Source organism: Bradyrhizobium diversitatis (assembly GCF_016031635.1).
GTDB lineage: Bacteria > Pseudomonadota > Alphaproteobacteria > Rhizobiales > Xanthobacteraceae > Bradyrhizobium > Bradyrhizobium diversitatis.
The window spans coordinates 1-213,493 of record NZ_JACEGD010000016.1 but is presented as its reverse complement, the minus strand read 5'-3'; the positions used below and the strand labels follow the sequence as shown (position 1 = coordinate 213,493).

Genomic DNA, 213,493 nt, shown 5'->3' with positions numbered 1-213,493 from the left:
CGAATCTTCATCTCTGGCCAGAAGCGCGGCGTCTTCGGTGTCATCAAGCGCGAGCTGCGCCGCCGTTCCGCCATCGAACCCATCATCGGACACCTGAAGACCGATGGCCACCTCGGCCGCTGCTACCTCAAAGGCCGCGCCGGCGATGCGGCCAACGTCATCCTCTCAGCCGTCGGCCACAACTTCCGCCGCATCCTCGCCTGGATCAGAGAACTCTTGTGCCTGTTCCTGATCCAGCTCTGGCGCACGCGCGCCTGTCCGGCCCCGCTCAATTCGGCTTCTTAACGGACGACTAACACCCTTCCTCCACACGATCTTGATCCAGTGCCCCATCCAACACGGCGAAGACAGCGAAACCGGCTTCCGCGACCAAGTCCGATTCATCCAAAAGCCCTTGGCACGTCGGCCGCACGGTTCGACTAACGTCCGCTTTGGGGTCACAAACTGCCGATCAAATTCCAGATGGCAGCCCTCCGCTTTGCGTCGGTAATGCGACGCTGATGAGTACCCGCCCTACTCCACCTGCAGCACGTCGACGGCAACACTGAGCTTCTGCTTGGGCGAGCCGACGATGATGCCGTCGACCGGCGAGACGTCGGAAAAGTCGCGTCCCACGCCGAGCACGATATGGTCGTTGCCGATCAGGACATCGTTGGTCGGATCGAGATCGATCCAGCCAAGCTCCGCCCCGCACCAGAGCGAGACCCAGGCATGGGTGGCGTCGGCGCCTTGCAGCCGCGGCTGGCCCGGCGGCGGCATGGTGCGTAGATAACCGCTGACATAGGCCGCCGGCAGGCCGAGCCCGCGCAGCCCTGCAATCATCACATGGGCAAAGTCCTGGCAGACGCCGTGACGCTTGTCGAAGACCTCGTCGAGCGGCGTCGAGATCACCGTGGCCTTGGGGTCGTAGCGGAACTGGTTGCGGATGCGATGCATCAGATCGACCGCGCCTTCGAGGATGCCCGCGCCGGGCGCAAAGCTTATCCCGGCATAGGCGCTGACCGGGCGCAGCACCGGCACCAGGGGGCTGGCAAAGACATAGCCGACGGGCGAAGCCGGCCCGAGGCTCGTCGCCTCGAAGGCAAGGTCGCGAATGCTCTCCCAGGACGGGCTCGACGCATCACGTGGCGGCGGCCGGCGCGACACCGACACGCGCGAGCGCGAGTCGATGCGCAGATTGCGGTGCGCGGCTTCGATCACCACGCTCTCGGTGAGCGTGCCGAAGAAATCGCGCCGCACATTGCGCTCGGCCGGGCGCGGATGAATCTCGACATTGTGCGAAATCAGCTCCTGGCCGCCGCCGCTTCTGGGCTGCAGCCGCAGCGTGCAGCGGGCGAAGCTGACGGGATTCTCGTATTCGTAGGTGGTGACGTGACGGATGTCGTAGATCACGCCAGCCCCGTCAGCTTTTCCGGCCGGCTGGCATTGGGACCGTGCGGGAAGTAGTGCTGCCCGATCGCCTCGCCGAGGCTGAGCAGATCCTGCTCCAGCGCGAACAGGGTCTTGACCTCGAGCTTCTCGGCCTCCGCGGTCGCGAGCATCGCCTGCATCGCCACCGCGAGCCGCTGCGGCTTCTCGATCAGGCCGTGTTCCTTCAAGCTCGGCAGCGCGGCAATGTGCTCGTTCAGCGTCGTCACCTGGAACGCCACCGACCGCGGATTGTAGCCGTCGAGCACCGCGAGGTCGCGCACCGGCGCCAGGATCGGCGCCAGCAGGTAACGCGAGCGGTAGGTGATCTGGCAATCGACCAGCGTCAGCAGGATGTCGAGATCCTCGTCGCCGGCCTCGTCATAGGCGAACTGGCGCGTGAAGCGCGTGGTGTTGATGGCGCGCTCGATGCGGCGGCCGATGTCGAGGAAGCGCCAGCCGGCGGCGCGGTTCATGTTCTCCTGCGCGAGGCCCGCGAAGCTCGCAAGCTCCTGCAAGGTCAGCTCCGCGGCGCTCAGCACGCTGTCGTCGTCCTCGACCTCGATGGCGAGGCGCTCGGCCATCTCGGTGATCACCTGCCAGGCATCGGGCGACAGCCGCTCGCGCAACGAGGTCGCGGTGCGCTGTGCCGCGCGCACCAGCGACAGTGCCGAGCCGAAACGCTCCGCGCTCTGCAACGCTTCGGCCGTGATACGCCCGGGCGCCGCCCGCGACGTCTGCGAGATCGCGCCCCAGGCCACCAGCAGGCGCTGGATGCGTTCGGCCGATTGCAGCGAGGCCGCAGTCCCCTTGTTGGGCCCGCTCGGCGAGCCCAAGGCGCGCACCAGCCGCAGCGTCGCCTCGGCGCGCTCGAGGTAGCGGCCGAGCCAGAACAGATTGTCGGCGGCACGGCTCGGCAACACGCCGGCGATGCGGCGGATGCGCACCTTGTCGGTCGCAGGCAACAGCGTCGCGGTCGGGACCTGCTTGTCGGAGACGACCCAGACGTCGGCGGCGCGCGCACCGTCGCCCATCGAGACCGCGCGCGCATCGGCCTGCTCGGCGATCCGGCAGAACCCGCCGGGCATGATGGCCCAACCGTCGGGCGTGGCGGCCGCGAACACGCGCAGCACGAAGGGACGCGGCGTGAGCTGGCCCTGCTCCCACACCGGCATGGTCGAGAGCCGCACCACTTCCTGGCCGACATAGTCCATGCCGCGCGCAGTAATGGCGTCGACCAGGCGCCGGCGGTCGGCGGCGTCCAGCTCGCTCGCGAGCACCGGACCGCTCGAGTCGAAGCCGGGTACGCCGCGCCGGTAGGCGCCTTCGATCGCGACCTCGTCGAGCCGCGCCAGCACCTCGTCGCGCGCCGCGCGCTGGCCGCACCACCAGGTCGCGATGTGCGGCATCTTCAGGTCTTCGCCGAGCAGGCGGCGGCTCAGCGCCGGCAGGAAGCCGAGCAGCGCCCGCGCCTCCAGGACGCCCGAGCCCGGCATGTTGGCGACGACGACGCCGTCCTTGCGCAGCACGTCGATCAGGCCGGGGACCCCGAGCCGCGAGGAGGCATCGAGCTCGAGCGGATCGAGCGAGTTGGAATCGACCCGCCGCAACAGCACGTCGAGCCGCTTCAGGCCGGCCACGGTGCGGATGTGGACGCGGTTGTCGCTGACCGCGAGGTCGTCGCCCTCGACCAGCAGGAAGCCGAGATAGCGCGCCAGCGTCGCATGCTCGAAATAGGTCTCGCTGAAGCTGCCGGGGGTGAGCACGCCGATCCTGGGCTCGTCGCGGTCGGCGCGCGCACGAAGGCTGTCGCGGAACGCCTCGAAGAACGGCGCCACGCGCGGCACGTTCATCGACTTGTAGAGGTCGGAGAAGGCACGCGACAGCACCAGCCGGTTCTCCAGCGCGTAGCCCGCGCCCGATGGCGCCTGGGTGCGGTCGCCGAGCACCCACCAGCGGCCGTCGGGGCCGCGGCCGACATCGGCGGCATAGAGCGAGAGATAGCGCCCGCCGGGGGGCGGCACGCCGCAGACGGGACGGAGATATTCGGGGCTGCCGGCGATCGCGGCCGCCGGCAGCGCGCCTTCGGCCACGAGCCGGCCCTCGCCATAGATGTCGCGCAGCACGCGTTCCAGCAGCTCGGCGCGCTGGGTGATGCCGGCGCAAAGCTGCCGCCAGTCGGCCTCGTCGATCAGAAGCGGCAGATGGCTGATCGACCACGGGCGGTCGGCGCTGTCGCCGGGCGCGCGGTAGGTGACGCCGGCCTCGCGGAGATGGCGGTCGGCCATGCCGAAGCGCCGCTCGATCTCGTCGGGCGCCAGCGCGCCGAAGGCGTCGAAGAAGCGGCTCCAGACCGCGCGCGGGGCGCCGTCTGGCCCTAAGAACTCGTCGGGGATGCCGGGCAGCCGGCTATAGTCGCGGACCCATTGCGCGAGGCGGCGCTGGCCTTCACGCTGGCCCTGCGCCTTCTCCGCCTTGTCATCCTGTTCGGCTGCGCCCTCGCCCATGCGCGTCTCCCTGCCCCCGCATCATACTCATTGCAGGAGCGGGGTCCGCAAGTCGAGGGTCAACGGAAACTCATTTGTGCGTTCCTCGGGCGGCGGTTGCATCGGACCCGGGGTGTGGCCGTGATCCTGGAAGCGCGCCAGCCGGCGCGCCTCGGCCTCGTAGGTGTTGACCGGCTTGGTGTCGTAGCTGCGCCCGCCGGGATGGGCGACGTGATAGACGCAGCCGCCGAGCGAGCGGCCATTCCAGGTATCGATCAGATCAAACGTCAGGGGCGCGTGAACGGGGATGGTCGGGTGCAGGCCGGAGGCCGGCTGCCAGGCCTTGAAGCGGACGCCGGCCACGGCTTCAGTCGACCGGCCCGTGGGGGTCATCGGCAGGCGGCGGCCGTTGCAGGTGACGATGTGGCGGCCCTCGACGAAGCCCTCCGCCTTGACCTGAAGCCGCTCGACCGATGAGTCGACATAGCGCACGGTGCCGCCGGCCGAGCCCTCCTCACCCAACACGTGCCAGGGCTCCAGCGCCTGGCGCAGCTCCAGCGTCACGCCGCCATGATGGACGCGGCCGAAGGCGGGGAAGCGGAATTCGAGCTGGGCCAGATACCATTCCGGCTCGAACGGGTAGCCGAACTGCTTCAGCTCGGTGAGCACGTCCAGAAAATCGTCCCAGATGAAGTGCGGCAGCATGAAGCGGTCGTGCAGCGCGGTGCCCCAGCGCACGAACTTGCCGGCCTGCGGCTCGCGCCAGAATCTTGCGATCAGCGCCCGGATCAGGAGCTGCTGCGCCAGCGACATGCGCGGATCGGGCGGCATTTCGAGCGCGCGGAATTCGACGAGGCCGAGCCGCCCGGTCGGCCCCTCCGGCGAATAGAGCTTGTCGATGCAGATCTCGGCACGGTGGGTGTTGCCGGTGATGTCGACCAGCAGATGCCGGAACAGGCGGTCGACCAGCCACAGCGGCGCCTGGGTGCCCGGCGGCGGCACGTGCGAGAGCGCGATATCGAGCTCATAGATGCTGTCGTGCCGGGCCTCGTCGATGCGCGGCGCCTGGCTGGTCGGGCCGATGAAGAGGCCGGAGAAGAAATAGGACAGCGACGGATGCCGCTGCCAGTACAGCACGAGGCTCTTCAGGAGATCGGGGCGGCGAAGGAACGGGGAGTCCTGCGGGCTCGAACCGCCGACCACGACGTGATTGCCGCCGCCGGTGCCGGTGTGACGGCCATCGACCAGGAAGCGGTTGGCGCCGAGCCGCACCTTCGCCGCGTCCTCGTACAGTCCGGAGGTGATCTCCACCGCGTCGCGCCAGCTCTTCGCCGGCTGGACGTTGATCTCGATGACGCCAGGGTCGGGCGTCACCTTGATGACCTCGATGCGCGGATCGAACGGCGGCGGATAGCCCTCGACATGGACCTGCAGCTGCATCTCCTCCGCGGTAGCTTCGAGCGCAGCGACCAGTTCGAGATAGTCCTCGATGCGCTCGACCGGCGGCATGAAGGCGCAAAGCACGCCGTCGCGGAGTTCGACCGACATCGCGGTGCGCACCGGGACGGAGGTGTTGAGCTGCTCGGGCGCCGCCCGCGGCGGGGATTCCGGACGCGCGGCGAGCGTGAACACCGGGAGCTTGTCCCTGACCTCCATCGGGTCCTGCTCGACGATGTAGGGATATTGGTCGGGCGGGACGTAACCGAGCGAGCCGATCGGCAGGCGCAAACCGAGAGGCGAATCGCCTGGCATCAGGAACAGATGATTGCGCCGGAGTTGCCATTGCTCGCTGCGCCAGCGCGGCGGCGCATTCCAGCGCTGCACCGGCAGCACGAAGCCGCGCGGTGTGTTGAGGCCCTCGTTGAACACGCGCGCCATCCGCGCGCGGGCTTCCGGATCCGACAGTTTGGAATCGGAGGGATCGACGTTGACGGGAAGCTCGGCCTCCTTCTGGAGCCAGTACGCGGTGTCCTCGTAAGCCGGCATGATGTAGCCGGCATCGAGGCCGAGCCGGGCCGCCGTGCCTTCCATGAAGGCCTCGGCGTCCTTCACCTCGGCGCGGCGCGGATTTTCGATCTTGGCAATGAGGTCGGCATTCTTCCAGATCGGCACGCCGTCCTTGCGCCAGTAAAGGCCGAAGGCCCAACGCGGCAGACTCTCGCCCGGATACCATTTGCCCTGGCCGTAATGCAAAAGGCCGCCCGGCGCGAAGCGCGTGCGCAAGCGGCGGATCAGATCGTCACCGAGCGCGCGCTTGGTCGGGCCGACGGCGTCTGTGTTCCATTCCGCCGCCTCGAGATCGTCGACCGAGACGAAAGTCGGCTCGCCGCCCATCGTGAGCCGAACATCCTGCGCGGCGAGATCGCCGTCGACCTGCTCGCCGAGATCGTTGAGCCGCGCCCAGGCCTCATCGGAGAAGGGCTTCGTGATGCGCGGCGCCTCGCGGATGCGCCGCACGCTCATATCGAACGCGAATTCGACCTCGGCAAAGCCCGCACCGCCCGAGATCGGCGCCGCGGAGCGATAATGCGGCGTGGCGGCGACCGGAATGTGCCCCTCACCCGCGAGCATGCCGGAGGTCGCATCGAATCCGATCCAGCCCGCGCCCGGCAGATAGACCTCGGCCCAGGCGTGCAGATCGGTAAAGTCGTTCTCGACTTCGGGCGGTCCCTCGATCGGATCGATGTCGGGACGGATCTGGATGAGATAGCCGGACACGAAACGCGCGGCGAGGCCGAGATGGCGGAACGTCTGGATCAGGAGCCAGGCGGAATCGCGGCATGACCCCGCGCAGGAAGCAAGCGTCTCCTCCGGCGTCTGCACCCCCGGCTCCATCCGGATGATGTAGCGGATCTTCTTCTGGAGCTCGCGATTGAGATCGACCAGGAAGTTGACGGTGTTCGGGGCTTCAGTCGGGATCGAGTCGAGATATTGCGCGAACAGGCGATCGGGCTTGATGGTCTCGAGATAGGGCGCCAGCTCCGTCTTGAGATCTTTCGGGTATTCGAACGGAAAACTGTCGGCATAGGGCTCGACGAAGAAGTCGAACGGGTTGACCACGGTCATCTGCGCCGTGAAGTCGACCTCGAATTTCAGCTCGGTGGTCTTCTCCGGGAAGACGTAGCGCGCGAGCCAGTTGCCTTGCGGATCCTGCTGCCAGTTCACGAAATGATTGGATGGCGTGACCTTGAGCGAATAGCTCAGGATCGGCGTGCGCGTATGCGGCGCCGGCCGCAGGCGGATGGTCTGCGGGCCAAGGTCGATCGGGCGGTCGTATTTGTAGTGCGTGACGTGGTGTAGTGCGACGTAGATCGACACGGGATGCGATGCTCCAGCAGCTTTTTTGAGCAGAACACCTGAGGGGGGTGCGATCAAGCACTAACAACGGGCACGGGGTGCCTAGGAAGTATCCCCGTCGTTCCGGTTTTGCCGGGCGACGACGGAGATTGTGGCTACGCCGCGCTCTTCCTACACACGTCGTCCCGGACAAGCAGAGCTCCGGCCAACGCGCAGCGTTGCCCGGAGCGGAGCGCTGATCCGGGACCCATAACCACAGGAAGTCGTTTGACGAAGGCTGGTAATTATCAGCTCGCACCCAACCACTGCCTGTGGTTATGGATCCCGGATCGGCGCGCGCCTTGGGGCGCGCTTGTCCGGGACGACGGCGGTGGGTCGCGCAGCCCTACGCGGCCGACGTCAGCCGCTGCAGGAACTGCGTCACCTCGCGCCGGAGCGTCTCGACCTCGCCGTGGACGCGTTCGGAGGCGCTGTTGACGCGGCTTGCCACACGGCCGGTGTCGGCGGCGGCTTCGCTGATGCCGGTGACGTTGGAGGACACCTGCGTGGTGCTGGCCGAGGCCTCCTGGACATTGCGGGCGATCTCGCGGGTGGCGAGACCCTGCTGCTCGATGGAGGTTGCGATCGCGGCGGTGATCCCGTCGATCTCGGCGATGGTCTGCGCGATCGCCTCGACCGCCGCGACCGAGTTGGTCGTCGACTGCTGCATCTCGCCGACCTTGGCGCTGATCTCCTCGGTCGCCTTCGCGGTCTGGTTGGCGAGGCTCTTGACCTCGGAGGCCACCACCGCGAAGCCGCGGCCGGCCTCCCCTGCCCGCGCCGCCTCGATGGTGGCGTTGAGCGCCAGGAGGTTGGTCTGCTCGGCGATCTCGCTGATCAGCCTGACGACGTCGCCGATCCGCAGCGCCGCATCGGCGAGCGAGCGGATCTCGCTGCCGGCGCGATTGGCCTCGTTCACCGCCCGTCCCGTGCTCGCGGTCGAGCCGGCCACCTGGCGGCCGATCTCGGCGATCGATGACGCCAGTTCTTCTGCCGCGCTCGCCACCGTCGCGACGTTGCTGGAGGCTTGATCGGACGCGCTGCGCACGCCGGAGGTCTGACGGTTCGTCGTCTCGGCCGCCGCGGCCATCTGGCCGGCGTCGGATTCGAGATCGGTCGCGGCGCTCATCAGGCCGCCTGCGACCTCATCGAGGTGGGTGCCGAACTGCTTGGCGAGCTCCGCGATCTCGACGACGCGGCGGCCGAGGCCGTCGGTGCCGGCGTTGATGACGACCGCCGAGCGACGGAACGAGCCGGGCAGACCCCGCGCGAGAATCTTGCGGAAATACTTGCCGCGGCTGGCATAGTCCATCGACGCCGAGGCCTCGCGGACGAAGGCGTCGGTGATGTCGAGCATGTCGTTGACGGATTTCTGGATCGCGCCGATCCGCCCGGCCTGCCGCTCACTCATGATGCGCGCTTCGAGATCGCCATGCGCCGCCTTGCGGCACACATCGGCCACCTCATCGACAGCCACCGCCGTGCGATGCTGGCACCAGACGGCGTAGCCGAGTAACGCGACCGTCGCGCCGAGCAAGGCAGCACTGCTGATTCCGGTTGCACCGAGAAGCGAGAGAACGAACGCAACGACGGCAAGAACACACGCGAGCGCGGTCGCTCCCTGCGCCTTAGAGAGAGAGCACAAATTCATCGTAACCGACACCCTGTTGCTTGAGCAGCCCGACCATCGCCTCGAAGCTCGCATGCATGCCGTCCTTGGCGTTGGCATGCCGCGCCTCTTCCGCGCACAGCGTCTTGTAGATCGGCTTGATGCGCTCGATCTGCGCAGGGTCGGGCTTGCGGCGGTTGGAGTGATAGCCGACGATATTGCCGCGCTCGTCGAATGTCGGCGTGACGTGGGCGAACACCCAGTAATGACTGCCGTCCTTCGCCAGGTTGACGACGTAGGCGAAGATCTCCTGCTTTGACTGGAGCGTGTCCCACAGCAGCTTGAAGACGGCGCGCGGCATGTCGGGATGGCGGATAAGGCTGTGGGGGGCGCCCATCAGCTCCTTCCACGAGTACTTCGCCATCCGGATGAAGACGTCGTTGGCGTAGGTGATGCGGCCTTTGAGGTCGGTCTTCGATACGATCAGCTCCTCCTCACCGAGGAGATTTTCCACCCCAGTGGGACGTATCGCTTGCATGTCTGATCCTCGAACAAAGCCGGCCGGCCCCACCACGATGTGGAGCCGCATCACCTCCTGTCTACGGCAACAGTGTTAACCAGATGTAAGTTCGGGAACCGGCAGGCGATATCGGCGCCTCCGTACCAATACTTAGCGAGGGATCGTTGCACCGGTTGCAACTACACGCGTCGCTGTCATCAATTATCTCAATTGCGACTGCGTTGCGATTACACCGCGGTCCCGGTGCGACTACATCGTCGCGCCGAGCACCCAGGGCGCGAACTCGGCGCCGCCGAAATCGAAACTCTCGCTCTTGGTGGGCTTTCCCGAAGCCGTCTTCAGGATCAGATCGAAGATGCGCTGGCCGCACTGCGCGACGCTCTCCTCGCCTTCGAGGATCGTGCCGCAATTGACATCCATGTCCTCTTCCATGCGCTTGTACATCGGCGTGTTGGTGGCGAGCTTGATCGAGGGTGCCGGCTTGCAGCCGAACACGCTGCCGCGGCCCGTGGTGAAGCAGACCAGATTGGCGCCGCCGGCGACCTGCCCAGTCGCGGCCACGGGGTCGTAGCCGGGCGTGTCCATGAACACGAACCCCTTCTTGGTGACGGGCTCGGCATAGCGCAGAACCTCGACGAGGTTGGTGGTGCCGGCCTTGGCCATCGCGCCGAGCGACTTTTCCAGGATGGTAGTGAGACCGCCGGCCTTGTTGCCGGGACTGGGATTGGCGTTCATCTCGGCGCCTTCGCGCGTCGTGTACTCGTCCCACCAGCGCATGAGATCGACCAGCTTCTCGCCGACCTCGCGGCTGACGGCGCGGCGCGTGAGCAGGTGCTCGGCGCCGTAGGTCTCCGGCGTCTCCGACAGGATCACGGTGCCGCCATGGCGCACGACGAGGTCGCTGGCCGCGCCGAGCGCGGGATTGGCGGATACGCCGGAATAGCCGTCCGAGCCGCCGCATTGCAGGGCCACGGTGAGCTCGCTGGCCGGCACCGTTTCCCGCCTGACCTTGTCGGCGTCAGCCAGCGCCTCGCGCACGAAGGCGATGCCCGCCTCCACCGTCTTGCGGGTGCCGCCGACCTCCTGGATGTCCATCGCGCGGAGGCGACCGGCGAGCTTCTGCTCTTCCATCAGGCCGCCGATCTGGTTCACCTCGCAGCCGAGGCCGAGCACGATGACATGGGAGAAATTGACGTGCCGCGCATAGCCGCCAAGGGTACGGCGGAGCAACGCCAGCGGCTCGTTCTGCGTCATGCCGCAGCCGGTCTTGTGAGTCAGTGCGACCACGCCGTCGACGTTGGGGAAATCGGCCAGCGGATTGTCGCCGGTGAAGGGATTCTTCTTGAAGACGTCGGCGACGAGGCTCGCCACATGCGCGCTGCAGTTCACCGAGGTGAGGATGCCGATATAGTTGCGCGTGGCGACGCGGCCGTCCGGACGACGGATGCCTTCGAAGGTCGCCGGCAGGTCGAAATTCGGCGTCGGCTTGACGTCGGCGCAATAGGCATAGTCCTTGGCGAAATCGCCCATGCCGCAGTTCTGGGTGTGAACGTGCTGGCCCGGCGCGATCGGCACCGTGGCAAAGCCGATGATCTGGCCGTAGCGCTTGATCGGCTCTCCTACCGCGATCGGCTTGATCGCGACCTTGTGGCCGGAGGGAACGCGATCGACCGTGGTCACGCCGTCAGCCACGCTTGTTCCTGGCGGCAGGCTCGCGCGGGCGATGACCACGCCATCATCGGGATGCAGGCGGATGACGGGGCTGATGGTCATGGGAGTCTCCTTCGGAGGCGAGTAGCGAATGGTGGGTAGCGAATGGAAAAAGGGAGTAGCCCTATTCGCTACTCCCCATTCGCCATTCGCGAGAGACCTCAGGCCTTGCCGCCTGAATCCTTGCGCGTGGCGTTCACCTGCATCTTGGCGTAGGTCGTCATCAAGCCGACCTCGTTGGAGAGCGTCACTAGCTTGAAGCCCATGTTGATGGCGCGCGCCGCGCCCTCCGCGCCGCTGCAGTGGATGCCCGGGTTCAGACCGCGCTTGCCGCACTCCTTGATGATCTTCTCATAGATCGCGAGAATCTCGGGCTCGCTGCGGTCGAGCTTGGGCTCGAGGCCGTAGGAGAAGCCGAGATCGGACGGGCCGATATAGACGCCGTCGATGCCCTCGACGTCGAGGATCGCTTCCATGTTCTCGACTGCGGTCCTGGTCTCCATCATCGGCAGCAGCACGATCTCGTCGTTGGCCGTCTTCTGGTAGGAGCCGGCGGTGCCGTACATGCCGGCGCGGATTGGGCCGTTGGAGCGGACGCCCTTCGGCGGATATTTGGAGTAAGAGACGAGGTTCCGGGCTTCCTGCGGCGTGTTGACCATCGGGCAGATCACGCCATAGGCGCCGCCATCGAGCACCTTGCCGATGATGCCGGGCTCGTTCCAGGGCACGCGGACCATCGGCGTGATCGGATGCTTGTCCATGGCCTGGAAGCACTGCACCATCGACAGATAATCCTGGACGCCATGCTGCATGTCGACGGTGACGCTGTCGAAGCCGCATTGCGCGATCATCTCGGCCGAGAAGCCGGAGGGAATCGCGAGCCACGCGTTGACGACCGCCTTACCCGACTTCCAGATCTCTTTGACTTTATTCGCCACGTTGCCTTCCTTCTTTGTTGAACTCACTCACTGTCGTCGCAAGCCACCGGGCCCGCGCGGAGCGCGGCCCGATGACGGGCTCCGCGAAGCAGTCCAGAATTTCTCCGCCATGACACTCTGGATTGCTCCGTCACTGGCGCGCCTCGCAATGACGAAACACGTCTAAGCCGTCGCCCTCTGGATGCTGACTTCGCTGACGCCGACCTCGCGGGCGGTGTTCACTATTGCCGCCCAGGTGTCATCCGGCAAGGGGATGCCGTTCCGGGTCCGCTCAGCGCGGGTCTTTCGCTCCGGATCGCCCGGAATCAGCACCTGATCGACCCCGGCCATCGGCTTGGTGGCGCGGATGAAATCGACATAGCGCGTGACTTCGGCGTCGAAAAGGCTGGAGGTGTCGACGACTTTCGGATCGACATAGAACGCCAGCATGCCGTTGGCAAAGCGCCGCCCGCCCGAGGTAGCGCCGGTTCCGGTGAGCGCGCCGCCCAGGAGCTCGCACATGAAGGCGAGGCCCGATCCCTTGTGCTCGCCGAAGGCACGGATTGCGCCCGTTCCCTTGGTGTGATCGCGCGGCCCGTCCGGCGTATAGGGTCCGTAGAGCACGGCCGGATCCTCGCTCAAGGTGCCGTCGGAATCGACCAGTGCGCCCTTCGGCAGCTTCTTGCCGCCGCGGCTCGCGACCAGCACCTTGCCCTCGGCGACGACCGAAGTTGCAAAATCCAGCACGATCGAGTCCCGGCCCTCACGCGGGATGCCGACGCAATACGGCGCAGTCGACAGCCGCTTCTCGACGCCGCCGAACGGGGCGACCAGCAGCGAGCCTGCGGCATTGACGAAATGCACGGAGACGAGACCTTCGGCCGCGGCCATCTCGGCCCAGTCGCCGACACGGCCGATATGGCCGGCGTTGCGCAGCGCGACCGCGGCAAGCCCGGCCTTCCTGCACTTCTCGATGCCGATCTGGACCGCCTGCGGCGTCACGGTCTGGCCGTAGCCGAACTTGCCGTCGATCACCGCGAGCGAGGGCGTGTCGAGCACGACCTCCGCGTTCTGATTTGGGACGACCGATCCGGTCTTCTGCCAGCGGATATAGACGGGAATGCGGATCACGCCGTGGCTGTCATGGCCGGTCAGGTTCGCCGTGGTCAGATAGGTGGCGATACGCCTGGCCTCCTCCGGCGAAGACTGCGCATGCGCGAAGACTTCGGTGACGAAGTCGATCAGCTTCTGGACCTGAATGGTGACCATGACGGCCTGTCTGCCTCTCCCCGGCGCCGACTTTGCAGCGATCGGCTTCGGCGGCACTTGAGCGAAAAAACGCGACCATGTCTATGGCCGCTGCCGCATGGGAGCGCATATCTGCTCTCACTCCTCGGGACTTGCTTCCTCGCTGGCGCCGAGCCCCGCGAGACTCCGTTCGAGCTCGCCGAGCATCTCCTGCAATTCGGCAAGCTTGCGTGCGCCAAAGCGGCGCGTGATCTCCGCGTAGATCGCTTCCGACGTCGGCGCAACCGAGGCCATCAGCTTCACGCCGTCCTTCGAGATCGAGACCACGCTGCGGCGTTGATCCGCCTTGGCGGTCTTGCGCTCGATCAGATTGCGCGCTTCGAGATCGCGCAGGATGCGCGACAGACTCGGCCCCAGCAGGAACGCCGTGCGCGCGAGTTCCGTGACCTCGACCGCCTCGATGGAAGCGAGCGCCCGCAGGATGCGCCATTGCTGCTCGGTCAAGCCGTGCTCGCGCAGTGAGGGACGAAACTGCCGCATCACCGCCTCGCGGGCCCGCAGCAGCGACATCGGCAGCGAGCGCGAGAAGTCGCGCATCGGCACCTGTCTCGCGGCAGGTCCCGCGGCAGGCGCGCCTCCGTTGGCGGGATCGGCGGATTTCTTCGTCATGACATCCCTTCAATCCGCAGAATGTTTGCAGTGCAGCAAGCCCGAATTGTGCTTGACGCATTCATTTAACATGTTAAGTATCTCCGGCCACCACGATTTGTCAGACTAGAGATGGCGCTTTCCGACGACGATATCCGAGCTTGCGCGAGGCGTCTGCACCAGGCGGAGAAGACCCGCACGCAGATCCGGCAGCTGTCGCGGGATTTTCCCGAGATCACCATCGCCGATGCCTACGCGATTCAGAAGGCCTGGGTCGAGGTCAAGATCGCCGAAGGGCGCATCGTCAAGGGCCACAAGATCGGCCTCACCTCGAAGGCGATGCAGAGCGCGCTCAATATCGACGAGCCCGATTCCGGCGTGCTGCTCGACGACATGTTCTTCGCCGATGGCGGGATCGTTCCGACCGAGCGCTTCATCGCGACGCGCGTCGAGGCCGAGCTGGCCTTCGTCATGAGCAAACGGCTCTCTGGGCCCGATTGCACGATGTTCGATGTCCTCAACGCCACCGATTTCGTCGTGCCGGCGCTGGAGATCCTGGACACGCGGATCGAACGCGTCGATCCGACCACGAAAGCGACGCGGAAGATTTTCGACACCATCGCCGACAATGCGGCGAATGCCGGCATCGTGCTCGGAGGACGGCCGATCCGTCCGCTTGACGCGGATCTGCGCTGGATCGGTGCGCTGTGCTTCAAGAACGGCCAGCTGGAAGAGACGGGCCTTGCCGCCGGCGTGCTCAATCATCCCGCCACGGCCGTGGCCTGGCTCGCCAACAAGATCGCGCCGCTCGGCCTTGCGCTGGAGCCCGGCCAGGTCGTGCTCGCGGGATCCTTTATCCGTCCGATCGAGACCCGCAAGGGCGACACAATTCAGGCCGATTATGGCGCCTACGGCTCGGTGAGTTGCTACTTCGCTTAAGGCGAACAACAAGACAGGGAGTGAAACGGCGATGCCGCACTTCACGATCGAATATTCGGCCAATCTCGACGGCCGTCTCGACATCGGCACGGTGTGTGAGGTCGTGCGCAAGGCAGCCAGCGAGACCGGCATCTTCCCGCTCGGCGGCATCCGCGTTCGCGCCGTCAGGTGCGAGCATTATGCGATCGCGGACGCCCGCCAGGATTACGGCTTTCTCGACATGGTGCTGCGCATCGGCGAGGGCCGCGATCTCGAAACGCGCCAGAAGGCCGGCGAGCAAATCTTCCAGGCGCTCTCAAGACATCTCGATCCCGTCTTTGCCGCCGGCAGGTTCGCCCTGTCGTTCGACATGCAGATCAACGACAAGGAAACCAGCTGGAAGCGCAACAACATCCACGACGCCCTGAAAGCGGAGGCCGCCCATGGATAAGCCCACGCCGAAAGCCGATGTGTTCCAGGCCAATCGCGACCGCGTCGCACCGCTCTTGAAGACGTTGCGGGCCAACGGCATCGGCCACATGATCGACGGCAAGGTCGTCGCCTCGATCTCGGGCGCAACGTTCGAGACGAAATCGCCGGTCGATGGCGCCGTGCTCGCGAGCGTTGCCCGCGGCAATGCGGAGGACATCGACGCTGCGGCAACCGCGGCTGCGCTTGCGTTCAAGTCCTGGCGCGACATGGGACCGGCGATGCGGCGCAAACTGCTGCATCGGGTGGCCGATGCAATCGAGGACAATGCCGAAGACATCGCGGTGCTCGAATGCATCGACACCGGCCAGGCCTATCGTTTCATGGCCAAGGCCGCGATCCGCGCCGCCGAGAATTTCCGCTTCTTCGCCGACAAATGCGCGGAGGCGCGCGACGGCCTCAACACGCCGAGCGACGAGCACTGGAACGTCTCGACGCGCGTGCCGATCGGCCCCGTCGGCGTGATCACGCCGTGGAACACGCCGTTCATGCTCTCGACCTGGAAGATCGCCCCTGCCCTCGCTGCGGGCTGCACCGTCGTGCACAAGCCGGCCGAATGGTCGCCGGTGACGGCTTCCATCCTGGCGAAGCTCGTGAAGGAAGCCGGCGTGCCCGACGGCGTGCTCAACACCGTGCACGGCTTCGGTGAAGAGGCCGGCAAGGCGTTGACCGAGCATCCCGCCATCAAGGCGATCGGCTTCGTCGGCGAAAGCGCGACGGGCTCGGCCATCATGATGCAGGGTGCGCCGACCCTGAAGCGCGTGCATTTCGAGCTCGGCGGCAAGAACCCCGTCATCGTGTTCGACGACGCCGATCTCGACCGCGCGCTCGATGCCGTCGTGTTCATGATCTACTCGCTCAACGGCGAGCGCTGCACGTCGTCGAGCCGCCTGCTGATCCAGCAGAGCATCGCGGAAAAGTTCGTCGAGAAGCTGACGGCGCGCGTGAAGGCTCTGAAGGTCGGCCATCCCCTTGATCCCGCCACCGAGATCGGGCCGCTGATCCACGAGCGGCACCTCGCCAAGGTCTGCTCCTATTTCGACGTCGCGCGCGAGGACGGCGCGACGATCGCTGTCGGCGGCAAGGCCTATGACGGCCCCGGCGGCGGACATTACGTCGAGCCGACGCTGGTGACCGGCGCGCACGGCAAGATGCGCGTGGCGCAGGAGGAGGTGTTCGGGCCGTTCCTCACCGTGCTGCCGTTCAAGGGCGAGACGGACGCGATCGAGATCGCCAACGACATCCGCTATGGCCTCACCGGCTATGTCTGGACCAACGACATGGGCCGGGCGCTGCGCGTGGCCGATGCGCTGGAGGCCGGCATGATCTGGCTGAACTCGGAGAACGTCCGCCATCTGCCGACGCCGTTCGGCGGCATGAAGGCCTCGGGCATCGGCCGCGACGGCGGCGATTACTCGTTCGACTTCTACATGGAAACCAAGCACGTCTCGCTGGCGCGGGGCACGCACAAGATTCAGAGATTGGGAACGTAGAACCGCCGTCGTTCCGGGACGATGCGAAGCATCGGACCCGGAACCTCGAGATTCTCAAGTGCGCAATTGCGCACCATAGTTCGGTCCTGCGGACCGCCCCGGATGACGGGGCCTAACGAGGGGAAACGCCAATGCCCGTACCGCAACACGTCTTCGAGCCGCCGTTCAACATCATCCGCTCCAGCCACGTCGTGCTCGACGTCACCGACCTGAAGCTGAGCCGGGAGTTCTACGAGACCATCGTCGGCCTACATGCCGAGGATGCCGACGACGATGTCGTTTACCTGCGCGCGGCCGAGGAGCACCAGCATCACTCGCTGGTGCTGCGCAAGGCGGCAGCGCCGGCCTGCGCGCGGCTCGGCTTCAAGGTCGGCAACGACGGGGATCTCGACAAGGCCGCCGCGTTTCTCTCGGAGAACGGCCTGGCCTACGCCTTCGTCGATCAGCCGTTCCAGGCCCGCACATTGCAGTTCACCGATCCCTTCGGCTTCCAGATCGAGCTCTACGCCTCGATGGACCGGCGGCCTCATATGCTGCGCCGCTACGACCTCTACAGGGGGTGCCATCCGCAGCGGCTCGATCATTTCAACGTCTTCGCTGCCGAAGTGCAGGACACGATGGAATTCTACGCCCGGCTCGGCTTCCGCCTCACTGAATATGCCGAGGAGGACGGCCCGAACGGGCGCATCGCCGCGGCCTGGATGCATCGCAAGGGCAACGTCCATGATTTCGCCATTACCAACGGCAAGGGTCCGCGCCTGCACCATTTCGCCTATTGGACGCCGACGGCGATGAACATCATCCATCTCTGCGATGTCATGGCTTCGCAAGGTTTCGTGAAGAACATCGAGCGCGGACCGGGACGCCACGGCATCTCGAACGCGTTCTTCCTCTATGTGCGCGATCCCGACGGACACCGCCTCGAGCTCTACACCAGCGACTACTTCACGGGGGATCACGACCACGAGCCGCTGCGCTGGTCGCTGCGCGATCCGCGCCGCCAGACGCTGTGGGGCGCACCCGCGCCGCGCTCCTGGTTCGAGCAGGGCTCGCCGTTTTCGGGCCAGGCCGTGCGCGAGCCGAAATTCGTGGCCGACGTGCTGGTGGCGGACTGATGCCGGTGACAGGCTCAGCCTCTCTCCCCGTCGTCCCTGCGAAAGCAGGGACCCATAACCACAGGGAGGAGTTTGGCGAAGTTTGGTCGTTCGGGATTGCCATCGCGCGCTATCGATAGATCACGCGGTATGGGTCCCGGCGTTCGCCGGGACGACAAGAGAGATAGATTGCCTATGAAACTCCCTCGCCTCGCCACCTATTCCTTCAAAGGTGACACCCGCTACGGCGCCGTCGTGGACGGCGGCCTCGTCGATCTCTCCGCGCGTTACGGCAAGGACTATCCGACGCTGCGCGAGGTGATCGCGGCAGGCAAGCTCTTGAACCTCGCCGAAGAGGCTGCCGGGCGCGCACCCGATCACGCGCTCAGCGAGATCACGTGGCTGCCGCCGGTGCCCGCGCCGGAGAAAATCATCTGCATCGGCGTCAACTATCCCGACCGCAACGCCGAGTACAGAGACGGCCAGGACGCGCCGAAATATCCCAGCATGTTCATGCGCTCGCCGCGCTCCTTCGTCGGGCACGACACGCCGCTGGTGCGCCCACGCGCGTCCGCGCAGCTCGACTATGAGGGCGAGATCGTGCTGGTGATCGGCAAGCAAGGCCGGCACATTCCCGAAAGTGCCGCGCTCGATCACATCGCCGCGCTGACGCTCTGTAACGAGGGCTCGGTGCGCGACTGGCTGCGCCACGCCAAGTTCAACGTCACCCAGGGCAAGAACTTCGACTCCAGCGGCAGCTTGGGTCCGTGGCTCGTGCCCTACACATCGGAATCGCAGATTGCGGACATCAGGCTCACCACGCATGTCAACGGCGAACTCAGGCAGGACGATCGCACCAGCCGGTTGATGTTTCCGTTCCGCTATCTCGTGAACTATATCTCGACCTTCGCAACCCTCGTGCCCGGCGATATCATCGTCACGGGCACGCCGACCGGCGCGGGCGCACGGTTCGATCCGCCGCGGTACCTGAAGCCCGGCGACGTCGTCGAGGTCGAGGCCGAGGGTATCGGCCGCTTGCGCAACGGCGTCGTCGACGAAGCCTGAACAATCATCGAAGTGGAATAACCAGATGACCACCCTCACCGGCGGCGAAGCGATCGTAAGCGGCCTGGTCGCCCACGGCGTCGACACAGTATTCGGCCTGCCCGGCGCGCAGGTCTACGGTCTGTTCGACGCCTTCCACCAGGCCCAGCTCAAGGTGATCGGCGCACGGCACGAGCAGGCCTGCGGCTACATGGCGTTCGGCTACGCGCGTTCCAGCGGCAGGCCCGGCGTGTTCAGCGTCGTGCCCGGCCCCGGCGTGCTCAATGCCAGCGCGGCACTGCTCACGGCGTTCGGCTGCAACGAGCCGGTGCTGTGCGTCACCGGCCAGGTGCCGACGCAATTCCTCGGCAAGGGCCGCGGTCATCTGCACGAGATGCCGGATCAGCTCGCGACCTTGCGCACCTATGTGAAATGGGCCGACCGGATCGAATATCCCGGCAACGCACCGACGGTCGTGGCGCGCGCGTTCCAGGAGATGATGTCGGGGCGGCGCGGCCCCGCCTCCGTCGAGATGCCTTGGGACGTCTTCACCCAGCGCGCGGAGACGGCGGCGGCTCAAGTGCTGGAGCCGCTGCCCGCACCGCCGCCCGATCCCGACCTGGTCAGGCAGGCGGCCGCGCGCATCAAGACCAGCAAGGCGCCGATGATCTTCGTCGGCAGCGGCGCGATCGAGGCGGGCGAGGAGATCCTCGAGCTCGCCGAGATGATCGATGCGCCCGTGGTCGCCTTCCGCAGCGGCCGCGGCATCGTCTCCAACGCGCACGAACTCGGCCTGACCATGGCCGCGGCCTACAAGCTTTGGCCGACAACCGATCTGATGATTGCAATCGGCACCCGCGCGGAGCTGCCGGCCTCGGGCTTTCGCTGGCCTTATCAACCGAGTGGACTGAAATCCATTCGGATCGATATCGACCCGGCCGAGATGCGCCGGATCACCTCCGATGCGGCCATCGTCGCCGACGCCAAGGCCGGTACGGCCGATCTCGTCGCGGCCGTGAAGAAAGCCGGCTATGCGCGCACCCGTGGCCGGCGGGAGGCGATCCGCGAGGCGACCGCGACCGCGCAAGCCGAGATCCAGCGCATCCAGCCGCAGATGGCCTATCTCGACATCCTGCGCGAGGTGCTGCCGGCGAACGCGATCGTCACGGATGAATTGTCGCAGGTCGGCTTCGCTTCCTGGTACGGCTTCCCGGTCTATCAGCCACGCACCTTCATCACCTCAGGCTACCAGGGCACGCTCGGCTCGGGCTTTCCGACCGCACTTGGTGCGAAGGTCGCCAATCCCGACAAGCCGGTGGTCGCCATCACAGGCGACGGCGGCTTCATGTTCGGCGTGCAGGAGCTTTCGACCGCCGTGCAGTTCAACATCGGCGTGGTGACGCTGGTGTTCAACAACAACGCCTATGGCAACGTCCGCCGCGACCAGCGCGAACGTTTCGACGGCCGCGTGGTGGCATCGGACCTCGTCAACCCGGATTTCGTCAAGCTCGCGGAGTCCTTTGGCATCGCGGCCGCGCGCGTCACCGCGCCGGATCCGTTCAGGGCCGTGCTGGAGAAGGCACTGGCTCATGGCGGGCCATATCTGATCTCGGTCGAGGTAACCAGGGATTCGGAAGTGAGCCCCTGGGCCTTCATCCACCCGCCGAAGCCTTGAGCTGAGCACCGCCCTGGAGCCGCGCGGCCGCAATCACCAGCAGGCCCGCGCCTGCGACCGACCAGCAGGCGACCGGCGCCCAGTGCAGCAGCGGCGTGTATTCCGGCATCTTCTGCAGGCCGCCCACGACCGCCGCCATGCGCGCAAAGGTGCCGAGCGCGAGCGCCGAGAACACGAGGCCCGTGACCTTTCCCTCCGCGCCGGTCGAGCCGATCGCAAGCGCGGCCAAGACTGCGCTCATCAGCATGCAGCCCCACGCGGCTCCGGCGAGGAACTGGGCGACGATCAGCGTATTGAGGCTGCCGGCAAATTCGGCCGTCGCAATCGCCACCGCACCGAACAGGCCGGCGGCACCCAGCACGATCAGGCCGCCCCGGTGCTTGACGACCAGGCTCGCCGGAAACATCGCAATGTTGAAACCGATCCAGAACACCGGCATCAGCCATTGCAGATCATCCGGCTTGGCGAATCGCAGATAGAACGGCGCGCTGTTCATGGAAAAGTGCAGCTGATAGCCGAGCGCCAGCGCCACCATCGCGACGATGAAGGCGATCGGGACGAGGCCCAGCGGCTTGGCCGCCTCGGCCGGCACCGGCCGCACGGTGTCGCGCGCCACGTCGTACTCGATCCGTGAGAGCCCCAGCGCCGTCAGCAGCAGCACCGCGCTCGATATCACGAACGGCAGCCGCGCATCGTGCTCGCGCAGCACTACGCCGAGATAGGGCGAGACGGCGCCGGCGACGCCATAGCCCAGCATGGCCAGCGCCGCGAGGAACGGCACCTGCGGCATAGCGCGGTACTTGCCGAGCAAGGTCAGCGGCGGCGCGCGCAGGGCCGATGACGTGATCGACCAGACCACGATCAGCGCGATCAACCATACCTGCGCGCCCGCGCCGATGCCGGCCACGAAAGGCAGCGCAACGAAGGCGGCGCAGGAGATCGCCGCCAGCACGCCGACGAACAGGCCGAGCCGCCCGACGACGGGCGCGAGCTTGTCGGCCGCGATCCCCATCGCGGTATCGGCGATGGTGAAGATCGCCTGGTCCAACATCAGGATGAGGATCACGGCCGCCGGCGCAAGGCCGACATCCGCTGCGAGCTTCGGCAGGTAGACGACATAGGTCGTCCAGCCCAGCGTGAACACGAGTTGCAGAACTGCCAGATAGAGCCCCGTGCGCGATGCGCTCGTGCTCGCGCCAGTCGAGACCTGTGCAGTAGTCATGTCGCCGCCCCCTCGCAGCAGCTTAGACGACGGCGATGCCTCTTGGGAATGCCTCAGAGCACCTTGCGAAAGGTCAGGTTGATGCGCCGCCGTCCGAGCAGCGAATGCTCGCCATCGGCGAGCGGCGCCACGCCGTGATAGGCGAGCCTGCTCGGCCCGCCCCAGACCACGACATCGCCATGGACGAGCCGGAAGCGGCGCGGCTTGTCGCTGCGCGCCAGGCCGCCGAACAGGAAGGTCGCGGGCAGGCCGAGCGAGACCGAGACGATCGGCGCCGAATAGTCCAGTTCGTCCTTGTCCTGGTGCAGCGAGAGCCGCGTGCCCGGCTCGTAGCGGTTGACGAGACAGGCATCGGGCGCGAAGCCGGCGAAACCGTCCTGCTCCGCAGCGCGGCGGGCGAGATCTCGGAACACAGGCGGCATCGCCGGCCAAGGCGCGCCGGTGCGCGGGTCGACGGGATCGTAGCGATAGCCGGTGTGATCGGTGATCCAGCCGCGCTCGCCGCAATTGGTCATCGCCACCGACATCAGATGCCCGCCGGGCGTGGTCATCCGCCGGAACGGAGATTGTGCCACGATGGCGCGCACCGCGTCGATCAGCTCGCTCTCGATCGGCTTGACGAAGCCGCGCAGCAGCACGGCGCCGTCCGCGATCTCCTCACGCGACGGCTGCGCCTCGGCAACACTGTCGAACAGATCACCCGTCAATCGCAGCGCTCATTTGGCATCATGAAAGATCACGCCCAGGGTGTGGCGTTGGCCGGACCTGATGCGGCTGACGCCATGGCGTAGATTAACGCGGTAGATGCCGCGTGTCCCCTGCACCGGGCGGTGATGCACAGCGAAGGCGACTGCATCGCCTTGCGCCAGCGGCACGACCTCGGCGCGGGACTGCATGCGCGGGCGCTGCTCGGTCAGCACGAACTCGCCGCCGGTGAAATCGCGGCCCGGCTCGGAGAGCAGGATCGCGACCTGGAGCGGGAACACGTGCTCGCCATAGAGGTCCTGGTGCAGGCAATTGTAGTCGCCGTCCCCGTATTGCAGCAGCAGCGGTGTCGGCCGCGCCTGTCCGGCCCCATGGCATCGCTTCAGAAAGGCCGCATGGCTTTCGGGATAGCGGATGTCGATCCCCATCGCCTCGTTCCAGCGATTGGCGACGCCTTGCAGATGCGCATAGAGCGCCGGGCGCAGCTGCGCGATCAGGCCGGGCAACGGATAGGAGAAGTACTTGTACTCGCCGCGGCCGAAGCCGTGACGGCCCATGACGATGCGGCTGCGGAAGTGCGCGTCATCGGGATAGAGCGCGGCGATGTCGCGGCATTGATCGGGCGTGAGCAGGCCCTTCAGGACGGCGCAGCCCTGGGAGTCGAGCTCGGCGGTGATTTGCGGCCAGTCGAGAGCTTCGATGTGGGTGGCGAGATCCACGGGCGAGTTGGCGGGCGACTTGCGTGCTGTTGCTGTCATGGCCATGACTCTCGCAAAACCCATCCGTCCGCCGCCACCCGATTTCCGACTCTCTCCCCGTCATTGCGATGACGGGGAGAGAGTCGCGTCGCAACGCAGGGGACCTAACCCCGCACCGGCAGCGTCACCACGTCGTAGCCGTGCTTGATCGTGCGCTTCAGCACGGGGTCCTCCAGCTCGAAGTCGAAGCGGTCGGCGGGGCGGATGCCGCCCTTGGCGGCGAAGGTGCCGCCGAACATGGCGCAGCCGTCGGGGAACTTGCCGCCGTCAAAGCCGCGCGCGATGAGCTCGGTGACCGGCAGCATCGCGTCGAGCGTGCCTTCCTGGTACAGCACGCGCTCGCCCTTGATGGTGGCGTAGGAGCGCAGGATCATCCTGTCCCAATGGGCGATGATGTCCTCGAGCTCCCACAAAGTGGAGGCGATGGGCTTGTCGCACATCTGCTTGGACACCGTGACGTTGTAGGCCTCGACCTTGCGGTCGGTGTGGTCGGAGCCGCAGCCGACGAAGATGCGGCCCTGCCAGCCGATCAGCACGAACTCGACCTCGCCACTGGAATCGCCGCCGGTGCATTCGATGCGGTCATCCTGGGTCAGTCGCCGCGCCGAGGCGCGGTAGTAGATCGGGGTCGACGCCGGCGGAGCGATGCCCATCTCCTGCAGCTCGGCGATGTGCTTGTCGCGGGCGACGGGATCGCGGCCGGTCCAGCCGGCGATGACCATCTGGTCGATCGCCAGTGTCAGCGGCGTGGTGGTGTCCTGGGCATCGACGGTGAAAGTCAGGTCAAACACGAATGACGGCCTCCATGCCGGCAGCAAGCTCGAAAATGCGACGGTCCGATCCGCCCGCCCCCGCCAGCATCAGGCCAACGGGAACGTCGCCGTCACGATGTGCAGGGATCGAGATGGCGCAGCCATCGATCATGTTGATCAGGGTGCAGTTGCGTAGCGCGCGCAGGTTTTCGGTGGTGAAGGCCTTGTCGTCGGCGAGATCGGCGATCTTCGGCGGCGTGTTGGCGGTGGTCGGCAACACCAGCGCGTCATAGGGTGCAATGCGCGCATTGACGCGGGCGATCAGCGAGCGGCGCTCGTTGAGGAGATCGATGTAGTCGGCCGCGCTCTGTGACTCGCCGCGCATGATGCGCACGGCGACCCTGGGATCATAGACGTCGCCCTTGGACGTGATGAGATAACGATGCCAGGCATAGCTTTCAGAGGCCGCAAAACCGCCCTTGGCATTCATCGGGCCGACATCGTGGAACTCCGCCATCTCGATACGCTCGATGATAGCGCCGTGATCCGCAAGCGTCTTCAACGCGCGCTCGAAGGTCTTGGCCACTTCTGCGTCGAGGTCGTCGAGCGCGATCGTGGTGGGCACCGCGAGCCGCATGCCCTGGATCGGCCGCGGCTTCAATGCGACGATCGGCTCGTTCGCGAGCACGGCGTCGAGTATGGCACAGCAGCTGACCGATCGTGCCAGCGGGCCGATGCTGTCGAGCGAGAACGAGAGCGGCACGGAGCCGTCGAGCGGCACGCGGCGCTGCGTCGGCTTGTAGCCGACGATGCCGTTGAAGGCGGCCGGAATCCGGCAGGAGCCGCCGGTGTCGGTGCCGAGCGCACCATGCGCCATGCCATCCAGCACCGAAACGGCCGCACCCGAGGAGGAGCCGCCGGGCACATGGCCCTCGCTCCGATTCCAGACGCCCTTCGGGGTGCCGTAATGCGGATTGATGCCGATGCCGGAATAGGCGAACTCGGTCATGTTGGTTCGGCCGATCACGACGAACCCCGCCCTGCGCAGCCGCGCCACCGTTGCGGCATCCTGCTCGGCCGGCGGCGAATCGTCCAGCGCGCGCGAGCCGGCGCGCGTCACCTGGCCCTTGATGTCGAAGAGATCCTTGATCGAGATCGGGATGCCGGCAAAGCGCGACGGCGCCGCGTTGACCTTGCGCAAGCCGTCCATTGCATCGGCCGCCGCCAGCGCGGCGTCCTTGTCGACATGGATGAAGGCGCGCTGGCCTTCGCCGGCGGGATCGGCGATCCTGGCGATGCACGCCTCGACCAGCTTGCGGGCGGTCGTGCGGCCGCTTTCGAGGTCTTCGGCGAGTTTCGCCAGTGTCGGAAAATCGGGCATGTCTGTCTCACGGAATATTGGCGCGCGCAATCTATAGCGCTGGCTCAGTTCGACACAAGCATTGTGCGCATGATGGCATGCATGCGTATTGCTGGACCGTTGACGCACCATAGTCGATTGTCGCATCAAGATCAGGCGGGCGCGAAGCCTGTCTTTTGGGAGGAGCCCCTGACATGGCCGAACCGCAGCGCGCGCGACCGAAACCGACGCCGGAGACCCAGCATTTCTGGGACGGCACGAAAGCGGGCGAACTGCGGCTGCAGCGCTGCGACGCCTGCGCGCATGTCTACTTCCCGCCGCGCCCGTTCTGCCCCTCCTGCGCCTCGCGCAAGGTCAGCATCTTCAAGGCGAGCGGCAGGGGCTTTCTCTACAGCTACGTGATCAACCACCGCCCCGCCGCGCCGGGCTTCACGCCGCCTTACGCCATCGCCGTGGTCGAGCTCGACGAAGGCCCGCGGATGATGAGCAACATCATCGACTGCCCGCAGACGCCGGAGGCGCTCGAGCTCGACATGAAGCTCGAGGTCGCGTTCCAGGAGCTCGACGACAAGATCACCCTCCCCGTCTTCCGTCCGGCGAAGGGATAAGCCATGCGCAAGAACCAGGTTGCCGTCGTCGGCGCCGCCGAGACCACTGAGCTCGGAATCATCCCCAACGCCTCGCAGCTCCAGCTCCATGCGGACGCCGCGCTCAACGCCATTGCGGATGCCGGGCTGAAGCTGTCCGACATCGACGGCTTTGCCACCGCGGTCGAGACGCCGCAGCAGGTCTGCCACTATCTCGGCATCAAGCCGACCTGGGTGGACGGCACCTCGGTCGGCGGCTGCTCGTTCATGCTCCACGTCCGCCATGCCGCCGCGGCGATCGAGGCAGGCCTGTGCCAGACCGTGCTGATCACCCATGCCGAGAGCGGCAAGTCGATGATCGGCAAGCTGCCGCGCTCGACCCCGCCGGACAGCCTCAACGGCCAGTTCGAGGCGCCCTATGGCGTCTACGGTCCGCCCAGCATGTTTCCGATCCCCGTGCTGCGCTTCATGAAGACCTGGGGCATCACCCACGAGCAGCTGGCTTCGGTGGCGGTGGTGCAGCGGGAATGGGCGGCGAAGAACCCGCGCGCGATGATGAAGGACCCGATCACGGTCGCCGACGTGCTGAACTCGCGCATGATCGCCTATCCGTTCCGCCTGCTCCAGTGCTGCCTCGTCACCGACGGCGGCGGCGCGCTGATCCTGACCTCGGCGGACCGCGCCAGGGACTTTCCGCGCAAGCCCGTCTACATCATGGGCACCGGCGAGAGCGTGGAGACGCCGATGGTCAGCCAGATGGAGACCTTCAATTCCTCGCGCGCGTTCAAGACTGCAGGGCCGCTGGCGTTCAAGGAGGCCGGCATCGCCCACAAGGACGTCGATCATCTCATGATCTACGATGCGTTCGCGCATCTGCCGCTGTTCGGCCTCGGCGATCTCGGCTTCATGCCTTATGAGGCGACCGGCCAGTTCATCGCGGACGGCAACACGCGGCCGGGCGGCAAGCTGCCGCTCAACACCAATGGTGGCGGATTGAGCTACATGCATTCGGGCATGTACGGCATGTACGCGCTCCAGGAGAGCGTCCGCCAGATGCGCGGCATCGCGCCGGCACAGGTGCCGAACGCGAAGATTTCGGTGTGCCACGGCGTCGGCGGCATGTTCGCCGCAAGCGGCACGATCGTGTTTACGAACGAGAGGTAGCTAACCGTCATTCCGGGGCGCGCCTCTTGGCGCGAACCCGGAATCTCGAGATTCCGGGTCTGGTGCGTCGCACCATCCCGGAATGACGGACCAACAGGAGAACCCACATGTCGAAATCACTGCAAGACAAGGTCATCATCGTCACCGGCGCAGGCCGCGGCATCGGGCGCGAGATCGCGCTGCTGTGCGCGGCAGAGGGCGCCAAGATCGTCGTCAACGATCCCGGCAGTGCCGCGGACGGCGCCGGCGCGAACGCTGCTCCGGCCGAGGAGGTGGTCGAGGAGATCAAGAAGCGCGGCGGCACGGCGGTTGCCAATTTCGAGTCGGTGGCGGAAGCGATCCCCGCCAGCAAGATCGTGAAGACCGCGACCGACCATTTCGGCCGGCTCGACGGCGTCGTCAACAATGCCGGCATCCTGCGCGACATGATCTTCCACAAGATGAGCGTGGAAGCGTTCGAGGCCGTCATCAAGGTGCACCTGATGGGCTCATTCTACGTCAGCCACGCCGCGGCCCGCGTCTTCCGCGAGCAGGAGTCGGGCTCCTTCGTGCACTTCACCTCGACCTCGGGCCTGATCGGCAATTTCGGCCAGGCCAATTACGCCGCCGCAAAGCTCGGCATCGTCGGCCTGTCGAAGTCGATCGCGCTCGACATGGGCCGCTTCAACGTGCGCTCCAACTGCGTCTCGCCGTTCGCCTGGACCCGCATGATCGGGACCATCCCGACCGAGACCGAGGCCGAGAAAGCGCGCGTCGAGAAGATCAAGCAGATGGGACCGGAGAAGATCGCCCCGCTCTGCGGCTATCTGCTCGGCGATTCCGCCAAGGACGTCACCGGCCAAATCTTCGGCGTGCGCATGAACGAGATCTTCCTGTTCAGCCAGAACCGGCCGATCCGCTCGGTGCAGCGGAGCGAAGGCTGGACGCCGCAATCGATCGCGGAACATGGCATGCCGGCGCTCAAGGGTTCGTTCTACAAGCTCGACCGCTCCGCCGACATCTTCACCTGGGATCCGGTCTAGCTGCATTTCCGGCATCCCTGCCCTGCGATCTCTGGTTGTCTCCGCCTGAGATCGCCCCGCTTTACGCCCGAATGGGGGCGAATGGTGTCCTCCCAACAAACTTTGGGAGGAAACCATGACAAGAATACTGACCAACACCGACTACACCACTGCGACCGGCGGCCTTGGACGCCGCACTCTCCTCAAAGGCACCGCGGCTCTCGCGGCGTCCACCATCCTTGCCTCACAGGCCAATGCCCGCGACTTCGGCGCCAATGCCGAACCGCAGCGCTATCCCGACCCCGACATCGTCGTGATCGATCCCAAACGCTTCAAGGCCAAGGTCGGCAACACCGCGATCAAGCGGCTCTACACCGGCTGCCTCTGGGCGGAAGGGCCGGCGTGGAATGCGCAGGGGCAATATCTGGTCTGGAGCGACATCCCCGCCAACCGCCAGCTTCGCTATCTCGACGATGACGGCCATATCTCCGAGCAGTTCCACAAGCCGTCGAACGAATCCAACGGCAACTCGTTCGACACCGAGGGCCGCCAGCTCAGCGCCGAACGCACCCGCCTCGTGCGCTACGAGCACGACGGCTCGGTCACGACCCTGGCCGAGCAGGCGGGTGGCAAGCCGCTCAACGGCCCCAACGACATGGTGGTCCATCCCAACGACAAGGCGATCTGGTTCACCGATCCCGGCTATGGCGCGATCAGCATCTACGAAGGCAAGCTCGCCAAGACGGGCTCGCTCCAGCCCCACCAGAAGGAAGCGGTCTATCGTCTCGACCCCCAGACCGGTCAAGTCGCGAAGGTCGCCGACGAACCGTTCAAGCCGAACGGCATCGCCTTCAGCCACGACTACAGGAAGCTCTATGTCTGCGACACCGGCATCACACATTACCCGCAAGCGGAGAACGTGGTGTGGTCCTATGACGTCGACGGCCCAAAGCTGTCGAACCCGAAGAAGCTGATCGACATGAAGCTCGACGGCAAGTCAGGCTTTCCGGACGGCCTTCGCGTCGACACCGAGGGCAATATCTGGGTCGGCGCCGGCTGGGTCGGCCCGGGCTATGACGGCGTGCAGGTGTTCGCACCGAACGACGGCGCGCGGATCGGGCAGATCCTGCTGCCTGAGACCTGCGCCAATGTCTGCTTCGGCGGCAAGAAGCGCAACCGCCTGTTCATGACCGCGAGCCAGTCGCTCTATGCGGTCTATGTGGAAACGCAGGGCGCGCATTTCTGTTGAGGGGCACACCGTCATTCCGGGGCGATGCGCAGCATCGAACCCGGAATCTCGAGGTTCCGGGTTCGCCCTTCGGGCGCCCCGGAACGACGGGTGAGGTTACCCCGTATTCCTCAACCCCGCCGAAATGCCGTTGATGGTCAGCTGAATTCCGCGCAGCACCTGCTCGTCCGGGTTCTGCGCGCGGTGCTCTTTCAAGAGTTCGACCTGCACGTGGTTGAGCGGGTCGAGATAAGGGAAGCGGTGGCGTACGGAGCGCTCCAGGAGCGGATTGCCCTGGAGCAGCCGGTCCTGGCCCATGATGTCGAGCAGCGTCTCGATGCAGGAATGCCATTCGCGGCGGATACGGCCGAAGATCTTCTCGCGCAAGGCTTCGTCGGGCACGAGCTCGGCGTAGCGCGAGGCGATCGCGATCGAGCTTTTCGCCAGCACCATGTCCATGTTCGACAGCAGCATGCGGAAGAACGGCCATTCCTGGTAGAGCTCCTTCAGGAACGGCATGCCCTTGTCGGGATGCTCGGCGATCCATTGCTCGACCGCGCTGCCGAAGCCGTACCAGCCCGGCAGCATCAGGCGGCATTGCGCCCAGGAGAACACCCAGGGGATGGCGCGAAGGTCTTCGATCGCGCGGGTCTTCTTGCGCGAGGCCGGACGGCTGCCGATGTTCAGCGTCGCGATCTCGTTGATGACGGTGGAAGCCCAGAAATAATCGACGAAGCCGTCGGTCTCGTAGACCAGGCCGCGATAGGCCTTGAAGGCGAGATTGGAAAGCTCGTCCATCGCGGTCAGATATTCGCGGCGCGGTGCGCTCTGGCGCGGATGCAGGAGACTCGCCTCCAGCGTCGCGGCGGCGAGGATCTCCAGATTGTTGCGGCCGACCTCGGCGTTGGAATATTTCGACGAGATGATCTCGCCCTGCTCGGTGATGCGGATCTGGCCGTTCACGGCGCCGCCGGGCTGCGCGATGATGGCGTCATAGCTCGGCCCGCCGCCGCGGCCGACCGAGCCGCCACGGCCGTGGAACAGGCGCAGCCGCACGTGGTGGCGCTCGAACACCTCGACGAGGCCGATCTCGGCCTTGTAGAGCTCCCAGCCCGAGGTGACGAAGCCGCCGTCCTTGTTCGAGTCGGAATAGCCGAGCATGACCTCCTGCACGCTGCCACGGCTGTCGACCAGCCGGCGGTAGTCGTGCAGCGACAGCATGCGATCCATGATGCCGGATGAGGCCTGCAGATCCTCGATGGTCTCGAACAGCGGGACGATGTTGATGGCGCTGCGGCCGGAAGGATGGACGAGGCCGACCTCCTTGAGCAGCACGGCCACTTCCAGCATGTCCGACATGCCCTTGCACATCGAGATGATGCATTGGGGGATGGCGTCCGAGCCGAACTTCGCATGCGCTTCCGCGGCGGCATGGAAGACGTTGAGCTCCCCCATGGTCTCGTCGCTGTATTTGACGAAGGGCGAGACCAGCGCGCGCGTCGAGCGCAATTCGTTGGTGAGCAGCGAGATGCGGGCATCCTCGCCGAGCGCGAGATAGGACATGCCGGGATTGGCGGCGTCCATCAGCTCGGCGATGGTGCGTTCGTGCACGGCCGAGTTCTGGCGGATGTCGAGCCGGGCGAGATGGAAGCCGAAGCAGTCCACTGCGCGGCGCAGCAGCCGCAGCCGGCCGCGGGCGATGACGCGGGCGTTGTTGGAGATCAGCGAGCGGTGCAGCACGTCGAGATCGGCCTGCAGCTCCTTGACGCTGGCGTAAGGCGCCGCTTTGCCGACCGGCCGGCGTGTGATCTCGACCTCCAGCATTTCGGCCGTTGCGGCGAGCCGGGCATAGATGCCGGACACCGCGAGACGATAAGGCTCGCCGCTTCGGTGCGGCGAGGTGTCCGGCGAGCGCTCCGCCAGGTTGCGCAGCTCCTCCGAGACGTCGGCAAGATGAGCCGCGATCGACAGCTCGGCGCCGAGCACGTGCAGCTCGTTCAGATAGAACTGCATCACCCGGCTCGACTGCAGCCGCAGCGTGCCGCGCATGACGTCGGCGGTGACGAAGGGGTTGCCGTCACGATCGCCGCCGATCCAGCTGCCCATGCGCAGGAACGAGGCGAGCTCGCCGGCAGCCTGTGCGCCGTCCTCCTCCAGCCGGTCCTCGAGCGCGTTTACAAGCCGCGGCACCTCGCGCAGGAAGGTGTAGTCGTAGAAGGACAGGCCGTTGGCGACCTCGTCGAGCACGGTCAGCTTGGTCCGGCGCAACAGATTGGTCTGCCACAGCGTCAGCACCTCGCGGCGAAGCTGCTCGTCGCTGGCGGCCGCTTCCTCCGCGGTCAACGCGACCCGCTCGCGGCGGTCGAGCAGGCCGGCGACCTCCATCTCGCGGTCCATGGTGCTCTTGCGGCGGACTTCGGTCGGATGCGCGGTCAGCACCGGGCTGACCAGCGCGGTCTTGAAGAAGTTGCGGAGCTGATCGGGACCAATGCCCGCCGCCTTGGCATGGGCCAGCGTGTCCGCCAGCACGCCGGAGCCGCCGCTTTTGGCAGCACGCGCGCGCATCTGGCGGATGTTGTTCTGGTCCTCGGCGATGTTGGCAAGGTGCGAGAAATAGCTGAAGGCACGGACGATCCGCACCGTCTCGGAGGTCGACATGCTGTCGAGGATCTGCTCGAGCTCGCGGCGGGCGAGCCGGTCCTCGTCGCGGTGGAACCGGATCGAGGTCTGCCGGATGCGCTCGACCAGGTCGAACAATTCGGCGCCCTCCTGGTCGCGCACGGTGTCGCCGAGGATGCGCCCGAGCAGGCGGATGTCGTCCCGCATGCGCGCGTCGGCCTCGAGCGCCTGGACGTCATCAGGGCGGTTGGCGCGGGGTTCAGTGCTGTCGGATGGTACGGTCTGGAGGGACATGGCTCGCTCCTTGGTTCGAGCTCGCTTGGATGCCCGGCAAGCGCGAGTGTGCGATATTTTTCCGCCGCAGTGCAAGATGAACTTGGTGGCGGCGCGGCAGGGCTGGGGTGATGATCACGTGTCCCGGACAAGCAGCAACGCCGCAAGCGTTGCTCCGCCGAGCCGGGACTCTAGACCGACCTCATTCTGGCACACTGATGCCGTCGGGGGCCGTCCACCCCAACAGAAGCCACAGAGCGCATTGCCGCAACATGGGCCCCGGCTCTGCAGCGCATCACGCCGCGAAGACGCGGCGCGCTGCGCTGCGTCCGGGGCACGAGAGATTGCTGCAATCTCACCAATGGACATCGTCTCGCGGTCTTGCGGCCGGCCACGCTCTACCCATCCTACAGGCTAGTGAGCGGCGGCGTTTTCGGCACGTGCAGGAGCATCACCGACGTTAACCCTGTCGCGCAAATGATTCGTTGTGAGGCGGCAGCCGCCGACAAGTTGCCTTATTGCAGCGGAGAATTTTCAGCGGCACTAACCTTGGTTAGAGGCACATTATGCTGAGAATGGCGTTGTTGGGCCTCCTTATCCTGTTGAGCGTAGGAATGCTCTCGGCAATGGAGCTGAGAACTCCACCGCGTCGCGCGATCGTCCAGCCGCTTGCCGAGCAAAACGCAGCCATCCCGGCTGCACATGACGTATTGGCGAAGGCCGATCGCCTTGACGTCGTCGCTGTGAGCAGCGAGATGCCGACACAGGCTGCTTTGGTCGAACCGCCCGTTGCTCCGCCGGAAGACATCCATCTCGGTTCGCGCGAGCCGGAAGCGATCACCCGTCATCGGCACCATTCGAAGAAGATCGCGACCGCCGAACGTCCCAAGCCAAAACCGAAGGCAGCCGTTATCAAGCGAACTGCCAATGTCCAGCGTTCAAAGGCCGCCGACAATACCGAGCCCTGTCGGCTCAAGGCGTTTGGTGGCTTGCGCAAGGCATTGAATCTGACCAGCTGCGAAATCTGAGGACGGTTCTGGCCCCTTGACCTGCATGTGGCGTGCTTTGCCCGACCGGGCAACGCGAGGAATCGCGTGCGACCATGGCCTATTTCGTCACCATCCGCCGGGTCGGCGCCACCGTGCCGGCAGGAGCCATCGGCGAAATCGAGAACGTCAACCACGCATTCCATCCTGCCGGCCGGTTCTCCGCCGCGAATTCGCCATATGCCTTCAGGTTGAGATAACCTTGCATGTCTTCAACCGGAAACAGGTATCCGACCTGCGGACCTACGCCAACGACCCGTGACCGGAAACCACCGAGGATCGGGTGTTGTCCAAAGTCGTCGGTGATCTGCTGATAGCCGTACCCCACCAGTCCGACAAAAAGCTGTTTGGAGAGAAACTGGGAGGCGCCCCAGTCGAAGTGAAAGTCGATGCCATTCTGATATTGTGTGTCGTGGTTCTTGAAATTGTAGGTAAGTCCCGCGACAGCCGAAAACTCGTGGCCGGTCTGCGGATTGAAGTAGGTGTAGCCGCCGCCGCCGTCGATAGCAGCATGGCCGATACCGAGATTGGCAAGTCGGATTGGCGAATAGGCGCCGACCGGAATGTCCCCGGTCACATAGGTCATGAAATTGTGGACCCCGGCGTTCCACTTCAATGTCGCCTGCGGATAGAGGTCGCCGACCGATGTGATGGAGTCGGCGATGGTGCCGTTGCGCGTTATCACCAGCGGTCCGAGTACCGCGGTCAGCGTCCCGCTCAGGTCGGCGCTCGACCGCCCGAACAGGCCGGTTACGCCAATGGCCAATTGTCCTCCGAGCACCGGAGTTGCGAAGGTGTAGGTGGGGTTGAGCAGAACGAGGTCGCCCTGCGCATTGAGATGCAGATTGAGGCTGCTGTTCACCGTCGCGGGAAACCTGCCGATCTGGATTTCCTTCGCCGCGGCTGTGGCTCCGGATGCGGATACGGTCGTGTGATAATACACCGCCGCTATCGACCAGCCCGGCACCGCCGGGGCCGCCGCGAGGCTGCCGAACCGGCCGGGAAGCCAGTACGAAACCCCACCCTCATCGGCATATGCCGCTTCGGGCACGCAGCCGAGCAGCACCATGGCCGCGCCGAGACTCGAGCGGATGAACCGAACCCGAGATTCTTGCCTGGATGGCGTCATTCTCTACCCCCGACACCAATTGTGTCTGAACCCAAAATGGCCGTCGCTGAACTGCAACGGGTGGTCACGGTCCGCGCCAAAAGTATGCGGCATCCGATCTGACCGGACCATTTGCCGAACCGATCTGCATTCGGACGTCTGTCAAACCCGCTTGATGCCAGGCGGCTGCCAGCTCCCTTCGCCGGCCGGCAGGATCGAAGGTGCTTCGCTCTTCGGCCAGTACAGGCGCATGACAAGATAGATCGTGTCATTGGGCGCAGGCAGCCAGTTTGCTTCCTTGTCCGCGCCGGGGCTGTCCTTCTGGATGTAGAGGGTGAGCGAGCCATCCTCATTCTTCTTCATGCCGGGCAACATCGGCGAGTTGATGAGGTAGCGGCTGATCGGGTTCTCGACCAGGAGTTGGCTCTTGCCGTCATACATCGTCACCGACCAGAAGGAGTTCACCGGTGGCAGTTGTCCCGCCCGGAAGGTCAGTGTGTAATTGTGCTTGCTGCCGTCGAGCGTCCGGCCGTCGCTGTCAACACGCGTGAACGGATAGGTCGCTTCCGCCGGGTCATTGCCGTAAATGCCGGCCTGAGCGGCGACGGCTCGCTTCAACCAGTCGCCATTGTAGTGGGCGCTATCGCCTGGAAGACCGCTAACGCGCCAGCCGTTGATCGCTTTGCCGGCAGATGCGACGGCCTCGTCCACCTTCCGCTGCCCCTCCTTCATGCCGAGGCCAAGCTCCAGCTTGTGCTCCAGTGGCAGGTCCTTGAAGTTGAGGGTCTTGCCCGGCCCGACCCCGATGCGTGCCAGCTTGGAGCGTATCTCCTTCTCATTATCCTGTGCCGGCGCGAATTGTAGCGCGAAGTCGAGATAATCGAAGAAGTTGGTCTTCACGAGTTCCTTGTCGATCTTGGGGAAGTCGATGGCTGGCGCGGCCGGCGGCGGCGTCTGTTTCAGATAAGCCGAGAGCATCTGCACCTTGTAGCCAGCTTGCACCTTCTTGACGTTGTCGAGATCATCCGGGCCGAAAAGCTGGGTGCGATAGCCCGCGAGGGATAACTGTGTGCTCGAACGAAACACTCGCTTGATGCCCGCCGGGGTGTCGCCCTTCCAGTCGGGCCCGACCACCATGTAGTCGCCGGCCTCGCTCCCTGTGGCTCGGGTGCCGATATACCCGTAATTGTAAGTATTGCCGTCGCAGAGCATGACCGAGTAGTAGCGCTTCGGATCGATTGCCGGCACCGAGAGCACCACCGGCTCCGCCCGCAAATCCAGCCACACGAAGGAATAGGGCGTGTCGCTATTGGGCGTGACGATCGCCGTATCCTTGTAGGTGTAGACATTCGGCTCGTTCTTGATCTGATTGAACGGTGCCTTGAACTGCCCCGAATTGCGGTCGACCGCGTATTCGTACATGATTGCATAGTTCATCACGATTGGCAGGCCGTAGATGAAACCTGCCTCGGCGATGTCCTTGGCCTCTAACAGCCTGGGCCAATCGGCTTTGTTCTGCGCAATTGCCGGGGTGGACCTCGCCGTTGTGACGGCGAGCGCGGTCATTGCAGCGGAGCGAAGCAGATCGCGTTTCGTCAACATGGGATGCTCTCCTTTGTCACCATTGTTCTTTTATTCGGCGGACGCCAGCGCCAAAGCGCTGGCGTCGATGGCGGAGCGGATGAGGTCATAGCCGCAGGCCGGACCAGCCGAGGTATTTGAGAGTTTGTGCCGTCGTATGCCTTCGGCTCAGGTGACCTGCTTGACCGGCGGAATCTTCCAAGATCCATTGATGATCGAGGGGTTCTTCTCGTTCGGCCAATACAGCCGCATCATCAGGACAAAATCGCCTGACGGTGCGGGAAGCCAGTTGGATTCCTTGTCCTTCCCCGGCGAGTCCTTCTGAATGTAGAGATCGGTGGAGCCGTCAGGATTCGATTTCAAATTCTGTCGCGCGCTGATCGAGTAGCGGTCGAGTGGATTGTTCACGAAGAAATAGTTCGAATCGTACATCGTCAGCGACCAGAACCCGAGCGCCGGCGGCAGCTGCCCCTTGGCAAATCGCAGCACGTATTTGTTGGCACCGTTGTATTTGCGGCCCTCAGCGTCTTTCAGCGATGTTGGATATACGGCGTCCTGCGGCCGGTTGGCGCCGAGCCCGATGGCGGTAACCAGCGCCCGCATCAGATAGTCGGTACCGTAGATGCCGGTCTTGGTGGTGAAGCCCCAGCCGTTCTCGTCCTTCATGTCCTTGTTGATCTTGAACTGAAGCATGATGCGATCGAATCCGATCTCCGGAACGCGCTTGACGAAGTCGGCCTTGAGCTTGCTTGCGTCGAAATCCTGCCCTGGCACGATTCCGATCCTCGCGAACTTGGCGAGTTGCGGCGCGTCGGCGGCCGCCGGCGGATTGTCCTTCATGAGCTTGCAGAGCAACGTGAAATAGGCCGTCGCATCCATGCGATTGACCTGATCACGAACAGCAGTCTTCATGTCGATGGAAGCATCGACCTTGCCTCCAGGCGGCGTGTAGGGCTTGCCATAGGAGCTCAGCGGGACCAGCCTGCATTCGTCCTGCAGCTTGTGCACCTCGGCGTAGTCTTCGGACGTGCCGGTGCAATAGATGCGGCCGAGCAGCCACACGATGCTGGTGGGCGACTTGTATTCCTTGACGCCGGACGGCAGCGTGCCCTTCCATCCCGGGCCCGTGATGGCGTAGGTCTGCGCGCCGGTACCGGTCGTCCGCTTGCCCGGCACCTGGAACACCGTCGTCCAGCCGTCCAGCATCGGGAAGAGTGCGTAACGGCCCTTCATGTCCGGGATGCTGAGCACCCACGGTTCCTTGCCGACGTCGAAGAACGCACTGGTGTAAAGCGTGTCTGCATTTGGTGCCGTCACGTCGCGGAAGGACGCATCAGGATACTTGCGCAGCTTGATGATCTGGCCCATCGGCGCGCGCGTGCCGACCGGCGTTGCAACGTTGGTGATGACACGGCGCGTCATCTCCATCGTCACGAGCGGATAGCCGAAGATATAGGCGTCGGTGGCAAGTGCGAACTCCTCGAGTCCCTCGCCGATGCCGAGAAGTTCGCCGAGCTCGGCGTGGCCCATTGTGCTTATCGAGGAACTAGCGAGCAGGCTCATGCCGCCGATCGTTACGTTGCGACGGGTGATATCCATGATACGAACTCCGTTGAAATGAAGAACTGGAAATCTTTCGATGCGTTGGTCGCTCAATTCACCGAGCTAAGGGGAAACCCGCTTCCCTCGTCTCAATAGCAGGGCGGATACGGGTAATAGCCGCATGCCGGCCGCGCGTAGGGGTGATAGTACGCAGCCGCGCCATATGCGGCGCCCGCATACATCGCGCCGCGGAACGCGCTACGCCGGGCAACGCCGGCGAACGACATCGGCGTGAATGGCCGCCCGATGATGTCGATGAAGAGGGCAGCGCCACCGTCGGCGCCGGCAAGATCGCCTTCCAGAGTCTGGACATGGAAGGTGAGCTTGTCGCCCTCGAGCTTCGGGTTCTTGAGGACCACGACGGCGTCCTTGACCGAACCATCCTTGCCCAGCACGGAAACGGTCGCGTTCGGAGGATTTTTGGTGAAACTGTCGTCACCCGATCCCCACTCCGCGATCACGTCGGCGGTCGCCTGGTGGCCTGCGGACCGTACTGGACGGTCGGCAAATATGATGGAGCTGGGCGATACGCCGGTCAAAGTGAGTGTGTCGCCTTGCAACGTGGCGCCGCGGGAGTTGAGCACGAACAGCGACGGCACGATCTCGGGTTTGGCTGAGGCTGCTGGCGTGCCGATGGTCTTCATGGACGACGGTGCCGCCGCGTTCTGGGCGAGCGACGCACTGGCGCTGCAAAACGTCATGGCCAGGGCGAGAATTGCGATAATCCGATCTAGTCCAGCGATCCGCATGTGACGTTCACTCCTGTTTGCCGCTCGTCTTTTTCGTTGGCTGTTGCCTGCCAAAACCCAATTGGTTAACGGCAGGTATTCCAAATGCCTGCATGACGCGCTTCCCGGTTCACTGACAATCGAGGCACGCTCGCACAGCGTGCAGAATGATCTCTCGATGTCGCCGCGTCTTGCCATTTCGCGCCAATCATTCCGAGGTCGAGTTAGTCATTTCGAGGTCCTGAGAAGCGCTTACCTGCCGGCTTTCGGGCAAAAGGACCGCATTTCGCGCCATTCGTCCGGTTTGACTGCTGTCGCCGATAGACGTTGGGTTGGATCTTCATCAAGCGCGCGAAGTTGCGGCTGAAGCTGCTGGCACCTGCGAAACCCAAACGCGCAGCGATGTCGGCGATGTTCTCGTCCGATTCCGCGAGCAGATGGCAGGCGGTGTCGAGCCGAACCTCCGCGACGAGCTCAGCGTAGGTGGTGCCCATCTCGGCAAGGCGGCGCTGCAGCGAGCGGGCACTGATGCCGAGCCGGTGCGCCGTTTGGGGGAGCACCGCACGGTCCTGGCGCAGCGACGCGGCGATGGCCGCTCGGACAGCGTATCGGGACGGCGTGGAGACTCGCTTCATGATGCGGCGCAAAACCTCCGCTCTTCCGACATATTCGCCAATGTTTACGCAGAAGGCGCCGCTACGTATGGCCATCGCGCGCCAAAGCGCGACTTCGCCAACCGTTGCGAAGGGTAGCACCGGCATGATGCCGCAGCGCAGCGTGGCAAGGTTGATCTTGAACTCAGTCTAAAGTAGCATCACGAGCAAGGCGCACGGTTGCATCACCTTGGGAGGCCGGGACAGCGGAAAGCCGTGACGTCCCGGGGCACGACCATGAAGGCCATTGTCGTGGCGCGCTGCGCCTTGCTTGCCCCTTTCGTTGAGGTTTTGAACGATGTCGGGGCCCCGGCTGAACGGATGCTGAGCAGGTTCGGCCTGCCAGCACATCCCGAACAGAAGCCCAATGACTACTTCCCACTCATTCCCGCACTTCAGTTCGCAACGATTGCACAATCATCGCAGGGGATTACGGATCTTGGATTTCGGGCCGTCCAACGAATGCACTTTGGTCATATGAGTGACCAACTTCAAGCTGCGGTTCGCCACGCGCCGACCCTGTTTTCCGTCTTGGAGCAATGGTGTCAGCTTATCCAGATCGAAGACAACTTCGTCCGCTATTGGCTCGAGCGTCATGATGACCTCTTGAGGGTTTGCAACAGCATCTCCGGAACTGCTGGAACTCTGCATCTCGAGCATACGCAATGGCTGCAGAACGTGATGATGGTGTACGCCATCCGCCAGTTTGCAGGGCCGAACTGGGCGCCGGCGACCATCGCCTTTGAAGCTCGATACACGCCTGGTCCCGAGACCCAATCTCGGTGGCCCCACACGCGCTTCCTGTCGGGTCAGAAGGTTTCATGGATTGATGTGCCCATTTCAATGCTGAGCTTGCCCAATCCGGTGAAGCCCGCGGCATCAGGCCCAACGGAGCGCGAGTTTCAGCGCATCGGCACCGATGCCATAACATCGCTCAAGATGATGCTTCCATCGTACCTGGATAAGGGCCCCCCCGGCATCGCCGAGGTGGCGGAGATCGCCGGGACCAGCGTGAGAAGCCTTCAGCGCGGCCTCGCAAGCGCAGGACTGACTTACTCTCGCTTGCTCGATCAGGTCAGGTTCGAGAAAGGTGCCGACTTGCTGCGCAAGACGGACGCCAGGATAATCGATGTTGCCTTCGCCACGGGTTACACCGACCCGGCTCACTTTGCCCGTGCGTTCCGCCGCATGGCGGGCATAACGCCGCGCGAGTTTCGAGAGAATTCGCCGCGAGCCTAATGATGCGAGAGTCCCACAGGAGCGTCGATCGCCGCGAAGCTCCAAAGTCTGCTCGGCCGGAGCGCACCGGCCCCAGCGACCGACATTGACGCGTCCGCGCCTCAAGCCGGCACGATCACCTTGCCGATCGGCCAGAGCGCGATGCCCGCGAGCTTCAGGTGTGCCCAGGCGAAGGGGATGCCGATGATGGTGATCGCGAGGACCAGCGCGGTCAGGACATGGCCGAGCGCCAGCCACCAGCCGGCGAGCACGAACCAGATGATGTTGCCGATTACCCCGAGCGGGCCGGTGCCGATATCGCTCATGCCGGTGACCTCGTCGCGGCGCACCGCCCGCGAGCCGAACGGCAGCAGCGTGTAGACGGCGATGTTGAACGCCGCCCGCGCCCAGGGCAGGCCGATGATGGTGATGGCCATGATGACCGCGGCGATCACCCAGCCGAACGCCATCCAGGCGCCGCCGAAGAGGATCCAGAGCAGGTTGAGCAGGATGGAAACGGGAGCCATGGGATGATCCGGAAGTCAGTGACGCCGCTCATATAGGCACGAAATCTGTCTCTGCTAAGACAGCGTAGCCCTGATGACGCGAATATCGCATTTTGCGCGAGCTGAGCGCACGCCTCGTCCTTCGAGACGACGGCTTCGCGGTCCCCTCTCCATTTTCGGCGCTGGGGCTCAGGATGAGGCTAAGCAGCATTGGCGCCCGCTGGAAGTGGCGCCGCACACCAGGTCCTCATCCTGAGGGCCCGCCGACGGCGGGCGTCTCGCGGGATGGCCGCAGGCGAAATCGCTCTCACACGCGATTGCTCTGGGGACGGACAACCGGCTACCGCCCCTCGAATTTCGGCGCGCGCTTCTCCATGAAGGCCTTCATGCCCTCGGCCATGTCCTCCGTTTTGAACAGCGGCAGGAGCTGCAGATAGACGTGGTGGACGTGGTCCTGGAAGTTCTCGGTGAGGCCCATCCGCATCATGCGTTTGGAGGCCTGCACCGCCAGCGGCGCATTGGCGGCGATTTCGCGCGCGATGGCCATGGCGCGGCCCATCAGCTCGGCGTCCGGCACGACCTCGTTGGCGAGCCCCCATTCCAGGCACTCGCGCGCACTCAGCGTACGGCCCGTGAAGATCAGCTCTGACGCCTTGGCCCAGCCGAGCATGCGCGGCAACAGCCAGGTGCCGCCGGACTCCGGCACCACGCCGCGCTTGACGAAGGCTGCGGCGAGCTTTGCCGACTCGGCCATGATGCGGATGTCGCAGCCCAGCGCGGTGTCCATGCCGTAACCAGCCGCGCCGCCGTTGACCGCGCAGATGGTGGGCTTGTCCATCGCATGCAGGACCGTGGGCGGGGTGTTGCGGAGGTTGATCGTGGTCGGGGAGGACGCCGCGCTGAGGCCGTTACCGTCGCGCTCCTTGCGCAGGTCGAGGCCGGCGCAGAACGCCCTGCCCTTGCCGGTGAGGATCACGACGCGGACGTTCCTGTCCTCATTGGCCTCGGTCAACAGGCGAGCGAGATCGTTCAGCATCGGCCCGGAGATCGTGTTCATGCGCTCCGGCGCGTTCAGCATGATGGTCGCGATATGGTCGGCGACCGTGTAGAGGACTTCGCTTGTGATGTCCCCATCTGTCGTGTCGCTCATGAAAGCCCCTCGGTCTCGTAGCCCGGATGAGCGCAGCGACATCCGGGACAGTGGTTGCTGGTCGTCCCGGATATCGCTGCGCTCACCCGGGCTACGCACCGTCAGATCTTCCGACCCGCCTGCTCCCAATAAGGATCGCGCAGGCGGCGCTTGAAGATTTTTCCGGAATCTTCGCGCGGCAGGCCGGTGCGGATCTCGATGTGCTTGGGCACCTTGTAGTCGGCCAGATGCGCCTTCAGCGCGGCGCGGACTCCGGCTTCATCGAGCGTGACACCGGCCTGCGGCTCGACCACCGCCATCAGCGCCTCACCGAATTCAGCGTCGGGGATGCCGAACACGGCGCAATCATGCACGCCCGGCACGGCATGCAGCACCGACTCGATCTCGGCCGGGTAGATGTTGACGCCGCCCGAGATCACCATGTCGCGCTTGCGGTCGCAGATGAAGACGTAGCCGTCCTCGTCGATGTAACCGACGTCGCCAGAGGTGATGAAGCCGTCGCGGTCGATCTCGGCGCGCTTCTCCGGCTTGTTGTGATAGGTGAAATCGGCCATCTCGGCCATGCGGGAATAGATCTCGCCGATCTCGCCGACGCCCAGCGCGCGGCCGTCCTCGCCGATGAAGCGCAGCTCGGCGCCCGGCGAAATCCTGCCGACGGTGCCGGGCTTCTTCAGCGCATCCTCGGAGGTCGCGAAGGTCACGGCGCTGGATTCGGTCGAGCCATAGAACTCGCAGATCACCGGTCCCCACCATTCGATCATGGCGCGCTTGACGTCTGCCGGGCATGGCGCCGCGGCATGAATGACGTGGCGCAGCGAGGAGACGTCGTACTGCTTGCGCGCCTTCTCCGGCAGCTTCATCAGGCGGATGAACATGGTCGGCACCATGAAGATGGTGTCGATCTTGTAGTGCTCGATCGCCTGCAGAAATTCCTCTGCCTCGAAGCGCGGCATCAGCACCAGCACCCCGCCGAGCTTGCCGGCACGGATGCCGAACGAGTTCGGCGCGGAATGATAGAGCGGCCCCGGCAGCAGCGCGCGGGCGCCGGGCTTGAGCCCGTAGATCATCGCGCGCATGCGCTCGCCGGCGGCCTGCTGCTCCGGCGTCGGCGCGTTGCGGCGGACGCCCTTGGGATGGCCGGTCGTGCCTGACGTATAGATCATGTTCATCGGCTGCGGCACGACCGGGCCGTCATAGGGCGGGTGTTGCACGAGCCAGGCTTCGAAGTCGATCGCGAAGTCAGACGTCGTCAGATGAGCCGGATCGATCTTGTAATTGGACAGAATCTCCGGCGGCGTCGGCACGCTGAGCACGGTGACTCCCTCAGGGATCGCATCGCGCAAGCCGTGCAGCATGTCGGCATGGCCGATCAGCACCGACGCGCGGGAGTCCTCTAGGATATAGTTGATCTCCTCCGGCTTGAAGTGCCAGTTGATCGGCACGCCATAGGCACCGAGGCGCATCGTGGCATAGGCGGCTTCGAGGAAGGCGATGTCGTTACGCATCAGCATGCAGACGCAATCGCCTGGCTTGACGCCGAGCTTGGCGAGGCCGGAGGCGATGCGGTCGCTACGGTCTGCGACCTCGGCATGGGCACGACGGCGCTCGCCGGAGACGATGCCGAGGAAGTGGGACGTTTCGCTCATTGTTGTTTTCCGATCTTTCGTCGGGTTCGAGAATGCGGCCAAACCTACCGTCGTCATTCCGGGATGCGCCAAAGGCGCAGGCCCGGAATCCATACTCCCGATCGTGGTTATGGATTCCGGGCTCGATGCTTCGTATCGCCCCGGAATGACGGCGAACTGCTAATCCGCGAATCTCGGCGCGCGCTTTTCCAGATTGGCGCGCACCGCTTCGGTTTGGTTGGCGCTGCCGATCAGCTTCTGCTGCTCGACGGACTCGGCAAGCAGCGCCGGGCCGGGATCGACCGCGAGATTGTTGAGCAGGCGCTTTGCCGCGCGGATCGCATCGGGGCTCTTCCCTGCGATCTCGCGCGCGGCATCCAGCGCCGCAGCACGCGGGTCGTCGCAGATGCGCGTGGCGAGGCCGTAGGCCATCGCCTCCTGGGCGGAAAAGATGCGGCCGGTGTAGGTGAGATCGCGCAGGATGTCGTCGCGCACGAGCGAGGCCAGGATCGGCGTGCCCGCCATGTCGGGCACCAGGCCCCATTTGATCTCCATGATCGACATCCGCGCATCCGCCGAGAGAAAGCGCATGTCGGCACCGAGCGAGAGCTGGAAACCGCCGCCGAACGCAACGCCGTGCACGGCCGCGATCACGGGTACCGGAAGCTGGCGCCAGCCCCACACCGCAGCTTGCGGAAAGTTCGCTTGGCCGTGCGTGCGCTTGGTGAGATCGCGATTTTCGCCACCCGGAATTCCGTTGCCGCCCTTCTCCTTCATGGCGGCAAAACGCCCCATGTCGAGGCCGGCGCAGAAGGCGCGGCCTTCGCCCGAGAGCACGACGGCGCGCAGGCCTTTCTCCCTGGACAGCCGCTCGGTTGCGGCGACAAGGGCCTCGAACATCGCCTGGTCGAGCGCATTCATCTTGTCCGCGCGCACCAGCCGCACGTCGGCGACGCCTTCCGAGATCGAGATCGAGACGCGCTCTTCCATGGACGAATTCTCCCCTGTTCTTGTTCAGTGCCGCTTTACAGGACGCCGGCGGCCGGATTTAGTCAATCGACCAATTAACTGACAATCCCTACGGGGGAAACACCCATGTTCAAGGAAAATCTTCTGGCCGGCCGGCGCATTCTCGTCACCGGCGGCGGCACCGGTCTCGGCAAGTCGATGGCTGCACGCTTCCTCCAGCTCGGCGCCGAGGTGCACATCTGCGGCCGACGCAAGATCGTCTGCGACGAGACCGCAACCGAGCTGATGGATCTCCACGGCGGCCGCGTCACAAGCCACGGCGTCGACATCCGCAATGCGCTCGCGGTCGAGGAGATGGTGGAAAACATCTTCCGCGAGGCTCCGCTGACCGACCTCATCAACAACGCCGCCGGCAATTTCATCTCGCGCACCGAGGAACTGTCCCCGCGCGGCTTCGATGCCGTCGCCAACATCGTCATGCACGGCACGTTCTACGTGACGCATGCGGTCGGCAAGCGCTGGATCGCCTTGAAGCAGCCCGGCAATGTCGTCTCGATCACCACGACCTGGGTGCGCAACGGCTCGCCTTACGTGGTGCCGTCGGCAATGAGCAAGTCGGCGATCCACGCCATGACGATGTCGCTGGCGACCGAATGGGGCCGCTACGGCATCCGCCTCAACACCATCGCCCCGGGCGAGATCCCGACCGAAGGCATGAGCAAGCGCATCAAGCCCGGTGACGAGGCCGGCGCGCGCACCAAGGCGATGAACCCGATGGGCCGCGTCGGCACCATGGAGGAGCTGCAGAACGTCGCGGTGTTCCTGATCTCCGGCGGCTGCGACTGGATCAACGGCGAGACCATCGCCATGGACGGCGCGCAGGCCCTCGCCATGGGCGGCAATTTCTATCAGCTGCGCGACTGGAGCGACGACGACTGGAAGACCGCGCGCGAGAGCATCATGGCGCAGAACGAGAAGGACCGGGCGAAGCGGGGGTGATGGTGTTTCACGAAAGCGGCGGCATGTAAGGGGCTGACACTTTTCCCCCACCCGCACCTGTCGTCCCTGCGGAAGCAGGGACTCATAACCACAGGGAGCAGTGTGGTGCGAGACAAGTAACTCCGAGTCTTCGCAAAATCTCTCCCTGTGGTTATGAGTCCCGGATCTGCGCGCGCTTAGGGCGCGCTTGTCCGGGACGACAGCGGAGGTCTCCCGCGCAGCGGGGCTCTCTCGTATTGTCTTTACCCGCAATTGACTCCACACTCCCGAGCATAAAAGCAAGACGTCACGGGAGAAACATGTCCACACAGCCATTGGCGAACCTCGCCGACATCGTGCGCGAGCGCGCGAAGAGCCGCGGCGATGCCATCGCTTACGAGTTCGAAGGCCGCCTCACCAGCCTTGCGGAGTTCGATATCAGGACCAACAAGGTCGCCAACGCGCTTCTTGCAATGGGCGTCAGACGCGGCGACCGTATCGCCTATCTCGGCAAGAACAGCGACCTCTATTTCGAGCTGCTGATGGGCGCGATGAAAGCCGGCATCGTGATGGCGCCGGTGAACTGGCGGCTCGCGGGGCCCGAAGTCGCCTTCATCGTCGAAGACTGCAAAGCGCCGGTGCTGTTCGTCGGGCCGGAGTTCATCACACAGGTCCGCCAGATCAGGGACCGGCTGCCCGGCGTGCGCACCGTCATCACCACCGAAGGCGGCGCACCGGAATGGCAGGATTTTGCGGCCTGGCGCGATGCGCAGAGTGGCGACGACCCGAAGGTGCCGATCGGCACCAGGGACATCGCGATCCAGCTCTACACCTCGGGCACGACAGGCAAGCCGAAGGGCGCGATGCTGAGCCATGCGAACTTCCTCAACCTGGTGCAGACCGGCAATGCCGAGGACAAGCCCGAGTGGAACCGGTGGTCGACCGACGACGTGTCGCTGGTCGCGATGCCGGTCTTCCACATCGGCGGCTCCGGCTGGGGCGTGATGGGTCTCTATCACGGTGCCCGCGGCGTGATCGCGCGCGAATTCGATCCGACCAAGGTGCTGGATTTCTTCGAGCAATCGGGCATCACGAAGCTGTTCATGGTGCCGGCGGCGATGCAGTTCGTGGTGCGGCAGCCGCGCGCCAGGACGGTGGACTTCTCGCGGCTGAAATACATGCTGTATGGCGCCTCGCCGATTCCGGCGGCGCTGCTGAAGGAGTGCATCGACGTCTTCAAATGCGGCTTCGTGCAGATGTACGGCATGACCGAGACGACAGGAACGATCGTGGCACTGCCGCCGGAGGATCACGTCGAGGGGCTCGAGCGGATGCGCTCGGCGGGCAAGGCGCTGCCGGGCGTCGAGATCGCGATCCTGGACGCGGACGGCAAGCCGCTGCCGCCGCGCCAGGTCGGCGAGATCGCGACGCGCTCGGGCTCGAACATGGCGGGCTACTGGAACCTGCCTGAAGCGACCGCCGCGACGCTGCGCAGCGACGGCTGGCTGCGCACCGGCGATGCCGGCTACATGGACGAGGACGGCTATCTCTACATCCACGACCGCATCAAGGACATGATCATCTCCGGCGGCGAGAACATCTACCCGGCCGAGGTCGAGAGCGCGCTGTGCGATCATCCTGACGTTGCCGAGGCCGCCGTGATCGGTGTGCCCGACGACAAATGGGGCGAGGCGGTGAAGGCGGTGGTGGTGATGAAACCGGGCAAGCAGGCGAGCGCCACCGACATCATCAACTTCACCCGCGAGCGCATCGCCGGCTACAAGACCCCGAAGAGCGTGGAGTTCCTGCCGGCACTGCCGCGCAATCCCTCAGGCAAGATCCTGCGGCGGCAATTGCGCGAGCCCTATTGGGCGGAGAAGGATCGAAGGGTGAATTGAACCGCGGTCTATCCATTTCGTCATCCCGGGGCGCGCGCAGCGCGAGCCCGGGACCCACATCCACAGGGTAGAGTTTGGCGACGACACGGAATTGCTTTCCCGCGCCACACTTCTCCCTGGGGTTATGGGTCCCCGCCTTCGCGGGGACGACTCGGGAGAGATAACGCGCGGTAACGACTCAATGCTTCCCCGGCCCCATATAGCCGAACAGGAACCCCGCCACTTTCCGCATCTGGATCTCCTCGCTGCCTTCGGTGATGCGATATCTCCGGTGGTGGCGGTAGATGTGCTCGAACGGCTTGTGGCGTGAATAGCCCATGCCGCCGTGGACCTGCATGGCACGATCGGCGGATTCGCAAGCGAGGCGATTTGCCCAGTAGTTGCACATCGAGACGCGGTCGGAGAGCGTACGCTCGATCTGCTCCTCGGTGAGCTGGTCCATCTCCCAGGCGGTCTTGCGGATCAGAAGGCGCAGCATCTCAGCTTGCGTCGCGAGCTCGACCAGCGGGAACTGGATCGCCTGGTTCTCGGCGAGCGCCCTGCCGAACGGTTTTCGCTCACGCGCGTATTTGACGCTCTCATTGATGCAATAGACCGCAGCGCCCAGCGAGCTCGCCGCCTGGCGGATCCGATTCTGGTGCACGAAGCACTGCGCCAGCGACAGGCCGCGACCGACTTCGCCGAACAGCGCATCTTCCGGCACGAAGACGTCGGTGAAGCTGACGCGGGGATGATCGGTCGGCATGTTGAAGGTCCACATATATTCTTCGACCTTCACGCCATGGCTCTTCGCGGGCACCAGGAAGCAGGTGATGCCGCGGGCATCGCCGTCATTGCCGCTTGTCCGCGCGAACAGCGCGCAGTGCGTGGCGACGTGCATGCCGGTGGTCCACATCTTCTCGCCGTTGATGATCCAGCCCTTGACGTTGTCGCGGGTCGCGGGCACCGCGCGCGTCTCCATGTGGGTCGCGTCCGAGCCGTGATGCGGCTCGGTCAGGCCAAAGGTGATGCGGTACTTGCCCTTGATCGAGCCGTCGATCATCGCCTTCTGGTCGTCGCGGCCGTAGCGGTCGAGCATGGTGACGACGGGGAAATTGCCGACGATGGAATGCTCGTTCTGGAGATCGTTGTGCAGGCCGAGGCCCTTGGCCGCGAAGTGCTCGCGGATCACGGCCATCCAGAGATTGGAGCCGTCCTTGCCGCCATATTGCTTCGGTACCGGAAAACGCAGATGGCCGGCAGCGTCGGCGAGATCCTTGGCCTTGCGCAACAGCGCTTCCCATTCGTGGCGCGGCAGGCCGCCATTCTCGAAATCGGTACGTGCCCATTCACGGCGGTGGTCGAAGAAGCGGATGTTGTCGTCGGCCTCCTCCAGCGGCTTGATCTCGCGTTCGATGAAACGTTCGAGTTCTCCGAGATAGGCGACGAGATCGGCAGGCAATGAGAAATCCAAAGCTTCTCTCCCGGATTGATTTTGTCGTTTTGCGTTAAGGCGCTAGGCGCACTCATGTTTCGCATGATTAAGGTGAGAAGAGCGCGTGCAAGTCAAGCAAGCCGAGGCGTGTGGCGCGCGCAAGGCGCACCAGCGCAATTCGATGGTACTCCGCCGCCAGCGCGCGGTAGTATGTCGTCAAATATTCCTTCACGAGAAAATGCGGGAGCGCGCGATGGAGCTGAAATTCTCAAAGGTGGAACGCAAGGGGCCGATCACGATCGTCACGCTGTCGCGGCCCGAAGTCTACAACGCGCTGCACACAGATGCGCATTTCGAGCTTCAGAAGGTGTTCGACGATTTCTCAGGGGATCCCGAGCAGTGGATCGCGATCGTCACGGGCGCCGGCGACAAGGCGTTCTGCGCCGGCAACGACCTGAAGTGGCAGGCGGCCGGCGGCAAGCGCGGCTGGGACAAGGGCGGCTTTGCCGGCCTCACCTCCCGCTTCGACTGCGACAAGCCGATCATCGCCGCCGTGAACGGCGTCGCGATGGGCGGCGGCTTCGAGATCGCGCTGGCCTGCGACCTGATCATCGCCTCGGAGAACGCCACCTTCGCCCTGCCCGAGCCACGCGTTGGCCTGGCCGCACTCGCCGGCGGCCTGCACCGGCTGCCACGCCAGATCGGGCTGAAACGCGCGATGGGCATGATCTTGACCGCACGCCATGTCAGCGCCAAGGAGGGCCATGAGCTCGGCTTCGTCAACGAGGTGGTGCCGCAGGGCGAGGCGCTGAACGCCGCCCTGCGCTGGGCCGAGACGATCGCCAAGAACTCGCCGATGTCGATCCGCGCCTCGAAGCAGGCGATCCAGAAGGGGCTTGGCGTGTCGCTGGAGCAGGCGATCGAGGAGCAGCGCGAGTATCCGGCAGTCAAGGCGATGGTGGCCTCGCAGGACTATATCGAGGGCCCGAAGGCGTTCTCGGAGAAGCGGCCGCCGAAATGGGTGGGGAGGTGACCGCGTTTCTCTCCGCTCGTCATTCCGGGGCGCGCCGACAGGCGCGAGCCCGGAATCCATTAGGCGGCAGAACGCGCAGATGAATGGATTCCGGGTTCGTCGCTGTGCGACGCCCCGGAATGACGGCGGATGGAGCGTCGTTTACCCGCCCCGCTCCAGCTCCCGCTTGTAGGACGCATAGTTCGGCTGATCGACGGCGAGCTTGTCCATCGTGGTCGCCCACAGGTGCTCGGCGAGGCCCGGGGTTGCGAGATCGATTTCTCCCTTGGCGATCCGCTCGGCGAGTGCGCGGTTCAGCTCCATGACCGAGCCGTCCTCGCCGAGCAGCGCGCGCAAGCGCTCGACCTCGTTGGCATCACTCCCCTCCTCCCGCGTCAGCTGTCGCGTGACGAGATCGAGGATGTTGATGGCGACGCGCAGCTTGAAGGCCTGGTGGCCCGAGATCAGCGGCGCGATGTCGTTGCGAAGGAAATCGGCGACCGCTTTCGTCAGCTCGATCGGTGTCGGTTCGTCCTGCATGCGTCAGCTCCCGCGCGGCACCAAGAGCCGCAACAGATCGATCTCGGTCTCGGAGGCCCGGCGGCCGATCATGGCCCGCTCCATCGAATGGTCGGGCCCCTCGCGGAATCGCTGCATCATGCCGCCGCACATGATGCCCCAGCGCAGCGTGCCCATCACTTCCCAGAATTTCACGCGCGCCGGATCGACTTTTCGGCCCGCCGCCTCGTAGCCGGCGAACAGCTCCTGGCGTGTTCCAAAACCGCCGACCGGCTTGTCGATCTCCCCGAAGCGCCAGGAGTTGACGCAGACCCAGCCGAGATCCTCCATGGGGTCGCCGAGATGGGCGAGCTCCCAGTCGAGCACGGCACGGACGCCGTCGGCGCCGATGATGAGATTGCCGTTGCGGAAATCGCCATGCACCAGCGTGGTCTCGGCCGCGGGACCGGGATCGTGGTCACGCAGCCAGCGCAGCGCCAGCTCGAACACGGGCTTGGGCCAGTTCAGGCTGCGATAGTCGCGCTCGAATTCGGCGATCTCCTGGGTCGCGCCCCGGCTGCGCAGTTCGGGCAGCCTGTTCCGCGGCAGCCTGTGAAGGGCCGCAAGAATGCCGCCGATCTGCCGCGCCAGAAGCGGCCGCGCCGTGGCGTATTCGTCGTCGCGCAGGATCTTGCGCGCGATGGTCTCGCCCTCGACCCGCTGCATGATGAAGCCGGTGCCGAGATCGTCTTCCGGCACCAGCACATGCATCACGCGCGGTGACGGCACACCGCCCTCGTAGGCGAGCTGCATCAGCTGCGCTTCCGCGGCAAGACCCGCCGCACGCGTCGGTGCTGCGCCATAGCCCTTCGGTGAGCGACGGAGGATCGCGCCGATCGGTCCATCAGGATGCACGATATCGAAGCGCCAGGTTTCCTGGCTGGCGCCGCCCGACAGCTTGGCCGCTCCAGTGACGCCGCTCGCCCCGCTGCACCAGCGCGCGACGCTGCGGGAGAGTTCGGCCTCGATCATTTGCCCTTGAACTGCGCGGGACGCTTCTCGAGAAACGCGCCGACGCCCTCGCGAAAATCCTGGGTGTCGCCAGCACGGAGCTGGCACTGGAACTCGAGATTGAGCTGATCCTCGAAGGAATTTTCCGGGCTGTCCCAATAGAGCTTGCGGATCAGGGAGAGGGCGACGGTCGGGCCGCTAGCGAGATCGCGCGCGAGCTTCATCGCCTCTTCCATCAGTACGCCGTCGTCGTAGACGCGATTGACGAGGCCCCATTCCAGCGCCTTCTCGGCCGGCAGCCGCTCCCCCATCAGCGACAATTCGATCGAGCGCGCCCGCCCGACGAGGCGCGGCAGGAGCCAGGTCGAGCCGCAATCCGGCACGAGGCCGATGCGGCGGAAGGCTTGCAGGAAATAGGACGAGCGCGCGCACAGGATCATGTCGCCGAGCAGCGCGAAGCTCATGCCGGCGCCGGCGGCGGGACCATTGACCGCGGTGACGATCGGGCAGTGCAGATTGCGGATGCGGCGCAGGAAAGGGTGGAAGCCGGTTTCCAGCGTCAGGCCGGCCTTGGTCTTCTTCGACTGGTTGTTGCGGCCCTGGAGATTCGCACCGGTGCAGAACGCGCGGCCCGCGCCGGTCAGCACCACGCAGCGCACCTCGTCCTTCTTCTCCTCGATCGCATCGAGCGCCTCGGAAAGGCCGCCCAGCATGTCCACTGAGACCGCGTTCATCACCTCCTGATGGTCGAGCTTGAGGATCGCGACCGCGCCATCGAAATCGAGCGTGACGTGTTTGAACTGCATGGTTTCCTCGTCGGTTGCGGCCTGCGTCAGTTTCGCAGACCGGAATTACTTTTGCCGGGGCGCATATTTGATTTTTGTCGCGACCTTGTCCATGGTGATCGCAGCATGGCAAGCAATCTTGTGCGCAGCGGCTGATGCTGCGGCATGCCAGGATGACTTGCTGAGAACTTGCCAATAGCAGGGAACGCCATGAACCTCTTCGACCTTACCGGCCGCGTCGCCGTGATCACCGGCGGCAATGGCGGCATCGGGCTCGGCATCGCGCAGGCGCTCGCGGCCCAGGGCTGCAACGTCTCGATCTGGGGCCGCAATGCCGACAAGAACAAGGCTGCGGCCGCCAGCATGGCCGGCCTTGCCGGCAAGGTCGAGACCCGCGTCTGCGACGTCACCGATCCCGCGTCGGTGAATTCCGCGATGAAGGCGACACTCGATGCGTTTGGCCGGGTCGACGGCTGCTTCGCCAATGCCGGCATCGGCGGCGGCGGCCGGCGCTCCTTCATCGAGCGCACCGAGGAGGAATGGCGCGCGATGTTCGCGACGAATCTGGACGGCGTGTTCCACGCCTTCCAGGCCGCCGCGAAGCACATGACGGATCGCGCCAATGCCGGCGATCCCTTCGGCCGCCTCGTCGCGACTTCGAGTCTCGCCTCGATCTTCGGCACGGCACGCAACGAGCATTATGCCGCGACGAAGGCCGCCATCAACGCGCTGGTGCGCGCACTCGGCGTCGAGCTGGCGCGCCACGGAGTCACCGCCAATGCGATCCTGCCAGGATGGATCAAGAGCGACATGACGGCGGGGCTCATGGCCAACGACAAGTTCGTCGCCAACGTCATGCCGCGCATTCCGATGCGGCGCTTCGGCGAAGCATCCGATTTCGGCGGCATCGCGGTGTATCTGATGAGCAAGGCGTCGTCGTATCACACCGCTGATACCTTCGTGATCGACGGCGGCTATACGGCGTTTTGAGATTTCGCAGGGTGGGCAAAGGCGCTCTTGCGCCGTGCCCACCATGAGCATTTTTCGGATGTCGTGGTGGGCACGCTGCGCTTTGCCCACCCTACGGCACCTCGTCTTGTGAGCGCAGAAGGGAATGGGCAAATGTTCTCGCACGTCATGATCGGCACCAACGACTTGGACAAGGCAAAGGCGTTCTACGACCAACTGCTCGGCACGCTCGAAGTGCGGCCGGCCAGGGTCGACGGCCATCGCATCTTCTACATCACCAAGACCGGCGTGTTCTCGGTGTCGAAGCCGATCAACGGCGAACCGGCGACCTGCGCGAATGGCGGCACGATCGGCTTTGCCTGCAATTCCCCGGAGCAGGTCGACGCGTGGCACGCGGCTGGTATCGCAGCCGGCGCAAAATCCATCGAGGATCCGCCCGGCATTCGCCAGGGCCCGGGCGGCAATCTCTATCTGGCTTACTTGCGCGATCTCGACGGCAACAAGATCTGCGCGATGCATCGGATGGCGAGCTAGCCACATCCACCGCTGTCATTCGCCGCGAAGGCGGGGAATCCACTACGCCGCGGCTTCTCGATTCAATCATCGCTGTCTCGGAGTACTGGATCGCCCGCCTGCGCGGGCGATGACTGCGGAGAGTGTGGCGCGGGCGTGCCCAGCGCGCCCCTCCATTCAAACAACATTTCAAACGCCCTCACGAAATTCCATCGCATGGCATGGTGCGCGTGAAAAATGCGCGCTCGCGCTTTGGCTGCGCTGCGACTATTCTCCGGCCCAATGCGATCTCAGTGACCCCGGGAGGAACAATGACAAAACACGCCTACATTCCCCGTACCACCAACTACACCCTCAATCCCGGCGACGAGCTCAACGACCTCAGGATGTCGGAGCAGGTCCGGCCGCTCTATGACCACGTCAAGAAGTTCATCCGCGACACCGTCGAGCCGATGTCGATCGAGTTCGCCAAGGCGGGAGAAGGCAAGCAGGACCGCTGGAGCTTCACGCCGAAGCAGCTCGAGGTGCTGGAGAAGGCCAAGAACAAGGCGAAGCAGGAAGGTCTCTGGAACTTCTTCCTGCCCGATGACGAGACCGGCCAGGGCCTGAAGAATCTCGACTACGCCTATATCGCGGCCGAGCTCGGCAAGAGCCCGCTGGCCTCCGAGACCATGAACTGCTCGGCGCCCGACACCGGCAACATGGAGGTGCTGGAGCGCGTCGGCACCAAGGAGCAGAAGGAGAAGTGGCTCAAGCCGCTGCTCAACGGCGAGATCCGCTCGGCCTATGTCATGACCGAACCGAACGTCGCCTCCTCCGACGCCAAGAACATCTCGACCACCGCGAAACTCGTCGGCGACGAATGGGTGATCAACGGCGAAAAGTACTACATCTCGGGTCTCGGCGATCCCCGCTGCAAGATACTCATCGTCATGGTGAAGACCAACCCGGATGCTGCGCCGAGCAAGCAGCAATCGCAGATCCTGGTGCCGCGCGACACGCCCGGCGTCGAGGTGCTCGGGCCTATGCACGTGTTCGGCCAGGACCACGCCCCGCGCGGCCACATGCACATGCGCTTCAACAACGTCCGCGTGCCGAAGGAGAACATCCTGCTCGGCGAAGGCCGCGGCTTCGAGATCTCGCAGCTCCGCCTTGGCCCTGGCCGCATCCATCACTGCATGCGTACCATCGGCAAGGCCGAGAAGGCGCTCGACCTCATGGTACAGCGTGGCCTTACCCGCGAGGCCTTCGGCAAGAAGATCGCCCATCTCGGCGGCAACATGCAGATCATCGCGCAGGCGCGCTGCGAGATCGAGGCGATGCGGCTGATGGTGCTGAAGGCCGCCAAGGCGATGGACGTGCTCGGCAACAAGGAAGCACGCGTCTGGGTCTCCATGGTCAAGGCCATGGTGCCGGAGCGCGCCTGCAAGATCATCGACCAGGCCATCCAGATGCACGGCGCAACCGGCATTTCGCACTGGACCCCGCTCGCGGAGATGTACCAGGACGTGCGGCATCTGCGCTTCGCCGACGGTCCGGACGAGGTGCACTGGATGGTGGTGGGACGCCACGAGCTGAGCATGGCGTGATCGTCTTCTTCCCCTTCTCCCCGCTTGCGGGGAGAAGGTCCAGAGAGGCGAGAACCGCCCTACGTTGCCGCCTCGAGCTTGTCCTGCGTCCTGGTCTCGAAATCGGACGCGTCGTGGCGTTCGTGGAGCTGGCTGGCGGGATCGCCGGAGATGCGGTTAACCATGCGGCCGCGCTTCACGGCCGGACGCTTGGCGATCTGGTCGGTCCAGCGCTGCACATTCTTGTAGTCCTGCACCGAGAGGAATTCGCCGGCGCCATAGACCAGCCCCTTGGCGAGCGCGCCATACCAGGGCCACACCGCCATGTCGGCGATGGTGTATTCCTTGCCCGCGAGATATTCGTTGTCGGCGAGGCGGCGGTCGAGCACGTCGAGCTGGCGTTTGACTTCCATCGCGAAACGATCGATGGCGTATTCGATCTTGAACGGCGCGTACGCATAGAAGTGTCCGAAGCCGCCGCCGAGATACGGCGCGCTGCCCATCTGCCAGAACAGCCAGGACGTCGCCTCGGTGCGTGTCTTGATGTCCTTCGGCAGGAAGGCGCCGAACTTCTCGGCCAAGTAGAACAGGATCGAGCCGGACTCGAACACGCGGATCGGCTCCGGACCGGAGCGATCCATCAGCGCCGGGATTTTCGAGTTCGGATTGATATCGACGAAGCCGCTGCCGAACTGATCGCCGTTGCCGATCTTGATCAGCCAGGCGTCGTATTCAGCGCCCTTGTGGCCGAGCGCCAAGAGTTCCTCCAGCATCACGGTGACCTTGACCCCGTTCGGCGTCGCCAGCGAATAGAGCTGCAAGGGGTGCTTGCCGACCGGCAGCTCCTTCTCGTGCGTGGGCCCGGCGATCGGGCGGTTGATGCTGGCGAATTGCCCGCCGTTCTCCTTGTTCCAGGTCCAGACTTTGGGCGGCACGTAGGCGGGGGCGTCGGTCATGCGGGGCTCCGGGAAAAAGGATGCGTCTGCATTAATTAGCCCGTGATCGGCCGATGGCAAGCCCTCCTAGACGCATTGCCGGGCGGGGCATCTCACCGTTTCGTCATGGCAAGCTCCCTCCCCGTCATTCTGGGGCGCCCGCAGGGCGAGCCCGGAATCCATTGGGCCGCAAGGATGCTCGGAGACGTGGATTCCGGGTTCTCGCTGACGCGAGCCCCGGAATGTCAGCCTCTAGACGGCAGGCCGCAACGCCTGCACACAAGATGCCTCGCAGAATTCGGCATGTCATCGTGAGCGACGATCGGCTAGCGTCAGTTCGCTTGGCGAGCGAAAGCAACGCGAAAGCCGTCGGGAGGGATCATGAAATCGCCGATTTGCGACATGCTGGGGGTTGAGTTCCCGCTGCTCGCCTTCAGCCATTGCCGCGACGTCGTTGCCGCCGTCAGCCGCGCCGGCGGCTTTGGCGTGCTGGGCGCGACCGTGCATACGCCTGAGACGCTCGAGCGTGAGCTGACGTGGATCGATGCGCATGTGGACGGCAAGCCCTACGGCATCGACGTGCTGATCCCCGAGAACATCTCGACCGCGGGCGAGAAGGACGTCACCTGGAAGAGCCTGGAAGCGCGGGTGCCGCAAGAGCATCGCAACTATACGCGCGATCTCCTGAAGAAGTACGACATCGAACTCACCACCACGGAGGTCGCGGATGACCAGCCGCAGCCGTTCGACGCCAAGACCGCGCTTGAGCTGCTCGAGGTCTCTTTTCGTCATCCGATCCGCTTGATCGCCAACGCGCTGGGCGTGCCGCCGACGGCGATGATCGAGATGGGCAGGAAACACGGCGTCCCCGTTGCGGCACTGGTCGGCGCCAAGGAGCACGCGCTGCGTCAGGTCGCAGCCGGCGTCGACATCCTCGTGGTGCAGGGCACCGAGGCCGGCGGCCATTGCGGCGAGGTCTCGACCATGGTGCTGGTGCCGGAGGTGATCAAGGCAATCAAGAAGATCCGCGACGTGCCGGTGCTGGCGGCCGGCGGCATCATGACGGGACGGCAGATGGCGGCCTGCATGGCGATGGGCGCGGCCGGCGCCTGGACCGGTTCGGTGTGGCTTGCGACTGTCGAGGCCGAGACCACGGAGATCTTTCGCGAGAAGATGATCGCGGCCTCCTCGCGCGACGCTGTGCGCTCGAAGGGCCGCACCGGCAAGCCGGCCCGGCAACTCCGCTCGGTCTGGACCGATGCCTGGGATCGCTCGCCGGAAAGCCCCGGCGCGCTGCCAATGCCGCTGCAAAGCATCATCAGCCGCGACGCCTTCAACTCCATCGACCGCGCGGCGGCGAGTGGGAATGCGAGGGCGCGCGATCTCGTCAGCTATTTCGTCGGCCAGGGCGTCGGCCTGATCGACAGCGTCAAGTCGGCAGGCGCCGTGGTGCAGGAATTCAAGGAAGATTTTGTCGAGGCCGTCGAGCACATGAATGCGCTGGTGGCGGAGTAACAATCCCACCCGTCATTGCGAGCGCAGCGAAGCAATCCAGACTGCCTCCGCGGAAAGATTCTGGATTGCTTCGCTGCGCTCGCAATGACGAAACAACTGACATCGTGAATTGAAGCATGACAGACAAGAACAAGAATCCCGAATACCGCATTCCCGTCATCGTCGGCGTCGGCGAGATCGTCGACCGCCCGAAAGCGATCACCGAGGGTCTCGAGCCGCTCGACCTGCTCGAACAGGCGCTGCGGCGCGCCGAGGCCGATGCGGGCGCAAAACTGCTCGGCGAGGTGCAGTCGCTCGACGTCGTCAACTTCCTGAGCTGGCGCTATCGCGATCCGGAGCAGCTTCTGGCGCAACGGCTCGGGATCGCGCCCACGCATTGCTATTACGGCCCGGTCGGCGGCGAGAGCCCGATCCGCTACATCCACGAGGCGGCAAAGCGCATCGCGCGCGGCGAGTGCAGCGTCGCGGCAGTCTGCGGGGCGGAGGCGCAGTCGAGCGCGACCAAGGCAGAGCGCGCCGGCGCGAAGCTGCCATGGACCCCGTTCGCGCATGACGTCGAGGAGCCCAAACGCGGCGCGGCGTTCCAGAAGCCGCTGGCGGTCAAGCTCGGCGTGTTCCGTCCCGTCACGGTCTATCCGTTCTACGAGGCGGCCTCCTCTGCCCATTGGGGCCAGACGCCGCGAGAGGCGATGGCGGAGTCCGGCACGCTGTGGTCGCGCTATTCGGAGGATGCCGCGCAAAATCCCAATGCCTGGCTGAAGCGGCGCTATGCGCCCGAGGAGATCACGACGCCGACCGCCGACAACCGCCTGATCGCGTGGCCCTACAACAAGCTCATGGTCGCCAACCCCAGCGTAAATATGGGCGGCGCGCTGCTGCTCACCAGCCTTGCCAAGGCGCGCGCCGCGGGGATTCCCGAGGACAGGCTGGTCTACCCGCTCGGCGGCGCCTCGGCCGAAGAGCCGCGTGATTATCTTCTGCGCGACCAGTTCTACGAGAGCCATCCGCAGAACGCGGTGCTGAACGCCGTGATGGACCTCGCCGGCGGCGACGGCAGAAAGTTCGACGCGATCGAGCTCTATAGCTGCTTCCCCTGCGTGCCCAAGATGGCGCGGCGGACACTTGGCCTGGGCGCGGACGTGCAGCCGACCGTGACCGGCGGGCTCACCTTCTTCGGGGCGCCGCTCAACACCTACATGACGCATGCAGCCTGTGCGATGGTGCGGCGCCTGCGCGGCGGCGCCGAGCTCGGCCTGCTCTACGGCCAGGGCGGCTTCGTCACCAAGCATCATGCCTTGGTGGTGTCGAAGACCCCGCCGCGCGAGGCGCTGGTACAGGAGACGAGCGTGCAAACGGAGGCTGACCGCAACAGGCGCGCGGTGCCGGAGTTCGTCACCGAGGCCGGAGGCAAAGGCAAGGTCGAGAGCTTTACGGTGCTCTATGGCCGCAGCGGCGATGTCGAGCACGGCGTGGTGATGCTGCGCACGGATGACGACCGCCGCACGCTGGCGCGGATTCCGGCGACCGACGGCGCGACGCTCGCGCATCTGCTCGACATGGATCGCACGCCGGTCGGCTCAATCGGCGAGATCGCGATGGCGGCGGATGGCGTGCCGGAGTGGCGGGTGGCGTGATCTCGCTCTCGTGTCCCGGACGCGGTGCGGCATATAATGCCGCTCCGCAGAGCCGGGACTCAAAAAGGCAGCACGGCACAGAAGAAGAGATGGGCCCCGGCTCAGCAGCGCATCATTGCATGCCGCGCTGCGTCCGGGGCACGAGACCGTCTCAGCTCTTCGGTGCCTGCTTCTCGGACGCCGTTGCCGGCTTGCCCTTGGCGCCGACGACGCGGACCGCATCGCCATCCGAGAGACCATCCGGCGGGGCGGTGATGACGCGATCGTCCGGCGCGATGCCCGACGCGAGCTCGATTTCGCGGCCGAGATCGCGCGCGATCGTCACAGGCTTGAACAGCACCTTGTCGTCCGCACCGACCGTCGCCACACGCAGGCCGCTGCCGTTGAAGATGAGGGCGCTGGCGGGGATGCTGAGCGGCGCGGAATCGCGCTGGAGGCTCAGCTTCACGCTGGCATAGCCGCCGGGCATCAGCTCGCCTTTGGAATTGTCGAGCCCGAGCTGCATGCGCGTGGTGCCGGAGGCGACGTCGACGGCCTGCGATGAAGCCTCCACCGTCGCCTGAAAAGTCCGGTTGGGATATTCCGGCAGCGTGATGATCGCCTTGGCCCCGATCTTGATCGCCGGCACGTAGTTCTGCGGCACGTTGACGTAGACGCGCAGCTTGGTGATGTCCGAGATCACGAACATCGCCGGGCCCGAGCCGCCGCCGGCATTGATCAGCGCGCCGACGTCGGTGTCGCGCGCGGTGACGACGCCGTCGAACGGCGCGGTGATCTTCTTGTAGCCGGCGAGCGCTTCCAGCCGCTCGACATTGGCCTGCCCCGAATTGACGGCGGCCTTCTTGTTGGAAAGGTCGGCAGTACGCTCGTCGATCTCCTGCGCGGAGACGAAGTTGGAGGCGACCAGCGTCTTGCGCCGGTTCAGCGTTGCCTCCGACAGCCTGGCGCTGGCCTGCTGGCTGGCGAGGTCGGCGCGGGCTTGCAGCAGCTGCTGATCGAGGTCGGGCGCCTCGATCTCGGCAATCACCTGGCCGGCCTTGACGCGCGCGCCGATGTCGGCGCTCCACCTCGTCAGGTAGCCCGACACGCGCGCGAAGATCGGGGCGCGGTAGTAGGCTTCCAACCGGCCCGGCAGCTCGATGGTGGCATTGAGGTCCTTGGCGTTGGGCAGCGTCACCGCCACGCTGGGAATGGCCTGGTCGTCGGTCCATTCTTTCAGCTTGGAGCCCTGCTCCTCGCGGGCTCTGATGCCGGTGCCCACGACGAGGCCTGCCGCAATCAGCGCCACCACGCCGAAGATGCCCAGTTTCCGGTGCGAGACCGGGGAGCGGGGTTCAGTGGGCGACATGCGGAGTCTCCAATGAGGCGGCGGCTTCGGCGCCCTGTTTCTTGTGAACCATGCTGAACACCACGGGAACAAACATCAGCGTGGCGAAGGTTGCAAAGATCAGGCCGCCGATCACGGCCCGGCCGAGCGGTGCATTCTGCTCGCCGCCCTCACCCAACCCGAGCGCCATCGGCGCCATGCCGATAATCATGGCGAGCGCGGTCATCAGCACCGGGCGGAACCGGACGAAGCCGGCTTCGAGCGCGGCGGCGATGGGATCGCCGAGTTCCTCGTAGCGCTCGCGGGCGAAGGAGATCACGAGCACGCTGTTGGCGGTGGCAACGCCCATGCACATGATTGCGCCGGTGAGCGCCGGCACCGACAGCGTGGTCTCGGTCATGAACAGCATCCAGACGATGCCGGCGAGCGCGGCCGGCAACGCGGTGATGATCACGAACGGGTCGGACCAGGACTGGAAGTTCACGACGATCAGGAAGTAGATCAGCACGACGGCCCCGAGCAGGCCGAACAGCAGGCCGGTGAAGGCGCTGTTCATGGTCTGCACTTGGCCGAGCAGCACCACGGACGAGCCCTTCGGTACCTCCCTGGCGGTGTCGGCGATCAGCTGGCGGATGTCGGCGGCAACCGCGCCGAGATCGCGGCCCGAGGTCGTGGCAAATATCTGCACCATGGACTGGATGTCGTATTGCGAGACCACGGCGCTCGAGGTCGAGCGTTTGATGTCGGCGATGCCGCCGAGGATCGGCGACTGCGCATTGCTGGCCGCGGTGATCGGCAGGGTCTGCAGCGCACTGAGCGAGTCGATCTGGTATTGCGGCGTCTGCATCACGATCGAATAGGACACGCCGTTGTCGGGATTGAGATAGTAAGTCGGCGCCACCTGCGAGGAGCCGGCGAGATTGACCACGAGGCTGTTGGTGACGTCGCGCTCGGTCAGGCCGACATATTGCGCGCGGGTGCGGTCGACATCGATGTTGAAGGTCGGGTTGTTCGGCGACTGCTGGATGCGCGCATCGGCAACGCCGGGAATCTTGCGGACCTTCGCCAGCAGGCTGTTGGCATAGGCGAAATTCGCGCTGACATTGGCGCCGCGGATTTGCAGGTCGATCGGCGCCGGCGCGCCGAAATTCAGGATCTGGCTGACGATGTCGGCCGGCAGGAACGCAAAGCTCACGCCTGGAAACAGCCGCGGCAACTGCTCGCGCAGCACGCGGACATGCTCTTCGGTCGGCTTGTGGCCTTCCTTCAGCTTGATCTGGATGTCGCCGTCCTGCGGGCCGATCACACCGGTGTTGTTGTAGGTCATGTTGATGCCGGAGATCGGCATGCCGATATTGTCGGTCATGGTCTCGATTTCGCCCGGGATCAGCTTGCGCACCGCCTTCTGCACGTCGGCGAGCTGGTTCGCGGTCTCCTCGACGCGGGTGCCGACCTGGGTGCGGACGTGCATCAGGATGTTGCCGGCATCGACGGCCGGAAAGAAATTGCGGCCGAGGAACGGCACCAGCGCGAACGACGCGCCGACGACGCAGATAAAGCCGATGACGAACACCGCCCGGTGCGCCAGCGCCAGGCCAAGGAGGCCGCGATAACCACCACGGATGCGCTCGAACCGCGCCTCGAAACCGCGCTGGAACCAGACCAGCGGATTGCGCGACTTCGGTGGCCCGCCCTCGTGATGGACATGCGCCTTGAGCAGATAGTTCGCCATGGTCGGCACCAGCGTGCGCGACAGGATGAACGACCAGATCATCGCGAACATCACGGCTTCCGCCATCGGCACGAACAGGAAGCGCGCGACGCCGGTCAGGAAGAACATCGGCACGAACACGATGCAGATGCACAGCAGCGAAACGAAGGCCGGCGTCACGATCTGGTTGGCGCCGTCGAGGATGGACTGCTCGACCGGCTTGCCCTGCTCCAGATGGTAGTTGATGTTCTCGATCGTCACCGTGGCATCGTCGACGAGGATACCGACCGCGAGTGCGAGGCCGCCGAGCGTCATGATGTTCAGCGTCTCGCCGATCGCCGACAGCATGATGATGGCGCCCAGAACCGACAGCGGGATCGAGACCGCGATGATGATAGTCGAGCGCCAGCTGCCGAGGAACAGCAGGATCATTACGCTGGTGAGGAGCGCCGCGATCACGCCCTCGAACGCGACACCCTGGATCGCGCCGCGGACGAACACCGACTGATCACCGATGAAGCCGATCTTCAGTGCGTCGGGCAGCTGATCCTTGACGTCGATCACCTTCTGCTTGATGCCGGCGATGATATCGAGCGTCGATGTCGCGCCCGCCTTCAGCACCATCATCAGCACGGAGCGGTTGCCGTCGACATGAACGATGTTGGTCTGCGGCGGATTGCCGTCCCGCACGGTGGCGACGTCGCGCACATAGACCATGGCGCCGTTGACGGTCTTGATCGGCAGATTGCCGAGCTCGTCGATCCGGAGCGGCGAGTTGTTGAGCTGGATGTTGTACTCGAACTGGCCGATCTTCTGGGTGCCGACCGGTGTGATCAGGTTCTGGGCGGCCAGCGCATTGGCGACGTCCTGGCCGGAGAGGCCGCGGGCCTGGAGCGCTGTAGGATTGAGGTCGATCTGGACCTGGCGCTGCTTGCCGCCGAACGGATAGGGAATCGCCGCGCCCGGCACCGTGACCAAGGGCGTACGAAGCTGGTTGATGCCGATATCGGCGAGATTCTGCTCGGTGAGCCCGTCGCCCGACAGCGCCACCTGAATGATCGGCACGGTGGACGCCGAGTAGTTCAGGATCAAGGGTGGCGTCGCGCCCGGCGGCATCTGCTTGAGCAGCGTCTGCGAGATCGCGGTGACCTGGGCGTTGGCGGTGCGGATGTCGACGTTGGGCTGGAAGAAGATCTTGATGATGCCAAAGCCGTTGTAGGAATTGGCGACGATATGCTCGATGTCGTTGACCGTGGTCGTCAGCGCGCGCTGGAACGGCGTGGTGATGCGGCCGGACATCTGGTCCGGCGGCAGGCCTGTGTACTGCCAGACCACGCCGATGACGGGGATACGGATATCCGGGAAGATGTCGGTCGGGGTTCGCAGCGCCGCGAGCGGTCCGATGATCAGCAGCAGCAGCGCCAGTACCACGAATGTATAGGGCCGGCTCAGGGCAATACGGACCAGAGCAATCATGCGCCAGGCAATTCCAGGTCAAGCGAGGATATGGAATCCGCCCCCACGGCGATCCCCTTCCTCCTTTACCTGAGCACCGCCGGAAACGCTAACCCCCGGCGGCTATCCCGCATTCACTTCCCTGCTACCGCACTGCGAAACCGACATCGCAGCCATGCGGCCGCGCGCCTCAGGCGGCGCGGACCGAGTTCAGGAACTTGCCGACCTCGAGCTTGAGGCGGTTGGAGTCGCGCGACAGCATCTGCGCCGCAGTCAACACCTGCGACGACGCCGAGCCGGTTTCGGAGGCGCCGCGCTGGACGTCGCCGACATTGGACGACACCTGCTGCGTTCCCCTGGCCGCCTCCTGAACATTGCGGGCGATCTCCTGGGTTGCTGCGCCCTGCTGCTCCACGGCCGCGGCGATCGCCGAGGCGATCTCCGACAGACGCGCGATGGTGCCGCTGATCTCGCCGATGGCGCTGACGGAATCCTGCGTCGCCGCCTGGATGCCGCCGATCTGCTGGCCGATCTCGCCGGTGGCTTTGGCCGTCTGCTCGGCCAGCGCCTTGACCTCGGAGGCTACCACCGCGAAGCCGCGACCGGCCTCGCCCGCCCGCGCCGCCTCGATCGTGGCATTGAGCGCCAGCAGGTTGGTCTGGCCGGCAATCGCGTTGATCAGTTCGACGACGTCGCCGATCCGCGATGCGGCCCGCGACAATTCGCTGACACGTTCGGTGGTCGCGTGGGCCTGACTGACCGCCTCGCTCGCAATCCGGGAAGAATCCTGCACCTGCCGGCCGATCTCGCGCACCGAGGAGGACATCTCTTCGGCGGCCGAGGCCACCGAATGGACATTGGTCGACGCGGCTTCCGAGCCGGTTGCGACCGCCGTCGCCAATTCCTGCGCCCGGCCCGCGGTCGAGGATAGCGTCGAGGCCGAGGCCTCGAGCTCGGTCGCCGCCGACGACACGGTCTCGACGATCTCGCCGATCGCTGCCTCGAAGCCGTTGGCGAGCTTGGTCATGTCGGCCTTGCGTTGCGCCTCGGCGCGGCGCTGCACCGCCTGCACCTCGTCGCGACTGAAGCGGATGATGGTTTGCACGGTCTGAAGGTTGCGCAGCGCCTCGCCGATCTCGTCGTCGCGCTCGATCACGATGCGGTTGTCGAACTTGTCCTGCACGAGGTTGATCAAGGTGTCATTGAGCTGCCGCATCGGCCCCTGGATCGCTCGCATGGTTGCAAGGCCGGCGAAGCCGACGGTGGCGGCGCCGACGACAGCCAGCAGCGACAGGATCAGACCGGCCGAACCGCCGGTGGAGAGGGCCCCGCCGATGCCGAGTGCAAGCATGAACAGCGCCTGGAGCACCATCGTCGTGACCAGGCGGGCCTTCAGCGTCCCGGTGAAGATGCTGAAGCGGTCGAGCAGCGAGCGGCGACGGATGATACCGGCATCGATGCGATAGCCGTGCGGCTTCTTCTCGCGGATCGCAGCGTAGACCTCCTCGGCGAGCTTGCGCTGGTCGGCCGGCAGCCTGGTGCGGATCGAGGTATAGCCTTTGACCTGACCATTCTCGCGGATCGGTGAGGCCGTCGCCAGCACCCAGTAGAAGTCGCCGTTCTTGCGGCGGTTCTTCACTGCGCCGAGCCAGGGCTTGCCGGCCTTCAGCGTGTCCCAGAGATTGTCGAACGCCTCCGGCGGCATGTCGGGGTGGCGGACGATGTTGTGCGGCTGGCCCATGAGTTCCGCCGACGTGAAGCCGGCAGCGGCAATGAAATCCTCATTGAAGTAGGTGAGCTTGCCCTTGAGATCGGTTCGCGAAACGATCAGCGTCTCGTCACTGACGGGATATTCGACGGCCGTGACCGGAAAATTCTTGCGCATCGGATTCCCCAAAAAGACCGGTTCAGTGTGAAATCATTCCAATGGGAACCTCGCCCCTTGCTGGGCTGCCCTCGCCCAACATTCGTGAATCCGGTTTAACCATCCATGAAACGGCGCGCCCGTAAGATTACTGGGAAAGCCTCGGACGCCTCCTTCAAACGACATCATGCTACCGAAAAAAATGAGCGGCGCTTTCGGCGCCGCTCATGGGTTTGATGGATGGGTTTGATGGATGGACCGCGGTTTACGCCGCGCGGACGTTGGTCAGGAACTTGCTGACCTCGGTCTTGAGCCGGTTCGAATCGTTCGACAACATCTGCGCTGCAGACAGCACCTGCGAGGAGGCCGTGCCGGTCTCGGTGGCGCCGCGCTGCACATCGGTGATGTTCGACGACACCTGCTGCGTGCCCTGCGCCGCCTGCTGCACGTTGCGGGCGATCTCCTGGGTCGCGGCCCCCTGCTCTTCCACCGCGGCAGCAATCGCGGAGGAGATCTCCGACAGACGCTCGATGGTCGAGGAGATCTCCTTGATGGCGCCGACCGAATCGTTGGTCGCGGCCTGGATGCCGGAAATCTGCTGGCCGATCTCTCCGGTCGCCTTCGCGGTCTGCTCGGCGAGCGCCTTCACCTCGGAAGCGACCACGGCGAAACCACGGCCGGCTTCGCCCGCGCGCGCCGCTTCGATGGTGGCGTTGAGGGCCAGGAGGTTGGTCTGGCCGGCGATGGTGTTGATCAGCTCGACGACGTCGCCGATGCGCGCGGCGGCCTTGGAGAGCTCGCTGACGCGCTCGGTGGTGGCGCGCGCCTGGCCGACGGCATCGCCCGCCATCCGCGCCGATTCCTGCACCTGGCGGCTGATCTCGCCGACCGACGAAGCCATCTCTTCGGTCGCCGAAGCGACCGATTGCACGTTGGTCGAGGCTTCCTCCGAAGCGCCGGCTACCGTGGTTGCCAGCCGCTGCGAGCGGTCCGCGGTCGTAGTCAGCGTCGAGGCGGAGGCTTCGAGTTGAGTCGAGGCCGACGACACGGTCTGAACGATCTCGCCGATCATCGTTTCGAATTCGCGGGTGATATTGTCGACACGGCGGCCGCGCTCGATCTTGGCTTCGGCGTCCGCCGCGGCGGCTTCGTCGGCGGCCTTCTTGGCGATCAGCGCCTCCTTGAAGATCTGGAGCACGTCGGCCATGGCGCCGATCTCGGTCTTCTCGCCGCGGTGGGGGACCTCTGCGGAAAGGTTGCCCTTGCCCAGCGCCTGCATCGGTTCGATGATCGAGTTGATGCCGCTGGAGACGTCTCGGACGAGATAGAAGCTGAGCCCAAGGCCGATCACGACAGCGGCGCCGAGAATGACCGAGACCAGCATGAAGGCATAGGCGTAACTGTCGGCAGCATCCTGAGCGGCCCGATCGCCGCCCTTGGTGTTGAGCTCGATGTCCTTGTTCAGGACCTCGTCGGCCTGGAGCCCGATCTTGTTGACGGTCTTGGAGTTGAGCTCCTGCGCCTCGCGCGGGAGCTTGCCGGCCTCCTTGCGCGACAACGCCATGACCTCCTCGGTGCCCTTCTTGTAGTCATCCCAGAGCTTGGACCATTGGCTGTAAAGCGCCCGCTCTTCCGGGGAGGTGATCATCGGCTCGTACTTGGCGCGCACCTTGGCGAGCGCTTCGGTCACGGTGGCTGCGGTCTTCTCCGTCGCGAGCTTGTCGTCCAGCGACTCGGCAAGCATGTGCTGGCGAACCACGTTGCGGTAGGTGATGACGCTGGCACGCAAATCCCCGATTGTCCGCACGCTAGGCATCCAATTCGTGGTGATGTCCACGGTGCTGGCGTTGATCGATCGCATCTTCATGACGGCAAGCAGGCCCATGCCGGCCATCGCAACCAGCAGGAATGCCACGACACTGATGATCTTGGTGCGGATGGAGAGTTTGGCGAACATAATCGGGTCTCGCTGTATTGGCGCCGGCGCGCGTCGGAATTCTACGAATCAACCAAAGGGAGCAGCGCCGACATCCAACACCAGAGCACTTGTGCAGATGTTAACGACGGCTCCATGCGAGCACGGAGCCCGAAAGAAATGAACAGGCAGCTAAAAATGCTCTGCGCTCAGCGCATGAGCCTAAGTGCGTCGGAGAAAAACTCTGCTCCGCCGAAATTTCCGGACTTAAGAGCGAGCAGCATGTCGCTTTCGGCACCCACCGCGCGCAGCACCGGAACGCCTGCGGCAATTTCTACTCCCACGAGAAATCCGGGAATCTTCAACCGATCGACAACGGCCCCGGACGTCTCGCCGCCGGCAACTATCAGTCGCCGGACGCCCGATTTTACAAGGCTCTCTGCAATATCGGCCGTCGCCTGCTCGATGGCATGGCCTGCGGCGTCGCGACCGTGGCGTGCCTGCAACGCGGCGACCTGATCCGGTGTCGAGCTCGATGCGATCAGCACTGGACCCTCGGCCAGTCGCGGTGCTGCCCAGCCCAGCGCGCGCTGCACTTCATCTGCCCCCGCAATGATACGATCCGGATCGAGATGAAGCACCGGCATGATGCGTTCGGCATTGGCGATCTGCTGAAGCGTCGCCTGCGAGCAACTCCCGGCAAGGCAGGCCGCCAGCCCGCCGACCGGAGCGCCTGCATCACTGGTTGCCGCTGCCTTGACCCTTCCAGTCGATACCAGAGCCCGTGCGAGCCCAAGGCCGATGCCCGAGGCGCCGACCGACAGCCGATGTTCGGCGGCGACGAGACCTATGGTCTCGAGATCGCGGTCGAAGACGGCGTCGATGATCGCGGCGCCGATGCCCTTGCCCGCGAGCTCGGCCAATCGCGCCCGCACGGCCTCCGCGCCGCGTGCGACGGTGGCGAGGTCGACGAGACCGGTCTGCGTCCCGCTTTGACGCGCGAGCACACGCACCAGGTTGGAATCGTGCATCGGGTTGAGCGGGTGATCTTTCAGCGGGCTCTCGTTGAGCGGCACGGCACCGACGAACAGGTTGCCCTGGTAGACGGTGCGGCCGGTCTCGGGGAACGCCGGTGTCACCAGCACGACGGCTTCGCCGCAATCGGCCCGCAACGCGTCCATCACCGGGCCGATATTGCCGGCGTCGGTGGAATCGAAGGTCGAGCAGATCTTGAACAGCACGTGGCGCGCGCCACGGCCACGCAGCCACGTCTCCGCCGCGCGCGAGCGCGACACCGCGAGGCCGGCCTCGATCGAGCGGCTCTTCAGCGACACCACGACGGCATCGACTTCGGGCAGCGCGAGATCGTCGGCGGGCACGCCGATGGTCTGCACGGTGCGCAGGCCCGCGCGCGTCAGCGTGTTGGCGAGATCGGAGGCGCCGGTGTAGTCGTCGGCGATGCAGCCCAACGCAAGTGTCACGACTTCACTCCAGCGTAAGGCTTGAACCAGGTGAGCCCATCGGTGGTCTTGCCGCGCGGATTGTACTCGCAGCCGACGAAGCCGGCATAACCGAGCCGGTCGAGCTCTGCGAACAGGAACGGATAGTTCAGCTCCTCGCCGTCGGGCTCGTTGCGTGAGGGGATGCTGGCGATCTGGATGTGGCCGACGATCGGCATCATCTCGCGCAAGCGCATGGTGACGTCGCCGTGGATGATCTGGCAGTGATAGATATCGAACTGGAGCTTCAGGTTCGGAAGCCGCAATTCCTGGATCAGGTCGCGCGCGAAGCCGAAATCGTTGAGGAAGTAGCCGGGCACATTGCGCGCATTGATCGGCTCGATCACGACGTCAATACCGTGCGGAGCGAAGAATTCCGCGGCCCAGGCCACCGACTTGTAGAACGCCTCGATTGCCACGCGTTCGCCGCGATTGGCGATGCCGGCCATCAGGTGCAGGCGCTTGACGCCGGTCGCCCTGGCATAAGGCAGCGCCGTCTCCAGGCTCGCCTTGAGATCGTTGAACCGCGAGGGCAGCGCCGCAAAGCCCTTCTCGCCGGCGTTCCAGTCGCCCGGCGGCAGGTTGAACAGCGCCTGGGTCAGACCATTGCGCTGGAGCCGCTCGCCGATCGCTTCCGCCGGATGCTCGTAGGGAAAGAGAAACTCGACGGCGGTGAAGCCGGCCTGCGCTGCGGCGTCGAAGCGGTCGAGGAACGGCACCTCGGTGAACATCATCGAGAGATTAGCGGCGAAACGGGGCATTGGAGTTCCTCTTGCTTATTTGTCGCCGGGCAGCTTGACGCCGGTGACCTGCGCATACATGCGCGCCACTGAGGCATCATCGTCGCGGCCCATGCCGGCGGCCGACGTCATCAGGAACATCTGGAGCGCGGCGGCGGAAACCGGCACAGGGAAGCGGGCGGTGCGTGCCATGTCCTGAATGATGCCGAGGTCCTTGACGAAGATCTCGACCGCGCTGCGCGGCGTGTAATCGCCGTCGAGCACGTGCGGCATGCGATTCTCGAACATCCAGGAATTGCCGGCGGACGCCGTGATCACCTCGTAGACCTTGCGGATGTCGAGGCCCTGCTTGGCCGCGAACGCCATGGCTTCGCTGGCGGCGGCGATGTGCACGCCGGCGAGCAATTGGTTGATCATCTTGAACGCAGCGCCCTGCCCGGCGGCATCGCCGAGCTCGTAGAGCTTTGCGGCCATGGCATCGAGCGCGGGCCGCGCCTTCGCAAAAGCGGCGGGACTGCCGGAGGCGAGGATCGTCAGCTCGCCTTGCGCTGCGCGCTGCGCCCCGCCGGAGATCGGCGCATCCAGATAATGCCGGCCGCTCTCCTCGAGCTGCTTGGCAAGGCGCCGCGCCACGTCCGGGTCCATGGTGGCGGAGGATACGAAGACGCTGTCGTTCGGCATGGTCTCGGCGGCCCCATCCTTGCCGAACAGGATCGCCTCCGTCTGCGCGGCATTGACGACAACGCTGACGACGATATCGGCCTCCCTGGCCGCTTCGGCCGGAGTCCTTGCCCCCGCGCCGCCATCGTTCACGAAGCGCGCCACCGCGTCAGCCGAGACATCGCAGCCGGTCACGGTGTGGCCGGCGCGCTTCAGCGAGCTCGCCATGCCGTATCCCATCGAGCCGAGGCCGACGACGGCGATGCGCTGATTTGGTGACGTAGAGGACATGCAACTGACCCTTGCGAACGTTTCCCGGATGGTCCGCCTTTGCGGCGGCTCAGCGAAACCGATATCACGGCTTGGCCGCGCTGCCAAAGCGTGAGACAAGCAGGCATGACGGCCATGAGCAACGAAACATTGCTGCGTGAGGATATCTGCCGCTTCGGACGCTCCCTGCTCGAGCGCGGGCTGACGCCGGGCTCCTCCGGCAATATCAGCGTCAAGTTGGACGATGGCGGCTGGCTGGTGACGCCGACCAACGCCTCGCTCGGCTTTCTTGATCCCGCAAAGCTGTCGCGGCTGGACGATCAGGGCCGGCTGCTGTCGGGCGACGCGCCGACCAAGGAAGTTCCGCTGCACAATGCGCTCTACGAGACGCGTGGGAGTGCGCGGGCGATCGTGCACCTGCACTCGACCCATTCGGTCGCGCTGTCGATGCTGCCCGAGATCGACCCGCGCGCCGCGCTGCCGCCGATGACGGCCTACTACCTGATGAAATGCGGCGCCACCGCGCTCGTGCCCTATTACCGCCCGGGCGATCCCGCGGTTGCGGATGCGATCAAGGGACTGGCGGGAAAATATTCATCCGTGCTGCTCGCCAATCACGGCCCGGTGGTTGCGGGCGACACGCTGGAGGCCGCCGTGTTCGCGACCGAGGAGCTGGAGGAGACGGCGAAGCTGTACCTGTTGCTGCGCGGGATGAACCCGCGGTACTTGTCGCCGGAGCAGGTGAACGATCTGGTGAAGGTGTTTGGGGTGACGCTGCCGGAGCACCACGATCACAAGTAGGCACGATGCAAAGCAACCATGCTCACTTCAAGTCAGAGAGGAAGTTTTCCTTGATGAGCTACGCGGCCAGCCATGGGCCACTGCTGCTCAGGAGTGGCAAGACGGACAATTACCCTACTCGGCTCGACGTGCTGATCCTCGACGTGCGTGCGATGGAGATTCGATCTTGGTTCGAGGGGATCGAAATTAGGCAAGTTGACCATGGCTACCTGCAGGGTTTCCCGAGCAATCCCATCGATCTGCTCGAGCAAGGCCTCAACGTCTACGCGCTTTCGGGACGAGGATGGAAAGGCTTCATTCTGGGAGGCAGACTCCTTGTCCACGAAGACGAGGCAGACTTGATGGCTCCGAGCGCATTGTTGCCTAATTTGATCTCTGACTCGGCTTAGAGCCCCAGATACGCCTTCCGCACGTCCGGATTGCCCTTGATTTCGCTTGCGGCGCCCTGCATCAGCACGCGGCCGGTTTGCAGGATGTAGGCGCGGTCGGCGATCTCCAGGCACTCGGCCATACGCTGCTCGACGATCAGCACGGTCATGCCGGCGTCGCGGATGCGCTTCACCGCCTGGAAGATCTCGTCCACGAGCTTCGGCATGATGCCCTGCGACGGCTCGTCCAGCATCAGAAGCCGCGGACGTGTCATCAGCGCGCGGCCGATCGCGAGCATTTGCTGCTCGCCGCCGGAGAGCGTCTCGGCGCGCTGCTCCAAACGTTCCTGAAGACGCGGGAACAGCTTGAAGACGAGATCGAGCGGCTCTTCGCGGTTGGCTTCGCCACGGTAGAGGTAGCTGCCGAGGCGAAGATTGTCGCGCACCGACAGCCGTGGAAACAGGCGGCGGTTTTCCGGCACATAGGCGATGCCGGCGGCGGTGATGTGGTGCTGCGCCATGCCGTCGATGCGCTTGCCGTCGAACGTCACCGTGCCCGAGCGCGGACGCTCGGCACCGGCGATGGATTTCAGCAGCGTCGACTTGCCCGCGCCGTTGGCCCCGGCGACGCAGACGATCTCGCCCTTCTGGACCTCGATCGAGACCGCGGAGATCGCGACCAGGCCCTGATAGGCCGTCGTGACTTCACGCACCGACAGCATGACGATCTCCCAGATATGCGCTGATCACCTTGGGATCGCGGACGACGTCGGCGGGCTTGCCCTCGACCAGCACCTTGCCGAGGTCGAGCACGATGGCACGGTCGACCAAGGGCATCACGATCTCCATGACATGCTCGACCATCAAGACGGTGATGCCGGCATCGCGCACCTTGCGCACCAAGGCAACGCCGGTCTGCGCCTCGGTCGGCGTGAGCCCGGTGAGGACTTCGTCGAGCAGCAGCAGCTTCGGTTCGGTCGCGAGCGCACGGGCAACTTCGAGACGGCGCTTCTCGGCCGGCACGAGGTCGCTGGCGAGCACGTCGGCGCGCGCGGCAAGACCGGTGAACTCCAGCACCTCGTGCGCCTTGCGGCGCGCCTCGCGCATCACGGTGTTGCGTACGAGCGCACCGACGATGACGTTGTCGATGACCGTCATGGTCTCGAAGCTCTTGACGACCTGGAAGGTCCGGCCGATCCCGCGCTGACAGCGCTCGGCCGCCGGCATGCGGGTGACATCCTCGCCGTCGAATAGAATCGAGCCTTGGGTCGGCGGCAGCACGCCCGCGATGAGATTGAACAGGGTCGACTTGCCGGCGCCGTTCGGGCCGATCAGGCCGACGATCTCGCCGCGGCCGACCGAGATCGACACGTCGCTGTTGGCGATGAGGCCGCCAAAGCGCTGCCAGACGCCGCGGGTTTCAAGGAGCGCCGTCATCGCGTTGCTCCCTTTGCTTTCGAACGGGAGAACAGACTCACCAGACCTTGCGGCAGGGCCAGCGAGATCAGCACGATCAGCGTGCCGTAGACGATGAGATCGACGCCGCGCCCGGAGCCGCCGATATAGGAGCGGGTCAGCTCCGTCATCGGGATCAGGATGGCGGCCCCCAACACCGGGCCCCAGAGGGTGCCGATGCCGCCGAGCACGGCCGGCAACGCCATCAGCAGCGAGAACTGGAAGCCCATGACACTTTCAGGATCGATATAGGCGAGAAACTGCGCGTAGAAGGCACCGCCGATGGCGACGAGGAAGGCCGAGACGGCGGCCGCGCCCATCTTGGAATTGAACACGACGACGCCGAGGCTTTCGGCCGCTTCGGGATTGTCCTTCACCGCGCGCCACCAGAAGCCCCATTTGGAATCTTCCAGCCACCAGGTGACGAACCAGGCGAGGCAGCACAGGCCCAGCGCGAAATAGAAATACGGCAGCTTGGTGCGCAGGAACTGGAATTTCAGCCAGCTGTCGCCGCGGATCGGAATGGTGATGCCCATCGCGGCTCCCGCCCATTCCCAGTTCTGGAACAGCAGCAGACCGATCTCGGCGATGACGATGGTCGCGATCACGAAGTAATGGCCGCGCAGGCGGAAGAAGGGATAGCCGAGCCCCATCGCGATCAACGCAGCAATCACGCCGCCGCCGAGCATGCCGAACCAGGGCAGCACGCCGAACTTGGTGAACAGCAGCTCGGTGGTGTAGGCGCCGATGCCGAAATAGAGCGCGTGTCCGAGCGAGATCTGTCCGCAATAGCCGGACAGGATGTTCCAGCTCTGCGACAGCGCTGCGTACATCAGCGTCAGGATCAGGATGTTCTGGACGTAGACGTCCTTGACGAACAGCGGCGCCAGTGCGGCGATCCCGGCCAGTCCTGCGGCGATGATGAGGTCGCGGCGGCGCCGCGTTGCAAAGTTCTTGTCCATCACATCGACCCGAACAGGCCGCGTGGCCGGATGAAGACGACGAGCAGATAGACGGCGTAGATGCCGACCGATTTCAGCGACGGCGGCAGCACCAAGGCCGTGACCGCCTCGACGAGACCGACGATGATGCCGCCGGCGAAGGCCCCGAACACGCTGCCGAAGCCGCCCAGCGCCACCGTGACATAGGCGATCAGCGCGAAGGACGCGCCGACATCGGGATAGATGTAGAAGAACACCGCCATGATCGCGCCGGCGAGACCGACCAGCGCAGCGCCGAGGCCCCAGCCGAACGCGAACACGCGGTTCTTGTCGATGCCGACGAGAGCCACCGCACCGGGATCTTCGCGGGTGGCTTCGATCGCGCGGCCGAAATCGGTGCGGTGGATGAAGAAGTAGAGACCGGCGAAGGCCGCAATCGACACCAGCGCACCGACCAGCTGCGGCTCCGGCAGGAAGATGCCGCCGATCGAGATGGTCTTGCCGCCGAGCCAGGACTGCGGAATGCTGCGATAGTCCGGCGTGAAGAAGTATTGCGCGAGGCCGCGCATGACGATGGCAAGGCCGAAGGTGGTGAAGATCTGCACCATGCCGGCATTGGCCTTGGCCCGCATGGCGAAGCGTACAATGAGCAGGTAGATCACTGCTCCGAAAACGAACAGCGCCGCGGCGACCAAGGGCGCCGACAGCAAGGGGTCGATGGCGAAGAACGCGAACAGAAAGAAGGACAGGTACATCGCGAGCATCAGGAACTCGCCATGGGCGAAGTTCGTGACGTCCATCAGGCCGAAGATCAGCGCGAGGCCGACCGCGATCAGTCCGTAGAGCAGGCCCATGAGGAGGCCGCTCGCGAGACTTTGGATTATGGCTTGGGCTGTCAAAAGTCTGTCCCCCGAAATAGATCCTCATCCTGAGGAGCGCGCACCAGCGCGCGTCTCGAAGGATGGCCCAGCCCTCGTCCTTCGAGACGCGGGCTACGCCCGCTCCTCAGGATGAGGGCGGGAGCTACATCTGAGCTCCCGCTTCCCACTCTTACTTCATCGGCCAGATCGCCTCGGCGATCGCGGCCTGCGGCGGGAAGATGGTGACGAACTTGCCGCCGACATATTGCAGCAGCACCGGGTCGGCGTCGTTGTTCTGGCCCATCTCGTCGAACTTGACGCGCTTCCAGGGCATGATGGTCTGATCGCCCGGGATGTCGGTCGCGGCAAGCGCGTCGCGGATCTTCTCGCCGTCGGTCGACTTGGCGCGGTTGATGGCGTCGGCGAGAATGATCAGGCCCATGAACTGGCGCGAGGTGAGATCGTTGAAATCCTTGCCCGACTTCGCCTTGAACATGTCGTTGATCTTGCCGACCATCGGACGCTTCTGCGCGAGGTCGAGCGAGAAGGTGCCGCGCGAGATCACGCCTTCGAGCTTGTCGCCGACGGCATCATAGAGCGCCTTCTCGGAGAAGCCGGCGTCCTGCGCCACGATCGCATTCGGCTTGTAGCCAAGCTCGGCCATGGTCTTGACCAGGAGAATGCCGTCGGTGGTGTAGCTCGACGGCATCAGCACGTCGGCATTGGCGGTCTTGAGCTGCTGCACCTCGGCCGAGAGCGAGGGCGAGTTGGCGCGATACTTGATGTCGGTGACGATCTTGTAGCCGCGCTCGCCGGCGATCTTGGTCTGGGCATTGCCGGAGTCGGTGCCGAAGATGGTGTCCTCGTGGAACAGCGACAGCGTCTCGATCTTGGTGCCCTTCTTCTTCATGGCATCGAAGAAGTCGAACATCGCGGCCGAGTACATCTCGTCATGCGGCGCGGCGCGGAAGTAATATTTCAGGCCGCGGCGATGCAAGCTGGGCGAGGAATTGTCGGCGGACACGAACGGGACCTGATAGCGTTCGCAGATCTGGCTGACGGTGACGGCGACGGCGCTCTGGTAGGTGCCGATGATGGCACAGACCTTCTCCTGCGTGATCAGGCGCTCGGCCTCGGCGCGGCCCTTCTGCGGATCGGCCTGGTGATCGGCGAACACGAGACGGATCTTCGCGCCGCCGAGGCCCGGCAGGCCTTCGCCTTTCGCCAGCGGCAGGTCGAAATCGGCGTTTTTATTGATGACTTCGAGCGCAGTCTCATAGGCTTTCTGCGCGTCGACGCCCTGCTGCGCGCTGCCGCCGGAGAACGGATAGATCACGCCGATCACGACTTCCGAGGTCTGTGCACGCGCTGCCAGCGGCACGAGAGCGGCAGTGGCGGTGGCTCCCAACAACACGTCGCGGCGAGTGATCGTCATGGCAAAGTCCCCTGTTACTGAATTTCGGCTGATCGAATGAAGCGATTGATGGATGCGGTAAAGCCTTGAAGAAGCAGCAGGCGCTGCCTACTAAATCACGGCCATGTTTCTGTTCTTCAGATCCGTCACCAGCATGAGGCCGGGCGAATGCGTGATCGCGAACGGGAGTTTCGCGGCGTTGATCACCGATTGCGGCGTCACCCCGCAGGCCCAGAACACCGGAATCTCGTCGGCGGCGACCGGCACCGGATCGCCGTAGTCGGGCTTGGCAATGTCCTTGATGCCGATCAGATGCGGATGGCCGAGATGCACGGGTGCGCCGTGCACGGCGGGATAGCGCGAGGTGATCTGCACCGCGCGGATCGCATCGGCCGGCTTGAACGGGCGCATCGACACGACCATCGGACCGGCGAACGGCCCGGCCTCGCCGCAGGCGATGTTGGTGCGGTACATCGGCACGCGCACGTTCTTTTCGATGTGGCGGATCGGCATGCCCTCCTCGAGCAGCGCCTCCTCGAACGAGAACGAGCAGCCGAGCACGAAGGTGACGAGGTCGTCGCGCCAATAGCTCTTCACGTCGGTCGGCTCGTCCACGACCTCGCCGTCGCGCCAGACGCGGTAGCGCGGCACGTCGGTGCGGATGTCGAGATCGGCGCCGAGGGACGGGATGTGCGGGCTGCCGACGTCGGACATGCCGATGATCGGGCACGGCTTGGGATTGAGCTGGCAGAAGCGGTGAAAGGCGCCGGCATAGTCCGCCGGCAGGATCGCCAGATTGCCCTGGACAAAACCCGAAGCGACGCCGGCGGTGGAGGCGACCAGCCCCTCGCGATAGGCGAGCCGGGCCTTGCGGCTCGGAAGGGCGTCGGGCGTCTCAGTTTGCTGCGCTGCCACCAAAACAGTCATGTGATCGACCTGCCTATAAACTCGACAAAGACAAGCCAACACCAAGCGTGCTATAAAGTCTAATCGTCGTTTCTAATCAATGTCGATAAATCCAATTTATCGACGGGAACATCCTTCCAATGCTGGACTTCAGGTCGATCGAGACGTTCCTCTGGGTTGTGAAGCTCGGCAGCTTCCGTGGCGCCGCACAGCGGCTCAACACCACCCAGCCGGCGATCTCGCAGCGCATTGCACAGCTCGAGCGCGAGATGGGCGTGAAGCTCCTGAATCGCGATCATCGCATCGCCTCGCCGACACCGAGCGGCCGGCAGATGATGGTCTACGCCGAGAAGCTGATCGGTCTGCGTGCCGCGATGATGGCGGAGATCGGCGACCGGTCGGCGATGCGCGGCGTGATGCGCCTCGGTGTCGCCGAGACCATCGTGCACACCTGGCTGCCTCGTCTCGTGAAAAGCGTGAACCAGGTCTATCCGAACCTGTCGCTGGAGATCGAGGTCGACATCACGCCGAACCTCACCGCGCGCCTGCTCGCGCAGGAAATCGAGCTCGCCTTCGTCGTCGGGCCGCTGTCGGCTTCCGGCGTGCACAATCGTGTGCTCGCCGATTATCCGATCGGATTCCTCGCAAGCCCCTCGCTCGGGCTCGGCAAGGGGCCGGTGACGCCGGCGGAGCTCGCGCGGTTTCCGATCATCACCTTCCCGCGCAAGACCAAGCCCTACGAGGTCGTGCGCGAGGTGTTCGACCGGCCGGAGCTGCCGCCGATCCGCCTGCATGCCTCTGCCTCGCTGGCGACCGTCATCCACATGGCGGTCGAGGGACTCGGCATCGCCGTGATCCCCGACGCCATCGTCGAGAACGAGCTCGCCGACGGACGGCTGCAACTGCTCGACACCGATCTCGCCATCGCGCCGCTGACCTTCACGGCGAGCTGGCTCGCCTCGCCCGACGTCGTCGCCGTGGAGCGCGTCGCCGAGCTGGCAAGGCAGATTGCGCAGAGCAGCCTCGCGGTTGACGCGCCCGCGCAGGCGCGTCATTGAAACAGCGCCGGACAACCTTCAACGTCATTCCGGGATGGTGCGCAGCACCAGACCCGGAATCTCGAGATTCCGGGTTCGGCTCTTCGAGCCGCCCCGGAATGACAACTGAGAGACTGACCGCATGAGCCGAGCCGCCACCAATCTGCAAATCGATTCCGCCCGCCTCTGGGGCTCCATCCACGAGACCGCACAGTTCGGCGCGACCGCCAAGGGCGGCGTGCGGCGGCTGACACTGAGCGCGGAAGACAAGCAGGTGCGCGACTGGTTCCGCAAGGCCTGCGAGGATGCCGGACTGGACGTCCACGTCGACGCGCTCGGATCACAGTTCGGCCTGCGCAAGGGCCGCGACATGTCGAAGCTGCCCGTCGGCATCGGCTCGCATCTCGATACCCAGCCGACCGGCGGCAAATATGACGGCATCCTGGGGACGCTCGGCGCGCTGGAGGTGATCCGGACGCTGAACGACGCCGGCATCGAGACCGAGGCTCCGATCTGCGTCGTCAACTGGACCAACGAGGAAGGATCGCGCTTCGCACCTGCGATGATGGCCTCCGCCGCCTATGTCGGCGACTTCACCACCGACGACATTCTGTCGCGCAAAGACGCCGAAGGCATCACCGTCGGTCAGGCGCTCGACGGCATCGGCTATCGCGGCGACAAACCGGTCGGCTTCCAGAAGCTCGGATGCTTCGTCGAACTGCACATCGAGCAGGGTCCCATTCTGGAAGCGGAAGCCAAGACCATCGGCGTGGTCGATTCCGGCCAGGGCGTGCTCTGGTATGACGGCAAGATTTCTGGGTTCGAGAGCCATGCGGGCTCCACGCCGATGCCGCTGCGGCGCGATGCGCTGGCGACCTTGTCCGAAATCGTGCTGGCGATGGAGTCGATTGCGAAGAAGCACGGACCGAACGCCGTCGGCACCATCGGCGAGGCCGTGATCGCCAATCCCTCGCGTAACGTCATTCCCGGCGAGATCGCCTTCACCATGGACTGCCGCAGTGCCGATGGCGCCATCGTGGATGCGCTCGATCGCGATCTGCGTGCGGCGATCGCCGAGATCGCCGCGCGCCGCAAGGTCGAGGTCAAGATCGATCTCGTCTGGCGCAAGCCGCCGACGCATTTCGATCCGAAGCTGATCGCGGCGGTCGAGAACGCCGCGAAGACGCTGGGCTACTCCTCTCGCCGCATCACCTCCGGCGCCGGCCATGATGCCTGCAACCTCAACACCGTCATGCCGGCGGCGATGGTGTTCGTACCCTGCAAGGATGGCATCAGTCACAACGAGCTGGAGGACGCCACGCAGACCGACTGCGCTGCGGGCACCAACGTGCTCATGCACACCGTGCTGGCGATTGCCGGCGTCGCGTCCTGATCGGAGAGAGCCATGCGCGGAGTTTTCGTCGACGCCAATGAAGCCCTCGCCGTGATCATGGAGCGGCTGGAGAAACCCGGGGATCCCAAGGTGCTGATCCACAGGGACCCCGACATCAAGCCCGAGCAATACCCGGAAATCCTCGACGGCGCCGAGATCGCGATTGTGGACCACACCGCGCTTCCCACCGAAGTGGCGAGGAAATGCACGGGGCTGAAGCACGTCGTGTTCCTCGGCACCGGCGCGCGCAGCTACATGAACCCGGAGGAGCTCGCCGAGCTCGGCATTTCCGTGCATCTGATCAAGGGATATGGCGACACGGCGGTGGCCGAATGCGCGATCGCGCTGATGTGGGCCTCCGCCCGCGTCATCGCGATGATGGACCGCGAGATGCGGGCCGGCAACTGGCTGCGCGAGGACGGCATGCAGCTCACCGGCAAGACGCTCGGCCTGATCGGGTTCGGCGGCATCGCCGCGGAAGTTGCGCGCATTGCCACGGGAGGCGGCATGAAGGTGATCGCCTGGAATCGCTCGCCGAAGAGCTATCCCGGTGTCGAATTCACCGATCTCGATACGGTGCTGGCGAAGAGCGACGTCGTGTCGCTGCATCTGCTGCTCAACGACGAAACCCGCGGCATGATCACGCGCGACAAGATCTTCGCGATGAAACGTGGTGTCATCCTCGTCAATACTGCCCGCGCTGCGATCGTCGACGAAGCCGCCATGATCGACGCGCTGAAGTCCGGCCACATCCGCCATGCCGGCCTCGACGTCTTCAACACGGAGCCGCTCTCCGGCGATCATCCGCTGACGAAACTGCCGAACGTGACGCTGTCGGCGCATTCCGCCTTCCGCACGCCGGAGGCGAGTGAGAACCTGATTGAAGCGGCCTGGGTCCACTGCCGCCGGATCGTGAAGGGATAAGAGCACAACAAATGGCTGACTATCGCACCATCCAGGCCGAAGCGCTCACCAGCGCCGTCCGCGCCATCGTCAAGGCCGGCGGCTCCTCGGACCGCGAGGCCGAGCTCGTGTCCACCAATCTCGTCGAGGCCAATCTCAAGGGACATGACTCCCACGGCGTCGGCATGATCCCACGCTATGTCCAGAGCGTCACCAATGGCGGCCTCGCCGTGAACCAGCACGTCAAGATCGTGCTCGACACCGGTCCGCTTCTCACCCTCGACGGCCTCACGGGCTATGGCCAGGTGATCGGCCATGAAGCGATGGAGCTGGCGGCCGAGCGCGCCAAGCGCAACGGCGTGTGCCTCGTCGGCCTTTCCAACGCGCATCACATCGGCCGCATCGGTCACTGGGCCGAGCAGTGCATCGACCATGGGCTGGTCTCGATCCATTTCGTCAACGTGATCTCGCGGCCGATCGTGGCGCCCTGGGGCGGCAGCGATGCTCGCCACGGCACCAACCCGTTCTGCGTCGGCATCCCGCGCAGGGGCAAGGAGCCGATCGTGCTCGACTTCGCCACCAGCAGGATCGCACAAGGCAAGACCCGCGTGGCCCACAACAAGGGCGTCGAACTCGAGCCCGGTACCATCATCGACAATGAAGGCAAACCCACCGTCAGTCCGCGCTACACCGTGATCCCGCCGTACGGCGCCATCCTGCCGTTCGGCGAGCATAAGGGCTCGGGGCTCGCGCTGGTGTGCGAAATCCTCGGCGGCGCGCTCTCAGGCGGGCAGGTGGTCAAGGGCCCGTCCGACGGCAAGCACAACGTCCTCAACGGCATGCTCTCGATCGTCATCGACCCGGGCAAGCTCGGCACCGGCGAGAACCTCGCGCGCGAAGTCGAGAGCTTCGTGGCCTGGCACACGGCCTCGCCGCCCGGCCCCGGCGTTGACAAGGTCAAGATCGCGGGCGAGCCAGAGCGCGAGACCAAGAAGAAGCGCCTCGCCGAAGGCATTCCGGTCGACCCGACCACCTGGCAGGAGATTCTCGAGGCCGGGAAGAAGTTCGGGCTGGACCAGGCGGCGATCGAGAAGATCGTGGGCTGAACGGCTCGACGCGCAATACTTCCTTCCTTCTCCCCTTGTGGGAGAAGGTGGCGCGAAGCGCCGGATGAGGGGTTTTCACCGCGAGCAATCGTGCAGTGATGGAGGTCTGTCTCCGCGGAGGCAGACCCCTCACCCGTCTCGCCGCTCCGCGGCGAGCCGCCCTCTCCCACAAGGGGAGAGGGAAAGTCGCCCGTCAATCCACCATATCCGCAACCGCCTTGCCACAGGCGGTCGTATCGGCATTGCCGCCGAGATCCTTCGTCCGCAACGTGCGTTCGGCCAGCGTGCGTTCGATTGCGTCGACGATCGATTTTCCTGCTTCCTTCTCGCCGAGATGCTCGAACATCATGGCGCCCGACCAGATCATGCCGATCGGGTTGGCGATGCCCTGGCCTGCGATATCGGGCGCCGAGCCGTGCACCGGCTCGAACACCGAGGGGAAATCGCCCTCGGGGTTGATGTTGCCGGACGGAGCAATGCCGATCGTGCCGGTGCAGGCCGGCCCGAGATCGGAGAGGATGTCGCCGAACAGGTTCGAGCCGACCACGACGTCGAACCAGTCCGGATGCAGCACGAAGTTCGCCGTCAGGATGTCGATGTGGTACTTGTCCCACTTCACGCCCGGAAACTTCTTGGCCATCGCCTCCACGCGCTCATCCCAATAGGGCATGGTGATCGAGATGCCGTTGGACTTGGTCGCCGAGGTCAGGTGCTTCTTCGGCCGCGACTGCGCGAGTTCGAAGGCGAATTTCAGGATACGGTCGACGCCGGTGCGGGTCATCACCGTCTGCTGCGTCACGAACTCGCGGTCGGTATCGGGGAACATGCGGCCGCCGACGGAGGAATATTCTCCTTCCGTGTTCTCGCGCACCACCCAGAAGTCGATATCGCCGGGCTTGCGGCCCGCCAGCGGCGACGGCACGCCGGGCATCAGGCGCACCGGACGAAGGTTCACGTACTGGTCGAACTCGCGGCGGAACTTGATCAGCGAGCCCCACAGCGAGACGTGATCCGGGATCTTGGCCGGCCAGCCGACCGCGCCGAAATAGATCGCATCGTGCTTGCCGATCTTCTCCTTCCAGTCATCAGGCATCATCTGGCCGTGCTTCTCGTAATAGTCGTAAGACGAGAAGTCGAAATGGTCGAAATGCACGGAGACGTCGTGCTTCTTCGCCGCAGCCTCCAGAACGCGCAGGCCCTCCGGCATGACTTCCTTGCCGATGCCGTCGCCGGGAATGACCGCGATCCGGTATTGTTTCTTGCTCATCGAGAACGTCCTTGGTTGGTCCGGCAGCCGCCGCGTTTTGACCGCACTGCAATGGACCAAAGTCGCTGATGGTGCAACGCTGCACTGCAATGTTGACCATGGCGCGGCCGAGCGCCTACTGATTTGATCCTGTTCCTATCCCGCGAGTACTCCCATGGATCTGCATCTGCGTGGCAAGCGCGTCCTGATCACCGGCGCGTCCAAGGGCATTGGCGCAGCCGCCGCCGAGGCGTTTGCCGAGGAAGGCGCGCATCTCCTGCTCGCCGCCCGCAGTGGCGAGGCGCTGAAGGCGCTGGCCGACCGGCTGCGCTCCGCACACCAGATCGACGCCGCAACGAGCATCGTCGATCTGCGCAAGGAGGAGGACGTGGCGCGGCTGGCGAAAGAAGCCGCCGACATCGACGTGCTCGTCAACAATGCCGGCGATATCCCCGGCGGCTCGATCGACAAGATCGACGAGGCGATCTGGCGGCACGCCTGGGAATTGAAAGTGTTCGGCTACATCAACCTGACGCGGCATATCTATGCGCAGATGAAGGCCAGGGGCGGCGGCGTCATCGTCAATGACATCGGCGCGGCCGGCGAAAAATTCGACGCCAACTACATCTGCGGCAGCGCCGGCAACGCCGCGCTGATGGCGTTCACACGCGCGCTCGGCGGCAAGAGCCTCGCCGACAACATCCGCGTCGTCGGCATCAATCCCGGTCCCGTCGGCACCGATCGCCACGTCACCCTGCTCAAGACGCGGGCCAAGCACCAGTTCGGCGACGAGAGCCGCTACAAGGAATTCCAGAAGAGCCTGCCGCTCGGCCGGCCAGCGCATGCACGCGAGATCGGCGACCTCATGGCGTTCCTGGCGTCGGATCGCTCTGGCTACACGTCGGGCGTGATCTACACGGTCGACGGCGGCATCAGCGCCGGGTGGGGTTAATTGCTCACGTCGTTCCGGGACGATGCAAAGCATCGAACCCGGAACATCGAGATTCCGGGTTCGCCCTTCGGCCGCCCTCGGAATGACAATCAAGAGGTAGGAGTAAACTAATTGTCTCAAGACCTGATCCGCGAAACCGCATGCGCCGTCGTCGACAAGCTGCGCTCCGGCGACGTCTCGCCACTCGAGCTCCTGGATGTGCTGGAGAAGCGCATCGGTGAGGTCGACGGCAAGGTGAACGCGCTGCCGATACTGTGCTTCGATCGCGCACGGGATAGCGCCAAGGCGCTGATGCAGAAGCCGGCCGGGGCGCGCGGGCTGCTCGCAGGGCTGCCGGTGCCGATCAAGGATCTCACCGACGTCGCGGGCGTGTTGAACACGCAGGGCTCGCCGATTTTCAAGGACAACATCCCCGCGCAGTCCGACCTCATGGTCGAGAACCTCGAGGCGAACGGCGCGGTGGTCTACGCCAAATCCAACACGCCGGAATTCGGCGCCGGCGCCAACACCTTCAACGAGGTGTTCGGTGCGACCCTCAATCCCTGGGATACGACGAAATCGGCCGCGGGCTCCTCCGGCGGGGCGGCCGTGGCGCTCGCAACCGGCATGGCCTGGCTCGCGCAGGGCTCCGACATGGGCGGGTCCTTGCGCAACCCGGCGGCTTTCTGCGGCGTCGTCGGCATGCGGCCGAGCATCGGCCGCGTCGCGCATACCCCGAAGTCAGGTATCGATCGCAATCTCGGCGTGGTCGGCCCGATGGCGCGCAACGTCGAGGATCTCGCGCTGCTGCTGGACGCCATGAGCGGCGACTATGCGGACGATCCGCTGTCGCTGCCCGCGCCGACGACCTCGTTCCTTTCGGCGGCACAGGCAGGCAAGAAGCCGAAGCGCGTCGCCTATTCACCCGACCTCGGCATCACGCCGGTCGATCCAGAAGTGAAGGCGATCACGCGCAAAGCCGCGGAGCGCTTCGCGGAGACCGGCGCGATCGTGGAGGAGGCGCATCCGGACTGGCGCGAGGCGCATGAATGCTTTCACGTGCTGCGCGCGTTCGATTTCGCGATCACCAAGGCCAACCTGCTGCGCACCAAGCGCGACATGCTCAAGCCCGAGGTGATCTGGAACATCGAGGAAGGCCTCAAGCTCACGGTCGATCAGCTCGCGCGCGCCGAGGCGCAGCGCGTCGGCATGACTGCGCGGGCGGTCGAGTTCTTCAAGTCCTACGATCTCCTGCTGGTGCCGACGACGATCGTGCCGCCCTTCCCGATCGAACACCGCTATGTCGCCGAATGCGCCGGCAAGAGATTCGACAATTACGTCGAGTGGCTCGGCATCGTCTACGCCATCACGCTCGCCTGCTGTCCCGCGCTCTCGCTGCCGTGCGGCTTCACGGCGTCGGGCCTGCCGGTCGGCGTGCAAGTCGTCGGCGCACCGCGGGCCGACGCACAGGTGATCGCCGGCGCGAAGGTGCTGGAGGATATTCTGGACCTGCGCGGCACGACCCCGATCGATCCGAAAGTGAAGAACTGACATATACCTGATGACGACGCCGCCTCGCATCGCCCTCATCCACGCCCTCAAGCACTCCATCGCGCCGATCGAGGCGGCGTTCGCGACGGCGTGGCCTGAGGCGCGGCTGATGAACCTGCTCGACGACAGCCTGTCTGCGGATCTGGCGCGCGACGGCGCGCTCACCGAGGCCATGACCGAGCGCTTCCTCGCGCTGGGCGATTACGCAGCGGCGACGGCGGCGGATGGAATTTTGTTCACTTGTTCCGCGTTCGGCCCCTGCATCGAGGCGGTCGCGCGCGCACATGCTTCGATGCCGGTGCTGAAGCCGAACGAGGCCATGATCGAACGTGCCGTAACCATGGGTGAGCGCATCGGCCTGCTCTCGAGCTTTCCGCCGACGCTGGCCTCGATGCCGCCCGAGTTCCCTACCTCCGTCCAGATCGTGCCGAAACTGGCCGAGGGCGCGCTGGCCGCGCTCGATCGCGGCGACCGCGCCACGCACGACCGGCTGATCGCGGAAGCATCTCGCGATTTGCGCGACTGCGACGTCATCGCGCTCGCGCAATTCAGCATCGCCGCGACTGCGCCGCTGGTTGCAGAGGCCACCGGCCGCCCGGTCGTGACGACGCCGGACAGTGCCGTCGACAAGCTGATGAGGCTGCTGAAGGCCAAGGCTTAGGCGCCGGCCTTTGTCCGGCGCCGCGCATCCTTGATCGCGACCGCGAGCGCAGCCTTCGTCTCATTGACGAAATCCTCGACCAATTCCTCACGCGTGGCATGCGCCGCCTCGCCGGTGAACAGGCCCTGCTCGGCCAGCATCACCACCCCATGCAGCGCGGCCCAGATCTTGAGCGCCTGCCGCTCGCGCAAGTAGCCGACTGCCGGGGCCTCCAGCGCCTCGATCACGAGCGCAAAGGTCTCCCGCGTCGCCTCGTGCAGCTCGCTGCCCTTGGCCGCGCAGGACACGGTGCGCGAGGCGAACATCAAGCGGTAGATACCGTTACGGCGCAGACCGAAATCGAGCGTCGCTTGCGCGAGTCGCGAGAGCTTCGATTGCTTCGACGGCTCCGCCATCGCCTCGCGCAGAACCGCTGTGAGTTGCCGGAACGCCTCCGCCGTGACCGCCGCGAGCAGCGCCTCGCGGTCGGCGAAATGCCGGTATGGCGCTGGCTGCGAGACACCGAGCTGCCTGGCAAGCGCCTTGATGCTGATCGCCTCGGCGCCGCCCCGTTCCGCTTCGCGCAATGCGGCCTTGATCAAGGCGTCGCGGAGATCGCCATGGTGATAGGTCTTCTCGGATTTGCGAGCGAATTGTGAACGCATGTTGAGTAGAAGCCTATGAGTTTGCGCTTGACAGGGGAAGCCCGCCGCGAATGTAATAGGATATAACTTAGAACAATCCCAGATGAGGAACGCGCCGCTTCGGGCCCCGCGCGCACACGACCGAGGAAGCCGCAATGTCAGAGCGACTAAGGGTTCACGTCGATCCGGAGAAATGCCAGGGCCACGCCCGCTGCAAGGCCCTCGCGCCGGAGCTTTTCGAGCTCGACGAATATGGCAATGCGCACGAAGCCGGCGACGGCACCGTCCCGCCGGGGCTCGAGGACAAGGCCTGGCTTGCGAAAGCCAACTGCCCGGAAATCGCAATCGATGTGACCGAGGAGTAGCGCGGCCACCTGCGCTTTCAGCGAACACGAGCCGAGGGATTCCCTGCCATGACCGACGTCAACCAGCCCACCGCCCATCCACCCGTGACCGACTGGATCCATGATTTCGACCACACCGATCCGCAATGGACGGAGGACCCGTTCCCGATCTGGGACGAGCTGCGCGCCGCGAGTCCCGTGGTGCACACGGAACGCTTCCTCGGCTGCTACCTGCCGACGACCTATGAAGCCGTGCGCGAGATCGCCAACGACACCCAGCACTTCTCCTCACGCCGCATCATCGTCCGCGATGTGCGCCCCGAAGTCGCGAGGAACGCGGCGCCGCCGATCACCTCGGACCCGCCCGAGCACAAGCCGGCCAAGCAATTGCTGCTGCCGCCTTTCACGCCGGACGCGATGAAGAAGCTCGAACCGCGGGTTCGTGCCATCTGCAACGAACTGATCGACGAGTTTATCGCCGACGGCAAGGTCGACGCCGCCGCACGTTACAGCAAATACATCCCGGTTCGGGCGATCGCGCACATGCTCGGCATTCCCGAGAGCGACAGCGACCTTTTCATCAACTGGATTCACATGATCCTCGAGCTCGGCATCAAGGACGAGAGCAAGCTGCTCCAGGCCGTGCAGGAGATGACCGCCTATTTCAGCGGCCACATCGAAACGCGCAAGAACAAGCCCAGCGACGACCTGATCTCCTATCTGATGAACGCCAGGGACAAGCAAGGCAATCCGCTCGAAGACTCCCATGTGCTGGGCTCGCTGCGCCTGCTTCTGATCGCTGGCATCGACACCACATGGAGCGCAATCGGCTCCTCGCTCTGGCATCTTGCGAAGACGCCGGCCGACCGCGCGCGGCTGATCGCCGAGCCCGGGCTGATCCCGACCGCGGTCGAGGAGCTGCTGCGCGCCTATTCGCCGGTGACGATGGCGCGCGAGGTGGTCAAGGAAACCACGGTCTCGGGTTGTCCGGTGAAGCCCGGCAACATGGTGCTGTTGTCCTTCCCGGCCGCCAATCGCGACCCCAAGATGTTTCCGAACGCTGACAAAGTCGTGATCGACCGCCGCGAGAACCGCCACGCTGCCTTCGGCCTCGGCATTCATCGGTGCGTCGGTTCCAACCTTGCGCGAATGGAGATGCAGGTTGCGCTGGAGGAATGGCTGAAGCGGATTCCGGACTTCCGCCTCGATCCGGCAGGCACCGTGACCTGGTCACAGGGCACGGTGAGAGGCCCCCGACAGTTGCCATTTTTGCTGGGAAAGGCGATGTAGGCCTTCCCCAGACAAAAGGAAGCGGAAGGCCGGACGTGACAGAGCAAGCAATCCAACCGGCCTCCGAGACTTTTGACGTCGCCGACGCCGAGCGGCGGATCAAGGCGATCTTCATCGGCTCCATCGGCAACCTCGTCGAGTGGTACGATTTCTACGCCTATACGGCATTCGCGCTCTATTTCGCTCCCGCCTTCTTTCCCGGCAACGACCCTGTCGTGCAGCAATTGAATGTCGCCGTCGTGTTCGCGGCGACCTTCCTGATGCGGCCCCTGGGCGGCTGGTTCTTCGGCTATCTCGCCGACCATTTCGGCCGGCGCATCTCGCTGACCCTGTCCGTCGTCTTCATGTGCTTCGGCTCGCTGATCATCGCGCTGACGCCGACCTATGCCACGATCGGCTTCGCCGCGCCGGTGATCCTCGCGCTCGCCCGCGTTATCGAGGGCCTGAGCCTCGGCGGCGAATACGGCGCCAGCGCCACGTATCTCAGCGAAGTCGCCGATCCCAAGCATCGCGGTTTCTATTCTAGCTTCCAGTACGTCACGCTGATCGGAGGCCAGCTCACCGCGATCATCGTGCTGCTGCTCCTGCAAAAGGTCTTCCTCACACCGGAAGAGCTGAAGGCCTGGGGCTGGCGCATCCCCTTCGCGATCGGCGCGCTGCTGGCGATCTTCGCCGCAGTGATGCGGCGCGGCCTGCACGAGACCGAGGCCTTCGAAGAGGCCAGGAAGGTGGTGAAGACGACCGGCTCGATCACCAATCTGCTGCGCTATCCGCGCGAGCTCTTGCTGGTCGTCGGCCTCACCGCCGGCGGCACCGCGGCGTTCTACACTTTCACCACCTACATGCAGACCTTCGTCAAGCTTTCGGTCGGGCTGACCGAGGACCAGACCACCTTCGTGATCTTCGGCACGCTGATTTTCGCAACCATCCTCCAGCCGATCTACGGCGCGATCTCCGACAAGATCGGCCGCAAGCCGCTGCTGATCTTCTTCGGCGTCGCCGGCACGCTCGCGACCGTTCCGCTGCTGATGGCGCTGAAGGAGACGAAATCGCCCTTCATGGCGTTCATCCTGATCTGCGCCGCCTGGCTGTTCGTTGCTGGCTACACCTCGATCAACGCCGTGGTGAAGGCTGAATTATTCCCGACCAACGTCCGCGCCCTCGGCGTCGGCCTGCCCTATGCCATCACGGTCTCGATCTTCGGAGGCACGGCGCCGGCGATCGCGCTCTATTTCAAAAGCATCGGGCACGAGGAATGGTTCTATTTCTATCTCAGTGGCATCATCTGCCTGTCGCTGATCATCTATTCAACCATGCGCGATACCAAGCACGCCTCCGCAATGCATCGGCACGAGTAGGCCATGACCGACGAGACGCCATCCGACAGCAAGCTGACGCGCACCAAGGAGAAGTGGGCGCGCGAGGGCCGGTTCCTCACCGGCAAGATCACGCGTCCGGAAGATCAGCGCCTGCCGCCCGGTCAGCACCTCACCAAGGACTGGCCGGTGCTCGATCTGGGCGTCGTACCGCCGGTCTCGCGCGAGCGCTGGCGGCTCGACGTCTACGGCGCGATCGAAACCCCCGTGTTCTGGACCTTCGACGAGTTCATCGCACAGAAGCAGGCGCGGTTCACCTCCGATATCCACTGCGTGACGACTTGGTCGCGCTACGACAATGAATGGGAGGGACTCGCGACGCGCGAGCTGCTCGCGGCCTGTCAGCCGCGCGAGGATGCGCGCTTCGTCGTGTTGCATTCCTACGACGGCTACACCACCAACCTCCCACTGGAAGACTTCGCCGCCGAGGACGCGCTGCTCGCCCATAGCTGGTCGGGCCAGCCCCTGAGCGAGGAGCATGGCGGCCCGGTGCGGCTGGTGGTGCCGCATCTGTATTTCTGGAAGAGCGCCAAATGGCTCCAGGCCATCGAATTCCTGACCGAGGACGCGCCGGGCTTCTGGGAAGTCCGCGGCTATCATAACCGCGGCGATCCCTGGGCCGAACAACGCTATTCGGGCGATTAAGTTCTAGCAAGGACGGGGGAAGCCCATGCCGACCGAACGCTTTCAATTCACCGGAGAAGGCGGCCATCAGCTCTCGGCCGCGCTGGAGCTGCCTGACGGCGAGGCCGCGGCGTTCGCGCTGTTCGCGCATTGCTTCACCTGCGGCAAGGACGCGCTGGCGGCCAAGCGCATCGCGGTCGCGCTCGCCGCCAAAGGCATTGCGGTGCTGCGGTTCGACTTCACCGGGCTCGGCTCCAGCGAGGGCGATTTCGCCAATTCGACGTTCTCCTCCAATGTCGCCGATCTCGTGCGCGCGGCCGATCATCTGCGCAGCATCCGCAAGGCGCCGTCGATCCTGATCGGCCACAGCCTCGGGGGTGCCGCGATCCTCGCGGCAGCAGGACAGATCCCCGAAGCCAGGGCGGTCGTGGCCATCGCGGCGCCGTCCGATCCCGCCCACGTCACCGGTCTGTTCAAGGAGCATATCGACAAGATCCGCGCCGAGGGCGAGGTCGAAGTCTCGCTTGCGGGACGTCCGTTCCGGATCAGGCGTGAATTCCTCGACGACATCGCCGAGCACGAGCTGATGAAGGACGTCACCGGCCTGCACAAGGCGCTGCTGGTGATGCATTCGCCTGTCGACGACACCGTCGGCATCGACAATGCGACGAAGATCTTCGTTGCGGCGAAGCATCCCAAGAGCTTCGTCTCGCTCGATCATGCCGATCATCTGCTGACGAAGCCCACCGACGCGCTTTACGCGGCCGACGTGATCGCGGCCTGGGCGAGCCGCTACATTGACGCAGCAAAGCCCGCAAAAGCGATGGATCTACCCGAGGATCCGCGAAAGGTCGTGGTGCAGGAGACCCGCAAGAGCAAGTTCAACCAGATCATCACCGTCGGGCCGCATCATCTGGTGGCCGACGAGCCGGTCGCGGCCGGCGGCGCCGATGCGGGGCCCGGCCCGTATGACTTCCTGCTCGCCGGCCTCGGCGCCTGTACCTCCATGACCATGCGCCTCTATGCCGACCGCAAGTCACTGCCGCTCGAGCGCGTGACCGTCACGCTGAAGCATTCCAAGATCTACGCAAAGGACTGCGAAGAATGCGAGACCCGCGACGGCATGCTCGACCAGATCGAGCGCGACATCACGATGGACGGCGCCCTCGATGCCGAGCAACGCAAGAAGCTGATGGAGATCGCCGACAAGTGCCCGGTGCACCGGACACTGACGTCGGAGATCCGCATCGTGACGAAGGCGGTGGACTAGGCGCCTGCACTAGAAGCACGATGCCATCGTCCGCACGGCCGCGCTGATCTCGCTCTCGCGCCACGCCGCGAAGCCGAGCAGCAGGCCGCGATCGCGGGGCCGGCCAACCGCCAGGCTCGAAAGGGCGCGCGTCTCGACCCCCGCCGCAACCAGCCGCTTCACCGCCGCCTGATCAGTGCGCCCGCGCTTGAGTCGGGCGACGAGCTGGATGCCTCCAGGAGGCACTTCGACCGAGAGCATCCCGCCGAGCTGTCGCTCCAGTTCCTCGACGAGGTGATCGCGGCGCGCGTGATAGAGCCGGCGCATCCGGCGCAGATGTGCGAGGAAATGCCCATCGGCGATGAACTCGGAGAGTGCTTCCTGGATGTGACTCGAAGCGATCAGCCCGATATGCCGCTGCGCGATCTCCAGGGTGCTGGCCAGTGCCGGCGGCGCCACGAGATAGCCGAGCCGGATATCCGGCGTCATCGCCTTCGAGAAAGTGCCGACATAGAACACGCGGCCATGGGCATCGAGTCCCTGCAAGGCCGGCACCGGCCTGCTGTCATAGTGGAATTCGCCGTCGTAATCGTCCTCCACGATCCAGGTCTTGCCGGGCCTGCTCAGGCTGAGAAACTCGGCGCGGCGGGCCAGCGACATCAGCCGCCCCGTCGGATGCTGATGCGAGGGCGTCATGAAGATCAGTTTTGGCGCCGCAAGGCCCGGCATCCGTTGCATACCCTGCTCGTCCAGTCCGATACCGCTCACGCGTGCGCCGGACGCCCGGAAGGCGGCCGCAGCACCGGGATAACCGGGATCCTCGACCCAGACCTCATCGCCGGGCGTGATGATGGTCGCGGCAATCAAGGTCAACGCAGCCTGCGCGCTCGGCAGGATCATGATCTGGCCTGCGGCGGCCCGGACACCCCGGCTGGTCGCCAGATAATCCGCGAGCACCTTGCGCAGGCGCGTCCGGTTGACCGGGCCGAGCTCGCGCCTGGCTGCACGCACGGCATTGCGGCGCAAGCAACGCGCCCAGACCTCGTCCGGAAACTCTCTGAAATCGCCATGCCCCGGGCGCAACGGCCTCAGTGATGCCTGATAGGACATCGGCCAGTCGGTTTGCTTGAGATTCAAGGCCCAGGGCGACAGTCGCGGCTTACCGGAGCGTTCGCGCACCACAGCAGCACCCGCTCCTAGACGATCTCCGCCACCATCGACCGTGACCACCGGACGGCGGCCGTGCGATGCCGCAACATATCCCTCGGCGGCAAGCTGTTCGTACGCATAAGTGACGGTGTTGCGGGAGACACCGAGATCGCTCGCGAGCCGACGGCTCGACGGCAGCGTACGGCCCCTCCCGAGACGGCCGCTCGCGATCAGGTCTCTAAGCTGGCCCGTCAGCTGCGTCACCAGCCCGGCGTCGTCCGTCCGTTTCAAGTCGATCAGAGCGGAGATCACCTCTTCCGAAACTGGCATCTCATTATTCTCCGATCTGGCGCTTTTTCCGGTGCCAGCGGCGATGCTATCCGGCTAACCGGACTGCTTCAAGGACTCCGAGATGAACTCACTTTCCCCCCGCGCGGCCGTCGGCCTGTTCCTCATCGTCGTGCTGGCCTGGGGTGTGAACTGGTCGGTGACGAAGCAACTCGTGGAATTTGTCTCGCCGCTGTGGACCGCCGCGATCCGGAGTTGGATCGCTCTGGTCGGCCTCGTCGTGATCCTCGGACTGAGCAAGAATCTGGTGATCCCGGAACGGCGCGATATACCCGTCATCCTCAGCGTCGCGCTGCTGCACATGACGCTGTTCTCGATCCTCGTCGCGGCGGGCCTGCGCTTCCTGCCCGCGAGCAAGGGCGTCGTGCTCGGCTACACCACGCCGCTCTGGGTCGCACTCGCCGCGCCCATCCTCGGACAGGGCACGTTGACCGCGCCGATGCTTGCCGGCGCCCTGCTCGGGCTGTTCGGGCTTGCCGTCATCCTGAATCCGTTCTCGATCGACTGGACCAATGCAGGCGTCTTGCTCGGCGCCGGCATGGTCATCCTGGCCGCGATCTCCTGGGCCGCGAACATCATCTATATCCGCGCGCATCGCTGGATCGCGTCCCCGCTCCAGCTCCTGCTCTGGCAGGTGCTCGTGGCCACGGTCGTGCTGTCGACACTGGCGATGATCATCGACGGGCTGCCGCAAGTCGACTGGTCATGGCGGCTCGTGTCGCTGTTCCTGTATTCGGGCCTGATCGGGACGGTGCTGGCCTATTGGGCGATGTCGATGGTCAACAAGAGCATCTCGGCGCTGACGACGTCGCTCGGGACCACCGCGACGCCGCTCGTCGGCATCGCCAGTGCCGCGATCCTGCTGGGCGAGCCGATCGACGCGAGCCTTGCCATCGCGGCCGGACTGATCGTCAGCGGCATCGGCCTTGCGACGCTCGGCGACCGACTGCTGCGCGGTCAGGCCACTGCGAGGGGTTGAACCCGCAGCGCACCGCGCAGACCCGCCGTCGTGCCGAGCAGGATGCCGGCGAGCGCCACGAACGACCCGAGCGCAAGCGTCGAGATGCCGGTGAGCCCCTGCCCGATCGAGCAACCGAACGCCATCACGCCGCCGATGCCCATCAGCGCCGCGCCGCTGCCTGAGCGCAGCATGTGACGCGGTGAGGAATAGCCTTCGAGCTTGAACCGGCCCGTAGCGAGCGCCGTCACCAGACTGCCGGCGAAGACGCCGGCCACCGTCGCGATGCCGAAATTCAGCGTCAGACCGGTCGAGAGCATGGCGTATTGCAGCGCATCCGCGATCGGCGCAATGAAGGTGAGCGAGGTCACCGGGACGGGGTTGAAGTCGTCTGCGCCGAGACAGCCGGTGACGTACCAGCCGCCGGCGACGAGCAGGCCGACGACGACACCTGCCGCGATCTGACCCGGCGAACGACGAAACGCTGGGTGCGCGAAGGCGAACAGCATCAGCGCGACGACCGTCGCGGCGGCGGCAAGCGCGCGCGAAAGCGATTCCGTGAGACCGAGCATCATCAGCACGGACGGCAGCGAATTTGCGCCGACAGTCGTTTGCGAGGCCTGGACCAGGGCGATACGCGCCGGCGCGATCAGGCCCTTCAGCGTCATCTGCGCGGCAATGGCGAGCACGATCACGACGACGAAGGAACGGAGATTGCCGCGGCCGAGCAGGACCAGCGCCCGCGAGCCGCAGCCGTTCGACAGCACCATGCCGTAGCCGAACAGCAGGCCGCCGAGGAAGAGCACAGGTACCGAGAACGACTGCTGCAGGTAGATCGACTTGCCGAGGTCGACCATGCCGTTGCCGGCAAGGAGCTGGCTGGCGGCGATCGCCACCGCGATAGCCAACGCATAGCTCCGCACCAGCCGCCCGTCTCCCTTCGCCAGAAAGCCGCGCATGCTGCTCATCAGGCAGAAGCCGCTGAGCAGGCCGACAGCACCGTAGACGAGCCCGATGACGAGACCGGCGAGGATGACGATCTGGGTAACTTCCATCGGCTGTTCTCAGATCTCTCGACACTCTGCGTCATTGCGAGCGCTGCGAAGCAATCCAACCTGTCTCCGCGGATGCTTTTCTGGATTGCTTCGCTGCGCTCGCAATAACGGTGGGTTACGGCTTCAGGATGACCCGGTCGCGCGAGGAGCCGGCGACGGCGACATAGGCCTCCTTGGCGCGCTCGAGCGGATAGACGGCACTCGCCTTGATCGGAAACGGCTTCAGATGTCCGCTCGCAAGGCCCGGACCAAGGTCGCGCAGTACCGCGCCTGTGGCGGCCGACGGCAGGCCCAGCGTGTCGATGCCGACATAGGTGTGCTGGCCGCGGTAGAATTCGAGGATGTTGAACTGCACGATGCGGTCGATCGCGGCGATCAGGATCTGGCGGCCGCGAAGCGCAAGTGATTTGTGCGCGGCCTGGAAGTAGGGATCGCCGACCGTGTTGAAGACGATGTCGGCGCCCTTCCCGCCGGTCAATTCGCGCACGCGTGTAGCAACGTCAATGGCAGAGGCGTCGATCACCTCGACCGGCGCGCTGCTATGCCCCTCGTAGGCTTCCGCCTTGCGCACCACGCCGATGACGCGCGCGCCCTGCCAGGTCGCGATCTGCACTGCGGCCTGGCCGACCTTGCCATTGACGCCCATCACCAGCACGGTCTCGCCGCTCCTCGGAACGCCGGCGCGGCGAAAGCCTTCCATCGCGGTAACGAAGGGCACGCCGATGCCGGCGGTCTCCTCCCAGGACACGGTTTTGGGCTTCTCCACGACAGCATCGGCCTCGACGACGAGATGGCTCGCATGGGTGCCGTCGCGGCGGATGCCGAGATCGCCGGACGAGCCGAACACCTCGCGGCCGACTGTCTCGGCCGGCCCGTCGATCACCACGCCGGCGTAGTCGCGGCCAGGGGTTCGGGGGAACACGGCATAGGGCATCAGCCCGGTCGCGGCCTTGACGTCGGATGGATTGACGGCTGCGGCTTTCACCTCGATCAGAACATCGTTCGGACCGCGCGTGAGTGTCAGGCGCTCCTCGACTGGCGCAAGCGCGGCGGCGCTTTCAGCCTTTGAGGCAAGGCGCACACAGCGTGCTTCGACGGTTTTGGCTTCGGCTGTCGACATGGAAAGACCCGCGATTTCTCGCGGGCCTTGTCGCCCCTGGGCGCGGTCAAGTCAATCCTTGGGCCGCTTGTCGTAGAGCCTCTTGGCCTTGCCGAGCGAACGTTCCAGCGTGGCGGGCGCGACCACCTGCACCCTGGAGCTGATCCCGATCGTGTTCTTGATGTGGGTCGAGATCCGGTCCGCATGGTCGAGCAGACCCCGGCCATCCCAGCTCTCGGGCCGCGCCTCCGCGATGATGGTCAGTTCGTCCATGCGGCCTTCGCGAGTCAGTTCCAGGATGAAGTGCCCGCCGCACCAGTCGGTCGCGAGCAACACCTCCTCGATCTGGGTCGGAAACAGGTTGACGCCGCGCAGGATGATCATGTCGTCGGAGCGGCCGGTCACCTTCTCCATCCGCCGCATGCCGGGCCGCGCCGTGCCCGGCAGCAGTCGCGTCAAATCGCGGGTGCGATAGCGGACCACCGGAAAGGCTTCCTTGGTGAGCGAGGTGAACACCAGCTCGCCCTTCTCCCCGTCCGGAAGCACCGCGCCGGTCTCGGGGTCAATCACCTCGGGGTAGAAATGGTCCTCCCAGATGTGCAGCCCGTCCTTGGTCTCGATGCATTCCTGCGCGACGCCGGGGCCGATCACCTCGGAAAGACCGTAGATATCGGTCGCGTCCATGTCGAAGGCGTCCTCGATCTCGCCGCGCATCGCATTGGTCCAGGGCTCGGCGCCGAAGATGCCGATCTTGAGCGAGCACTGGCGCGGGTCGAGCTTCTGGCGCTTGAACTCGTCGAGGATCGCCAGCATGTAACTCGGCGTCACCGTGATGATGTCAGGCCGGAAGTCGTTGATGAGCTGCACCTGCCGCTCGGTCATGCCGCCGGAGATCGGCACCACCGTGCAGCCGAGCTTTTCTGCGCCGTAGTGCACTCCTAGCCCGCCAGTGAAGAGCCCATAGCCGTAGGCGTTGTGGATGATCATCCCAGTGCGCCCGCCGGCGGCGCGGATCGAGCGCGCCATCACCTCCGACCAGGTGTCGATATCGCGCTGGGTATAGCCGACGACGATGGGCTTGCCCGTGGTGCCGGAAGAGGCATGCACGCGCACCAGCTTCTCGCGCGGCACGGCGAACATGTCGAAGGGATAGTTGTCGCGCAGGTCCGTCTTCGCCGTGAACGGAAATTTCGCGAGATCGGACAGCTCACGAAAGTCGGACGGATGCACGCCGGCGTTGTCGAAGGCCTTGCGATAATGCGCGACATTGTCGTAGGCGTGCTTCAGCGACCAGGCCAGCCGCTGCTTCTGCAGCGCCATGATCTCGTCGCGCGAGGCGCGCTCATGTGCGTCCATCTCGGCGCTATAGGTACCGGCACCTTCCTTGAGCCTCGTCAGAGCCATCCTCGTTTCCCCACATTGGTTTGTTCTTTCCTTTGGTCTTATTGATCTGGCGCCGGCAGCCACGTGCCGGGAATGACGCGAGAATGTCCGCGGAATTCCGCGATGACAGTGTCGCGCGCAGTCACGCGCACGTCGTAGATGCCGGAACGGCCGCCGCGAGTGATCTCCCGCGCCTTGGCGATGAGACGATCGCCAAGCTTGCCCGGCTTGATGAAGGTGATCTGGCCCTGCGCCGCCACCACGCGCTCATTGTGCGAATTGCAGGCGAACGCGAAGGCGGAGTCGGCGAGCGTGAAGATGAACCCGCCATGAGCGATGCGCTGGCCGTTGACCATGTCCGGACGCACCGTCATGGCGAGCGTTGCGAAGCCCGGGCCGATCTCGACGATCTCCATGCCGAGACCCTTGGACGCATCGTCCTCCGCCCACATCGCGTCAGCGCAGGCGCGGGCAATATCCTCAGGCGACAGGGCGGCTTTGACGTTCACGCGCTTCTCCGGGCCAGATGCTCGCACATGATGTTCTGCTGGTTGGCTCAAGCTGTCAAATAATGCGACGCATTTGCATTCATGGGGTCTGATCTGCCCGATCAGACATGGTCATAATCGACGACGACACGCTCGGACGATGGTTTTGCCTGGCAGGTCAGGACGAAGCCGGCCTTCAGCTCCCACGGCTCCAGCGAATAGTTGATGTCCATCGGCGCCTCGCCCTCGACCAGCTTGGCGCGGCAGGTCGAGCACATCCCGCCCTTGCAGGCGAAGGGCAAATCGATCCCGGCACGCAGCGCGGCATCGAGGATCGCCTCATCCTCTGCGACGGGCACGTCGCGCCGCTTGCCGTCGATGATCAGCGACGCAATCGCCTTCGGCGGCGCATCCGGCGCAGCGGCTTTCTTCGGCCGCGGCTTGCCGCCGAATTCAGAGACGAAGCGCTCGACGTGGATACGCTCTTCGGCAATGCCGAGATCGCGGCAGGTCGCCTCGATCTCCTCGCTCATGCCAAGCGGGCCGCAGATGAAGACGTGATCGACGCTCCCCGCCGGCACCAGCGAGCGCAGCAGCACCCTCACCTTGTCGCCGTCGAGACGGCCATGCAGGATCGGGATGTCCTGCTCCTCGCCGGAGATGACGTGGAAGAGCGAGAGGCGATCGATGAAGCGATCCTTCAGCTCCTCGAGCGCTTCGAGGAACATGATGTTGTCGGTGGTACGGTTGCCGTAGAACAGGAAGAAGCGGCTGTCCGGCTCGCGGGCAAGCACACCCTTCACGATCGACAGGATCGGCGTGATGCCGGAGCCGGCGGCAAAGCCGACATGGATGCGCGCGCGATCGGCCGGCGGGACCACGCCGAAGCGGCCGGTCGGCGTCATCACGTCGAGCTCATCGCCGCATTTCAGCTCGTCCGCCGCCCAGCTCGAGAACGCCCCGCCGTCGACCTTCTTCACGGCGATGCGGATCTCGCCGTCGTCGGGGCCGGAGCAGATCGAATAGGAGCGGCGCACCTCTTCGCCATCCAGCATCGTGCGGAGCGTGAGATACTGGCCGGGCGTGAAGGCGTAATCGCGAGCGAACTCGCCGGGAATGGCGAAGGTCATCGAGACCGCGTCGGACGCCTCGCGGCGGAGGTCATTGACGGCCAGGCGATGGAAGCGCGGTGCGGCTGCGGACATTACGGACACCCTTGTTCGGTCTCTCTGTCGTCATTGCGAGCGAAGCGAAGCAATCCAGAGTCCTTCCACGGAAGCAGTCTGGATTGCTTCGTCGCAAGAGCTCCTCGCAATGACGACGGGGTTGGCATCGTGCGCCTCAATGACACTTGAAGTAATCGAAGGGTTCGCGGCAGGCCTTGCAGCGCCAGAGCGCCTTGCAGGAGGTCGAGCCGAATTCGGACAGCAATTCGGTCTTGTCGGAGCCGCATTGCGGGCACGCCACGGCCTGCCCGCCGAACAGCGCGCGGCGCGAGCTCGACGCTTGCGGCGGCGCGATGCCGTAGGCACGCAGCTTCTGGCGCCCGTCCTCGCTCATCCAGTCGGTGGTCCACGCCGGCGACAGCACGGTTCGCACCTTCGGATGACGGAAACCGGCGCGCTCCAGCGCCAGCTCGATTTCCAGCGCGATCATGTTCATCGCCGGACAACCCGAGTAAGTCGGGGTGATTTTGACTTCGACCAGGTCGCCGTCGAGGACGATCTCACGGAGCACGCCGAGATCGGCGATGGTCAGCACCGGGATTTCTGGATCGACCACGCTTGCCGCAGCATCCCAGGCCCGCCGGCGCAGCTCGCTGTCGCGCTCCAGCACGCTCACCATGTCAACCCCGGAAAGGTGCGCTGCATCGATTGCAGCTCGGAGAGGAGATGGCCGAGATGTTCGCTGTGCCGACCCGTACGGCCGCCCTGCTGCATCCAGTTGTTCTGCGGCAAGACGAGCGTGGCTTCGCTGACGACATCGGAGATCGTCTGCAGCCAGCGACCGCGCAAGGTCTCGGGATCGACGGCGATGCCGGCCTGGATCAGGGCGCGCTCGCCGTCGTCGACCGAGAACATCTCGCCGGTGAAAGCCCAGAGATGATCGATCGCGGCTTGCGCCCGCCGGTGACTTTCGTCTGTGCCGTCCCCGAGCCTGATGATCCATTCCGAGGCGTGGCGCAGGTGATATGCGCTCTCCTTCTCGGACTTAGCGGCAATGGCGGCAAGCGTCGTATAGCGCGAGCTCATCATGGCACGCCAGCAAAGGTCGGCGAAGGCGGAATAGAAGAACTGCCTCACCAGCGTCTGGGCAAAGTCGCCATTCGGCTGCTCAACCAAGAGCAGATTGCGGTACTGCCGCACGTCGCGCAAGTAAGCGAGCTTGTCCTCGTCGTTATCCCTACGTTCGGCCTTCGCAGCAAAGGCGTAGAGCTCCCGTGCCTGGCCGATCAGGTCGAGCGCGATGTTGGAGAGCGCCATGTCCTCTTCCAGCATTGGCGCGTGCCCGCACCATTCCGACAGCCTGTGACCGAGGATCAGCGCATCGTCGGCGCGGCGCAGTGCGTAGAGCACCAGCGGCGTTTCGGAGACCTGGATGTTGGCGACGGCCATCACATGTGCCCCACTTCTTCCGGCACCTCGTAGAACGTCGGATGCCGGTAGATCTTCGACTCCGCCGGCTCGAACATCATGCCCTTCTCGGCGGGATCGCTCGCGGTGATCGCGCTCGACGGCACGACCCAGATCGACAGGCCCTCGCCGCGACGGGTATAGATGTCGCGGGCGGCTTGCAGGGCCATGGTCGCGTCGCTGGCATGCAGCGATCCCACATGCTTGTGCGCGAGCCCGTTGCGGCTGCGAATGAAGACCTCCCACAGCGGGGTGTTCGGCGTGGCCATCTTGATCTCCCTATTCTGCAGCCTGCGCGGTCTGACGCCGAGCGCGCTTGGCGGCATAGGCGGCTGCCGCCTCGCGCACCCAGGCGCCCTCCTCGTGTGCCTTGCGGCGCGCGGCCATGCGGTCGCGGTTGCAGGGGCCATTGCCGGCGAGCACCTGCTTGAATTCGGTCCAGTCGATCTCGCTGTAGCGCCAGTGCCCGTCCGCATCCTGCGTCATGCCGGGATCGGGAATGGTGAGGCCGAGATATTGCGCCTGCGGCACGGTGGCATCGACGAATTTCTGGCGCAGCTCGTCATTGGAGAAGCGCTTGATCTTCCACCTCGTCGAGGTGTCGCTGTGCTGGCTCGCGACATCCGGCGGGCCGAACATCATCAGCACCGGCCACCACCACCGGTTCAGCGCATCCTGCGCCATCGCTTTCTGCTCGTCGGAGCCGCGGCACAGCGTCAGCATGATCTCGTAGCCCTGGCGCTGATGGAAGGATTCCTCCTTGCAGACGCGGATCATCGCGCGCGCATAGGGGCCATAGGAGCAGCGGCACAGCGGGATCTGGTTCATGATCGCGGCGCCGTCGACTAGCCAGCCGATCGTACCGATGTCGGCCCAGGTCAGCGTCGGATAATTGAAGATCGAGGAGTACTTTGCCTTGCCCGCGAGCATCGCGTCGACCAGCTCCTCGCGCGAGGCGCCGAGCGTCTCGGCTGCCGCGTAGAGATAGAGCCCGTGGCCGCACTCGTCCTGCACCTTGGCGAGCAGCGCGGCCTTGCGGCGCAACGTCGGCGCACGGGTGATCCAGTTGCCTTCGGGCAGCATGCCGACGATCTCGGAATGCGCGTGCTGGGAGATCTGGCGTGTGAGCGTCTTGCGGTAGGCCGCCGGCATCCAGTCGTTCGGCTCGATGCGTTCCTCTGCATCGATGCGGGCCTGGAACTCCGCAGCCTTCGCCGCGTCCTCGAGACCGCGATCCTCGGTCTCGGCCGTGTTCAGCGCCTGGGTATACATGCGCATCCTCCCGATTTATAGGGAGATAATATATAACAAAAATTACATCATGCAAGATATTTCTGTAACATAAAGATCAAGCATCGAACCTCCGTTCCAGGAGCTTCCGGGCCGCCGGCAACGGCCCCTTCTCGTTGCTTCCATGGCCGTCGAGCCATTGTTCCGATGCAACGAGGAGCGCACGATAGATCTCGGCGCAGAGCGCGCGGGCCGCCCTTCCCGGCCAATCCGCGGGCAACAGGCCTTCGGGCAGCAGCGGGTCGCGCAGCACGACACGGCGATAGTAGTGGATCAACAGGATCCGCGCGGTGAAGGCATCGGCCTCGGACAATTCAGTACCGCGCGCGATCGCGGCGCGCAGCGGCTCGAACGTCTTCATGAATTTCAGATAGGCATCCGCGGTGCGATCGAGCGGCCAGCTCGCGCTGAGCAGACGCCGCCCGCTGTCATCCTCCGCCGAGACTTCGAGGCGGATGGCGCCCGCAGCCTCGTCCGGCACCGGCACGCCCGACGGCGCGACCCACACACCCGGCAGCGGACTGCCGAAGCCGGCATTGCGCAGCGCCTCGCGCGAGGCGTCGCGGTCCTCGCCATTGCCGATCAGCAGCAGCTCGAAACGCCCGGTCCAGTCGGACGGCGGCGGATCGTAGATGTGGCGCGTGGCAGATTCAAACGTCTGCCTGCCCTTGTCGGCCAGGCGATAGAAACTGTTCCGACCGACCTTCTCGCGCGTCAGCCAGCCGTCGGCAGCAAGCCGCGACATCGCGGTACGAACAACGCCGCTGTCGATATCCAAGCCTTCGAAGAATTCCAGCAGCGTCCCCAGCCACACCGAGCCGCCGCGCGGCACGATGGCATCGCCGAACACGGTGATGACGATGGAGCCGGTGCGCGACGGCTCGCGCTTGAGCTGGTCGATGATGCGGGAGAGCGGATGCGCCATGCACGAGCCATAGCGCGTTTGATGCGGGCGCGACAATGGACGGGGACGACGCACTTTCTCTCCCTCTCCCCGTTCTTACGGGGAGAGGGTTGGGGTGAGGGGCCGCCTCGGCAAACACGGTAACAGACGGACTCGCGGAGAGTCCCCCTCACCCGGAATTTGCTATTCGCAAATTCCGGCCTCTCCCCGCAAGCGGGGCGAGGTGAAGAGGAGCGCTATCGATGCGAATCGGGGTAGGCGAGGCTGCGCCAGCCGCTGCGGTCGAACGGACGCCACTGGCCTTCCTTCTGCGCGAGGCGATCGGCCACGGCATAGACGACGGCCGGATGATGGCCCATGCCGCAATGGCTGCTCTCGACCTCGATGCTCTCGGTCTGCGCGCCCGCCTTCTCCATGCAGCCCTGCCAGGCGCAGACACCGTCGGTGCGGCTGAAGATGGCGGTGGTCGGCACCGGCGGCGGAGCGGCAAGCTCGCCCCCGAAACGCGGATCGACCTCGTCGGACTTCCGCCCGCTCGCCCATTCGTAGACGCGCCAGGCGTTGGTCGAGCGCGGATCGCCGGCGAAGGGACTGCCGAGCGTGATCACCTGGCGCACGCGCTCCGGCATCATCTTGGCGAGTTGGCGGGCATAGAGACCGCCGAGGCTCCAGCCGACCAGGCTGATCCTGCGGCCGTGCTTGTCGTTGAGCTCCTGGACCAGATCGACCATGGCATCCTGCACGCCCTCGCGCAGGCCGTAATTGCGACCCTGACGCCAACCGCTCACCGCATAGCCCTTGCTCGTCAAAAACGCGCGCAGCGCACGCGTCGACGCATCGGAAGCCACAAGGCCCGGCAGCACCAGCACCGGATGCCCATCTCCGCGCGGCGCAAGGCTCAACAGCGGCAGCGCGCCGAGGAATGCGCCGAACTCGTGGATCGCGCGCCCTTCCAGAAACATCAGGGTACGGGACGGCGGACGCAGCGTCTGGGCAGTTGCGGTCATCGATGTTTCCCTCTGGGAAGACTTCTGGAAAGGACGCCGGCTGCGATGCCGGCAATCGGCATGAATTCCAATGCACCGGCTTCTCGAACGTTCCGCAGCGCAACATGAATCAGCTAGGTGGCCGGTTCCAGACATTCAAGCGGGAGAGATGCGCGGCGGCAATAGGCCCGCGCGGTAATGCCGACGGCCGTGACGCGAAAGTCACAGCAATCGAAGCAGGAATTCTGCGGAGTAGAGTGCGAGACCGGCGAGACCGCCGATCAGCGAGCCATTGAAGCGGATGTATTGCAGGTCGCGCCCGATGTTGATTTCGATCAGCGTAATCAGCTGCGTCATATTCCACGCCTTGACCTGATCGGAGATGAAGGTGGAGACGCCGCTCTTCTGGTCGGCCACGAAGCTGCGCAGCATCGCCACCAGGCCCTTGTTGATCTCGCCGCGCAGTTCGGCATCGCCTGCGAGCGCCTCGCCGGCCGCGACGAACATGCCGGCGAGATGATGCTGCAGCACCTGCGTCTCGCCGCTCGCGCTGCGCTCGATGAAGGAGCGCGTGTTGGCCCAGACGGTGCGGGCGAGTTCGGCAAGCTCGGGACGCGCGAGCAGATCGCGCTTCAAGCCGTCGATGCGATCGATATAGGCTTGATCGGTGCCGAGCCGATCGACGAAGCTCAGCACCATGCGATCGAACTCGCCGCGGAACGGATGCTTGGGATCGCTGCGCACCTCATTGAAGAAAGCGGTGGCTGAGGCCACGATCTTGTTCACCAGAAACTTGTCGGCGCGATAGAGCTTGAGCAGGGTCGGCAATTCCGCGCGCACTTTCTCGCGGATCATCGCCATCGTTTCCTTCTGGTTCAGCGTGTCGTGCATCACGCGCAGGAGATCGCCGAACAGGATCTGGTGCCGCCCCTCCGCCACGAAGCCGCGCAGCGTGCCGGCCGCGAGCGGCGCCAGATCGATCGCCTGGAGCTGCGATGACATGCGGCGGATGACGAAGCTCATCAGGCCGGAGCTTTCGGTGGCGGAAACGGCCTCCGGCAGCAGGCGCAACGCGAACCGCGCCAGATCATCGCTGCGCTTGCGGTCCCGCAGCCAGTCCGCAACGAAGAAGCCGAAATCGATCTCCTTCAGCTTGGCCTCGACGGGGCCGGCCTCCAGGAAATGCACCTGGATGAATTCGCCGAGCTTGTCGGCGATGCGAGCCTGATTGCTCTGGATGATCGCCGTGTGCGGGATCGGCAGGCCGAGCGGCCGCTTGAACAGCGCGACCACCGCATACCAATCGGCGAGACCACCGATGGTCGCCGCTTCCGCGAAGGCTGCAACGAAGCCGAACACGGGATGCACGGGCAGAAGCCATTTCGCGACCACGAACAGCGCGAGTGTCGAGGCCAGCACCAACGTCGCCAGCGCTTTCACACGGCGTAACTCGGCCGCGCGTTCGGCATCGCCGGGGGCGTCGAAGGAGAAGGTGTCGGGTGGAGTCATGACGGTTTGAGAGTACGTCATTCCGGTGCGATGCGAAGCATCGAACCCGGAATCTCGCTCCACAACCTCTGGATTCCGGGTTCGCCCTTCGGGCGCCCCGGAATGACGGTGGATGTGCTTACGGCAGCTCAAACAAAAGGCCCGCCGAAGCGGGCCTCAAATTCAGTTTCTACTCATGGGTCAAATCAGGCGGTCTTGTTGTAGACCTTGGCGAAATTGTCCTGAGCGGACTTCGCACCGTTGGCGGCGAGGTTGCCGAGATAGTCGGCGGTCGCCTTGGCACGCGAGACGAACACTTCGCCGCGGGAGCGGAGCAGGCTCGACTGGATCTCGACGGCTTCGCTGATCGACTTTGCCGATGCCAGCTTGTCGATGCCCGAGAAGAACGCCTCGGCGTCCTCGTAGATCGCCTGCTGGATATTGCGGCTGATCTTGCCGGCCTCGGCGACGGATTCGGCCACTGCGTTCTCGACAGCGGCGGTTACCCGCTCGGAGCCGGCGAAGGCCTCCGCGGCACGGTCCTTGGCAGTGTTGGCAGTCTTCTTGACGAATTCGCGGGCGGCCTCGGGAACTTCCAGATTCTGGATGTTCTTGAAAGCGTCCTTGAAGCCCTCGAAAGCGGTGTTGGTTTCAGTGGTCATGGGGTCCTCTCCATCCTCATTGATCTGAGCTATGGGCTCACCCCGTCCTCATTGGCCCGGGGCAACCATTTCTATGGCATAGTTAATTGTGCGACGCAACATTCATATTGCGACGCACCATCACAAAAATGTGATAGGCCTCGACAAGAGGCATCATGATGCCTCTTTAGCCAACAGGTCCGATGATCGGCCCGATTTGAGCCGAATGCTGAGCGGGCGCTCCTAGTGCTGGACAGCGCCCGGCACCCCATAAGCCTCCATCTGGGCCTGGACCTGCGCGATGTTGTGACCGAGCACGACGATGTCGTGGGTCTTGCCGTCGACATCCCGGACATGGTCGCGCAGCAGCGCCTCGGCCTTGAACCCGAGGCTTTCGAACAGGGCGATCGCCGCCTGCTGATCGACGGTCATCTGGACCGAGAGCTTCTCCAGGCCGGCGCCGAGCGCGAGTGCAAAGGTCTCCTGCGAGAGCGCCTTGCCCACTCCCTTGCCGCGGACATCGGGCGAGACCACCATCCGGATCTCGCCGACATGCGGCGACCAGGAATGCGGATCGCGCACCAGCGTGCCGCACCCGACCACCCTGCCCTCTCTCACCGCGAGCAGGCTCTGGATCGCGCCGCGCTGGATCTCCTTGACCCATGCAGACAGGACCTTCGGCTCGCTGATGTTGCGGGGGAGGAACAGCAGATCGTGGGTCAGCAGGCCCTTGCCGAAGGCCAGCACGGCGGCCTCGTCCGCAGGCGACATCAAGCGGATCTCGATGTCGCCGGCCTCGGTCTCGACCTGACGCGGGTAGGAACGCTGCTCACTCATGTCGATCTCTTTCCCAGCCAGGAATCCAGTTTCGGCCATAGTCGCTTCACCGCGTTGGCGCCCGCGACGAGAGAGACGTGACCACCCTTCAGGATCACCTCCTCCTTATCCGCCGAGCCGACCTTGGCGATCAGATGCTTGGCGGCCTCATACGGCACGATGTGGTCGTGCTCGGCGACCGCATGCAGGATCGGCACCGTGATATCGTCCAGCCGCGCCGCCCGGCCGCCAACCGACATGGTGCCGTTGAACAGCTTGTTGTCCCACATCAGGTCCTTGGTGATGGCTCGGAAATACTCGCCCGCCAGCGGCAGCGTGTCGGTCGCCCAGCGGTCGAACATGCGGTAGGACTTGACGAACTCGTCGTTCCAGATGTTCTCCCAAAGCTGGATCTGGCTCGCCGTGCGCGAGGCCGGGCGCAGCATCTCGAACGAGGACAGGATCATCTCTGGCGGCACGTTTCCCACGCTGTCGACGAGACGATCGACGTCGAAATAGCGGCGATCGGAGAAATTCGAAAACAACTTCATCTCGCGGAAGTCGATCGGCGTGGTGAAGCAGATCAAATTATTCATCGGCCCATCCTTGTGGATCGAGCCATAGAGCAGCGACAGCACGCCGCCGAAGCAATAGCCGATGACGGAGACGTCCTGCTCGCCGGAATCGGCTTGCACGCGGCGGATGCAGTCTGGGATGAAATCAAGGACGTAGTCCTCCATGCGCAGGTTCTTCTCCTCCGGCCGCGGGGCGCTCCAGTCCAGCATGTAGACGTCGTAGCCGCGCCTCAGCAGGAACTCGATGAAGCTCTGGCCGGGCACGAGGTCGAGGATATAGCCGCGGTTGGTCGTCGCCATCACGATCAGCACCGGCACGCGGTAGATCTCGTCCGACATCGGCCGGTAGTGATAGAGGCTCATGGTTCCGCGCGAATGCAGCACGTCCTTCGGTGTCGAGCCGAGCGAAGGGCCCGAGGTCGAGAAATACTCGACGCCCTTGATGCTGCGCTGGATCGCGCGCTGCACCTCGGACTGGATGCGCTCCGGGATGGACGCGAAATCGAGTCCCGTCGGCGCGTTCATTTTTGGTCTCCGCCTTCGGACGGCGGACGTTTCGTCCGCGGCGGCCGCGGAGCAGCGCCGCCCTGCTGCGCACCCGAACCGGCCGACATCTGGCTCAGCATCGACTTGATCTCGCCGAGTTGGCCTTCAATCGACTGAAGCCGTTCCGCGATACCGGTCATCTGCTCGCGGCTCGGCAGGTTCATGGAGAGCAGGTATTTCTCCATGAGATCGCCAAATTGCTTCTGAGCACCTGCAGCAACGCCGCCGGCGCGGTTCACGGCTTGCGAGAACTCGGGCGTCTCCATTGCCTTGGTCGCGAAGGAGTTGAAACCCTTCTCCATCTCGCCGACCATCTTCTGCCACAAGGCGACCGGATCGGTGATCTTGTCGGTCATCAGCATCCTCCCATGTGGAGGGCTTTTCACCCTTCTTTTCTCGCCATACCACACCGTTGCGAGATGCCGGTCAACCGGCAAGCAGCGGGCGCCGTGTCGCGCTCGCGGCTTCTTCGCGGAACGAAACCGTGCGATACAGCGGCGACCAGCAGGAGGGACCGCGCCCGTGACCGCCCATCAGCCGCCCCACACCGTCCGCGCCAACGGCATCGACATCTGCTACGAGACCTTCGGCAGCGACAATGCCGAGCCGCTGCTGCTGATCATGGGGCTCGGGGCGCAGATGCTCCATTGGGACGATGCGTTCTGCGAGCAGCTCGCCGCGCGCGGCTTCCGCGTGATCCGCTTCGACAACAGGGACATCGGCAAGTCGAGCCATCTCACGGGCGGCAAGCGCCTGACCCCGCTCGAGCTGCTGAAGCTGCGTTTCCTCAGGATTCCTGTGGCCGCAACCTACAAGCTGATCGACATGGCCAAGGACACGGTCGGCTTGATGGATGCACTCGGCATCAAGTCGGGGCATCTGGTCGGCGCCTCCATGGGCGGCATGATCGCACAGGAGGTGGCGCTATCGTTTCCGCACCGCGTGCATTCGCTGACATCGATCATGTCCACCACGGGCAATCCACGCATACCGCCGCCAACCCGCGAGGCCGCCGCGATGCTGATGGCGCCGCCGCCACGCAGCAAGGAGGAGTTCATCGTCCGCTTCGGCCAGACCTGGAAGATTTTGCGCGCCGGGCATTTCCCGGAAGAGGAAGCGCTCGATCCTGGCCGCGCCGAGCGCGTCTTCGCGCGCGGGCTCAATCCGGCCGGCGTCGGCCGCCAGCTCCGCGCCGTGCTTGCCTCCGGCAGCCGCAAGGAACGCCTGCATAGCGTGAAGACGCCGACGCTGGTAATCCACGGCACGGTCGATCCGCTGGTCCATCCCGAAGGTGGCAAGGACACAGCGGCGTCAATCCCGAATGCGAAGCTGCTGATGATCGAAGGTATGGGTCATGCCCTGCCGATGCGGTTCTGGCCCGAGATCATCGACGCGATCGACAAGCACGCGCACGGGGCAGCGGCGCAGGCGGCTTAGGTCTTCCGCGCGATCCAGATCACGTGGCGCGCGCCGCCGCCTCTGCCGGTGGCGCGGACGTTGATTTCGTTGACGTGGAAGCCGGCGCTGCCGAGCCGCTTGGTGAAGGCCGGGTTGGGGCCCGACGACCACACCGCGAGCACGCCGCCCGGACGCAGCGCCGTCTTCGCCGCCTTCAACCCGCTCGCATCATAGAGGGCATCGTTGCCTTTCCGGGTCAGCCCTTCCGGCCCGTTATCAACGTCGAGGAGAATGGCATCGAACGCCGAGCGCTGCGCGCGGATAATCTCGCCGACGTCAGTTTCCCGGATGCTCACCCTGGCATCATCGAGACTGTCGCCAAAGACCTCCGCCATCGGACCTTTCGCCCAGGCCACCACCGCGGGCACGAGCTCGGCGACAATGATCTTCGCCTTGCTTCCGAGCACAGCGAGCGCCGCACGCAGTGTAAACCCCATGCCGAGGCCACCAATGAGGATGACGGGTTTCGCGACCTGCTCGATCTGCTTTGCCGCGAGCGTCGCAAGCGCGGCCTCCGAGCCCGACAGGCGATTGTTCATCAGCTCGTTGGTGCCGAGCTTGATGGAAAACTCCTTGCCCCGCCGCATCAGGCGGAGCTCCTCGTTGGAGCCGGGGATCTTGGCGGTGTCGATCTTTTCCCAGGGAATCATGCCAGACGTTTAGCACGATCGGGCGGGCCGTCACCCACCCGCCCAGACATCCAGCACATACCGGTTCTTCGCGCCCATCTCCTCGATCCAGCGCGCAGCCGCGGCAGCGTCGCTGCCGGTCTTCTCGCGCTGGATCGCAACCAGCGCGGCCTTCACATCGGGCTCCATCCTGCCGCCGTCGCCGCAGACATAGATGATGGCGCCCTGCTCGATCAATGGCCAGGCCTTGTCCTTCTGGGCGGCGAGCACATGCTGCACATAGGTCTTCGGTCCATCCGCGCGCGAGAATGCCGTGAAGAGCTCGGTGATGCTGTCGGCCGCCAGTGCCTTCAGCTCATCGGCATACAGAAAATCCTGATCCGGGTGACGGCAGCCAAAGAACAGCATGGCCGGGCCGAGCGCGGCGCCTCTGACCTTGCGCGCGGCGCGCTCCTGGAGGAAGCCGCGGAACGGCGCAAGCCCCGTGCCCGGTCCGATCATGATGATCGGCACGGAGGGATCATCGGGAAGCCGGAAACCGGCCTTGGTCTCACGCACGGTGGCGTAAATCACGTCGCCCACACGCCGGTTGGCGAGATAGTTCGAGCAGATGCCCTTGTAAGTGCCCCGGCCCGAGGCGGCCGGCCCCTCGACCACGCCAACGGTGATGCTGCAACGCGCCGGATCGACCGATGGCGATGACGAGATCGAGTAATAGCGCGGGGCCAGCAGCGAGAGCATCTCCAGATAGACGTGGAACGGCAATTCGCAGGCGGGATATTCGAGCAGCAGATCGAACACCGATTTGCGCCTGGCCAATATCTCGCCGTGATAGCGCTCCAGCGTTTCAAGCTCCTCGCCGACGAAGCCCAGCAGCTTCGGCTTGGTCACAGGGCACCGGGTGTGCTCCGCCATGATCTGGATCTGCTTGCGCGTCGCGACCTGCTGAAGTTCGACGAACTCGCTGAGCAGGCGGCCGACCGACACGGCCTCGCCGACCGGCAATTGCGCACGACGGCCCTCGGCGACCTGCAATCTGATCTGGTCGGCGGGCAGGAATCCGAAGCGGCGGGCCACCGAATCCACCAGCGTCGGGTCGTTGCGCGGAACCACGCTCAAATGATCGCCGACGCGGTAGGTGATGTTGGCGGGCAGCTGCACCTCGATGTGACGCGTCGAACGCTCCGACGGATTGGGGCCGCTCTTGTTCTGAAGCTCGTCGTTGGTCAGCACCTTCATCGCCACCGCGCCGCCCTGGGCGACGATGGTGTTGACGGCGGTCACCGCCACCGGCTCGATCGCGTAGAGCGGATCGTCCTCGGCGGTGCGGGTGAAATTCCAGTCGATACCGAACTCCTTGGTCGCGACCTGGGCTGCCGCCGGGAACCATTTTTGGAACTGGCCGTCGAGATCGCTGCGCGCATCACCCTCGCCGCGCGGATAGACCGCGCGCGCGCCATGCTTCGACAATTGCTCATCGATGAAGCGCGGCACCGATTGATAGGTCGCGGCCCAGTCGCTGTTGCCGCAGCCGAACACCGCATAGCGTACGCCGGCAAAGACGTCCTTCGGCAGATCCTCACCGAGCCATTTGACGAACTGCGTGGCGTTGTCGGGCGGCGCCCCGTTATAGGAGGCGCAGATGATCAGCACACCGCCCTCCTGCGGCAGCTTGCCGACATAGTCGTCGAGCGGTCCGAGATGCACGGCAAAGCCGTTGATCTCGGCGAGGTCCGCCATGCGCGTCGCCAGCTCTTCGGCCGTGCCGAGATTGGAGCCGTAGAGCACCAGCATCGGCGTGTTATGGCCCGGGCGCGCGGTCGGCTGACGCGGCGCCTTCGGCGCCAAAGCCGCCGCAGCGACCGGCCCACCATAGGCGCCGCGCTCGCGATCGGCGCGCGGACGCACCTTGATCTTGAAGCCTTCCGGCTTGATCGTCAGCGTTTCCTTCAGGTGCATCTGATAGCGCTGATGGTCGATCAGCTTGAAGCGCTGGAGGATCATGCCAAGCGCGAGCGCAGCCTCGTGCATGGCGAAGCCACGGCCGATGCAGGCGCGCTGGCCGTTGCCGAACGGCTTCCACGCATTGATCGGCCGTTTCGCTTCCGCCTCGCGGCTGAAATTCTCGGGATCGAACACGTCCGGGTTCGGCCCCCAGACAGAGGGATCGCGATGCAGCGCGGTCACCAGGATGGTGGTGAAAGTGCCCTTTCTGAGCTTGTACTTGCCGCCACCGATGCTCTCGTCCTTGAGCGGCGAGATGCCGTAGGCCGGCGCGGGCGGCCACAGCCGCAGCGCCTCCTTCAGGATCTGCGTGATGTAGGTGAGCTGCGTCACCTGCTGATAAGTCGGCTTCGCATTGACATCGGGGCCGAAGACGCGATCGACCTCGTCATAGGCCTTCTTGAGAATGTCGGGGTGCTTGAGCAGCGCATAGAGCGTGTAGGACAACAGGCCGCTGGTGGTCTCGTGGCCCGCGATCAGGAACGTGTTGATCTGGTAGCGGATATTGACGTCGTCGAGCTGCTCGCCGGTCGCGCGGTCGACGCCGGTCATCATCGCCGCGAGCATGTCCTTCTTGTCGTCGATCCCCTCCGCGATCTTGCGACGCTCGGCGATGATCTCGTCGACCATCTTGTTCATGAAGGCGACGTCTTGGGCCAGCGTCCTGCGGCGCTTCTGCATCCAGAGCTGCTCGAATGGCAGGCCGCGCGTCATCATGATGGTTTCGAGAGAGCGCACCAGCGATTCGACGAAGGGATGGTAGTCGCGCCGGTAGAACGAGTTGAAGCGGTATTCGAAGCCGCACAGGCCGATCGTATCCAGCGTCAGCGCGGTCATGTCGTGGACGACGTCGATCTCGTCATCGGCGTTGAGCCGCCCCCATTTCTGGACGAGCTGCTCGGCGATATCGACCATGCTCCCGTGGTAGGACTGCATGGCGCGGTTGCCGAACGGCTGGAGCAGGATGTTGTGCGCCTTGCTCCAGTTCGGCTCTCTGGTGTCGGCCGTGAACAGGCCGTCGCCGCCGACCGCACGCACGCGCCGCAGCGCGCCGCGCACCGTCTTGTCGAACCGCTTCTCGTCGGAGAGCTCGTCGACGAGATCGTGGCCGGAGACGACGACGATCGGCGAGCCCATCATGTCGAGCCAGAAGATCGGACCCAGCTCCTTCGCAAGCCGCGTCAGGTGCTGCACGGGAGCGGACGAATCCAGCGACAGCATGTTGCCGACCACGGGCTGGGTCGGCGGATGCGGAATCGGGTCCAGACGATTCTTGGATGACATTTGAAGCGCTTCCCCCCTCTTGCCGTCATTCCGGGGCGATGCGCAGCATCGAGCCCGGAATCTCGAGATTCCGGGTCCGGTCCTTCGGCCCGTCCCGGAATGACGTCTGACTTACGTGGACGACCGGATCCTCACCCAAACCGCCTTCTACGCCATTCGATCAGCTTGGCGCTGACCTCTTCCGGCTTCTCCTGCTGTGTCCAATGGCCGCTGTCCTTCACCAGATATTTCTCGAGATCGCCGATCAGCTTCTCCATGCCGTCGGCCGCCGAAGGCGGCAGCACCGCATCGTTCTCGGCCATGATCATCAGCGACGGCACATGGATGTAGTGGTCGAGCCCCTTCGCACGTTCCCAATTGCGGCTGAAGTTGCGGTACCAGTTGATGCCGCCGGTGAAACCGGTCTTGGTGAAGGTATCGACAAAGACCTTCTTCTCGTCGGCGGACAGGATCGGTTTGCGCGGATCATGTCTGGCGTCGTAATTCGCGATCATCTGCGGGAAGGCCAGGTTGATGCGGGGCGAAGCGCCGATGCCGGCAATCGGCTGTTCCTCGGGCGCACCCGGCGGGCGCGCGGCCGGCTTGCGCATGAAGGCGTCAAAGGTCTGCTCGACGCGGCTGCCAAAGATCCTGTCCGGCTCACGCGCGGGGTCCTGGAACTGGACGATGTACATCTGATCGCCGAAGCGCTGCCGGAACAGCGCGATGGGGTCGATCGGCGCGCGGTCCCAGTGCGGGGTGTTGACTCCAACGACACCGGCGACACGCGTGGGATGCCGCAGCGGCATCTGCCAGACGACGAAGCCGCCCCAGTCGTGACCGACGAAGATCGCCTTGCCGATGTTGAGATGATCGAGCAGACCGACGAGATCGCCGGTCAAATGCTCCATGTCATATTCCTCGACCGCCTCGGGTCGGTCGGTCGCGCCGTAGCCGCGCTGGTCGGGCGCGATCACCCGGATGCCGGCCTCGCTCAGCGCCTTGATCTGGTGACGCCAGGAAAAGGCGAGCTCCGGCCAACCGTGGCACAGCACGACCGGCGGCTTGTCGTCGACCGGGCCCGCCTCGTAATAGCCCATGCGGATTCCGTTCGTCTGTGCGAACTTGAGCGGCGGCATTTCAATCATCATGGCTTCCTATTCCGCCGCGCCCTTGATGTCGGCGGCCGGCGGCGCATAGGCGGCCTCCAGCGCGGCAAACTCCTCCGGCAGCATATCGCACATCACCTGCACATGCGGAATGATGTTGGCACCGACGATGAAACCGAAGTCGAGCTGGTCGCGATAGCTCTGCACGGTGATGTTGAGGGCCTGCCCGTGCGTCGAGATCGAGACCGGGAAGATATGCAATAGCTCGGCACCGGCGGCATAGAGCGTCTGCCGCGGCCCGGGCACGTTGGACACTGTGATGTTGGCCGCGGGCGGCAGCACGTCGGAAAGATTTGAGCGGCTATAGAGCAGCGCCAGGATCTGCACCATGATCGGCGCGCCCAGCATCGAGATGTTGGAGACCTGCGGCATCAGGGCGCGCAAGGGGTGCGACATCTCCTTGGACTTGGTCGATTGCGCGATGATCGCCTCCAGCCGCGCCTTGGGATCCTCGAGGTTGGTCGCGATCGCGCATATCATGCCGAACACCTGGTTGTTGGCCTCGGTGTTGCCTTCCTCGCGCAGCGAGATCGGCACGGCGGCGGTCAGGGATTTCGCCGGCAGCGTGCCATATTGCAGGAGGTAGCGCCGGACCACGCCGGAGGCCAGCGCCAGCACCACGTCGTTGAGCTTGCCGCCGGCCCGCTTGGCCAGGGCCTTGGCCCGCGACAGCGGGATCGACACGCCGGCAAAGCTTCGCTCCGACGAGATCGTCTTGTTCAGCATGGTCGGCGGCGACACCATGCTGGCGAGGCTCTCGCGCGACTTGGGATCGGCGACCTTGCCGAGCACGTCGGAGACGCTCTTCAGCACGGTCGGCATATTGCCGGCGAAGCGCACCGCGCTTTCGATCTGGTACATCGCGTTGTCGAACAGGATCGAGCCGATGTCGCTCTTGCCAGTGCGGGGCAATTGCAGGTTCTTCGCGGCCTGCGAAGCGTCGAGCGGCTGAGAGAAGAGCTGCTGATAGGAATCGAGCAGGTTCGCGGCGATGTCGCGCGGCTCCTGTCCGGGCTTGCTTCCAGCCGTGGGCGGATCGACCTTCCGCGGGATCGGGGAGATGTCGTAGATCATGTTGGTCAGCGCCGCGCCGGCGCCGCCGTCGATCGCGGCATGATGCATCTTGGAATAGAGCCCGACCTCATTGTCCTTCATGCCCTCGAACACGTAGAACTCCCAGAGCGGGCGGGCGCGGTTCAGGGGCTTGGCGTGCATCCAGCCGACGATGCGTTCGAGCGTGGCGCGGTCGCGCGGTTGCGGCAGGCTGGCGCGAAAGATGTGACGGTCGATGTCGAACTGGTCGTCCTCGACCCAGGAGGGATGATCGATGTCGAGCGGCGCCTTCTCCAGCCGCGCCTTGAGGATCGGCGCGATGTGCAGGCGCGAGAGGATCATCGCCTTGAAGTCTTCGAAGAAGTCGCCCTTGTAGTCGTCGGGCAGGCGGAAGATCGCCATGCTGCCGACATGCATCGGCATCTCCGGCGTTTCCAGATAGAGAAACGACGCGTCCAGCGACGACAGCTTCTTCCCGTCGGCCATGGTTCCCTCCCGCAGGATCTGACGGGCACCTTGGACGGCGCTTCTCGTCAGGCCGATACTGCCTGTTCCGGCGGGGCATATGCAATGGCAAACGGCCCGGCCCGGTCAAATGGACGGAATTCCCCCTCCGGTTGCGCCAGGCGGTCCGCCACGGCCCACAGCGCCGCGGGGTTGACCCCAAGCCCGATATGGCTCGCCAGGTGCACCTCGATGTTCTCGGCACGCGCGGAAGGACGAAGCAGGCAGGTCCGCCAGTTCACGACGCCGTCGGCGCGCGAATAGATCGACGTCGTCGGCACCGGCAGATCTCCGGCGATCGCCTCGCGCGCTTCGGCAAAATCCTCGACCCGCTCGCCTGACATCGCCTCGTAAAGCCGCGTGGCGTTGGTCGCCCGCACGTCGTTGGCGAAAGGGCTGCCGAGCGTGATGACGTAACGGACCTTGTCGGGTGCCCAAAGCGCGAGGTCGCGGGCATAGACGCCACCGAGGCTCCACCCGACCAGGCTGACCTTCCGTCCGCTCGCGGCATGGATTTCGGCCAGGCGAGTACGCAGCGAATCTCGCATCCGCCCGAGCCCACCGAGATTGCGGCCCATCCGCCAGGCATGTGCCTCATAACCGAGCTCGCTGAGATAGCGCCGCATCGGCACCATCGACAGGTCGCTGGCGAGAAAGCCCGGCAGCGCCAGCACCGGATGGCCGTCGCCCCTCGGCGCGCGCATCAGGAGCGGCGACAGCAGCAGGCTCGCATTCAATTCGAACAGTCCACGGGCTTCGGCCAGCAGCAGGCCGAGACCTGGCGGACGAAGCCGCCCCGATTCCAGCGCCCCGTCCGGTCCGGTCGACACTATTTTTTCTTGTCGCCGCTGCGGGTGCCGCCGAGGCCGGCCATCGCGACGAACATGTCCTGAAATCGCTCGGCGATCTTGGGATCGAAGGTGAACCAGCTCTGGATCAGGGATTCCGGCGAGACCTTCTCGATGTTGCTGAGAACCTGCTGCTGCAACTTGTCCATCACCGCAGCCTGCATCGGCGCCACGTCCGGCAGACCGAAGAACTGGCGGGCCTCGAGGGGGGTGCAGTCGATTTCGATGTTAACCTTCATGTCCCCTCCAGATGAGATTCGAGCGGCCTGTCGGAGTATCGCCGCGAGTTGTGGTGCAACGCAAGCGACCTGATGCCGGCGCGACATGCTCCGTCCGGCAATCAGCCGGCATGGTCAACCAAAGTCGGAAGGCACGGCCCTCCATGCCTGGCGACACGGTCAGCATTGCTGCACAGCGGCGCAACTTGGCGCGTTCCTTGCTGGAATGGCGCTTGCACGGGTCGATAACTCTGGGCAACATGGATCAGTCAGCCCCGCCGAACAATCAAAAATCACCGGCGTGGCAGTGCGGAGAGGGTCAAGAATGTCAATCGGTCAAAGTCTGTTTGCGGCGGCGCTCGCCGGTGCGCTTGCGTTGGCGGTCTCGCCGGCGTCAAGCCAGACGCTACGTTATGCCAATCAGGGTGACCTGAAGTCGCTCGATCCCTACACCCTGAACGAGAGCACCACCCACGCCCATCTTGGCCACGTCTATCAGGGCCTCACCGCGCGCGACAAGAACCTCAAGATCATTCCGGCACTGGCGGAAAGCTGGGAAACGCCGGAGCCGACCCGCTGGCGCTTCCATTTGCGCAAGGGCGTGAAATTCCACAACGGCGATCCCTTCACCGCCGACGACGTGCTGTTCTCGGCCGACCGCGTCCGCAAGAAGGGGTCCAACATGCAGACCCGCCTTGCGCCCGACGTCAAGGTGGTCAAGGTCGACGACTACACCGTCGATTTCATCCTGCCCTCGCCCAATCCCATCCTGCATAACTCGTGGGATGTCTGGTACATCATGGACAAGAAATGGGCCGAGCAGAACAACGTCGTCGATCCGACGCCGGTGGCGGCGACCACGCCGAGCTACGCCTCGCTGCACGAGAACGGCACCGGTCCCTTCATCATCGAGAGCCATCAGCCCGGTGTGAAGACGGTGTTCAAGGCCAACCCCAACTATTGGGGCAAGGTCGAAGGCAATTTGAAGGAGATCATCTTCACCCCGATCGCCTCCGACGCCACCCGCGTCGCCGCGCTGCTCTCGGGCGAAGTCGACGTCATCGAGCCGGTGCCGATCCAGGACATCTCCCGCGTCGATTCCAGCCCGAATGCCCAGGTGCTGAAGGGACCGGAGCTGCGCACCATCTTCATCGGCTTCGACCAGACTCGCGATGAGCTGCTCTACTCCAACATCAAGGGCAAGAACCCCTTCAAGGACGCCCGCGTCCGCGAAGCCTTCTACAAGGCCATCGACATCGAGCTGATCAAGACGCGCGTGATGCGCGGCCTGTCGACGCCGTCGGCACTGATGATCGCGCCGGAATTGTTCGCGCTCTCCAAGGATTTCACGCGGCCGAAATTCGATCCTGACGGCGCCAAGAAGCTTCTGACCGAGGCCGGTTACCCCGACGGTTTCGAGGTCACCATGGACTGCCCGAACGATCGTTACGTCAACGACGCCGCGATCTGCCAGGCCGTCGTCGGCATGCTCGCGCGCATCGGCGTCAAGATCAATCTGCTGGCGCAGCCGAAGGCGCAGTACTTCGCCAAGGTGCTCAAGCAGGGCGGCTACCAGACCTCGTTCTACCTGCTGGGCTGGACGCCGAGCACCATGGATTCCCATAACGTGCTCTACGACATCATGGGCTGCCGCGATGATGCGAAATCCTCGCGCGGCGAGGCCAATCTCGGCGGCTACTGCAACAAGGAGTTCGACGCCATCACCGACAAGGTGCTGGTCGAGACCGACACCGCCAAGCGCAACCAGCTGATCAAGCAGGCCTATGAAATCGGCATGAAGGACTGGGCCTACATTCCGCTGCACCAGCAGGCGCTGGCATGGGGCGTATCGAAAAAGGTCAACCTGCCGCAGCGCGCCGACAATCTGGTCATGTTCCACTGGGCGACCAAGAAGGAATAGCGTCAGTTGAACACAGGGTCCCGGTCGCGTGAGGCGTCCGGGACCATTCCTTTTCCGGCCGACAAAGAGGTCAGCCGCACGCACACCCAAGGACAGTGGAAGGCATGCTCGCTTTCACTCTTCGCCGCGCCGTTCAGGCCCTCGGCGTCATGTTCGCCGTCGGCATCATCGCGTTCTCGATGTTCCGCTTCGCCGGCGACCCCGTCAACCAGATCGTCTCGATCGATACTTCGGCGGCCGAGCGCGCGATCGTGCGCAAATCGCTCGGCCTCGACGATCCCGTGCCGGTACAGTTCGCGCGCTATTTCGCCGATGCCGCGCAATTCAAGTTCGGCGTCTCCTACCAGTTCCGCCAGCCGGTCTCGGCGCTGTTGATGGAGCGTATGCCCGCCACACTGGAGCTTGCGATCTGCGCGACCGTCTTCGCGATGGTGTTCGGCATCCTGATGGGCGTCTATTCGGCGCTCAAACGCGACACGGTGCTGGCCAAACTGTTCCAGGCCGTTTCGCTTGTCGGCATCTCGCTGCCGACTTTCCTGATCGGCATTCTCCTGATCTATCTGTTCGCGGTGACATTGGGCTGGTTGCCCTCGTTCGGCCGCGGCGAGGTGGTCAAGCTCGGCTGGTGGACGACGGGCCTGCTCACGCTGTCAGGACTGAAGGCATTGATCATGCCCTCGATCACACTCGGCCTGTTCCAGATGACCCTGATCATGCGACTGGTGCGCGCGGAGATGCTGGAAGTGCTGCGGACCGACTATATCCGCTTCGCCCGAGCGAGGGGATTGACCACCCGTGCCATCCATTTCGGCCACGCGCTGAAGAACACGTTGATTCCGGTGATCACGGTGGCCGGTCTTCAGTTTGGCTCGGTTATTGCATTTTCCATCATCACCGAAACCGTGTTCCAGTGGCCGGGCATGGGACTTCTGTTCGTCCAGGCCGTGCAAAATGTCGATATCCCGATCATGGCCGCCTACCTGCTGATGGTCTCGCTGATCTTCGTCACCATCAATCTGGTGGTCGACATTCTCTATACCGTGGTCGATCCGCGCCTGCGCTCGACCGTCGGTCGCGCCTCATAAGGCAGCCTGCATGTCCGACGCCGTCGTCTCCAGTTCCGACAAGCAGAACGCGCAGCCGGCGCATGCGGCCCGCGGCTGGCTCAGCCGCACGCTCGACAGCGACATCTTCTATTCGTTCCGCCGTTCCAAGCTCACCATGGTGGCGGCGGCCATCACGGTCTTATTCTTCCTGCTCGCGATCTTTGCATCCGTGCTCGCGGTGCAGAACCCGTTCGATCCGGCGCAGCTGCAATTGATGAATTCGCGGATCTCGCCGCTGTGGACCGCCGACGGCCAGAGCCCGTTCCTGCTCGGCACCGACGAGCAGGGCCGCGACGTGTTCTCTGCCATTCTCTACGGTATGCGCATCTCGCTGGCCGTCGGCGTCGCCGGCGTGATCTTCGCCGGCGCGCTCGGCATTGCGCTCGGCCTGATCGCCGGTTATTTCGGCGGCGCAGTCGACGGCGTGATCATGCGGATCGCCGACGTGCAACTCACCTTCCCCGCCATCCTGATCGCGCTGCTGGTCAACGGCATCGCGAAATCGATCCTCGGCAACCGGCTCGACGCCACCAGCATGCTGGTGGTGCTGGTGATCTCGATCGGCCTGAGCTTCTGGGTGGGGTACGCGCGGACGGTGCGCGGCTCCGTGATGGTCGAGAAGAACAAGGACTACGTGGCTGCCGCGCAGCTGATCGGCCTGCCTGCACCGAAGATCATGCTGCGGCATGTGCTGCCGAACACGATGGGGCCGATCCTGGTCATCGCCACGATCAACCTTGCGCTCGCCATCATCACCGAGGCGACGCTCTCCTTCCTCGGCGTCGGCCTGCCCGACACGATGCCATCGCTCGGCACGCTGATCCGCATCGGCAACAACTACCTGTTCGCCGGCGAATGGTGGATCGTCGCCTTCCCCGGTTTTGCGCTCGCCGCCCTGATCCTCTCCATCAACCTGCTTGGCGACTGGCTGCGCGACGCGCTCAACCCGAAGCTTCGATGAGTACGCCTCGCCCATGACCGAACCCGTTCTCTCCGTGCGCAACCTCCAGGTGGAGTTCGCCTCCCGCCGAGGCACGTTGCGCGCCATCGACGACGTCTCCTTCGACATCGCCAAGGGCGAGGTGCTCGGCGTCGTCGGCGAATCGGGCGCCGGCAAGTCCGTCACCGGCCTCTCGGTAATCGGGCTGATCGATCCGCCCGGCCGCATCGCCGGCGGCGAGATTCGTCTCGCGGGCCTGCGCATCGACAATCTGCCGCCGGAGCAGATGCGCCGGATCAGGGGCAAGCGCATCGGGATGATCTTCCAGGATCCCCTCACCTCGCTCAATCCGCTGTACAGGGTCGGCGACCAGATCGTGGAGACGATCCGGACGCATCTCAATCTGTCGGAGCAGGCGGCGCGCCGCCGCGCCATCGACCTGCTCGCCGAAGTCGGCATTCCCGCACCCGAAAAGCGCATCGACGGCTATCCGCACGAATTCTCCGGCGGCATGCGCCAGCGCGTCGTGATTGCGCTCGCGATCTGTGCCGCGCCGGAGCTGATCATCGCGGACGAGCCGACCACCGCGCTCGACGTTTCCGTGCAGGCCCAGATCATCTCGCTGATCAAGCGGCTCGGGCGCGACCATGGCACTGCGGTCATGCTGGTGACCCACGACATGGGCGTGATCGCGGAAACCTCGGACCGCGTCGCGGTGATGTATGCCGGCCGCATCGCGGAGATCGGCCCGGTGCAGGATGTCGTGCGGAACCCGCTGCATCCCTACGCCAAGGGCCTGATGGGGGCGATCCCGACGCTTGCGGGCGAGGACAAGCGCCTAGTGCAGATTCCCGGCTCCATGCCGCGGCTGTCGGCGATCCCGCATGGTTGCTCGTTCAATCCGCGCTGCGCCTTCGCCTTCGATCGCTGCCGCGTGGAGCGGCCGGAGCCGCTGCCGCGCGGCGCGCAATCGGTCGCGTGCCATCTCTACGACACTATGCCGGCGGAGAGCGCGGCATGAGCATTCCCTTCGTCCAGGCCACCAATCTGCGGCGCGTTTTCGACGTCTCGAAACCCTGGCTCAACCGCGTGCTCGAAGGTGGTCACCTCGAATACCTCAAGGCGGTGGATGGCGTCACTTTCGACATCAGAAAGGGCGAGACGTTTGCTCTGGTCGGAGAATCCGGCTCCGGCAAGACCACGGTGGCGCGGATGGTCGTCGGTCTCCTGCCGCCAAGTTCCGGCGATGTCCTGATCGACGGCGTCTCGATGACCGATCCGCGGCAGGCGCCGGCGCGGCGCAAGCTGCGTCGCCGTATTCAGATGATCTTCCAGGATCCCTATGCAAGCCTGAACCCGCGCTTCCGCGTGGACGCCATCATCTCCGAGCCGATCCGCGCCTTCGACCTGATCCAGGGCGAACGTGACATCCAGGCCCGCGTCGGCGAGCTGCTCAGCCTCGTCGGCCTGCATCCCGACGACCGGCTGAAGTTTCCGCATGAATTTTCCGGTGGCCAGCGCCAGCGCATCGCGATCGCGCGCGCGCTCGCCTCCGACGCCGAGTTCATCGTCTGCGACGAGCCGACCTCGGCGCTCGACGTCTCGGTGCAGGCGCAGATCCTGAACCTGATGCGCGACCTCCAGGACAAGTTCGGCCTGACCTACATGTTCATCAGCCACAACCTCGCCGTGGTCCGCCACATGGCGAGCCGCGTCGGCGTGATGTATCTCGGCCGCATCGTCGAGATCGCGGAAGGACGCGAGCTGTTTGCCCGCCCGCGCATGCCCTACACCAAGATGCTGCTGGGCGCGGTGCCCGATCTCGCCATGAGCGGCCGCCAGCGCATTCCGGTCAAGGGCGAGATCCCGAACCCGATCAATCCGCCCCCGGGCTGCGCCTTCAATCCGCGCTGTCCGCTGGCGTTCGATCTCTGCCGCAAGGAGACGCCGGAACTGATCGACGGCGTCGCCTGCCACGCCGTCAACACCGCGCCGGTCCCGGCGTGACGCGCGCGTGCCATGCAGCCTGCGCATTTGGCGGCAGCGTGGCCCTGTGATCAATTGCGCGCGCCGGAAATAAGGTGGTGAAGTTCATGGGCAGCAATATCAATCCCGATCCGTTCACGACGAGGCCCGAGATCGAAGGCACGTTCGGGGTCGTCGCCACCACGCACTGGATTGCGACCGCCGTCGGCATGGCCATCCTGGAAAAGGGCGGGAATGCTTTCGATGCCGGCGTCGCCACCGCCTTCACGCTCCAGGTGGTCGAGCCGCATTTGAACGGTCCCGGCGGCGACGTCCCCATCATCGTTCACGACGTGAAGCGCGGCCGCCCCGAGGTGATTTGCGGTCAGGGCCCGGCACCCGCGCGCGCCACCATCGCACATTACAGAAGCGAAGGCCTCGACATGGTGCCCGGCACCGGCCTGCTCGCCGCCTGCGTTCCCGGCACTTTCGAATCCTGGATGATGCTGCTGCGAGACTACGGCACGATGCGCGTGCGCGACGTGCTGGAGCCTGCGATCTCCTACGCCCGCGACGGCTATCCGCTGGTCGAACGCGCCTGCGCCACGATCCAGACCGTCGAGCAGCTGTTCCGCAAGTATTGGCCAACCTCGGCCGCGGTGTATCTTCCAGACGGTAAGGTGCCGAAGCCCGGCACGCTCTTCACCAACAAGACGCTGGTCGCAACCTACGCCCGCATCCTCAGCGAAGCCGAGAGCGGCGGTGGGGGCCGCGACGCCGAGATCGAACGCGCGCGCAAAGCCTGGTCGCAAGGTTTCGTCGCGGAAGCCATCGACAAGTTCTGCCGGACGCAGGAGGTGATGGACGTCAGCGGCTCGCCGCATCGCGGCGTGCTCTCGGCCGACGACATGGCACGCTGGCAGCCGACGATCGAGGCGCCGCTCACCTACGATTACGGCCGTTACACCGTCTGCAAGGCCGGCGTCTGGAGCCAGGGGCCGGTGACGCTGCAACAGCTCGCTCTGTTGAAGGGCTTTGCGCTCGACGGGCTCGACCCGACCGGACCGGAATTCATCCATCTCCAGATCGAATGTGCCAAGCTCGCCTTCGCCGACCGCGAGAAATTCTATGGCGATCCCAAGTTCAACGAGATTCCGATCGGAACGCTGTTGTCGGATGCCTACAATGACGAGCGGCGCAAGCTCATCACCGACAAGGCTTCGCTCGATCTCCTCCCCGGTTCAGTCGAAGGCTTTGGCGGCGAGGTCAAGCTGCGCCGCGCCGAGGGCCAGCGCGAGGCCGTCGGCGCGCTCGGTGCCGGCGAGCCGACGGTAGGGCGCTTCGGCGAGGTGCGCGGCGACACCGTGCATTTCGACATCATCGACAAGGCCGGCAACATGGTGTCCTCGACGCCATCGGGCGGATGGCTGCAATCCTCGCCAATCATTCCCGAGCTCGGCTTCTGCCTCGGCAGCCGCGCCCAGATGTTCTGGCTGGAGGAAGGTCATCCCGCCGCGCTCGCGCCGGGCAAGCGGCCACGCACGACGCTGTCGCCGACCATGGCATTGCGCGATGGCGAGCCATATCTCGCCTGGGGCTCGCCCGGCGGCGACCAGCAGGACCAGTGGATCACGCAGTTCTTCCTGCGCCACGTTCATTGCAATCTGAATCTCCAGGAGGCAATCGACGCGCCGGCCTGGCACTCCGAGCATTTCCCGATCTCGTTCTGGCCGCGCACCGCCCGCCCCGGCGTGCTCGTGGTCGAGAACCGCGTGCCGAAGGCGACGATCGAGAACCTGCGCGAGCGCGGGCATATCGTCGAGGTCGGTCCCGACTGGTCGGAAGGCCGCCTTACCGCGGCCTCGCGCGTCGGCGTGCGCCGCCGCGCCGCCGCCAATCCCCGCGGCATGCAGGGCTACGCCGCAGGACGCTGAAGGTAGCACATGACCTGGTCGATCATCGCGCGAGACCCTGCCACCGGCCAGTTTGGCATTGCGGTAGCGACCCGCTTCTTCGCCGTCGGCGCGAGGGTCCCCTACATCGCCGCCGGTGTCGGCGCTATCGCAACGCAGGCCTTCGTCAACCCCTATTACGGCATCGACGGCGTCAAGCTGCTGCGCGAAGGTTTGAACGCGCATGACGTGCTCGCCACCCTGCTCGCGACCGACGACGGCCGCGAGAGCCGCCAGATCCACATCATGGATGCCAGCGGCGAGATCGCCGCGCATACCGGGCGCGATTGTGTCGACTGGTGCGGTCACATCGCGGGCAGCGGCTTCTCGATCGCAGGCAACATGCTCGCCCGCGCCGACGTGCTCGATGAGACGGCAAAGACCTACATCGCCAATGACAGCCTCCCCTTCCCGCGCCGCCTGCTCGCGGCGATGCGCGCGGGCGAAGCCGCCGGCGGGGACAAGCGCGGCAAGCAGTCCGCCGCGCTCCTGATCCACGGCGAGGAGGAATGGCCGGCGCTCGACATTCGCGCCGACGATCATCCCGATCCGCTGGGCGAACTCGAACGGCTCGAGCGAGTCAGCCACGAGCTCTGGGTGCATTTCCGCGCGTCCATGCCGACGCGGCAGAACCCGGCCGGCAACACCGATCGCAGCGTCATCGACGCCAGCATCGCAGCAGCGCGGGCAAGGCGATCATGAGCCCAAGTCCCCTCATCGAGATCAGGGATCTGCGCATCCGCTTTCACGGCGACGACGGCCGCGTCACGCACGCCGTCGACAGCGTCGATCTCAGTGTCGCCCATGGCGCCACGCTCGGCCTCGTCGGCGAATCCGGCTGCGGCAAGAGCGTGACGTCGCTGGCCATCATGGGCCTCTTGCCGAAGCAGAGCGCCGAGATATCAGGCGCGATCCGCTTCGACGGTTTCGACCTGTTGAAGACCCCGGACCAGATCCTGCGCGACCTCCGCGGCAACCGGCTGGCGATGATCTTCCAGGAACCGATGACCTCGCTCAACCCGAGCTTCACGATCGGAGACCAGATCACCGAAACGATCCTGCGCCATCGCGGCGGCTCGCGGAAGAGTGCGCGGAACCGCGCACTCGAGCTGCTGCGCCGCGTCCACATCCCATCGCCCGAGCGGCGCATCGACGAGTATCCGCACAAGCTCTCAGGCGGCATGCGCCAGCGCGTCATGATCGCGATGGCGCTGGCCTGCGACCCGCGCCTCCTCATCGCCGACGAGCCGACGACCGCGCTCGACGTCACCCTGCAGGCCCAGATCCTGGAATTGATGCGCGAGTTGAAAGCGGCGAGCGGCGCCGCGATCATCCTGATCACCCACGATCTCGGCGTCGTCGCCGAGGTCTGCGATGAGGTAGCCGTGATGTATGCCGGCGAGATCGTCGAGCGCGCGCCGGTGGACGAGCTGTTCTCGGCTCCGCAGCATCCTTATACGGTCGGTCTGCTCGGCTCGATCCCGCGGCTCGACCATCGGGCCGAGCAGCTTGCGACGATCGAAGGCATGGTTCCGAACATGGCGCAGCCTCCCGCCGGCTGCCGCTTCGCCGCGCGCTGTCCCTTCATGCTGGATGCCTGTACGAAGGCGCCGCCGCCGCTGCTGGAAGTCGGCCCCGGTCACCTCTCGCGCTGTATCCGCGCGCCGCTCGAACTCCTGGTGTCGTGATGGCCTCGTTCTCCCGTCTCGTGCCCCGGGCGCAGCGCAGCACAAGCGCAGCGCGGTGGTGTGCTGCTGAACCGGGGCCCATGTGGCGGCAATCTGGGTCCCGGTTCAGCGTCGCAACACTTCGTGCTGCGCCGCGCCCGGGACACGAGATCGGTACTTGCGGGGTGCAGAAGCAATGAGCTCTCTTCTCGAGGTCGAGGGCCTGGTCAAGCATTTCGTCGCCGAGCGCTCGCTGTTCGGCCGCGCATTGGCGCACGTCAAGGCCGTCGATGGCGTTTCGTTCTCGCTCGACGCCGGCAAGACGCTGGCCCTCGTCGGCGAATCCGGATGCGGCAAGTCCACCGTCAGCCGTCTGGTCTTGCGGCTGATCGAGCCGGATGCGGGCGCGGTCCGCTTCGACGGCCGCGACCTGCTCTCGCTCGACGCCAACGGCTTGCGCGCCTTCCGCCGCGAGGCGCAGATCATCTTCCAGGATCCCTACGCCTCCCTCAATCCGCGCATGACGGTCGGGCAGATCCTGACCGAGCCGCTGACGCTGCACTATCTCGTTCCGGCGTCGCGCCGATCCGAGCGTGTCGCCGAGCTGCTGCGGCTGGTCGGGCTGGAGCCGCGCCTCGCCCGGCGTTACCCGCACGAATTCTCCGGCGGTCAACGCCAGCGCATCGCCATCGCGCGCGCACTCGCGGTCGAGCCGAAGCTAATCATCTGCGACGAGCCGGTCTCGGCGCTCGACGTCTCGATCCGCTCGCAAATCCTGAACCTGCTGCGTGAGCTGCAGGACCGGCTCGGTCTCGCCTACATTTTCGTTTCGCACGACCTCGCCGTGGTCAAGCACATCGCCGACCACGTCGCGGTGATGAATCTCGGCCAGATCGTCGAGACCGCGGAGGCGAACGCGCTGTTCGCCGCGCCGCGCCATCCCTACAGCCGGGCGCTGCTGTCCGCGATCCCCGTGCCTAAACCGCGAGCAAAGAGCAGCCGGATTGTGCTGCAGGGAGAGATCCCCAGCGCGCTCAATCCGCCGCCGGGATGCCGCTTCCACACCCGCTGTCCCTATGTCATCGACCGCTGCCGCAGCGAAATGCCCCAGCTCAAGCCGGATGGCATCGGACATGCAACGGCCTGCCACCGAACATCGGAATTGCCCTCCTCGGAGGCGATCGTCCCCATGGACGGCGGCTTCTCGCCGGTCCTGGAAAAACTGGTCGCAGCCTTCAGCGGCGGGCCGGAAGCAGCACGCGGCGGCCGGGTTCGTTCATTGGGGGCGGCCCCAACATCGCCGTGAAACAGAGGTTGAGAACGATGAGCTTTATGCGTTTGACAATCCTGGCGTCGGCATTGCTGACGTCACTCGCGGGCACAGCCCAGGCGCAGACCACGCTTCGCATCGGCATCGCCGAAGACCCCGACATCCTCGATCCCAGCATCGGCCGCACTTATGTCGGTCGCATCGTCTTCTCCGCGTTCTGTGACAAGCTGTTCGACATCGACGAGAAGCTCAACATCGTGCCACAGCTGGCGTTGTCCTACGAGACATCGGCCGACGGCAAGGCCATGACGATCAAGCTTCGGCCCGGCGTCAAATTCCACGACGGCGAACCGCTGGACGCGGAAGCCGCGAAATTCTCGATCGAGCGTCACATGACGCTGCCGACCTCGTTCCGCAAGTCCGAGCTCGCCAGCGTCGACCACGTCGAGGTGGTCGATCCTCTCACCATCAAGCTGGTGCTGAAGACGCCCTACTCGCCGCTGATCGCCCAGCTCACCGACCGCTCCGGCATGATGGTCTCGCCCAAGGCTGCGAAGGAGGCCGGTGACAAGTTCGGCCTGCATCCGGTCTGCGCCGGTCCATACAAGTTCGTCGAACGCGTCCAGCAGGACCGCATGGTGTTCGAGAAATTCGCCGACTACTGGAACAAGGACAACATCCACATCGACCGCGTCGTGTTCCAGCCGATCGTCGACGCCACCGTGCGCCTCGCCAATCTGAAATCCGGCGCTCTCGACCTGATCGAACGCGTGCTCGCCACCGACATCAAGGACGTCCGCGCCGATTCCCGGCTCGTATTGTCGACCGCGCCGGAGCTTGGCTATCTCGGCCTGACCATCAACATCGGTAACGACAAGAACAAGGGCCCGCTGAGCCAGTCGGCGAAAGTCCGTCAGGCGCTCGACCTTTCCATCGACCGCGAGGCTCTCAACCAAGTCGTGTTCAACGGAGAGTTCACTCCGGGCAATCAATGGGTCAGCCCGACGCATCCCTATTACCAGAAGGCATTCCCGGTTCGCGGCCGCGACGTTGCCAAGGCCAAGGCGCTGCTGAAGGAAGCGGGTGTCACCCTGCCGGTGACGGTGGACTACATGATCCCGAAGGGCGCGGAGAACGAGGCCGTCGCCCAGGTCGTCCAGTCGATGGCGGCGGAAGCCGGCTTCGACATCAAGATCCGTGCCGTCGAGTTCGCGACCACGTTCAAGCAGGCGCAGGCTGGCGAGTTCCAGGTGTTCCAGATCAACTGGAGCGGTCGCATCGATCCCGACGGTAATTCCTACATCTTCATGCGCAGCAAGGCGCCTCAGAATGACGGAGGCTATTCCAACCCCGAGGCCGACAAGCTCTTGGAAGAAGGGCGAGCGACAGCGAACGTCGACGAGCGCAAGGCGATCTACGCCAAGCTGACCAAGATCCTGCTCGACGACCTGCCGATCATCTACATCTATCACCGCACGCTTCTGATCGCGCACACCAAGAAGCTCGACGGCTACCGGCAGATGCCCGATGGGCTCGTGCGCGTGGTCGGGCTGAAGTTCAAGTGATCGATCTGATGACGACGATGGCGTGTCCCGGACGCGGTGCAGCGCATAAGCGCTGCTCCGCGGAGCCGGGACCCACGGCAGCAGCGAACCGCGGCCATTGGGTCCCGGTTCAGCAGCGCAACATTGCATGTCACGCAGCGCCCGGGACACAAGCCGCACCATGCTGAACTTCCTCGCCCGCCGGATCGCGCAGATCGTACCGACGCTGTTCTTCGTGTCGGTGCTGATCTTCTCGCTGCAGCAATTGCTGCCCGGCGATCCCGCGCTCGTGATGGCCGGCGAGGAGCGCGATCCCGCCGTGATCGAGCAGATCCGCCAGCAGTACAAGCTCGATCAGCCAATCCCGGTGCAGTACGTCTACTGGCTCAGCGGCGTGCTGACAGGCAATTTCGGCGAGTCGCTGCGCAACAAGATGCCGGTGCGCGAGCTGATCGCACAGAAACTGCCGGTGACGCTGCAGCTCGGCTCGATGGCGATCCTGATCGCGTTCTGCATCGGCATTCCCGCCGGAATCATCTCCGCTGTGAAGAAAGGCACGGCATGGGACTATGGCGCCAATCTTTTCGCGCTTTGGGGCATCTCGACGCCGAATTTCTGGCTCGGAATCCTCCTGATCTTCCTGTTCTCGATCAAGCTCGGCTGGCTGCCGGCCTCGGGCTACGTGCCGCTAACCGAGGACTGGCGCGCGAGTCTCGCCGCCACCATCATGCCGGCCTTCGTGCTCGGCAACGCGATTTCCGCGATCCTGATGCGACACACCCGCAGCGCCATGCTCCAGGTACTGGAGAGCGACTATGTCCGCACCGCTCGCGCGAAGGGTCTTTCCGAGCGCTCGGTCATCCTCAAGCACGCCATGCGCAATGCGCTGACGCCGATCATCACGCTCGGCGCGCTCGAGCTCGGCACGCTGCTGTCGGGCGCGGTGCTGACCGAGCAGATCTTCTCCATTCCCGGCTTCGGCAAGCTGATCGTGGACGCCGTGTTCAATCGCGACTACGCCGTGGTGCAGGGCGTGGTGCTGGTGACGGCCACGGTTTACATTACCTTGAACCTCGTCGCCGACGTCGCCTATGTCCTCGTCAATCCGCGGCTGAGGGGCTAGGCGATGACCGACACTGCGCTGCCCGCCAGCCCCGCCGCCCAAGCCTACGAGCTGGACAGCCCGGCGCGCCGCGCCCGGCGGCGGCTGTTCAAGCGCAAGGCGGCCGTGTTCGGGCTCGTCGTGATCACGGTATTCATCCTCCTTGCGGCGCTCGCGCCACTCGTCGTTCCCTACGATCCGATCGCGACGAGCTGGAGCCTGGTGCGCAAGCCGCCGACGGCGGCGCACTGGTTCGGCACCGACGAGCTCGGCCGCGACATCCTGAGCCGCGTCATCTACGGCGCGCGCGCCTCCCTCCTCGCGGGTCTCATCTCGGTCGCGATCGCGCTCGGCATCGGCGTGCCGCTCGGCCTTCTCGCCGGCTATCGCGGCGGCTTCACCGACGCGCTGATCAGCCGGATCACCGATGCGATGCTGGCCTGCCCGTTCCTGATCCTGGCGATCGCGCTCGCCGCATTCCTCGGGCCGAGCCTCGGCAATGCCATGATCGCGATCGGCATCTCGGCGACCCCGATCTTCATCCGCCTGACCCGTGGCCAGGTGCTGGTCGTCAAGGCCGAGGACTATGTCGAGGCCGCGCGGGCGCTTGGCAATCCGCCGTGGCGGATCGCGTTCTCCCATATCCTGCCGAACATCCTGCCGGCGCTGCTGGTGCAGGCGACACTCTCGATCGCCGCCGCCATCATCGCGGAAGCCGCATTGTCGTTCCTGGGCCTCGGCCAGCAGCCGCCCGCGCCGTCCTGGGGCAGCATGCTCAACGCCGCGCAACGCTTCCTGACGCAGGCGCCCTGGATGGCGATCTGGCCGGGCCTCGCGATCTTCCTCGTGGTTCTGTCGCTGAACCTGCTCGGCGACGGCCTTCGCGACGCGCTCGATCCGCGGCAGCGCTAGAGCCTTTTCCGTTCCGATGGAATCGGAACGGGGCTCTAGATTCTTGGTTGGACGCGTTTTCTTGACGCGAACCGGTGTCCACTTCGCTCGAAAACGCTCTAGATCACAACCTCGCGCATCACGCGGCGGCAATCCATCTCGTATTCGAGATCGACGACCGGCGGCCGGGCAAAATGCCAGGTCAGGCCGGAGCGCAAGGCGCCGCGGCGGACCAGTTCGTCGACCAGCGCGTGGTGGAAGTCGTGCACGGAATAGGCCTGCACGCCGGTCGTGTCCTTCCAGCCGAAGCCGAAGGCGGCCATCCGGCTCTCCATCTGCGAGGTCGTGGTGAAGCGAACCTTTTCCCGCAAGCCTTCCGGACTGAGGTCGCGGTAGCGCACGGTGCGCTCGACATAGGTACCGCTACCCTCGCGTGCCTCCGCGCCGCCGGCGATGACGAAGCTGGGCGTGTTTGATCGCGTCGGTCGCGTGAAGGAGAATGCGTAGAAGGACGGCTCTGACGGCGGATCGATCTCCGGGCAGACATTGCTGCGCGCCACCGGATTGGTCGTGCCGTCAAAGATGCCCCACTCGGACAACGTCTTCACATAGTGCAGGTTGAACGCACGAAAGCCCTCCTCGCTGAAGGCCGCCGGCGAGCGCAGCTCGCAGGCACAGAATGCCGTCAATGGACGCCCCGCCTCCTGGATGAATTTTGCGGCCAGCGCAAATCCTTCAGCGAGCGGCACCAGGCGGTCGAACCGGACGCGTTCGATCTCATAACCCTCGTCCGCGACGGCGCCGGCGGAATACTGGAACACAGATGGAATGAAACGATAGTTTCCGGCGGAGAATTCGCGCGTCATGACGGACTCCTATTCCAATTGCATGCGAGTGCCCTTGGCGCCGTTGAGCAGACGCCTCAGGTGAAAACCGGCCAGCGGATCGTCGGCGTGCATCCCGACCAGCGCGGCAAAGGCCGGCATGGCGGCGGCATCGCCTGCCTCCATCTTGGCAAAAGCTTCGGAATATTGCGCCGTCGCCGGGGCTTCGAATTTCGCCTGGGGCAGCGGTTCGAACGCACGCAGCGGCTCGCTGCGCCCGCGCAGCATCAGGTCGCCCACGGGCCGACCATGGAAGTTCGCGGCCCCCTTGGCCACGCTGGCACTGACGCAGATACGCGTTCCAAGATACTTGTTGGCCGCCTCCAGCCGCGCTGCCGTATTGACGGTGTCGCCATAGGCCGTGTAGTCGAAGAAGCGGTTGCCGCCGAAATTGCCCACCAGCGCGGGGCCAGCATGGACACCGATGCGGGTGGTCCCGAAATTCACGCCCCTCGCCTTCCAGCGCGCCGAAAAGTCCTCCGCCCAGGCGTCGAGGTCATGGGCACAGGCGACTGCACGCGTCGCATAGTCCGGCTGGTCGCCGGGCGCATTGAACAGCACCTGGATCGCATCGCCGATGATCTTGGCGACCGTCCCCTCATGAGCGAAGACGATCTCGGTCATGCCGCCGAAATATTCGTTGAGAAGCTCGCCCAGTGTCTGCGGGGCCGCGGACTCGACCAGTGAGGTGAAGCCGGTGATGTCGGTGAAGAGGGTGGCGACATCGCGCCAATGCACCTCCATGCCGTCACCCTGGACATCCGCCGCCAAGCGCCTTGCGATCTCCGGCGAGAAGAAGCGCGACAGCGAGGCATAAGCGCGCTCGGCTTCCATCTGGCGCCGCCGCACTTCGCGCAGCATCTCCACATGACGAATGGTCTTCTCGATCGTGGTCTCCAGATCGGCGAAGTCGATCGGCTTGGTCAGGAAGTCGAAAGCGCCGCGGTTCATGGCGATGCGGATATTGCTCATGTCGCCATAAGCCGAGACGATGATGGTCGACTTCTTGTCCTCGGCCTCCTGGAGCCTCGCCAACAGCGACAGCCCATCCATCCGCGGCATGTTGATGTCGGAAACCACCATGTCGACTTGCGGGTTCAGCTCGAGCGACTCCAGCGCCTCCAGGCCGTCGCGCGCGAATATGAGAGCGAGCTTCCCATCGCGAATCTGCCTGCGGAATTTCTGCAGGATCAGCGCCTCGAGGTCAGGCTCGTCGTCGACGAAGAGGATGGTCGCAGTCATGCGGCTTGCTCGAGCCTCGTGTCGATCTCCTGCCGCAGCAGCGCGAAGTCGATCGGCTTGGTGAGAAGCCCGACGGCACCGCGCTCGATCGCCTTCCGGCGCGTCTCGGCGTCGCCGTAGGCCGTGATCATGATGACGGGCACATCCGGATGCGCGGCACGCACCTTCGGCAGCATGTCGAGCCCGCTCATGCCGGGCATGTTGATATCAGACAGGATCAGGATCAGTGAGGGATCGCGAACCTCGGCCGCGCGCTTCAGCGCCTCGGGGGCCGAGAGCGCGAACTCCATCTGGAAGCGGCCGGCGCGCAGGTCGCGCCGGAACTGTTGCCGAAACAGCGCCTCGACGTCGGGCTCGTCATCGACGACCAGGATGTAAACGTTCAAGACTTGCCTCCAAGTGTACTGCCAGGTGTGCTGTCAGGTGTGCTGTCAGTCGTGCCGCCTGTTGCCATCGCCCGCGGCAGGGTGACGATGAATTCGGTGAATACGCCGGGCTCGGTGTTCACGTCGATCGTGCCGCCGTGCTGTTTCACGATGATATCATGGCTCATGGACAGACCGAGCCCCGTCCCCTCGCCAGCCGGCTTGGTGGTGAAGAAGGGGTTGAACATCCTCTCCTTCACCTCGGGCGGAATCCCGGTGCCGTTGTCGCGGATCCGGATTTCGACGCTGCCGCCGAGATCCTTCGTTGTCGCGCTCAAGGTGGGCGCAAAGCTGTCCCCCTCGGTCTCCTTGCGCTTGGCCGCCGCGTAGAAGCCGTTCGAGATCAGGTTGAGGAAGACGCGCGTGATCTCCTGCGGATAAATGTCGACCATGCCGGCAGCGGGATCGAACGCGCGCTCGAGCGTGACGTTGAATGCCGGCCTTTCGGCCCGCGCGCCGTGATAGGCCAGATTGAGGCTTTCCTCCACAACCGCATTGATGTCGACGGCGCGATGCTCGCCGGAGCCTTCGCGTGAATGCAGCAGCATGTTCCGCACGATGGAATCGGCGCGTCTGCCGTGCTGCACCACCTTCTCGAGGTTGCCCCTGAGCATGCCGGTCAGCTCCTCGACCTCCTCCTTCGTCTTGCCGTCGAGAGCGGCGGATCGCAACGTTTCGTTGAGCTCGTCGATCAGCTCCGTCGACACTGCGGAGAAATTGTTGACGAAGTTGAGCGGGTTCTTGATCTCGTGAGCGATGCCGGCGGTGAGTTGGCCGAGAGACGCAAGCTTTTCGGTCTGGATCAGGCGGTTCTGCGCGGTGCGCAGATCGTTGAGGGATTGGCGGAGCTCCGCCGTCCGCTGCTCGACCTTGTTCTCGAGGTCGGCATAGGATTCCTGCAAGCGTGCACCCATGTCGTTGAACTGGTCGGCGAGCCCTTCAAGCTCGTCGCCGGTTCTAATCGAGATGCGCTGGGAGAAATCGCCGCCCCCGATCCGCTCGGCGCCGCTGCGCAGGGCCTGGATCGGCACGACCATGCGGCGCGCCAGGAAGATCCCGGCGAGCACCGCGAAAATCGATGCTGCGAGCAGCACGATCGCAAGCCGCTGCAATGAAGCATAGAGCGCGGCATAGGCCTCCTCGACCGGCAACTCGACGAACATGGTCCAATGCAGCGGCTCGATCGGGGCCGATGCGGTCAGCACCTGCTGGCCCTGGATGTTGCGCGCTTCGGAAAGCGCGCCGGGGACGGTACCGCTCCCGGCCAGCGCGGCACGTACCTGGGGGAGTCCGGACATGTCGGTATTTCGCAGGACGAGGCTGATGTCGGGATGCGCGATCAGTCGTCCCTCCGGACCGACCACGTAGGCGTGTCCGTGCTCGCCAACCTTGATTTGGGACACAACGTCCCAGATCAGCTTGAGATTGACCTCCGCGATGCTGACGCCGGCATCCTTGCGGGCGCCGGCCAGCGCCAGCGTCATGTAGGGCTCGGACTCCCGGCGGAAATAGACCGGGCCGTAATAAACCTTGTGCGCGACCGCCTCGGTGAACTTCGGGTCGGCCGACAGGTCGATCCCACTATCGAGCGCGTCCATCGCCAGCCGCGAGACCCGCAACCGCTCCTTGCCGGTCGAATCCACCTGGGCAAGTTCGGTGATGGCAGGCACCTGACGCAGGAGGCGCAGCGCATCGAACCGGCGCTGCTCGATCGAACTTCCCGACCAGGGCAGTTGCGTGGTCCAGCCGAGCTGGCTCTCGATCTCCTTGACGAACTGGCCGATCTTGGCCGCGGCCGCCTCGGCCTGCTCGTGCTGGACTCTGATCAGGGAAGCCTTGTGCTCGCGATAATAGAAGAAGACCTCGAACAAGCCATTGGCGAGCAAAGCGATGGCGACGACGGCCACGAACAGCGCGACGTATTTGGTGAACAGCCGCATCCTGATTCCGCGGCCCGCCGTTCCGCCGGACGCCGCCTTGCCTTGGGCCGCGCTCGGCAGCGGCCCGGCTCGAGGTGTGTCGGAGTGGACGGAAAGGCTCATCCCGCGGAACCTAGCAAGAAGACCGGACCTTGTCTCTCGCAAGCGCGGCAAAGGGTTTGCGAGAAACAAACGAAAGGGGCGGCAGCGGATGACCGCTGCCGCCCCTGGACTGGGTTGCCTTGCGGCCTCAGGTCGGCCGCAGCGCCTTGGAGCCGAGGTCGAGTTCGTTGACCTGCTTGTTCCGCTCCGAATCGGCCGCCGCGCGATGGTCGGTCGCCAGCACCACATAGACCGCCGGCAGCACGAACAGCGTGAACAGCGTGCCGATCGACATGCCCGCCACGACGACCAGACCGATCGAGAAACGGCTGGCCGCACCTGCGCCGGTCGCGGTCAGGAGCGGGATCAGGCCGGTGACCATGGCGGCCGTCGTCATCAGGATCGGCCGCAAGCGGATGCGGGCCGACATTTCGATGGCGGAGCGGCGGTCGAGCCGCTCTTTGACCTGGAGCTCGTTGGCGAACTCCACCATCAGGATGCCGTGCTTGGTGATCAGGCCGACCAGGGTGAGCAGACCGACCTGGGTATAGATGTTCATGGTCGCCGCGCCGAAGAACAGCGGGATCAGCGCGCCGACGATCGCCATCGGCACCGAGATCATGATCACCAGCGGGTCGCGGAGGCTCTCGAACTGCGCGGCCAGCACCAGGAAGATGATGATCAGCGCAAAGCCGAAGGTGATCGCGAGCTGATTGCCTTCCTGCACATATTGCCGGGAGTCGGCCAGATAGTCGTGGCTGAAGCCCTGCGGCAGCTTCTTGGCCTCGCCTTCGAGGAAGTCCACCGCCGCACCGACGGTCACACCCGGCATCGGCACCGCCGAGAACGTCGCCGAATTGAGCTGGTTGAAGTGAGTCAGCGAATTCGGGTCGGTCTTGGTTTCAATGGACACCACCGTCGACAGAGGTAGCTGCTGGCCGGTATTGGTCGTCACATAGTAGCCGCCGAGCGATTCCGGCGACAGCCGCTTGGCGCGCGGCACCTGCGGAATCACCTGGTAGGACCGGCCCTCGAGATTGAAGCGGTTGATGTAGTTGCCGCCGAGCAGCACCGCGAGCGTAGCGCCGAGGTTCTGCATGTTGACGCCGAGATCCTGTGCCTTGGTGCGGTCGATCGTCACCGTCACGTTCGGCTGGTTGTAGGCGAGGTCGCTGTCGGAGACGATGAACATGCCGCTCTTGCGCGCAGCTTCCTTCAGCTTCTCCATCTGCTCATAGACCGTCTGGAACCCGGCGGTGGAGTTGATCACCATCTGGATCGGCAGGCCGCCCGGGCCGCCCGGCAGCGGCGGCAGGTTGAAGGCGAAGGCCTGCACGCCCTCGATCTTGGAGAGTTCGGCCTGCACCAGCGGCTTGAGCTGGATCGACGAACGCGTGCGCTCGTCCCAGGGCTTGAGCAGCATGCCGGCGATGCCGCCCTGCGGGCCGTTGATGCCGTTCAGCACGAAGCGCAGGTCGGTCTCGGGGAATTTCGCGAATTCCTTGTCGAGCTTTTCGCCGTAGAAATCGAGATAATCGATGTTGGCGTATTTCGGGGCCTTGGTCACCGCGAACACGATGCCCTGGTCTTCTTCGGGGGCCAGCTCCTTCGAAGTATGCATGTAGAGGAAGCCGACCAGCCCGAGGATCGTCACCGCGAACAGGCCGGTGATGGCCTTGTAGTCGAGCGAGCGATCGAGCTTGCGGCCATACCAGCGCGTCATCGCGCCGAACACCCGGTTCACGAGCTTCGCGAAACGGCCTTCCTCGGTGTTCTTCAGCAGCATCGAGCACATCATCGGCGACAATGTCAGCGCGATCACGCCCGACACGATCACCGAGCCCGCGAGGGTGAAGGCGAATTCGCGGAACAGCGAGCCGGTGAGGCCGCCGAGGAAGCCGATCGGCGCGTACACCGCCGCGAGCGTGATCGTCATCGAGATGACGGGACCCACGATCTCGCGCGCACCTTGCAGCGAGGCCTGAACCGGTGTTTTGCCCTCCTCAAGGTGGCGATGGATGTTCTCCACCACGACGATGGCGTCGTCGACGACGAGGCCGATCGCCAGCACCATCGCAAGCAGGGTCAGGAGATTGAAGCTGAAGCCCAGCGCCAGCATCAGGGTGCAGACACCGATCATCGACAGCGGAATGGTGACGACGGGAATGATGACCGACCGCAGCGAAGCCAGGAACAGGAAGATGACCACGATCACGATGATCACGGCTTCGCCCAGCGTCTTCTCCACCTCGTCGATCGAGGACTGGATGAACTTGGTGGAGTCGTAGGCGACCTTCATCTTCATCGACGGCGGCAAATTCCGCTCGAGTTCAGGGAACAGCGCGCGCACACCCTTGACCAGCGTCAGCGGGTTGCCCTGCGGCGTTGCCTGCACGCCGATGAAGATCGCGTGCTCGCCATTGAAGGCGACGCTGGCGTCCGTGCTCTGGGCGGCAAGCTCGACGGTGGCGATATCCTCCATCCGCACGAAGCCGCCGTCCTTGGCCTTGACGATCATCTTCTTGAACTGGTTGACGTCGGTGAGGCCGGTATTCGTCGAGACGTTCGAGACGATGAGATAGCCCTTGGTCTGGCCCGCCGCTGACTGGAAGTTGTTGGCGGTGATTGCCGCGGCGACGTCGGCCGGCGACACGTTGCGGCCGGCCATCTTCACGGGATCGAGCCAAAGACGCATCGCGAAGGTCTGGCCGCCGAGAATGTCGGCCGAGGCGACGCCGTCGACGGTCGACAGCACCGGCTGCACCACGCGCGTCAGATAGTCGGAGATCGCCGAACCGGACAGCTCCTCGGACGAGAAGCCGAGATACATCACGGCCGTGGTCTGGCCGGTGGTCTTGGTGACGATCGGGTCGTTGGATTCCTTCGGAATCAGGTACTTCACCGAGTTCGTCTTCGCCAGCACCTCGGTGAGCGCCTGGTTCGGATCGAAATTCAGCTTGATGTAGACCTGAATCGTCGACGTGCCGAGCACGGAGGACGAGGTGATGTAGTCGACGCCCTCGGCGGAGGCGACTGCCTGCTCGATCGGCGTGGTGATGAAGCCCTGGATCAGGTCCGCGGACGCGCCGGGATAGACGGTCGTGATGTTGATGACCGTGTTCGACAGCTTCGGGTATTGCCGGATCGGCAGCACCATCGCCGCGCGCAGGCCGATCAGCAGGATCAGCAGGCTGACGACGACCGACAGGACCGGGCGCTTGATGAAAATATCGGTAAGGGCCATCGCGGCGATCTCGATTTCCGATCTGGATTTCTAGGTCTCAAGAGACGTGATCCGGCGGGGCCGGATCACGTGAGGATGTTGTCAATAGCGCGGCGGCTGCGCCGGGATCGGCGGAGTCGGGTCGGTCGAAATCGATACCGGTGCACCCGATTGCAGCTTGAGCTGGCCGAGGGCGACGACCTTGTCGCCCGCTTTCAGGCCCTTGAGGATCTCGACGCGACCATCGACACGGTTGCCGGTCTGCACGAAGGTGCGCACCGCCGAGAGGCTGGTCTTGCCGTCCGCTTCCTTCTTCTCGGCGATCACGAACACCGAGTCGCCGTACAGGGTGTAGTCGACCGCCGTCTCGGGCACGGTGATCACGGCCGGCTTGTCCGGCAGCACGACCGTGGTAGTCACGAACATGCCGGGCTTGAGGATCTTCTCCGGATTGGCGATCGTCGCCTGCACGCGGATGTTGCGGGTATCGGTCGCGATCTGCGGCTCGATCGTGGTGATCTTGCCCTCGAAGGTGCGGCCCGGATAGGCATCGACCTTCAGCCGGACGGTCTGGCCGACCTTGAGGTTGCCGGAATCCTTTTCCGTCACCGTGAAGTTGGCCCACAGCTCCGACAGATCGGTCAACGACACGATCGCCGTACCTGCCGTCAGGTATTGGCCGACCTCGACCTTGCGCATGCCGAGATCGCCGGAGAACGGCGCGCGCACCAGCTTCTGCGAGATCAACGCGTCGGTCTTGGCGATGCCGGCCTGCGCCTGGTCGTAGGAGGCCTGCGCGGCATCGACGGTCGCCTGCGGACCGAACTGGCGCGCGGCCAGTTGCTTGGCGCGGTCAAGCGACAGCTGCGCGACGGTCGCCTGCGCCTTGTAATTGGCGAGGTCGCCCTGCTCCGGCGCGTCGAACAGCTGCACCAGCGGCGTGCCGGCCTCGACGCGCGTACCCGGCTCGAACTTGATCTCCGTGACGCGGCCGTTGACGTCGGCGCTGACGTCGACCTGATGCACGGCGACAAGGCTGCCGACCGCGGTGAGCAGGTTCGGCACCACCTCGGACTTCGCCTCGGCCGCGCTGACGGCCGTCGGCGGCGGCTTGTTGTTGGCGAAGAACTGCTGAATCATCTGGCCGCGGAAATAGTTGAACCAGACGAGTCCACCGACCAGCGCGGCGAGAAGCGTGCCGACGATGATGAACCAGAGCACCGGCCGGACCGGACGCTTGGGAGCCTTGTCGATCGGTTCGCCCGAAATCTTGTGTTCGGTTACGATGTTCATGTCATGCACTTTCTGCAATCGCCGCCTTGCCGGCATCCGCGGCCTGATCGCGGCCCAGATGCGAAGCAATTGCGGCGTCGTTAAGTCCGATACCCCTCAGGAGAAACTCACAGAGCTGCCGCTCCAGGTCGTTCGCCTTGCCGTAAGCGAGACAAGGCGTGGCCGGCAGCCTGGTCAGCGCCGCGGTCATCACCGCATGATGCGCAAACCAGAACAGGTTGAGCGGATCGCCAGCGTAGGGCCGCGCATCCCCGGCGGCCACGGCGCGCTCGAGCGAGCCGACAAAAGCCGCCCCAATCAATGTCTCGATCTTGGCATATAGCAAACGCGCGAATTCGCCGTCATCCAGATGGCTCGTGGCCATCAGCCGCAGGCGCTGCGCCTCTTCCTGATCGGGACCGTCAGCAATGTGCAGGAAATGCCCGACCATCCTGCGGATCACCTCGACCAGCGTGGCGGTCGAGGGCTCCCGCTCGAGAAGCTCGATGAACGCCGGATCCGCTTCGCATTCGTCGCTGAGGATTTCTGCATAGAGCGCGGCCTTGGACGGGAAATGCTTGAACAGCAGCGCCTCGGAAATGGCAGCGGCGGCCGCCACGCTCTTCGTCGTGGTGCCGGTGTAACCATGTCGGGCAAAGCAGCGCTTTGCGGCGCCGAGGATCAATTGACGCCTCAGGTCACTCGTCATACGCAATGAGCTCATGGTGGGTGAGTAAACACTCACCCACGCAGAAGTCAAGCACTATGTTGCATCGCAACCTGAATGCGTTGCAAATTCAGGGGAAATTCGCCCCACCACTCGGGCTGCTTGCAGGGCGCCCGCTCTGAGAACAGCGCCTCGCTAGATCGGCTGGAAGCCGAGGTCGCCGCGGATCCGGTTGAGGATGTAGGTCCCATCCCGGCTTGGCAGGATCCGCTCCAGGCTGGCGCTGTCGATCTTCACATTGGCAAAGCGCGGGCCGGCGGAAACGTCGTGGACGGCTTTGGCAAAGGCCTCGACCTCGGCCATGGTCGTGACGGCCTGGCTGTCCGCAATGCCACATGACTTGGCGATGCCGACAAGGTCGGCGGCGGCCGAGGTGTGGCTGGTCTGCCCGCCAGTCTCGCCATAGGCCTCGTTGTCCAGCACTGCGATCGACAGATTGGGCGGCATTTGCAGGCCGATGGTGGCAAGGCTGCCCATCCCCATCAGCATTTCGCCGTCCCCGGTGATGACCAGCACCGGCAGCTTCGGCTGCGCCAGAGCGAGGCCGAGCCCGATCATCGCGGCGCCGCCCATGCCGCCCCACAGGTAGAAATTGCGGGCATGGTCGCCGGCGGCGCACATGTCGTTGGTGGAGGCGCCGAGGCCGCCGATCGCGACGACGTCCTTGCGGTCCGCGAGCAGCGCGGACACCACCTGGCGGCGGTCGAGGAGATTGGCCTTGCTCATTTGGTGAAAACCTTGGCGCCGATCAGGCGCTGCGACAGAAGGACGGCAGTCGGGGTGAGCGCGTTGTAAGCCTGCGCCGCGGCCGCTTCGAGCACCGCGGGCACCTCGGCGGCATTCGAGGCGCGCAGCACCTTGACGCCGGAGAGCTCGAATACGCCCTGCGTGGTCGATCCCATCGGCACCTGCCACGGATTGAACTCGCCCCATTCGCCGCGCATGGTGACGAGCGTGAGGAACGGAAAGCGCAGGATCGGGATCAGCGACAGCATGTTGATGCAATTGCCGACGCCGCTCGACTGCATCAGCAGCACGCCACGCTGTCCGCCGGCCCAGGCGCCGGCGAGCAGCGCCACCCCTTCCTCCTCCGTCGTCAGCGGAATGCCGCGCATCGTGGAGGAGTCCAGCACGCACTGGATCAGCCTGGAATGGCCGGCGTCCGGCACATAAGGCACCTGCCGGACGTCGAAGCGCTGCAATGTCGCGAAGATATCGTCGGGCCAGTTCGGGGCCGTGTCGGCAGCGTCAGCGCGTGCGTGCATTTTCCTGTCCGGTCGGCTAGCAAGGTGCAAAGACTGTAGACGCATGCATGCGCCGACCAGAACAACAAAAACGGCATATCGGCTTTAACCGGCGAGTATAACGGGATGAACGCAGATGCGAAGGCGCTGGCGGCCAGCTTCGACCTCGAGAAGCTGACGCCGGAGTTCTACGACGACCCCTACCCGACCTATCGTGCACTGCGGGAGAACGAGCCGGTCAAGCGCCTGCCGAACGGCACCGTGTTCCTGACCCGTTACGACGACCTCGTCACCACCTACAAGAACACCAAATCGTTCAGCTCGGACAAGAAGCGCGAGTTCGCGCCGAAATACGGCGACACCCCGCTCTACGAGCACCACACCACCAGTCTCGTCTTCAACGACCCGCCGTCCCATACCCGCGTGCGCCGCCTGATCATGGGGGCGCTGTCGCCGCGCGCGATCGCGGGCATGGAGGCCGACCTCATCAAGCTGGTCGACGGCCTGCTCGACACCATCGCCGCCAAGGGCGCTTTCGAGCTGATCGAGGATTTCGCGGCCTCCATTCCCATCGAGGTGATCGGCAATCTGCTCGACGTTCCCCACGAGGAACGCGGGCCGCTGCGCGACTGGTCGCTGGCGATCCTCGGCGCGCTCGAACCCGTGGTGTCGCCCGAGGTAGGCGCGCGCGGCAACAAGGCCGTGGCGGACTTCCTCGCCTATCTGCAGACGCTGGTGGCGCGGCGGCGCGCAAAGCCGGGCAACCCCGAGCGCGACGTGCTGACGCGGCTGATCCAGGGAGAGGAGAACGGCGAGCGGCTGAGCGAGAAGGAGCTGCTGCACAATTGCATCTTCCTGCTCAACGCCGGGCACGAGACCACCACCAATTTGATCGGCAACGGCCTCGTGGCGCTGGACCGTCATCCCGACCAGAAGCAGCGGCTGATCGACAACCCCGACATGATCAAGACGGCGCTCGAGGAGATGCTGCGCTATGAGAGCTCGAACCAGCTCGGCAATCGCATGACCACGGAGCGCGTCGAGCTCGGCGGCGTCGTGCTCGATGCCGGCACGTCGGTGACGCTGTGCATTGGCGCGGCCAACCGCGATCCCGCGCAGTTTCCAGACCCGGAGCGCTTCGATATTGCGCGCACGCCGAACCGGCACCTCGCCTTCGCCACCGGCGCACATCAATGCGCCGGCATGGCGCTGGCGCGGCTGGAAGGCGCGATCGCGATCTCGCGCTTCCTGGCGCGCTTCCCGAACTATGCCGTGAGCGGGCAGCCGGTCCGGGGCGGACGGGTCCGGTTCCGCGGGTTCTTGAGCGTGCCCTGCGCGATCGACTGAGGGGTCCAGAGCAAAATGTCGAAAACAACCCCATGCACAGTAGAGGGCGTGTCGGCGAACGAGGCCCTGTGGTTCCGCAGAACCATCTGACATTTCGAGCAGATCGGGCCCCACCACGCGATCGGGGCATGAAGGCTTCCAAGACGGCAGAGCGATACCCAAATCAGGTTGAGGGCCGCCGGAGCGGTCGGTTGACGCCGGCGCGCAGCAATGGAGAGAGACGACAGATGAGCGCGTCGGTCATTGATCTCATCGCAACGGAAGCACGCTTTGGCGCCCATAATTACGCGCCGATCGGGGTCGTCCTGTCACGCGGCGAAGGTGTCTGGGTCTGGGATACCGAAGGCAACCGCTATCTCGATTGCCTCTCGGCCTATTCGGCGGTCAGCCAGGGCCACTGCCACCCCAAGATCCTGGCGGCGATGATCGAACAGGCGCACAGGCTGACGCTCACCTCGAGGGCCTTCCACAACGACCAGCTCGCCCTGTTCTACGAAGAGATCGCCGCGCTCACCGGCTCCCACAAGGTGCTGCCGATGAACAGCGGCGCCGAGGCGGTCGAAAGCGCGATCAAGGCGGTTCGCAAATGGGGCTACGAGGTGAAGGGCGTGCCGGACGGTGCGGCCGAGATCATCGTCTGCGCCAACAATTTTCACGGGCGCACGCTTGGCATCGTCGGCTTTTCAACCGACCCTGAGACACGCACACATTTCGGGCCGTTCGCGCCTGGCTTCAAGATCATCCCGTTCGGCGACGCCGCGGCGCTGGAGGAGGCGATCACCCCAAACACGGTCGCCTTTCTGGTCGAGCCGATCCAGGGCGAAGCCGGCGTCATCATTCCTCCGGCCGGCTACTTCACTGAGGTGCGCCAGCTCTGCATCGCAAACAACGTGATGCTGGTGCTCGACGAGATCCAGACCGGGCTCGGTCGCACCGGTAAACTGCTCGCCGAACAGCACGAGGGAATCGAGGCGGACGTGACGCTGCTCGGCAAGGCCCTGTCCGGTGGCTTCTATCCGGTGTCGGCCGTGCTCTCGAACAACGACGTGCTCGGGACTTTGCGACCCGGGCAGCATGGCTCGACCTTTGGCGGCAACCCGCTTGCCTGCGCCGTGGCCCGCGCAGCGATACGCGTGCTGGTCGAGGAAGGCATGATCGAGAACGCGGCCAGGCAGGGCGAGCGCTTTCTGAAAGGCTTGCAAGACATTCGTGCGAATACGATCCGCGAGGTTCGCGGGCGCGGCTTGATGCTGGCGGTCGAGTTGCATCCCGAAGCTGGCCGCGCTCGCCGCTACTGCGAGGCGCTTCAGGGCAAGGGCATCCTCGCCAAGGATACCCATGAGCAAACGATCCGCATCGCCCCGCCGTTGGTGATCACAAGCGACCAGGTCGACTGGGCGCTGGAGCGGCTCGCCACCACCCTGACGCAGGACTTCTCCTGAGACTGCCTGCGTCCGAAGATCGCATGCCGGCCGCCGCCAGCAACGAACGATTCCGCAACCTGCGCGTTGAAACGTTGTGGGCGATTATGAGCTGGGAGCTAAGATCATGCTTCCGCGTGGCGTTTGCCTTACGGCTGTTTTAGTCGGTGTCTCGATGCTGGCGGCGAGTGCCGGCGCGCTCGCCCAAGGACCCGGCCAGGGACATGGAAGAGGCGGGCCGCCCGGCCCCGCCGCAGCGCCGGCAGCGCCGCCATCAGCACCACCGGCCATGGCCCGCCCGGCAGCGCCACCGGCTATGGCTCGGCCGGCAGCACCGCCAGCCATGCCGCAGCGGCCAGCGATGGCGCCACGTCCGGCGCCGCACATGGCATCACCGCCACCGCGCTCGAGCCCACAATTCAGTGCCCCGCGAGCCGCCCCCCAGGTGGCGGCGCCGCGGCGCGAATTCCATCGCCCGCCGGAATCGCCGCAACGTCCGGCCGTGGCGCCGCGGCCGACGCCGCATATCGCCGCCCCGTCGCGCCCAAGTGCCCCCCCGGCCGCGAGCGAGCGAGCGGGACCGCCGCGCGAGATGCTTTCGCGCCAATCCGCGGAACGCCAAGACCGTATCGATCGCTTGCAGCAGCGCGTGCAGCAATTGCAATCGCAATCGCAGAAGCCGGAAGGCGCAAGGGCACAACACCAGCAGCAGCGGTTGCTGCAGTCGCAGAGCCGTCTTCTTGAACGCGAGCAACGTATCCAACAGCGCTCGCAGCAAGTCGAGCAGCGGCAGCGCGAGATGCTGTCGCGGCAGACCACGGAGCGCCAGGCCCGTATCGATCGCCTGCAGCAGCGCGTGCAGCAACTCCAGACGCAGAAACCGGAAAGCGCGCGGGCGTTGCGCGAGCAACAGCGCACGCTCCAGACGCAGAACCGCTTGCTTCAGCGTGAGCAGCGCGCGCAGCAAAGCGATCTGGCGCGCCAGCAGCGGCTTGGACTCCAGGCTCCCGCCGGGCGGGCGGCTGCGGCCGCAGTGGAGGCCGCCCAGCGTGGACGGTTTGCCGAGCCCTTCCGCGAGCAGGCCCCTGCTCTAGCCCAGGCGGCGCTCACCACGCGCCAAAGCGGCTGGGCTCCCCGGCAGGCCTGGCGTCACCGCCATCCCGCCGCGTTCGTGGCGTGGCTTGGGCCGGTGTTCTGGCCTTACGCCTATTCCGACATCTTCAACTACACGTTCTGGTCCTATGCTTACGAGCCCGGCTATTGGGCGTACGCCTATGACGACTTCGTCGATACCGTGTTCTGGGGTGGCGACGGCCCCTATGCCGCCTACGCCAGCACCGATCCGTACGACTATCCGCAAGCCGGCGGCGGACGCACGCGGCTGCGCGCCAGCGTGAGCCCGCAGACGCTCCAGCAATTGTGCAGCACGCCGGACAAGGGCGTCACCGCCTGGCCGCTTGCCGATATCGCGCGAGCCGTGCAGCCGACGCCGGAGCAACGCGCGCTGCTCGACGAGTTGAAGACCGCGGCGGCAAACGCTGCCGCCGTGTTCAAGGACTCCTGTGCGGAAACCTATGCACTGACTCCGCCCGGCCGCCTGCGCGCGATGATGAACCGCATCAGCGCGACGTTGGAGGCCGTCAAGATCGTGCGGCCAGCACTGGAGAACTTCTACAACTCGCTAAGTGACGAACAGCAGGCCCGCTTCAACGCGCTCGGCCCCAATGTCGGCGAGCGCTCGCAGCAGCAGGAGGCCAGTGCCGAGGGCTGCGGCGATCCCAAGTCCAGCCTGACGCAGCTGCCGATCCAAAGGATCGAGGCCGTGCTCCACCCTGCGGGCAAGCAGAAGGAGGCGCTCGACCGCCTGAGCGAAGCGACGGCGAAGGGCGTTGACGGCCTGCAGGCGGCCTGTCCGAACGATGTGCCCCTGACGCCGGTCGGACGGCTGGAGGCGATGCATCGCCGTCTCGAGGCCATGCTGACGGCCGCCAAGCTGGTCGAACCCGCACTGGACGAGTTCTACGCCACGCTGAGCAGCGAGCAGAAGGCGCGCTTCAACACGCTGCAACAGCTCGCAAGCCCGTGAAGCCCGCGCGCGCGACCTAGACCACCGCCTTATGCCGCGCGATGCAGGTGCGTAGCACCTCGTCCATCGGCTTAGCCCACCAGTCGTTCGAGAAGATCTCGATCTCGGAATAGCCGGCAAAGCCCTGCGCCTCGACCGCCTGACGCACCGATTTGATATCGATGACGCCGTCGCCCATCATGCCGCGGTCGTTGAGGATGTCTTTCGTCGGTACCAGCCAGTCGCAGACATGGAACGCCAGCAGGCGATCCTGGCCGGCGCGCGTGATCTGGCTCATCAGCTCCGGGTCCCACCAGATGTGATAGACGTCGAGCGCGACGCCGAGCATGCCGGTGCGATCAGGGTCGAGCCGGTCGCAGATGTCGAGCGCCTGCTTCGTGGTGTTCACGCAGGCGCGGTCGGCCGCATAGGCAGGATGCAGGGGCTCGATCGCCAGCGGCAGCTTTGCCTGCCTCGCGTAGTCGAGCATCTCGGCAAGAGCTTCCTCGACCTGCCCGCGCGCTGCCACGAGATCCTTCGAGGCCTCGCTGCCCGGCCGCGAATATTGCGGCAGGCCGCCGACGACGAGGACGATGCAGGAGGCGCCCAGCGCCTTGGCCTCGTCGACGCAGCGCCTGTTGTCGTCGCGCACCTCGCCCCGGCGCGAGGCGTCCGAGGTGAACATGCCGCCGCGGCAATAGCCTGACAGCTCGAGGCCGGTCTCGCGCACTGCGCGCGCGGCGCGCTCGAGACCGACGGCCGCGACCTGGTCGCGCCAGGGATCGACGGCGCGGATGCCGTGCTCCGCACAGGCCTCGATGATCGCGACGAGGTCACCCTGCTTGCGGACCGTCGCCGTGTTCAGCGACAGCCAGCGATGATCGGACGAGAAGTCGCGCATCAGGATTCGATGCCGTGGGTGGCGAGCACGGTTTTCATCCGCCGCGTCGCGAGCTCAGGGTTGGCGAGCAGGCCGGCCTTGTCGGCCAGACGGAATAGCTCGGCCAGATGCAGCATGGAGCGCGTGCTCTCCTGTCCCCCGACCATGGTGAAATGATCCTGATGGCCGTTGAGATAGGCCATGAACACGACGCCAGTCTTGTAGAAGCGCGTCGGCGCCTTGAAGATGTGGCGCGACAGCGGCACCGTCGGCCCGAGCACGTCGTGAAAGCCGGCCTCGTCACCGGCTGCCAGCCGCGACAACGCGTAGGACGCCGCCGGCGCTATGGCGTCGAAGATGCCGAGCAGCGCGTGCGAAAAGCCCTGCTCGTCACCGGCGATCAGCTCCGCGTAGTTGAAATCGTCCCCGGTGTACATCTTGATGCGCTTGTCCAGGCGCCGGCGCATGTCGATCTCGCGCTGCTTGTCCAGCAGCGAGACTTTCACGCCGTCGACCTTGGCGGCGTTGCCATTGATGATGGCGACCGCCGTGTTCATCGCCTGATCGAGATCCCTGGTGCCCCAATATCCCGTCAGCGCCGGATCGAACATGTCGCCGAGCCAGTGGATGATCACGGGCTCGCGAACCTGCGACAGCACGCGGTCATAGACCTTGGCATAATCGTCGGCGTTGCGGCCGAGCTTGGCCAGCGCGCGCGACGCCATCAGGATGATGCGGCCACCCACCTTCTCGACTGCGGAGATCTGCTCCTCATAGGCGCGGATCACGTCATCGAGGCTTTTCGCATCTTCCACTGCGAGATGATCGGTGCCTGCACCGGAGAACACCAGCGCGTTGCGGCGCTTGGCGGCGGCGACCGAGCGCGTGATCAGCTCCAGCGAGGTCGGCCAGTCCAGCCCCATGCCGCGCTGCGCGGTGTCCATGGCTTCGGCAACGCCAAGGCCGAGATCCCAGACGTGCTCGCGGAAAGCGATGGTCTTGTCCCAGTCGACGGCGACCGACAGCCAGGGATCGTTGTCGACGAAGGGATCGGCGACCGTGTGTACGGCCGAGAAGGCGATGCGGTTCAGCGGTCCCTCGAGCTTTGCGGGGAACGTGCGTGAGGCAGCTAACCGGTAGGTCTCGATCGAGCGATCGGCCTTGGGCAGCTTGAGCGACAATGACGACATCGGCTGGACGGGTTTATTCATGGCTCAGACCTCTCCCCGTCATTGCGAGGAGCGAAGCGACGAAGCAATCCAGACTGTTGCCGCGGAGAGATCCTGGATTGCTTCGCTTCGCTCGCAATGACGGCTTGGTGGACATCGGGGTTTATCCGAACGACCTCACGCCTTGATCGGGGCGACGTCGATCCAGCGCCGCTCTTTCCAGCTCTTCAGCGCGCATTCGGCGAGCTGCACGCCCTTGGCGCCTTCGAGCAGCGTGAACTTGTAGGGGGCGTCCTCGTAGACGTGGCGGATGAACAACTCCCACTGCTCCTTGAAGCCGTTGTCGTAGGTGACGTTGTCGGGCAGCTTCTGCCAGTCGCCGTAGAAATCATGCAGCCGCTTCTCGTCCGGATTCCACACCGGCCGCGGGGTCGCCTGCCGCGCCTGGATCATGCAGTCGGTGAGGCCTGCGACCGCCGAGCCGTGGGTGCCGTCAACCTGGAAGGTGACGAGGTCGTCGCGATAGACGCGCGTCACCCAGGACATGTTGATGTGGGCGATGATGCCGCCCTCGAGCTGGAACGTCGCGTAGGCGGAATCGTCCGCGGTCGCCTTGTACTTCTTGCCCTGCTCGTCGTAGCGCTCGGGGATGTCGGTGTTGCCGATGCAGACCACGCTCTGGACGTTGCCGAAGAGGTTGTCGAGCACGTAGCGCCAGTGGCAGACCATGTCGAGGATGATGCCGCCACCGTCCTCGTCGCGGTAGTTCCAGGACGGCCGCTGCGCCTCCTGCCAGCCGCCTTCGAACACCCAATAGCCGAACTCGCCGCGCACCGAGAGGATGCGGCCGAAGAAGCCGGAGTCGCGCAGGAAGGCGATCTTCTTCAGACCCGGCAGGAACAGCTTGTCCTGCACCGTGCCGTGCTTGACGCCCTTGGCATTGGCGAGCTTGACCACTTCGAGCGCTTCTTCGAAGTTCGTGGCGATCGGCTTCTCGCAATAGACGTGCTTGCCGGCGTTGATGGCCTGGGTCAGAAGACCGGGGCGCGCCTGCGTCGTCGCGGCGTCGAAGAACATGGTGTCGTTCTTGTCGGCGAGCGCGGCGTCGAGGTCGGTGGTCCAGCGCGTGATGTTGAAGCGCTTGGCCAGCGCCTCGACCTTCTCGGCGCTGCGGCCGACCAGGATCGGGTCGGGTATGACGCGATCGCCGTTCTTCAGGCGGACGCCGCCCTGGTCACGGATGGCGACGATCGAGCGGATCAGATGCTGGTTGAGCCCCATGCGTCCGGTGACGCCGTTCATGATGAGGCCGAGGCGTTGGGTGGTCATGCTAACTGCTCCTGAAGTGAATTTGGCTGTTCGAGCGGGCGCAGCGCCGACCAGTCCGGATGGACCGCGGTGGCAAAGCCTGCTGTGTGAAGCGATCCCGTCAGGAGATCGCCGTCGTGAATGGAGAGGCGGATGCCCTGACCGGCATCGGCGTAGAGATCGGGATGCGCGGCCGCGAAGGCCGCAGCTTCAGGGGCGGGCGTCTCGCCAAAGCCGTCGACATAGTGGTGGCCGTTGCGTTCGGCATGGGTGACGCCGATGAAGGCTCCGAGCGCGAGGTCCTGCTGCACGGCGAGACCGGCCTGGCAGGTGAGATCCTCGCCGGTCACGAAGAAGGCCTCGCCTTCCGCGCTCCATTTCACCGCGCGCGTGGCATTGACGATGGACTTGTAGAGACCCTTGCAGGATTTGGAGGAGATGCCGCGATAGCCGAGGGCTCGGGCGGCCGGAAAAGCATCGTAGGAATCGTCGGCTTCGTCGATGATGAAACCGCGATCTGCCAGTGCGCCCAGCGGCGATTGCCGGGTGATGTCGCGCGGCATTGGCTGTTCGACATAAAGCAATCGCGCCGCGATCTGGCGCAGCGCGGCGTCATGATCAAGCCGGTCGATCAACGCCCGCAACGCCGCGAGGTCGGCGTACTGCTCGTTGGCGTCGAGCGTCACCCTGTAGTCATACCCCAGCGTATCGAGCTCCTTGCCGATCCGCGCCAGCCGCACCGCATCGGCAGCCGGATCTCCGGACAGCTTGAGCTTGAAGTAGCGCGCGCCGGTATTCTCGCGCGGATCGGCAACGCCGCCCTCGCCTTCCACGACATCATCAAGGCCGACGGTATGCCTGATGGCAACACGCTCCAGCGGCACCCGGCCGGAGAGAAACGTCCTGATGTCCCTCTCGCTCAGATCAGGAGAAAGCCGCGCATCGATACCCGCGATATTGCCGGCCATCCCGTCAAAGAAATTGGTCTCGACGGCGCGGAGCAGCGCATCGAGGATGGCCTTGTCGATCTCCGCGGGGCCATAAGCCGCAGCAAGCGCCGGGATGTTCTTCTTCGCGCAGGTCGCGATCTGGGCACCGATGCACGAGGCATGCAGATCGAACGCGGTCTGATATCCGGTGCGAGCCAGATAGAGTCCGCGCGCGATCCCCAGCGAGCGACGCAGCCCATCGACCGTCTGTGCCGGCGACAGCTCCGGCCGCTTGTCGAACCATTTCGGTACCAGCAGCTCGGCGCTGGCGCCGACTGCGCTCCCCCTGCCCTCGATCTCGATCTCGGCCCGCACGAACAGCTGCGGCGTCGCGTTGATCGTGATCGCGCCGAAGCGGAACGGCCGCGCGAATTGCACGGGACGTTCGAAGAAGGCGATGTCTCGCAGCTTCAGGCGGGGGGACATGATCTCACAACGAAACGAGTTGAACGTGGTGCGACAGGCATGACCGCGGGCGACTCGCCTCTCCCGCTTGCGGGAGAAGCCGGCGCGCAGCGCCGGGTGAGGGTTCTATCCGCAACGGGACACTCCCGATGCGGAGACACCCTCTCCCCACCCCTCCCCCGCAAGCGGGGGAGGGAGCGCACCGTGCTTGTGGCGGCTCCAGAGAACATCACTCGCTCCTAATCCAATGCGCCTTGCGAGAAGAAGTGCTTGCGGATGCGCTGCACGAGCTCGGTGAAGACAGGATCGGCCATCGCGTCGAGCGAGCGCGGGCGCGGCAGCGGCACGTCGTAGATCGCGGCGATCGCGCCGGGGCGCTCGGTCATGACCAGGACACGGTCGGCGAGGAACACAGCCTCGGGAATCGAATGCGTGATCAAGAGCACGGTCTTCTTGGTCTCGCGCTGGATCCGCATCAATTCGACATTCATGCGCTCGCGCGTCAGCGCGTCGAGCGCGCCGAACGGCTCGTCCATCAGCATGATCCTGGGATCGTGCACCAGGGCGCGGCAGATCGAGGCGCGCTGCTGCATGCCGCCGTGCGGCGTCGTCACCTTCTGGCCCTCGACCAGGATCTCGCCCGTGGTCGGCGCCAGCAGGCCCGAGATCAGCTTGAGCAGCGTGGACTTGCCGCAGCCGGATGGGCCGACCACGACGAAGAACTCGCCGTCATTGATGTGGAAGTCGAGCGGCCGCAGCGACGGCACATCGCCGTCGCGCGTCCGGTAGGTCTTCGACACGCCTGACAGCTTGATGCCCGAGGCATCGCCCGCCCGGTCGCTCACCAGGCGCAGATGCGCGGCCGGCTGGTTGATATCGACTGGCTTGGTCGCAGGGTTCATCATAACCCTCTCCACGCGTCGTCCCTGCGAACGCAGGGACCCATACGCCGCGCCGGAGCGTTCGGGCACGCGGGTTGAGACCTTCCGTAACCATCAAGGCCGGTGGTTATGGGTCCCTGCGTTCGCAGGGACGACAGTGGAGATTGATTGCTCACGAGCCGCTCTTCGGCAGGTAGTCGTTGGTGTAGAAGGCCTTCGGGTTCTCCTTGGCCTTGGCATCGAGGCCGCCATATTCGACCAGCAGATTGACGGTCTCGGTCATGTTCTGGTCGGTGACCTGGAACGGACGCTTGCCCTTGGTCTCCGCGGTCCGGTAGAGCGGGATGGTCAGCTCAAAGCCCTGCGTCAGCGTGTCGATCTTGCCGCCCTTCGGATTGGCATCGAGGATCGACTGCGCCGCGGCCTTCGGTTCCTTCTCGGCGGCTTCCACCGCTTTCGTCGTTGCCGACATGAAGCGGCGGACGAGATCGGCGTTGGCCTTCACATAGTCGGTGTTGGCGATGATGCCGGACGACACCATGTTGATGCCGTAGTCGGCGAACTTGATCGGATAGACGTCCTTGCCGGTGGCGTCCTTGATCTTCATCGACTGGTCCATGACGTAGCCGAGCAGAAGATCAGCTTGGCCGTTGATGACGGCATTGAGCTTGGTCTGGCCGTCGCCGGCGACGGTCTTGAAGTCGCTCTCCTTCAGGCCGGTCTTCTTCAGGAACAGCGGCCAGATCTGCGTCATCGAGTCCGCCGGCGTGATCGCCACCGTCTTGCCCTTGATGTCCTCGGGCTTCCTGATGTTCTTGTCGGCGAAGCCCATCGCGGACATCGGTGAGGTCTGCAGCAGCACGCCGGTCGCAACCACGGGCGCGCCCTTGATCGCGGCGCGCATCATGGTGGGGACGTCGACATAGCCGAAATCGGCGGTCTTGGCGGCAACCGCCTGCGTGGTCGCAGCCGAGCCGCGGCCTTCCTGGATCTCGAGCTCGATGCCTTCGGCCGCGTAGATGCCCTTGGCCTTGCCGTAATAGAACGGCGCGTGCTCGCCATAGACGTACCAGTTCAGCATCAGCACGACCTTATCGGCTGCCTGCGCCGGCATGGCTGCGAACGCCATCAGTGCCACGGATGCAGCTCCAATCCACCGCTTCATCGTTTCTCTCCCTTCCCGTTGGTTGCGTCGGCCGTTGGTGGCCGCTCGTTGCTTTAGTCAGGATGCAAAGATCACGTCCTCGCGCTGGCTGACGTGCCAGGGAATGACCAGCTTCTCGATCCGGTCCACGATCCAGAACAGGACCACGCCGAGCAGCGCCAGGATCACCAGCGCCGCGAACATCGTCGGCAGATCGAAGGTGCCGATCGAGCGCTGCATCACGTAGCCGATGCCGGAATTGGAGCCGACGAACTCGCCGACGACGGCGCCGACCACGGCGAGCGTCACCGACACTTTGAGCCCGGAGAAGATCGCCGGCAGCGCATGCGGCAGGTTCACCGCGCGAAACACCTGGAAACGGCTGCCCTGCATGGCACGGGCGAGATCGACCATGTCGGGGTCGACCGACTTGAAGCCCTGGACCGCGGAGACGACGACTGGAAAGAAGCCGAGCAGGAACGCCGAGATCACCTTGGGAATGATGCCGAAACCGAACCAGACCACGAACAGCGGCGCGATCGCGATCTTCGGCACGGATTGCGAGAACACCAGCAATGGATAGACGTAGCTCTCCACCGTCTTGGAGCCCGCGATCAGCATCGCCACGGGAATGCCGAACAGCGCCGAGAGCAGGAAGCCGCAGACGGTGGCGTAGGTGGTCGGCCAGGACTGGCGCAGCAGCTCCGGCCATTCGGTGCGCAGCACGGCGACGACATCGAGCGGCGACGGGATCTGGTAAGCGGGAATCCTGAAGATTCGGATCGCGAGATCCCAGGCGACGACGATGAAGACCAGGAACAGGAACGGCCGAACCCAGGCCGCATTCAGCAGCTTGGAAACAGCGTTTTGCGGCTTGGGCTCGGCCAATTTTCACTCCCGGCAGTCTTCTTGGTTGTGGGGAGAAATTAACCCGTTGGATAAATACTGTCCAGAGCTTTCCCTGTGACGTTTTGCGCCGGGGTTCCGCCCCCCGAAATCGTCGTCATTCCGGACGATGCGAAGCATCGACCCGGAATCTCGAGATTCCGGGTTCGGTCCTACGGACCGCCCCGGAATGACAGCAGAGAGAATGGAGCGCTAAACCGTCTGCGCCACCGCGCTGCGCTGCTTCGGGGCCTTCGCGATCTCGAACAGCGCGACGGACTTGCCGGTCAATGCCGCCAGCACGAGCCCGGACATGTGAGCCAGCCGCTCGTCCTTGGCCTTCTTGTCCAGGAGATCACGGCCGAAGATCACGCTGAGCGTGGCCGAATTGGAGAGATAGAAGAAGCTCAGCGCCGCAATGGAGATGTAGAGCTGCACCGGATCGACCGCGACCTGGAAATCCCCGCTATCGACGCCGCGGCGCACCACGGTGCGGATCATCTCGACGAAGGGCGAGTGCATCGACTTGACCTTGGTCGATTTCTTCAGGTGCTTTGCGCGCGCGAGGTTCTCGGTCTGGAGCAAAGACAGGAACTCGGGATTGCGCAGGAAGTAATTCCAGGTGAACTCGATCAGGCGGCGGATGGCCTCGGGCGGATCGAGATGCTCGAGATCGAGCCCGCGCTCCTCGCTGCGGATCTTGTCATAGGCGCCTTCGAGCACCGCGAGATAGAGCTCGTCCTTGTTGCCGACGTGATAGTACAGCATGCGCTTGTTGGCGCCGGCCTTGGCCGCGATGCGGTCGACGCGCGCGCCGGCGAGCCCATGGGCGGAGAACTCCTGCTTGGCGGCTTCGAGAATGCGCAGCCGCATCCCCTCGGGATCGCGCTGCCATTTCAGAGTTCGCTTTGCCTTCGCCAAACCGGTTGCTCGCTGGAGGTTCTCGGGTCAGCGTGTAACACGAGGAAGCCGTCATTGCGAGGAGCCCTTGCGACGAAGCAATCCAGACTGCCACCGCGGAGGGATTCTGGATTGTTTCGCTGCGCTCGCAATGACGGAGGACAGACTGCCCTATTCCACCGGCTTCGGCGAGCGCTCCAAGAGCACGGTCTGAATCCCGCAGGTCCCGTTCCGCACCGTCATGATGCGCGTGCCCGGCTTGCGGCCATTGCGGACTTCGCTGACGTCGAGGCCGGCGGCGATCAGGCGGGCGCGGGTGGCGTCGATGTCGGCGACACGCCAGCTCAGGCCCCAGAGCCGGTCATGCGTGAGGTCACCGCCGGCCACGGGCCGGCGCACCACCTCGACGATGAGATCGCCGCAGCGGAAGAACATCAGCTGGCCCCAGTCCTGGTGCGAGCGGTCGAGCGCGAGGTCGAGCCCGAGCCGCGCTCCATAGAGCGCGGCGGCGCGCTCGGAATCCTCGGTGGTGATGACGACGTGGTCGAGCGCGTCGATCGGCGCGATGTCGGTCGCGACCGACTTCGGACGCTCGTCGGCAAGCTCAAGGAAGAACATGCGCACGCCGCGCGTGAGCTCCGTGGCAGCCCGCGTGCGCTTCCAGTGCAGCACGGCATCGCTGACCGCATCGCTGCTTTCGACTTCCGCAACCGGGTCGGGCCTCAAGGCCACCCGCTCCAGCCGCCGGTGCATCTTGCCGATGTCCGCGACACGAAAGCACAGGCTGGCGAGCATGCCCTCCTGGTCCTCGAGCAGTGCGCGCATGCGGTCGCCGGTGGCGCTGAAGCCGTGAGGGGCCATCAGCTCGATCGTCATGTTGTCGAGGGTGAACAGCACCCGGTCAGCGCCCTCGCCGGAATTCTGCCAGGCCGGCGCGCGGGCCAGCAGCGTCTGATAGGCCGCCTTGGCCGCACCGATATCCCTCACCAGAACGACGATGTGATCGAGGCCGGTGATCATCCTGCACCCTTTTGATCGACTTGGAACCCAGGGACCGACAGACGGCGTTTGTCCGGGCTTGGCATTGGGCCGACATGGTCGTATTCCGGCACCATGCTGACCTCAAGCGCTTCGGGCGGCAGTTTTGCGAATAATTTCAGCGTCCCTCCGGAGCGGAACCGGTGCTAGAGTAATCCCGCCGGCCGGGACCACAAGCGCATCACGGACAAGCAATGCAGGCTCTCTTCATCGGACAGACCTATATCGACGTCGTCTTCATCACCGACCACATGCCGACCGGCGACGAGAAGCACGTGGCCTCGGACTACGCGGTCTCCTTCGGCGGCAATGCGGTGACGGCGGCGTTCTGCTGCGCCAAGCTCGGCATCGTGCCCGATCTCATCGCCACGGCGGCCAATGACTGGCTGGGGCGCATGTTCCAGGACATGTGCGCCAAGTACGGCATCTCGTTGCACGGGCGCAAGGTCAACCAGTCCTCGCTCTCCTTCATCATGCCCAAGGACGGCAAGCGCGCCATCGTCCGCTGCCGCGACGACGAGCACATCCACCCCTTCCCGATGCTCAATCTCGGCGGCTGCCGCGCGCTGCACGTCGACGGCCACCAGCCGGACGCCGCGATCCACTACGCCAAGGTGTGCCGCGAGGCGGGCATCCTGACCTCGCTCGACGGCGGCGGCCTGCGCACCAACACGCATGAGCTGCTCGAATATATCGACGTCGCCATCGTCGCCGAACGGCTGTGCGAGCAGATGGACCTGACGCCGGAGAAGATGCTCGACTACCTCAAGGGCCGCGGCTGCAGGATCGGCGGCGTCACCATGGGCGAGAAGGGCCTCTTCTGGTACGACGAGACAGGAACGGTGCAGGTGATGCCGGCGATGCCGATCCCGCGCGAGCGCGTGATCGACACCAACGGCGCCGGCGACGTCTTCCACGGCGCTTACGTCTATTCCTACCTCGCCCATCCCGGAAAGAGCTGGCGCGAGCATTTCGATTTCGCCCGCGCCGCCTCGACCTTCAAGATCCAGCGCCTCGGCAACGAGGCCGGCCTGCCGACACTCGTCGACATCGCCAAGGTCAGGCACGAGTTCGAGGTCAGAGTCTAGCGGTCGCCGAGGTCTCCTATGGGGCGCGTCTTCGTCGCCGGCAGCATCAACATGGATGTGGTGGCGACGGCCGATCGCCATCCACGCGTCGGCGAGACCGTCGCCGGCCGGCAGGTGCTGTATTTCCCGGGCGGCAAGGGCGCGAACCAAGCGGTCGCGGCGTCACGGCTTGGCGCGCGGACCACGCTGATCGGGCGGCTGGGGAAGGATTCATTCGGAGGCGAGCTGAAGGCCTTTCTCGGCGGCCAGGGCATCGATCTCGGTTACGTCAAGGACACGGCGGAGGCCCACACCGGCACCGCCATCATCACGGTGGCGGAGGCCGACAACACCATCGTCGTCATTCCCGGGGCGAACGGGCTGGTCGGCGCCGACGACGTCGAGGTCGTGCCGCTGCTGGCGGGCGACGTCGCCGTCAGCCAGTTCGAGATTCCGCTGCTGACGATCGCCGCGTTCTTCCGACGCGCCCGCGCCGCCGGGGCCACGACGGTGCTCAATCCGGCACCGGCGCAGGCCATGTCCCGCGAGCTGCTCGCGCTCGTCGACATCCTCGTGCTGAACGAGACCGAACTCGGCTTCCTCGCAGGCAGCGGGCTCTCCGAGAACGACGAGGCCACAAGGATCATTGCCGTGGCGCGGCAGCTTCAGGCGCGCGAGGACCAGACCATCTGCGTCACGCTCGGCAAGCGCGGCGTGCTCGCGCTCGCGGGGCGCGAGGATATTGCCGTGCCCGGCCGCGTGGTCAGGGCGCTCGACACCACGGGCGCCGGCGATTGCTTCGTCGGCGCGCTGGCCGCGCAACTGGCCGACGATGTGCCCTTGCGCACCGCCCTCGCCTTCGCCAATGCCGCCGCCTCGATCAGCGTGCAGCGGATGGGCGCCGGGCCGTCGATGCCGACGGCCGCGGAGGTGGCGGCGGTTTTGCCGCGCTAAGCACTCACGCCAGCGCGCTCTTCAGGTCAAAACTCTCGTCCGCGGCCTGCTCCGGCGTGATCGAGCGGTCCATGCCCTGCAAGCGGCGGCCGAACATGTGGTCGCCGGCGCGGTTGATGGATTCGATGCCGAGCAGCCTGTCGCCGTGATAGCAGAACGCCGAGAACGCCTTCTTGGCGGGGTCTCCGCGCAGCACGACGCGGTCGTAGCCGGTGGTGAGGCCAGCGATCTGGAGCTTGTCGTCGCCCTGGTCGCTCCAGAACCAGGGATGGCTGTCGTAGGGCTTCTTGTCGCCGGTCAGCTTTGCTGCAAGGCAGCGGGCGTGATCGGTGGCGTTCTGCACTGATTCCAGCCGCAGCGATCCGCCGAAGCGCGGGCTTGCGAACAGCGCGCAATCGCCGATCGCGGAGATATCAGGATCGGCCGTCGCAAGATATTCGTCGACGATGATGCCGGCGGCGACTGGAAGCCCCGCCTCCGCCGCAAGCTCGATATTCGGCAGCACGCCGACGCCGACCACGACGAGGTCGGCCGGCAGATGCTGGCCGTCGCTCAAGGAGATGCCGGTGACCTTGCCGCCCTCCGCCTCGATCGAGGTGGCCTGCACGCCAAGGTGAATGCGGATCCCGGCCTCGCGATGGCGTTCCTGAAAATACTCCGAGACCTCTGATGTCACCGCCCGCGCCATCACGCGCGGGGCGAGCTCGAGCACGTCGACCTCGAGGCCCTTGATGCGAGCGGTCGCGGCGAATTCGAGGCCGATGAAGCCGGCGCCGATGATCACCGCACGTGTCTTCGACGGCATGATCTTGCGCAGCGCCTCGCTGTCGTCGAGGATGCGCAAATATCTCACGTCGGGCAGGTTGGCATTGGGCAGGTCGAGCAGGCGGTTGCGCGCGCCGGTCGCCAGCACGAGGTGGCCGTAAGCCAGCGTCTCGCCGGATGCGAGATGCACCTTGTGCCCGGCGCGGTCGATCGAGGCGGCGCGGCCCGCGATCAGCTCGATCTTCTGGTCCTGATAGAATTTCTCGGGCCGGAACATCAGGCTCTCCGGTCCGGCAGAGCCCTTGATGTAGGCCTTCGACAGTGGCGGGCGCTGATAGGGCAGATGCGCCTCGTCATTGATCAGGCAGATGCGCTCCGAAAAGCCGGCCTGGCGCAACGATGCTGCGACCTGATAGCCGCCATGGCCGGCGCCGACGATGATCACAGGACCGCCCGTCATTGGACAGCCCATTTCCGGAAGACACGAGCGTAACCCATGCCGTCTCCTCTCTCGCTGATTCTGGTTGCTGGCCTTAGGAGGAGCCGGCGCTCGTGTCCGTCCCTTGACGAAGGCAGCCCCATTTGAGCCGATCGTTCCGCCCGGCGCAAGAGCGGCGGCCGGGGATTGTCACCCCTGCCCTTCTGCGATTTAGTTCGAGTCTCGACCTCCTGCCGGGGATTTTCCAGATGACCGCTCCCGTCTCAAAGCCCGATGATCCCGCCCTGCTGCGGATCGACGGCCCGATCGCAACCATCACGCTGAACCGCCCCGCTGCGTTCAACGCGATCAACCTTGCGATTGCCCAGAAGCTCGAACAGCTCGCCACCTATATCGAAGGCGCGGACGACATCCGCGTCGTCGTCCTCGAAGGCGAAGGCCGCGCCTTCTGCGCCGGCGGCGATCTGCAGACGATCGGAGCCGCCGCCGAAGCCGGCACGGTGACTTCAGTCGTCGGCGAGCTGCTCAAGCACTATCATGCCTTCATCGAGATCGTCAGGCGCATGCCGAAGATCTCGCTGTCCAGCGTGCACGGCTCGGCCGCCGGCGCCGGCATGGGCCTCGCCTTCGTCACCGACCTTTGCATCGCCGCTGATGATGCCAGGTTCACGCCCGCCTATGCCAAGATCGGGGTGTCGCCGGACGGCGGCTCGACGGTCGGCATCGTCGGCACGGTGGGCTCGCGCCGCGCGCTGCAGATTTTTCTCGCCGAGGACAATTTTACCGCGCAGCAGGCCTATGAATGGGGCCTGGTCGCCAAGACCGTTCCCGCAACCGAGCTGAAGGCGGCGACGCGGCAGCTTGCCGAACGGCTGGCGCAGAACCCGCCGGCCGCGATCGCCGGCACCAAGCAGCTGGTCGACCAGGCCGCCACCACGCCGGTGAAGCAGCAGCTGGATGCCGAGGAGCACAAGATCATCATGGCGATGAACACGGAGGCGTTTCGCTCCGCCGTGAAGAAGTTCACGAGCAAGTCGAAGTGACGAGGCCCGCGCGCAGTTTCTACGGCCTCCGCCACGGCGCCACCGACTGGAATCGCGAGGGGCGATTCCAGGGCCGCACCGACAATCCGCTGAACGACGATGGCCTGCGACAAGCGCGCGAGGCCGCGCACGCGCTGCACGGCGTCGGCATCAGCCGCATCGTCGCAAGCCCCCTGGTACGCGCGGCGCGGACGGCCGAGATCATCGCGGACGTGATCGCGGTGCCGCTCGCGATAGACGACGGCATCATTGAGTTCGATTTCGGCAGTTTTGAAGGCCTTCCCGTCCGCGACCTCATGATCAAGCACGGCGTCAAATCCGCGACGGGTCTCGTGTCGATCCTGCCGGCCGACGGCGAAAGCTGGGACGCCATGGCCGGACGGTCGCTGGCCTGCGTCTCGGGGTGGCTCGCGCGCCATCCCGACGACAATTTCCTGTTCGTCTGCCACGACGCCGTGATGCAAGCCATGGCAAACGCACTATGTGGCAGCTATTTCAAGAACAGCCACGGCACGCCGTTCCGCTACCTGCACGAAGACGCGCAGTGGCGGATCGAGCAGGTCGTTACCTAGGACAGATGCAGCCTGTCTCCGCCGGCAATTTGAAGCAGCCGATCCGAGCGTTCGTTCGCGCGGCCGATCAATGCTTCTCCGTCTGTTTCCCGGTCCTCTGCATGAAGTCGAAGTCGCAGCCCTCGTCGGCCTGCATGATGGTCTCGTTGAACAGCCAGGCGTAGCCGCGCCGCGTTTCCTCGGGGACGGCGGCCGGCTTCAGCGCGGCGCGGCGCCGCTCCAGCTCGGCGGCATCGACCAGAAGCTCGATGCTGCGCTTTTCGACATCGAGGCGGATCATGTCGCCGTTCTCGACCAGCGCCAGCGTCCCGCCGACGGCGGACTCCGGGGTGATGTGCAGCACGATGGTGCCGAACGCGGTGCCGCTCATGCGCGCATCCGAGATGCGCACCATGTCCTTGGTGCCGCCGCGCGCGAGCTTCTTGGGGATCGGCAGATAGCCGGCCTCGGGCATGCCGGGTGCGCCCTTGGGGCCGGCATTGCGCAGCACCAGCACGTCGTCGGAGTTCACGTCGAGATCGGGATCGTCGACCCGCAGCGTCATGTCCTCGACGGATTCGAACACCACCGCGCGGCCCGTATGCTTGAGCAGCTTCGGGCTCGCCGCCGATTGCTTGATGACGGCGCCGCGCGGCGCGAGATTGCCGTGCAGGATGGCGAGGCCGCCTTCCTTCTTGATCGGATTGTCACGCGGACGGATCGCATCCTGGCCGGGCACGTCCTCCGCATTCGCGACGACATCGCGCAGCGTCTGGCCCGAAATGGTCCTGGCATCGAGATCGATGAGATCGCCGAGCTGCGCCAGCAGCTTCGGCACACCGCCGGCGTGGTGGAAGTGCTCCATATAGTGCTCGCCGGACGGCTTCAGGTCGACCAGCACCGGCACCTCGCGGCCGATCCGGTCGAACACCTCGAGATCGAGCCGGTGCGGCGAGCGATGCGCCATCGCGGTCAGATGGATCAGGCCATTGGTCGATCCGCCGATCGCCTGGAGGACGACCTGCGCATTCCTGAAAGAGGCAGGCGTCAACAACTCGCTGGGCTTCGGCCCCTTGGTCTTCGCCATCTCGGCGGCCACCTTGCCGCTCGCCTCGGCGAGACGGAAACGCTCGGCGTGCGGCGCCGGGATCGTTGCGCTCATCGGCAGCGACAGGCCCATGGCTTCGATCATGCAGGCCATGGTCGAGGCCGTGCCCATCACCATGCAGGTGCCGACCGACGGCGCCAGGCGCCCATTCACCGCCTCGATCTCGGCGTCGTCCATGTCACCGGCGCGATATTTGGCCCAGAGACGGCGGCAATCGGTGCAGGCGCCCAGCACCTCGCCCTTGTGATGACCGACCACCATGGGACCTACCGGAATGACCACCGTAGGCAAATCGGCGCTGATCGCCGCCATCACCTGCGCCGGCAGCGTCTTGTCGCAGCCGCCGATCACGATCACCGAATCCATCGGCTGGGCGCGGATCATCTCCTCGGTGTCCATCGCCATCAGGTTACGCAGGTACATCGAGGTCGGATGCGCAAAGCTTTCGGCGATCGAGATGGTCGGAAACACGAAAGGCATGGCGCCGGACAGCATCACGCCGCGCTTGGCGGCTTCGATGATGTCAGGGACGTTGCCGTGGCACGGATTGTAGTCGCTATAGGTGTTGGTGATGCCGACGATCGGGCGCTCCAGCGCGTCGTCGGAATAGCCCATCGCCTTGATGAACGCCTTGCGCAGGAACAGCGAGAAGCCGGCATCGCCATAGCTCGTCAAACCCTTGCGCAAGCCACTCGTCATCAGGTTGCTCCGTCCATTTTGCCATGGTGGTACCGCCTCGCCCCGCATTGTCAACAAGGCGCGCAGATGGATCCGGCGGAGCTCATCCCTCCCGAGGACCATCGTCTGATAGATTCTCCTCGATCGCACAACCGATTAACGCCTTGTTAGAAGACTCTAGCGCAAATGGTTCTTGAAACAAATAACAACCATGCCGGGTTCCTTCACCCGGAGAAATCCCATGAATGTACCCGGTGTCCTGATCGCAGCCGCTTTCGGCGCAGCTTTTTTTGCCGTCGAGTATGTGTGGTACTACCAGCCCGATTTGATCAACCCTGACGTCCTGATCAGCGCGCTATCGACCGAACACATGAAAGCTCGCGCAGCCGTTCGACATGCGCTGATCGATCCAGGGACGGCCACATTCGGCGCGTTGCGTTCAGTCGAAGCCGGCGCGGCGAGGTATGTTTGCGGCGGTGTCAAGGCAAGGGACAAGTCCGGCCAGGTCATCGACGCCGCTTTCGTCTACACTGTGGCCATTGATTTTGCCCGCATCGATGATGACGGACGCATCACACGTCAGCGTTCGGGATACCGGCCCTGCCCCACCGAGGACGACAAGGTCGCGCAACAGCGACCGGCTCTGTCACCCGGCGCGTCGGCTGTCGTCAAGACCGTCCAGAAGATTGCCCCCGACGTGCAGACGTCGATTGCGCCCGTCCTGACAGCGCCCTCGGCGGGCGGATCGTCATCTGGCGGGACAATGGAGCAGCAGATCCGCGAGTTGGCCGGCCGGACCGTTCCGCCTGATGCCGTACCTGGACAGGCAAATCCGCCCGCGAAGCGCGAGGCCACCAAGGAAGGCGACTGGCGCGCCGATCGGCCTCCCACCGCCTGGCCCACATTCCCTCCGGACCACGCATTGGCGAAGCCAACCCGGAAGCAAACCCCGTCGGAAGCGCTGGCCCTGGCGAAAGAGGTCGAGGACCGCTGGAAGCGGGCGGAGTCATCGGGCGACATCTCCATGCGTCCTTCAGCGGACGACATCAACGAGGCCTGCCGCGCGCTGCTCACGATCGATTCAAGAGACGCCCAATATCCAAACGCGTGGGCCGCCTTTGCACGATTGCAGAAGATAAGCCGGGACATCGCCAGAGGTTGATTTCGATAAGCCTGACTGGTCCGGCAGACGTCCTTTCGCAGCCTCTTGCCGGCAGCACGGTCAATGCCTCCGGCCGGCACGCCGTGGCCCGCAAGCGCGCAAGAACCGCTCAATCGTCCCAGCCGCTCGCGATCCGCACTGGCATGGCATAGTCGGTGCGGCCACCTGATCTTGCATTAATTGGGGCCCGACCCGCGCGAATTCCCGGCCCCCCGCCTCCCCAAGGCGATTTGCGCTGGAGCTCAGTCCAGCCGCGACACTTGAACGCAACTAAGAACGAGTCGCAACAATTGCATCGGGGGCAATTTCATGGAATGTCTTGCGAATGACTTGCATTTGCATACGGTCGGCGCTTGCCTGAGACCTTCCGTCCATCAGCGAGTCCCGGCTTAGAGGTGAATTGTTCGTGTCTGGAATATTGAGCTTCCCGCACGCCGTAGCGGCGGCAACGATCGTGGCCAGTCAGCTGGCGAGCTGTGCCTTGGCCTTGGCCGACGACAAGCCGGGGCGCACATATGGCACGCCTCGCGGCCCGCTCAGCCATGCCGCCTCGAAGCCTGCGCAGAACCTGCCGTCAGCTCACGCGGAGATCGACACCGAGCACATTTTCGGTTTCAGCATGGGCTCCGACATCGGCAAGCCCGGCGAGATCGAGGTCGAGTTCGAGAATGTCGGCGCGTTCGGCAAGCGCTCCGGCAGCTACGCAGCCTTGGCCAATCTCAATCAAGTCAAATACACGGTCTCGGACAATTTCCGGATCGCGCCGGGATTTTCGCTGAGCGGGCAGCACATCAGCGGCGTTCCGGGACTTGCCGATCATCGGGACGTCGCTTTCAGCGGCGCCGCGCTCGAACTGCGCTACAAGTTGGTCGATCGTGCTGTCGCGCCGTTCGGTTTGACTCTCCATGCACAGCCCGGCTGGAGCCGGATCGACGACGCCACCGGCATGAATATCGCGCAATATGGCGCGGAGTTTGCCGCGTTGTTCGATCGCGAGCTGGTCAAGGACAGGCTGTTTGCGGCCTTCAACGTCTGGTACGGGACCGGCGGAACCCGCGAGATCGTCACCAATCTCTGGCGACACGATTCAGAGATGCAGCTCCAGGCGGCGATCTCGTACGCAGTGCAGCCCGAGCTCTTGTTCGGCCTCGGCATACGCTACGCGCGGGCCTATGATGGCAGCGGCCTCGACCGCTTTTTGGGAGACGCAGTCTTCGCCGGCCCGACCTTCTCCTACAGTATCTCGAAGGAAGTCGGCATTTCCGGCACTTGGCAGATGCAGGTCGCGGGCAAAGCACTCGGCGACAACCGGAGCCTCAACCTCGAGCAATTCGAGCGGCACCAGGCGCTGCTGAGGATCAATCTGCATTTCTGATGTCCGCGCCCGACACAGTCACGCCCGTTGCTTCCGCGACGCCACGTCCCGGGGCATGTCGGCCAAGCGCGCCCTCAGGCGCGGTACTGCAAAATCGAGAAAGGCTCGCAGTTTGGCCGGCATGAAGCGGTTGGGCGAATAGACGAAGTTGACCGGCTGCGGCGGCGGCTGAAAGTCCTGCAGAAGCGCGATCAGCTCTCCGGACCGCAGCGCATCCGACGCCAGGTAGGAGAACACGACGGTGATCCCGATGCCTGCGCGTGCGGCATCGATGGCCGATTCCAGATTGCTCGCGATGAAGCGCGACCGCACCGGGACAGCATATTCGGTCTGCCCTCGTTTGAATCGCCATGTGCCCGGTGATTGTAGCGCAGGATAGCTGATGCAGTCGTGGGCGGAGAGATCATCGGGAGCCTTCGGCGTTCCCCGCAGCTTCAGATAGGACGGGCTTGCGCAGGCGACGCGGTGAATGTCCCCCACCCGTACGGCGATCAGGCCGCTGTCGGCGAGATCGCCGACGCGAAGCGCGACATCAATGTGCTCGTCCAGGAGGTTGAGCGTCCGGTCCTGCAAGATGAGCTGAACGTCCACTTCCGGAAACGCCGCAAGGAACTCGGCAAGGATCGGCTGCAAGCAGAGGCGACCGAGCGCGACCAGCGTCGTGATGCTCAGATCTCCACGCGGCGTGGTGTATTCGCCGGCGGCAACGCGCTCGGCTTCGGTGAGATCGGCGAGAATTCGCTTGGCCGCGGCGACGTAGGAGCGCCCGGCGTCCGTTGGGACGAGCGCGCGGCTCGATCGATGAAACAGCTTGGTCTGGAGGTGCTCCTCGAGCTCCGAGACCTTCCGGCTCACCGTCGCCAGCGGCATTTTCTGGCGGCGTGCGGCGGCGGACAGGCTGCCGGCCTCTGCCACCGCCAAAACGACCGACATGCTTTCGAGACGATCCATGGGGCACTTCCATATTCTGGAAGGATAGATCCCGAATTTGCCAGATACCCATCATTTCCGGAAGTGCCTATTCCTCTCCGCACCGAAACGGAGAGACGAAAATGACCCAGACCAGAAAAGGCACCGCCCTCATCACCGGTGCTTCGACCGGAATCGGCGCGATCTACGCCGACCGCCTGGCGAAGCGCGGCCACGACCTCATCCTCGTTGCGCGCAACAGGCAGCGGCTCGCATCGCTGGCGCGCAGGCTCGCCAATGAAAGCGGCCGCAAGATGGAGACGGTGCAAGCCGATCTCACATCCCCGTCCGACCTGCGCCATGTCGAGCAACTCCTCAGAACCGAGCCCGGCATCTCGGTGCTGGTCAACAACGCCGGCGTCGGCGCCTCAGCCCCGCTGATCGCCTCCGACATCGACAAGCTGGAGGACATGATCCGCCTCAACGTCGGCGCGCTAACGCGCCTGACCTACGCGGCGGTCCCCGGATTCATCGACCGCGGCCACGGCACGATCATCAACATCGCCTCCATCGCCGCGATCTGACGATCCCGGCGCTGGCCGACAGGTCCGCGTGGGATCGCCACGAGAGCACGCGGCTCGCCATGACGAACAAGCTCTCGAGCGCCATTCCCGCCCCTCGCTACAACCTGCACACGCGCGTGAATGCGTGAGCGAAACCCAGCATCAAAACGGAGACAACCATGTCACGCATCATCAGCCACTCGCCCACCTCATCCATCGCCCTGCGCCGCACCATCAGTTGGCGCGACCAGTCTGAACGCCTGCTCGCCTACGCCGAACCGGTCAGCCGGATCGGCCTCTATGCATCGCTTGCAATCATCTACGCCTGGTTCGGCGGGATGAAGTTCACCGATTACGAAGCGCAGGGGCTGGTTCCCCTGGTGGAGAACAGCCCACTGTTGCGCTGGTTCTACGCGCTGTTCTCGGTCCGCGGCTTCTCCACCTTTCTCGGCTTCGTCGAACTGAGCATCGGGTCTTTGATCGCGCTTCGGCTGGCAAGCCCGATCTATTCCGCAGCCGGCGGCCTTCTCTCGGCCGGGCTGTTCGTCACGACGCTGAGCTTCATGATCTCGACGCCTGGCGTCGTCGTGCCGGAGCTCGGGGCGCCCGCGATCACGGTCGCACCGGGGCAGTTCCTGCTGAAGGACGTCGGCCTGTTGGCCGCTTCCTTCTGGGTGTTCACGGACTCGCTGAAGGCCGTCATCCGCAGGTGAACAGGCGCACACAAGCGGTGTTCGTCGTCAATGCCGGCCAAGAAACCGGCCACTCATCAAGGAGAAGACCATGAGTAAGCGTCTCGACTACAACCAGATCGCGCCGGCAGGCATCAAGGCGCTCGGCGGCGTCTACGGCTACATCCTGCAGAGCCGCCTTTCCGCCACGCTGATTGAGCTGGTCTATCTGCGGATCTCCCAGATCAACAATTGCGCCTACTGCATCGACATGCACACGCGCGACCTGCTCAAGATGGGAGAGAAGGTCGAGAAGATCGCGCTGCTGCAGGCCTGGCGCGAGGCCGGCAATCTCTTCGACGAACGCGAGCGGGCCGCCCTGGCATGGGCGGAAACGGTGACACGGGTTGCCGAAACCGGCGTCCCCGACGAGGCATATCAGGCCGCACGCGCCATATTCGAGGAGCGTGAGCTCGTGGACCTCACGATCGCGATCAGCCTGATGAATGCCTACAACCGCATGGCCATCAGCTTCCGCGCAACACCCGCGGCAGCGGCCGCCGCCTGATCGACACAAGCGCAACGTCGCGCACAACCGAAAGGCCATTCACATGAAGAGATATGGAATCATCGTTGCGGCGGCGCTGATCGCCGCAACCAGCCTGACTTCGCTCGCCGCCCGATCCGAAGAGCCACGGCTGGGAGACATCAAGCGCACACATCTCATGAAGGAAGCTCTGAGCGTCCCCGGACGCGAGGTCGTCCAGGTCCGCGTCGATTTTCCTCCGGGTGTTGTCGCCGTCAGGCACAATCACCCGGGCGAAGAGCTCGTCTATATGATCGAAGGCGAGCTGGAATATCGGCTCGACGGCAGGCCGCCGGTGACCCTGAAGGCCGGCGACGTGCTGCTCATTCCTCACGGCGTACACCATGCGGTGACGAACGTCGGCAGCGGCAACGCGGCGGAGCTTGCGACCTATATTGTCGAGACAGGCAAGCCGCTGTTGACGCTCGGCCGGTGAGCCGCTTCTACCGCTTGGTCCAGTCGATCACGCGGTCTGGGTCGGCATCGAACTCCATGCTGCAGAACGTGCCGCCCTGGAAGTAATCGCCGACCGGATCCGGCTTGAGCTTGGCCTGCTCGGCCATCGCGTGCTCGCGGAAGTCTTCGGCGCGGCCGGTCGGGCGATAGCCGAGCTCGTAGGCGCGGTGATTGTCCCACCAGGCGCGCTCGTTGAAGGAGGCGCCGTAGAAGACTTCGAAATGGATGTCGGGATGTTCGAGCCCGATGCGGCAGAGCTGCACGAGGTCTTCAGGCTTGAGCCAGATCGAGAGTCGACGCTGGTCCAGCGGCATGTCGCCGAAATTGCCGATGCGCAGGCAAGTTACCTTGAGGCCATGCTTATCCGCGTAGAGCGCGCCGACGGCCTCGCCGAACACCTTGCTGACGCCGTAGCGGCTGTCCGGCCGCGCAGTGACGTCGGTGCCGATCCTGTGGTGGCGCGGATAGAAGCCGACGGCGTGATTCGACGAGGCGAACACCACGCGCTTGACGCCCTTCTTGCGTGCGGCCTCGAACAGATTGTAGCCGCCGATGATGTTGGCCTGGAGGATTTGATCCCAGGTGCCTTCGACCGAATAGCCGCCGAAATGGAGGATGCCGTCGACGCCCTCGCACATGGCCTCGCACTGCGCGAGATCGGCGAGGTCGGCCATCTTGAATTTTTCATCTGCGCCGAGATCGGCCGGTGGCTTGATGTCGGACAGCAGCAGATCCGGATAGATCGGCGGCAGCAGTTTCCGCAGGCTGGTGCCGATTCCGCCCGAAGCTCCCGTCATCAAGATACGCGGCATGTCTTCCTCGCCTGTGTTTACCGATTTGCGGTCACATGTCTCCAATGTTAGCAGGATTGTCCAGAGGGAACGAAACGAGAGAATCGACATGAATGAGGCATCGTCCCACACTCCAGAACAGCTTGGCTGGCGCCCGGCGAGCTACTATCCTGACCCGGCCATTCACGCACTCGATCCCCGCTTCGAAAAATACTGGCTGAAACTTTCGGCGGTGGAGCGGCTGACGACCGGCCTGCGCTGGGCCGAGGGTCCGGTATGGTTCGGCGACGGGCGTTATCTCTTATGCAGCGACATTCCGAACCAGCGCATCCTCAAATGGGAGGAGGAGACCGGCGCAGTCAGCGTGTTCCGCAAGCCCTCCAACTTCGCCAATGGCAACACCCGCGATCGCCAGGGTCGGCTGATCACCTGCGAGCACGGCGGCCGCCGCGTGACCCGCACTGAATACGACGGCAGCATCACCGTGCTGATGGACTCGTTCGAGGGCAAGCGGCTGAACTCGCCGAACGACGTCGTCGTAAAATCCGACGGCTCGATCTGGTTCACCGATCCCACCTTTGGCCTGCTCGGCAACTACGAAGGCTACACGGCAGAACCCGAGATCGAGCCGAACGTCTACCGGCTCGATCCCGCGACCGGCAGGGCGAAAATCGTCGCCGAAGGCGTGCTCGGTCCAAACGGGCTGTGCTTCTCGCCGGACGAGACGATCCTCTACGTCGTGGAGTCGCGCGGGGTACCGAACCGCAAGATCCTCGCCTATGACGTCTCGGCCGACGGCACCACGATTTCCAACAAGCGCGTCCACATCGATGCAGGTCCCGGCACGCCCGACGGCATGCGCTGCGACATCGACGGAAATCTCTGGTGCGGCTGGGGCATGGGCGATCCCGAGCTCGACGGCGTGGTGGTGTTCGCACCCGACGGTGTCATGATCGGCCGCATCGCGCTGCCCGAGCGCTGCGCCAATCTCTGCTTTGGTGGCGTCAAGCGCAACCGCCTGTTCATGGCCGCGAGCCAGTCGATCTATGCGCTGTATGTGAACACGCAGGGCGCGGCGGGGGGATAGTTCGAAATCGTAGGGTGGGTTAGCCGAAGGCGTAACCCACCTCTTTGGTCTCCACGGCGACATACATGGTGGATTACGCTTCGCTAATCCACCCTACGAACTCCGCAAAACAAAAACGCCGGAGCGGCCTCCCGCTCCGGCGTCATTCTTTCCAACCGCTCGAACTTACGCCGCGTTGAAGCCCGCGACGGCCTTCACTTCGAGGAAGTCCTCGAGGCCGAACTTGCCCCACTCGCGGCCGTTGCCGGACTGCTTGTAGCCGCCGAACGGCGCGGTTCGGTCGTTGGGCACGCCCTGCAGGTTGACGTTGCCGGCGCGGATCTGGCGGCCGACGCGCTTGGCGTCCTCGACCGTCGGACCCGTGACGTAGCCGGCGAGGCCATACGGCGTATCGTTGGCGATCTTGACCGCGTCGGCTTCGTCCTTGGCGCCGATGATGGTCAGCACCGGTCCGAAGATCTCTTCGCGCGCGATTGTCATCTCGGGAGTGACATCGGCGAAGATGGTCGGACGGACATAGAAGCCCTTGTTGACGCCTTCGGGCAGGCCCGGGCCGCCGGCGACGAGGGTAGCGCCCTCGTCGATGCCCTTCTTGATAAGGCCCTGGATCTTGTCCCACTGGCCGCGGTTGACGACCGGGCCGATGATGGTGCCTTCGGCGCGGGGATCGCCGGCCTTGGTCTTGTCGGCCACGGCCTTCGCGATCGCTGCGACTTCCTTCATCTTCGACAGTGGCACGATCATGCGCGACGGTGCATTGCAGGACTGGCCGGAGTTGTTGAACATGTGCATCACGCCGCCGGTCACCGCCTTCGTGAGGTCGGCGCCTTCGAGGATGACGTTCGGCGACTTGCCGCCGAGCTCCTGGCTGACGCGCTTGACCGTGGGAGCCGCGCGCTTGGCCACGTCGATGCCGGCGCGGGTCGAGCCGGTGAAGGAGATCATGTCGATATCAGGATGCTCGCTCATGGCGGCGCCGACCTCGGGGCCGAGACCGTTGACGAGGTTGAACACGCCCTTGGGCACGCCGGCTTCATGCAGGATCTCGGCGAAGATCAGCGCCGAGGTCGGGGTGAACTCGCTGGGCTTGAGGATCATGGTGCAGCCGGCGGCGAGCGCGGGCGCGACCTTGCAGGCGATCTGGTTCAGCGGCCAGTTCCAGGGCGTGATCATGCCGACCACGCCGATCGGCTCGCGCAGCACCATGGCGGTGCCGACCGGCTCCTCGAAATGGTAGTTCTTGAGCACGTCGAGCGTGGTCATGAGATGGCCGAGGCCGGCGCCGGCCTGGAGCTTTTCCGCCATCGGCAGCGGCGCGCCCATCTCGTCGGAGACGGCAGCGCCGATCTCCTTGAGGCGGCCCTTGTAGACCTCGATGACCTTCGACAGCAGCGCGACGCGCTCCTCGCGGCTGGTCTGGGAGAAGGTGGCAAAGGCGCGCTTGGCGGCGGCGACGGCCTTGTCGACGTCAGCCTTGGAGCCCAGCGCAACCTCGTACATCGCCTCTTCCGTCGCCGGATTGACCACGGCGGTGGATTTCTTGACGGCGGGATCGACCCAGGCGCCGTCGATGTAGAATTGCATGCGATTGACCATCGTTAACCTCTTCTTGGGGGCTTGGAGGGGGCGTTTCGGCAGGCATCCTTGCACGAAAGCGCCGGCAATTGAACCCGCCATATGCGGGGCCAGCGTTGCGGCGAGCGCGCGGAATATGGGACGCGATTTGAAGCGAGGCAAGCGGCTCTGGGTCCCGGCTCGGCGTCGCGACATTTCATGTCGCGCCTTGTCCGGGACACGAGATTGGAGCGAGTGCAAACACGCTCGTGCCCCGGACGCAGCGCAGCACTTCTTCAGTGATGCGCTGCAGAGCCGGGGCCCATGCGCGTGGTTACCTCGACTACACCGCCATCTTCCGGTGCAGCACCGGCGCACCGGTGGTGAGGCTTTCGGCCGCATCGATGATGGCGTTGGCATCGATGCCGTAGTGCCGATAAAGGTCCGCGATGCTGCCGGTCTGGCCGAACTGCTCGACGCCGAGAGCCTCGACGCGGTGGCCACGGACGCTGCCGAGCCAGCCGAGCGCGGACGGGTGGCCGTCGATCACGGTCACGATGCCGCAGTCACGCGGCAGCGGCGCCAGCAGCTTTTCGATGTGGCTGAGATGCTGCACGCCGCGGCGGTCGCGCCGCAACTTTCGCGCGGCGGTCCACCCGGCGTGGAGACGGTCGGCCGAGGTGATCGCAAGCAGCCCGATATCGCGACGGCTCTCGCCGATGAAGCCGGTGGCCTCGATCGCTTCCGGCGCGACTGCGCCGGTATAGGCGATCACGACTTCGGCATTCGGGCCCGGCTTGCGCAACCAATAAGCACCGTCGGTGATGCCCTGCCTCAGCTCCGGCGTCATGATCCGCTGCGCCTGCTCGATGCTGCGCGTGGAAAGCCGCAAATACACAGAACCGCCCTCGCCGGGATCGCGCTGCATGTGCTCAAAGCCGAAAGCCATGATCACGGCGAGCTCGTCGACAAAGGCCGGCTCGAATGAGGCGAGGCCGTCCTGCGCCATGCCGATCAAGGGCGTCGCGATCGACTGGTGCGCGCCGCCCTCCGGCGCGAGCGTGATGCCCGACGGCGTCGCCGCCACCATGAAGCGGGCATCCTGGTAGCAGGCATAGTTCAGCGCATCGAGGCCGCGTTCGATGAAGGGATCGTAGAGCGTGCCGACCGGCAGCAGCCGCTCGCCGTTGATCTGGTGCGACAAGCCGAGCGCGGAGAGCATGATGAACAGGTTCATCTCGGCAATACCGAGCTCGAGATGCTGGCCCCTGGGCGAGGCGTCCCAGTTGTAGGTCGAGGGAATTTTCTCGCTGCGGAATAAATCCGCCTTTTCGGCGCGCGCGAACAGCCCGCGGCGGTTGACCCAGGGGCCGAGATTGGTCGAGACCGTGACGTCGGGCGAGGTCGTGACGATGCGCTTTGCCAGCTCGCCGTCGCTGCGCGCGATCTCGTTGAGGACGAGGCCAAAGCCCTGCTGGGTCGACATCTGCGGCGACGGCTTGAAGGCGAGCTGCTGGGGCACCTCGACGACGGGCGCCGTCAGCCGGCGGCCGTCCCGGTTGAACGGCACCCGCGCGAGGAACGCTTCCAGTTCGGCCGCATCCTGCGTCAGCCCTTCGAACTTGTCCCATTCGTGTCCGGGCCGGATGTTCTGGCTGTCGCGGTACTTCTCCATCTGCGCGACGGTCATCAGGCCGGCATGGTTGTCCTTGTGGCCCTGGAAAGGCAGGCCGACGCCCTTGATGGTGTAGGCGATGAAGCAGACCGGACGATCGTGATCGATCGCGTCGAATGCCTCCAGCATGCTCGCCATGTCATGGCCGCCGAGATTCGACATCAGCGCGAGCAGTTCCTCGTCGCTGCGCCTGTCGATTAACTTGGTGATGGGGCCCTGGTCGCCGATCTCGTCGTGCAGATGCTTGCGGAAGGCCGCGCCGCCCTGAAAGCACAGTGCCGCGTAAAGCGCGTTCGGGCAGTTGTCGATCCAGCGCTTCAAGGCTTCGCCGCCTGGCTCCGCGAACGCCTCGCGCATCAGGCGGCCATATTTCACGATCACCACGTCCCAGCCGAAATTGCGGAACATGGTCTCGAACTTTTCCCAAAGACCTTCGCGCACGACGGCATCGAGCGACTGGCGGTTATAGTCGACCACCCACCAGGTGTTGCGCAGGCCGTGCTTCCAGCCCTCCGCGAGCGCCTCGAAGATGTTGCCCTCGTCCATTTCGGCATCGCCGACAAGCGCAATCATCCGCCCTTCGCGGCGGTCCTTCATCCAGCCATGCGCCTTGACGTAGTCCTGCACCAGCGAAGAGAACAGCGTCTGCGCGACGCCGAGGCCGACCGAGCCGGTGGAGAAATCGACGTCGTCGACGTCCTTGGTGCGCGACGGATAGGACTGCGCGCCCTTGAAGCCGCGAAAATTCTCCAGCTTCTCGCGGGTCTGGCGGCCGAACAGATACTGGATGGCGTGGAACACCGGGCTCGCATGCGGCTTCACCGCGACGCGGTCCTCGGGGCGCAGCACGTGGAAGTACAGCGCGGACATGATGGTCGCGAGCGAGGCGGAGGAGGCCTGGTGGCCGCCGACCTTGAGGCCGTCCGCATTGGCGCGGATGTGGTTGGCGTGGTGGATGGTCCAGGACGACAGCCACAGTGCCTTGCGGGCGAGCGCGGTCAGGGTGTCGAGGCGAGCAGGGTCAACGGGCATGGCGATGCTCCGGGAAATAAGCACTGATCATACGCCCGCGGGCCGCGCCAAACTTCTCAATTTTTCGCGCCATACCGGCCGATATTGGGATATTTTACCAATCAGACGCCTCCTGACCCAGGTCCCTTCCCAATGCCAGAGCTCGACGCCATCGACCGGAAAATCCTCAGCCATCTCCAGAACGACAGCCGGATGACCATGCAGGAGCTTGCCGACAAGGTCGGGCTCTCAGTCTCGCCCTGCCATCGCCGGGTCAGGCTGCTGGAGGAACGCGGCGTCATCAGCCGCTACATCGCGACCGTGGACCAGAAGGCGCTCGGCCTGCATGTCAGCGTCTTCATCTCGATCAAGCTGGCGCGGCAGAAGGAGGAGGACCTCAACCGCTTCGCCCGCGCGATCTCGAAATGGGACGAGGTCCTGGAGTGCTATCTGATGACCGGCAACCGCGACTATCTGCTCCGCGTGGTGGCGGCCGACCTCGCCTCCTACGAGACGTTCCTCAAGACCAAGCTGACCCGGCTCGACGGCATCGCCTCGATCGAGTCGAGCTTTGCGCTCAGCCAGGTGAAATATTCGATCGCGCTGCCGGTGTGACCTGCGTCAGCGGGATCCCACGTTGTCACATGGTCGCAACAAACCCCGCCGATGGTCGTTGTGACTGGTATTCGAGCCGAGAGAAGCACCCATGACCGCAGCCGATCGCAAATCCGAGATCTCCAAGCGCGCCCGCATCATCCAGGAAATGGCCGACGATCTCGACGAGGAACTGGAGATGGAGCTGGATGATACCCGTCTCGACGAGCTCCTCGACGAGGCCGGAACACTGAAACCGACGGTCGATCGCAGGCTCTATTTCCGGGAACTGCTTCGCCTCCAGGGCGAGCTCGTCAAGCTCCAGGACTGGGTGCAGAGCGAGAAGAAGAAGGTCGTGGTGCTGTTCGAGGGCCGCGACTCCGCCGGCAAAGGCGGCGTGATCAAGCGCATCACCCAGCGCCTCAATCCCCGCATCTGCCGCGTCGCGGCGCTTCCGGCGCCGAACGAGCGCGAGCGCACGCAATGGTATTTCCAGCGCTACGTCGCGCACCTGCCGGCCGGCGGCGAGATCGTGCTGTTCGATCGTAGCTGGTACAATCGCGCCGGCGTCGAGCGCGTGATGGGCTTCTGCTCGGAGGACGAATATCAGGAGTTCTTCAAGACAGTGCCGGAGTTCGAGCGCATGCTGATCCGCTCCGGCATCATCCTGGTCAAGTACTGGTTCTCGATCACCGACGACGAGCAGCAATTCCGCTTCACGATGCGCATCAAGGATCCCCTGAAGCAGTGGAAGCTGAGCCCGATGGACGTGGAGTCACGCAGTCGCTGGGAGGCTTACACCAAGGCCAAGGAGACGATGCTGGAGCACACGCATCTGCCGGATAGCCCGTGGTGGATCGTCGATGCCGTGGACAAGAAGCGCGCCCGGCTCAACTGCATCGCACATCTATTGACTCAGATCCCGTACCAGGAGGTCGTGCGGGCTCCGGTGACGCTGCCGCCGCGCGTGCGCAATCCCGACTATCAGCGAGGGCCGGTCCCGCCGGAGATGTACGTGCCGGCGAAGTATTGAGCGAGATCTCGTAGGGTGGGTTAGACGGGCTGATGCGCGCAGCGCATTTGCTCGGCGTACCCCCCTCTTCTGTCTCCGCCGCAAGAGAAGTGGTGGGTTACGCCGTGCGAACTGCGCTTCGCGCAGTCGTAGGGCTAACCCACCCTACAGCACCCTGCCAAGTTGCTATCGCCACGGCTGCACGATGATCTTGGTATGCATCTCGGGATTGGCGAGATCGGCGAATGCTTTGGCGACTCCGTCGATGCCGACTTCGGCGGTCACCATCGCGGCCGCATCCACCTGCCCTTCCGCGATCAGGCGCAATGAGCTTGCGAATTCGTCCGGCGTGTAGCCGAGCACGTACTGGACGCTCAGCTCCTTCATGATGCCGAGCATGGGCTCGCTTTTGTCGGTCTCCATGCAGACGCCGACCACGACGATGCGTGCATCGCGCGGCGCGCCTTCGAACACCTGCTGCAGCAGGCCGGGCACGCCGACACATTCGAAGATGATCGCCGGCTTCAGCGCCGGCAGCATCGCCTGGAACGGCGGGCGCGCCGCCTTCTCCGCCTCCGACATCCGCGCGTGCTCGGCCCAGGTCGCATAGGGCTGCGACACCCTCGGGTCCACGACGATGTCGGCACCGAGCCTGGCGGCGAGCGCGCGGCGCGCCGGCGAATAGTCGGCGGCGACGATCGGGTGCAAGCCCCTAAGCTTCAGCGCGGCGATCACCGCGAGGCCGACCGGGCCGCAGCCGATCACGAGCGGCACCTCGCCGCCGCTGATGTTGGCTTTCGCCACGGCGTGGACGCCGACCGCCAGCGGCTCGGTGAGCGCGGCATGCTCGGGCGCAAGCCCGTTGGGCACCTCAAGCAGCAGCGCTTCGCTGAGCAGCATCGCCTCGGCATAGCCGCCGACATTGTCGTTGGAATAGCCGATGCCCTCGATGCCCTCAGGCGTCAGCAGCGCCGGCAGCGAGCAGACGCGGGTGCCGGGCTTGAGCTTGCGTTCGGTGCCGGTGCCGTAGTCGACGACCTCGCAGCAGAACTCGTGGCCGAACACGACGTCACGGGAGAGGTCCATCGGCTTGCGCCCGACCTTCCGTGCCATCTCCACCATGCGATGGGCGTGCTGGCGCGCATGCAGGTCGGAGCCGCAGATGCCGCAGGCGAGCGTCCTGACCAGCACCTGGCCGGGCCCCGGCTTCGGCTCGGCGATCCGGTCGACGACGATCTCTCCGTTCCTGAAAATCGCGGCCCGCATCCGGCTCCTCCCATATTGTTTGGAGCGCTGATACCACAAAGCACGAGGAGCGAACTTGCGTCAGGCGTTCGGGGAACGCTCCTCCAGCACCAGGAGCTGGGCGCGGCGGACACGCTCGCGATGGGCGATGTAGAGGCCACTGGCCACGATGAAGGCCGCGCCGGTGATGGTGAAGACATCGGGCACTTCGCCGAAGATGAAGAAGCCCAGAATGCTGACCCAGAGCAGCTGCGTGTAGGAGAACGGCGCCAGCACCGAGGCATCGCCGTAGCGATAGGCGAGCACGACGATCCACTGGCCCGCGGTCGAGGCGACGCCGATGAAGATGCCGAGCGCGATCGCGGTCCAGGATGGCGTAACCCAGACGAACGGCACCAGCGCGGTCAGGATCGCAAGGCCCGTCAGCGAGGAATAGGCCATGGTGGTGACGACGGCTTCCCGCCCGCTCATCATGCGCGTCAGGATCAACGTGCCGGCCCAGCACGCGGCTGAGACCAACGGAAAGACTGCGGCGGGGTGAAATGCGCTGGTGCCCGGGCGCAGGATGATCAGCACGCCGATAAGGCCGAGCGCGGTGGCAAGCCAGCGGCGCATGCCGACCTTCTCGCCGAGGAAGACGATCGAGAGCGCGGTGACGAACAGCGGCGCAACGAAGCCGGTGGCCGATGCCTCCGCGATCGGCAGGAAGCCGAGACCCGTGATGAAGAACAGCGAGGAGCCGAGCAGCGCCGCCCCGCGCATCACGTGCAGGCCGGGACGCTTGGTCCGCATCGCATAGAACGGCGAGGCCGGCAGCATCACCGGCGTGAACAGCAGCGTGAAGGTGAGGAAGCGGATCCAGGTGATCTCGATCGACGGCAGGCTGGTCGAGAGATATTTCGCAGTGACGTCGGAGCAGCCGAGAAACACCGTCGAGAGCAGGATCAGCGCAATGCCCTTGAAGGGATGATCGACGCGCGCAGGCGCGCGGCGAGCCTGCTGCTTCTTCTCCGGTGCGGGCATGGGAATACTGTCGAGCCTTGCGGCTGCGGCGGGCGGCGGTGTCACGGCTGGAACCCGGGCAAAATGCGAATCGAGAACGGCCGTAAAAAACGACAAATGCGCCCCGTTCACAACTTCCGAAAACAGGATGCCGATATGCGCGAGCCGCCGCGCGCGTCAATGCTCCGTTAACATTGCCAATTGTGCACTACAGCATGGGCAGGCCGCGCGGCTTCGGCCCGCGGGGAAACGCCGCGTCCAGCGCGGCAATCTCGTCCTTCGTCAGCACGAGGTCGCCTGCCGCATTCTCGCCGGCATGTTCCGCAGACGAGGCTTTCGGTATAGCGAACACCGTAGTCGCACGGGTGAGAAAGCTCAGCGCGACCTGACGCGGTGTCGCGCGGCGCGTCTCCGCGATGCGCGCCAGCACCGCGCCGCCCTTGCTGCTGCTCGCCGGGAAATCGTCATGACCGAACGGCGAGTAGGCGACGACGGCGACATTGTGCCGCTCGCACCACGGGATCACCTCATGCTCGATCGCGCGCTCCTTCAGATGATAGAGTACCTGGTTGCAGGCGATCCGGCTCTCGCCTGCGACTTCGAGAATCTCGTCGAGATCGTCGGCATCGAAATTGGAGACGCCCCAGGATTTGATCTTGCCTGATTGCACCAGTTCCTCGAACGCAGCGACGGTGTCCTCCAGTGGATAAGAGCCGCGCCAATGCAGGAGATAGCAGTCGAGCCGGTCGGTCTTGAGCCGCTTCAGCGAGCGCTCGCAGGCCGCTATGGTTCCGCGGCGCGAGGCGTTGCTCGGCAGCACTTTCGAAACGAGAAACACCTCGTCGCGACGGCCCGCAATCGCATCCGCGATGACGAGTTCAGCATCGCCATACATTTCGGCGGTGTCGATATGGGTCATGCCGAGATCAAGCCCGCGCTGAAGCGCCGCGATCGCGCGCTTGCGATCGCCGTGGTCGAGATACCAGGTGCCTTGCCCGATGACGGAGACGTTGGCGCCGGTCTGGCCGAAGGGATGTGTGTTCATGTTATTCCCTCAGAGGCTCTAGAGATCACTGATGTCGGCAACCAGCACGCTGCCCGTCGCCGACTCCGTGATATAGAGCCGATCCTTCTTTGCGCCACCGATCGCGACATTGGTGCAGTTCGGCCCCGCGCAGGACTTGATCCGCGCGATCAGTTCGCCGTTCGGCGCGAACACGAAGACATGGCCGAGCGAGGCATGACCGACGAACAGGCGGCCCTTGGCATCCATGGTCATGCCGTCAGGACCGCTGGTGCCGAACAGCGAGCAGAAGCGGCCGACCTTGGACACGCTGCCGTCCTTCATGAAGGGCAACCGCCACACCGCGTTGTCGCGCGTCATCGCGACGAACAGCACGGTCTCGGTCGGGTCGAGCACGAGACCATTCGGGCTGATGCCGGTATCGATCAGGCAATCGAGCCGGCCGTTCGACGCGAGACGATAGACCCGGCCGCTGGGGTCGTGCAGGCCGGTCTGGCCCTGACCGGTGAAATAGACGTCACCATTGCTGGCGAGGTGGAGATCGTTGCAGCCGCGGAACGATTCCGAATTGCGCGCCGTCAGCACCGGCTTGATCCGCCCGGCATTCGCGTCAAGCTCCATGATGCCGTGCATGTAGTCAGCGACCAGGATGCGGCAGTCGGATGCGATCTTCAGCCCGTTCGGCCAGCCCTCGTATTCGGCGACCTGCGACCACTCGCCGTCACGCGCGATACGGAAGATGCGGCCGAAGGGAATGTCGACAACATAGAGGTTGCCATCCTTGTCGAATGAAGGACCTTCGATGAAGCTGTCGGTGGCAATGCCCGGCCGGTTGGCATCGGCCCAATCCGTCCGCACGCCCTTGCGGCGGAACTTGTCGGGCATGACGGAGAAGATCGCGGTCTCGATCAGGCGCGGCGGCGTTTCCAGGTACATCATTGCTGTTATGGCTGCTGAGGTGGAAGCCGCGGCAACATAGGGCACAATGGCGGGCGCGTCGATTGGCGCGGGCGGCATGGCTGCGTGCCAGCCCATACCACTCTCGTGTCCCGGACGCGCTGCAACGCGCAAGCGTTGCGGCGCAGAGCCGGGACCCAACAGAAGCCACGCAACTCGGCGTAGCATGGGCCCCGGCTCTGCAGCGCACCGTCGGAGAGACGCTGCGCTGCGTCCGGGGCACGAGATCGTAGTTTTGGCACACACCTGCATCCAAACCGTCATTGCGAGCGCAGCAAAGCAATCCAGACTATCTTCGCGGAAAGACCCTGGATTGCTTTGCTGCGCTCGCAATGACGCTGGAGAGAGCCAGCCCTACCCCGCCGCGCCCACGACCTTGGCCGGCTTCACCGGCGCTTCGGTCGTCGCAATCAGGCGCTTCATCTCGGGGATGCAGGAGCCGCAATTAGTACCGGCCTTGAGCCTAGCGCCGATCTCGGCGGCGGTGCGGGCGCCGCCTGCGATTGTGTCGCAGATGGTGCCGCGGCCGACGCCGAAGCAGGCGCAGACGATCGGCCCGGTCGACGCGGCGCCCTCTATCGACTTGCCGGACAGCAGCATACGGCGCTGCTCGTCGGTCACCTGGTCGGCGGCGAATGCGCTTTTCACCACCTCCCAATCGCCGGCATCGTGCGCGGGTCCGACGAACAGGCAGGTCTCGATGCGGTCGCCTGCGAACGAGGCGGCGCGATAGACCCCGCCGCCGAAGTCGCGGTACTCGGCAACGTCCTCGCCCGCGACGTTCTCGAGCCAGGCGGGCCAGCGCGAAAGATCGCCGTTGTCCGCGAAGAGATAACCGAAGCCGCCGGCGACCGTGACGCGGGTCCACAACAGGTTCTCCGGCAGGTCGATCTGCTTTCGCGACAGCGCGAAGCCGCGGAAGACGAATTCGTAAGGAGCGATCGCGGACGGCGTCGCCTTCGCCTCCGGCTGGCCCGAGAACGGATCGGTGAAGGACTGCACCAGCGCGCCGACGCGGCCGTGCGAGGTATTCATCGCGCTCCAGTGGATCGGCACGAACAGGGTGCCGCGCTGCTGCCGGTCGCTCACGACGGCCTTCAGGATGCACTTGCCATGATCGGTGGTGATGCGGGCATAGCTGTCATGGGCGATGCCGTATTTGCTGGCGTCATCGGGATGAATCTCGACGAAGGGCTCCGGCAAATGCGCGCCCAGCCGCTGGCTGAGCCCCGTGCGTGTCATGGTGTGCCACTGGTCGCGGATGCGCCCGGTGTTGAGCCGCAAGGGGCGCGACGGACCGGTCTCGCCGCGCAGGGCCGGCACCTCCGGCGCGACGAAGCGGCCCTTGCCGTCATTGGTGAAGAACCCGCCGCTCGCAAAGAAGCGCTCGCCGGGCGTCTGCCCCTCGCGCGCGGGCCATTGCACCGGCTCCAAGGCGTCGAATGCTTCGTCGGACACCGAACTCAGCGCGCCGATGTCGAAATCACGGCTGCCATTGTTCTCAAAGGCCGAGAGTGCGGCATGCTCACGAAAGATATCGGCGGCGGATTTGTAGTTGAAGCTGTCGCCGAAACCGAAACGTTTTGCGATCTCGCTGAGAATCCACCAGTCAGGGCGCGCCTCGCCGGGCGCCGGCAGGAAGGCGCGCTGGCGCGAGATGCGCCGCTCGGAATTGGTCACGGTGCCCGACTTCTCGCCCCAGGCCAGCGCCGGCAGCAACACATGCGGGCCGGCCGCGACGGTGTCGTTGGAGAGCACGTTCTCGGAGACCACGAACAGCTCGAGCTTCTTTAGGGCATCGCGGACCATGTCGGCATCGGGCAGCGACACCGCGGGGTTGGTACCCATCACCCAGAGCGCCTTGATCTCGCCGCGGTTGATGGCCTCGAACAATTGCACCGCCTTCAGCCCCTCATGGGTGGCGATGCGCGGCGCCTTCCAGAACCGCCTGACGCGATCGATGTCGGGCGGCGTGAAACCCATATGGGCGGCAAGCATATTGGCGAGGCCGCCGACCTCGCGGCCGCCCATCGCATTGGGCTGGCCGGTGAGCGAGAACGGCGCAGCACCGGGCTTGCCGATACGCCCCGTCGCAAGATGGCAGTTCAGGATGGCGTTGACCTTGTCGGTGCCCTGCGCCGACTGGTTGACCCCTTGCGAATAGAGCGTGACGACCTTTTCGGTGTCGCGGAACATCCTGAAGAAGGAGGCGACGTCCTGCTCGGAGAGGCCCGTGGCAAGCGCCGTCGCAGTGACACTGCCGGCGATGTTGCGCGCACGCGCCAGCGCGTCGTCGTATCCGCTGGTGTTCTGCGCGATGTAGTCCCGATCGAGTGCGCCATTGTCGGCGAGATGGACGAAGAGGCCGGAGAACAGCGCCGTGTCGGTGCCGGGCTTGAGGCCGAGGAACAGATCGACATCGCCGGCGGTGTCGGTACGGCGCGGGTCGATCACGACCATGCGCGCGCCGCGCTCCCCACGGTTCTTCAGCATGCGCTGGAACAGGACGGGATGGCACCAGGCCGCATTCGAGCCGACGAAGACGAGCAGGTCGGCCTGGTCGAGATCCTCGTAGCAGCCGGGCACGGTGTCGGCACCGAAGGCGCGGCGATGGCCCGCAACTGAAGAGGACATGCAGAGCCGCGAATTGGTGTCGACATTCGCCGTGCCGACAAACCCCTTCATCAGCTTGTTGGCGACATAATAGTCCTCGGTGAGGAGCTGGCCGGAGAGATAGAAGGCGACCGCGTCGGCGCCGTCGCGCGCCACGATGTGCTGCATGCGATGGGCGACATGATCGAGCGCATCGCTCCAGGCGACGCGCTCCAACAAGCCCTTGCAGCGGATCATCGGGTAGAGCAGCCGGCCTTCGAGCCCGACGGTCTCGCCGAGCGCCGAGCCCTTCGAGCACAGCCGGCCGAAATTGGCGGGATGATCGGTATCGCCCGCGATTGCTGCACCACCCTTGCCGTCGGGCGTCGCCAGCACGCCGCAGCCGACGCCGCAATAGGGACACGTCGTCTTGGTGGTGCGGAGATTTGGATCGATCGCCGTCATGTCACGCCGCTTTCGAAGGCTGCGCCACCGCGCGGCCGAACATCATGTCTGTACGCATCGGCGCAACCTTGTCGCGGTTGCGGATCAGCTCGAGGTACCAGAGCGCATCGACGGTATCGCCGATCAGCACGGCGCCGGTGAGCCGGCCGTCGGCGATCACGAGCTTCTTGTAGGTGCCGCGGCTGCGGTCCGACAGCACGAGGCTCTCGCTGCCCTCCCCGCCCATGAAGTCGCCGGCGGAGAACACGCTGACGCCGGAGACCTTCAGATTGGTCGAGACCACGCTGCCCTGATAGGCGGCGGGGCGGCCGGCAAGATGCCGTGCCAGCACGCGCGCCTGCTCATAAGCGGGTTCGACAAGGCCATAGCAGGTGCCGCGATGCTCGGCGCATTCGCCGAGCGCGAAGATGTCGGACGAGGAGGTCTGCATGACGTCGTTGACGACGACGCCGCGGTTGACCGCGATCCCCGCCTCTTTCGCCAGCGCGACGTTCGGCTTGATGCCGGCGGCGAAGATCACCGCATCGCCGCCGCCGACCACCACGACGCGCTTCTTCGCCGCGGCCAGCGTCAGCAGCAGGTCGACGTCGCGGGTGTCGCGAAAGGTGTGCACGCCGGCGAGATCGGCCCCCGGCACGTTGAGCCGCAGCGGCGTCGATCCCGTGGCGAGCACGAGCTTGGAATATTCCATGCTCTCCTCGCCTGCGATCTTCAGCTCGCGGCGGCCGGTATCGATCTCGGTGACACGATAGCCGTAGCGCACCGTGACGCCGCGATGGCGCCACCACTCGGCCGGCCGCAGTTCGATCTCGTGCGAGCCGGTCTCGCCCGCCAGCACGGAGGAGAGCAGCACGCGGTTGTAAGCGAGCCGCGGCTCTTCGCCGATCACGGCGACCGCATAGCGGCCGAGCGCGGTCCTGGCGAGCTCGTCGACCAGACGCGCGGCCGCCATACCGTTACCGACGATGACCAGCGGTTCACTCACGACGCAACTCCTATTCGGCGGCCTGCGCTTGTGCGCCATAGGCCTCGGATATCATGTAGCCGGACAACACGCCGTAGGTGTCGGTCCAGGCCTTGGCGAGATCTGGCGTCCAGGCTTCGCCAAGACCCTTCTCCAGGGTCCACAGCAAGGTCGCGCCGACCACAGGGTAGTGCTCGGCCTTGGCGCCGTAGGCGACGTGTCGCTTGGCGAGGGCGGAGGCCGCGGGAAGAATCGACTCGAGGTTCGACAGGCCTCCGACCACGGCGGCGAGCATGCCCATCAGCTTCTTGCGCTGCTCGGTCATGTCCTCGGGAAACATCGCGCGCACGGACGGCGCCACCTCGAACAGGCGATCGTAGAACAGCACCGCGGCCTGCTCGGATATCGGCGCGACCTTGGAGAAGCTCTGCTGAATGAGAGTAATCTGTTCTGGCGTCATGATGTTCTCCTGTCTGTTTCGGTCTGCCTTCGTCCGCGCCATTGCGGAAAAAGTTCATGGGTCAAACGTCATCAGAGAACTTCTCCCCGCGTACGGGGAGAAGCGACATTCGTGCCAAGTACTATCTTCTGAGCATGATCTAGTCGGAAAACCGCTTCACACTTTTCCGGATCATGCTCTACACCCGCGCTTCGGCGAGGCTCGGCGCGCCTTCACCCTGCGGGCTGCGACGCAGGTAGAACCACCAGGTCAGAGCGAGGCACGAGGCGTAGAAGGCGAGATAGATCGCGAGCGCGAGCTGCGGCCCTCCGGTCATGGCGATCGACTTGCCGAAGCCGCTGGGGATCAGGTAGCCGCCGACGGCACCGATCGCGCCGATGAAGCCAACCGCAGCGCCGCTTTCGATGCTCGCGGTCTTCAGCGCGGCGCTACGTGCCGCATCGCCCTTGCCGCGCACCTTGAACAGGTTCTCCTCGCGGAAGATCGAGGGGATCATGCGGTAGGTCGAGCCGTTGCCGATGCCGGTCGTCACGAACAGGATCAGGAACATCGACAGGAAGCCGATGAAATCCTTCTGCCCGACGAAGTAGAGCACGCCGACCGTGGCGCCCGCCATCGCGATGAAGTTCCAGAAGGTGATGATGGAGCCGCCGACCCGGTCTGCGAGCCAGCCGCCGAGCGGACGCGACAGCGAGCCGACCAGCGGGCCGAGGAAGGCGATCGAGATCGTCACGGTAGGGAATTGCGTCTTGATCAGAAGCGGAAACGCCGCGGAATAGCCGATGAAAGACCCGAACGTGCCGATGTAGAGATACGCCATGATCCAGGTGTGCTTGCGCTTGACGATCGCAAGCTGGTTCTTCACCGACGATTTCGCCGTGGTGAGATTGTTCATGAAGAACACCGCGCCGAACACCGCGATCGCGATCGGCAGCACCCACATCAGGCCGGCATTCTGCAGGAAGATGCCGTCGACGGGCGTTGCCTGGAACAGATTGAAGACGGCGAGCGTCATCAGGATCGGGGTCAAGAGCTGCACGCTGGAGACACCGATATTGCCGCCGGCCGCGTTGAGGCCGAGCGCCCATCCCTTCATCCGGTCGGGGAAGAAGAAGGAGATGTTGGTCATGCTGGAGGCGAAATTGCCGCCGCCGAGACCCGCGGTCGAGGCGACCAGCAGCATGAGCCAGAACGGCGTGTCGGGCTGGCTCACGAAATAGGCGAGCGACAAGGTCGGAATGAACAGGATCGCCGCGCTGAAGATGGTCCAGTTACGGCCGCCGAACGTCGTCACTGCGAAAGTGTAGGGAAAGCGCATCAAGGCGCCGATCAGCCCCGGCACGGCGACGAGTTGGAACAGCTGGTCGGTGGTGTAATGGAAGCCCGCCTGCGGCAGCTTGGTGGTGACGATGCTCCAGATCAGCCAGACCGAGAAGCCGATATGTTCGGCTACGATCGACCAGATCAGATTGCGCCGCGCGATCGACTTGCCGGTCGTATTCCAGAACGCCTCATCCTCGGGGCGCCAGTCAGAAATCCAAGTGGGACTCTTCGTCATTGCATATCCCTTCCAGTCTCACCGCTGCGTCGTTGCAGGCTCAGCCTCCAGACAGGGAGGCGCGCTCCGAGGCTTCACCCCGGTGGCGAGTTCACGATGCTGATTGATGATGTTGAGGGACGTCGTCGTTGGCGTCGCGCAAATGCGCTTCAATTTCCGTGCCAGTTGCGTGCATCCTGGAAACGCAGGGATTTCAGGATGTTGTTCGTCTCGCCCGAAATGTTCGCAGGGCTTATTCGCACGCTTGGTTTGCGATTCGCTCAATCCTTGTGCGACGCACAAGGATTGAGCGAGATGACGATTATTTGGGCGCGCACGTGTGGTCGCGTTGAACTCTTCGTTTACGCGGCCTCGACGAAGCGGTGGCGCTCGTAGAGGAATTCGAGCACGCGCTGGCGGCACTTCAGATAGGTGGTGTTGGTCGCGAGTTCGAGCCGCTTGCGCGGCCGCGCCAGCGGCACCTCCAGCACCTCGCCGATGCGCGCGCTCGGCCCGTTGGTCATCATGACGATGCGGTCGGACAACAACACGGCCTCGTCGACGTCGTGGGTGATCATCAGGATGGTGTTGCCGAGCTTTTGATGCAGCGCCATCACCGAGTCCTGCAAATGCGCGCGGGTCAGCGCGTCGAGCGCGCCGAACGGCTCGTCGAGCAGCAGCACCTTCGGCTCCATCGCCAGCGCCCGCGCGATGCCGACGCGCTGCTTCATGCCGCCGGAGATCTCCGAAGGACGCTTGTCCCTGGCATGGGCCATCTGCACCAGGTTGAGATTGTGCATCACCCAGGCGTCGCGCTCGGCACGGGACTTGGTCCTGGCGAAGACCTTGTCGACGCCGAGCCTCACGTTCTCGTAGACGGTCAGCCACGGCAGCAGGCTGTGATTCTGGAACACCACGGCGCGATCCGGCCCCGGCGAGTTCACCTCGCGGTTTTCCAGCAGCACGCCACCCGTGGTGGCGCCGGTCAGCCCCGCGATGATGTTGAGCAGGGTCGACTTGCCGCAGCCGGAATGGCCGATGATCGAAACGTACTCGCCCTTCTCGATCGTGAGGTTGATGTCCTTCAGCACCTCCGTGGTGGCGGCGCCGCGGGTGAAGACCTTGTCGATGTGGTCGAGCTTCAGATAAGCGGTCATGTCCCCTCTCCTCAGTTCTGCGCGGTACCGTGGGTGACGAACTTGCCGAGCCCCGCGATCAGGCGATCCAGCACGAAGCCGATGATGCCGACATAGAACAGCGCCAGGATGATCTCGCTGATATGCGAGGAGTTCCAGGCGTCCCAAATGAAGAAGCCGATGCCGACGCCGCCGATCAGCATTTCCGCCGCGACGATCGCAAGCCACGACAGGCCGATGCCGATGCGAAGGCCGGTGAAGATGTAGGGCGCCGCCGCCGGGATCATGATCTTTGCGAAGAATTCGAGCGGATTGAGCTGCACCACCGCGGCGACGTTGCGATAGTCCTGCGGGATGTTGCGGATGCCGACCGCGGTGTTGATGATGATCGGCCAGATCGACGTGATGAAGATGACGAAGATCGCCGAAGGCTGGCCGTCGCGGAAGGCCGCGAGCGAGAGCGGCAGCCAGGCCAGCGGCGGAATCGTGCGCAGCACCTGGAACAACGGATCGAGCCCGCGCATGGCCCAGACCGACTGCCCGACCAGCACGCCAAGCCCGATGCCGGCAATGGCCGACAGCGAGTAGCCGAAGGCGACGCGCTGGAGACTGGCGGACAGATGCCAGAACAGCCCCTTGTCGATGCCTCCGTTGTCGAAGAACGGATCGAAGATCAGCTCCTTGGTATCACTGAAAACTTTCGACGGCGGCGGCAGCGCCGAGCCGGCGCGGCGGCAGATCAGCTCCCATATCAGCGTCAGCAGCGCGATCACGACCAGCGGCGGAATCACGCGCACGGCCGTCTCCCGGACCATGCGAGCGTAAGCCTCAGTGCGCGGGGGACGCTTCGGCGTCAGCGCGACGACTGGCGCAACCGTTGCGGCGGGCGTCGCGGTCTCAACCTCGATCTTGGTGGCAGTCATGTTCATCGCAATATCTCTCCGGCTCCAAGGGACGATGCGGCCGCCCGAAAGCGGCCGCTGGCTCCATCAGACTTCGACGCGCTTGATCGCGAGCGACTTCAGATAGGCGGCCGGATTTTCCGGATCGAACACCTTGCCGTCGAAGAAGGTCTCCTTACCGCGCGAGGTGGAGGTCGGGATGTCCGAGGCCGCGACTCCGAGAGTCTTGGCCGCGTCCTTCCAGAGGTCCTCGCGGTTGACCTTGGCGATCAGCGCCTTGGTGTCGAAGCCGGCTTCGTATTTGCCCCAGCGGATGTCCTCGGTCATGAACCAGAGATCGTGGCTCTGGAACGGATAGGAGGCATGATCCTTCCAGAAGCGCATCTGCTGCGGCGAGTTGTCGACCACTCGGCCGGTACCGTAGTCGAACTTGCCCTTCATGCGATCGGTAATGTCTTCTACCGGGCAGTTGATCCATTGGCGCTTGGCGCAGATCACCGCGGCTTCCTCGCGATTTTCCATCTTCTCGGCCCATTGCTGCGCTTCCATCACTGCCATCAGCAGCGCCTTCGCTGCCTTCGGACATTTGTCGACCCAGGCCGCGCGCAAGCCGAACGACTTTTCGGGATGCTTGTCCCAGAGCTCACCGGTGGTGATCGCGGTGTAGCCGATGTTCTGGTGGATGAGCTGCAGATTCCACGGCTCGCAGACACAGAAGCAGTCCATGGTGCCAACTTTCATATTGGCCACCATCTGTGCCGGCGGAACCACGATGGTTTCGATATCCTTGTCCGGATCGATGCCGCCAGCGGCGAGCCAATAGCGAATCCAAAGGTCATGTGTGCCGCCGGGAAAGGTCATCGCCGCCTTCACCGCCTTGCCTGACGCCTTCTTCTTCTCGAGTGCCGGCTTGAAGGGCGCGGTATCCACGCCGATCTTGAGATCGGCATATTCCTTGGCGACTGAGATGCACTGACCGTTCAGGTTGAGGCGCGCCAGGATGTACATCGGCGTCGGCTGGTTGTTCTGCGTCACCTTGCCGGCCGAGATCAGATACGGCATCGGGGTGAGGATGTGCGCGCCGTCGATGCCATTGCCTTCCGAGCCCAGCACGAGGTTGTCGCGCGTGGTGCCCCAGGAAGCCTGCTTCTGCACCTCGACATCGGGCATGCCATATTTGGCAAAGAAGCCCTTTTCCTTGGCGACGAATAGTGGCGTGGCGTCCGTCAGCGCGATGAAGCCGAGCTTGGCGCCCTTGACCTCGGGGCCTGCGTCCTGCGCGAAGGCGCCGGCGGGGAAATTCAGTTTTGCGGCAGCGAGAAGTGCGGCGGTCGCGCCGGTGGCTTTCAACAATTGACGGCGGTTGATGCCAGTCTTGAAGGGCCGGCGAATGCGCTTGGTCATAGGCTGTGTCGTCCTTTGCGTCTTTGCGGAATGATTTGCGGCTGTGTGCGCGAGCAGCCCGTCCGTCCGGTGGCGCCGAATTTGGCGCATGCAAACGCGACGGGGATGACCCCCGTCTGGTGGCGTCAGCAAATCGGATGAGAATTCTCGCGGGACGGCTTCAATGGCGTCGGCTGGAACTATTCAAGCTTCATGCCAAGCCCGGCGCTATGAAAAGAACAAAGAAATCAATGCATTATAGCGGTCGCGTCAGACTGTCGCAGGTCAGTTCCGCATGCGAAATTTGCGACCTGCACATTGCTTGTGCGGCGCACAAAGCTTGTGCAACAGCTTAAGGAAAAGGCCGAGGCGACGTCAGAATCAGATCGGGCAGAGCGGCATCACACTGATATTACTCGGTATTTTTAACCCTACGCGCCGGCACGCAACTTGCTTTTCTTTCGCCGTCAACGAAGACTGCGGCTTGCCGCATTGATGCAGCCTCTGGCGGCCGCATCCCGGAAGCTCAACTGCTTCGCGGCCCTCCCGGCTCAAAGTCCTCGTGACGCGATTCCCAAAGCTTCCAGATTTTCCATAGCCCTCGTGCGCGGCGGGCCAGCCCGCACGGCCGATCACGTCCAGCCGCGCTCTCCGGAGCGTGTCGATCTCCCTTACGAAGCAAAGGAACCATTGATGTCGTATCTCGCGCCTTCGGAATTCGTCACCAAGATGGTGGATGCGGGCGAGTCCAAGATCTTCATGTCCACCCGGGATACTATCATCCGAGCCTATATGGCGGGCGCCATCCTGGCGCTGGCGGCCTGGTTCGCCGTGACGATCAACGTCAACACGGGCCAACCGCTGATCGGCGCGCTGCTGTTTCCGGTCGGCTTCGTCATGCTCTATCTGCTGGGTTTCGATCTCCTCACCGGCGTCTTCGTGCTTTCCCCGCTCGCCCTGATCGACAAGCGTCCGGGCGTCACGCTCAGTGGCGTGCTGCGCAATTGGGGTCTCGTGTTCGTCGGCAACTTCGCCGGCGCCTTCACGGTGGCCTTCATGATGGCTTTCGTCACGACGTTCGGCTTCACCCAGGGGCCCGACAAGGTCGGCGCCGCCATCGGCAATATCGGCGAAGGGCGCACGCTGGGCTACGCCGCGCACGGGGCGGCCGGCATGGCGACGCTGTTCATGCGCGGCATGCTCTGCAACTGGATGGTCTCGACCGGCGTCGTCGGCGCCATGATCTCGACCTCGGTCCCCGGCAAGGTCATCGCGATGTGGATGCCGATCCTGGTGTTCTTCTACATGGTGTTCGAGCATTCCGTCGTGAACATGTTCCTGTTCCCGTCCGGGCTGCTGCTCGGCGCGAAGTTCTCGATCATGGACTATCTGATCTGGAACGAGATCCCGACCGTGCTCGGCAACCTCGTCGGCGGCCTCGCCTTCACCGGCATGACCCTCTATGCCACGCACGTCATGACCCTGCCGAAGCGCCAGGCCGCCAAGGCTGCGAAGCCCCGCGTTGCGGCCTGATCGAACCCATCTCGACAGGGGAGCCTCGCCCGATCAGGGTGAGGCTCCGCTTTGCAGGTTATGACGATGACCCGCGGACTCCAGATCTCCGTCGGCCAGCATTCCGACAAGGGTCGCAAGCCCGTCAACCAGGACTTTCACGGCGTCCTGATTCCGGAGGAGCCGCTGCTCAGCCTGAAGGGCATCGCGGCGGTTCTCGCCGACGGCATCTCCTCCAGCGCGGTGAGCCAGATCGCCAGCGAGTCGGCGGTCAAGAGTTTCCTGATGGACTATTACTGCACGTCGGAATCCTGGACGGTGAAGACCTCCGCCCGCCGCGTGCTGGACGCGACCAATTCCTGGCTGCACGCGCAGACGCGCAAGAGCCAATACGCCTATGACCGCGACAAGGGATATGTCTGCACCCTGAGCGCCATGGTCATCAAAGCGACCACCGCGCACATCTTCCATGTCGGCGATTGCCGGGTCTACCGCGTCGCCGGAAAGGCGCTCGAGCAGCTGACCGACGATCACCGCATCATCGTGTCGTCCGAGCAGACCTATCTCGGCCGCGCGCTCGGCATCAATCCGCAGCTCGAGATCGACTATCAGGCGTTCGAGGTCGAGGCCGGCGACACCTTTCTGCTGGCAACCGACGGCGCTTACGAATTCGTCGACGCACGCTTCGTCACGAGCGCGCTGAACGAGCATGCGGGCGATCTCGACGCGGCGGCGAAGGCCATCGTCGAGGAAGCCTACCGGCGCGGCAGCGACGACAACATCACCGTCCAGATCCTGCGCATCGATGCGGTGCCGCAGCGCGAGCCGGCCGGCATCTTCAATCAGACCGCACAATTGCCGCTGCCTTCGCTGCCGGAACCCCGCGCGATCTTCGACGGCTACCGGATCGTCCGCGAGATTCACGGCAGCAGCCGCAGCCACATCTATCTTGCCGTCGATGTGGAGACCGGGGAGCCGGTCGCGCTCAAGCTGCCGTCGGTCGACCTGCGCGACAATGCCGCGTACCTGAAGCGCTTCCTAATGGAGGAGTGGATCGCGCGCCGCATCGACAGCCCGCACGTGCTGAAGCCGCGGTCACAGTCGAGGCGGCGCAGCTACCTCTACGTCGCGACTGAATTCGTCGAGGGACAGACCCTGAAGCAGTGGATGATCGACAATCCGCGCCCCGATCTCGAAACCGTCCGCGGGCTGGTCGAGCAGATCGCGGCGGGCCTGCGCGCCTTCCACCGCATGGAGATGCTGCATCAGGACCTCAGGCCCGACAACATCCTGGTCGACAAGACCGGCACCGCCAAGATCATCGACTTCGGATCGGTCAGGGTGGCCGGCGTCGCGGAGGCCGCGCCGCCGGACGAGGCCAACGAAATCCTGGGAACGATGCAGTACACGGCGCCGGAGTATCTTCTCGGGCAAGGCGGCTCGCCGCGCTCCGACATGTTTTCGCTGGCCGTGATCTGCTACCAGATGCTGACGGGAAAGCTGCCCTACGGCACACAGGTCGCCAGGATCCGGCGCAAGGCGGACGTGCGCAGGCTCCAGTATCGCCCGGCCGACGATGACCGCAATGTGCCGGCCTGGGTCGATGGCGCGCTCAGGCGCGCGCTCCATCCCGATCCCTACAAACGACACGAGGACCTGTCCGAATTCGTCCACGAGCTTCGCACGCCCAACCCGGCCTATCTCGACACGCGAATGACGCCGCTCCTCGAGCGCAACCCGCTGATGTTCTGGAAGGTGACGTCGGCGGCGCTCGCCTGCGCGGTCATCGTGCTGCTGGCTATGCTGCACGCGCGCTAGAGTGTGCGCTCATGAGGCGCAGACGTGAGCGTCTGGCGGCCAAACGGAATCTGGGGCTGGTCGGCGCACAGTCGCTCCCTGCCTCCGAGCGGTCCTGGCAAGATGCCGTCCCGCCCCAGCCCACTTAATACATCCTAGCGTAGAGTTTCTCGGCCCCACGCAACCATTTATTAGTATCCTTGCGTGCAGATAGATTTCAACTTGTAATTGACTGTGCAGGGGCGTTTTGCGCATCTTCGCGGGTGTAGAGGCAATGCGCGGCGTTGCTGCGCTGTCGGTGGTCTGCGGACACGCGGTCAGCGCGCGACCCGACATGGTCGGCCCGGCCGTTGCCGAAGGCGTCCTCACCATTCTTGCAAGCGGCGTCGACATCTTCTTTGTCATTTCCGGCTTCATCATAGCAACCACGGCGACGGCGCACCGCGACCCGTTGAGCTTCATCTTCAGACGAGCGGTTCGAATTTATCCGGTCTACTGGCTTGTGTTGCTGGCGGCGTTCGCCAGTTCGTCCTGGATCGATCTGTCGCCGGAGAAACGTCCGCCGCTCGACCTTGGCCTCATCTTCGCGTGGACATATCCGAACTGGTACCTTGGCCCGGCCTGGTCGATTGCTTTCGAATTGCACTTCTATGCCGCAGTTGCGGCCATCCTCGCCATCGCGCCGAACCGGTTGTTCGAACTGCTGTTCGCAGGGCTCGGCATGGTCGTTATTGCCCTCGTACTCCGCCTGCAGCTTGGCATCTATTCCCATCCGCTGGTCCTGGAATTCGGCGCCGGCGTCGGCATTGCCTATCTCCACAGGAACGGTCGATTGCACTTTTCGCGCCATGTTCTGGCAACTTCAGCCGGCCTGTTCGCCGTCGGCTGGTACTGGATATTCGTGTCCGGATCGGCCGACCCGCAATTCGCGCGCGTGCCAACCTACGGCCTCGCTGCGGGATTGCTCATCCATGCCGTGGTGTCTGCCGAGATCGAAGGGCGGTCCTTTTCGCCGATCCTGCAATGGTTCGGCAAGATTTCGTACTCGCTGTATATCGTCCATTACCTGGTGATACGATGGATGATCAACTTTACCGAGGTGTGGCTGTTATCGACGGCCGCGACAATCGTCGCCAGCATTGTGCTCTCCATCGGCCTCGCCTGGGTCTTGCACATCATCATTGAGGCGCCGCTCATCGGATGGGGCCGCAGGTGGAGCGCCGACCAACGGACCTCGGATGCCCCGAGACGAGAGAAGGCCGTGGATATTCCGGCACGGGTCGACTAAGCACTCCGCGCCGGTTCACGCGAGCGGCGATTGCCGCTCTTGGCCGCCAGCTTGCTGTCACGCACCGCCGGCGGGGAGCCCTCACGCCGGCTCCGCCGCCTTCACCCCCAGCGGCTTCGGCGCCATGCCGCCGCCGGGCTTGAGGTAGAATTCGTAGGTCATCAGGTGCCACGGCCCGTTTGCCTTGCTGCCGTCGGGCATCTCAGGATCGTTGCGCGGCTCGACCTTGGCGATGAGTTCGTCCTTGACGCCGAACACCACGTCCGAGTCCAGGTATTTGTCGCCCCCGATGAAGACGTGGGTGATCAACGGCTCGTAGCCCTTCGCATTGACCAGGAAGTGCACATGCGCCGGGCGCATCGGGTGGCGACCCGTCTGCACGATCATCTCGCCGACCGGCCCGTCGGTCGGGATCGGGTAGCTGCACGGCAGGATAGTGCGGAAGAAGAAGCGGCCGTCGTCATCGGTGATGAAACGCGCCCGCGCCGAGGCGCCGATCTCGTCATAGTTCGGTTTTTGGGAGTCGTAGAAGCCGTCATCGTCGGCATGCCAGACGTCGACGGGAACGTTCGCGAGCGGCTTGCCCTTGAGATCGGTGACGCGGCTCCGCACGAACATCCGTTCGCCCGTCTGATTGTTCGGCGAGATGTCAGTGCCGTGCGCGGTCACCTTGTGCTCGCCGACATAGAACGGACCGAGCACTGTCGTTTGGGTCGCGCTCTCGCGGTCGCGGTGGTTGACGGCGTCGACCAGCATGGAGACGCCGAGCACGTCGGACAACAGGATGAACTCCTGGCGCGTGTCGGTGCATTTCTGCCCGGTCCGGGTCAGGAAATCGATGGCGTATTCCCATTCCTCGAAGGTCAGGCCGGTCTTGCTCACGTAATCGTGCAGCGACTTCACCAATTCCTGCAGCAGGAATTTTGCCCGTGTATCAGGCGTCTGGTCGAAGCTCCGAACGACGGCTTCGGTGAGTTCGGTCTCGTTGAACTGCGTCATGATGCGTTGCCCTCGCGTTTTTCTCGTTGGCCCGGCCGGGCTCCCTGGAGGCGTTCCGCCGCCGAGCCTACACCAGTCGCCCCAGCCGCGTTAAGCGCAACCGACTTGGAATGGGGCCGCCATTTCGGTATCAACTTTCCGACAAAACGCCCCGGAGGAACTGATGCTCGCCCCCACCCCCGCCTCGCCCGAATCCGTCGGCATGTCCAAGGCCGCGCTTGACCGCGTCGATGCCCATCTGAAGAACCGGTACATCGATGCCGGCCGTTTCCCGGGGACACAGCTTCTCGTCTATCGCCGCGGCAAGGTCGCCCACAGCTCGGTGCAGGGCTTCGCCGATGTCGAGCGCAAGGCGCCGGTGAAGGACGACACCATCTACCGCATCTATTCCATGACCAAGCCGCTCACCAGCGTCGCCTTCATGATGCTGGTCGAGGAAGGCCTCGTCGCGATCGACGAGCCCGTTGCCAAATACATTCCGGAATGGAAGGATCTCGGCGTCTTCGTCGCCGGCACCTACCCGGCCTTCCTGACCCGGCCGCCGTCCCGGCCGATGCTGATCGTCGACCTGCTGCGCCACACCTCCGGCCTCACCTACGGCTTCCAGCAGCGCTCCAATGTCGATGCCGCCTATCGCAGCGAGAAGATCGGTGAGGTCGAGAAGTCAGGCACGCTCCAGACCATGATCGAGGGATTGGCAAAGATCCCGCTGGAATTCTCGCCGGGCGAATCCTGGAACTACTCCGTCTCAACCGACGTGATCGGCTACCTCGTCGGCAAGATCTCGGGGATGCCTTTCGAGCAGTTTCTCAAGCTGCGGATTCTCGATCCGCTCGGCATGTCCGACACCGATTTCCACGTGCCGGCGTCGAAGGCGCATCGCTTCGCCGCCTGCTATTCCGCCGATCCCGGCGGCGGCATGACCTTCCATGCGGGCCAGCGCCGCGAGGGCATCACGCTGCAGGACGATCCGACGACGAGCTCGTTCCTGTCACCGCCCTCCTTCATCTCCGGCGGCGGCGGATTGTGCTCGACGGTCGCCGACTATCTCACCTTCTGCCGCGCCCTGCTCAATGGTGGTGAGCTCGGCGGTGTCAGGCTGATCGGGCCGAAGACGCTGGCGCTGATGACGACGAACCACATCCCGGGCGGACGCGCGCTGCCCGAGGTGTCGCGCTCGCTGTTCTCCGAAGCCACCTATAACGGCATCGGCTTCGGCCTCGGCTTCGCCGTCACCATGCGCCCGGCGGAGACGCTGATCGCCGGCAGCCCCGGCGAGTACAATTGGGGCGGCGCGGCCACGACCTCGTTCTGGATCGATCCGGCCGAGGAGCTGATCACGATCTTCATGACGCAGGTGCTGCCGTCGAGCGCCTATCCGATCCGCCGCGAGCTGCGCAGCATGGTCTACGCGGCCATCACCGAGAGCAATCTGTAACCAATCGCGGCCGATCCCGCGGCCGTCGTCCGCGGGATCGCATCTCATTTAAGCATCTCCGGCACGATCAGACGCGGCAGGAACAACGATACGCTGGGCCAGACGATGACGGCCGCCAGCACCAGCAGCATCGGGATCAGCATGATCACCGTGTCCTTCAGGGCATAGCGCAGCCGCACGCCGGCGATCGAGCAGGCGATCATCAGACACAGGCCGTAGGGTGGCGTCACCAGTCCGAAGGCCAGCGATACGATGGAAATGATCGCGAACTGGACCGGATGGAGATCGACCGACTTGGCGAGCGGCTCCAGCACGGTGCCGACGATGATGATCGCCGGGATGGCGTCGAGGAAGCAGCCCACGACCAGAAAGCAGAACGAGATGAAGAAACCGGCCGCAACAGCGCCCATGCCCCAGGTCGAGACGTTGGCCAGCAGCTCTTGCGGGATCTTGTAGTAGGCGAGCAGCCAGCCGAATGCACTTGCGGTGCCGACACAGAACAGCGCCACGCCGGCAAGGCGCCCGGTGTCGAGCAAGGCCTTGTACAATTCGCGCAGGCCCGTCTCGCGGTAGAAGAACGTCGAGAGCGCCACGGAATAGAGCACCGCGACGCAGGCGGACTCCGTCGCGGTGAACCAGCCGAGCAGAATGCCGCCGACGACGATGAACGGCGTCGTCAGCGCCGGTATCGACCGCCAGATGGCGTATCCCATCTCGACCCAGGTCGATTTCGGGTAGGTGGGGTAGCCCCGGCGCACGGCATAGATGTGCACCGTCACCATCTGCGCGCCCGCGATCAGCAGGCCCGGCACGATGCCGGCCAGATACATCGCCGCAATCGAGGTCGAGATCAGCCCGCCCCACACGATCATCAGGATCGACGGCGGAATGATGACTGCAAGCACCGCCGACACCGCGGTGATGGCGATGGAGAACGAAAGGTCATAGCCCTCCTTGTTCTGCGCATCGATGAAGATCTTGGACTGGCTCGCCGCATCGGCGGTGGAGGAGCCCGAGATGCCGGCAAAGAACACCGACAGCACGACGTTGATCTGCGCCAGGGATCCCGGCCAGTGCCCGACCATCGAGCGCGACAGCGTCACGAGGCGATCGGTGATGCCGCCGATGCTCATCAGGTTCGCCGTCAGCAGGAAGAACGGCACCGCGAGCAGGATGAATGAATTGTACGCATTGAAGGTCTCCTGCGCGAGCATCATCAGCGACAGGCGCGGCTCGATCAGCAGGATCGGCACGCAGGCAAGGCCGAGCGCGAAGGCAACCGGCACGCGTGCGATGAGCAGGCCGATGAAGGCCCCGAACAGCACCATCGCAGCCTGTCCGGCAGAAAGTACGGTGCCGCTCATCTCTGTGCCCCGACCAGAACGCGTATTTCATCGATGATCTGTTCACCCGCAAAGACGATCCACGTAAGACCGGCCACCGGCCAGGCGACGTGGATCAGCCAGAGCGGCAGATCGGCCAATTCCGACGTTCTGTTCCAGGCAAAACGGGTGAACTCGATGCCGGCGGTGACGAACACCAGCGCCAGCGCCAGCACGCCGAGTCGCGCGAGGATCCGCACCGCGGCCTCCGACCGCCGCGACAGGTCGGGCCACACATCCACCTCGAAATGCTGCGCTTCCCTCACACCGACCATGGCCCCGATCATGATCGTCCAGATGAACAGGAAGCGCGCCATTTCCTCGGTCCAGATGTAGGACGGAATGAACGGCGTGTAGCGTGAGATGATTTGGAGCGTGACCGGAACAACGAGGATGCCGACGCAGGCGGCCAGCAGGATTTCCAGCAATTTCGCATAGGCCGCCGTGATGCGGCGCCACAGCGACGGTGTGGACGGGACGTGCATTTCGGACATTGGAGCTCCGTGCGGCGACTCATCCGCCATGTCCGGGCAGGAAGCGGGGCCTGCCCGGAATGCCGACGGCGGATCAATCGACCTCAGACGACGTTGATCTTCTCGAAAATGCCCTCGGCGCCGATTTCCTTGGCGTAGGTGGCCATCACGGGATCGGCGAGCTTCTTCATGGCGTCGCGCTCCTCGAAGGGAACGCGCTTGAGCTTGCCGGCCTTCTCGAGCGTGTCGAGCTTGACGACCTCTTCGCTCGATTCGAGCTGGCGGCCGTAGTCGCCGGCCTCCTTGCCGGCCTTCATGATCGCGTCCTGCAGATCCTTCGGCAAGGTCTTCAGCGTCTTCACCGAGAAGCAGATCGGCCGGATCGACACGGCGTGCTGGGTCAGGTTGAGATGCGGGGCCACTTCATAGAACTTCATCGCCTCGACGCCGGCCGCCTCGTTCTCGCCGGCCGAGATCACCCCGTTCTGGATCGCGTTGTAGATTTCGTTGTAGGCGATCACGGTCGGGCTCATGCCGACGGCCGCAAAGGTCTTCGACCAGATCGGCGCGCCCTGCACTCGGACCTTGAGCCCCTTGAGGTCGGCAAGATTCTTGAGCGGCTTGTTGGCGAAGATGTTGCGGATGCCGCCGCCGGCATAACCGATCAGAACGACCTCGGCCTTGGCGGCGACCTCGTCGGCGATCGGCGCCAGGATGTTGGCTTCGACGACCTTGTTCATGTGATCGATGCCCTTGAACACGAAGGGCGCGTCGATGAACGGGGCCGCCTTGGCGAAGGTCGACATGTGAGCCGGGGAAACGATGCCGTAATCGACAGCCTTGCCCTGCGACATGTACTCGAAATACTGCTTCTCGAGGCCGAGCGAGGAGTTCTTGTGCAGGGTGAAGTTGACCGGCTTGCCGTAGTACTTCTTCACCAGCTCCTCGAACCGGATCAGCGCCCGGTTGAAGGCATGGTCGTCATTGAACTGGACCGCGCCGTTCAGCGTAATCGGGGCTTGCGCCCTGAGGATCGACGGCATGCCGAGCGCAGCCGCCGCAGTGGTCGCACCGATACCAGCGAGAAATGACCTTCGCTTCATCCGTCTCCCCTCCCTTTGAGGCTCCGCCCCTGTCGCCGGGGCGTGAGCGCAGCCGCTATGCGGCTTGCATTCATGGAGCGTATGAAAAACTACGGCGGGACGGAAGTCATTTCGCTTGGGCTGGACGTCCTCTTCGTCGCAGAGCTCCGCCGGTGCCGCCTGCTGCACTGCCGCGATCGCGATGATCTGACGCCACTCCAGACTGCGTCGCAGCGTCTTTCGCGGGATCGCTCCGGCCGTGAAAATCGTGGCACCGGGCAAGTACTGCCCTTATGGTTCTCCCAAAATCATGATCCGGCGCCGCTGCGCTGGAACCGGGACGCCCACGCTTGTCAAAGCTTACCCTGCCGGTCCGGCTCGCCCTCCTGGTCGCGGGAACGATGTTGCCGCTGATCGTCTTTGCCGTCGGCCTCGCCTATTCCAACTATCGCCAGGATCGCAGCGAGGCAACGCGCCGGGTGCTGGAGACCGTGCGAAGCATGCGCCTCGTGCTCGACTCCGAGGTGCAGCGGATGACGGGCGGCTTGCAGGTGCTCGCGCTCGGCGATTCCCTGCAAAGCGGCGATTTCGACGGCTTCCGCCGGCTGGCGGTCGAATTCACGAGCCAGTATGGCGGAGACAGCGTCCTGCTGCTGGCCGACAGATCCGGCCGGCAGCTGTTTTCGACCGTGACGACGGAAGCAGCGAGCCTGCCGCCGCGCAACAATCGAGAGATCGTCGAGCGGGTGTTTGCAAGCAAGGCGCCGCAATATTCTGACCTGTTCGTCGGTTCGACCGAGAAACGGCCGATCGTGACCGTGGAAGTTCCCGTGCTTCGCAATGGCGAAGTGGCCTATGCGCTCTCCTTCAGTCCGCCGATCGCGATATTCCAGAAACTGGTCGAGCAGCAGCGGCCAAACGATCAATGGACGGTGTCGCTGCTGGATACCAAGGCTCGCGTGTTCGCGCGTACACCCAACCCTGCCGAGACGTTCGGCAAGCAGGCTTCCGGCGCACTCTACGATGCGATGTCCCACACACCGGAGGCCGCGCTTTCGACCGTTTCGCTCGACGGCGTCGCGCTCTCCTCCGCCTTCACCAGATCGCAGCTGACCGGCTGGACGGTCGTGGCCGGCGTCAGCGAGAGCTCGCTGATCGCGCCGCTCTGGCGCGACATCGCGATCACCGGCCTGATCGGCGGCATCCTGCTGCTGGTCGGCCTCACCTTTGCAGTCAGGATGGCGACCACGATCGCACGCGGCGAGATGCTGCACGATCTCCTGATCGAGGAGCTCAACCATCGCGTCAAGAACACGCTGGCCCTGATGCAGGCGATCGCGGTGCAGACCTTCCGCAGCGCAAGTCGGGACGAGCGGACCAAGTTCGAGGGACGGCTCGGCGCGCTGGCCGAGGCGCATAATCTCCTGAGCCAGGAGAAATGGGCGGGCTCGGAACTCCGGGACGTGATCACCCGCGCGCTCCAGCCGTTCCGGATGAGCAATCACGACCGCATCCGCATGGCCGGCCCGGCCGTGCCGCTGTCGCCGCGGCTCGCCGTGGTGCTGTCGATGATCGTGCACGAGATCGCCACCAACGCCGCGAAATACGGCGCGCTGTCCAACGAGACCGGCCGGGTGACGCTGGACTGGGAGGTCATCGCTGATGCGCCGAAGCCGCGACTGCGGCTGATATGGACCGAGACCGGCGGGCCGCCGGTGACGGCGCCGGTGCAACGCGGCTTCGGCTCGCGCCTGATCGAGCGCAGCGCGCGCGACCAGCTCGACGGTGAGGCAACCGTCGACTTCCTGCCGCGCGGCGTGGTCTGCACCGTGATCTGCACGCTGGACGAGGCGCCCTGATCCAGGGCGCAAGCGCAACACGAGCGTCCTGCACGCCCAGACCGGCGCGCCATGCGCGCCGGTCTGGGCCATCGCCAGCAAGGACGGAAACGTTCCAGGCCCGACTGCATCGATGCGCCCGGCGATCGCCGGGCGGGAGATCTAGACCGTCGTAATGCCGTCGATCGGGCTGATATCGCCGACGAAGCGCAGCAGGTCGGCCATCGTGAATTCGCCCGGCACTTGCGATGGAAGCGTCGGCTTCCAGGTCTTGCCCTTGAGCCACAGGTACGACTGGTGATCGCCGTGGACGAGGCCGATGAAGACCTCGGCGAGCAGCGTCGCGCCGACCGGCCCGAGCCGTTCACCGCCTCCCCGCTGCTCCGCCTCCTTGAGGATGTAGTACCAGAGCGGGGTGTGCTGGTGCAGGCCATGCTTCTTCGCCACGGCACCGTCGCTCCCCTTGGAGATCTCTTCCGGAGACAGTGGATTCTTGATCTTCATGGCCTTGGCGACGTCCTGCCCCGACGGCAATCCCAGCAACACGCCGCGCTTGAGATTGCGGAACGGCAGGCTGCCGCCGTCACCGGGCAGTGTGTGGAGTTGCGGCACGATGAAAGGATCGATCTTGCGCGACGGATTGAGCGTCACGCCCGCAGGATTGTTCGGCAGCACTTGGAAGTAGCGCCGCCAGTCGATGATCCAGTTGCTTGAAAGCACCGGAAGTGGGAGCGGCGGCTGAATCGGATTGGGTGCGAGGTCTCCGATGATTCCTCCCGAAAGACCGGTGAACCTGAACAGCAAATCGAGAGTTGCAGGAATACCGCCCGGGCCGGGCGTGAAGATCCTGTTGTGGCTATAGACCTGGCGAACCATGCTATGACCGAGACGATAGACCGCCCCTGAAAACTCGACAGGCATGTAGGGAATCTTCTTGAAGCGATAGAAGCGCCGACCCTGCTCGAGGATCTTTGCGACGATGCCCTTCTCGGTGATCCGCTCCACGAAATCGTGCAGGACCATCCATTGGTAGTGCCAGGTCACGATGCGGCGCGCTTCCTCGAAGATCTCGCCCGCCGGCTTGCCGGACGCCGCGAGCTGATCGCAGACCTTGTTGTGAAACTTCAGCATCGCAAGATGGGTTTGCGCGACGAGAAGGTTCTCGTCGTTGCGGTGATCGCCGATCAGCGCAAACCCCTCCGGATTGCGCGGCAGGTCGTTGCGATGATTGCCGGTGATGGCGTCGACGTTGACGGTCTTGCCTATCAGCAGCTTGGGACCCGGTGTCTTGCCGCTGTCGCTCGCCGAATTGCGCGCGTACAGATGACGGCTTCCGTCGGGACCGAGACCGTAGATGCTGTCGAGATCGAGTGCGGGCGTGCGAAAATTCGTGACCGCCGTCGGATCGGCTTCCTTCTCGCCGAAGGAGGTCAGATCGAGCGTGATGTCATGATCGACGAATTGGCCGAGATAGGTGAATCCCGCCGGGACGTTGAGATTGTTTCCCGCGGCGTCGCCGGGGGCGGGATCCTTCATCGCGTCGGCGAGCTCATGCAGCGGACCGTCGTCGACAGCCAGCGGCTCCAGGGTCGGAAACATCCGGCCAAACATGCCCGGATCGTCGTGTCCGGAAAGCGTATCCAGAAATTGTCGCGTCGGCTGACGTCCGGCCTTGCCATGACCGGGATGAACATTCACGTCGGTTCCCATCGCTTGCTCCTGCTTCAGAATGCTTAAGGGAGAGGGGCGCCGAAGATGTCGCTTGGTCTAAAATTCTCGTTTCAGTATATGTTCAGAAGAATTGCCCCTCAGGGTGTAGTACAACGAAATATTACTACAGATTGCATTCTGTCAGTGAGTCCCACCGACGAGGCTTTTTGCCCCACCAACGACACAGGCTTTTGATCGTCTTGAGCTCGAGCGGGAAAGACTAAGGCGCGATCGACGCGCCCGCTCAATCTCCTTTGCGCGTCAGCGTTTGGCTGCGAACCGCGACCAGATCTCGGCGTCCGTGTAGAAGTCCACGCCGCCATCGAGATCTCTCACCAGCCACTCGCCGAGATAGACGATCTGGGTGCCGCTGCGCCGCTCGTGCCGAAGCTCGAATTTTCCATCGGCATCCTTCTGCAGCGAGCAATTCGACTGAACCCAGCTCGGCCACTCCTGCAACGGCTGTCCCAAAAACTGCCAGGCAACCAAAGCAGCGTTGTCCGACAAGGGTTCTATGCGCAGTGTCTTGTTCACGTGATCTCCACCATGCGAGTGTCCCCCGATGCAACGCCTCGGGACTGGAAAGGTTTGGCATCGTCGTTCCGCGACAGCATGCCTGACGGATTTCAACGGTTCCTCTACTTTCTTGTCCGTGAAAACCCGGTCTCCGCGTCCTAACCGATCGTCTGCAGTGCCGGGAACGTCTCGAGCAGCCAGATGCTCACATTCGAGACCGCGCCGGTGAGAAAGCCGATGCCGGTGATCACCATCAAGACGCCCATGGCGCGCTCGACATTGACGAGATGGCCCTTCATGCGTGCGAACAGCGCGGAGAACTGTTCGATCATCAGCGCGGCGATCAGGAAGGGAATGCCGAGGCCCGCGGAATAGACCGCGAGCAGGCCGGCGCCCTTCGTCACCGTGGCTTCGGCCGCGGCGATCGAGAGGATCGCGGCGAGGATCGGGCCGATACAGGGCGTCCAGCCGAAGGCGAAAGCGAGACCCATGATATAGGCGCCCCAGAGGCCGACCGGTTTGGGGATCGGCAGCCGTCCCTCGCGCATCAAGAGGCCGATGCGCGTCAGGCCGAGGAAGTGCAGGCCCATAATGATGATGACGATGCCGGCGAGAATCGACAGCTCCGCCGACCAGGCTCGGATCAGCCCGCCGACCAGCGAAGCGCTGGCGCCGAGCGCCACGAACACCGTGGAAAAGCCGAGCACGAACAGAAGCGCCGACATCATGATCGCGCGCTTGGAGGCCGCGGCCGGCTCGTCGCTCTCAACATGCTCGATCGTGGCGCCCGTCAGGTAGACCAGATAGGGCGGAACCAGAGGCAGGACGCAGGGCGAGAGGAAGCTGACGAGGCCGGCAATCAGCGCCGCCGGGATCGAAACATTTTGCATGATGCAGTCGAAGCCATCTCAGGCACCGGAACGGCGCGCAAGGGAATGCGCCCGGCCGGAGCCGAACCGGCTCTGGTGTAGCCGATGGCTGAGAATGCGCAACAGAGGCGCACGAAAACCAGGGCTCCTCCCGATGCCATCCGTGATCACAGATGCGGCATCGGGACGCGCACAAACCTCGCCAAAAAGCGAGATTCGGCGGCGCGGCTACTTCACCACGCGGAGCAGCGGACGCCGGGGCTGGTCCTGCGTCTGCTTGGAAGGGGTCGGCGGCTCGCTCGCAGCGCTCCGCAGCATTTCGTCGCACAGCGCCTTGAGATCGGCACTGTCAATTCCTTTCAGCTTCATCCGCACGTCAAGGATGACAATGGACAGCATCTCGGCCGACTCACGGTTGTTGCACTCGTTGAGAGCCCTGCGGCACTCCTCGAGCGTTCCCAGCACCGACTGCAACTGTTCGTCTGAATGCGACACTTGCGCTCTTTCCGTTAATTCGGCCTGCGAGACGTATTTGTGGCGCCCCCTTTGGCCCGCATGGACGACCAAAGATAGCACGAGGCTACTGCGCCTCCGAACCTGATTTCAGTGTGTTTCTGCCGTGGGACCGCGGTTCCGGCCGCACTCGCCCCGCAGCAGCATTGGCGATCGCCGAACTGGTCCAGGAGCGAACGTCTTGCGCGGTGCGATCGATCCATCGCGTGAGACGGCATTTGCCTTCGCGCATGAATTTCCATCACGGACAGCGCCGGCCATCCCGCAGCCATTTCACGGCTCGCAACGGAACTCACGCCACATTCCCCTCAACGGGCGATAGCCTGCCCAATCCCACCCCAAGACAGCACCCCAATACCGCCCACAAGTTGATAAGGATGACGTTCAAAACTCGTCATTCCCCAACCCGCCGTGGTTGTGGTTTGCGTCAGATTCTGCCAGTTTAGCTACCTGAAGGAAATTGTATGCACTCCTTGGCGGAAAGGGGCGTTCCGCTGGAAGAACGCCCAAAGACAATTATCAGCGGCCTCTCCGATTGGGATGCGGCCCGCATTTTCCTGGAAGTCGTCCGATGCGGAAGTTTCCGCTCGGCGGCCGAACGCCTGTCGCTGTCGATCAACGCCGTCCGCCGCCGGATCGATGATTTCGAGCGTCAGACCGGCACCACCCTGTTCACCCGCGACGTCCACGGCACCCATCTGACCGACGAAGGTGCGATGGTGGTCTCCGCCGTCGAGCGCATGGAGGCCGCGGCCTTCGACGTGCTGCGAACAAGCGATTCGACCGCCAACGTCCTGTCCGGCGAGGTCCGCGTCGCCGTCACCGAAGGCCTCGGGACGTTCTGGCTCGCCCCGCGGCTGGTCGAATTCCAGCAAGCTTATCCGAAGATCCTGGTCGACCTGCATTGCGCGATGCGCTCGGCCGACGTCTCCCGCCATGAGGCCGACGTCGCCATCCATCTGTCGCGTCCCTCGGCGCTCGACGTCAAGCTGGTGCGGCTCGGCCGCATGCATCTGATGTTCTGGGCCTCGGAGAAATATATCGCAAGACATGGCGCGCCGCGCTCGGCGGCGGAATTGATCAAGCACCGCCTGGTGCTGCAATTCGCCGACCAGCTTGCCGCCAAGGAGACATTCGAGAGCTTCTTCCCGGGCGTTTCGGAACGCGACCTCCTGGTCATGAAGACCAACGTCTCGAGCGCCAACTACTGGGCGGTCGCGAATGGCGCCGGCATAGGCGTATTCCCGAGCTATGCCATTGCGCTTGGCGGGAAGTTGATTCCACTGGAGGTCGAGCTGAACCGACCGCTGGATATCTGGCTGTCCTACCATCCCGGTAGCGGCCGCATTCCCCGCGTGCGGCACATGATTGACTGGCTGATCGACGCTTTCAATCCGGCTCGCTTCCCGTGGTTTAAGGAAGAGTTCGTGCACCCGCATGAATTCAAGGACTCGTATATGGGCGAACCCCTGACCCAGCTCTTCGGGGGATTTTCAACCGAAGAACAAAGGTGAGACGAATATGAAAGCAGCGGCCAAAAGAATGAAGCAGCGCAGTGCCGGCAAGCCGGACATTGAGCTTGGCAAGCGGATCCGTCTGCGGCGCGTCGAGATGAAGATCTCGCAGGCCGAGCTCGGCGAGAAGCTGGGTGTCAGCTTCCAGCAGGTTCAGAAATACGAGAAGGGCGTCAATCGCGTCGGCGCGGCTCGGCTTCAGCAGATCGCCTCCGCCCTCGATGTGCCCGTGACCTTCTTCTACGACGGCGACAACAAGGCCCGCGAAGTCGAGAGCCTGCTCTTCCTCGACAGCGCCTTTAGCCTCCGCCTGCTGCGCGCCTACAGCAAGATCAAGGACCAGACGGTGCAGCGTCAGCTCGTCTCGCTGATGGAATCGATCGCGGCGAACGAGAGCTGAGGTCGGTCGGCGCTCTGGCCTTTACGGCCGATGTTCAATCCGCCGCGTCACGGGGGCGCGGCCGGATTGAACGAGAGCCGACGGGATATGCCTGCGCCCGCGCGCTTGCGCGAGGTCTGTCTTCGGGTGGCCTGTCTCGGGGCGGCCTGGTGGCCCTTTCTTCTTGGCGGTTTGCCGCCATTTGCCGAACTCCGCGCGCCATGCAATCGCAGCACAGGCGGATGCAAGCTCTCCTCCCCTGTGCCGGTTGACCGCGGCAGCGGCGACGCCGCACATTGCGCTCGGCCACCGACAAGCGAGCGCGCGATGCCCGACATTTCCAGCACGACCGGAACTCCTTACGCCGGCGGCAAGATCCTCAAGCACGCGGCCGATGGTGTCGGCGTGGTCACCTTCAACAATCCCGACAAGCGCAATGCGATGTCGCTGGAGATGTGGGAGGGATTTGGCGAGGCGCTGGCGGCCTTGCGCGACGACGACACCGTGCGCGTCGTGATCCTGCGCGGCGCCGGCGGCAAGGCGTTCGTCTCGGGCGCCGACATCAGCCAGTTCGAAAAGACGCGGCACAATGCAGCGGCGTCGGAGGAGTACGCCAAGCGCAGCGCCGCCCAGCGCGCGCTGCTCGCCGACTATCCGAAGCCGACCATCGCCTGCATCGACGGCTATTGCCTTGGCGGCGGCATGCAGGTCGCGATGCTCGCCGACATCCGCCTCGCCTCGCACGGCAGCCAGTTCGGCATTCCTGCAGCCAGGCTCGGTATCGCCTACGGCTATGACGGCTTGCGGCATCTGGTGTCGCTGGCCGGTCCGGCCTGGGCGCGGCTTCTGATGTACACGGGCATGCGGATCGATTCCGCCGAGGCGCTGCGCATCGGTCTCGTCGAGCGCCTGTTCCCGGCGGGTGAGCTCTGGGGCGAGACCATGACGATCGCCGAGACGATCGCGCAGAACGCCCCGCTCGCGATCAAGGCCGCCAAGATCACCATCGCGCAGGTGCTGAAGGACGAAAGCGCGCGCGACATGGAGGCGATCAAGGCAATCGGCAACGCCTGCATGGACTCGGAGGATTTCCGCGAGGGCCGGCAGGCCTTCATGGAGAAGCGCAAGCCGAAGTTCCGGGGGCGCTGAAGCTGAACCGGCGTTCAGGTAGATTAAATTCCTCGTGCAACTTTACACAGCCGCAACCACTTGATGTCGCGAAAGTTCTCCCGCCACCAACGAGGGAGATTACGATGACACTGAAATCTGCTGTTCTTGGTCTGGCTGCCGTCGGCAGTGTGGCCCTCGCCTCGGGACCGACCCTCGCGGCAATGCCCAACGGCATCCCGCAGGCCGACAAGATTGCAATCGGTCCGTCCGCCGACATCGAGCAGGTGCGTTGGGTGTGTAACCCCTGGGGCCGCTGCTGGTGGCGCCCGAACTATTATCGCGCCTACGGCTATTACGGCGGCCCGCGCTTCTACGGCCCGCGTCCGTGGGGCTGGCGTCATCACCATCACTGGCGTCGCTGGTGAACGACAAAGGGGCCCTCGGGCCCCTTTCCTTTCATTACAGGGCCCCCAACACGGCCTTCGTGATATCCGCCGTGCCGTTGCTGCCGCCGAACTCCATCGGCTTGATACCGCCGGCATAGATCTGGTCCACCGCACGCTCGATGGTCTCGCCCGCCTCGGCCGCGCTCTCGATGCCGTGCTTGTCGGCGAGCCAGTCCAGCATCATCGCCGCAGACAGGATCATGCCGGTCGGATTGGCCTTGCCCTGCCCCATGATGTCGGGCGCGGTGCCGTGGCATGGCTGGAACACCGCGTACTTGTCGCCGATGTCGGCCGAGGGCGCCATGCCGAGTCCGCCGATCAGGCTGGCGGTGATGTCGGAGACGATGTCGCCGAACATGTTCTCCATCACCATCACGTCGAAATCCCAGGGACGCTTCACCAGCATCGCCGAGCAGGCATCGACATAGAGGCGGTCGGTCTTCACCTCGGGATGCTTCCTGGCGATCTCGTCGAAGATGCCGCGGAAGAAGGCAAACGCCTTGAACACGTTCGCCTTGTCGACGCAGGTGAGCATTCCTGGCTTGCCCCGCGCCTTGCGCCGCTCGGTCAGGCGGAACGAGAACTCGAACAAGCGCTCGGATGTCTTGCGGGTGATCACCAGGGTCTCGCGCGCGTCCTCATGGGTGACGACGCCCTTGCCCATCGAGGCGAACAGGCCTTCGGTCGATTCCCTGATGACGACGAGATCGATGCCGCGTCGGTCGGCGCCGACGATCGGGCTCGGCACGCCCGGAATGAGCCGCGCCGGACGCACGCCGGCATAGAGATCGAAGATGAAGCGCAGCTCGATCTGCGGCGCGATCTCGGTATTATCAGGGTAGCGCACCGACGGCAGGCCGCAGGCCCCGAGCAGGATCGCGTCCGCCTCCTCGCAGAGCTTGATCGTGGTGTCCGGCATCGACTTGCCGGTGGCGAGATAATTGTTGGCCCCGGCCGGCGCCTCGGTGAACCGGAAGCGCAGGCCTGACTTTTCGCCGACCTTGCGCAACACCTCGAGCGCCGGCGCCATGACTTCGGGACCGATGCCGTCACCGGCGAGCACGGCAATGTGGAAGGCGTTGTTTGCAGACATGGGGTTCCTGTATGAAGGAAGGTCTAGCCTCATCATTGCGAGGAGCTCTTGCGACGAGGCAATCCAGACTGTGTCCGCGGAGGAACTTCTGGATTGCTTCGCTACGCTCGCAATGACGGAGGAGAGAGTTGTTACTACGGCGTCAGCACCGTGCGTCCGACCACCGCGCCCTGCTGCAGCTGCAGCAGCGCGTCATTGGCCTTGGCGAGCGGTTGCCGCGTCACCGGAATCGGCGGCACCTTCTTCGTTCGCACCAGCTCGAGCAATTCCTGCGTCTCGCGCAGATTGCCGACATAGCTGCCCTGGATCGTCACCGCCTTGATCGGTATCAGCGGCAGTGCCCAGGTCGCGCCACCGCCGAACAGGCCGACGATGACGAGCTTGCCGCCCTTGGTCAGGCAGTCGAAGCCGAGCTGCGTCGTCGCGGCATTGCCGACGAGGTCGATCACGGCGCGGATCGGGCCGCCTGCCTTCTTCGCAAGTTGCTCAAGCGCATCCGGCGCCTTGGGATCGACGGTCGCCAGCGCGCCGGCCTTCTCGGCCGCCTCGCGCTTCTTCGCGTCAATATCGACCATGATCGCACCCTTGCCGCCCATGGCCTTGAGCAGCGACAGCGCCATCAGGCCGAGGCCGCCGGCGCCGAACATCACGATCGGCGTGTCGAAATACTGCTCGACCTTCTTCAGCGCGCTGTAGGTGGTGACGCCCGAGCAGGCATAAGGCGCGGTCGTCGCGGGATCGAGCCCTTTCAGATTGAGAAGATAGCGCGGATGCGGCACCAGCATGTGGTCGGAATAGCCGCCATCGCAATAGACGCCGAGCGAGCGCGGCGTCAGGCACATGTTCTCGTCACCGGCAAGGCATGTGGGGCACTTGCCGCAGCCGATCCAGGGATAGACCAGGCCGACGTCGCCGAGCTTGAGATCGCCCTGATCGGTCGGCTTCACATCGGGGCCGAAAGCCAGAATCTCGCCGACCGTCTCGTGGCCCATCGTGAGCGGCAGGTTGATGCCGCGGTCCTTCAGTGACAACGGCTTGCGGCCATGGCCGAGATCGTAACCGCCTTCCCAGATGTGGAGATCACTGTGGCAGACGCCGGCCGCCTTCACCTTGATCAACACCTGCGTGCCCGATGGCTGCGGAGTCGCCTCATCGACCTCCTGCAGCGGCGCCTTGAAATCGGCAACCTTGAAACTCTTCATTGGCGTCCTCCCGGAATGCTTCTCGTTCTCAGCGCAGCATGCCATGACCGGCGAGACGAGACAAACCCGCGAGCGGTCTTAGTTCAGGCCAGCGGATGATGGCAAGCCACGAACTGGCCGGGTCCGATCTGGCGCAACTCGGGTATCTCCGCACTGCATCGCTGATCGGCGCGCGGGCAGCGGGTGCGGAAGCGGCAGCCGGACGGTGGTGCAATCGGCGATGGCGGCTCGCCTGTCGCTACGCTCTCGGCGGGACGAACGTCCGGATCGGGCACCGGAATCGCCTGCAACAGCAGCCCGGTATAGGGATGTGCGGGACTTGCGAACAATTGCTCCGACGGCCCGACCTCGCAGAGCCGGCCGAGATACATGACCGCGACGCGATCGCTGACCGCTTTGACCACCGCGAGGTCATGTGCGATGAACAGCAGCGTCAGACCGAAGCGCGCCTTCATCTCCTCCAGCAGGTTGAGGATCTGCGCGCGGATGGAAACGTCCAGCGCCGACACCGGCTCGTCGCAGACGATGAACTCGGGGTTGAGCACCAGCGCTCGCGCGATGCAGATGCGCTGGCACTGGCCGCCGGAGAACTCGTGCGGTAGACGGCCCGCCACGAGATCGGGATCGAGCCCGACCGCGGAGAGCACCTCCTGAACCCGCCGCTTGCGCTCGGCGGCATTCTTGACGCCGGCGATGATCAGCGGCTCGGCAACGATATCGCCGATGCGACGGCGCGGATTGAGCGAGGCGATCGGATCCTGGAAGATGAGCTGCACCCGGCGGCGCATCCTGCGCAGCGCCTCGCCCTCCATGGCCGTGAGGTCCTCGCCGTCGAACAGCACACGGCCGGATCTGGCGCGGCGCAATTGCAGCACCGCGCGCCCGAGCGTCGACTTGCCGCAGCCGGATTCGCCGACCAGCCCCAGCGTCTCGCCGCGCGCGACCTGAAAACTGACGCCGGAGACGGCGTGCACCGTCTTGTTGCCGAGACCATATTCGACGACGAGCTTGTCGACATTCAGAAGCGGCTCGGGGCGCACGGCAAGCTGCATCATGCGCCGATCCCTTCCGTCATCCGGATCGGATGGAAGCAGGCATAGAGATGTCCAGGCGCCTCCGCGTCCTTCAGCTCGGGCTTGGCCTCGTGACAGCGTCCTGCGGCATAGCGGCAGCGCGGCGCGAAGGAGCAGCCACGCAGCGGCCGTGTCGGATCGGGCGGGCGGCCGGAGATGGCAGGCAGCGGCGTATGCGGCGCGGCATCAAGCTTCGGGATCGCCGCCAGCAGCGCCTCGGTGTAGGGCATGTGCATGCGCTTGAACAACGCCGAGGTCGGCGCGCGCTCGACCACCCTGCCCGCATACATCACCGCGACCTCGTCGGCACGGCCGGCGACGACACCGAGATCATGGGTGATGATGATCATCGCCATGTGACGGCGACGCTGCTCGCGCGCGAGCAGATCGAGGATTTGCGCCTGGATGGTGACGTCGAGCGCGGTGGTCGGCTCGTCCGCGATCAAGAGCTTGGGCTCGCAGGACAATGCGATCGCGATCGCGATGCGCTGGCGCATGCCGCCGGAGCA

At 64.7% G+C, this 213,493-nt stretch carries 188 protein-coding genes and 1 pseudogene; 74 read left to right on the top strand and 115 right to left on the bottom strand.

Annotated features, from left to right (window positions below; all coding sequences use genetic code 11):
* Positions 1–285: transposase (locus H1B27_RS19345; RefSeq protein WP_197965649.1), on the top strand; the 285-nt coding region annotated here is incomplete at its 5' end.
* Between the two features lie 228 nt (positions 286–513).
* Here the strand turns inward: H1B27_RS19345 and H1B27_RS19340 are convergent.
* The 9 genes from H1B27_RS19340 to hpaR form a co-directional block, all read right to left on the bottom strand.
* The gene (locus tag H1B27_RS19340; protein WP_197967142.1) at positions 514–1,392 is read right to left on the bottom strand and encodes a transglutaminase family protein; all 879 of its coding nucleotides are present in this window, start codon (positions 1,390–1,392) and stop codon (positions 514–516) included.
* A complete protein-coding gene (locus tag H1B27_RS19335) occupies positions 1,389–3,914 on the bottom strand; it encodes a circularly permuted type 2 ATP-grasp protein (RefSeq protein ID WP_197967141.1) in 2,526 nt (841 codons plus the stop codon). Before H1B27_RS19335 ends, H1B27_RS19340 begins: the two co-directional genes overlap by 4 nt.
* A gap of 27 nt (positions 3,915–3,941) precedes the next feature.
* The gene (locus H1B27_RS19330) at positions 3,942–7,211 is read right to left on the bottom strand and encodes a transglutaminase family protein (RefSeq protein ID WP_197967140.1); all 3,270 of its coding nucleotides are present in this window, start codon (positions 7,209–7,211) and stop codon (positions 3,942–3,944) included.
* 364 nt (positions 7,212–7,575) lie between these two features.
* On the bottom strand, positions 7,576–8,880 hold the full coding sequence (locus H1B27_RS19325; protein WP_197967139.1) for a methyl-accepting chemotaxis protein: 1,305 nt from the start codon (positions 8,878–8,880) through the stop codon (positions 7,576–7,578).
* Entirely contained in the window at positions 8,858–9,376 is a 519-nt protein-coding gene (locus H1B27_RS19320; protein ID WP_028179615.1) for a PAS domain-containing protein, read from the bottom strand. The genes H1B27_RS19325 and H1B27_RS19320 overlap by 23 nt, the downstream gene beginning before the upstream one ends.
* Positions 9,377–9,607: 231 nt before the next feature.
* On the bottom strand, positions 9,608–11,131 hold the full coding sequence (locus H1B27_RS19315) for a D-arabinonate dehydratase (RefSeq protein WP_197967138.1): 1,524 nt from the start codon (positions 11,129–11,131) through the stop codon (positions 9,608–9,610).
* A 98-nt stretch (positions 11,132–11,229) separates the two neighbouring features.
* Complete coding sequence (locus H1B27_RS19310; RefSeq protein WP_061020197.1) at positions 11,230–12,006, bottom strand: HpcH/HpaI aldolase family protein; 777 nt, start codon at positions 12,004–12,006, stop codon at positions 11,230–11,232.
* Positions 12,007–12,168: 162 nt separating this feature from the next.
* Complete coding sequence (locus H1B27_RS19305; RefSeq protein ID WP_197967137.1) at positions 12,169–13,254, bottom strand: malate/lactate/ureidoglycolate dehydrogenase; 1,086 nt, start codon at positions 13,252–13,254, stop codon at positions 12,169–12,171.
* 117 nt (positions 13,255–13,371) lie between these two features.
* Positions 13,372–13,902 carry a homoprotocatechuate degradation operon regulator HpaR gene (gene hpaR / locus H1B27_RS19300; RefSeq protein ID WP_061878104.1) on the bottom strand — a complete coding sequence of 177 codons (531 nt, stop codon included), beginning with the start codon at positions 13,900–13,902 and terminating at the stop codon, positions 13,372–13,374.
* A gap of 111 nt (positions 13,903–14,013) precedes the next feature.
* Between hpaR and hpaH the strand changes: the two genes are divergently transcribed.
* The 6 genes from hpaH to H1B27_RS19270 all read left to right on the top strand — a co-directional run bounded on the left by hpaH (position 14,014) and on the right by H1B27_RS19270 (position 20,594).
* The gene (gene hpaH, locus H1B27_RS19295; RefSeq protein WP_197967136.1) at positions 14,014–14,820 is read left to right on the top strand and encodes a 2-oxo-hept-4-ene-1,7-dioate hydratase; all 807 of its coding nucleotides are present in this window, start codon (positions 14,014–14,016) and stop codon (positions 14,818–14,820) included.
* Between the two features lie 31 nt (positions 14,821–14,851).
* Entirely contained in the window at positions 14,852–15,250 is a 399-nt protein-coding gene (locus tag H1B27_RS19290; protein ID WP_197967135.1) for a 5-carboxymethyl-2-hydroxymuconate Delta-isomerase, read from the top strand.
* Entirely contained in the window at positions 15,243–16,781 is a 1,539-nt protein-coding gene (gene hpaE, locus H1B27_RS19285) for a 5-carboxymethyl-2-hydroxymuconate semialdehyde dehydrogenase (protein WP_197967134.1), read from the top strand. The genes H1B27_RS19290 and hpaE overlap by 8 nt, the downstream gene beginning before the upstream one ends.
* 131 nt (positions 16,782–16,912) lie before the next feature.
* A complete protein-coding gene (hpaD, locus tag H1B27_RS19280) occupies positions 16,913–17,896 on the top strand; it encodes a 3,4-dihydroxyphenylacetate 2,3-dioxygenase (protein WP_197967133.1) in 984 nt (327 codons plus the stop codon).
* A gap of 174 nt (positions 17,897–18,070) precedes the next feature.
* On the top strand, positions 18,071–18,940 hold the full coding sequence (locus H1B27_RS19275) for a fumarylacetoacetate hydrolase family protein (protein ID WP_197967132.1): 870 nt from the start codon (positions 18,071–18,073) through the stop codon (positions 18,938–18,940).
* Between the two features lie 25 nt (positions 18,941–18,965).
* Positions 18,966–20,594 carry a thiamine pyrophosphate-dependent enzyme gene (locus H1B27_RS19270; RefSeq protein ID WP_197967131.1) on the top strand — a complete coding sequence of 543 codons (1,629 nt, stop codon included), beginning with the start codon at positions 18,966–18,968 and terminating at the stop codon, positions 20,592–20,594.
* Here H1B27_RS19270 and H1B27_RS19265 read toward each other — a convergent pair.
* The 5 genes from H1B27_RS19265 to H1B27_RS19245 form a co-directional block, all read right to left on the bottom strand.
* Positions 20,572–21,816: an MFS transporter gene (locus H1B27_RS19265; protein WP_197967130.1), complete on the bottom strand. Its 1,245-nt coding sequence runs from the start codon at positions 21,814–21,816 to the stop codon at positions 20,572–20,574. The two genes, H1B27_RS19270 and H1B27_RS19265, sit on opposite strands and share 23 nt — an antisense overlap.
* A 53-nt stretch (positions 21,817–21,869) precedes the next feature.
* On the bottom strand, positions 21,870–22,523 hold the full coding sequence (alkB, locus tag H1B27_RS19260; protein WP_197967129.1) for a DNA oxidative demethylase AlkB: 654 nt from the start codon (positions 22,521–22,523) through the stop codon (positions 21,870–21,872).
* A gap of 9 nt (positions 22,524–22,532) precedes the next feature.
* The gene (locus H1B27_RS19255) at positions 22,533–23,279 is read right to left on the bottom strand and encodes a 2OG-Fe(II) oxygenase (RefSeq protein WP_197967128.1); all 747 of its coding nucleotides are present in this window, start codon (positions 23,277–23,279) and stop codon (positions 22,533–22,535) included.
* Between the two features lie 104 nt (positions 23,280–23,383).
* Entirely contained in the window at positions 23,384–24,070 is a 687-nt protein-coding gene (locus H1B27_RS19250; protein ID WP_197967127.1) for a DUF2848 domain-containing protein, read from the bottom strand.
* Positions 24,063–25,412 (bottom strand): amidase, encoded by a 1,350-nt coding sequence (locus tag H1B27_RS19245; protein ID WP_197967126.1) that lies wholly within the window; start codon positions 25,410–25,412, stop codon positions 24,063–24,065. The genes H1B27_RS19250 and H1B27_RS19245 overlap by 8 nt, the downstream gene beginning before the upstream one ends.
* Before the next feature lie 173 nt (positions 25,413–25,585).
* On the opposite strand from H1B27_RS19245, the gene H1B27_RS19240 reads away from it, so the two are divergent.
* From H1B27_RS19240 to H1B27_RS19225, 4 genes are all read left to right on the top strand, one after another.
* Positions 25,586–25,999, top strand: a complete 414-nt coding sequence (locus H1B27_RS19240) for a Zn-ribbon domain-containing OB-fold protein (RefSeq protein WP_197967125.1) — start codon at positions 25,586–25,588, stop codon at positions 25,997–25,999.
* Positions 26,000–26,002: 3 nt separating this feature from the next.
* Complete coding sequence (locus tag H1B27_RS19235) at positions 26,003–27,142, top strand: thiolase C-terminal domain-containing protein (protein ID WP_197967124.1); 1,140 nt, start codon at positions 26,003–26,005, stop codon at positions 27,140–27,142.
* A 107-nt stretch (positions 27,143–27,249) separates the two neighbouring features.
* A complete protein-coding gene (locus tag H1B27_RS19230; RefSeq protein ID WP_197967123.1) occupies positions 27,250–28,164 on the top strand; it encodes an SDR family NAD(P)-dependent oxidoreductase in 915 nt (304 codons plus the stop codon).
* A 115-nt stretch (positions 28,165–28,279) separates the two neighbouring features.
* On the top strand, positions 28,280–29,392 hold the full coding sequence (locus H1B27_RS19225) for an SMP-30/gluconolactonase/LRE family protein (RefSeq protein WP_197967122.1): 1,113 nt from the start codon (positions 28,280–28,282) through the stop codon (positions 29,390–29,392).
* Between the two features lie 96 nt (positions 29,393–29,488).
* On the opposite strand, the gene ppc is transcribed toward H1B27_RS19225, so the two are convergent.
* Positions 29,489–32,284, bottom strand: a complete 2,796-nt coding sequence (gene ppc / locus H1B27_RS19220; protein WP_197967121.1) for a phosphoenolpyruvate carboxylase — start codon at positions 32,282–32,284, stop codon at positions 29,489–29,491.
* Positions 32,285–32,829: 545 nt separating this feature from the next.
* Here ppc and H1B27_RS19215 point away from each other — a divergent pair.
* Positions 32,830–33,291: a hypothetical protein gene (locus tag H1B27_RS19215; protein WP_197967120.1), complete on the top strand. Its 462-nt coding sequence runs from the start codon at positions 32,830–32,832 to the stop codon at positions 33,289–33,291.
* 79 nt (positions 33,292–33,370) lie between these two features.
* On the opposite strand, the gene H1B27_RS19210 is transcribed toward H1B27_RS19215, so the two are convergent.
* The 5 genes from H1B27_RS19210 to H1B27_RS19190 form a co-directional block, all read right to left on the bottom strand.
* A complete protein-coding gene (locus tag H1B27_RS19210; protein WP_245311947.1) occupies positions 33,371–34,378 on the bottom strand; it encodes a SphA family protein in 1,008 nt (335 codons plus the stop codon).
* Positions 34,379–34,579: 201 nt separating this feature from the next.
* A complete protein-coding gene (locus H1B27_RS19205) occupies positions 34,580–36,019 on the bottom strand; it encodes a DUF1254 domain-containing protein (RefSeq protein ID WP_197967119.1) in 1,440 nt (479 codons plus the stop codon).
* A 147-nt stretch (positions 36,020–36,166) separates the two neighbouring features.
* Complete coding sequence (locus tag H1B27_RS19200; protein WP_197967118.1) at positions 36,167–37,597, bottom strand: DUF1254 domain-containing protein; 1,431 nt, start codon at positions 37,595–37,597, stop codon at positions 36,167–36,169.
* A 92-nt stretch (positions 37,598–37,689) separates the two neighbouring features.
* A complete protein-coding gene (locus H1B27_RS19195; protein WP_197488673.1) occupies positions 37,690–38,301 on the bottom strand; it encodes a hypothetical protein in 612 nt (203 codons plus the stop codon).
* Between the two features lie 251 nt (positions 38,302–38,552).
* Positions 38,553–39,089, bottom strand: a complete 537-nt coding sequence (locus H1B27_RS19190; protein WP_197967117.1) for a helix-turn-helix domain-containing protein — start codon at positions 39,087–39,089, stop codon at positions 38,553–38,555.
* A gap of 129 nt (positions 39,090–39,218) precedes the next feature.
* Between H1B27_RS19190 and H1B27_RS19185 the strand changes: the two genes are divergently transcribed.
* Positions 39,219–40,220 (top strand): helix-turn-helix transcriptional regulator, encoded by a 1,002-nt coding sequence (locus H1B27_RS19185; protein ID WP_197967116.1) that lies wholly within the window; start codon positions 39,219–39,221, stop codon positions 40,218–40,220.
* Positions 40,221–40,321: 101 nt separating this feature from the next.
* Here the strand turns inward: H1B27_RS19185 and H1B27_RS19180 are convergent, their stop codons facing one another.
* The 4 genes from H1B27_RS19180 to H1B27_RS19165 all read right to left on the bottom strand — a co-directional run bounded on the left by H1B27_RS19180 (position 40,322) and on the right by H1B27_RS19165 (position 44,470).
* Positions 40,322–40,726 carry a YccF domain-containing protein gene (locus H1B27_RS19180; protein ID WP_197967115.1) on the bottom strand — a complete coding sequence of 135 codons (405 nt, stop codon included), beginning with the start codon at positions 40,724–40,726 and terminating at the stop codon, positions 40,322–40,324.
* 319 nt (positions 40,727–41,045) lie between these two features.
* Complete coding sequence (locus H1B27_RS19175; protein ID WP_061878126.1) at positions 41,046–41,855, bottom strand: enoyl-CoA hydratase/isomerase family protein; 810 nt, start codon at positions 41,853–41,855, stop codon at positions 41,046–41,048.
* A 101-nt stretch (positions 41,856–41,956) separates the two neighbouring features.
* Entirely contained in the window at positions 41,957–43,501 is a 1,545-nt protein-coding gene (locus H1B27_RS19170; protein ID WP_197967114.1) for an acyl-CoA synthetase, read from the bottom strand.
* Between the two features lie 159 nt (positions 43,502–43,660).
* Positions 43,661–44,470, bottom strand: coding sequence for a crotonase/enoyl-CoA hydratase family protein (locus H1B27_RS19165; protein ID WP_197967113.1), 810 nt, complete (start codon positions 44,468–44,470; stop codon positions 43,661–43,663).
* A 105-nt stretch (positions 44,471–44,575) separates the two neighbouring features.
* Here H1B27_RS19165 and H1B27_RS19160 point away from each other — a divergent pair, with 105 nt between their 5' ends.
* Positions 44,576–45,448 carry an SDR family oxidoreductase gene (locus H1B27_RS19160; RefSeq protein ID WP_061878129.1) on the top strand — a complete coding sequence of 291 codons (873 nt, stop codon included), beginning with the start codon at positions 44,576–44,578 and terminating at the stop codon, positions 45,446–45,448.
* A gap of 299 nt (positions 45,449–45,747) precedes the next feature.
* A complete protein-coding gene (locus H1B27_RS19155; protein ID WP_197967112.1) occupies positions 45,748–47,325 on the top strand; it encodes a fatty acid--CoA ligase in 1,578 nt (525 codons plus the stop codon).
* A 178-nt stretch (positions 47,326–47,503) separates the two neighbouring features.
* Here H1B27_RS19155 and H1B27_RS19150 read toward each other — a convergent pair whose 3' ends face one another.
* Positions 47,504–48,778 carry an acyl-CoA dehydrogenase family protein gene (locus tag H1B27_RS19150; RefSeq protein ID WP_197967111.1) on the bottom strand — a complete coding sequence of 425 codons (1,275 nt, stop codon included), beginning with the start codon at positions 48,776–48,778 and terminating at the stop codon, positions 47,504–47,506.
* Between the two features lie 214 nt (positions 48,779–48,992).
* Here H1B27_RS19150 and H1B27_RS19145 point away from each other — a divergent pair, with 214 nt between their 5' ends.
* A complete protein-coding gene (locus H1B27_RS19145; RefSeq protein WP_197967110.1) occupies positions 48,993–49,772 on the top strand; it encodes an enoyl-CoA hydratase-related protein in 780 nt (259 codons plus the stop codon).
* A 141-nt stretch (positions 49,773–49,913) separates the two neighbouring features.
* Here H1B27_RS19145 and H1B27_RS19140 read toward each other — a convergent pair whose 3' ends face one another.
* From H1B27_RS19140 to H1B27_RS19130, 3 genes are read right to left on the bottom strand one after another with little or no spacing between them, the layout of a single operon-like run.
* Positions 49,914–50,291 (bottom strand): DUF6285 domain-containing protein, encoded by a 378-nt coding sequence (locus tag H1B27_RS19140; RefSeq protein WP_061878132.1) that lies wholly within the window; start codon positions 50,289–50,291, stop codon positions 49,914–49,916.
* Positions 50,292–50,294: 3 nt separating this feature from the next.
* Positions 50,295–51,281, bottom strand: a complete 987-nt coding sequence (locus H1B27_RS19135; protein ID WP_061878133.1) for a phosphotransferase family protein — start codon at positions 51,279–51,281, stop codon at positions 50,295–50,297.
* Positions 51,278–52,066 carry an enoyl-CoA hydratase/isomerase gene (locus H1B27_RS19130; protein ID WP_061878134.1) on the bottom strand — a complete coding sequence of 263 codons (789 nt, stop codon included), beginning with the start codon at positions 52,064–52,066 and terminating at the stop codon, positions 51,278–51,280. The genes H1B27_RS19135 and H1B27_RS19130 overlap by 4 nt, the downstream gene beginning before the upstream one ends.
* 189 nt (positions 52,067–52,255) lie before the next feature.
* On the opposite strand from H1B27_RS19130, the gene H1B27_RS19125 reads away from it, so the two are divergent.
* From H1B27_RS19125 to H1B27_RS19115, 3 genes are all read left to right on the top strand, one after another.
* Positions 52,256–53,035, top strand: coding sequence for an SDR family NAD(P)-dependent oxidoreductase (locus H1B27_RS19125; RefSeq protein ID WP_197967109.1), 780 nt, complete (start codon positions 52,256–52,258; stop codon positions 53,033–53,035).
* A gap of 132 nt (positions 53,036–53,167) precedes the next feature.
* The gene (locus H1B27_RS19120) at positions 53,168–53,548 is read left to right on the top strand and encodes a VOC family protein (protein ID WP_061878136.1); all 381 of its coding nucleotides are present in this window, start codon (positions 53,168–53,170) and stop codon (positions 53,546–53,548) included.
* Positions 53,549–53,838: 290 nt separating this feature from the next.
* Positions 53,839–55,116, top strand: coding sequence for an acyl-CoA dehydrogenase family protein (locus H1B27_RS19115; RefSeq protein ID WP_197967108.1), 1,278 nt, complete (start codon positions 53,839–53,841; stop codon positions 55,114–55,116).
* 59 nt (positions 55,117–55,175) lie between these two features.
* On the opposite strand, the gene yghU is transcribed toward H1B27_RS19115, so the two are convergent.
* The gene (gene yghU, locus H1B27_RS19110; RefSeq protein WP_197967107.1) at positions 55,176–56,051 is read right to left on the bottom strand and encodes a glutathione-dependent disulfide-bond oxidoreductase; all 876 of its coding nucleotides are present in this window, start codon (positions 56,049–56,051) and stop codon (positions 55,176–55,178) included.
* A 360-nt stretch (positions 56,052–56,411) separates the two neighbouring features.
* Here yghU and H1B27_RS19105 point away from each other — a divergent pair, with 360 nt between their 5' ends.
* Together H1B27_RS19105 and H1B27_RS19100 are read left to right on the top strand one after the other, a co-directional pair.
* A complete protein-coding gene (locus tag H1B27_RS19105) occupies positions 56,412–57,545 on the top strand; it encodes a nitronate monooxygenase (RefSeq protein WP_197967106.1) in 1,134 nt (377 codons plus the stop codon).
* A gap of 116 nt (positions 57,546–57,661) precedes the next feature.
* A complete protein-coding gene (locus H1B27_RS19100) occupies positions 57,662–59,179 on the top strand; it encodes an acetyl-CoA acetyltransferase (RefSeq protein ID WP_197967105.1) in 1,518 nt (505 codons plus the stop codon).
* Between the two features lie 151 nt (positions 59,180–59,330).
* Here the strand turns inward: H1B27_RS19100 and H1B27_RS19095 are convergent, their stop codons facing one another.
* The 7 genes from H1B27_RS19095 to ltnD form a co-directional block, all read right to left on the bottom strand.
* Complete coding sequence (locus H1B27_RS19095) at positions 59,331–60,527, bottom strand: efflux RND transporter periplasmic adaptor subunit (RefSeq protein WP_197967104.1); 1,197 nt, start codon at positions 60,525–60,527, stop codon at positions 59,331–59,333.
* A complete protein-coding gene (locus H1B27_RS19090) occupies positions 60,514–63,693 on the bottom strand; it encodes an efflux RND transporter permease subunit (RefSeq protein ID WP_197967103.1) in 3,180 nt (1,059 codons plus the stop codon). Before H1B27_RS19090 ends, H1B27_RS19095 begins: the two co-directional genes overlap by 14 nt.
* Before the next feature lie 169 nt (positions 63,694–63,862).
* The gene (locus H1B27_RS19085; RefSeq protein ID WP_061878143.1) at positions 63,863–65,557 is read right to left on the bottom strand and encodes a methyl-accepting chemotaxis protein; all 1,695 of its coding nucleotides are present in this window, start codon (positions 65,555–65,557) and stop codon (positions 63,863–63,865) included.
* A gap of 244 nt (positions 65,558–65,801) precedes the next feature.
* The gene (locus tag H1B27_RS19080; protein WP_061878144.1) at positions 65,802–67,493 is read right to left on the bottom strand and encodes a methyl-accepting chemotaxis protein; all 1,692 of its coding nucleotides are present in this window, start codon (positions 67,491–67,493) and stop codon (positions 65,802–65,804) included.
* 167 nt (positions 67,494–67,660) lie between these two features.
* Complete coding sequence (otnK, locus tag H1B27_RS19075; protein ID WP_197967102.1) at positions 67,661–68,932, bottom strand: 3-oxo-tetronate kinase; 1,272 nt, start codon at positions 68,930–68,932, stop codon at positions 67,661–67,663.
* Complete coding sequence (gene otnI / locus H1B27_RS19070; RefSeq protein WP_197967101.1) at positions 68,929–69,711, bottom strand: 2-oxo-tetronate isomerase; 783 nt, start codon at positions 69,709–69,711, stop codon at positions 68,929–68,931. The genes otnK and otnI overlap by 4 nt, the downstream gene beginning before the upstream one ends.
* A 15-nt stretch (positions 69,712–69,726) precedes the next feature.
* On the bottom strand, positions 69,727–70,728 hold the full coding sequence (ltnD, locus tag H1B27_RS19065; RefSeq protein WP_283817014.1) for an L-threonate dehydrogenase: 1,002 nt from the start codon (positions 70,726–70,728) through the stop codon (positions 69,727–69,729).
* 18 nt (positions 70,729–70,746) lie between these two features.
* Between ltnD and otnC the strand changes: the two genes are divergently transcribed.
* Both otnC and H1B27_RS19055 read left to right on the top strand, forming a co-directional pair.
* Positions 70,747–71,421: a 3-oxo-tetronate 4-phosphate decarboxylase gene (gene otnC, locus H1B27_RS19060; RefSeq protein WP_197967099.1), complete on the top strand. Its 675-nt coding sequence runs from the start codon at positions 70,747–70,749 to the stop codon at positions 71,419–71,421.
* A 53-nt stretch (positions 71,422–71,474) separates the two neighbouring features.
* Positions 71,475–71,810: a hypothetical protein gene (locus H1B27_RS19055; protein WP_197967098.1), complete on the top strand. Its 336-nt coding sequence runs from the start codon at positions 71,475–71,477 to the stop codon at positions 71,808–71,810.
* Here H1B27_RS19055 and H1B27_RS19050 read toward each other — a convergent pair.
* From H1B27_RS19050 to H1B27_RS19025, 6 genes are all read right to left on the bottom strand, one after another.
* The gene (locus tag H1B27_RS19050; protein ID WP_158668161.1) at positions 71,807–72,511 is read right to left on the bottom strand and encodes an ABC transporter ATP-binding protein; all 705 of its coding nucleotides are present in this window, start codon (positions 72,509–72,511) and stop codon (positions 71,807–71,809) included. The genes H1B27_RS19055 and H1B27_RS19050 overlap by 4 nt on opposite strands.
* A complete protein-coding gene (locus H1B27_RS19045) occupies positions 72,495–73,226 on the bottom strand; it encodes an ABC transporter ATP-binding protein (RefSeq protein WP_194388663.1) in 732 nt (243 codons plus the stop codon). The genes H1B27_RS19050 and H1B27_RS19045 overlap by 17 nt, the downstream gene beginning before the upstream one ends.
* Entirely contained in the window at positions 73,223–74,206 is a 984-nt protein-coding gene (locus tag H1B27_RS19040; protein WP_197967097.1) for a branched-chain amino acid ABC transporter permease, read from the bottom strand. The genes H1B27_RS19045 and H1B27_RS19040 overlap by 4 nt, the downstream gene beginning before the upstream one ends.
* Positions 74,206–75,039 (bottom strand): branched-chain amino acid ABC transporter permease, encoded by an 834-nt coding sequence (locus H1B27_RS19035; RefSeq protein WP_245524680.1) that lies wholly within the window; start codon positions 75,037–75,039, stop codon positions 74,206–74,208. Before H1B27_RS19035 ends, H1B27_RS19040 begins: the two co-directional genes overlap by 1 nt.
* 196 nt (positions 75,040–75,235) lie before the next feature.
* Positions 75,236–76,480, bottom strand: coding sequence for an ABC transporter substrate-binding protein (locus H1B27_RS19030; protein ID WP_197967096.1), 1,245 nt, complete (start codon positions 76,478–76,480; stop codon positions 75,236–75,238).
* Positions 76,481–76,570: 90 nt separating this feature from the next.
* The gene (locus H1B27_RS19025) at positions 76,571–77,386 is read right to left on the bottom strand and encodes a putative hydro-lyase (protein ID WP_197967095.1); all 816 of its coding nucleotides are present in this window, start codon (positions 77,384–77,386) and stop codon (positions 76,571–76,573) included.
* Positions 77,387–77,505: 119 nt separating this feature from the next.
* Here H1B27_RS19025 and H1B27_RS19020 point away from each other — a divergent pair, with 119 nt between their 5' ends.
* From H1B27_RS19020 to H1B27_RS19005, 4 genes are all read left to right on the top strand, one after another.
* On the top strand, positions 77,506–78,423 hold the full coding sequence (locus tag H1B27_RS19020) for a LysR family transcriptional regulator (RefSeq protein WP_061878154.1): 918 nt from the start codon (positions 77,506–77,508) through the stop codon (positions 78,421–78,423).
* A gap of 121 nt (positions 78,424–78,544) precedes the next feature.
* On the top strand, positions 78,545–79,795 hold the full coding sequence (locus H1B27_RS19015; protein WP_197967094.1) for a Zn-dependent hydrolase: 1,251 nt from the start codon (positions 78,545–78,547) through the stop codon (positions 79,793–79,795).
* Positions 79,796–79,807: 12 nt separating this feature from the next.
* A complete protein-coding gene (locus H1B27_RS19010) occupies positions 79,808–80,719 on the top strand; it encodes an NAD(P)-dependent oxidoreductase (RefSeq protein WP_197967093.1) in 912 nt (303 codons plus the stop codon).
* A gap of 11 nt (positions 80,720–80,730) precedes the next feature.
* A complete protein-coding gene (locus H1B27_RS19005) occupies positions 80,731–81,804 on the top strand; it encodes a malate/lactate/ureidoglycolate dehydrogenase (protein WP_197967092.1) in 1,074 nt (357 codons plus the stop codon).
* 193 nt (positions 81,805–81,997) lie between these two features.
* On the opposite strand, the gene H1B27_RS19000 is transcribed toward H1B27_RS19005, so the two are convergent.
* A complete protein-coding gene (locus H1B27_RS19000) occupies positions 81,998–83,071 on the bottom strand; it encodes a tartrate dehydrogenase (RefSeq protein ID WP_197967091.1) in 1,074 nt (357 codons plus the stop codon).
* Between the two features lie 154 nt (positions 83,072–83,225).
* Here H1B27_RS19000 and H1B27_RS18995 point away from each other — a divergent pair, with 154 nt between their 5' ends.
* From H1B27_RS18995 to H1B27_RS18985, 3 genes are all read left to right on the top strand, one after another.
* Complete coding sequence (locus tag H1B27_RS18995; RefSeq protein ID WP_197967090.1) at positions 83,226–84,002, top strand: SDR family oxidoreductase; 777 nt, start codon at positions 83,226–83,228, stop codon at positions 84,000–84,002.
* A 111-nt stretch (positions 84,003–84,113) separates the two neighbouring features.
* A complete protein-coding gene (locus tag H1B27_RS18990; protein WP_061878160.1) occupies positions 84,114–85,532 on the top strand; it encodes an amidase in 1,419 nt (472 codons plus the stop codon).
* 10 nt (positions 85,533–85,542) lie between these two features.
* Positions 85,543–86,193 (top strand): aspartate/glutamate racemase family protein, encoded by a 651-nt coding sequence (locus H1B27_RS18985; protein ID WP_197967089.1) that lies wholly within the window; start codon positions 85,543–85,545, stop codon positions 86,191–86,193.
* Here the strand turns inward: H1B27_RS18985 and H1B27_RS18980 are convergent.
* Positions 86,190–86,837, bottom strand: a complete 648-nt coding sequence (locus H1B27_RS18980) for a TetR/AcrR family transcriptional regulator (RefSeq protein WP_061878162.1) — start codon at positions 86,835–86,837, stop codon at positions 86,190–86,192. The genes H1B27_RS18985 and H1B27_RS18980 overlap by 4 nt on opposite strands.
* Before the next feature lie 134 nt (positions 86,838–86,971).
* Here H1B27_RS18980 and H1B27_RS18975 point away from each other — a divergent pair, with 134 nt between their 5' ends.
* The 5 genes from H1B27_RS18975 to H1B27_RS18955 are packed head-to-tail and all read left to right on the top strand — an operon-like array spanning position 86,972 to position 91,720.
* Entirely contained in the window at positions 86,972–87,181 is a 210-nt protein-coding gene (locus H1B27_RS18975) for a ferredoxin (protein WP_197967088.1), read from the top strand.
* Positions 87,182–87,229: 48 nt separating this feature from the next.
* Positions 87,230–88,450 (top strand): cytochrome P450, encoded by a 1,221-nt coding sequence (locus tag H1B27_RS18970; RefSeq protein WP_197967087.1) that lies wholly within the window; start codon positions 87,230–87,232, stop codon positions 88,448–88,450.
* 35 nt (positions 88,451–88,485) lie between these two features.
* Positions 88,486–89,808, top strand: a complete 1,323-nt coding sequence (locus H1B27_RS18965) for an MFS transporter (protein ID WP_197967086.1) — start codon at positions 88,486–88,488, stop codon at positions 89,806–89,808.
* 3 nt (positions 89,809–89,811) lie between these two features.
* Positions 89,812–90,471, top strand: coding sequence for a sulfite oxidase-like oxidoreductase (locus H1B27_RS18960; protein ID WP_028178372.1), 660 nt, complete (start codon positions 89,812–89,814; stop codon positions 90,469–90,471).
* Between the two features lie 25 nt (positions 90,472–90,496).
* Positions 90,497–91,720 (top strand): bifunctional alpha/beta hydrolase/OsmC family protein, encoded by a 1,224-nt coding sequence (locus H1B27_RS18955; protein ID WP_197967085.1) that lies wholly within the window; start codon positions 90,497–90,499, stop codon positions 91,718–91,720.
* 9 nt (positions 91,721–91,729) lie between these two features.
* Here H1B27_RS18955 and pdxR read toward each other — a convergent pair whose 3' ends face one another.
* Complete coding sequence (pdxR, locus tag H1B27_RS18950) at positions 91,730–93,178, bottom strand: MocR-like pyridoxine biosynthesis transcription factor PdxR (RefSeq protein ID WP_061878166.1); 1,449 nt, start codon at positions 93,176–93,178, stop codon at positions 91,730–91,732.
* An 82-nt stretch (positions 93,179–93,260) separates the two neighbouring features.
* Here pdxR and H1B27_RS18945 point away from each other — a divergent pair, with 82 nt between their 5' ends.
* Positions 93,261–94,175, top strand: coding sequence for a DMT family transporter (locus tag H1B27_RS18945; protein WP_061878656.1), 915 nt, complete (start codon positions 93,261–93,263; stop codon positions 94,173–94,175).
* Here the strand turns inward: H1B27_RS18945 and H1B27_RS18940 are convergent.
* The 16 genes from H1B27_RS18940 to H1B27_RS18865 form a co-directional block, all read right to left on the bottom strand.
* Entirely contained in the window at positions 94,154–95,209 is a 1,056-nt protein-coding gene (locus H1B27_RS18940) for a YeeE/YedE family protein (RefSeq protein WP_197967084.1), read from the bottom strand. The genes H1B27_RS18945 and H1B27_RS18940 overlap by 22 nt on opposite strands.
* A 115-nt stretch (positions 95,210–95,324) precedes the next feature.
* Positions 95,325–96,329, bottom strand: a complete 1,005-nt coding sequence (locus tag H1B27_RS18935) for a quinone oxidoreductase family protein (protein WP_197967083.1) — start codon at positions 96,327–96,329, stop codon at positions 95,325–95,327.
* A 51-nt stretch (positions 96,330–96,380) separates the two neighbouring features.
* Positions 96,381–97,712 (bottom strand): phenylacetate--CoA ligase PaaK, encoded by a 1,332-nt coding sequence (gene paaK, locus H1B27_RS18930; protein ID WP_061878169.1) that lies wholly within the window; start codon positions 97,710–97,712, stop codon positions 96,381–96,383.
* 38 nt (positions 97,713–97,750) lie between these two features.
* Positions 97,751–98,200: a hydroxyphenylacetyl-CoA thioesterase PaaI gene (paaI, locus tag H1B27_RS18925; RefSeq protein ID WP_197967082.1), complete on the bottom strand. Its 450-nt coding sequence runs from the start codon at positions 98,198–98,200 to the stop codon at positions 97,751–97,753.
* Positions 98,201–98,301: 101 nt separating this feature from the next.
* On the bottom strand, positions 98,302–99,384 hold the full coding sequence (gene paaE / locus H1B27_RS18920) for a 1,2-phenylacetyl-CoA epoxidase subunit PaaE (RefSeq protein WP_197967081.1): 1,083 nt from the start codon (positions 99,382–99,384) through the stop codon (positions 98,302–98,304).
* Positions 99,385–99,520: 136 nt separating this feature from the next.
* A complete protein-coding gene (gene paaD / locus H1B27_RS18915) occupies positions 99,521–100,024 on the bottom strand; it encodes a 1,2-phenylacetyl-CoA epoxidase subunit PaaD (protein WP_197967080.1) in 504 nt (167 codons plus the stop codon).
* Complete coding sequence (gene paaC, locus H1B27_RS18910) at positions 100,018–100,794, bottom strand: 1,2-phenylacetyl-CoA epoxidase subunit PaaC (RefSeq protein WP_061878173.1); 777 nt, start codon at positions 100,792–100,794, stop codon at positions 100,018–100,020. The genes paaD and paaC overlap by 7 nt, the downstream gene beginning before the upstream one ends.
* Complete coding sequence (paaB, locus tag H1B27_RS18905) at positions 100,794–101,081, bottom strand: 1,2-phenylacetyl-CoA epoxidase subunit PaaB (RefSeq protein WP_015687593.1); 288 nt, start codon at positions 101,079–101,081, stop codon at positions 100,794–100,796. The genes paaC and paaB overlap by 1 nt, the downstream gene beginning before the upstream one ends.
* A 10-nt stretch (positions 101,082–101,091) precedes the next feature.
* The gene (gene paaA / locus H1B27_RS18900; protein WP_197967079.1) at positions 101,092–102,084 is read right to left on the bottom strand and encodes a 1,2-phenylacetyl-CoA epoxidase subunit PaaA; all 993 of its coding nucleotides are present in this window, start codon (positions 102,082–102,084) and stop codon (positions 101,092–101,094) included.
* 76 nt (positions 102,085–102,160) lie between these two features.
* Positions 102,161–103,027: a phenylacetic acid degradation operon negative regulatory protein PaaX gene (gene paaX / locus H1B27_RS18895; RefSeq protein ID WP_197967078.1), complete on the bottom strand. Its 867-nt coding sequence runs from the start codon at positions 103,025–103,027 to the stop codon at positions 102,161–102,163.
* A gap of 215 nt (positions 103,028–103,242) precedes the next feature.
* On the bottom strand, positions 103,243–104,013 hold the full coding sequence (locus H1B27_RS18890) for an alpha/beta fold hydrolase (protein ID WP_197967077.1): 771 nt from the start codon (positions 104,011–104,013) through the stop codon (positions 103,243–103,245).
* Between the two features lie 201 nt (positions 104,014–104,214).
* Positions 104,215–105,501, bottom strand: a complete 1,287-nt coding sequence (locus H1B27_RS18885) for a DUF445 domain-containing protein (RefSeq protein WP_197967076.1) — start codon at positions 105,499–105,501, stop codon at positions 104,215–104,217.
* Between the two features lie 185 nt (positions 105,502–105,686).
* Positions 105,687–106,142 (bottom strand): phasin, encoded by a 456-nt coding sequence (locus tag H1B27_RS18880; protein ID WP_061878177.1) that lies wholly within the window; start codon positions 106,140–106,142, stop codon positions 105,687–105,689.
* Between the two features lie 222 nt (positions 106,143–106,364).
* Positions 106,365–106,958 carry a GNAT family N-acetyltransferase gene (locus tag H1B27_RS18875; protein WP_197967075.1) on the bottom strand — a complete coding sequence of 198 codons (594 nt, stop codon included), beginning with the start codon at positions 106,956–106,958 and terminating at the stop codon, positions 106,365–106,367.
* Positions 106,955–108,037 (bottom strand): PHA/PHB synthase family protein, encoded by a 1,083-nt coding sequence (locus H1B27_RS18870; protein ID WP_197967074.1) that lies wholly within the window; start codon positions 108,035–108,037, stop codon positions 106,955–106,957. Before H1B27_RS18870 ends, H1B27_RS18875 begins: the two co-directional genes overlap by 4 nt.
* The gene (locus H1B27_RS18865) at positions 108,034–108,414 is read right to left on the bottom strand and encodes a hypothetical protein (RefSeq protein ID WP_197967073.1); all 381 of its coding nucleotides are present in this window, start codon (positions 108,412–108,414) and stop codon (positions 108,034–108,036) included. The genes H1B27_RS18870 and H1B27_RS18865 overlap by 4 nt, the downstream gene beginning before the upstream one ends.
* Before the next feature lie 166 nt (positions 108,415–108,580).
* Between H1B27_RS18865 and H1B27_RS18860 the strand changes: the two genes are divergently transcribed.
* Positions 108,581–109,495 carry an alpha/beta fold hydrolase gene (locus tag H1B27_RS18860; protein WP_197967072.1) on the top strand — a complete coding sequence of 305 codons (915 nt, stop codon included), beginning with the start codon at positions 108,581–108,583 and terminating at the stop codon, positions 109,493–109,495.
* Here the strand turns inward: H1B27_RS18860 and H1B27_RS18855 are convergent.
* The 6 genes from H1B27_RS18855 to H1B27_RS18830 all read right to left on the bottom strand — a co-directional run bounded on the left by H1B27_RS18855 (position 109,492) and on the right by H1B27_RS18830 (position 117,225).
* On the bottom strand, positions 109,492–110,166 hold the full coding sequence (locus H1B27_RS18855; protein ID WP_197967071.1) for a spermidine synthase: 675 nt from the start codon (positions 110,164–110,166) through the stop codon (positions 109,492–109,494). The genes H1B27_RS18860 and H1B27_RS18855 overlap by 4 nt on opposite strands.
* Before the next feature lie 30 nt (positions 110,167–110,196).
* Positions 110,197–113,433 carry a bifunctional cytochrome P450/NADPH--P450 reductase gene (locus H1B27_RS18850; RefSeq protein WP_197967070.1) on the bottom strand — a complete coding sequence of 1,079 codons (3,237 nt, stop codon included), beginning with the start codon at positions 113,431–113,433 and terminating at the stop codon, positions 110,197–110,199.
* A gap of 131 nt (positions 113,434–113,564) precedes the next feature.
* The gene (locus H1B27_RS18845) at positions 113,565–114,560 is read right to left on the bottom strand and encodes an alpha/beta fold hydrolase (protein ID WP_197967147.1); all 996 of its coding nucleotides are present in this window, start codon (positions 114,558–114,560) and stop codon (positions 113,565–113,567) included.
* A gap of 9 nt (positions 114,561–114,569) precedes the next feature.
* Positions 114,570–116,120, bottom strand: a complete 1,551-nt coding sequence (locus H1B27_RS18840; RefSeq protein WP_197967069.1) for a WS/DGAT/MGAT family O-acyltransferase — start codon at positions 116,118–116,120, stop codon at positions 114,570–114,572.
* Positions 116,121–116,167: 47 nt separating this feature from the next.
* A complete protein-coding gene (locus tag H1B27_RS18835; RefSeq protein ID WP_197967068.1) occupies positions 116,168–116,968 on the bottom strand; it encodes an esterase/lipase family protein in 801 nt (266 codons plus the stop codon).
* On the bottom strand, positions 116,968–117,225 hold the full coding sequence (locus tag H1B27_RS18830) for a DUF6489 family protein (protein WP_194388732.1): 258 nt from the start codon (positions 117,223–117,225) through the stop codon (positions 116,968–116,970). The genes H1B27_RS18835 and H1B27_RS18830 overlap by 1 nt, the downstream gene beginning before the upstream one ends.
* A 304-nt stretch (positions 117,226–117,529) precedes the next feature.
* On the opposite strand from H1B27_RS18830, the gene H1B27_RS18825 reads away from it, so the two are divergent.
* The 12 genes from H1B27_RS18825 to H1B27_RS18770 all read left to right on the top strand — a co-directional run bounded on the left by H1B27_RS18825 (position 117,530) and on the right by H1B27_RS18770 (position 131,583).
* Positions 117,530–119,125 carry an ABC transporter substrate-binding protein gene (locus tag H1B27_RS18825; protein ID WP_061878186.1) on the top strand — a complete coding sequence of 532 codons (1,596 nt, stop codon included), beginning with the start codon at positions 117,530–117,532 and terminating at the stop codon, positions 119,123–119,125.
* 104 nt (positions 119,126–119,229) lie between these two features.
* Positions 119,230–120,210 (top strand): ABC transporter permease, encoded by a 981-nt coding sequence (locus tag H1B27_RS18820; protein ID WP_197967067.1) that lies wholly within the window; start codon positions 119,230–119,232, stop codon positions 120,208–120,210.
* Between the two features lie 10 nt (positions 120,211–120,220).
* Complete coding sequence (locus H1B27_RS18815) at positions 120,221–121,192, top strand: ABC transporter permease (RefSeq protein ID WP_061878188.1); 972 nt, start codon at positions 120,221–120,223, stop codon at positions 121,190–121,192.
* Between the two features lie 13 nt (positions 121,193–121,205).
* Positions 121,206–122,192 (top strand): ABC transporter ATP-binding protein, encoded by a 987-nt coding sequence (locus H1B27_RS18810; RefSeq protein ID WP_197967066.1) that lies wholly within the window; start codon positions 121,206–121,208, stop codon positions 122,190–122,192.
* Complete coding sequence (locus tag H1B27_RS18805) at positions 122,189–123,178, top strand: ABC transporter ATP-binding protein (protein ID WP_061878190.1); 990 nt, start codon at positions 122,189–122,191, stop codon at positions 123,176–123,178. The genes H1B27_RS18810 and H1B27_RS18805 overlap by 4 nt, the downstream gene beginning before the upstream one ends.
* An 86-nt stretch (positions 123,179–123,264) precedes the next feature.
* Entirely contained in the window at positions 123,265–125,070 is a 1,806-nt protein-coding gene (locus tag H1B27_RS18800) for a gamma-glutamyltransferase family protein (protein WP_197967065.1), read from the top strand.
* Between the two features lie 9 nt (positions 125,071–125,079).
* Positions 125,080–125,790, top strand: coding sequence for a DUF1028 domain-containing protein (locus tag H1B27_RS18795; protein WP_061878191.1), 711 nt, complete (start codon positions 125,080–125,082; stop codon positions 125,788–125,790).
* Positions 125,787–126,776, top strand: a complete 990-nt coding sequence (locus H1B27_RS18790; protein WP_197967064.1) for an ABC transporter ATP-binding protein — start codon at positions 125,787–125,789, stop codon at positions 126,774–126,776. The genes H1B27_RS18795 and H1B27_RS18790 overlap by 4 nt, the downstream gene beginning before the upstream one ends.
* A gap of 175 nt (positions 126,777–126,951) precedes the next feature.
* Entirely contained in the window at positions 126,952–128,061 is a 1,110-nt protein-coding gene (locus H1B27_RS18785; protein WP_061878193.1) for an ABC transporter ATP-binding protein, read from the top strand.
* Positions 128,062–128,078: 17 nt separating this feature from the next.
* Positions 128,079–129,590, top strand: a complete 1,512-nt coding sequence (locus H1B27_RS18780) for an ABC transporter substrate-binding protein (protein WP_197967063.1) — start codon at positions 128,079–128,081, stop codon at positions 129,588–129,590.
* 160 nt (positions 129,591–129,750) lie between these two features.
* Complete coding sequence (locus tag H1B27_RS18775; protein WP_197967146.1) at positions 129,751–130,692, top strand: ABC transporter permease; 942 nt, start codon at positions 129,751–129,753, stop codon at positions 130,690–130,692.
* Positions 130,693–130,695: 3 nt separating this feature from the next.
* Complete coding sequence (locus H1B27_RS18770) at positions 130,696–131,583, top strand: ABC transporter permease (protein ID WP_197967062.1); 888 nt, start codon at positions 130,696–130,698, stop codon at positions 131,581–131,583.
* Positions 131,584–131,681: 98 nt separating this feature from the next.
* Here the strand turns inward: H1B27_RS18770 and cnbZ are convergent, their stop codons facing one another.
* The 9 genes from cnbZ to H1B27_RS18725 form a co-directional block, all read right to left on the bottom strand.
* Positions 131,682–132,428 carry a 2-amino-5-chloromuconate deaminase CnbZ gene (gene cnbZ / locus H1B27_RS18765; RefSeq protein WP_194388754.1) on the bottom strand — a complete coding sequence of 249 codons (747 nt, stop codon included), beginning with the start codon at positions 132,426–132,428 and terminating at the stop codon, positions 131,682–131,684.
* Positions 132,429–132,437: 9 nt separating this feature from the next.
* Complete coding sequence (locus tag H1B27_RS18760) at positions 132,438–133,688, bottom strand: adenylate/guanylate cyclase domain-containing protein (protein ID WP_061878197.1); 1,251 nt, start codon at positions 133,686–133,688, stop codon at positions 132,438–132,440.
* Complete coding sequence (locus tag H1B27_RS18755; protein WP_024340065.1) at positions 133,685–134,074, bottom strand: response regulator; 390 nt, start codon at positions 134,072–134,074, stop codon at positions 133,685–133,687. Before H1B27_RS18755 ends, H1B27_RS18760 begins: the two co-directional genes overlap by 4 nt.
* Positions 134,071–136,155, bottom strand: a complete 2,085-nt coding sequence (locus H1B27_RS18750; protein WP_197967061.1) for a sensor histidine kinase — start codon at positions 136,153–136,155, stop codon at positions 134,071–134,073. The genes H1B27_RS18755 and H1B27_RS18750 overlap by 4 nt, the downstream gene beginning before the upstream one ends.
* Before the next feature lie 127 nt (positions 136,156–136,282).
* A complete protein-coding gene (locus H1B27_RS18745) occupies positions 136,283–139,378 on the bottom strand; it encodes a MexW/MexI family multidrug efflux RND transporter permease subunit (protein WP_061878198.1) in 3,096 nt (1,031 codons plus the stop codon).
* An 81-nt stretch (positions 139,379–139,459) separates the two neighbouring features.
* Entirely contained in the window at positions 139,460–140,650 is a 1,191-nt protein-coding gene (locus H1B27_RS18740; RefSeq protein ID WP_061878199.1) for an efflux RND transporter periplasmic adaptor subunit, read from the bottom strand.
* 1 nt (position 140,651) lies between these two features.
* The gene (locus H1B27_RS18735) at positions 140,652–141,353 is read right to left on the bottom strand and encodes a TetR/AcrR family transcriptional regulator (protein WP_061878200.1); all 702 of its coding nucleotides are present in this window, start codon (positions 141,351–141,353) and stop codon (positions 140,652–140,654) included.
* A gap of 138 nt (positions 141,354–141,491) precedes the next feature.
* Entirely contained in the window at positions 141,492–142,082 is a 591-nt protein-coding gene (locus H1B27_RS18730; protein ID WP_197967060.1) for a thiamine pyrophosphate-dependent enzyme, read from the bottom strand.
* A complete protein-coding gene (locus tag H1B27_RS18725) occupies positions 142,079–142,621 on the bottom strand; it encodes a phosphonopyruvate decarboxylase (RefSeq protein ID WP_197967059.1) in 543 nt (180 codons plus the stop codon). The genes H1B27_RS18730 and H1B27_RS18725 overlap by 4 nt, the downstream gene beginning before the upstream one ends.
* 105 nt (positions 142,622–142,726) lie before the next feature.
* Here H1B27_RS18725 and H1B27_RS18720 point away from each other — a divergent pair, with 105 nt between their 5' ends.
* Entirely contained in the window at positions 142,727–143,947 is a 1,221-nt protein-coding gene (locus tag H1B27_RS18720) for a cytochrome P450 (RefSeq protein ID WP_197967058.1), read from the top strand.
* Positions 143,948–144,174: 227 nt separating this feature from the next.
* The gene (rocD, locus tag H1B27_RS18715) at positions 144,175–145,389 is read left to right on the top strand and encodes an ornithine--oxo-acid transaminase (protein ID WP_061878203.1); all 1,215 of its coding nucleotides are present in this window, start codon (positions 144,175–144,177) and stop codon (positions 145,387–145,389) included.
* Positions 145,390–145,759: 370 nt separating this feature from the next.
* Here the strand turns inward: rocD and H1B27_RS40185 are convergent, their stop codons facing one another.
* Positions 145,760–146,335: a hypothetical protein gene (locus H1B27_RS40185; RefSeq protein ID WP_246515517.1), complete on the bottom strand. Its 576-nt coding sequence runs from the start codon at positions 146,333–146,335 to the stop codon at positions 145,760–145,762.
* Between H1B27_RS40185 and H1B27_RS18710 the strand changes: the two genes are divergently transcribed.
* A complete protein-coding gene (locus H1B27_RS18710) occupies positions 146,306–147,454 on the top strand; it encodes a Spy/CpxP family protein refolding chaperone (protein WP_246515516.1) in 1,149 nt (382 codons plus the stop codon). The genes H1B27_RS40185 and H1B27_RS18710 overlap by 30 nt on opposite strands.
* A 16-nt stretch (positions 147,455–147,470) precedes the next feature.
* Here the strand turns inward: H1B27_RS18710 and H1B27_RS18705 are convergent, their stop codons facing one another.
* The 9 genes from H1B27_RS18705 to H1B27_RS18665 all read right to left on the bottom strand — a co-directional run bounded on the left by H1B27_RS18705 (position 147,471) and on the right by H1B27_RS18665 (position 157,014).
* The gene (locus tag H1B27_RS18705) at positions 147,471–148,334 is read right to left on the bottom strand and encodes a sugar phosphate isomerase/epimerase family protein (RefSeq protein WP_197967057.1); all 864 of its coding nucleotides are present in this window, start codon (positions 148,332–148,334) and stop codon (positions 147,471–147,473) included.
* A complete protein-coding gene (locus H1B27_RS18700; RefSeq protein WP_197967056.1) occupies positions 148,334–149,524 on the bottom strand; it encodes a dihydrodipicolinate synthase family protein in 1,191 nt (396 codons plus the stop codon). Before H1B27_RS18700 ends, H1B27_RS18705 begins: the two co-directional genes overlap by 1 nt.
* Before the next feature lie 135 nt (positions 149,525–149,659).
* A complete protein-coding gene (locus tag H1B27_RS18695) occupies positions 149,660–150,811 on the bottom strand; it encodes a Gfo/Idh/MocA family protein (RefSeq protein WP_197967055.1) in 1,152 nt (383 codons plus the stop codon).
* Entirely contained in the window at positions 150,808–152,205 is a 1,398-nt protein-coding gene (locus H1B27_RS18690; protein WP_197967054.1) for an enolase-like domain-containing protein, read from the bottom strand. The genes H1B27_RS18695 and H1B27_RS18690 overlap by 4 nt, the downstream gene beginning before the upstream one ends.
* 218 nt (positions 152,206–152,423) lie before the next feature.
* Complete coding sequence (locus H1B27_RS18685; protein WP_197967144.1) at positions 152,424–153,086, bottom strand: ABC transporter ATP-binding protein; 663 nt, start codon at positions 153,084–153,086, stop codon at positions 152,424–152,426.
* A 151-nt stretch (positions 153,087–153,237) separates the two neighbouring features.
* Positions 153,238–154,230, bottom strand: a complete 993-nt coding sequence (locus H1B27_RS18680; protein ID WP_197967053.1) for an ABC transporter substrate-binding protein — start codon at positions 154,228–154,230, stop codon at positions 153,238–153,240.
* A 57-nt stretch (positions 154,231–154,287) separates the two neighbouring features.
* Positions 154,288–155,097 carry an ABC transporter permease gene (locus tag H1B27_RS18675; protein WP_061878209.1) on the bottom strand — a complete coding sequence of 270 codons (810 nt, stop codon included), beginning with the start codon at positions 155,095–155,097 and terminating at the stop codon, positions 154,288–154,290.
* A 210-nt stretch (positions 155,098–155,307) separates the two neighbouring features.
* On the bottom strand, positions 155,308–156,015 hold the full coding sequence (locus tag H1B27_RS18670) for a TetR/AcrR family transcriptional regulator (RefSeq protein WP_197967052.1): 708 nt from the start codon (positions 156,013–156,015) through the stop codon (positions 155,308–155,310).
* A gap of 150 nt (positions 156,016–156,165) precedes the next feature.
* On the bottom strand, positions 156,166–157,014 hold the full coding sequence (locus H1B27_RS18665) for a VOC family protein (RefSeq protein ID WP_197967051.1): 849 nt from the start codon (positions 157,012–157,014) through the stop codon (positions 156,166–156,168).
* Positions 157,015–157,226: 212 nt separating this feature from the next.
* Between H1B27_RS18665 and H1B27_RS18660 the strand changes: the two genes are divergently transcribed.
* Entirely contained in the window at positions 157,227–158,120 is an 894-nt protein-coding gene (locus tag H1B27_RS18660; RefSeq protein WP_131866928.1) for a sugar kinase, read from the top strand.
* An 18-nt stretch (positions 158,121–158,138) separates the two neighbouring features.
* A complete protein-coding gene (locus H1B27_RS18655) occupies positions 158,139–159,053 on the top strand; it encodes a ribokinase (protein ID WP_197967050.1) in 915 nt (304 codons plus the stop codon).
* Between the two features lie 4 nt (positions 159,054–159,057).
* On the opposite strand, the gene H1B27_RS18650 is transcribed toward H1B27_RS18655, so the two are convergent.
* The gene (locus H1B27_RS18650) at positions 159,058–160,278 is read right to left on the bottom strand and encodes an NAD(P)/FAD-dependent oxidoreductase (RefSeq protein ID WP_197967049.1); all 1,221 of its coding nucleotides are present in this window, start codon (positions 160,276–160,278) and stop codon (positions 159,058–159,060) included.
* A gap of 227 nt (positions 160,279–160,505) precedes the next feature.
* Here H1B27_RS18650 and H1B27_RS18645 point away from each other — a divergent pair, with 227 nt between their 5' ends.
* Together H1B27_RS18645 and H1B27_RS18640 are read left to right on the top strand one after the other, a co-directional pair.
* On the top strand, positions 160,506–161,300 hold the full coding sequence (locus H1B27_RS18645; RefSeq protein WP_197967048.1) for an enoyl-CoA hydratase/isomerase family protein: 795 nt from the start codon (positions 160,506–160,508) through the stop codon (positions 161,298–161,300).
* The gene (locus H1B27_RS18640; protein ID WP_197967047.1) at positions 161,297–161,872 is read left to right on the top strand and encodes a histidine phosphatase family protein; all 576 of its coding nucleotides are present in this window, start codon (positions 161,297–161,299) and stop codon (positions 161,870–161,872) included. The genes H1B27_RS18645 and H1B27_RS18640 overlap by 4 nt, the downstream gene beginning before the upstream one ends.
* Before the next feature lie 67 nt (positions 161,873–161,939).
* Here the strand turns inward: H1B27_RS18640 and H1B27_RS18635 are convergent, their stop codons facing one another.
* Positions 161,940–163,658: an IlvD/Edd family dehydratase gene (locus tag H1B27_RS18635; protein ID WP_197967046.1), complete on the bottom strand. Its 1,719-nt coding sequence runs from the start codon at positions 163,656–163,658 to the stop codon at positions 161,940–161,942.
* A gap of 220 nt (positions 163,659–163,878) precedes the next feature.
* Here H1B27_RS18635 and H1B27_RS18630 point away from each other — a divergent pair, with 220 nt between their 5' ends.
* Complete coding sequence (locus tag H1B27_RS18630) at positions 163,879–164,799, top strand: hypothetical protein (protein WP_197967045.1); 921 nt, start codon at positions 163,879–163,881, stop codon at positions 164,797–164,799.
* A gap of 406 nt (positions 164,800–165,205) precedes the next feature.
* Positions 165,206–166,174, top strand: coding sequence for a DUF6662 family protein (locus H1B27_RS18625; protein WP_311976960.1), 969 nt, complete (start codon positions 165,206–165,208; stop codon positions 166,172–166,174).
* 18 nt (positions 166,175–166,192) lie between these two features.
* Here the strand turns inward: H1B27_RS18625 and H1B27_RS18620 are convergent, their stop codons facing one another.
* Positions 166,193–167,125 (bottom strand): LysR family transcriptional regulator, encoded by a 933-nt coding sequence (locus tag H1B27_RS18620; RefSeq protein ID WP_061878218.1) that lies wholly within the window; start codon positions 167,123–167,125, stop codon positions 166,193–166,195.
* Between the two features lie 101 nt (positions 167,126–167,226).
* Between H1B27_RS18620 and H1B27_RS18615 the strand changes: the two are divergent.
* The 4 genes and pseudogenes from H1B27_RS18615 to H1B27_RS18600 form a co-directional block, all read left to right on the top strand.
* Positions 167,227–167,664 (top strand): annotated as a pseudogene (locus H1B27_RS18615) (SDR family NAD(P)-dependent oxidoreductase); the annotation flags it as partial.
* A gap of 161 nt (positions 167,665–167,825) precedes the next feature.
* Positions 167,826–168,359, top strand: coding sequence for a YkgB family protein (locus H1B27_RS18610; protein ID WP_082821967.1), 534 nt, complete (start codon positions 167,826–167,828; stop codon positions 168,357–168,359).
* A gap of 70 nt (positions 168,360–168,429) precedes the next feature.
* A complete protein-coding gene (locus H1B27_RS18605) occupies positions 168,430–168,885 on the top strand; it encodes a carboxymuconolactone decarboxylase family protein (protein WP_197967042.1) in 456 nt (151 codons plus the stop codon).
* 43 nt (positions 168,886–168,928) lie between these two features.
* Positions 168,929–169,339: a cupin domain-containing protein gene (locus H1B27_RS18600; RefSeq protein WP_197967041.1), complete on the top strand. Its 411-nt coding sequence runs from the start codon at positions 168,929–168,931 to the stop codon at positions 169,337–169,339.
* Positions 169,340–169,346: 7 nt separating this feature from the next.
* Here H1B27_RS18600 and H1B27_RS18595 read toward each other — a convergent pair whose 3' ends face one another.
* Positions 169,347–170,171 carry an NAD-dependent epimerase/dehydratase family protein gene (locus H1B27_RS18595; protein ID WP_197967040.1) on the bottom strand — a complete coding sequence of 275 codons (825 nt, stop codon included), beginning with the start codon at positions 170,169–170,171 and terminating at the stop codon, positions 169,347–169,349.
* Positions 170,172–170,259: 88 nt separating this feature from the next.
* Here H1B27_RS18595 and H1B27_RS18590 point away from each other — a divergent pair, with 88 nt between their 5' ends.
* Positions 170,260–171,237 (top strand): SMP-30/gluconolactonase/LRE family protein, encoded by a 978-nt coding sequence (locus tag H1B27_RS18590; RefSeq protein WP_197967039.1) that lies wholly within the window; start codon positions 170,260–170,262, stop codon positions 171,235–171,237.
* A gap of 165 nt (positions 171,238–171,402) precedes the next feature.
* Here the strand turns inward: H1B27_RS18590 and H1B27_RS18585 are convergent, their stop codons facing one another.
* Positions 171,403–172,833, bottom strand: coding sequence for an aldehyde dehydrogenase family protein (locus H1B27_RS18585; protein WP_197967038.1), 1,431 nt, complete (start codon positions 172,831–172,833; stop codon positions 171,403–171,405).
* 301 nt (positions 172,834–173,134) lie between these two features.
* The gene (locus H1B27_RS18580) at positions 173,135–175,498 is read right to left on the bottom strand and encodes a thiamine pyrophosphate-binding protein (protein ID WP_197967037.1); all 2,364 of its coding nucleotides are present in this window, start codon (positions 175,496–175,498) and stop codon (positions 173,135–173,137) included.
* Positions 175,499–175,630: 132 nt separating this feature from the next.
* On the opposite strand from H1B27_RS18580, the gene H1B27_RS18575 reads away from it, so the two are divergent.
* Together H1B27_RS18575 and ppk2 are read left to right on the top strand one after the other, a co-directional pair.
* On the top strand, positions 175,631–176,092 hold the full coding sequence (locus H1B27_RS18575; protein ID WP_061878226.1) for an Lrp/AsnC family transcriptional regulator: 462 nt from the start codon (positions 175,631–175,633) through the stop codon (positions 176,090–176,092).
* A 91-nt stretch (positions 176,093–176,183) separates the two neighbouring features.
* Positions 176,184–177,104, top strand: coding sequence for a polyphosphate kinase 2 (gene ppk2 / locus H1B27_RS18570; RefSeq protein WP_197967036.1), 921 nt, complete (start codon positions 176,184–176,186; stop codon positions 177,102–177,104).
* Positions 177,105–177,269: 165 nt separating this feature from the next.
* Here the strand turns inward: ppk2 and H1B27_RS18565 are convergent, their stop codons facing one another.
* The 11 genes from H1B27_RS18565 to H1B27_RS18515 form a co-directional block, all read right to left on the bottom strand.
* Positions 177,270–178,349 (bottom strand): zinc-binding dehydrogenase, encoded by a 1,080-nt coding sequence (locus H1B27_RS18565; protein WP_197967035.1) that lies wholly within the window; start codon positions 178,347–178,349, stop codon positions 177,270–177,272.
* Between the two features lie 60 nt (positions 178,350–178,409).
* The gene (locus tag H1B27_RS18560; protein WP_061878229.1) at positions 178,410–179,351 is read right to left on the bottom strand and encodes a DMT family transporter; all 942 of its coding nucleotides are present in this window, start codon (positions 179,349–179,351) and stop codon (positions 178,410–178,412) included.
* Between the two features lie 187 nt (positions 179,352–179,538).
* Complete coding sequence (locus H1B27_RS18555; protein WP_197967034.1) at positions 179,539–180,375, bottom strand: aldo/keto reductase; 837 nt, start codon at positions 180,373–180,375, stop codon at positions 179,539–179,541.
* 18 nt (positions 180,376–180,393) lie between these two features.
* Positions 180,394–181,290: an SMP-30/gluconolactonase/LRE family protein gene (locus H1B27_RS18550; protein ID WP_197967143.1), complete on the bottom strand. Its 897-nt coding sequence runs from the start codon at positions 181,288–181,290 to the stop codon at positions 180,394–180,396.
* Positions 181,291–181,665: 375 nt separating this feature from the next.
* Positions 181,666–184,368, bottom strand: coding sequence for a nitrate reductase (locus H1B27_RS18545; protein ID WP_197967033.1), 2,703 nt, complete (start codon positions 184,366–184,368; stop codon positions 181,666–181,668).
* A 1-nt stretch (position 184,369) separates the two neighbouring features.
* Positions 184,370–185,353, bottom strand: a complete 984-nt coding sequence (locus tag H1B27_RS18540) for an NAD(P)/FAD-dependent oxidoreductase (protein WP_197967032.1) — start codon at positions 185,351–185,353, stop codon at positions 184,370–184,372.
* A gap of 10 nt (positions 185,354–185,363) precedes the next feature.
* Complete coding sequence (locus H1B27_RS18535) at positions 185,364–185,792, bottom strand: globin family protein (RefSeq protein WP_061878665.1); 429 nt, start codon at positions 185,790–185,792, stop codon at positions 185,364–185,366.
* 178 nt (positions 185,793–185,970) lie between these two features.
* A complete protein-coding gene (locus H1B27_RS18530; RefSeq protein ID WP_197967031.1) occupies positions 185,971–187,350 on the bottom strand; it encodes an MFS transporter in 1,380 nt (459 codons plus the stop codon).
* 341 nt (positions 187,351–187,691) lie between these two features.
* Positions 187,692–188,486, bottom strand: coding sequence for an ABC transporter ATP-binding protein (locus H1B27_RS18525; protein ID WP_061878235.1), 795 nt, complete (start codon positions 188,484–188,486; stop codon positions 187,692–187,694).
* Between the two features lie 11 nt (positions 188,487–188,497).
* The gene (gene ntrB, locus H1B27_RS18520; protein WP_061878236.1) at positions 188,498–189,394 is read right to left on the bottom strand and encodes a nitrate ABC transporter permease; all 897 of its coding nucleotides are present in this window, start codon (positions 189,392–189,394) and stop codon (positions 188,498–188,500) included.
* 60 nt (positions 189,395–189,454) lie between these two features.
* Positions 189,455–190,771, bottom strand: a complete 1,317-nt coding sequence (locus H1B27_RS18515; protein ID WP_197967030.1) for a CmpA/NrtA family ABC transporter substrate-binding protein — start codon at positions 190,769–190,771, stop codon at positions 189,455–189,457.
* Between the two features lie 672 nt (positions 190,772–191,443).
* On the opposite strand from H1B27_RS18515, the gene H1B27_RS18510 reads away from it, so the two are divergent.
* The 3 genes from H1B27_RS18510 to H1B27_RS18500 all read left to right on the top strand — a co-directional run bounded on the left by H1B27_RS18510 (position 191,444) and on the right by H1B27_RS18500 (position 195,347).
* Positions 191,444–192,283, top strand: a complete 840-nt coding sequence (locus H1B27_RS18510; protein ID WP_197967029.1) for a formate/nitrite transporter family protein — start codon at positions 191,444–191,446, stop codon at positions 192,281–192,283.
* Positions 192,284–192,343: 60 nt separating this feature from the next.
* Positions 192,344–194,080, top strand: a complete 1,737-nt coding sequence (locus tag H1B27_RS18505) for a bifunctional protein-serine/threonine kinase/phosphatase (RefSeq protein ID WP_197967028.1) — start codon at positions 192,344–192,346, stop codon at positions 194,078–194,080.
* A gap of 226 nt (positions 194,081–194,306) precedes the next feature.
* Positions 194,307–195,347 carry an acyltransferase family protein gene (locus tag H1B27_RS18500; protein ID WP_283817008.1) on the top strand — a complete coding sequence of 347 codons (1,041 nt, stop codon included), beginning with the start codon at positions 194,307–194,309 and terminating at the stop codon, positions 195,345–195,347.
* An 81-nt stretch (positions 195,348–195,428) separates the two neighbouring features.
* Here H1B27_RS18500 and H1B27_RS18495 read toward each other — a convergent pair whose 3' ends face one another.
* Entirely contained in the window at positions 195,429–196,346 is a 918-nt protein-coding gene (locus H1B27_RS18495; protein ID WP_197967026.1) for an intradiol ring-cleavage dioxygenase, read from the bottom strand.
* Between the two features lie 163 nt (positions 196,347–196,509).
* Here H1B27_RS18495 and H1B27_RS18490 point away from each other — a divergent pair, with 163 nt between their 5' ends.
* Positions 196,510–197,784: a serine hydrolase domain-containing protein gene (locus H1B27_RS18490; protein ID WP_197967025.1), complete on the top strand. Its 1,275-nt coding sequence runs from the start codon at positions 196,510–196,512 to the stop codon at positions 197,782–197,784.
* A 44-nt stretch (positions 197,785–197,828) separates the two neighbouring features.
* Here H1B27_RS18490 and H1B27_RS18485 read toward each other — a convergent pair whose 3' ends face one another.
* From H1B27_RS18485 to H1B27_RS18475, 3 genes are all read right to left on the bottom strand, one after another.
* Complete coding sequence (locus H1B27_RS18485; protein WP_197967024.1) at positions 197,829–199,148, bottom strand: TRAP transporter large permease; 1,320 nt, start codon at positions 199,146–199,148, stop codon at positions 197,829–197,831.
* On the bottom strand, positions 199,145–199,660 hold the full coding sequence (locus tag H1B27_RS18480) for a TRAP transporter small permease (protein WP_197967023.1): 516 nt from the start codon (positions 199,658–199,660) through the stop codon (positions 199,145–199,147). The genes H1B27_RS18485 and H1B27_RS18480 overlap by 4 nt, the downstream gene beginning before the upstream one ends.
* An 83-nt stretch (positions 199,661–199,743) precedes the next feature.
* Positions 199,744–200,742: a TRAP transporter substrate-binding protein gene (locus H1B27_RS18475; protein WP_197967022.1), complete on the bottom strand. Its 999-nt coding sequence runs from the start codon at positions 200,740–200,742 to the stop codon at positions 199,744–199,746.
* Positions 200,743–201,122: 380 nt separating this feature from the next.
* On the opposite strand from H1B27_RS18475, the gene H1B27_RS18470 reads away from it, so the two are divergent.
* Positions 201,123–202,580 (top strand): sensor histidine kinase, encoded by a 1,458-nt coding sequence (locus H1B27_RS18470; RefSeq protein WP_061878246.1) that lies wholly within the window; start codon positions 201,123–201,125, stop codon positions 202,578–202,580.
* Between the two features lie 141 nt (positions 202,581–202,721).
* On the opposite strand, the gene H1B27_RS18465 is transcribed toward H1B27_RS18470, so the two are convergent.
* The 4 genes from H1B27_RS18465 to H1B27_RS18450 all read right to left on the bottom strand — a co-directional run bounded on the left by H1B27_RS18465 (position 202,722) and on the right by H1B27_RS18450 (position 206,230).
* Positions 202,722–204,269 (bottom strand): peroxidase family protein, encoded by a 1,548-nt coding sequence (locus tag H1B27_RS18465; protein ID WP_197967021.1) that lies wholly within the window; start codon positions 204,267–204,269, stop codon positions 202,722–202,724.
* A 261-nt stretch (positions 204,270–204,530) separates the two neighbouring features.
* Positions 204,531–204,803 (bottom strand): hypothetical protein, encoded by a 273-nt coding sequence (locus tag H1B27_RS18460; protein WP_131866859.1) that lies wholly within the window; start codon positions 204,801–204,803, stop codon positions 204,531–204,533.
* A gap of 140 nt (positions 204,804–204,943) precedes the next feature.
* On the bottom strand, positions 204,944–205,675 hold the full coding sequence (locus H1B27_RS18455) for a cytochrome c biogenesis CcdA family protein (RefSeq protein ID WP_061878249.1): 732 nt from the start codon (positions 205,673–205,675) through the stop codon (positions 204,944–204,946).
* Between the two features lie 207 nt (positions 205,676–205,882).
* A complete protein-coding gene (locus tag H1B27_RS18450) occupies positions 205,883–206,230 on the bottom strand; it encodes a hypothetical protein (protein ID WP_311976959.1) in 348 nt (115 codons plus the stop codon).
* A gap of 401 nt (positions 206,231–206,631) precedes the next feature.
* Here H1B27_RS18450 and H1B27_RS18445 point away from each other — a divergent pair, with 401 nt between their 5' ends.
* The 4 genes from H1B27_RS18445 (at position 206,632) to H1B27_RS18430 (ending at position 209,595) form a co-directional block, all read left to right on the top strand.
* The gene (locus H1B27_RS18445) at positions 206,632–207,681 is read left to right on the top strand and encodes a LysR family transcriptional regulator (RefSeq protein ID WP_061878251.1); all 1,050 of its coding nucleotides are present in this window, start codon (positions 206,632–206,634) and stop codon (positions 207,679–207,681) included.
* Positions 207,682–207,709: 28 nt separating this feature from the next.
* Entirely contained in the window at positions 207,710–208,081 is a 372-nt protein-coding gene (locus H1B27_RS18440) for a helix-turn-helix domain-containing protein (RefSeq protein ID WP_020608151.1), read from the top strand.
* Positions 208,082–208,387: 306 nt separating this feature from the next.
* Positions 208,388–209,209, top strand: a complete 822-nt coding sequence (locus H1B27_RS18435) for an enoyl-CoA hydratase (RefSeq protein WP_197967020.1) — start codon at positions 208,388–208,390, stop codon at positions 209,207–209,209.
* A gap of 104 nt (positions 209,210–209,313) precedes the next feature.
* Positions 209,314–209,595, top strand: a complete 282-nt coding sequence (locus H1B27_RS18430; RefSeq protein ID WP_197967019.1) for a hypothetical protein — start codon at positions 209,314–209,316, stop codon at positions 209,593–209,595.
* Between the two features lie 34 nt (positions 209,596–209,629).
* On the opposite strand, the gene H1B27_RS18425 is transcribed toward H1B27_RS18430, so the two are convergent.
* From H1B27_RS18425 to H1B27_RS18410, 4 genes are all read right to left on the bottom strand, one after another.
* Complete coding sequence (locus H1B27_RS18425) at positions 209,630–210,709, bottom strand: isocitrate/isopropylmalate dehydrogenase family protein (RefSeq protein WP_197967018.1); 1,080 nt, start codon at positions 210,707–210,709, stop codon at positions 209,630–209,632.
* A 134-nt stretch (positions 210,710–210,843) separates the two neighbouring features.
* Positions 210,844–211,911, bottom strand: a complete 1,068-nt coding sequence (locus H1B27_RS18420) for an alcohol dehydrogenase (RefSeq protein ID WP_197967017.1) — start codon at positions 211,909–211,911, stop codon at positions 210,844–210,846.
* Between the two features lie 83 nt (positions 211,912–211,994).
* The gene (locus H1B27_RS18415; RefSeq protein ID WP_197967016.1) at positions 211,995–212,966 is read right to left on the bottom strand and encodes an ABC transporter ATP-binding protein; all 972 of its coding nucleotides are present in this window, start codon (positions 212,964–212,966) and stop codon (positions 211,995–211,997) included.
* Positions 212,963–213,493 (bottom strand): oligopeptide/dipeptide ABC transporter ATP-binding protein (locus H1B27_RS18410; RefSeq protein WP_197967015.1); only part of this gene is annotated, 531 nt, incomplete at its 5' end. The genes H1B27_RS18410 and H1B27_RS18415, both read right to left, overlap by 4 nt.

Bases quoted from the DNA above. Each gene is read 5' to 3' on its own strand.
- H1B27_RS18870 (WP_197967074.1), bottom strand. From the start codon at position 108,037: ATGAACGCGCCGACGGGACTCGATTTCGCGTCCATCCCGGAGCGCATC.
- H1B27_RS18665 (WP_197967051.1), bottom strand. From the start codon at position 157,014: ATGATCACCGGCCTCGATCACATCGTCGTTCTGGTGAGGGATATCGGT.
- H1B27_RS18795 (WP_061878191.1), top strand. From the start codon at position 125,080: ATGACCTGGTCGATCATCGCGCGAGACCCTGCCACCGGCCAGTTTGGC.
- H1B27_RS19240 (WP_197967125.1), top strand. From the start codon at position 25,586: ATGGCCGAACCGCAGCGCGCGCGACCGAAACCGACGCCGGAGACCCAG.
- H1B27_RS19305 (WP_197967137.1), bottom strand. From the start codon at position 13,254: ATGGTCACCATTCAGGTCCAGAAGCTGATCGACTTCGTCACCGAAGTC.
- paaD (WP_197967080.1), bottom strand. From the start codon at position 100,024: ATGGTGAGCGTGCTGGAGCGCGACAGCGAGCTGCGCCGGCGGGCCTGG.
- H1B27_RS18605 (WP_197967042.1), top strand. From the start codon at position 168,430: ATGAGTAAGCGTCTCGACTACAACCAGATCGCGCCGGCAGGCATCAAG.
- H1B27_RS18960 (WP_028178372.1), top strand. From the start codon at position 89,812: ATGACCGACGAGACGCCATCCGACAGCAAGCTGACGCGCACCAAGGAG.
- H1B27_RS18770 (WP_197967062.1), top strand. From the start codon at position 130,696: ATGACCGACACTGCGCTGCCCGCCAGCCCCGCCGCCCAAGCCTACGAG.
- H1B27_RS18935 (WP_197967083.1), bottom strand. From the start codon at position 96,329: ATGTCGACAGCCGAAGCCAAAACCGTCGAAGCACGCTGTGTGCGCCTT.
- H1B27_RS19265 (WP_197967130.1), bottom strand. From the start codon at position 21,816: ATGACTACTGCACAGGTCTCGACTGGCGCGAGCACGAGCGCATCGCGC.
- H1B27_RS19210 (WP_245311947.1), bottom strand. From the start codon at position 34,378: ATGGTGCTGCTCGGCTGCGTGCCCGAAGCGGCATATGCCGATGAGGGT.
- rocD (WP_061878203.1), top strand. From the start codon at position 144,175: ATGAGCGCGTCGGTCATTGATCTCATCGCAACGGAAGCACGCTTTGGC.
- H1B27_RS18455 (WP_061878249.1), bottom strand. From the start codon at position 205,675: ATGCAAAATGTTTCGATCCCGGCGGCGCTGATTGCCGGCCTCGTCAGC.
- H1B27_RS18880 (WP_061878177.1), bottom strand. From the start codon at position 106,142: ATGACCACTGAAACCAACACCGCTTTCGAGGGCTTCAAGGACGCTTTC.
- H1B27_RS18970 (WP_197967087.1), top strand. From the start codon at position 87,230: ATGACCGACGTCAACCAGCCCACCGCCCATCCACCCGTGACCGACTGG.
- H1B27_RS18510 (WP_197967029.1), top strand. From the start codon at position 191,444: ATGTCGTATCTCGCGCCTTCGGAATTCGTCACCAAGATGGTGGATGCG.
- H1B27_RS19275 (WP_197967132.1), top strand. From the start codon at position 18,071: ATGAAACTCCCTCGCCTCGCCACCTATTCCTTCAAAGGTGACACCCGC.
- paaC (WP_061878173.1), bottom strand. From the start codon at position 100,794: ATGGCCGTCGCCAACATCCAGGTCTCCGAAACGCCGCTGGTGCTCTAC.
- hpaH (WP_197967136.1), top strand. From the start codon at position 14,014: ATGGCGCTTTCCGACGACGATATCCGAGCTTGCGCGAGGCGTCTGCAC.
- H1B27_RS18720 (WP_197967058.1), top strand. From the start codon at position 142,727: ATGAACGCAGATGCGAAGGCGCTGGCGGCCAGCTTCGACCTCGAGAAG.
- H1B27_RS19020 (WP_061878154.1), top strand. From the start codon at position 77,506: ATGCTGGACTTCAGGTCGATCGAGACGTTCCTCTGGGTTGTGAAGCTC.
- H1B27_RS19090 (WP_197967103.1), bottom strand. From the start codon at position 63,693: ATGATTGCTCTGGTCCGTATTGCCCTGAGCCGGCCCTATACATTCGTG.
- hpaE (WP_197967134.1), top strand. From the start codon at position 15,243: ATGGATAAGCCCACGCCGAAAGCCGATGTGTTCCAGGCCAATCGCGAC.
- H1B27_RS19185 (WP_197967116.1), top strand. From the start codon at position 39,219: ATGAAGGCCATTGTCGTGGCGCGCTGCGCCTTGCTTGCCCCTTTCGTT.
- H1B27_RS18650 (WP_197967049.1), bottom strand. From the start codon at position 160,278: ATGACGGGCGGTCCTGTGATCATCGTCGGCGCCGGCCATGGCGGCTAT.
- paaE (WP_197967081.1), bottom strand. From the start codon at position 99,384: ATGTCCGCAGCCGCACCGCGCTTCCATCGCCTGGCCGTCAATGACCTC.
- H1B27_RS18830 (WP_194388732.1), bottom strand. From the start codon at position 117,225: ATGAAGGTTAACATCGAAATCGACTGCACCCCCCTCGAGGCCCGCCAG.
- H1B27_RS18885 (WP_197967076.1), bottom strand. From the start codon at position 105,501: ATGACTCCACCCGACACCTTCTCCTTCGACGCCCCCGGCGATGCCGAA.
- H1B27_RS19115 (WP_197967108.1), top strand. From the start codon at position 53,839: ATGACAAAACACGCCTACATTCCCCGTACCACCAACTACACCCTCAAT.
- paaA (WP_197967079.1), bottom strand. From the start codon at position 102,084: ATGTATACCCAGGCGCTGAACACGGCCGAGACCGAGGATCGCGGTCTC.
- H1B27_RS19200 (WP_197967118.1), bottom strand. From the start codon at position 37,597: ATGGATATCACCCGTCGCAACGTAACGATCGGCGGCATGAGCCTGCTC.
- cnbZ (WP_194388754.1), bottom strand. From the start codon at position 132,428: ATGACGCGCGAATTCTCCGCCGGAAACTATCGTTTCATTCCATCTGTG.
- H1B27_RS18845 (WP_197967147.1), bottom strand. From the start codon at position 114,560: ATGATTGAAATGCCGCCGCTCAAGTTCGCACAGACGAACGGAATCCGC.
- H1B27_RS18550 (WP_197967143.1), bottom strand. From the start codon at position 181,290: ATGTACCTGGAAACGCCGCCGCGCCTGATCGAGACCGCGATCTTCTCC.
- H1B27_RS18545 (WP_197967033.1), bottom strand. From the start codon at position 184,368: ATGACGGCGATCGATCCAAATCTCCGCACCACCAAGACGACGTGTCCC.
- hpaD (WP_197967133.1), top strand. From the start codon at position 16,913: ATGCCCGTACCGCAACACGTCTTCGAGCCGCCGTTCAACATCATCCGC.
- H1B27_RS19140 (WP_061878132.1), bottom strand. From the start codon at position 50,291: ATGCAGGACGAACCGACACCGATCGAGCTGACGAAAGCGGTCGCCGAT.
- H1B27_RS18435 (WP_197967020.1), top strand. From the start codon at position 208,388: ATGCCCGACATTTCCAGCACGACCGGAACTCCTTACGCCGGCGGCAAG.
- H1B27_RS18985 (WP_197967089.1), top strand. From the start codon at position 85,543: ATGACGACGCCGCCTCGCATCGCCCTCATCCACGCCCTCAAGCACTCC.
- H1B27_RS18480 (WP_197967023.1), bottom strand. From the start codon at position 199,660: ATGTCCGAAATGCACGTCCCGTCCACACCGTCGCTGTGGCGCCGCATC.
- H1B27_RS18890 (WP_197967077.1), bottom strand. From the start codon at position 104,013: ATGACCGCAACTGCCCAGACGCTGCGTCCGCCGTCCCGTACCCTGATG.
- paaX (WP_197967078.1), bottom strand. From the start codon at position 103,027: ATGGCGCATCCGCTCTCCCGCATCATCGACCAGCTCAAGCGCGAGCCG.
- H1B27_RS19270 (WP_197967131.1), top strand. From the start codon at position 18,966: ATGACCACCCTCACCGGCGGCGAAGCGATCGTAAGCGGCCTGGTCGCC.
- H1B27_RS18975 (WP_197967088.1), top strand. From the start codon at position 86,972: ATGTCAGAGCGACTAAGGGTTCACGTCGATCCGGAGAAATGCCAGGGC.
- H1B27_RS18425 (WP_197967018.1), bottom strand. From the start codon at position 210,709: ATGTCTGCAAACAACGCCTTCCACATTGCCGTGCTCGCCGGTGACGGC.
- H1B27_RS18820 (WP_197967067.1), top strand. From the start codon at position 119,230: ATGCTCGCTTTCACTCTTCGCCGCGCCGTTCAGGCCCTCGGCGTCATG.
- H1B27_RS18825 (WP_061878186.1), top strand. From the start codon at position 117,530: ATGTCAATCGGTCAAAGTCTGTTTGCGGCGGCGCTCGCCGGTGCGCTT.
- H1B27_RS18515 (WP_197967030.1), bottom strand. From the start codon at position 190,771: ATGACCAAGCGCATTCGCCGGCCCTTCAAGACTGGCATCAACCGCCGT.
- H1B27_RS18660 (WP_131866928.1), top strand. From the start codon at position 157,227: ATGCAGGCTCTCTTCATCGGACAGACCTATATCGACGTCGTCTTCATC.
- H1B27_RS18790 (WP_197967064.1), top strand. From the start codon at position 125,787: ATGAGCCCAAGTCCCCTCATCGAGATCAGGGATCTGCGCATCCGCTTT.
- H1B27_RS19190 (WP_197967117.1), bottom strand. From the start codon at position 39,089: ATGCCGGTGCTACCCTTCGCAACGGTTGGCGAAGTCGCGCTTTGGCGC.
- H1B27_RS18815 (WP_061878188.1), top strand. From the start codon at position 120,221: ATGTCCGACGCCGTCGTCTCCAGTTCCGACAAGCAGAACGCGCAGCCG.
- H1B27_RS19235 (WP_197967124.1), top strand. From the start codon at position 26,003: ATGCGCAAGAACCAGGTTGCCGTCGTCGGCGCCGCCGAGACCACTGAG.
- H1B27_RS19010 (WP_197967093.1), top strand. From the start codon at position 79,808: ATGCGCGGAGTTTTCGTCGACGCCAATGAAGCCCTCGCCGTGATCATG.
- H1B27_RS19165 (WP_197967113.1), bottom strand. From the start codon at position 44,470: ATGGAAGAGCGCGTCTCGATCTCGATCTCGGAAGGCGTCGCCGACGTG.
- otnC (WP_197967099.1), top strand. From the start codon at position 70,747: ATGACGGCCATGAGCAACGAAACATTGCTGCGTGAGGATATCTGCCGC.
- H1B27_RS18745 (WP_061878198.1), bottom strand. From the start codon at position 139,378: ATGGCCCTTACCGATATTTTCATCAAGCGCCCGGTCCTGTCGGTCGTC.
- H1B27_RS18445 (WP_061878251.1), top strand. From the start codon at position 206,632: ATGCACTCCTTGGCGGAAAGGGGCGTTCCGCTGGAAGAACGCCCAAAG.
- H1B27_RS18800 (WP_197967065.1), top strand. From the start codon at position 123,265: ATGGGCAGCAATATCAATCCCGATCCGTTCACGACGAGGCCCGAGATC.
- H1B27_RS19080 (WP_061878144.1), bottom strand. From the start codon at position 67,493: ATGTTCGCCAAACTCTCCATCCGCACCAAGATCATCAGTGTCGTGGCA.
- H1B27_RS18420 (WP_197967017.1), bottom strand. From the start codon at position 211,911: ATGAAGAGTTTCAAGGTTGCCGATTTCAAGGCGCCGCTGCAGGAGGTC.
- H1B27_RS18485 (WP_197967024.1), bottom strand. From the start codon at position 199,148: ATGAGCGGCACCGTACTTTCTGCCGGACAGGCTGCGATGGTGCTGTTC.
- H1B27_RS19085 (WP_061878143.1), bottom strand. From the start codon at position 65,557: ATGCGCAAGAATTTTCCGGTCACGGCCGTCGAATATCCCGTCAGTGAC.
- H1B27_RS18630 (WP_197967045.1), top strand. From the start codon at position 163,879: ATGAATGTACCCGGTGTCCTGATCGCAGCCGCTTTCGGCGCAGCTTTT.
- H1B27_RS19155 (WP_197967112.1), top strand. From the start codon at position 45,748: ATGTCCACACAGCCATTGGCGAACCTCGCCGACATCGTGCGCGAGCGC.
- H1B27_RS19135 (WP_061878133.1), bottom strand. From the start codon at position 51,281: ATGATCGAGGCCGAACTCTCCCGCAGCGTCGCGCGCTGGTGCAGCGGG.
- H1B27_RS19230 (WP_197967123.1), top strand. From the start codon at position 27,250: ATGTCGAAATCACTGCAAGACAAGGTCATCATCGTCACCGGCGCAGGC.
- H1B27_RS18530 (WP_197967031.1), bottom strand. From the start codon at position 187,350: ATGACGAAGAGTCCCACTTGGATTTCTGACTGGCGCCCCGAGGATGAG.
- hpaR (WP_061878104.1), bottom strand. From the start codon at position 13,902: ATGACGAAGAAATCCGCCGATCCCGCCAACGGAGGCGCGCCTGCCGCG.
- H1B27_RS19050 (WP_158668161.1), bottom strand. From the start codon at position 72,511: ATGCTGTCGGTGCGTGAAGTCACGACGGCCTATCAGGGCCTGGTCGCG.
- H1B27_RS18810 (WP_197967066.1), top strand. From the start codon at position 121,206: ATGACCGAACCCGTTCTCTCCGTGCGCAACCTCCAGGTGGAGTTCGCC.
- H1B27_RS18805 (WP_061878190.1), top strand. From the start codon at position 122,189: ATGAGCATTCCCTTCGTCCAGGCCACCAATCTGCGGCGCGTTTTCGAC.
- H1B27_RS18750 (WP_197967061.1), bottom strand. From the start codon at position 136,155: ATGAGCCTTTCCGTCCACTCCGACACACCTCGAGCCGGGCCGCTGCCG.
- H1B27_RS19290 (WP_197967135.1), top strand. From the start codon at position 14,852: ATGCCGCACTTCACGATCGAATATTCGGCCAATCTCGACGGCCGTCTC.
- H1B27_RS19255 (WP_197967128.1), bottom strand. From the start codon at position 23,279: ATGACAGCAACAGCACGCAAGTCGCCCGCCAACTCGCCCGTGGATCTC.
- yghU (WP_197967107.1), bottom strand. From the start codon at position 56,051: ATGACCGACGCCCCCGCCTACGTGCCGCCCAAAGTCTGGACCTGGAAC.
- H1B27_RS18635 (WP_197967046.1), bottom strand. From the start codon at position 163,658: ATGACGAGTGGCTTGCGCAAGGGTTTGACGAGCTATGGCGATGCCGGC.
- H1B27_RS18560 (WP_061878229.1), bottom strand. From the start codon at position 179,351: ATGCCCGCACCGGAGAAGAAGCAGCAGGCTCGCCGCGCGCCTGCGCGC.
- H1B27_RS19325 (WP_197967139.1), bottom strand. From the start codon at position 8,880: ATGAATTTGTGCTCTCTCTCTAAGGCGCAGGGAGCGACCGCGCTCGCG.
- H1B27_RS18855 (WP_197967071.1), bottom strand. From the start codon at position 110,166: ATGATTCCCTGGGAAAAGATCGACACCGCCAAGATCCCCGGCTCCAAC.
- H1B27_RS18980 (WP_061878162.1), bottom strand. From the start codon at position 86,837: ATGCGTTCACAATTCGCTCGCAAATCCGAGAAGACCTATCACCATGGC.
- H1B27_RS18865 (WP_197967073.1), bottom strand. From the start codon at position 108,414: ATGACCGACAAGATCACCGATCCGGTCGCCTTGTGGCAGAAGATGGTC.
- H1B27_RS18995 (WP_197967090.1), top strand. From the start codon at position 83,226: ATGGATCTGCATCTGCGTGGCAAGCGCGTCCTGATCACCGGCGCGTCC.
- H1B27_RS18780 (WP_197967063.1), top strand. From the start codon at position 128,079: ATGAGCTTTATGCGTTTGACAATCCTGGCGTCGGCATTGCTGACGTCA.
- H1B27_RS18690 (WP_197967054.1), bottom strand. From the start codon at position 152,205: ATGTCCCCCCGCCTGAAGCTGCGAGACATCGCCTTCTTCGAACGTCCC.
- H1B27_RS18585 (WP_197967038.1), bottom strand. From the start codon at position 172,833: ATGGTCAATCGCATGCAATTCTACATCGACGGCGCCTGGGTCGATCCC.
- ppk2 (WP_197967036.1), top strand. From the start codon at position 176,184: ATGACCGCAGCCGATCGCAAATCCGAGATCTCCAAGCGCGCCCGCATC.
- H1B27_RS19205 (WP_197967119.1), bottom strand. From the start codon at position 36,019: ATGTTGACGAAACGCGATCTGCTTCGCTCCGCTGCAATGACCGCGCTC.
- H1B27_RS18565 (WP_197967035.1), bottom strand. From the start codon at position 178,349: ATGCGGGCCGCGATTTTCAGGAACGGAGAGATCGTCGTCGACCGGATC.
- H1B27_RS18955 (WP_197967085.1), top strand. From the start codon at position 90,497: ATGCCGACCGAACGCTTTCAATTCACCGGAGAAGGCGGCCATCAGCTC.
- H1B27_RS19130 (WP_061878134.1), bottom strand. From the start codon at position 52,066: ATGCAGTTCAAACACGTCACGCTCGATTTCGATGGCGCGGTCGCGATC.
- H1B27_RS19100 (WP_197967105.1), top strand. From the start codon at position 57,662: ATGACAGACAAGAACAAGAATCCCGAATACCGCATTCCCGTCATCGTC.
- H1B27_RS18700 (WP_197967056.1), bottom strand. From the start codon at position 149,524: ATGAATAAACCCGTCCAGCCGATGTCGTCATTGTCGCTCAAGCTGCCC.
- ntrB (WP_061878236.1), bottom strand. From the start codon at position 189,394: ATGAACATGACTGCCACCAAGATCGAGGTTGAGACCGCGACGCCCGCC.
- H1B27_RS19215 (WP_197967120.1), top strand. From the start codon at position 32,830: ATGCTGAGAATGGCGTTGTTGGGCCTCCTTATCCTGTTGAGCGTAGGA.
- paaB (WP_015687593.1), bottom strand. From the start codon at position 101,081: ATGGCCACGCCGAACACCCCGCTGTGGGAGGTCTTCATTCGCAGCCGC.
- H1B27_RS18580 (WP_197967037.1), bottom strand. From the start codon at position 175,498: ATGCCCGTTGACCCTGCTCGCCTCGACACCCTGACCGCGCTCGCCCGC.
- H1B27_RS18505 (WP_197967028.1), top strand. From the start codon at position 192,344: ATGACGATGACCCGCGGACTCCAGATCTCCGTCGGCCAGCATTCCGAC.
- H1B27_RS19160 (WP_061878129.1), top strand. From the start codon at position 44,576: ATGTTCAAGGAAAATCTTCTGGCCGGCCGGCGCATTCTCGTCACCGGC.
- H1B27_RS18415 (WP_197967016.1), bottom strand. From the start codon at position 212,966: ATGATGCAGCTTGCCGTGCGCCCCGAGCCGCTTCTGAATGTCGACAAG.
- H1B27_RS18760 (WP_061878197.1), bottom strand. From the start codon at position 133,688: ATGACTGCGACCATCCTCTTCGTCGACGACGAGCCTGACCTCGAGGCG.
- H1B27_RS19015 (WP_197967094.1), top strand. From the start codon at position 78,545: ATGAGCCGAGCCGCCACCAATCTGCAAATCGATTCCGCCCGCCTCTGG.
- H1B27_RS19040 (WP_197967097.1), bottom strand. From the start codon at position 74,206: ATGGACAAGAACTTTGCAACGCGGCGCCGCCGCGACCTCATCATCGCC.
- paaK (WP_061878169.1), bottom strand. From the start codon at position 97,712: ATGGCTCTGACGAGGCTCAAGGAAGGTGCCGGTACCTATAGCGCCGAG.
- H1B27_RS19045 (WP_194388663.1), bottom strand. From the start codon at position 73,226: ATGACGGCGCTCCTTGAAACCCGCGGCGTCTGGCAGCGCTTTGGCGGC.
- H1B27_RS19025 (WP_197967095.1), bottom strand. From the start codon at position 77,386: ATGACTGTTTTGGTGGCAGCGCAGCAAACTGAGACGCCCGACGCCCTT.
- H1B27_RS19005 (WP_197967092.1), top strand. From the start codon at position 80,731: ATGGCTGACTATCGCACCATCCAGGCCGAAGCGCTCACCAGCGCCGTC.
- H1B27_RS18705 (WP_197967057.1), bottom strand. From the start codon at position 148,334: ATGCGCGACTTCTCGTCCGATCATCGCTGGCTGTCGCTGAACACGGCG.
- H1B27_RS19055 (WP_197967098.1), top strand. From the start codon at position 71,475: ATGAGCTACGCGGCCAGCCATGGGCCACTGCTGCTCAGGAGTGGCAAG.
- H1B27_RS18725 (WP_197967059.1), bottom strand. From the start codon at position 142,621: ATGCACGCACGCGCTGACGCTGCCGACACGGCCCCGAACTGGCCCGAC.
- H1B27_RS19320 (WP_028179615.1), bottom strand. From the start codon at position 9,376: ATGCAAGCGATACGTCCCACTGGGGTGGAAAATCTCCTCGGTGAGGAG.
- H1B27_RS19035 (WP_245524680.1), bottom strand. From the start codon at position 75,039: ATGGGCCTGCTCTACGGACTGATCGCGGTCGGCCTCGCGCTGATCTTC.
- H1B27_RS18685 (WP_197967144.1), bottom strand. From the start codon at position 153,086: ATGAACCCTGCGACCAAGCCAGTCGATATCAACCAGCCGGCCGCGCAT.
- H1B27_RS19315 (WP_197967138.1), bottom strand. From the start codon at position 11,131: ATGACCATCAGCCCCGTCATCCGCCTGCATCCCGATGATGGCGTGGTC.
- H1B27_RS19180 (WP_197967115.1), bottom strand. From the start codon at position 40,726: ATGGCTCCCGTTTCCATCCTGCTCAACCTGCTCTGGATCCTCTTCGGC.
- H1B27_RS18875 (WP_197967075.1), bottom strand. From the start codon at position 106,958: ATGAGTGAGCAGCGTTCCTACCCGCGTCAGGTCGAGACCGAGGCCGGC.
- H1B27_RS18850 (WP_197967070.1), bottom strand. From the start codon at position 113,433: ATGTCATCCAAGAATCGTCTGGACCCGATTCCGCATCCGCCGACCCAG.
- H1B27_RS18655 (WP_197967050.1), top strand. From the start codon at position 158,139: ATGGGGCGCGTCTTCGTCGCCGGCAGCATCAACATGGATGTGGTGGCG.
- H1B27_RS18430 (WP_197967019.1), top strand. From the start codon at position 209,314: ATGACACTGAAATCTGCTGTTCTTGGTCTGGCTGCCGTCGGCAGTGTG.
- H1B27_RS18595 (WP_197967040.1), bottom strand. From the start codon at position 170,171: ATGCCGCGTATCTTGATGACGGGAGCTTCGGGCGGAATCGGCACCAGC.
- H1B27_RS18610 (WP_082821967.1), top strand. From the start codon at position 167,826: ATGTCACGCATCATCAGCCACTCGCCCACCTCATCCATCGCCCTGCGC.
- H1B27_RS18440 (WP_020608151.1), top strand. From the start codon at position 207,710: ATGAAGCAGCGCAGTGCCGGCAAGCCGGACATTGAGCTTGGCAAGCGG.
- H1B27_RS18740 (WP_061878199.1), bottom strand. From the start codon at position 140,650: ATGAACATCGTAACCGAACACAAGATTTCGGGCGAACCGATCGACAAG.
- H1B27_RS18695 (WP_197967055.1), bottom strand. From the start codon at position 150,811: ATGACCACCCAACGCCTCGGCCTCATCATGAACGGCGTCACCGGACGC.
- H1B27_RS19175 (WP_061878126.1), bottom strand. From the start codon at position 41,855: ATGAGCGACACGACAGATGGGGACATCACAAGCGAAGTCCTCTACACG.
- H1B27_RS18730 (WP_197967060.1), bottom strand. From the start codon at position 142,082: ATGAGCAAGGCCAATCTCCTCGACCGCCGCCAGGTGGTGTCCGCGCTG.
- H1B27_RS18590 (WP_197967039.1), top strand. From the start codon at position 170,260: ATGAATGAGGCATCGTCCCACACTCCAGAACAGCTTGGCTGGCGCCCG.
- H1B27_RS19095 (WP_197967104.1), bottom strand. From the start codon at position 60,527: ATGTCGCCCACTGAACCCCGCTCCCCGGTCTCGCACCGGAAACTGGGC.
- H1B27_RS18680 (WP_197967053.1), bottom strand. From the start codon at position 154,230: ATGAAGCGGTGGATTGGAGCTGCATCCGTGGCACTGATGGCGTTCGCA.
- H1B27_RS19125 (WP_197967109.1), top strand. From the start codon at position 52,256: ATGAACCTCTTCGACCTTACCGGCCGCGTCGCCGTGATCACCGGCGGC.
- H1B27_RS18575 (WP_061878226.1), top strand. From the start codon at position 175,631: ATGCCAGAGCTCGACGCCATCGACCGGAAAATCCTCAGCCATCTCCAG.
- H1B27_RS19225 (WP_197967122.1), top strand. From the start codon at position 28,280: ATGACAAGAATACTGACCAACACCGACTACACCACTGCGACCGGCGGC.
- H1B27_RS19335 (WP_197967141.1), bottom strand. From the start codon at position 3,914: ATGGGCGAGGGCGCAGCCGAACAGGATGACAAGGCGGAGAAGGCGCAG.
- H1B27_RS18840 (WP_197967069.1), bottom strand. From the start codon at position 116,120: ATGGCCGACGGGAAGAAGCTGTCGTCGCTGGACGCGTCGTTTCTCTAT.
- H1B27_RS19170 (WP_197967114.1), bottom strand. From the start codon at position 43,501: ATGAGCGAAACGTCCCACTTCCTCGGCATCGTCTCCGGCGAGCGCCGT.
- H1B27_RS18620 (WP_061878218.1), bottom strand. From the start codon at position 167,125: ATGGATCGTCTCGAAAGCATGTCGGTCGTTTTGGCGGTGGCAGAGGCC.
- H1B27_RS19195 (WP_197488673.1), bottom strand. From the start codon at position 38,301: ATGACGTTTTGCAGCGCCAGTGCGTCGCTCGCCCAGAACGCGGCGGCA.
- H1B27_RS18555 (WP_197967034.1), bottom strand. From the start codon at position 180,375: ATGAACACACATCCCTTCGGCCAGACCGGCGCCAACGTCTCCGTCATC.
- H1B27_RS18495 (WP_197967026.1), bottom strand. From the start codon at position 196,346: ATGACGCAGTTCAACGAGACCGAACTCACCGAAGCCGTCGTTCGGAGC.
- H1B27_RS19245 (WP_197967126.1), bottom strand. From the start codon at position 25,412: ATGCCCGATTTTCCGACACTGGCGAAACTCGCCGAAGACCTCGAAAGC.
- H1B27_RS18940 (WP_197967084.1), bottom strand. From the start codon at position 95,209: ATGGAAGTTACCCAGATCGTCATCCTCGCCGGTCTCGTCATCGGGCTC.
- H1B27_RS18525 (WP_061878235.1), bottom strand. From the start codon at position 188,486: ATGACCGCTTATCTGAAGCTCGACCACATCGACAAGGTCTTCACCCGC.
- H1B27_RS19000 (WP_197967091.1), bottom strand. From the start codon at position 83,071: ATGAGCAAGAAACAATACCGGATCGCGGTCATTCCCGGCGACGGCATC.
- H1B27_RS18490 (WP_197967025.1), top strand. From the start codon at position 196,510: ATGCTCGCCCCCACCCCCGCCTCGCCCGAATCCGTCGGCATGTCCAAG.
- H1B27_RS18600 (WP_197967041.1), top strand. From the start codon at position 168,929: ATGAAGAGATATGGAATCATCGTTGCGGCGGCGCTGATCGCCGCAACC.
- H1B27_RS19145 (WP_197967110.1), top strand. From the start codon at position 48,993: ATGGAGCTGAAATTCTCAAAGGTGGAACGCAAGGGGCCGATCACGATC.
- H1B27_RS19105 (WP_197967106.1), top strand. From the start codon at position 56,412: ATGAAATCGCCGATTTGCGACATGCTGGGGGTTGAGTTCCCGCTGCTC.
- otnI (WP_197967101.1), bottom strand. From the start codon at position 69,711: ATGCCCCGTTTCGCCGCTAATCTCTCGATGATGTTCACCGAGGTGCCG.
- H1B27_RS19120 (WP_061878136.1), top strand. From the start codon at position 53,168: ATGTTCTCGCACGTCATGATCGGCACCAACGACTTGGACAAGGCAAAG.
- H1B27_RS18775 (WP_197967146.1), top strand. From the start codon at position 129,751: ATGCTGAACTTCCTCGCCCGCCGGATCGCGCAGATCGTACCGACGCTG.
- H1B27_RS18785 (WP_061878193.1), top strand. From the start codon at position 126,952: ATGAGCTCTCTTCTCGAGGTCGAGGGCCTGGTCAAGCATTTCGTCGCC.
- ppc (WP_197967121.1), bottom strand. From the start codon at position 32,284: ATGTCCCTCCAGACCGTACCATCCGACAGCACTGAACCCCGCGCCAAC.
- H1B27_RS18465 (WP_197967021.1), bottom strand. From the start codon at position 204,269: ATGGGAACCGACGTGAATGTTCATCCCGGTCATGGCAAGGCCGGACGT.
- H1B27_RS19030 (WP_197967096.1), bottom strand. From the start codon at position 76,480: ATGACGATCACTCGCCGCGACGTGTTGTTGGGAGCCACCGCCACTGCC.
- H1B27_RS18475 (WP_197967022.1), bottom strand. From the start codon at position 200,742: ATGAAGCGAAGGTCATTTCTCGCTGGTATCGGTGCGACCACTGCGGCG.
- H1B27_RS18645 (WP_197967048.1), top strand. From the start codon at position 160,506: ATGACCGCTCCCGTCTCAAAGCCCGATGATCCCGCCCTGCTGCGGATC.
- H1B27_RS18470 (WP_061878246.1), top strand. From the start codon at position 201,123: ATGTTGCCGCTGATCGTCTTTGCCGTCGGCCTCGCCTATTCCAACTAT.
- H1B27_RS18945 (WP_061878656.1), top strand. From the start codon at position 93,261: ATGAACTCACTTTCCCCCCGCGCGGCCGTCGGCCTGTTCCTCATCGTC.
- pdxR (WP_061878166.1), bottom strand. From the start codon at position 93,178: ATGCCAGTTTCGGAAGAGGTGATCTCCGCTCTGATCGACTTGAAACGG.
- H1B27_RS18535 (WP_061878665.1), bottom strand. From the start codon at position 185,792: ATGACGCCAGAACAGATTACTCTCATTCAGCAGAGCTTCTCCAAGGTC.
- H1B27_RS18735 (WP_061878200.1), bottom strand. From the start codon at position 141,353: ATGAGCTCATTGCGTATGACGAGTGACCTGAGGCGTCAATTGATCCTC.